Annotated in this window: 211 protein-coding genes, 3 tRNA genes, 1 other RNA gene, 2 pseudogenes and 1 riboswitch (2 of these 218 running past the window's edge); of the genes and pseudogenes, 126 read left to right on the forward strand and 91 right to left on the reverse strand. The window is 69.9% G+C overall.

Translation table 11 applies throughout. The features are described 5' to 3' along the window. The 4 genes in view from ASG73_RS09515 to ASG73_RS09530 are tightly spaced (each overlapping or abutting the next) and all read left to right on the forward strand, a layout consistent with a single transcriptional unit that may run on beyond the window. A protein-coding gene (locus ASG73_RS09515) for a rod shape-determining protein (RefSeq protein ID WP_442905366.1) crosses the window boundary here: on the forward strand, nt 1-100 show its final stretch. Its footprint begins 950 nt before the window's first position; only the last 100 of its 1,050 coding nucleotides appear in the window; the start codon falls outside the window, past its left edge; its stop codon occupies nt 98-100. Beyond that, nucleotides 100-876: a rod shape-determining protein MreC gene (gene mreC, locus ASG73_RS09520; RefSeq protein WP_055993946.1), complete on the forward strand. Its 777-nt coding sequence runs from the start codon at nt 100-102 to the stop codon at nt 874-876. The genes ASG73_RS09515 and mreC overlap by 1 nt, the downstream gene beginning before the upstream one ends. Beyond that, entirely contained in the window at nt 873-1,361 is a 489-nt protein-coding gene (locus tag ASG73_RS09525) for a hypothetical protein (protein WP_055993948.1), read from the forward strand. The genes mreC and ASG73_RS09525 overlap by 4 nt, the downstream gene beginning before the upstream one ends. After that, nucleotides 1,358-3,355, forward strand: a complete 1,998-nt coding sequence (locus ASG73_RS09530; protein ID WP_235499404.1) for a penicillin-binding transpeptidase domain-containing protein — start codon at nt 1,358-1,360, stop codon at nt 3,353-3,355. The genes ASG73_RS09525 and ASG73_RS09530 overlap by 4 nt, the downstream gene beginning before the upstream one ends. On the opposite strand, the gene ASG73_RS09535 is transcribed toward ASG73_RS09530, so the two are convergent. Both ASG73_RS09535 and ASG73_RS09540 read right to left on the reverse strand, forming a co-directional pair. Continuing rightward, nucleotides 3,356-3,550: a YbdD/YjiX family protein gene (locus tag ASG73_RS09535; RefSeq protein ID WP_055993950.1), complete on the reverse strand. Its 195-nt coding sequence runs from the start codon at nt 3,548-3,550 to the stop codon at nt 3,356-3,358. After that, nucleotides 3,547-5,844, reverse strand: a complete 2,298-nt coding sequence (locus ASG73_RS09540; RefSeq protein ID WP_055993952.1) for a carbon starvation CstA family protein — start codon at nt 5,842-5,844, stop codon at nt 3,547-3,549. Before ASG73_RS09540 ends, ASG73_RS09535 begins: the two co-directional genes overlap by 4 nt. 76 nt (nt 5,845-5,920) lie before the next feature. Between ASG73_RS09540 and lpdA the strand changes: the two genes are divergently transcribed. The 4 genes from lpdA (at nt 5,921) to ASG73_RS09560 (ending at nt 12,104) form a co-directional block, all read left to right on the forward strand. Further along, nucleotides 5,921-7,318, forward strand: coding sequence for a dihydrolipoyl dehydrogenase (lpdA, locus tag ASG73_RS09545; RefSeq protein WP_055993954.1), 1,398 nt, complete (start codon nt 5,921-5,923; stop codon nt 7,316-7,318). Nucleotides 7,319-7,464: 146 nt separating this feature from the next. Continuing rightward, nucleotides 7,465-7,734, forward strand: coding sequence for a 30S ribosomal protein S15 (gene rpsO / locus ASG73_RS09550; RefSeq protein WP_055993956.1), 270 nt, complete (start codon nt 7,465-7,467; stop codon nt 7,732-7,734). A gap of 167 nt (nt 7,735-7,901) precedes the next feature. Beyond that, a complete protein-coding gene (locus ASG73_RS09555) occupies nt 7,902-10,325 on the forward strand; it encodes a polyribonucleotide nucleotidyltransferase (RefSeq protein ID WP_055993958.1) in 2,424 nt (807 codons plus the stop codon). A 171-nt stretch (nt 10,326-10,496) separates the two neighbouring features. Continuing rightward, nucleotides 10,497-12,104: a hypothetical protein gene (locus ASG73_RS09560; RefSeq protein WP_055993960.1), complete on the forward strand. Its 1,608-nt coding sequence runs from the start codon at nt 10,497-10,499 to the stop codon at nt 12,102-12,104. Between the two features lie 88 nt (nt 12,105-12,192). Here ASG73_RS09560 and ASG73_RS09565 read toward each other — a convergent pair whose 3' ends face one another. Genes ASG73_RS09565 through ASG73_RS09595 form a run of 7 tightly spaced genes read right to left on the reverse strand, consistent with a single transcriptional unit; the run spans nt 12,193 to nt 20,316 of the window. Then, nucleotides 12,193-13,410 (reverse strand): phenylacetate--CoA ligase family protein, encoded by a 1,218-nt coding sequence (locus tag ASG73_RS09565; RefSeq protein WP_156466230.1) that lies wholly within the window; start codon nt 13,408-13,410, stop codon nt 12,193-12,195. Between the two features lie 38 nt (nt 13,411-13,448). After that, on the reverse strand, nt 13,449-14,291 hold the full coding sequence (locus ASG73_RS09570) for an ABC transporter ATP-binding protein (protein WP_235499405.1): 843 nt from the start codon (nt 14,289-14,291) through the stop codon (nt 13,449-13,451). Beyond that, a complete protein-coding gene (locus ASG73_RS09575; protein ID WP_055993962.1) occupies nt 14,288-15,484 on the reverse strand; it encodes an ABC transporter substrate-binding protein in 1,197 nt (398 codons plus the stop codon). Before ASG73_RS09575 ends, ASG73_RS09570 begins: the two co-directional genes overlap by 4 nt. 50 nt (nt 15,485-15,534) lie before the next feature. After that, nucleotides 15,535-16,599, reverse strand: a complete 1,065-nt coding sequence (locus ASG73_RS09580) for a branched-chain amino acid ABC transporter permease (protein ID WP_055993964.1) — start codon at nt 16,597-16,599, stop codon at nt 15,535-15,537. 6 nt (nt 16,600-16,605) lie between these two features. Further along, on the reverse strand, nt 16,606-17,478 hold the full coding sequence (locus ASG73_RS09585) for a branched-chain amino acid ABC transporter permease (RefSeq protein WP_055993966.1): 873 nt from the start codon (nt 17,476-17,478) through the stop codon (nt 16,606-16,608). After that, the gene (locus ASG73_RS09590; protein WP_055993969.1) at nt 17,475-19,460 is read right to left on the reverse strand and encodes an AMP-binding protein; all 1,986 of its coding nucleotides are present in this window, start codon (nt 19,458-19,460) and stop codon (nt 17,475-17,477) included. Before ASG73_RS09590 ends, ASG73_RS09585 begins: the two co-directional genes overlap by 4 nt. Further along, complete coding sequence (locus ASG73_RS09595) at nt 19,453-20,316, reverse strand: ABC transporter ATP-binding protein (RefSeq protein ID WP_235499406.1); 864 nt, start codon at nt 20,314-20,316, stop codon at nt 19,453-19,455. Before ASG73_RS09595 ends, ASG73_RS09590 begins: the two co-directional genes overlap by 8 nt. A gap of 156 nt (nt 20,317-20,472) precedes the next feature. Here ASG73_RS09595 and ASG73_RS09600 point away from each other — a divergent pair, with 156 nt between their 5' ends. Together ASG73_RS09600 and ASG73_RS09605 are read left to right on the forward strand one after the other, a co-directional pair. Beyond that, complete coding sequence (locus ASG73_RS09600) at nt 20,473-21,237, forward strand: IclR family transcriptional regulator (protein ID WP_055993971.1); 765 nt, start codon at nt 20,473-20,475, stop codon at nt 21,235-21,237. Then, the gene (locus ASG73_RS09605; RefSeq protein ID WP_055993973.1) at nt 21,230-23,098 is read left to right on the forward strand and encodes an AMP-binding protein; all 1,869 of its coding nucleotides are present in this window, start codon (nt 21,230-21,232) and stop codon (nt 23,096-23,098) included. Before ASG73_RS09600 ends, ASG73_RS09605 begins: the two co-directional genes overlap by 8 nt. 69 nt (nt 23,099-23,167) lie before the next feature. Here ASG73_RS09605 and ASG73_RS17905 read toward each other — a convergent pair whose 3' ends face one another. Next, on the reverse strand, nt 23,168-23,332 hold the full coding sequence (locus tag ASG73_RS17905; protein ID WP_156466232.1) for a hypothetical protein: 165 nt from the start codon (nt 23,330-23,332) through the stop codon (nt 23,168-23,170). A gap of 114 nt (nt 23,333-23,446) precedes the next feature. On the opposite strand from ASG73_RS17905, the gene dapB reads away from it, so the two are divergent. Beyond that, the gene (gene dapB / locus ASG73_RS09610; protein ID WP_055994561.1) at nt 23,447-24,187 is read left to right on the forward strand and encodes a 4-hydroxy-tetrahydrodipicolinate reductase; all 741 of its coding nucleotides are present in this window, start codon (nt 23,447-23,449) and stop codon (nt 24,185-24,187) included. A gap of 32 nt (nt 24,188-24,219) precedes the next feature. On the opposite strand, the gene ASG73_RS18175 is transcribed toward dapB, so the two are convergent. From ASG73_RS18175 to ASG73_RS09630, 4 genes are read right to left on the reverse strand one after another with little or no spacing between them, the layout of a single operon-like run. Next, on the reverse strand, nt 24,220-24,540 hold the full coding sequence (locus ASG73_RS18175; RefSeq protein WP_055993975.1) for an AzlD domain-containing protein: 321 nt from the start codon (nt 24,538-24,540) through the stop codon (nt 24,220-24,222). After that, nucleotides 24,537-25,259, reverse strand: a complete 723-nt coding sequence (locus ASG73_RS09620) for an AzlC family ABC transporter permease (protein WP_055993977.1) — start codon at nt 25,257-25,259, stop codon at nt 24,537-24,539. Before ASG73_RS09620 ends, ASG73_RS18175 begins: the two co-directional genes overlap by 4 nt. Continuing rightward, entirely contained in the window at nt 25,249-25,803 is a 555-nt protein-coding gene (locus ASG73_RS09625; RefSeq protein WP_055993979.1) for a GNAT family N-acetyltransferase, read from the reverse strand. Before ASG73_RS09625 ends, ASG73_RS09620 begins: the two co-directional genes overlap by 11 nt. Further along, nucleotides 25,803-26,525 (reverse strand): enoyl-CoA hydratase-related protein, encoded by a 723-nt coding sequence (locus tag ASG73_RS09630; protein WP_055993981.1) that lies wholly within the window; start codon nt 26,523-26,525, stop codon nt 25,803-25,805. Before ASG73_RS09630 ends, ASG73_RS09625 begins: the two co-directional genes overlap by 1 nt. Nucleotides 26,526-26,600: 75 nt before the next feature. On the opposite strand from ASG73_RS09630, the gene ASG73_RS09635 reads away from it, so the two are divergent. Next, nucleotides 26,601-27,590, forward strand: a complete 990-nt coding sequence (locus ASG73_RS09635; RefSeq protein ID WP_055993983.1) for an SMP-30/gluconolactonase/LRE family protein — start codon at nt 26,601-26,603, stop codon at nt 27,588-27,590. A gap of 9 nt (nt 27,591-27,599) precedes the next feature. Here ASG73_RS09635 and ASG73_RS09640 read toward each other — a convergent pair whose 3' ends face one another. Genes ASG73_RS09640 through ASG73_RS09655 form a run of 4 tightly spaced genes read right to left on the reverse strand, consistent with a single transcriptional unit; the run spans nt 27,600 to nt 30,818 of the window. Continuing rightward, nucleotides 27,600-28,364, reverse strand: a complete 765-nt coding sequence (locus ASG73_RS09640) for a hypothetical protein (protein ID WP_055993985.1) — start codon at nt 28,362-28,364, stop codon at nt 27,600-27,602. After that, the gene (locus ASG73_RS09645; protein WP_055993987.1) at nt 28,361-28,990 is read right to left on the reverse strand and encodes a SatD family protein; all 630 of its coding nucleotides are present in this window, start codon (nt 28,988-28,990) and stop codon (nt 28,361-28,363) included. The genes ASG73_RS09640 and ASG73_RS09645 overlap by 4 nt, the downstream gene beginning before the upstream one ends. Before the next feature lie 59 nt (nt 28,991-29,049). Next, on the reverse strand, nt 29,050-30,012 hold the full coding sequence (locus ASG73_RS17575) for a dihydrofolate reductase (protein ID WP_082567123.1): 963 nt from the start codon (nt 30,010-30,012) through the stop codon (nt 29,050-29,052). Continuing rightward, nucleotides 30,009-30,818: a thymidylate synthase gene (locus ASG73_RS09655; RefSeq protein ID WP_055994567.1), complete on the reverse strand. Its 810-nt coding sequence runs from the start codon at nt 30,816-30,818 to the stop codon at nt 30,009-30,011. The genes ASG73_RS17575 and ASG73_RS09655 overlap by 4 nt, the downstream gene beginning before the upstream one ends. Before the next feature lie 43 nt (nt 30,819-30,861). Here ASG73_RS09655 and dapA point away from each other — a divergent pair, with 43 nt between their 5' ends. Together dapA and ASG73_RS09665 are read left to right on the forward strand one after the other, a co-directional pair. Next, nucleotides 30,862-31,758, forward strand: coding sequence for a 4-hydroxy-tetrahydrodipicolinate synthase (gene dapA / locus ASG73_RS09660; protein ID WP_055993989.1), 897 nt, complete (start codon nt 30,862-30,864; stop codon nt 31,756-31,758). Continuing rightward, the gene (locus ASG73_RS09665) at nt 31,755-33,440 is read left to right on the forward strand and encodes a ribonuclease J (RefSeq protein WP_055993991.1); all 1,686 of its coding nucleotides are present in this window, start codon (nt 31,755-31,757) and stop codon (nt 33,438-33,440) included. The genes dapA and ASG73_RS09665 overlap by 4 nt, the downstream gene beginning before the upstream one ends. Before the next feature lie 90 nt (nt 33,441-33,530). Here the strand turns inward: ASG73_RS09665 and ASG73_RS09670 are convergent, their stop codons facing one another. Both ASG73_RS09670 and ASG73_RS09675 read right to left on the reverse strand, forming a co-directional pair. After that, nucleotides 33,531-34,745, reverse strand: coding sequence for an aminotransferase class V-fold PLP-dependent enzyme (locus ASG73_RS09670; protein WP_055993993.1), 1,215 nt, complete (start codon nt 34,743-34,745; stop codon nt 33,531-33,533). A 41-nt stretch (nt 34,746-34,786) separates the two neighbouring features. Continuing rightward, nucleotides 34,787-34,902, reverse strand: a riboswitch (SAM riboswitch). A gap of 74 nt (nt 34,903-34,976) precedes the next feature. Next, nucleotides 34,977-35,621, reverse strand: coding sequence for a prepilin peptidase (locus ASG73_RS09675; protein WP_055993995.1), 645 nt, complete (start codon nt 35,619-35,621; stop codon nt 34,977-34,979). A 111-nt stretch (nt 35,622-35,732) separates the two neighbouring features. On the opposite strand from ASG73_RS09675, the gene ASG73_RS09680 reads away from it, so the two are divergent. Further along, the gene (locus tag ASG73_RS09680; RefSeq protein WP_082567124.1) at nt 35,733-38,606 is read left to right on the forward strand and encodes a DNA translocase FtsK; all 2,874 of its coding nucleotides are present in this window, start codon (nt 35,733-35,735) and stop codon (nt 38,604-38,606) included. Here ASG73_RS09680 and ASG73_RS09685 read toward each other — a convergent pair. Then, nucleotides 38,590-39,678 (reverse strand): MauE/DoxX family redox-associated membrane protein, encoded by a 1,089-nt coding sequence (locus ASG73_RS09685; RefSeq protein ID WP_055993997.1) that lies wholly within the window; start codon nt 39,676-39,678, stop codon nt 38,590-38,592. The two genes, ASG73_RS09680 and ASG73_RS09685, sit on opposite strands and share 17 nt — an antisense overlap. Nucleotides 39,679-39,700: 22 nt before the next feature. Between ASG73_RS09685 and ASG73_RS09690 the strand changes: the two genes are divergently transcribed. The 5 genes from ASG73_RS09690 (at nt 39,701) to ASG73_RS09710 (ending at nt 43,358) form a co-directional block, all read left to right on the forward strand. Then, a complete protein-coding gene (locus ASG73_RS09690) occupies nt 39,701-40,405 on the forward strand; it encodes an ion channel (RefSeq protein WP_055993999.1) in 705 nt (234 codons plus the stop codon). 52 nt (nt 40,406-40,457) lie between these two features. Beyond that, nucleotides 40,458-41,864 (forward strand): 30S ribosomal protein S12 methylthiotransferase RimO, encoded by a 1,407-nt coding sequence (rimO, locus tag ASG73_RS09695; RefSeq protein ID WP_055994001.1) that lies wholly within the window; start codon nt 40,458-40,460, stop codon nt 41,862-41,864. Between the two features lie 20 nt (nt 41,865-41,884). Next, nucleotides 41,885-42,511, forward strand: coding sequence for a CDP-diacylglycerol--glycerol-3-phosphate 3-phosphatidyltransferase (pgsA, locus tag ASG73_RS09700; RefSeq protein WP_055994573.1), 627 nt, complete (start codon nt 41,885-41,887; stop codon nt 42,509-42,511). Next, nucleotides 42,501-42,977 (forward strand): CinA family protein, encoded by a 477-nt coding sequence (locus ASG73_RS09705; RefSeq protein WP_055994003.1) that lies wholly within the window; start codon nt 42,501-42,503, stop codon nt 42,975-42,977. The genes pgsA and ASG73_RS09705 overlap by 11 nt, the downstream gene beginning before the upstream one ends. An 81-nt stretch (nt 42,978-43,058) precedes the next feature. Further along, a complete protein-coding gene (locus ASG73_RS09710) occupies nt 43,059-43,358 on the forward strand; it encodes a helix-turn-helix domain-containing protein (protein WP_055994577.1) in 300 nt (99 codons plus the stop codon). 106 nt (nt 43,359-43,464) lie between these two features. Here ASG73_RS09710 and ASG73_RS09715 read toward each other — a convergent pair whose 3' ends face one another. The 4 genes from ASG73_RS09715 to ASG73_RS09725 form a co-directional block, all read right to left on the reverse strand. Next, a complete protein-coding gene (locus ASG73_RS09715) occupies nt 43,465-44,328 on the reverse strand; it encodes a DNA-formamidopyrimidine glycosylase family protein (protein WP_055994005.1) in 864 nt (287 codons plus the stop codon). 3 nt (nt 44,329-44,331) lie between these two features. Then, nucleotides 44,332-48,939: an ATP-dependent helicase gene (locus tag ASG73_RS09720; RefSeq protein WP_055994007.1), complete on the reverse strand. Its 4,608-nt coding sequence runs from the start codon at nt 48,937-48,939 to the stop codon at nt 44,332-44,334. A gap of 106 nt (nt 48,940-49,045) precedes the next feature. After that, nucleotides 49,046-49,210, reverse strand: a complete 165-nt coding sequence (locus ASG73_RS17910) for a hypothetical protein (RefSeq protein ID WP_156466233.1) — start codon at nt 49,208-49,210, stop codon at nt 49,046-49,048. A gap of 15 nt (nt 49,211-49,225) precedes the next feature. Continuing rightward, nucleotides 49,226-50,272 (reverse strand): agmatine deiminase family protein, encoded by a 1,047-nt coding sequence (locus tag ASG73_RS09725; protein ID WP_055994009.1) that lies wholly within the window; start codon nt 50,270-50,272, stop codon nt 49,226-49,228. A 75-nt stretch (nt 50,273-50,347) separates the two neighbouring features. Between ASG73_RS09725 and ASG73_RS17915 the strand changes: the two genes are divergently transcribed. The 13 genes from ASG73_RS17915 to miaB all read left to right on the forward strand — a co-directional run bounded on the left by ASG73_RS17915 (nt 50,348) and on the right by miaB (nt 62,972). Next, entirely contained in the window at nt 50,348-50,602 is a 255-nt protein-coding gene (locus ASG73_RS17915; RefSeq protein WP_055994011.1) for a DUF3046 domain-containing protein, read from the forward strand. Beyond that, on the forward strand, nt 50,599-51,534 hold the full coding sequence (locus ASG73_RS09735; RefSeq protein WP_055994012.1) for an ABC transporter ATP-binding protein: 936 nt from the start codon (nt 50,599-50,601) through the stop codon (nt 51,532-51,534). The genes ASG73_RS17915 and ASG73_RS09735 overlap by 4 nt, the downstream gene beginning before the upstream one ends. After that, nucleotides 51,534-52,349 carry an ABC transporter permease gene (locus tag ASG73_RS09740; RefSeq protein WP_055994014.1) on the forward strand — a complete coding sequence of 272 codons (816 nt, stop codon included), beginning with the start codon at nt 51,534-51,536 and terminating at the stop codon, nt 52,347-52,349. Before ASG73_RS09735 ends, ASG73_RS09740 begins: the two co-directional genes overlap by 1 nt. After that, the gene (locus ASG73_RS09745; protein ID WP_055994016.1) at nt 52,346-53,134 is read left to right on the forward strand and encodes an ABC transporter permease; all 789 of its coding nucleotides are present in this window, start codon (nt 52,346-52,348) and stop codon (nt 53,132-53,134) included. The genes ASG73_RS09740 and ASG73_RS09745 overlap by 4 nt, the downstream gene beginning before the upstream one ends. A gap of 248 nt (nt 53,135-53,382) precedes the next feature. After that, on the forward strand, nt 53,383-54,456 hold the full coding sequence (gene recA, locus ASG73_RS09750) for a recombinase RecA (protein ID WP_055994018.1): 1,074 nt from the start codon (nt 53,383-53,385) through the stop codon (nt 54,454-54,456). Between the two features lie 8 nt (nt 54,457-54,464). Continuing rightward, the gene (locus tag ASG73_RS09755) at nt 54,465-55,100 is read left to right on the forward strand and encodes a regulatory protein RecX (RefSeq protein WP_235499407.1); all 636 of its coding nucleotides are present in this window, start codon (nt 54,465-54,467) and stop codon (nt 55,098-55,100) included. Between the two features lie 96 nt (nt 55,101-55,196). After that, complete coding sequence (locus ASG73_RS09760) at nt 55,197-56,045, forward strand: hypothetical protein (protein ID WP_055994019.1); 849 nt, start codon at nt 55,197-55,199, stop codon at nt 56,043-56,045. After that, complete coding sequence (locus ASG73_RS09765) at nt 56,042-57,562, forward strand: WXG100 family type VII secretion target (RefSeq protein WP_082567126.1); 1,521 nt, start codon at nt 56,042-56,044, stop codon at nt 57,560-57,562. Before ASG73_RS09760 ends, ASG73_RS09765 begins: the two co-directional genes overlap by 4 nt. A gap of 59 nt (nt 57,563-57,621) precedes the next feature. Further along, nucleotides 57,622-57,981: a hypothetical protein gene (locus tag ASG73_RS09770; RefSeq protein WP_055994025.1), complete on the forward strand. Its 360-nt coding sequence runs from the start codon at nt 57,622-57,624 to the stop codon at nt 57,979-57,981. 108 nt (nt 57,982-58,089) lie between these two features. Then, complete coding sequence (locus ASG73_RS09775; protein WP_082567168.1) at nt 58,090-59,646, forward strand: circularly permuted type 2 ATP-grasp protein; 1,557 nt, start codon at nt 58,090-58,092, stop codon at nt 59,644-59,646. Continuing rightward, nucleotides 59,646-60,566, forward strand: coding sequence for an alpha-E domain-containing protein (locus ASG73_RS09780; protein WP_055994029.1), 921 nt, complete (start codon nt 59,646-59,648; stop codon nt 60,564-60,566). Before ASG73_RS09775 ends, ASG73_RS09780 begins: the two co-directional genes overlap by 1 nt. Next, nucleotides 60,563-61,411: a transglutaminase family protein gene (locus tag ASG73_RS09785; RefSeq protein WP_055994031.1), complete on the forward strand. Its 849-nt coding sequence runs from the start codon at nt 60,563-60,565 to the stop codon at nt 61,409-61,411. The genes ASG73_RS09780 and ASG73_RS09785 overlap by 4 nt, the downstream gene beginning before the upstream one ends. A 22-nt stretch (nt 61,412-61,433) precedes the next feature. Continuing rightward, complete coding sequence (gene miaB, locus ASG73_RS09790) at nt 61,434-62,972, forward strand: tRNA (N6-isopentenyl adenosine(37)-C2)-methylthiotransferase MiaB (protein ID WP_055994033.1); 1,539 nt, start codon at nt 61,434-61,436, stop codon at nt 62,970-62,972. A gap of 89 nt (nt 62,973-63,061) precedes the next feature. On the opposite strand, the gene ASG73_RS09795 is transcribed toward miaB, so the two are convergent. Then, a complete protein-coding gene (locus ASG73_RS09795; RefSeq protein ID WP_055994035.1) occupies nt 63,062-63,241 on the reverse strand; it encodes an Rv0909 family putative TA system antitoxin in 180 nt (59 codons plus the stop codon). A 195-nt stretch (nt 63,242-63,436) separates the two neighbouring features. Here ASG73_RS09795 and ASG73_RS09800 point away from each other — a divergent pair, with 195 nt between their 5' ends. The 6 genes from ASG73_RS09800 to ASG73_RS09825 all read left to right on the forward strand — a co-directional run bounded on the left by ASG73_RS09800 (nt 63,437) and on the right by ASG73_RS09825 (nt 69,314). Then, on the forward strand, nt 63,437-64,003 hold the full coding sequence (locus ASG73_RS09800) for a YceI family protein (RefSeq protein ID WP_055994037.1): 567 nt from the start codon (nt 63,437-63,439) through the stop codon (nt 64,001-64,003). Nucleotides 64,004-64,089: 86 nt separating this feature from the next. Further along, entirely contained in the window at nt 64,090-64,701 is a 612-nt protein-coding gene (gene def / locus ASG73_RS09805) for a peptide deformylase (RefSeq protein WP_055994040.1), read from the forward strand. Next, entirely contained in the window at nt 64,698-65,621 is a 924-nt protein-coding gene (gene miaA / locus ASG73_RS09810) for a tRNA (adenosine(37)-N6)-dimethylallyltransferase MiaA (RefSeq protein ID WP_055994042.1), read from the forward strand. The genes def and miaA overlap by 4 nt, the downstream gene beginning before the upstream one ends. Further along, on the forward strand, nt 65,618-66,487 hold the full coding sequence (dapF, locus tag ASG73_RS09815; protein WP_082567170.1) for a diaminopimelate epimerase: 870 nt from the start codon (nt 65,618-65,620) through the stop codon (nt 66,485-66,487). The genes miaA and dapF overlap by 4 nt, the downstream gene beginning before the upstream one ends. Before the next feature lie 59 nt (nt 66,488-66,546). Further along, on the forward strand, nt 66,547-68,370 hold the full coding sequence (ggt, locus tag ASG73_RS09820) for a gamma-glutamyltransferase (protein ID WP_055994046.1): 1,824 nt from the start codon (nt 66,547-66,549) through the stop codon (nt 68,368-68,370). Nucleotides 68,371-68,408: 38 nt separating this feature from the next. Further along, on the forward strand, nt 68,409-69,314 hold the full coding sequence (locus ASG73_RS09825; RefSeq protein WP_156466234.1) for a hypothetical protein: 906 nt from the start codon (nt 68,409-68,411) through the stop codon (nt 69,312-69,314). Here ASG73_RS09825 and ASG73_RS09830 read toward each other — a convergent pair. Continuing rightward, nucleotides 69,277-69,888 carry a class I SAM-dependent methyltransferase gene (locus ASG73_RS09830; RefSeq protein WP_055994049.1) on the reverse strand — a complete coding sequence of 204 codons (612 nt, stop codon included), beginning with the start codon at nt 69,886-69,888 and terminating at the stop codon, nt 69,277-69,279. The two genes, ASG73_RS09825 and ASG73_RS09830, sit on opposite strands and share 38 nt — an antisense overlap. A gap of 346 nt (nt 69,889-70,234) precedes the next feature. Between ASG73_RS09830 and ASG73_RS09835 the strand changes: the two genes are divergently transcribed. After that, nucleotides 70,235-71,569, forward strand: a complete 1,335-nt coding sequence (locus tag ASG73_RS09835; RefSeq protein WP_235499425.1) for a DUF222 domain-containing protein — start codon at nt 70,235-70,237, stop codon at nt 71,567-71,569. Nucleotides 71,570-71,582: 13 nt separating this feature from the next. Here ASG73_RS09835 and ASG73_RS09840 read toward each other — a convergent pair whose 3' ends face one another. Continuing rightward, nucleotides 71,583-71,987, reverse strand: a complete 405-nt coding sequence (locus ASG73_RS09840) for a winged helix-turn-helix transcriptional regulator (RefSeq protein ID WP_055994053.1) — start codon at nt 71,985-71,987, stop codon at nt 71,583-71,585. Between the two features lie 109 nt (nt 71,988-72,096). On the opposite strand from ASG73_RS09840, the gene ASG73_RS09845 reads away from it, so the two are divergent. Next, entirely contained in the window at nt 72,097-72,984 is an 888-nt protein-coding gene (locus ASG73_RS09845; RefSeq protein ID WP_055994055.1) for an alcohol dehydrogenase catalytic domain-containing protein, read from the forward strand. 89 nt (nt 72,985-73,073) lie between these two features. On the opposite strand, the gene glpK is transcribed toward ASG73_RS09845, so the two are convergent. Further along, a complete protein-coding gene (glpK, locus tag ASG73_RS09850) occupies nt 73,074-74,606 on the reverse strand; it encodes a glycerol kinase GlpK (protein ID WP_156466235.1) in 1,533 nt (510 codons plus the stop codon). 59 nt (nt 74,607-74,665) lie between these two features. On the opposite strand from glpK, the gene ASG73_RS09855 reads away from it, so the two are divergent. Together ASG73_RS09855 and ASG73_RS09860 are read left to right on the forward strand one after the other, a co-directional pair. Next, the gene (locus ASG73_RS09855) at nt 74,666-76,372 is read left to right on the forward strand and encodes a glycerol-3-phosphate dehydrogenase/oxidase (RefSeq protein ID WP_055994059.1); all 1,707 of its coding nucleotides are present in this window, start codon (nt 74,666-74,668) and stop codon (nt 76,370-76,372) included. 67 nt (nt 76,373-76,439) lie between these two features. Next, the gene (locus ASG73_RS09860; protein WP_055994061.1) at nt 76,440-77,966 is read left to right on the forward strand and encodes an alkaline phosphatase D family protein; all 1,527 of its coding nucleotides are present in this window, start codon (nt 76,440-76,442) and stop codon (nt 77,964-77,966) included. On the opposite strand, the gene ASG73_RS09865 is transcribed toward ASG73_RS09860, so the two are convergent. Beyond that, nucleotides 77,936-79,387, reverse strand: a complete 1,452-nt coding sequence (locus tag ASG73_RS09865; protein ID WP_055994063.1) for an amino acid permease — start codon at nt 79,385-79,387, stop codon at nt 77,936-77,938. The genes ASG73_RS09860 and ASG73_RS09865 overlap by 31 nt on opposite strands. A gap of 82 nt (nt 79,388-79,469) precedes the next feature. On the opposite strand from ASG73_RS09865, the gene hflX reads away from it, so the two are divergent. Next, nucleotides 79,470-80,969, forward strand: coding sequence for a GTPase HflX (gene hflX / locus ASG73_RS09870; RefSeq protein ID WP_082567129.1), 1,500 nt, complete (start codon nt 79,470-79,472; stop codon nt 80,967-80,969). 6 nt (nt 80,970-80,975) lie between these two features. Here the strand turns inward: hflX and ASG73_RS09875 are convergent, their stop codons facing one another. Beyond that, on the reverse strand, nt 80,976-81,569 hold the full coding sequence (locus ASG73_RS09875) for a LysE/ArgO family amino acid transporter (protein ID WP_156466236.1): 594 nt from the start codon (nt 81,567-81,569) through the stop codon (nt 80,976-80,978). Nucleotides 81,570-81,638: 69 nt separating this feature from the next. Here ASG73_RS09875 and ASG73_RS09880 point away from each other — a divergent pair, with 69 nt between their 5' ends. Both ASG73_RS09880 and ASG73_RS09885 read left to right on the forward strand, forming a co-directional pair. After that, entirely contained in the window at nt 81,639-82,556 is a 918-nt protein-coding gene (locus ASG73_RS09880) for a LysR family transcriptional regulator ArgP (RefSeq protein ID WP_055994065.1), read from the forward strand. A gap of 10 nt (nt 82,557-82,566) precedes the next feature. Further along, nucleotides 82,567-82,986, forward strand: a complete 420-nt coding sequence (locus tag ASG73_RS09885; RefSeq protein ID WP_055994067.1) for a VOC family protein — start codon at nt 82,567-82,569, stop codon at nt 82,984-82,986. 3 nt (nt 82,987-82,989) lie between these two features. Here the strand turns inward: ASG73_RS09885 and ASG73_RS09890 are convergent, their stop codons facing one another. Then, nucleotides 82,990-83,583 (reverse strand): cysteine hydrolase family protein, encoded by a 594-nt coding sequence (locus tag ASG73_RS09890; protein WP_327077486.1) that lies wholly within the window; start codon nt 83,581-83,583, stop codon nt 82,990-82,992. Then, on the reverse strand, nt 83,580-85,079 hold the full coding sequence (locus tag ASG73_RS09895) for a purine-cytosine permease family protein (protein WP_055994069.1): 1,500 nt from the start codon (nt 85,077-85,079) through the stop codon (nt 83,580-83,582). Before ASG73_RS09895 ends, ASG73_RS09890 begins: the two co-directional genes overlap by 4 nt. An 18-nt stretch (nt 85,080-85,097) precedes the next feature. On the opposite strand from ASG73_RS09895, the gene ASG73_RS09900 reads away from it, so the two are divergent. Continuing rightward, the gene (locus tag ASG73_RS09900; RefSeq protein ID WP_055994071.1) at nt 85,098-85,757 is read left to right on the forward strand and encodes an HD domain-containing protein; all 660 of its coding nucleotides are present in this window, start codon (nt 85,098-85,100) and stop codon (nt 85,755-85,757) included. Here the strand turns inward: ASG73_RS09900 and ASG73_RS09905 are convergent. The 5 genes and pseudogenes from ASG73_RS09905 to ASG73_RS09920 form a co-directional block, all read right to left on the reverse strand. Then, on the reverse strand, nt 85,714-85,998 hold the full coding sequence (locus tag ASG73_RS09905) for a DUF4031 domain-containing protein (protein ID WP_055994073.1): 285 nt from the start codon (nt 85,996-85,998) through the stop codon (nt 85,714-85,716). The genes ASG73_RS09900 and ASG73_RS09905 overlap by 44 nt on opposite strands. 7 nt (nt 85,999-86,005) lie before the next feature. Further along, on the reverse strand, nt 86,006-86,839 hold the full coding sequence (locus ASG73_RS09910; RefSeq protein WP_082567130.1) for an amino acid ABC transporter ATP-binding protein: 834 nt from the start codon (nt 86,837-86,839) through the stop codon (nt 86,006-86,008). Next, the gene (locus tag ASG73_RS18395; protein WP_055994596.1) at nt 86,826-87,449 is read right to left on the reverse strand and encodes an amino acid ABC transporter permease; all 624 of its coding nucleotides are present in this window, start codon (nt 87,447-87,449) and stop codon (nt 86,826-86,828) included. Before ASG73_RS18395 ends, ASG73_RS09910 begins: the two co-directional genes overlap by 14 nt. A gap of 66 nt (nt 87,450-87,515) precedes the next feature. Next, nucleotides 87,516-88,301 (reverse strand): annotated as a pseudogene (locus ASG73_RS18400) (transporter substrate-binding domain-containing protein); the annotation flags it as partial. Between the two features lie 24 nt (nt 88,302-88,325). Continuing rightward, nucleotides 88,326-90,911 carry a DEAD/DEAH box helicase gene (locus ASG73_RS09920; protein WP_055994075.1) on the reverse strand — a complete coding sequence of 862 codons (2,586 nt, stop codon included), beginning with the start codon at nt 90,909-90,911 and terminating at the stop codon, nt 88,326-88,328. 46 nt (nt 90,912-90,957) lie between these two features. On the opposite strand from ASG73_RS09920, the gene ASG73_RS09925 reads away from it, so the two are divergent. The 3 genes from ASG73_RS09925 to ASG73_RS09935 are packed head-to-tail and all read left to right on the forward strand — an operon-like array spanning nt 90,958 to nt 93,740. Continuing rightward, nucleotides 90,958-91,935: a GNAT family N-acetyltransferase gene (locus ASG73_RS09925; protein WP_162253974.1), complete on the forward strand. Its 978-nt coding sequence runs from the start codon at nt 90,958-90,960 to the stop codon at nt 91,933-91,935. Beyond that, on the forward strand, nt 91,932-92,405 hold the full coding sequence (locus tag ASG73_RS09930) for a hypothetical protein (protein WP_055994079.1): 474 nt from the start codon (nt 91,932-91,934) through the stop codon (nt 92,403-92,405). The genes ASG73_RS09925 and ASG73_RS09930 overlap by 4 nt, the downstream gene beginning before the upstream one ends. A 15-nt stretch (nt 92,406-92,420) precedes the next feature. Then, nucleotides 92,421-93,740: a uracil-xanthine permease family protein gene (locus ASG73_RS09935; RefSeq protein ID WP_055994081.1), complete on the forward strand. Its 1,320-nt coding sequence runs from the start codon at nt 92,421-92,423 to the stop codon at nt 93,738-93,740. Nucleotides 93,741-93,794: 54 nt separating this feature from the next. Here ASG73_RS09935 and ASG73_RS09940 read toward each other — a convergent pair whose 3' ends face one another. Further along, nucleotides 93,795-94,202: a hypothetical protein gene (locus ASG73_RS09940; protein ID WP_055994083.1), complete on the reverse strand. Its 408-nt coding sequence runs from the start codon at nt 94,200-94,202 to the stop codon at nt 93,795-93,797. 50 nt (nt 94,203-94,252) lie between these two features. On the opposite strand from ASG73_RS09940, the gene ASG73_RS09945 reads away from it, so the two are divergent. Genes ASG73_RS09945 through ASG73_RS09955 form a run of 3 tightly spaced genes read left to right on the forward strand, consistent with a single transcriptional unit; the run spans nt 94,253 to nt 99,211 of the window. Next, nucleotides 94,253-95,782: a sensor histidine kinase gene (locus ASG73_RS09945; protein WP_235499426.1), complete on the forward strand. Its 1,530-nt coding sequence runs from the start codon at nt 94,253-94,255 to the stop codon at nt 95,780-95,782. Then, complete coding sequence (locus ASG73_RS09950) at nt 95,779-96,453, forward strand: response regulator transcription factor (protein ID WP_055994085.1); 675 nt, start codon at nt 95,779-95,781, stop codon at nt 96,451-96,453. The genes ASG73_RS09945 and ASG73_RS09950 overlap by 4 nt, the downstream gene beginning before the upstream one ends. A 40-nt stretch (nt 96,454-96,493) precedes the next feature. Then, on the forward strand, nt 96,494-99,211 hold the full coding sequence (locus ASG73_RS09955; RefSeq protein ID WP_055994088.1) for an MGH1-like glycoside hydrolase domain-containing protein: 2,718 nt from the start codon (nt 96,494-96,496) through the stop codon (nt 99,209-99,211). Between the two features lie 3 nt (nt 99,212-99,214). Here ASG73_RS09955 and ASG73_RS09960 read toward each other — a convergent pair whose 3' ends face one another. Genes ASG73_RS09960 through ASG73_RS09970 form a run of 3 tightly spaced genes read right to left on the reverse strand, consistent with a single transcriptional unit; the run spans nt 99,215 to nt 103,127 of the window. Then, the gene (locus tag ASG73_RS09960) at nt 99,215-99,847 is read right to left on the reverse strand and encodes a response regulator (RefSeq protein ID WP_055994090.1); all 633 of its coding nucleotides are present in this window, start codon (nt 99,845-99,847) and stop codon (nt 99,215-99,217) included. Then, nucleotides 99,844-101,061 (reverse strand): sensor histidine kinase, encoded by a 1,218-nt coding sequence (locus ASG73_RS09965; RefSeq protein WP_055994603.1) that lies wholly within the window; start codon nt 101,059-101,061, stop codon nt 99,844-99,846. Before ASG73_RS09965 ends, ASG73_RS09960 begins: the two co-directional genes overlap by 4 nt. Next, the gene (locus ASG73_RS09970; RefSeq protein ID WP_235499408.1) at nt 101,058-103,127 is read right to left on the reverse strand and encodes an MMPL family transporter; all 2,070 of its coding nucleotides are present in this window, start codon (nt 103,125-103,127) and stop codon (nt 101,058-101,060) included. The genes ASG73_RS09965 and ASG73_RS09970 overlap by 4 nt, the downstream gene beginning before the upstream one ends. Nucleotides 103,128-103,629: 502 nt before the next feature. Between ASG73_RS09970 and ASG73_RS09975 the strand changes: the two genes are divergently transcribed. From ASG73_RS09975 to rpsT, 4 genes are all read left to right on the forward strand, one after another. Then, nucleotides 103,630-105,852: an ATP-dependent DNA helicase gene (locus ASG73_RS09975; RefSeq protein ID WP_055994092.1), complete on the forward strand. Its 2,223-nt coding sequence runs from the start codon at nt 103,630-103,632 to the stop codon at nt 105,850-105,852. 9 nt (nt 105,853-105,861) lie between these two features. Next, nucleotides 105,862-106,836 (forward strand): aldo/keto reductase, encoded by a 975-nt coding sequence (locus tag ASG73_RS09980; RefSeq protein ID WP_055994609.1) that lies wholly within the window; start codon nt 105,862-105,864, stop codon nt 106,834-106,836. Continuing rightward, entirely contained in the window at nt 106,833-107,789 is a 957-nt protein-coding gene (gene holA, locus ASG73_RS09985; protein ID WP_055994094.1) for a DNA polymerase III subunit delta, read from the forward strand. The genes ASG73_RS09980 and holA overlap by 4 nt, the downstream gene beginning before the upstream one ends. A gap of 199 nt (nt 107,790-107,988) precedes the next feature. Next, nucleotides 107,989-108,249, forward strand: coding sequence for a 30S ribosomal protein S20 (gene rpsT / locus ASG73_RS09990; protein WP_055994097.1), 261 nt, complete (start codon nt 107,989-107,991; stop codon nt 108,247-108,249). Between the two features lie 101 nt (nt 108,250-108,350). Here rpsT and ASG73_RS09995 read toward each other — a convergent pair whose 3' ends face one another. Then, nucleotides 108,351-108,791: a type II toxin-antitoxin system PemK/MazF family toxin gene (locus ASG73_RS09995; protein WP_055994612.1), complete on the reverse strand. Its 441-nt coding sequence runs from the start codon at nt 108,789-108,791 to the stop codon at nt 108,351-108,353. A 124-nt stretch (nt 108,792-108,915) separates the two neighbouring features. Between ASG73_RS09995 and lepA the strand changes: the two genes are divergently transcribed. The 5 genes from lepA (at nt 108,916) to ASG73_RS10020 (ending at nt 113,037) form a co-directional block, all read left to right on the forward strand. Beyond that, nucleotides 108,916-110,772 carry a translation elongation factor 4 gene (lepA, locus tag ASG73_RS10000; protein WP_055994098.1) on the forward strand — a complete coding sequence of 619 codons (1,857 nt, stop codon included), beginning with the start codon at nt 108,916-108,918 and terminating at the stop codon, nt 110,770-110,772. Beyond that, nucleotides 110,769-111,248 (forward strand): SRPBCC family protein, encoded by a 480-nt coding sequence (locus tag ASG73_RS10005; protein ID WP_082567133.1) that lies wholly within the window; start codon nt 110,769-110,771, stop codon nt 111,246-111,248. The genes lepA and ASG73_RS10005 overlap by 4 nt, the downstream gene beginning before the upstream one ends. Nucleotides 111,249-111,269: 21 nt before the next feature. Further along, nucleotides 111,270-112,088: an AraC family transcriptional regulator gene (locus ASG73_RS10010; RefSeq protein ID WP_055994100.1), complete on the forward strand. Its 819-nt coding sequence runs from the start codon at nt 111,270-111,272 to the stop codon at nt 112,086-112,088. A 4-nt stretch (nt 112,089-112,092) separates the two neighbouring features. Next, nucleotides 112,093-112,497 carry a VOC family protein gene (locus ASG73_RS10015; RefSeq protein WP_200946745.1) on the forward strand — a complete coding sequence of 135 codons (405 nt, stop codon included), beginning with the start codon at nt 112,093-112,095 and terminating at the stop codon, nt 112,495-112,497. 66 nt (nt 112,498-112,563) lie between these two features. Next, nucleotides 112,564-113,037, forward strand: coding sequence for a hotdog fold domain-containing protein (locus tag ASG73_RS10020; RefSeq protein WP_055994102.1), 474 nt, complete (start codon nt 112,564-112,566; stop codon nt 113,035-113,037). Between the two features lie 32 nt (nt 113,038-113,069). Here ASG73_RS10020 and ASG73_RS10025 read toward each other — a convergent pair whose 3' ends face one another. Further along, nucleotides 113,070-113,843 carry a tyrosine-protein phosphatase gene (locus ASG73_RS10025; RefSeq protein ID WP_055994104.1) on the reverse strand — a complete coding sequence of 258 codons (774 nt, stop codon included), beginning with the start codon at nt 113,841-113,843 and terminating at the stop codon, nt 113,070-113,072. Nucleotides 113,844-113,879: 36 nt separating this feature from the next. Here ASG73_RS10025 and hemW point away from each other — a divergent pair, with 36 nt between their 5' ends. Genes hemW through fabG form a run of 3 tightly spaced genes read left to right on the forward strand, consistent with a single transcriptional unit; the run spans nt 113,880 to nt 116,516 of the window. Then, a complete protein-coding gene (gene hemW / locus ASG73_RS10030) occupies nt 113,880-115,064 on the forward strand; it encodes a radical SAM family heme chaperone HemW (RefSeq protein ID WP_055994106.1) in 1,185 nt (394 codons plus the stop codon). Continuing rightward, nucleotides 115,057-115,707, forward strand: a complete 651-nt coding sequence (locus ASG73_RS10035; RefSeq protein WP_055994108.1) for a trimeric intracellular cation channel family protein — start codon at nt 115,057-115,059, stop codon at nt 115,705-115,707. Before hemW ends, ASG73_RS10035 begins: the two co-directional genes overlap by 8 nt. A 53-nt stretch (nt 115,708-115,760) precedes the next feature. Next, nucleotides 115,761-116,516 carry a 3-oxoacyl-ACP reductase FabG gene (gene fabG, locus ASG73_RS10040; protein WP_055994110.1) on the forward strand — a complete coding sequence of 252 codons (756 nt, stop codon included), beginning with the start codon at nt 115,761-115,763 and terminating at the stop codon, nt 116,514-116,516. Nucleotides 116,517-116,741: 225 nt separating this feature from the next. Here fabG and ASG73_RS10045 read toward each other — a convergent pair whose 3' ends face one another. Continuing rightward, the gene (locus ASG73_RS10045; RefSeq protein WP_055994114.1) at nt 116,742-117,620 is read right to left on the reverse strand and encodes a DUF3097 domain-containing protein; all 879 of its coding nucleotides are present in this window, start codon (nt 117,618-117,620) and stop codon (nt 116,742-116,744) included. Between the two features lie 141 nt (nt 117,621-117,761). On the opposite strand from ASG73_RS10045, the gene hrcA reads away from it, so the two are divergent. Beyond that, nucleotides 117,762-118,799, forward strand: a complete 1,038-nt coding sequence (gene hrcA / locus ASG73_RS10050; RefSeq protein WP_055994116.1) for a heat-inducible transcriptional repressor HrcA — start codon at nt 117,762-117,764, stop codon at nt 118,797-118,799. 57 nt (nt 118,800-118,856) lie between these two features. Continuing rightward, nucleotides 118,857-119,981 (forward strand): molecular chaperone DnaJ, encoded by a 1,125-nt coding sequence (gene dnaJ, locus ASG73_RS10055; protein WP_055994118.1) that lies wholly within the window; start codon nt 118,857-118,859, stop codon nt 119,979-119,981. Nucleotides 119,982-120,032: 51 nt separating this feature from the next. Here the strand turns inward: dnaJ and ASG73_RS10060 are convergent, their stop codons facing one another. Beyond that, nucleotides 120,033-120,434, reverse strand: coding sequence for a peptidoglycan-binding domain-containing protein (locus tag ASG73_RS10060; RefSeq protein WP_082567134.1), 402 nt, complete (start codon nt 120,432-120,434; stop codon nt 120,033-120,035). An 84-nt stretch (nt 120,435-120,518) separates the two neighbouring features. Here ASG73_RS10060 and ASG73_RS10065 point away from each other — a divergent pair, with 84 nt between their 5' ends. From ASG73_RS10065 to ASG73_RS10095, 7 genes are all read left to right on the forward strand, one after another. After that, complete coding sequence (locus ASG73_RS10065) at nt 120,519-121,265, forward strand: 16S rRNA (uracil(1498)-N(3))-methyltransferase (protein ID WP_055994121.1); 747 nt, start codon at nt 120,519-120,521, stop codon at nt 121,263-121,265. 20 nt (nt 121,266-121,285) lie between these two features. Next, nucleotides 121,286-122,338 carry a PhoH family protein gene (locus ASG73_RS10070; protein ID WP_055994123.1) on the forward strand — a complete coding sequence of 351 codons (1,053 nt, stop codon included), beginning with the start codon at nt 121,286-121,288 and terminating at the stop codon, nt 122,336-122,338. Beyond that, the gene (gene ybeY, locus ASG73_RS10075) at nt 122,335-122,805 is read left to right on the forward strand and encodes an rRNA maturation RNase YbeY (protein WP_055994125.1); all 471 of its coding nucleotides are present in this window, start codon (nt 122,335-122,337) and stop codon (nt 122,803-122,805) included. Before ASG73_RS10070 ends, ybeY begins: the two co-directional genes overlap by 4 nt. Further along, a complete protein-coding gene (locus ASG73_RS10080; RefSeq protein WP_055994127.1) occupies nt 122,805-124,097 on the forward strand; it encodes a hemolysin family protein in 1,293 nt (430 codons plus the stop codon). Before ybeY ends, ASG73_RS10080 begins: the two co-directional genes overlap by 1 nt. Continuing rightward, entirely contained in the window at nt 124,094-125,029 is a 936-nt protein-coding gene (gene era, locus ASG73_RS10085) for a GTPase Era (RefSeq protein WP_055994129.1), read from the forward strand. Before ASG73_RS10080 ends, era begins: the two co-directional genes overlap by 4 nt. A 265-nt stretch (nt 125,030-125,294) precedes the next feature. Beyond that, nucleotides 125,295-127,019: a BCCT family transporter gene (locus ASG73_RS10090; protein WP_082567171.1), complete on the forward strand. Its 1,725-nt coding sequence runs from the start codon at nt 125,295-125,297 to the stop codon at nt 127,017-127,019. 71 nt (nt 127,020-127,090) lie between these two features. After that, nucleotides 127,091-128,137: an aspartate-semialdehyde dehydrogenase gene (locus tag ASG73_RS10095; RefSeq protein ID WP_055994131.1), complete on the forward strand. Its 1,047-nt coding sequence runs from the start codon at nt 127,091-127,093 to the stop codon at nt 128,135-128,137. A gap of 140 nt (nt 128,138-128,277) precedes the next feature. Here the strand turns inward: ASG73_RS10095 and ASG73_RS10100 are convergent, their stop codons facing one another. From ASG73_RS10100 to ASG73_RS10115, 4 genes are read right to left on the reverse strand one after another with little or no spacing between them, the layout of a single operon-like run. Then, nucleotides 128,278-128,670, reverse strand: coding sequence for a universal stress protein (locus ASG73_RS10100; protein ID WP_055994133.1), 393 nt, complete (start codon nt 128,668-128,670; stop codon nt 128,278-128,280). After that, nucleotides 128,667-130,175: a tripartite tricarboxylate transporter permease gene (locus ASG73_RS10105; protein WP_055994135.1), complete on the reverse strand. Its 1,509-nt coding sequence runs from the start codon at nt 130,173-130,175 to the stop codon at nt 128,667-128,669. The genes ASG73_RS10100 and ASG73_RS10105 overlap by 4 nt, the downstream gene beginning before the upstream one ends. After that, nucleotides 130,175-130,708 (reverse strand): tripartite tricarboxylate transporter TctB family protein, encoded by a 534-nt coding sequence (locus tag ASG73_RS10110; RefSeq protein WP_235499409.1) that lies wholly within the window; start codon nt 130,706-130,708, stop codon nt 130,175-130,177. The genes ASG73_RS10105 and ASG73_RS10110 overlap by 1 nt, the downstream gene beginning before the upstream one ends. Continuing rightward, nucleotides 130,705-131,694 carry a Bug family tripartite tricarboxylate transporter substrate binding protein gene (locus tag ASG73_RS10115; RefSeq protein WP_055994624.1) on the reverse strand — a complete coding sequence of 330 codons (990 nt, stop codon included), beginning with the start codon at nt 131,692-131,694 and terminating at the stop codon, nt 130,705-130,707. Before ASG73_RS10115 ends, ASG73_RS10110 begins: the two co-directional genes overlap by 4 nt. Nucleotides 131,695-131,797: 103 nt before the next feature. Here ASG73_RS10115 and ASG73_RS10120 point away from each other — a divergent pair, with 103 nt between their 5' ends. From ASG73_RS10120 to leuA, 4 genes are all read left to right on the forward strand, one after another. Beyond that, a complete protein-coding gene (locus ASG73_RS10120) occupies nt 131,798-133,420 on the forward strand; it encodes a sensor histidine kinase (RefSeq protein ID WP_200946747.1) in 1,623 nt (540 codons plus the stop codon). Then, nucleotides 133,404-134,117 (forward strand): response regulator, encoded by a 714-nt coding sequence (locus ASG73_RS10125; protein ID WP_055994137.1) that lies wholly within the window; start codon nt 133,404-133,406, stop codon nt 134,115-134,117. The genes ASG73_RS10120 and ASG73_RS10125 overlap by 17 nt, the downstream gene beginning before the upstream one ends. Before the next feature lie 9 nt (nt 134,118-134,126). Then, nucleotides 134,127-135,395 carry a lipase family protein gene (locus ASG73_RS10130; protein ID WP_156466237.1) on the forward strand — a complete coding sequence of 423 codons (1,269 nt, stop codon included), beginning with the start codon at nt 134,127-134,129 and terminating at the stop codon, nt 135,393-135,395. A gap of 176 nt (nt 135,396-135,571) precedes the next feature. After that, nucleotides 135,572-137,308, forward strand: coding sequence for a 2-isopropylmalate synthase (gene leuA, locus ASG73_RS10135; protein ID WP_055994141.1), 1,737 nt, complete (start codon nt 135,572-135,574; stop codon nt 137,306-137,308). A 124-nt stretch (nt 137,309-137,432) separates the two neighbouring features. On the opposite strand, the gene ASG73_RS10140 is transcribed toward leuA, so the two are convergent. Both ASG73_RS10140 and ASG73_RS10145 read right to left on the reverse strand, forming a co-directional pair. Next, nucleotides 137,433-138,437 carry a DUF2157 domain-containing protein gene (locus ASG73_RS10140; protein WP_162253976.1) on the reverse strand — a complete coding sequence of 335 codons (1,005 nt, stop codon included), beginning with the start codon at nt 138,435-138,437 and terminating at the stop codon, nt 137,433-137,435. 95 nt (nt 138,438-138,532) lie between these two features. Next, nucleotides 138,533-139,156: an alpha-ketoglutarate-dependent dioxygenase AlkB gene (locus ASG73_RS10145; protein ID WP_055994145.1), complete on the reverse strand. Its 624-nt coding sequence runs from the start codon at nt 139,154-139,156 to the stop codon at nt 138,533-138,535. A 94-nt stretch (nt 139,157-139,250) separates the two neighbouring features. Between ASG73_RS10145 and recO the strand changes: the two genes are divergently transcribed. Both recO and ASG73_RS10155 read left to right on the forward strand, forming a co-directional pair. After that, nucleotides 139,251-140,012, forward strand: coding sequence for a DNA repair protein RecO (gene recO / locus ASG73_RS10150; protein WP_055994147.1), 762 nt, complete (start codon nt 139,251-139,253; stop codon nt 140,010-140,012). Next, nucleotides 140,009-140,791 carry an isoprenyl transferase gene (locus ASG73_RS10155; RefSeq protein ID WP_055994149.1) on the forward strand — a complete coding sequence of 261 codons (783 nt, stop codon included), beginning with the start codon at nt 140,009-140,011 and terminating at the stop codon, nt 140,789-140,791. Before recO ends, ASG73_RS10155 begins: the two co-directional genes overlap by 4 nt. On the opposite strand, the gene ASG73_RS18180 is transcribed toward ASG73_RS10155, so the two are convergent. After that, on the reverse strand, nt 140,792-140,929 hold the full coding sequence (locus tag ASG73_RS18180) for a hypothetical protein (protein WP_200946749.1): 138 nt from the start codon (nt 140,927-140,929) through the stop codon (nt 140,792-140,794). It lies immediately after the preceding gene. A 144-nt stretch (nt 140,930-141,073) separates the two neighbouring features. Here ASG73_RS18180 and ASG73_RS10160 point away from each other — a divergent pair, with 144 nt between their 5' ends. Next, nucleotides 141,074-142,024, forward strand: a complete 951-nt coding sequence (locus tag ASG73_RS10160) for a class II glutamine amidotransferase (RefSeq protein WP_055994151.1) — start codon at nt 141,074-141,076, stop codon at nt 142,022-142,024. Here the strand turns inward: ASG73_RS10160 and ASG73_RS10165 are convergent. From ASG73_RS10165 to ASG73_RS10185, 5 genes are read right to left on the reverse strand one after another with little or no spacing between them, the layout of a single operon-like run. Then, a complete protein-coding gene (locus tag ASG73_RS10165; RefSeq protein ID WP_055994153.1) occupies nt 142,021-142,428 on the reverse strand; it encodes a Fur family transcriptional regulator in 408 nt (135 codons plus the stop codon). The genes ASG73_RS10160 and ASG73_RS10165 overlap by 4 nt on opposite strands. Then, nucleotides 142,425-143,435 (reverse strand): metal ABC transporter permease, encoded by a 1,011-nt coding sequence (locus ASG73_RS10170; protein WP_055994156.1) that lies wholly within the window; start codon nt 143,433-143,435, stop codon nt 142,425-142,427. The genes ASG73_RS10165 and ASG73_RS10170 overlap by 4 nt, the downstream gene beginning before the upstream one ends. Beyond that, on the reverse strand, nt 143,432-144,235 hold the full coding sequence (locus tag ASG73_RS10175; RefSeq protein WP_156466238.1) for a metal ABC transporter ATP-binding protein: 804 nt from the start codon (nt 144,233-144,235) through the stop codon (nt 143,432-143,434). Before ASG73_RS10175 ends, ASG73_RS10170 begins: the two co-directional genes overlap by 4 nt. Further along, nucleotides 144,226-145,176, reverse strand: a complete 951-nt coding sequence (locus tag ASG73_RS10180; protein ID WP_055994158.1) for a metal ABC transporter substrate-binding protein — start codon at nt 145,174-145,176, stop codon at nt 144,226-144,228. The genes ASG73_RS10175 and ASG73_RS10180 overlap by 10 nt, the downstream gene beginning before the upstream one ends. A gap of 46 nt (nt 145,177-145,222) precedes the next feature. Further along, complete coding sequence (locus ASG73_RS10185) at nt 145,223-145,531, reverse strand: DUF6703 family protein (protein WP_156466239.1); 309 nt, start codon at nt 145,529-145,531, stop codon at nt 145,223-145,225. A gap of 60 nt (nt 145,532-145,591) precedes the next feature. Here ASG73_RS10185 and ASG73_RS10190 point away from each other — a divergent pair, with 60 nt between their 5' ends. Continuing rightward, nucleotides 145,592-146,998 (forward strand): glycine--tRNA ligase, encoded by a 1,407-nt coding sequence (locus ASG73_RS10190; RefSeq protein ID WP_055994162.1) that lies wholly within the window; start codon nt 145,592-145,594, stop codon nt 146,996-146,998. Nucleotides 146,999-147,002: 4 nt separating this feature from the next. Continuing rightward, nucleotides 147,003-147,752 carry an alpha/beta fold hydrolase gene (locus tag ASG73_RS10195; RefSeq protein WP_055994163.1) on the forward strand — a complete coding sequence of 250 codons (750 nt, stop codon included), beginning with the start codon at nt 147,003-147,005 and terminating at the stop codon, nt 147,750-147,752. Here ASG73_RS10195 and ASG73_RS10200 read toward each other — a convergent pair whose 3' ends face one another. The 4 genes from ASG73_RS10200 to ASG73_RS10215 are packed head-to-tail and all read right to left on the reverse strand — an operon-like array spanning nt 147,753 to nt 150,707. Further along, nucleotides 147,753-148,286, reverse strand: coding sequence for a DUF4303 domain-containing protein (locus ASG73_RS10200; protein ID WP_055994164.1), 534 nt, complete (start codon nt 148,284-148,286; stop codon nt 147,753-147,755). Then, the gene (locus ASG73_RS10205) at nt 148,283-149,107 is read right to left on the reverse strand and encodes a sulfurtransferase (protein WP_055994165.1); all 825 of its coding nucleotides are present in this window, start codon (nt 149,105-149,107) and stop codon (nt 148,283-148,285) included. The genes ASG73_RS10200 and ASG73_RS10205 overlap by 4 nt, the downstream gene beginning before the upstream one ends. Further along, entirely contained in the window at nt 149,104-150,063 is a 960-nt protein-coding gene (locus ASG73_RS10210) for a cation diffusion facilitator family transporter (RefSeq protein ID WP_055994167.1), read from the reverse strand. The genes ASG73_RS10205 and ASG73_RS10210 overlap by 4 nt, the downstream gene beginning before the upstream one ends. Continuing rightward, on the reverse strand, nt 150,060-150,707 hold the full coding sequence (locus tag ASG73_RS10215) for a DUF1648 domain-containing protein (protein ID WP_055994169.1): 648 nt from the start codon (nt 150,705-150,707) through the stop codon (nt 150,060-150,062). Before ASG73_RS10215 ends, ASG73_RS10210 begins: the two co-directional genes overlap by 4 nt. A gap of 49 nt (nt 150,708-150,756) precedes the next feature. Between ASG73_RS10215 and dusB the strand changes: the two genes are divergently transcribed. Beyond that, nucleotides 150,757-151,992, forward strand: coding sequence for a tRNA dihydrouridine synthase DusB (gene dusB / locus ASG73_RS10220; RefSeq protein WP_055994171.1), 1,236 nt, complete (start codon nt 150,757-150,759; stop codon nt 151,990-151,992). A gap of 27 nt (nt 151,993-152,019) precedes the next feature. Here dusB and ASG73_RS10225 read toward each other — a convergent pair whose 3' ends face one another. Next, nucleotides 152,020-154,758, reverse strand: a complete 2,739-nt coding sequence (locus ASG73_RS10225) for a helix-turn-helix transcriptional regulator (protein WP_082567138.1) — start codon at nt 154,756-154,758, stop codon at nt 152,020-152,022. Nucleotides 154,759-154,919: 161 nt separating this feature from the next. Here ASG73_RS10225 and ASG73_RS10230 point away from each other — a divergent pair, with 161 nt between their 5' ends. Together ASG73_RS10230 and ASG73_RS10235 are read left to right on the forward strand one after the other, a co-directional pair. Next, nucleotides 154,920-156,038: a class I SAM-dependent methyltransferase gene (locus tag ASG73_RS10230; protein WP_082567139.1), complete on the forward strand. Its 1,119-nt coding sequence runs from the start codon at nt 154,920-154,922 to the stop codon at nt 156,036-156,038. A gap of 14 nt (nt 156,039-156,052) precedes the next feature. Beyond that, nucleotides 156,053-158,284, forward strand: coding sequence for an alpha/beta hydrolase (locus tag ASG73_RS10235; protein ID WP_235499410.1), 2,232 nt, complete (start codon nt 156,053-156,055; stop codon nt 158,282-158,284). Between the two features lie 17 nt (nt 158,285-158,301). On the opposite strand, the gene ASG73_RS10240 is transcribed toward ASG73_RS10235, so the two are convergent. Further along, nucleotides 158,302-161,676 (reverse strand): pyruvate carboxylase, encoded by a 3,375-nt coding sequence (locus ASG73_RS10240; protein WP_055994173.1) that lies wholly within the window; start codon nt 161,674-161,676, stop codon nt 158,302-158,304. A 115-nt stretch (nt 161,677-161,791) separates the two neighbouring features. Between ASG73_RS10240 and ASG73_RS10245 the strand changes: the two genes are divergently transcribed. From ASG73_RS10245 to ASG73_RS10280, 9 genes and pseudogenes are all read left to right on the forward strand, one after another. Continuing rightward, nucleotides 161,792-163,021: a deoxyguanosinetriphosphate triphosphohydrolase gene (locus ASG73_RS10245; RefSeq protein WP_055994175.1), complete on the forward strand. Its 1,230-nt coding sequence runs from the start codon at nt 161,792-161,794 to the stop codon at nt 163,019-163,021. Nucleotides 163,022-163,123: 102 nt separating this feature from the next. Beyond that, nucleotides 163,124-164,185: a C2 family cysteine protease gene (locus tag ASG73_RS10250; RefSeq protein ID WP_082567140.1), complete on the forward strand. Its 1,062-nt coding sequence runs from the start codon at nt 163,124-163,126 to the stop codon at nt 164,183-164,185. Nucleotides 164,186-164,199: 14 nt separating this feature from the next. Continuing rightward, entirely contained in the window at nt 164,200-164,469 is a 270-nt protein-coding gene (locus ASG73_RS10255; protein WP_055994179.1) for a DUF6406 domain-containing protein, read from the forward strand. Next, the gene (locus ASG73_RS10260) at nt 164,466-164,825 is read left to right on the forward strand and encodes a hypothetical protein (RefSeq protein ID WP_055994181.1); all 360 of its coding nucleotides are present in this window, start codon (nt 164,466-164,468) and stop codon (nt 164,823-164,825) included. The genes ASG73_RS10255 and ASG73_RS10260 overlap by 4 nt, the downstream gene beginning before the upstream one ends. Nucleotides 164,826-164,885: 60 nt before the next feature. Next, the gene (dnaG, locus tag ASG73_RS10265) at nt 164,886-166,808 is read left to right on the forward strand and encodes a DNA primase (protein ID WP_055994183.1); all 1,923 of its coding nucleotides are present in this window, start codon (nt 164,886-164,888) and stop codon (nt 166,806-166,808) included. After that, entirely contained in the window at nt 166,805-167,320 is a 516-nt protein-coding gene (locus tag ASG73_RS10270; RefSeq protein ID WP_156466240.1) for a hypothetical protein, read from the forward strand. Before dnaG ends, ASG73_RS10270 begins: the two co-directional genes overlap by 4 nt. Before the next feature lie 114 nt (nt 167,321-167,434). Beyond that, nucleotides 167,435-167,647, forward strand: a pseudogene (locus ASG73_RS18560) (2-oxoglutarate and iron-dependent oxygenase domain-containing protein); the annotation flags it as partial. A 131-nt stretch (nt 167,648-167,778) separates the two neighbouring features. Next, nucleotides 167,779-168,432: a 2OG-Fe(II) oxygenase family protein gene (locus tag ASG73_RS10275; protein WP_327077487.1), complete on the forward strand. Its 654-nt coding sequence runs from the start codon at nt 167,779-167,781 to the stop codon at nt 168,430-168,432. A gap of 65 nt (nt 168,433-168,497) precedes the next feature. Then, nucleotides 168,498-168,570: transfer RNA gene (locus tag ASG73_RS10280), tRNA-Asn, on the forward strand. Nucleotides 168,571-168,654: 84 nt separating this feature from the next. Here the strand turns inward: ASG73_RS10280 and ASG73_RS10285 are convergent. The 6 genes from ASG73_RS10285 to ASG73_RS10330 form a co-directional block, all read right to left on the reverse strand. Next, on the reverse strand, nt 168,655-169,794 hold the full coding sequence (locus tag ASG73_RS10285) for a tyrosine-type recombinase/integrase (protein WP_055994187.1): 1,140 nt from the start codon (nt 169,792-169,794) through the stop codon (nt 168,655-168,657). A gap of 2,579 nt (nt 169,795-172,373) precedes the next feature. Next, a complete protein-coding gene (locus tag ASG73_RS10310) occupies nt 172,374-173,552 on the reverse strand; it encodes a hypothetical protein (RefSeq protein ID WP_055994196.1) in 1,179 nt (392 codons plus the stop codon). A 229-nt stretch (nt 173,553-173,781) separates the two neighbouring features. Next, on the reverse strand, nt 173,782-174,345 hold the full coding sequence (locus ASG73_RS10315; RefSeq protein WP_156466241.1) for a hypothetical protein: 564 nt from the start codon (nt 174,343-174,345) through the stop codon (nt 173,782-173,784). Between the two features lie 8 nt (nt 174,346-174,353). Beyond that, complete coding sequence (locus ASG73_RS10320; protein WP_055994200.1) at nt 174,354-174,575, reverse strand: helix-turn-helix transcriptional regulator; 222 nt, start codon at nt 174,573-174,575, stop codon at nt 174,354-174,356. A 591-nt stretch (nt 174,576-175,166) separates the two neighbouring features. After that, nucleotides 175,167-176,144 (reverse strand): glutamate ABC transporter substrate-binding protein, encoded by a 978-nt coding sequence (locus ASG73_RS10325; RefSeq protein ID WP_055994202.1) that lies wholly within the window; start codon nt 176,142-176,144, stop codon nt 175,167-175,169. 76 nt (nt 176,145-176,220) lie between these two features. Next, nucleotides 176,221-176,889 (reverse strand): hypothetical protein, encoded by a 669-nt coding sequence (locus tag ASG73_RS10330; RefSeq protein WP_055994204.1) that lies wholly within the window; start codon nt 176,887-176,889, stop codon nt 176,221-176,223. Between the two features lie 276 nt (nt 176,890-177,165). Between ASG73_RS10330 and ASG73_RS10340 the strand changes: the two genes are divergently transcribed. Both ASG73_RS10340 and ASG73_RS10350 read left to right on the forward strand, forming a co-directional pair. After that, a protein-coding gene (locus tag ASG73_RS10340) for an IS3 family transposase (protein WP_156466242.1) occupies nt 177,166-178,367 on the forward strand; the annotation gives its coding sequence in 2 pieces (ribosomal slippage) (nt 177,166-177,423 and nt 177,426-178,367; 1,200 coding nt in all). An 814-nt stretch (nt 178,368-179,181) separates the two neighbouring features. Continuing rightward, entirely contained in the window at nt 179,182-180,129 is a 948-nt protein-coding gene (locus tag ASG73_RS10350) for an HNH endonuclease (RefSeq protein ID WP_156466243.1), read from the forward strand. 75 nt (nt 180,130-180,204) lie between these two features. Here ASG73_RS10350 and ASG73_RS10355 read toward each other — a convergent pair. After that, a tRNA-Ile gene (locus ASG73_RS10355) sits at nt 180,205-180,278 on the reverse strand. 227 nt (nt 180,279-180,505) lie between these two features. Here ASG73_RS10355 and ASG73_RS10360 point away from each other — a divergent pair. Beyond that, on the forward strand, nt 180,506-181,018 hold the full coding sequence (locus ASG73_RS10360) for a DUF3145 domain-containing protein (protein WP_055994209.1): 513 nt from the start codon (nt 180,506-180,508) through the stop codon (nt 181,016-181,018). Between the two features lie 87 nt (nt 181,019-181,105). Here the strand turns inward: ASG73_RS10360 and ASG73_RS10365 are convergent, their stop codons facing one another. The 11 genes from ASG73_RS10365 to argG form a co-directional block, all read right to left on the reverse strand. Continuing rightward, a complete protein-coding gene (locus ASG73_RS10365; protein WP_055994211.1) occupies nt 181,106-181,972 on the reverse strand; it encodes an amino acid ABC transporter permease in 867 nt (288 codons plus the stop codon). Further along, on the reverse strand, nt 181,969-182,649 hold the full coding sequence (locus ASG73_RS10370; RefSeq protein WP_055994213.1) for an amino acid ABC transporter permease: 681 nt from the start codon (nt 182,647-182,649) through the stop codon (nt 181,969-181,971). Before ASG73_RS10370 ends, ASG73_RS10365 begins: the two co-directional genes overlap by 4 nt. A gap of 97 nt (nt 182,650-182,746) precedes the next feature. Then, nucleotides 182,747-183,586: a glutamate ABC transporter substrate-binding protein gene (locus ASG73_RS10375; protein ID WP_055994215.1), complete on the reverse strand. Its 840-nt coding sequence runs from the start codon at nt 183,584-183,586 to the stop codon at nt 182,747-182,749. Between the two features lie 81 nt (nt 183,587-183,667). Beyond that, nucleotides 183,668-184,426, reverse strand: a complete 759-nt coding sequence (locus ASG73_RS10380) for an amino acid ABC transporter ATP-binding protein (RefSeq protein ID WP_055994217.1) — start codon at nt 184,424-184,426, stop codon at nt 183,668-183,670. Between the two features lie 102 nt (nt 184,427-184,528). Continuing rightward, the gene (locus tag ASG73_RS10385) at nt 184,529-185,968 is read right to left on the reverse strand and encodes an acyl-CoA carboxylase subunit beta (protein ID WP_055994219.1); all 1,440 of its coding nucleotides are present in this window, start codon (nt 185,966-185,968) and stop codon (nt 184,529-184,531) included. Then, a complete protein-coding gene (gene fabF / locus ASG73_RS10390) occupies nt 185,965-187,215 on the reverse strand; it encodes a beta-ketoacyl-ACP synthase II (RefSeq protein ID WP_055994221.1) in 1,251 nt (416 codons plus the stop codon). The genes ASG73_RS10385 and fabF overlap by 4 nt, the downstream gene beginning before the upstream one ends. Nucleotides 187,216-187,295: 80 nt before the next feature. Further along, complete coding sequence (locus tag ASG73_RS10395) at nt 187,296-187,547, reverse strand: acyl carrier protein (protein WP_055994223.1); 252 nt, start codon at nt 187,545-187,547, stop codon at nt 187,296-187,298. Nucleotides 187,548-187,605: 58 nt separating this feature from the next. Next, entirely contained in the window at nt 187,606-188,604 is a 999-nt protein-coding gene (locus tag ASG73_RS10400) for a beta-ketoacyl-ACP synthase III (RefSeq protein WP_055994225.1), read from the reverse strand. After that, the gene (locus ASG73_RS10405) at nt 188,601-189,782 is read right to left on the reverse strand and encodes an acyltransferase domain-containing protein (RefSeq protein WP_055994227.1); all 1,182 of its coding nucleotides are present in this window, start codon (nt 189,780-189,782) and stop codon (nt 188,601-188,603) included. Before ASG73_RS10405 ends, ASG73_RS10400 begins: the two co-directional genes overlap by 4 nt. Nucleotides 189,783-189,837: 55 nt before the next feature. After that, nucleotides 189,838-191,019, reverse strand: coding sequence for a PucR family transcriptional regulator (locus ASG73_RS10410; protein ID WP_055994229.1), 1,182 nt, complete (start codon nt 191,017-191,019; stop codon nt 189,838-189,840). 246 nt (nt 191,020-191,265) lie between these two features. Next, nucleotides 191,266-192,693 (reverse strand): argininosuccinate synthase, encoded by a 1,428-nt coding sequence (gene argG, locus ASG73_RS10415; protein ID WP_055994231.1) that lies wholly within the window; start codon nt 192,691-192,693, stop codon nt 191,266-191,268. 150 nt (nt 192,694-192,843) lie between these two features. On the opposite strand from argG, the gene ASG73_RS10420 reads away from it, so the two are divergent. Then, nucleotides 192,844-193,992 (forward strand): glycerophosphodiester phosphodiesterase, encoded by a 1,149-nt coding sequence (locus tag ASG73_RS10420; protein ID WP_055994645.1) that lies wholly within the window; start codon nt 192,844-192,846, stop codon nt 193,990-193,992. A gap of 71 nt (nt 193,993-194,063) precedes the next feature. Next, complete coding sequence (locus ASG73_RS10425; protein ID WP_055994233.1) at nt 194,064-194,774, forward strand: hypothetical protein; 711 nt, start codon at nt 194,064-194,066, stop codon at nt 194,772-194,774. A 47-nt stretch (nt 194,775-194,821) separates the two neighbouring features. Here ASG73_RS10425 and ASG73_RS10430 read toward each other — a convergent pair whose 3' ends face one another. From ASG73_RS10430 to fdhD, 3 genes are all read right to left on the reverse strand, one after another. Continuing rightward, complete coding sequence (locus ASG73_RS10430) at nt 194,822-195,424, reverse strand: MOSC domain-containing protein (protein ID WP_055994235.1); 603 nt, start codon at nt 195,422-195,424, stop codon at nt 194,822-194,824. A 50-nt stretch (nt 195,425-195,474) separates the two neighbouring features. Beyond that, a complete protein-coding gene (gene aceE / locus ASG73_RS10435; RefSeq protein WP_055994237.1) occupies nt 195,475-198,267 on the reverse strand; it encodes a pyruvate dehydrogenase (acetyl-transferring), homodimeric type in 2,793 nt (930 codons plus the stop codon). 74 nt (nt 198,268-198,341) lie between these two features. Then, nucleotides 198,342-199,220 carry a formate dehydrogenase accessory sulfurtransferase FdhD gene (gene fdhD / locus ASG73_RS10440; RefSeq protein WP_235499411.1) on the reverse strand — a complete coding sequence of 293 codons (879 nt, stop codon included), beginning with the start codon at nt 199,218-199,220 and terminating at the stop codon, nt 198,342-198,344. A gap of 73 nt (nt 199,221-199,293) precedes the next feature. On the opposite strand from fdhD, the gene ASG73_RS10445 reads away from it, so the two are divergent. From ASG73_RS10445 to ASG73_RS10495, 11 genes are all read left to right on the forward strand, one after another. Continuing rightward, a complete protein-coding gene (locus tag ASG73_RS10445) occupies nt 199,294-199,830 on the forward strand; it encodes a PH domain-containing protein (RefSeq protein ID WP_235499412.1) in 537 nt (178 codons plus the stop codon). Next, entirely contained in the window at nt 199,827-201,272 is a 1,446-nt protein-coding gene (locus ASG73_RS10450) for a PH domain-containing protein (RefSeq protein ID WP_055994242.1), read from the forward strand. Before ASG73_RS10445 ends, ASG73_RS10450 begins: the two co-directional genes overlap by 4 nt. Further along, on the forward strand, nt 201,269-201,739 hold the full coding sequence (locus ASG73_RS10455; protein ID WP_235499413.1) for a DUF3052 domain-containing protein: 471 nt from the start codon (nt 201,269-201,271) through the stop codon (nt 201,737-201,739). Before ASG73_RS10450 ends, ASG73_RS10455 begins: the two co-directional genes overlap by 4 nt. 34 nt (nt 201,740-201,773) lie before the next feature. Continuing rightward, nucleotides 201,774-202,250 (forward strand): peroxiredoxin, encoded by a 477-nt coding sequence (locus ASG73_RS10460; RefSeq protein WP_055994244.1) that lies wholly within the window; start codon nt 201,774-201,776, stop codon nt 202,248-202,250. A gap of 32 nt (nt 202,251-202,282) precedes the next feature. After that, a complete protein-coding gene (locus tag ASG73_RS10465; RefSeq protein ID WP_055994246.1) occupies nt 202,283-203,257 on the forward strand; it encodes an isopenicillin N synthase family dioxygenase in 975 nt (324 codons plus the stop codon). 60 nt (nt 203,258-203,317) lie between these two features. Next, nucleotides 203,318-203,390 (forward strand) — tRNA-Val (locus ASG73_RS10470). A 1-nt stretch (nt 203,391) separates the two neighbouring features. Further along, nucleotides 203,392-204,255 (forward strand): Nif3-like dinuclear metal center hexameric protein, encoded by an 864-nt coding sequence (locus ASG73_RS10475; RefSeq protein ID WP_055994248.1) that lies wholly within the window; start codon nt 203,392-203,394, stop codon nt 204,253-204,255. Continuing rightward, complete coding sequence (locus tag ASG73_RS10480) at nt 204,252-204,989, forward strand: zinc ribbon domain-containing protein (RefSeq protein ID WP_055994250.1); 738 nt, start codon at nt 204,252-204,254, stop codon at nt 204,987-204,989. Before ASG73_RS10475 ends, ASG73_RS10480 begins: the two co-directional genes overlap by 4 nt. Before the next feature lie 73 nt (nt 204,990-205,062). Beyond that, nucleotides 205,063-205,587, forward strand: a complete 525-nt coding sequence (locus tag ASG73_RS10485) for a hypothetical protein (protein WP_055994252.1) — start codon at nt 205,063-205,065, stop codon at nt 205,585-205,587. Between the two features lie 118 nt (nt 205,588-205,705). Further along, nucleotides 205,706-206,119, forward strand: a complete 414-nt coding sequence (locus ASG73_RS10490) for a rhodanese-like domain-containing protein (RefSeq protein WP_055994254.1) — start codon at nt 205,706-205,708, stop codon at nt 206,117-206,119. Nucleotides 206,120-206,157: 38 nt separating this feature from the next. Next, the gene (locus tag ASG73_RS10495; RefSeq protein ID WP_235499429.1) at nt 206,158-207,333 is read left to right on the forward strand and encodes an O-succinylhomoserine sulfhydrylase; all 1,176 of its coding nucleotides are present in this window, start codon (nt 206,158-206,160) and stop codon (nt 207,331-207,333) included. 21 nt (nt 207,334-207,354) lie between these two features. On the opposite strand, the gene ASG73_RS10500 is transcribed toward ASG73_RS10495, so the two are convergent. Beyond that, the gene (locus ASG73_RS10500; RefSeq protein WP_055994258.1) at nt 207,355-208,101 is read right to left on the reverse strand and encodes a YaaA family protein; all 747 of its coding nucleotides are present in this window, start codon (nt 208,099-208,101) and stop codon (nt 207,355-207,357) included. 37 nt (nt 208,102-208,138) lie between these two features. On the opposite strand from ASG73_RS10500, the gene ASG73_RS10505 reads away from it, so the two are divergent. The 3 genes from ASG73_RS10505 (at nt 208,139) to rnpB (ending at nt 210,828) form a co-directional block, all read left to right on the forward strand. Further along, nucleotides 208,139-209,602 carry an RNB domain-containing ribonuclease gene (locus ASG73_RS10505; protein ID WP_055994260.1) on the forward strand — a complete coding sequence of 488 codons (1,464 nt, stop codon included), beginning with the start codon at nt 208,139-208,141 and terminating at the stop codon, nt 209,600-209,602. Nucleotides 209,603-209,819: 217 nt separating this feature from the next. Then, nucleotides 209,820-210,404, forward strand: a complete 585-nt coding sequence (locus ASG73_RS10510) for a TMEM165/GDT1 family protein (RefSeq protein WP_055994262.1) — start codon at nt 209,820-209,822, stop codon at nt 210,402-210,404. A gap of 45 nt (nt 210,405-210,449) precedes the next feature. Continuing rightward, an RNA gene (gene rnpB / locus ASG73_RS10705) (RNase P RNA component class A) lies at nt 210,450-210,828 on the forward strand. 39 nt (nt 210,829-210,867) lie between these two features. Here rnpB and ASG73_RS10520 read toward each other — a convergent pair. From ASG73_RS10520 to map, 3 genes are read right to left on the reverse strand one after another with little or no spacing between them, the layout of a single operon-like run. Beyond that, nucleotides 210,868-212,124 (reverse strand): APC family permease, encoded by a 1,257-nt coding sequence (locus ASG73_RS10520; RefSeq protein ID WP_055994266.1) that lies wholly within the window; start codon nt 212,122-212,124, stop codon nt 210,868-210,870. A gap of 53 nt (nt 212,125-212,177) precedes the next feature. Then, nucleotides 212,178-212,933 carry a polyphosphate--glucose phosphotransferase gene (ppgK, locus tag ASG73_RS10525; RefSeq protein WP_055994656.1) on the reverse strand — a complete coding sequence of 252 codons (756 nt, stop codon included), beginning with the start codon at nt 212,931-212,933 and terminating at the stop codon, nt 212,178-212,180. A gap of 12 nt (nt 212,934-212,945) precedes the next feature. Continuing rightward, entirely contained in the window at nt 212,946-213,809 is an 864-nt protein-coding gene (gene map, locus ASG73_RS10530; RefSeq protein ID WP_055994268.1) for a type I methionyl aminopeptidase, read from the reverse strand. Between map and ASG73_RS10535 the strand changes: the two genes are divergently transcribed. Then, nucleotides 213,808-214,089 (forward strand): hypothetical protein, encoded by a 282-nt coding sequence (locus tag ASG73_RS10535; RefSeq protein ID WP_327077488.1) that lies wholly within the window; start codon nt 213,808-213,810, stop codon nt 214,087-214,089. The genes map and ASG73_RS10535 overlap by 2 nt on opposite strands. 6 nt (nt 214,090-214,095) lie before the next feature. On the opposite strand, the gene ASG73_RS10540 is transcribed toward ASG73_RS10535, so the two are convergent. After that, on the reverse strand, nt 214,096-214,722 hold the full coding sequence (locus tag ASG73_RS10540) for a class I SAM-dependent methyltransferase (RefSeq protein ID WP_200946751.1): 627 nt from the start codon (nt 214,720-214,722) through the stop codon (nt 214,096-214,098). Nucleotides 214,723-214,727: 5 nt separating this feature from the next. After that, nucleotides 214,728-215,630, reverse strand: a complete 903-nt coding sequence (gene panB / locus ASG73_RS10545) for a 3-methyl-2-oxobutanoate hydroxymethyltransferase (RefSeq protein WP_055994272.1) — start codon at nt 215,628-215,630, stop codon at nt 214,728-214,730. 189 nt (nt 215,631-215,819) lie between these two features. Here panB and ASG73_RS10550 point away from each other — a divergent pair, with 189 nt between their 5' ends. From ASG73_RS10550 to infC, 11 genes are all read left to right on the forward strand, one after another. Beyond that, nucleotides 215,820-218,135 carry an immune inhibitor A domain-containing protein gene (locus ASG73_RS10550; RefSeq protein ID WP_055994274.1) on the forward strand — a complete coding sequence of 772 codons (2,316 nt, stop codon included), beginning with the start codon at nt 215,820-215,822 and terminating at the stop codon, nt 218,133-218,135. A 101-nt stretch (nt 218,136-218,236) separates the two neighbouring features. Further along, the gene (locus ASG73_RS10555) at nt 218,237-219,574 is read left to right on the forward strand and encodes a glutamine synthetase family protein (protein ID WP_055994276.1); all 1,338 of its coding nucleotides are present in this window, start codon (nt 218,237-218,239) and stop codon (nt 219,572-219,574) included. A gap of 7 nt (nt 219,575-219,581) precedes the next feature. Further along, nucleotides 219,582-222,545 carry a bifunctional [glutamine synthetase] adenylyltransferase/[glutamine synthetase]-adenylyl-L-tyrosine phosphorylase gene (locus tag ASG73_RS10560; RefSeq protein WP_055994278.1) on the forward strand — a complete coding sequence of 988 codons (2,964 nt, stop codon included), beginning with the start codon at nt 219,582-219,584 and terminating at the stop codon, nt 222,543-222,545. A 60-nt stretch (nt 222,546-222,605) separates the two neighbouring features. Further along, nucleotides 222,606-223,952: a histidinol dehydrogenase gene (gene hisD / locus ASG73_RS10565; RefSeq protein ID WP_055994280.1), complete on the forward strand. Its 1,347-nt coding sequence runs from the start codon at nt 222,606-222,608 to the stop codon at nt 223,950-223,952. After that, complete coding sequence (locus ASG73_RS10570; RefSeq protein ID WP_055994282.1) at nt 223,949-225,067, forward strand: histidinol-phosphate transaminase; 1,119 nt, start codon at nt 223,949-223,951, stop codon at nt 225,065-225,067. Before hisD ends, ASG73_RS10570 begins: the two co-directional genes overlap by 4 nt. Then, complete coding sequence (gene hisB / locus ASG73_RS10575; RefSeq protein WP_055994284.1) at nt 225,064-225,675, forward strand: imidazoleglycerol-phosphate dehydratase HisB; 612 nt, start codon at nt 225,064-225,066, stop codon at nt 225,673-225,675. The genes ASG73_RS10570 and hisB overlap by 4 nt, the downstream gene beginning before the upstream one ends. 8 nt (nt 225,676-225,683) lie before the next feature. After that, a complete protein-coding gene (locus ASG73_RS10580) occupies nt 225,684-226,277 on the forward strand; it encodes a hypothetical protein (RefSeq protein WP_156466246.1) in 594 nt (197 codons plus the stop codon). After that, nucleotides 226,274-226,924, forward strand: a complete 651-nt coding sequence (gene hisH, locus ASG73_RS18410) for an imidazole glycerol phosphate synthase subunit HisH (protein WP_055994289.1) — start codon at nt 226,274-226,276, stop codon at nt 226,922-226,924. Before ASG73_RS10580 ends, hisH begins: the two co-directional genes overlap by 4 nt. Further along, nucleotides 226,921-227,664, forward strand: a complete 744-nt coding sequence (gene priA / locus ASG73_RS18415; protein ID WP_055994292.1) for a bifunctional 1-(5-phosphoribosyl)-5-((5-phosphoribosylamino)methylideneamino)imidazole-4-carboxamide isomerase/phosphoribosylanthranilate isomerase PriA — start codon at nt 226,921-226,923, stop codon at nt 227,662-227,664. The genes hisH and priA overlap by 4 nt, the downstream gene beginning before the upstream one ends. Beyond that, a complete protein-coding gene (locus ASG73_RS10595) occupies nt 227,661-228,386 on the forward strand; it encodes an SseB family protein (RefSeq protein WP_055994295.1) in 726 nt (241 codons plus the stop codon). The genes priA and ASG73_RS10595 overlap by 4 nt, the downstream gene beginning before the upstream one ends. 281 nt (nt 228,387-228,667) lie before the next feature. Continuing rightward, on the forward strand, nt 228,668-229,036 hold the 5' portion of the coding sequence (gene infC, locus ASG73_RS10600) for a translation initiation factor IF-3 (RefSeq protein WP_082567178.1). It continues 336 nt past the right edge of the window; 369 of the gene's 705 nt are visible here — the first part of the coding sequence; its start codon is at nt 228,668-228,670; its stop codon lies beyond the right edge, outside the window.

A 229,036-nucleotide genomic window follows, 5' to 3' on the forward strand; every position in this document is an offset into this window, starting at 1 on the left:
GGCCGAGGCACCCCTGCGCGCCGTGGTGCGTGGGGCCGGGCGCTGCGTCGACGACTTCGCTGCCCTGCAACCCGTCCTGGTCGACGGGCACCGGTTCTGATGCGTCGTCGCGTCCTGCCGGTCCTGCTGGTCCTCACCCTGCTCGTCCTCCTCGCGGATCTCGCTGGCGCACCCCTCGGCCCGGTCCGTGGGGTCGGTGACGCGGTCCTCGGCCCGGTGGAGCGGTGGGTCGCTCCCGCTCGAGACGAGAGCGACCGTCTCGAGCGGGACAACATCGCCCTGACGCAGGAGGTGCGCCGACTGCGCGACCGGCAGGGCGTCGCCGAGCAGCTCGGTGACCTCGACACCGGCGACCTGCCGAGCGTCACGGCCCGCGTCGTCGCGCTCGATCGCGCCGGGGCCTCGGGTCCGGAGCGGATCACCCTCGATGTCGGCCGCCGTGACGGTGTGCGCACCGACAGCGCGGTCGTCGCCCCCGGCGGCCTGGTCGGCCGGGTGGTCTCCGTGGGGGAGTGGAGCGCGGACGTCGAGGTCATCGGCTCGGGTGACTCCGGAGTCGGCGTGCGCTCCGGAGCGAAGGGGGTCATCGGCACCCTCTCGGGGTCGGACCCCACAACGTCTCACGCCGCGGACGAGCTCGTGATCACCCAGCTGACCCGCGACCGCGTGGCGGCCGGGGACGCGGTCACCACCCTCGGCAGCCCGGGCTCTCGCCCCTACCCTCCCGGCGTCCCCGTCGGCACGATCAGCCGGGTCGCGAAGGCCCCCGGGGAGCTCACCGACACCGCGGTCGTCGAGCCTGCTGTCGACCTGGCCGCCGTCGACGTCGTCGCGGTGGTCACCGGCCCGGGTCGCACCGCGAAGCGCGCGTCGTGACCGGGCTGCGTTGGCCCGTGCGCCTGCTGCTCCTGGCGATCGCGCTCGTCGGGGTCCTCGCCCTGGGCGCCCGCGGGGTGCTCGCCCCGCCGGACCTCGTCGTCATCGTCGTCGTCGGCGTCGCCCTGTCCGCCGGGACCGGTCCCGGCGCGATCACCGGGCTCCTCGGGGGCTGGCTCATCGACCTCGCGCCACCTGTTGCCGTGCCCCTGGGGCTCTCGGCCCTGGGCTATGCCGCGGCCGGGTGGGTCGCCGGCCTGGCCCACCGTCGCTCGGGCCATCCATGGTGGTGGTCGGTGCCCGTCGTCGCGGCCGCCGTCCTCGTCACCCGTGCCGCGCCGGTGCTCATCGACCTCGCCAGCGCCCGCCCGGTCGCGTGGGGCTCCATCGCCTGGCAGGTCGTGGCCACCGCCACCCTCGGCCTGGTCCTCGTGGCGGTCGTCGAGCGACTCGAGGCCGGCCTGCTCCGGAGGCGGTGGGCGTGAGGCGCCGCAGCCCGCGGCTGCAGGCGCGCATGCTCGCCTCGCTGGCCGTCCTCATGCTCCTCGCGGGCGTCCTCATCGGACGCCTGGGCCAGCTGCAGCTCACCGACCATCCCGCAGGCGATGACCGCGTGGCACTCCCGGGTGCCTCGCGCGTCGCGCTCCCCGCGCTGCGCGGGCGCATCCTCGATCGTGACGGGCGGCCCATCGTGGACAACGCGGTGCGCACCGATGTCACCATCGACCGCCGGTCCCTCGCCGACGCCCGCGACGGGGGGCGGGCGACGGTGCGCCGCCTCGCCGCGGCGCTGGACCTCCCCTTCGACCGGATGTGGGGGCGCACCACCCTGTGCGGTGCACCCGGCGCGGCCGACCCGCCGGACTGCTGGGCCGGCTCCGCGCTCGTCCCCGTGCCCGTCGCCGTCGGCGTCGAGCCGGCAGCCGCGGCCACCCTCACCGAACGCCCCGAGCTCTACCCCGGCGTCGCCGTGACCAGCCAGCCGGTGCGCGACTACCCGCGGGCGAAGGGGGGTGGCGCCCCCCAGACGACTGGCTACCTCACCCGCCCCGATGCCGAGACCATCGAGGCCTCCGACGGGGCGATCACCGACGCTGATCTCGTCGGTGCCGCCGGACTGGAACGGCAGTACGACGAGCTGCTGCGCGGCACCCCCGGTCACAGCGAGGTGCGTGTCGACGCTCGCGGAGTCGCCGTCGAGGAGACGAGTCGCACCGAGCCGGTCGCCGGGTCGGACCTCGTCACGACCCTCGACCTTCCGGTGCAGCGGGCGACCGAGGCGGCGCTCGCCGATGGTGTGCGGCAGGCCCGCGATCGTGGGCACCGCGCTGACAGTGCAGCGGCCGTCGTCCTCGACCTGCGCGACGGGGGGATCCTCGCCTCCGCGAGCGTGCCCACCTATGACCCGTCCGTCTGGTCCGCAGGCGTCACGCAGCAGAAGTACGAGCAGCTGACGAAGGGGGACCGCAGCCCCCTCATCGATCGCGTGACCGGGGTGGCCCAGCCGCCCGCATCGACCTTCAAGGCGGTCTCCTTGCCGGGTGCCGTCGCCGCGGGGACCGACCTTGGCGACGAGGTCAACTGCACCTCGTCGCACCGGATCGGGGACCGGACCTTCAACAACTACGAGTCTCGCGCGTTCGGGATGATCACCTGGCGCGAGGCGATCAAGGTCTCCTGCGACACCGTCTTCTACCGGGTCGCCGAGCAGGTCTGGCGTGACCAGGGTGGTCTGTCGGCCGACGACACGGGGGACCCACTCATCGACACGGCCCGCGAGCTGGGCCTGGGCGCCGCGACCGGTGTCGACCTCCCGGCGGAGTCCGCCGGACGCATCCCCGACCGCGCGTGGAAGCGCGACTGGTGGCGCAGCACCAAGGACGCGTCGTGCAGGGACGCCCGCCGCGGCCACCCCGAGATCAAGGACCGCACCCGACGCACGTACCTCACCGCACTGGCGAAGGAGAACTGTGCGAGCGGCTACCAGTTCCGCCCCGGTGACGAGGCCAACCTCTCGATCGGGCAGGGAGATGTCACCGCGACACTGCTGCAGATGGCACGCGTCTTCGGCACGATCGCCCAGGAGGGCACGCAGCCCGACCCGCACCTGGGTCGGGCGAGCATCGCGCCTGACGGTGCCCGCACCTCCCTCGACGTCCCCACCGCGCAGCAGGTCGACCTGCCCGGCCGCTCCGGGGACCTCCTGCGCCGGGCGCTGAAGGACGTCGTGGCCGAGCGGGGCGGGACCGCCCACTCGGCCTTCGCCGGTTTCCCCCTCAAGGAGTGGCCGGTGGCGGGCAAGACCGGCACGGCGGAGGTCTACGGCAAGCAGGACACCGCGTGGTTCGTCTCCTATGCACCGACCACGAAGCCGCGCTATGTCGTGGCCGTCGTCGTCTCGCAGGGTGGCACCGGCGGTGCCACCGCGGCGCCGATCGCGCGCACGATCCACGAGCAGCTCGCCGGCGTCACGCGCTGATCAGCAGCAGCGGGTGCCCGGGTTGCGCTCCTGCTCCTCGTAGTGCGATCGCCAGAACTGCGCCCGGGTCGGCACCGGCTCCCGCGGGTGGACACGACGCAGGTGCTCGACGTACCGCTCGTACCGGTCGGCGCCGGTCACCCCGCTGACGAAGCGCCCGACCCGCCGCACCATGGCGAAGGGGGACCCCGTCACCCGTGCCCCCTGGTGGCGGCCGGTGAGGGATCGAGCCCCGCGTCCTTCCACTCCTGGAGCACGGCCTTCTCCTGCGCTGTCGCAACCGGTCCGGTGGGAGCGAAGATCCGGGAGGGAACTCCTTCGTCCTCGCTCGTCGGCAGGCCTCCGGCGCGGGCGGCCCGGACCATCACGACGACCGACGCGGCGACGACGATGATGACCAGCACGGCGAAGATGATCGACAAGGTGCCCTGCACGCCGGAGTTGAAGATGATCTTGTCCATGTCACCCGGCGACGAGGCCCCGGTGAGCAGCTCTCCCTTCTCCCGCGCCTCGACGAAGCGCGAGCGCTGCGCGAAGAAGCCGATCTTGGGGTCGCTGCTGAAGATCTTCAGCCACGAGGCCCACAAGGTGATCAGCAGGTCCCACACGAGCGCGATGCCGGGGATCCACGCCCAGCGCAGGTTGCCCTGCTTGACCACGACCGTGGTCACCACCGCGAGGGCGATCGCCGCGAGGAGCTGGTTGGCGATGCCGAAGAGCGGGAAGAGCGTGTAGATGCCGCCGAGCGGGTCGAGGATCCCCATGACGAGGATCGAGCCCCAGCCGGCGACGACCACGATGCTGCACAGCCAGGCACCCGGACGCCAGGACGGGTCCTTGAAGCGGCCCAGCCCGGGGACGTTGCCGAGTGCGTCGGAGAACATGAAGCGCGCGACGCGGGTGCCGGCGTCGACCGTGGTGAGGATGAACAGCGCCTCGAACATCACCGCGAAGTGGTACCAGAAGCTCTTGAGCGCGTCGCCCCCGAAGACGCTCATGACCTCGCTCATGCCGAAGGCGAGCGTCGGTGCGCCACCGGTGCGGGAGATGATCGTCTCCTCGCCCACGCTGTCGGCCGCCTGCTGGAGGGTGGCGGCATCCACCGGGGGGACGGCCCCACCCGAGGGTGTGAGCAGCGGGAGGCCGTTGACGTAGTTCGCTGCATCGGCGGGCGTCCCGCCGGTCAGCGCGCCGGGCGCGTTCATCGCGAAGTAGATGTGCTGATCGATGCTCACCGCGGCGACCATCGCCATCACGGCGACGAAGGACTCGGTGAGCATCGAGCCGTAGCCGATGAAGCGGGCCTGGCTCTCCTTCTCGATGAGCTTGGGGGTGGTGCCCGAGGAGATCAGGGCGTGGAAGCCGGACAGGGCCCCACAGGCGATGGTGATGAAGAGGAAGGGGAAGAGGGACCCGGCGAAGGCCGGCCCGGCACCGGTGGAGGCGAACTCCGTGACCGCCGGCATCTTCACCTCCGGGCGGGCGACGAGGATGCCGATGGCCAGCAGGCCGATGGTGCCGACCTTCATGTACGTCGACAGGTAGTCGCGGGGAGCCAGGAGCAGCCAGACGGGCAGGACCGAGGCCGCGAAGCCGTAGCCGATGAGCAGCCAGGCCAGGGTGATCGGCTCGAGGGTGAAGGCGCCCGCGAGCGTCGGGTGCCCGGAGACCCAGCCGCCGCCGATGATCGCGGCGATGAGCAGGACGACACCGATGAGCGAGATCTCGCCGATCGCGCCGGGGCGCAGGAAGCGCAGGTACAGGCCCATGAAGAGCGCGATCGGGATGGTCATCGCGATGGAGAAGACACCCCAGGGGGAGTTGGCCAGGGCGCCGATGACGACGATGCCCAGGACCGCGATGAGGATGAGCATGATCGCCAGCACGCCGACGATCGCGGCGATGCCGCCGACGCGACCCAGCTCGTCGCGCGCCATCTGGCCCAGGCTGCGCCCACCGCGACGGATGGACAGGTGCAGGACCATGTAGTCCTGCACGGCCCCGGCGAAGACCACGCCGAAGACGATCCACAGGGTGCCCGGCAGGTAGCCCATCTGGGCCGCGAGGACGGGCCCGACGAGCGGACCGGCGCCGGCGATCGCGGCGAAGTGGTGACCGAAGAGGACTCTCCGATCGGTCGGCATGAAGTCCTTGCCGTTCTCGAACTGCTCTGCGGGAGTGGCCCGCTCGTCCCTCGGCTTGATCACCTTGTACTCGATGAGCCGGGCGTAGAACCGGTACCCGATGATGTAGGTGCACACCGCGGCGAAGACGAACCACACGGCGTTGACGTGCTCGCCGCGAACCACCGCGATCATCACCCAGCCGACCGCCCCGAGCAGGCCGATGAGGGCGAAGACGAGCTTCTCCCTTCCGGTCACCAGGTGGGGGGCGCGGACGGCGACCGGTGGCCGGTCGGGGTCGGTGCGCAGCCGCTGCACGCCCTCCGGCGCGTCGACGACAGGGCCTGTGGGGGCCGGCTTGCTCATGGAACTCCTCAGCTCACGACGGTGTGATCCGGACTACGTGTCCGAACGTAATCGATCAGTGGCTAGGCTGTCGGACATGGCTGATTTCGACGTCGTTGTGCTCGGTGCTGGACCCGGTGGTTATGTGGCGGCGATCCGTGCTGCCCAGCTCGGCAAGAGCGTTGCCGTGGTGGAGAAGAAGTACTGGGGCGGTGTCTGTCTCAACGTCGGGTGCATCCCCAGCAAGGCGCTCATCAAGAATGCCGAGCTCGCGCACACGCTGACACACGACAAGAAGAAGTTCGGCATCGAGGGCGACGCCACGATGTCCTACGGCCCGACCCACGCCCGCTCCCGCCAGGTGAGCGACGGCATCGTCAAGGGCATCCACTTCCTGATGAAGAAGAACAAGATCACCGAGATCGACGGCTGGGGCACGATCACCTCCACGACCTCGATGGACGTCGCTCTCAACGACGGCGAGAAGAAGTCGGTCACCTTCGACAAGCTGATCATCGCCAGTGGCGCGACCACCCGCATGCTGCCGGGTGTCGAGGTCAGCGACAACGTCGTCACCTACGAGGAGCAGATCCTCGACGCCGACCTGCCCGGCTCGATGATCATCGCCGGCTCGGGTGCCATCGGTGTCGAGTTCGCCTATGTCATGAAGAACTTCGGCGTCGACGTCACGATCGTCGAGTTCCTCGACCGCATGGTCCCCACCGAGGACCCGGCCATCTCCAAGGAGCTGGCCAAGCACTACAAGAAGCTCGGCGTCAAGGTCATGCTCTCCACCAAGGTCGAGTCGGTGGAGGACACCGGCTCTGGCGTCAAGGTCACCGTCACCCCGGCGAAGGGGGGCGACGCCCAGGTCCTCGAGGCGGACAAGCTCCTCTCCGCGATCGGCTTCGCACCGCGGGTCGAGGGCTTCGGCCTGGAGTCGATCGGGGTCGAGCTCACCGAGCGCGGCGCCGTCGCGATCGACGAGTACTGCCGCACCAACGTCGAAAACGTCTATGCCGTCGGTGACTGCACTGCGAAGCTCATGCTCGCGCACGTCGCGGAGGCCCAGGGCGTCGTCGCCGCCGAGCACATGTCCGGCGCCGAGACGATGCCGGTCGAGTACGACTTCATCCCGCGCGCGACCTACTGCCACCCGCAGATCGCCTCCTTCGGTTACACCGAGGAGCAGGCGAAGGAGAAGGGGTACGACGTCAAGAAGGCGACCTTCCCCTTCACCGCCAACGGCAAGGCCATGGGCCTGGGCGACGCGGTCGGCTCGGTCACGGTCATCGCCGACGCGACGCACAACGAGATCCTCGGTGCGCACATGATCGGGCCCGACGTCACCGAGCTGTTGCCGGTCCTCACCCTCGCGCAGAAGTGGGACCTCACCGCGGACGAGGTCGCGCGCAATGTCTTCGCGCACCCGACGCTGTCCGAGGCGGTCAAGGAAGCCGTCGAGGGCATCGCCGGGCACATGATCAACTTCTGAACCCCCGGGCCCCTGATTAGGGGCCGAGGGGAGCGCGCTGCTAATCTTGCGGGGTTGCCGTTAGATCGGCCGCGGATCCACAGAGCCCCGGTGAACCAGCCCGGGCGCGCCGCGCAACAACCCAAGAAATGGAGCAGTGTCACCGCATGCCGCTGACCGCTGAAGTCAAGAAGCAGATCATGTCCGACTACGGGACCGTCGAGGGTGACACCGGTTCCCCCGAGGTGCAGGTCGCGATGCTCACGCAGCGCATCCTGGACCTCACCGAGCACTCCCGTGAGCACAAGCACGACCACCACAGCCGTCGTGGTCTGCTGCTCCTCGTGGGCAAGCGTCGCCGCCTCCTGCGTTACCTGGAGAGCACCGACATCGAGCGCTACCGTGCGCTGATCAAGCGCCTCGGCCTTCGCCGATAAGTACGTCGTGGAGAGCGGTTCCCAACTCTGGGGGCCGCTTCTTCGCGTATCCGGGGGTTGGTCAAACCGCCGGCAAACAGTAGGACAACTGAAGATCGTCACCACCGAAGACAACACCGGGGCACAACGACGATGCGCCCGGCACGTAGAGAGAAAAGGAGGACCCGATGGAGGGTCCTGAGATCACTTTCGCCGAAGCCACGATCGACAACGGTCAGTTCGGCACCCGCACCATCCGGTTCGAGACCGGCCGCCTCGCCCAGCAGGCGGGAGGCGCCATCGCCGCCTACCTCGACGGCGAGACCATGCTCCTGTCGACCACCACGGCCGGCAAGACCCCCAAGGACCACTTCGACTTCTTCCCCCTGACGGTGGACGTCGAGGAGCGGATGTACGCCGCCGGTCGCATCCCCGGAAGCTTCTTCCGCCGTGAAGGCCGTCCCGGTACGGACGCCATCCTCACCTGCCGCCTCATCGACCGCCCGCTGCGCCCGACCTTCAAGAAGGGTCTGCGCAACGAGGTCCAGGTCGTCATCTCCGTCCTGTCGGTCCACCCGGACCACCAGTACGACGTCCTCGCGATCAACGCTGCCTCGCTCTCGACGCAGATCTCCGGTCTGCCCTTCTCGGGTCCGATCGGCGCCGTGCGCGTCTCGCTCATCGACGGCCAGTGGGTCGCCTTCCCCAACTTCAGCGACATCGAGCGCTCGACCTTCGACATGGTCGTCGCCGGCCGGGTCGTCGACGGAGACGACGTCGCGATCATGATGGTCGAGGCGGAGTCCACCGAGTCCACCTGGGACCTCGTGAAGAACCAGGGCAAGACCGCCCCGACCGAAGAGGTCGTCGCCGAGGGTCTGGACGCCTCCAAGAAGTTCATCAAGCAGCTGTGCGACACGCAGGCTGACCTGGCTGCCAAGGCCGCCAAGCCGGTCGAGGACTTCCCGATCTTCCTCGACTACCAGGACGACGCCTACGCCGCAGTCGAGGCCGCCACCTCCGCCGACCTGTCGACCGCGCTCACCATCGCGGGCAAGCAGGAGCGCGAGAGCCGCCTGGACGAGATCAAGGCCGCGATGAAGGCCTCGCTCGCGGGCACCGAGGAGGCGCCCGGCGCGTTCTTCGGCCGCGACAAGGAGCTCTCTGCTGCCTTCCGCTCCGCGCAGAAGGCGCAGGTTCGCCAGCGCATCCTGCGTGACAAGGTCCGCATCGACGGCCGTGGCCTCGCCGACATCCGCGCCCTCGGCGCCGAGGTCGAGGTCCTGCCGCGCGTGCACGGCTCGGCGCTCTTCGAGCGCGGCGAGACCCAGATCATGGGTGTCACCACGCTCAACATGCTCAAGATGGAGCAGCAGATCGACTCGCTGAGCCCCGTCACCAAGAAGCGCTACATGCACAACTACAACTTCCCGCCCTACTCGACCGGTGAGACCGGCCGTGTCGGTAGCCCGAAGCGCCGCGAGATCGGTCACGGAGCGCTTGCCGAGCGCGCGCTCCTGCCGGTGCTGCCCTCCCGCGAGGAGTTCCCGTACGCGATCCGTCAGGTCTCCGAGGCCCTCGGGTCCAACGGCTCGACCTCGATGGGCTCCGTCTGCGCGTCCACGATGTCGCTGCTCAACGCCGGCGTGCCGCTGCGTGCCGCTGTTGCCGGCATCGCCATGGGTCTGGTCTCCGACCAGGTCGACGGTGAGACCCGCTACGCCGCGATGACCGACATCCTCGGCGCCGAGGACGCGTTCGGCGACATGGACTTCAAGGTCGCCGGTACCCGCGAGTTCGTCACCGCCATCCAGCTCGACACCAAGCTCGACGGCATCCCCGCCTCGGTGCTCGGTGGCGCGCTGACCCAGGCCCGCGACGCTCGTCTGCACATCCTCGACGTCATGAACGAGGCCATCGATGCTCCCGACGAGATGGCGCCCACCGCGCCGCGGATCATCACGGTCAACGTCCCCGTCGACAAGATCGGTGAGGTCATCGGCCCGAAGGGCAAGATGATCAAGCAGATCCAGGAGGACACCGGCGCCGACATCAGCATCGAGGACGACGGCACCGTCTTCATCGGTGCGGTCGACGGCCCCTCCGCAGAGGCTGCGCGCAACGCGGTCAACGCCATCGCCAACCCGCAGATGCCCGAGATCGGTGAGCGTTTCCTCGGCACCGTCGTCAAGACGACCACCTTCGGTGCGTTCGTCTCCCTGACGCCGGGCAAGGACGGCCTGCTGCACATCTCCGAGGTGCGCAAGCTCGTCGGTGGCAAGCGGATCGACGCTGTCGAGGACATCCTCGGCGTCGGCCAGACCGTCCAGGTCGAGCTGAAGGAGATCGACCCGCGCGGCAAGCTGAGCCTGGCCGCCGTCCTCAGCCCCGAGCAGGAGGCCGAGATGGCCTCCGGTGCGAAGGGTGACGACGAGGGTGGTCGTGGCGGTCGCCGTGAGGGCGGTCGCGATGGTGGTCGTGACAGCGGCGGTCGTGAGGGTGGTGGCCGCGAGGGCGGTCGCCGTCGTCGTCGCCGCGATGACGACTCCTCGTCCAGCGACTCCTCGTCCGACGAGAGCGGCTCCTCCGAGTCCGACTCCCAGGACGACTGACCCCTCAGGGTCCTTCGACGGGGCCGGCTCTCCTTCACGGGAGGGCCGGCCCCTTCGTCATCCCCTGTGGATGCTCGGCGGGCGAGGTCGCCAGATCCTGCTTACGGTGGTCCGGCACCGTTGGGACGGTGCGGTGCACATGCCACGCCACACACACAGGGGGACATCTTCATGAAGGCCGCGCGCATCCTCGTCGGGACCATCGCCGTCGTACTCGTCGTCGTCGGGGTCGCGGTCGCGATCCTGCTGGGACCGGACGACACGTGGGGTGGTGAGCCGACGGCCCTGCCCGACGACGCGGCCCCGATCGTCGCGACGGCGCCCAGGCTGCTCAACGTCGCAGGACTCGATCTCGTGGTCAACGCCACGGCGGTGGAGGGGGAGGCCTTCGTCGGGGCGAGTCACCCCGTGCACGTGCAGGACTACCTGGGTGGGGTCACGCGCACCGAGATCACCGGGCTGTCGGCCGACGGCATCGGCGGCTCGCAGCAGCTGGCCGGGGAGCGGGACTACCCGGCAGTCCCTCCGTCGAGGCTCGACGTGTGGGACCAGCAGGCCCAGGGTCGTGAGGCGGCGATCGAGGTGCGGCTCACGCCGGACGCCGCCGTCCAGATCGCGGCGCTGCCGGCCACGGCGAAGGGAGCGACCCCCCAGGTCGGTGTCGGGTACAAGCTCCCCGGGGCCTTCGTCGCCGGTGTGGTGACGGCGCTCGTCGGTCTGCTGCTGCTGGTGGCAACGATGCTCGGGGGCCGTCGGGCCCGGCGCGCGGCCGTCGACCGAGCCGAGTCGGTATCGGTCGAGCAGCCGGCCACCCCAGCGGGCCTCTTCCGCAGCGCCACCCGACTCGCCCTCGTCGGCACGGTGATGGTGCTCGTCGCAGGGTGCGCGGTCCCGCAGGAGGTCGACCACGGAGACTCCCCGGGGGTGGTGCCCCTCGATCAGACCGATGTCCAGACGATGCTCGACGACTACGACGTGCGCAACAACGCCGCGATCAAGAAGTCGCGCACCGGTGACGGCAGCCTGTGGAAGAGCGCCGACACGGGTCCGATGCTCGCCCAGGACGAGCTGTCGGCGCGCTTCAACGCCTACGACAAGCCCAAGGGCGCGGCCACGTCCTTCACCCATGAGGGCGGAGAGGTCTACGCGTCCGTCCAGCGGGCCTACCCGCTGTGGACCGCGGTCGAGATAAAGCCCGCCAAGCCTGCCAAGAACGGCGTGGAGCTGCTCTACGTCTACGAGAAGGCGCACGCGGCCGGTGGGTGGAAGGCCAGCTCCTCCATCCCCTTCCCCGATGGTCTGCCGACGGCACTGGACGCCCAGGAGGCCACCCCGTCGTCGCAGGACCTGGATCGTGCCGAGGAGGTGGACACCATGCTCGAGACGTGGGCGGAGAAGGGCGCGGTCGACGGGCTGGTCGTCGACGACGGCATGGTGGACGCGCGCGCCGAGCTGCACAAGAAGACGAAGGGCGTCGAGCGCATCGCCGACTCGGCCGAGTCGTGGGGTGGTACGCGCGGCAGCAACGACGCGCGTACCGCCACCCGGGCGGTCCGGGTGAAGGAGGGGCTCCTCGTGCTGAGCGAGATCCGCTGGACCAACAGCCAGTACCTCAAGGCCGACTGGACGTGGAACCCGTCGAAGCGGGAGCAGGCGGTCTACGGCAACCGGGCCAACGGCAATGTCTCGCACCGGCGCTGCTCGCTCGTCGCAGCGACCCTCGTGCCGGACACCGGGGATGCGCGGGTCCTCGGCTCGAGCACGGACTGGGTCCTCTAGCTCCCGCCGACCCCGGCCTGCGTGACGACATGGGCAACCCCCCGGTGCCGAGTGGCGCCGGGGGCTTGCCCACGAGGTGGTGGCTGGGTCAGTCCCACACCCGGGTGTCGAGGATCGGACCCTCGGCGGGCGTGAGCTGGTGGACCGCCACGACCTCTGCGCTGAAGCGCAGCCCCTCACGGATCCGCTGGGTGACCTGCTGCACCTGGTCCTCGTGATCGGCGCCGGGAGCCAGGACGACCTCGCAGCGCAGGGTGTCCAGATGGTCGGTGCGACCGATGACGAAGCGGTGGTCGACGACCGACGGGAGTCGGGACATGACCGACGCGGTCTGCGCCGGGTGGAGGAACATCCCCTTCACCTTCACCGCTGAACCCGTGCGGCCGAGTACTCCGCGCAGACGCAGGGAACCATCGGGCCCCAGCATCCACCCCGACAGGTCGCCGGTCCCGAAGCGGACCAAGGGGTAGTCGGGGCGCAGCACGGTGACGACGACCTCCCCTTCGCTCTCGTCCTCGACGGGTGCACCGGTGCCGATGTCGCACACCTGCACCAGCACCCCGTCGGCCAGGACCAGCCCGGCGCCATCTCCCACCTCGTAGGCGAGCAGACCGGTTTCTCCCGTGCCGTAGGCCATGCACACGGAGTCGACGCGAGCCGTGAGGGCCTCCCGCAGCGAGTCCGGGAGAGGTTCTGCCGTCACCATGGCGCGGTGGAGACGCCACGCCTGCGCCGGCAGCCCGAGCTCGTCGAAGCGATCGATGAGCGCCTTGAGATAGCTGGGTAGACCGCTGTACGTGCTCACTGCGAGGTCCGCGATCGCCCGAGCCTGCAGGTCCTGGTTGCCGATGCCTCCCGGGAGCACTGCTGCGCCGCTGGCGCGCAGCCCCTCCTCCATCATCGCGCCCGCGGGGGAGAGGTGGTACCCGAAGCAGTTGATGGCCGTGTCCCCTGGTCCGACACCGAGATGGCCGAAGACCTGCCCCCAGCGCCAGTAGTCCGGGGACTCCAGCTGGGGTTCGTACAGCGGGCCGGGGGACTGGAAGACCCGCTGGACCGCAGCACCGGGAGCGAGCAGACCGCCGAAGGGGGGAGCACTCGCCTGCTCGGCGACGAGGTCGTCCTTGGACAGCACGGGCAATGCGCTCAGGTCGGCCACCGAGCGGAGCGAGCCGGGGTCGATCCCGGCTCGCTCCAGCCGTGCGGCCAGGCCGGGGACCGTGGCGGCCCGGGTGATCAGGTCGTTGACGGCCTGATCCATCGCGTGGTGGGCGAGGTGCTCACCGAGCGCAACGTGGATGGACATGACAGCTCCTCGTGGAGGTCCGGTGTGGGTGGGAAGACTCAGAGCCAGCGCTTGCGGCGCTTGTAGTGCTTGACGTCCCGATAGCTCTTGCGGCTGCCCTCTTCGCCGAGGCCGAGGTAGAACTCCTTGACGTCAGGGTTCTCGCTCAGCTCGGCTGCGGGTCCCTCGAGCACGATCCGGCCCTGCTCCATGATGAAGCCGTGGTCGGCGATCTCGAGGGCTCGTCGGGCGTTCTGCTCGATGACCAGCACGGTCAGCCCCTGCTCGACGTTGAGCCGCTTGATGTATCCGAAGATCTCCTGGACGAGCAGGGGGGCGAGTCCGAGGGAGGGTTCATCGAGCATGAGCAGCTTGGGTCGGGCCATGAGGGCACGACCGATGGCCAGCATCTGCTGCTCGCCACCCGAGAGGTATCCGGCGACCCGGGCCCGCATGTCGGCGAGCTTGGGGAAGAACTCGTAGACGAGCTCGAGGTCCTCCTTGCTGTCCTTGCGCGTGTAGGCGCCCGCCACCAGGTTGTCGGCGACGGTCAGGTGCGAGAAGACGTGACGACCCTCCATGCACAGGCTCATCCCACGTCGCACTCGCTCGGCAGCGTCCATCGAGGTGATGTCCTCGCCGGCGAAGGTCACCGAACCGTCGGTGACGGCACCGCGCTCGCTCGGCAGGAGGCCCGACACGGCCTTGAGAGTCGTGGACTTGCCCGCGCCGTTGGAGCCGAGGAGGGCCACGACCTGGCCCTCGGGCACGGACAGGGAGAGTCCGCGCAGCACCAGGATGACGTCGTCGTAGATGACCTCGACATTGTTCAGGGTGAGCAGGCCCCCCGCGGGGGCGTCCGAGGACGCCCCCGCGAGCTGCTGTGCGGCGACCTGGTTCACGGAGTCGCGCCTGCCTGGACCTCGACCATCTTGCCGCCCTTGGCCTGGTAGATGCCGGTGGCAGAGGAACCGCGGTGGCTCTCCGCGGTGAACTCGACGGTGCCGTCACCGACGACGCCCCCGGTGTCCTGACCGCCCATGGTCTCCAGGGCCTTGCGGATGTTGGCGCCCGTCAGGTCGTCACCGTCCTTGAGGGTCTTCTCGATTCCACCGGCCATGATGTCCATGGCGTACCAGCCCTGGACCCACGAGGTGCCGACCTTCTTCTCGTCGATGCCCTTGGCCTTGATGTAGTCGGTGATGACCTTGTGGCCTTCCTTGTCGGCTGACATGGGGGCGAAGGGCTGGATGAGCAGGTGGCCCTCGGCGACCTTGGCGCCGGCCGAGTCGATGAAGAGCTCGTTCGCGCACCAGTTGAGGCAGACGATCTTCATGTCCAGCTTCTGCGCCGCGATGTCCTTGGCGACCAGCGCGGCAGGGGAGGCGACGTTCTGGATGACGATGTACTTCGCGCCCTGCTTCTTGGCCTGGGCGAGGAGGCCCACGTAGTTCTGCTTGCCGCCCGGCATGGCGTAGGCCTCGTAGCCCAGGTCCAGCTTCTTCTCGCTGATCCACTTCTTGCCGTCCTCGACAGGGGCGGTGCCGAAGGGGCTGTCGTTGTGGAAGACGGCCACCTCGCCCTTGCCGCCGGCGTCCTCGGCGATCCAGTTGAGCGCCACGCGCATCTGGTCGGAGTAGGTGGGTGCCACGACGAAGTTGTACGGGGCCTCCTCCGGGTTCGTCAGGGGCTCGGCGAAGGAACCTGACATGAAGGGGAGCTCGTCATTGCCGACGCTGGCAGAGAGTGCCTCGGTGTCTCCCGTGCCCCAGCCCTGGATGGCCACGACCTCGTCGTTGAGGTACTGCTTGTAGAGGGACTCCGCCTTGGGGACCTCGTAGGCGTAGTCGTTGGACAATGCCTCGATCTGGCGTCCCTCGATGCCACCGTCGCTGTTGCGCCAGTCGATGTAGGCCTTCATGCCGTCGTTGTACGGGGCGCCCACGTCGCCGGTGGCGCCGGTGAGGTCGGCGATGATGCCGATCTTGATGGGCTGGTCCGATGCGGCGCCGTCAGAGCTGTTGCCGCCGCAGGCGGTCAGCAGCAAGCCGGAAGCAGCGGCCATGGCGGCCAGGGAGCGGGTTCGTGCAGACATCGTTGTCTCCTTCATGGGTGGGGCACAGATCGATGGGTGTGGCGGGGTGTTCAGTAGCGGAAGGGCCAGAATCTGATGTACTCCTTCATCCGTTGCCAGATGCGGTCGAGACCACGTGGCTCGATGATGAGGAAGAGGATGATGACCAGACCGAAGGTCGCGTTGCGAACCGCGGGCAGCTGGTCGGTGAGGAAGGGAAGGGACGAGCTCATCGCATTGGCGACCTGGCGGATGACCTCGGGCAGCAGCGTCATGAAGATCGCGCCGTAGACGGCCCCGGCGATGCTCCCCAGGCCACCGACGATGATCATCGCGAGGTAGAGGATGGACACGTCGAGGGTGAACTTCTCCCACGAGACGACTTCGCTGTAGTGCGCCGTGAGGGCCCCGGCGAGACCGACGAAACCGGACGAGATGGCGAACGCGGTGAGCTTCACCCGCGCCACGTTGACCCCGATCGCCTCGGCGGCGATGTCCTGGTCTCGCACCGCCATGAAGGAGCGGCCCAGCCCGGTGCGGAAGAGGTTGCGAGCCGAGATCACGGTCAGTGCGGCCAGGATGAGCAGGATCCAGTACCACTGCTGCTCGAAGACGGCGCGGGCGCCGACCTTGAAGCCGAAGACCTCGAATCGGTCGACGTTGACGTAGCCCTGGCCCTCGGTCAGCCACGACCACCGACGGATGACGAACTCGATGATCATCTGGCTGGCGAGTGTGGCGATCGCCAGGTAGAGACCCTTCAGCCGCAGTCCCGGGAGCCCGAAGAAGGTTCCGACGGCAGCGGACAGCAGGACGGCCCCGATGATGGCCAGTGGCGTCGGTAGTCCGATGCGGTCGGCGAAGATCGCCGAGCTGTAGGCGCCGACGGCCATGAACCCGCCCTGGCCGAGGGAGATCTGGCCCGTGTACCCGACCAGGATGTTCAGGCCCACGGCCCCGATGACGGCGATGAGGATCAGGTTGACCTGCGAGAGCCAGTAGTTGTCGAGCACGAAGGGCAGGACGAGCAGCAGGACCGTGAGCAGGCCGAGGCGGAAGTACTCGGAGCGCGTGGCCCGCAGGCGCAGCTCGGAGACATAGGTGCGGTGGTGGATACCCGTGGCGGTGGCTGCCATCGTCGGTCACACCCTCTCGATGCGGGTCTCGCCGAAGATCCCGTACGGACGTACGAGCAGGATCAGGACGAGAGCGATGTACGGGATGACGGTGGCCAGGCCCGGGTCCAGGTAGCCCCCGGTGAACTGCTGCAGGAGACCGATGACGAGCCCGCCGACGATGGTCCCGGGCACGGAGTCGAGGCCGCCGAGGATGACGACCGGGAAGACGAGCAGCCCGAAGGCGGCGATGTTCTGGTCGACCGCGGAGATGTCACCGACGAGCACGCCCGCGATCAGGGCGCTCACCGCAGCCAGGGCCCAGGCCAGGGCGAAGATCCTGCGGACCGAGATGCCCATCGTCATGGCCGCCTGCTGGTCGTCGGCGACGGCGCGCATGGCGATGCCGTGACGTGAGCGGCGGAAGAAGATGGTGAAGGCGGTCAGGACGAAGGCCGCGATGACGATGGCCAGCAGCCTGTTGATCGGGACCGTGGCCCCGAGCAGGTCGATGGATCCGGTGGGCAGGATCTTCGGCTGGCTCTTGGGCGACGTGCCGTAGAAGGCCTGGACCAGTGCGTTGAGCAGCGCGGACAACCCGATCGTCACCATGATGATGCTGATGGGGTTCTCACCCACCATCGGCCGCAGGATGAAGCGTTCGACGACGACCCCGATGAGGATCGCGACGAGGACCCCGACGAGCGCGGCGGCGATGAGCGGGAGCTGGAGCACGACGAAGGCGGTGTAGAAGGTGTACGCGCCGACGAGAAGGAACTCTCCCTGCGCGAAGTTGATGACGCCGGTCGCCTTGTAGATCAGGACGAAGCCGAGGGCAGCGAGGGCGAGGATGGATCCATCCGCCAACCCGTAGATCAGCTGGTTGAGGAAGGTGCTCATCGGCGACCACTCCAGACGGGTCGGCGGCCCCGACCGGGCGGGACCGTGTAGGTGGACAGGTCGAAGATGTTCAGCTCCAGCTCGCGATCGATGCTCGAGCCGTCCTGGTAGCTCACGCGGCTGCGCACCGAGACCCGCTCGTCACCGCGCCCCAGGGCGGCGATGATGTCGCCGTACCGGTCGGCGATGACCGAGCGGCGCACCTTGCGGGTGCGGGTGATCTCGTCGTCGTCGGGGTCCAGCTGCTTGTGCAGCAGGACGAAGCGCTCGACCCGGATCCCCTCCGGGAGGTCCTCGTTGGCCCGAGTTGCCTCCTCCGCGACGAGCTCTTGCACCTCGGGCTTGGCGGCCAGGTCCGTGAAGGTCGTGTAGCTCAGGCGCTCGTGCTCGGCCCAGGCGCCGACGGTGGCCGGGTCGATGATGATCAGCGCGGTCATGCCCTCGCGGGTGTCATCGCTGGGTGCGAAGACCACGGCCTCCTCGACGTACGGGGAGAACTTCAGCTTGTTCTCGATGAAGGCACTGGAGTAGCGGGTGCCGTCAGGGGCGGTCAGGACGTCCTTCGCCCGGTCGATGATGACGAGGTGCCCCGCGTCGTCGAGGTAGCCGGCGTCGCCGGTGCTGAGCCATCCCTCGGCGTCGACGACCTTGGCGGTCTCCTCCGGCTGACGGTGGTAGCCGCGGAAGACGGACGCCGAGCGGAGCAGGACCTCGCCCCCTTCGTCGATGCGCAGCTCGGTCCCGGGGATGGGGGTGCCGACGGTGTTGAAGGGGACGTCGTCGTCGCGGTGGAGCACCGCGATCCCGCAGATCTCGGTCTGGCCGTAGATCTGCTTGAGGTTGACGCCGATGGCGTGGAAGAAGCGGAAGACATCCGGCCCCAGTGGGGCGCCACCGGTGTAGCAGCGCTGGATCCGGGCAAGACCGAGCTGGTCCCGGACCGGCCGGGTCGCGACGGCGTCGGCCACCTTGTGGGTCAGCGCGAGGAGCGGTCCGGGCTTGCGCCCGCTGACCCGCATCTCGGCCACCTTGTCGCCGACGCCGTAGCCCCAGCCGAAGACGCGTCGCTTGAACCAGTCCGACTCGTCGATGCGCACCTGGACCTCGGAGAGCATCGACTCCCAGATCCGCGGCGGCGAGAACATCAGGTCCGGCCCGATCTCTCGCATGTCGCTGCGCTGGGTCGAGGCGTCCTCGGGGAAGGAGATCGTCAGGCCGTGCGAGAGACCGCAGGCGACCGCGAGCATCTGCTCCCCGATCCAGGCGAAGGGGAGGAAGGAGACGTAGCGGTCCTTGGTCGAGACCGGGTCGATGCTCGTCAGGTGCTCGGCCATGGCCAGCAGGTTGCGGTGGGAGAGCTCGGCCAGCTTGGGCTTGGAGGTCGTCCCGGAGGTGGTGCAGATGATCGCGATGTCGTCCGCGTGCCCCTCCTCGACCTGTGCGTCGAGCCAGTGCGGGAGCTCGATGGCCCGCTCCAGGCCCATGGCCTCGAGGTCGGTGAACTCCATGAGCACGGGGTCGGTGTACTGCTCGAGACCGTGCGGGTCGTAGTAGACGATCCGCTCGATGTGCAGGGGAGCAGCGTCGGGGGCGGCCTCGGCGAGCAGGCGCAACAGCTTGTCGACCTGCTCCTGGTCCTCGGCGACGACGACCCGAGCGCGCGAGGTGGCCAGGATGTGGTGCAGCTCCTCGCCGATCGAGGTGGGGTAGATGCCGACGACCGCCGCGCCGATGCTCTGCGCGGCCAGCTCGGCGATGAGCCATTCCGGACGGTTGTCGCCCAGGACGGCGATGACCTGCCCGCGGTCCACGCCGAGGCTCGCGAGGCCGTGAGCCGTCGCGTGGACCCGCTGGGCGTACTCGGACCAGGTGAGCGGCTGCCAGATCCCGTAGAGCTTCTCCTGCATGGCGACGCCGTCGGGGCGGGTCGTGGCCAGGCCGGCGAGCAGCCTCGGGAAGGTGTCCGTCGACAGGTCAGACATGGATGGCCCCTTCGTCCTCGGCGCCCAGGTATGCCTCGATGACGGCCGGCTCGGCCATCACCTCCGCAGGTGTCCCGTCAGCGATGAGGACACCGAAGTCCAGGACGCTCACTCGGTGCGAGATGTCCATGACGACATTCATGTCGTGCTCGATGAGCACGACGGAGACCTTGGCCAGCTCGTTGACGTCGAGGATGTAGCGGGCCATGTCCTCCTTCTCCTCGGCGTTCATGCCGGCCATCGGCTCGTCGAGCAGCAGGAGCGAGGGCTGCAGGCACAGGGCCCGGCCGAGCTCCACGCGCTTCTGCACGCCGTAGGCCAGGGAGCCGACCGGCTTGGTCCGTACCGCCTGCAGCTGCAGGAGGTCGATGACCTCTTCGACGAGCTGCCGGTGGGCGATCTCCTGTCGCCGGGCCGGGCCGAACCAGAGCATCGACTGCATGACGCTGTGGCGCATGTGGATGTGGCGTCCGAGCATGAGGTTGTCCAGCACGCTCATCGCGTGGAAGAGCTCGATGTTCTGGAAGGAGCGGGCGACTCCGAGGCGCGCGATGCGGTGCGGTGCCAGCGAGGTCAGCGCGTGCTCGTGCCGTGAACCGGCCTCGTCCGCGGTGTGCAGGCGGATGCGTCCCTCCTGCGGGTGGTAGAGCCCGCTGATGCAGTTCAGGAGAGAGGACTTGCCGGCGCCGTTTGGCCCGATGACGGCGTGGATGTCGCCCTCGGTCACGCGGAAGGACACCTCGCTCAGGGCGGTGACGCCCCCGAACCGCAGGGTTGCCTCCTCGATGTCGAGGAGTGCCTCGCCCGCAGGCAGATGACCGCCTCGCAAGGAGTGCTTGTAGGACCTGGTCAGCACTGACCCTCCTGGAACGTCGCTTCGACAGTGAAACTGGAACGTTCAGAGAATAGGTTTTCACTATGTGAAAGCGCAAGACCTTCTTCGGAAATCTTCTGCGGACTGTGGTTGACTGCAGCGCGCAACGAAACTTTGGGATCAGGTGGAGGAGGTCGTATGGCAGGCGGTCGAGCCAGCGAGGGCAGCGTCGGACGAGGCGGGCTCGGCACCGTGCGCAATGCGGTCGTCCTGCTGGACCTGCTCGGGGAGGGCCCGGCCCTGCAGCACCTCACCGACCTGGCCGAGCGCTCGCAGATGTCGATCCCGACGGTCCACCGACTCCTGCGCTCGCTCGTGCTGGCCGACCTCGTGGTCCAGGACCCTCAGTCGTCCCGATACGGCCTGGGCCCGGAGCTGACCCGGTTGTCCAACCACTACCTGTCGCGTCTGCCCCTGCTCGGGGCGCTCAGTCCCTACCTGTCCCAGCTGCGCGACCAGCTGGGTCACACGGTGCACGTCCAGATCCTCGTGCACGGTGAGGTCATCTACGTCGACCGTGTCGACGGGGCCGAGCGGGACCCGTACCGCGAGACCCACAGGGTGGGTTCTGCCCTCTCGTGCGCCGGAGGCCGCATCCTCGCCGCCCGGGCGAGCGATGACGAGTGGCGACAGGCGCTGGAGAGGGCGACCCCGGAGGACCGTGCCCTGGCGACCGACAGCGAGCGTGAGCGGTGGGCCTCTCTGGAGCACCTGGCCCTCGCGTCCGTGGACCCGACCCTCTCGGCCGAGGTGGCCGTGGGTCTCGTGGATGGTCAGGGCGCGACGGTGGCGGCGCTGGCTGCCTCCGTCCCCGACGCTGCTGATGCCGAGGCTGTCACCGAGGCAGCCGTCCATCTGGGCCGAGCGGCCCGTGCGGCGGGGAGGACGCTGGGACATGCCTGATCGTGAATCGCCCCTGAGCAGCACGCCGCCGGACCCCGCCTGGGCCGACATCGCCGGACTCATCGACTTCGACCACCCGTACTCCGCGCTGTGGACCCCGGGACCCCGCTCGGGGCGCTGGTTCCCCGATGCGACGGTCAACGTGTCGACCAACTGCGTCGACCGCCACCTCGTCGAGCACGCCGACCGGGTGGCGCTGCACTGGGAGGGCGAGCCCGGGGACCGGCGCTCGCTCACGTACGCGGATCTGCACCATCAGGTGATCGTGCTTGCGCGCGCCCTGCGCGGGATGGGCGTGGGGGTGGGGGACCGGGTGGGTCTTCACCTGGGCTGGTTGCCGGAGACCGTGGTCGCCATGCTGGCCTGCGCGCGCGTGGGAGCCATCCACGCAGTCCTGCCCGCTCCACTGCCGACAGAGCCCCTGGCCGACCGGTTGAGCGCGCTCGACCTCAAGGTGCTCTTCACCCAGGACGGCGCCTGGCGGCACGGGACCGTGCTGCCGACCAAGGCGCGTGCGGACGAGGCGCTGCTGGCCAGCGGGTCGGTCGAGCACACGATCGTCGTGCGTCGCACCGGTATGGACGTCGCCTGGTTCGAAGGGGACCGGTGGTACCACGACGTCGTCGGGCCGACCAGGCGTGTGCCCGCGGGCTCTCGCGCGGACGAGGACGATCTCGGCGGGCCCGTCTCCCTCCCGGCGGACCACCCGATCTCGATCGTCCCCCTGGCCACCAAGGGCGGGCAGCCGGTGTCCGTCCTCCACGGGGCCGCGACGATGCTGGCGGGAGCGCTTGCCGTGCACCGGCGGCTGCGGACCGGCGGCGTCTTCTGGTGCGCCGGGGACATCTCCTGGGCGGTCACCCAGTTCCACGGCATCTACGGTCCGCTCGCGTACGGGGACACCGCGGTCATGTACGAGGGCACGCTCGACCAGCCGGCTCCGACCCGGGCCTGGGAGATCATCGCGCGCTACGGCGTGGAGAGCATGGTGTCCACGCCCTCCGTCATGCGGACCGTGCGTGGTTGGGCGCGTGAGCTGCCCGAGGTCTCACGCATCCCCTCCCTGCAGCGGGTGACGACTGCCGGTGAGCCTGTCGAGGAGGACCTCGCCGAGTGGATGAAGCAGGCCTTCGGTGCCAAGGACCTGCAGGTGCTCGACGCCTGGGGCCAGCTCGAGCTCAGTGGGATCGTGCGCGTGATGGACACGTCCGACCCCGGGCCCGGCGGCGCTGGGGACGACACTGCTCTCCCGGACTGCGATCTCGACATCGTCGACGCTGCTGGCCAACCCACGACGCCGGGGCGTGCTGGTGAGGCCGTGCTGCGCCTCCCGTGGGCCGGCACGCTCGTCGACGTCGAGGGCGATCAGGCGGATGTCGCCCAGTCCCACTGGACACGTCATCCGGGCTGCTACGCGACCGGTGACCTCGCCTCGCGGGACGAGGGTGGTCACATCGTCTTCCTCGGCCGCACCGACGGTGTGGTCTCGATCTCCGGTCAGCTCGTCTCCCTGCGGGAGGTGCGTGAGGTCCTCGAGGACCACCCCTACGTCTCGGCTGCCGAGGTGACCTGGCGCAAGGACCCGGAGCTGGGCCGCGCCCTCGTCGCCGCTGTCGTGCTGGACGCCCAGGTGGGCCCGGACCCGGATCTGGACGAGGTGGCAGTGGGGTTGATGAACGCCGTGCGCGAGATCATGGGCGGTCTGGCCCGCCCACGTTCCCTGCTGGTCATCGACCGGTTCGGAGACGAGCTCGGTCGCCTGGAGAGGGCCCGGGCGATCGCCACCCTGGCCACACCCGACCGGGTCGGTGCGCCTCGCGAGGTCACGTGGTCGCAGGTGCTGGCAGCCGCGGGGCAGTGATCACGCCATGAGGCCCCCCGTCACCGTGTGGTGGCGGGGGGCCTTCGTGATGGGGGGAGCAGTGGCTCGTCAGGCGGCGTGGCGGGCGGCGCGGGGGGCTGCGTGGGGGGTCTGGTCGACCCAGCGCATCTCCATGCGGGTCCGGCCGTCGTCACCGCGCACGGCGACCCAGGTGCAGGTCAGCTTCGGTGCGGGTCGAGTGGTCTCGGCCTTCTTCAGTGTCGTCACGGTCATTGTGGACACCTCCTGTTCATGTCTTGTTCACCTACGACACTAGCACGAAGGTGAACAGAAGGTGAACGACAGGTCGGTGCCGTCGGTGGGCCGCTCCCTTCGTAGGCTGTGCCCATGACGACGAAGGTGGCGGTGATCGGCGCCGAGGGGCGCATGGGTGCGACAGCGTGCGAGGCGGTGGAGGACGCAGGAGACCTCGAGCTCGTCGCCCGCTTCGACGACGGCGACGACCTGGGCGACCTCGGGGGCGCGCAGGTCGTGGTGGACTTCACCGTTCTGGCCGCCAGCGAGCGCAATGTCCGCCACTGCGTGGAGCGCGGCGTCCACGTCGTCGTCGGGACCTCGGGTTGGACCGATGACAAGGCGAGCGAGCTGCGCGGCGAGGTCGAGGCGAAGGGGGGAGTGGGCGTGCTCATCGCCCCCAACTTCGCGATCGGCGCCGTGCTGATGATGCAGTTCGCCAAGCAGGCTGCCCGCTTCTACGAGTCCGTCGAGGTGGTCGAGCTGCACCACCCGCGCAAGGTGGATGCGCCCAGCGGCACCGCCACGCGCACGGCCGAGCTGATCGCGCAGGCTCGCGCCGACGCAGGCCTGGGCGACATCCCGGACGCCACCACCGATGACCCGGACGGTGCTCGCGGCGCGAGCGTCGACGGCATTCCGGTGCACGCGGTCCGCCTGCGGGGTCTGGTCGCCCACCAGGAGGTCCTCCTGGGCAACGAGGGCGAGATGCTGACGATCCGCCACGACTCCTTCGACCGGGTCTCCTTCATGCCGGGCGTCCTCACGGGCGTGCGTGAGGTCGGCAAGCACCCGGGCGTCACGGTGGGTCTGGAGCACGTCCTCGGCCTCTGAGGCCCTCGGACACCCGCTGGTCAGCTCGCTGGTCAGCCCCAGCCGAGCGCTCGCAGCGCCGCGGCGAGGGCCGCCGCGGCGATGACCACGATGACGAAGTTGGCTCGCAGCCACAGCAGGACGACGGCCAGGGCGACGGCTGCGAGCCGGGCGTCCAGCACGATGCCGTCGTCCCCGCCGACCGTCTGCGTGACGACCAGACCGGCGAGCAACGCGACCGGCAGCAGACCGATGATCCGCGAGCGGCGAGGCCCGTCGACGAGTGACTCGGGCACGAGGTGCCCGATGTACTTCGTCGCGAACCCCAGGATGCAGGCGGCGAGGACGGCCACCCACAGCACGGACGTGCTCACAGGAGGTCTCCTTCGGGCTGCTCGAGGTCGCGCGCGCGGCTCGGCGCGGAGGAGATCAGGCCGATGACGACCGCCGCCAGGGCTGCGAGGAGAACGGGGATGCCGGCGGGCGTCGGAGCGAAGGCAATGAGGGCGATGGCCGCGGCCAGCGCCGCGGTGACCTGACCGGTACGGTCGCGCAGACGCGGCCAGATGAGCGCGACGAAGGCGGCCGCGGCCGCTGCGTCCAGACCCCACACGCGCGGGTCGCCGATGGCATTGCCGACGACGGCACCGATGAGTGTCGAGAGGTTCCAGAAGGTGAAGACCCCCAGGCCGCCGGCCCAGAAACCCGTCCTCTGGACGGCGGGGTCCTCCTGTGCGAGGGCGACGGCGGTGGACTCGTCGATCGTCAGGTGGGCGGCGGCTGCCCTGCGCCAGCCGGTCAGCCGCAGGACCCGCGCGAGCTGGAGGCCGTAGAGACCGTTGCGGATGCCGAGCAGCGTCGAGGTGACGACAGCAGTGACGGGGTTGCCGCCGGCGCTGATGATGCCGATGAAGGCGAACTGCGAACCGCCGGTGAACAGCAGCAGCGACAGGGCCACGGTCTGCCACAGATCAAGACCGGCGGCGATCCCGAGGGCCCCGAAGCTGATGCCGTAGATGCCCGTCGCCAGACCGACGGAGAGCCCCTGACGACGTGCTGCCGTGTGCTCGAGGGCCAACGGGTCAGTCGGCACCGGTCTCCTCCACCAGGGTGGCGACGAGACGCACCTCCCGGGCGGTGTCCTCCTCAGGGGAGATGACCCGATCGCGGAAGGCACCGTCGGGGGTGAGCCCGGAGGCGGTGAGGAAGGCGCGCAGTGCCTCGTGCTCGACGAGGCACCAGATCGCCACGTGCTCGGCTCCGGCCTCGCGCAGGATGTCGACGGCGGCGTTGACCAGGCGCGAGCCGTGGCCCTGCTGGCGGTGCATCGGGTGGACGCCCAGCGCGGTGATCTCACCTGTCGTCTGACCGGCGTCCGGGTCCTGGCTCGGTCCGATGGCGACGAACCCGATGACCGCATCACCGGCGCAGGCGACGAGGAGGCGGTGGACTCCCTCGGGCGGGGTGCGAAGGGAGTCCCTCCAGCCCGCGGCGAAGGCCTGCGGGTCGAAGGCGGCATGCACCTGCGGAGGGACGATGCCGTCGTAGGCCTCCTGCCAGACGAGGGCCTGGGTCTGCCCGACGGCGGGTGCGTCGTTGACGGTGGCGCTGCGGACGCTGGCGTCGGCGGTGGTCATCAGCGCCCCACGAACTGCGGCGCGCGCCGCTCGGTGAAGGCGCGCTGGCCCTCGGCCAGGTCCTCGCTGGCCCAGGCGCGGGCGAACGCGGCGGAGTAGGCGGCGTCCGCCGCCGGGACCGCCCCCATGCCGAGCTTTGATCCGGACTGGGACAGCGGGGCCAGCGGCACCGCCCTGCGAGCGAGGTCGAGGGCGACGGCGAGATCGCCACGCTCCTGGGCGAAGCCGAGACGCCAGGCATCGTCATCGGTGAGCACGGCAGCCGTCAGGACCATGTGGCGAGCAGCGCCTTCACCCCAGAACCGGGCGACCCGGTCGAGCGTCCACTTGTCGACCATGAGTCCGAGCTTGGACACCGGGACCGCGAAGCGGGCGGGGACGTCGACGACGCGCAGGTCGCAGGCGACGGCGAGCTGCATGCCCAGGCCCATGCACGACCCGGAGATCGCGGCGATCGTCGTGATCGGGAGTGCGGCGAGGTGGTGCAGCACCTCGGCGAGGCGTTCGGTGAAGGAGACGTCCTCGAGCTCGGTGAGGTCTGCGCCGGCGCAGAAGTGTCCCTCGGCGCCGGTGAGCACGACTGCGCGAGAACCGGACTCGACGGCTGCGACGACGGCCGCGTGCAGTTCTTCCAAGGCCGTCAGGTCCAGCGCATTGCGGCGGTGGGTTCGGTCGATCGTCACGACGGTGACGGCATCGTTGGTCTCGCTGAGGATGGGCACCGAGCCAGCATACGGAGGGGCGAAGGGGGTGCTGCAGCCCTCCCTTCGGCCGGGTCGAGGGCCTAGGTTGAGGGCATGGACACTGCGTCGCCGACGAAGGTTGCACTGACGAGGGTGCCGGTCCCCGGCACCGGGGCCGAGGACGTGCTCGTCGGCCCGGACGGTCGGGTGTGGACGGGCACGGCGGACGGCGCGATCATCGTCGTCACCCCGGACGGTAGGCGCAGCGAGAGGGTCGTCGAGACCGGGGGCAGGCCGCTGGGGCTGGAGTGGCTGCCGGACGGTCGCCTCCTCGTGTGCGATGCCGTGCGCGGGTTGCTCGCCGTCGCCGTCGACGGGTCCGGTGGCATCGAGGAGCTCGTCACGCACGTGGACGGCGCAGCGATGCTCTTCACCAACAATGCGGCGGTGGCCGCCGACGGCACGGTCTGGTTCAGCGACTCATCGCGTCGGTGGGGGATCGACGACTGGAAGAGCGACCTCGTCCAGCACACCCGCAGCGGTCGGCTTCTGCGGCGGGACGTCGACGGCACCGTGACCACCGTCCTCGACGGGGTGGCCTTCGCCAACGGCGTGGCCCTCTCACGAGACGAGAGCATGGTGCTCGTGGCCGAGCTGTCCCTGCGCCGTATCCGCCGGGTGGGTCTGATCGGCGGTCGGCCGACGGCGGGCCATGTCGTCGGAGAGGTCGGGGGTGCCGTCGAGCCCCCGCAGGACCAGGTCCTCGTCCCGGAGCTGCCCGGCTATCCCGACAACATCTCGCGCGGGTCGGACGGGCTGATCTGGTCGGCCATCGCCTCGCCACCCGACCCGGTGCTCGGGCTGCTCCAACGTGGGCCGCAGCGGTTGCGCGATCTGGCGCTGCGGTTGCCGGAGGCGCTGAAGCCCAGCCCGCAGCGGACGGTGCGCGTGACCGCCCACGACGACGAGGGCAGGCTCGTCCATGACCTGTCTGCGGACGCCACGCAGTGGCACATGGCGACCGGGGTGCGCGAGCACGACGGGCGGGTCTGGCTGGGCAGCCTCGTCGAGCCCGCGATCGCGTATCTCGACGTGCCCCGCTGACCGTCGGGCTCAGGAGGCGAGGACGAGCGCGGTCATCGCCACCAGCCAGCTGACGAAGCTGCCGACGAGGAAGTACTCGGTGACCTTGTCGATGTCCGAAGGGCGTCGCCCGTCCTCGTCGGTCCTGGAGTGCGACCTCAGCTCGGGCCAGCGGATGAGCCCCTTGGCCGCGATCACGAGTCCGGCTGCGGTGAGCTCGCCGGCGAGACCGAGCCCCAGGATGAAGATGCGCTCGAGCGGACCGAGCAGGCGACCGCCGCGCAGCTCGCCGTCGGCGCCGCCGGTGACCGGGTTCGGGGGGAGCGCGCCGGTGGTGACGAGGACGAGCCGGACGACTCGGTTACCGGTGGCGAGCTGGACGAGCACGAGCCCGGCGATCAGCAGGGCACGATCTGGTTCGGGCTGCCAGGGCAGACGGCTCCACGAGAGCCACTGAGCGAGCCACCCGGTGACCGGGGGCGCCCAGCCCGACCCGACGAGCTGGACGAGCAGAGCCCCGGTGAAGACGGCCAGCGCCCGTCGGTGGCCGGTGCCGCGGTCGGCCTGCTCGGCGCAGATCAACCAGGCGACGAGGCCGATCACGGCCAAGGTCGTCAGCAGGACACCGCCCCAGGTCGCGAGGAGCCCGCAGGTGGCCGCCACGACGACGAGCACGAGCAGGCCGACGATCGGTACCCAGCGGATCTCGCGCACCGACGCGGAGGGTTGCGGGCGCAGGCTGCGCAGCAGATCGGCGACACCGATCGCGACGAGGAGGGCTGACAGGACGGTCACGGCAGGGCCTCCAGCTCGGCGTCGAGGGTGACGAGGTGGTCGAGGGCGTCGCGGTGGACGCGGCGGGAGACGGCCGTGGGGGAGATCTCCTCGGCCTGCGCCAGGTCCTTCTGGCTCGTACCGGCAAGCAGCCCTCGCAGCAGTCGTCGGGACCGGTCGTCGAGGTCGTCGACGAGCAGGTCCCGGTGCTGCAGCGCGACGTCGAGCACCAGACCGACGGGGGAGTCCTCGCGCCAGCGGGTGCGCACGACGCGGCCGTCCGCACGAGCGGAGGCTTCTGCCCCCTTCGCCATGGTGATGGCCTCTCGGGCCTGCCACCACCCGGGGCCGTCCTGGACGCTCCCGTCCGCGCTCAGCGAGGTGACCTCGCCGTAGGACAGGCCGTAGCGGGTCTCGACCTCGGGGAGGAGCCCCGTGCGCAGGAGCAGCGCTGCGTGCGTGGCCTGCCCCCGTCGCTCCCACGCGCCCTGGAACTCGTCACCCACCGTGATCCGGACCGGGTGCACCGGGTGCGTGATCTCGTTGACCCGGGCGATGACCTCCTCGAGGCGGGCGTGCAGCCGCCCGCGGTCGACCGCGCTGCGCGAGCCGACGACGTCGCCGATGAGGGTGGCCACCATGGTCATCTGAACACCCTAGCGCGATCCACCGACAGATGAACCTGTGGAGTCAACCCTTCGGTGAATCAACCAGTGACGTCACGTTCGTACGCGACGAAGTCGAAGCCATCGCGCGGGTCGCGCCGGACCTCGCGCCAGACCTGCGGGTCGAGCTGCGGGAAGAAGACCTCAGCATCGGGCGAGGCGGCGATCTCGGTCAGCTCCAGACGGGAGGCCAGGTCGATGGTCTGCCGATAGATCTCCCCGCCACCGACGACGAAGACCTCACCGGGACCGCCGACGACGAGGGCCTCGGCCAGGGAGTGCACGGCGATGGCGCCCGGAGCGCTCCAGCCGTGGTCGGAGGTGATGACGACCGTCGTCCGACCGGGCAGGGCCCGGCCGATCGAGTCCCAGGTGCGCCGCCCCATGAGCATCACGCCACCCATCGTGAGCGCCTTGAAGTGCTTGAGGTCCTCGGGGAGGTGCCACGGCATGCCGCCGTCGACCCCGATGGCGCGGTTGGCTCCCAGCGCGGCGACGAGGACGAGTCGCTGGTCGTGACCCATCTCGACGAAGGGGGTCAGCCCCCCGTCGCGCAGCCCCTCGAGCACGAGACGCTCGTGCGGCACGACCCGCTCGGGCAGCTGCGCCAGCGGCCACCAGCGCAGCTCGGCCGCCTTGTCGGGCTCGCGCAGGGTGGGCTCGCCGGACCACTGCGTGACGTGGAAGAAGAAGTCGGCGCGCTGCTCACGCGGGCCGGCGAGCGTGCTGCGCTGGACCGTGGTGAGCGGGGCCGCGGCGAGGACCCGGACCCCGAGCTCCTCCTCGACCTCACGGTGCAGGGCCTCGACGGGTGAGCCCGCGTCCTCGACGTGACCGGCGGCGCCGCAGGCCCACCAGCCGTCCATGAAGCCGGTGCCCTGCCGCAGCTGCAGCAGGACCTCGACGCCCTCGTCCTCGCTCGTCCGGGTCATCACGGCGTAGGACGCGGCGAGGAGCGGGACCCTGCCCCGCAGGCTCTCGGGAGTCGGTCGCGGCAGGCTCATACGGCGATCGGTGCCTTGATCGTGGGCGCGGCCTCGTACCCGACGAGGGTGAAGTCGTCGAGCTCGTAGGCGTCGATCGAGTCGCGCGGCGTGATCTCCATGCGCGGCAAGGGGCCGGGGGAGCGGGTCAGCTGCAGGTCGGCCTGCGCCAGGTGGTTGCTGTAGAGGTGCGCGTCACCGAGGGTGTGGACGAACTCACCCGGATCCATGTCGACCTGCTGGGCGACCATCATCGTCAGCAGGGCGTAGGAGGCGATGTTGAAGGGCACGCCGAGGAAGATGTCGGCGCTGCGCTGGTAGAGCTGGCAGGACAGCTTGGCCCGCTGACCGTCCCGCGCCGGCGTCACGTAGAACTGGAACATCGTGTGGCACGGGGGCAGGGCCATCTCGCCGACCTCCGCGACATTCCACGCGGAGACGATGTGACGGCGGCTGTCGGGGTTGGTGCGCAGGGCATCGATGACCTGGCTGATCTGGTCGATGGTCGACCCGTCGGGCGCCGGCCAGGAGCGCCACTGGTGGCCGTAGACCGGACCGAGGTCACCCTGCTCGTCGGCCCACTCGTCCCAGATGGAGATCCCGCGCTCCTGCAGCCACCGGACATTGGTGTCACCACGCAGGAACCACAGCAGCTCTCCGATGATCGATCGCAGGTGCAGCTTCTTGGTCGTCAGGGCCGGGAAGCCCTGCGACAGGTCGAAGCGCATCTGGTGACCGAAGACGCTGCGGGTCCCCGTACCGGTGCGGTCGGACTTGTCGACCCCGTGGTCGCGGACGTGCTCGAGGAGGTCGAGGTACTGGCGCATGGCGTCACGATAGACGCCCCCACCGACGGCTACGCTGACCAGCATGACGACTTCCCCCTTCGGCAGGGTGATCACCGCGATGGTCACCCCCATGAACCCTGACGGCTCGGTCGACACCCAGGGTGTGGCCGCTGTCGTCGAGCACCTCGTCGCGACCGGGCACGACGGCGTCGTCGTCAACGGCACGACCGGCGAGTCCCCGACGCTGAGCTCCGCCGAGAGCATCGCGATGGTCGAGGCCGTCAAGGCCGCGGCCGGCGACCGCCTCGCCGTCACGGCCGGAGTCGGGTCCAACAACACGGCGCACGCCATCCAGATGGCCGGCGAGGCAACTCGGGCCGGCGCCGACGGTCTGCTCGTCGTCTCCCCGTACTACAACAAGCCCACCCAGCCCGGCCTGCTCGCCCACACGCGCGCCATCGCCGACGCGGCCGAGCTGCCGATCATGCTCTACGACATCCCGGGGCGCACCGCGACCCCCTTCGCCGTGGAGACGCTCATCGCGCTGGCCGACCACGAGCGGATCCTCGCCGTCAAGGACGCGAAGGGGGACCTGTGGGCCGCCTCGCAGGTCATGGCAGCGACCGACCTGATCTGGTACTCCGGGGCTGACGAGGACAACCTCGCGCACCTCGCGCAGGGCGCCCACGGAGTCGTCTCCGTCGTCGGCCACGTGGCCGGACGTCAGTACGCCGACATGGTCGCCGCGGTCGACGCCGGCGACCTGGTGACCGCCCGTGCCATCCACCACCGCCTCATCCCGGTCGTCAACGCCCTGATGACGACCTCGCAGGGCGCGATCATGGCCAAGGCCGCGCTCGTCGAGCTCGGGGTCATCTCGCACCCGACCGTCCGGCTGCCCTACGTCGAGGGGCCGCAGGAGCACCTCGAGATCCTGCGGGCCGGTCTGACCGCCTCGCAGATCGGGGTCCCTGCATGAGTCACCCCCACCCCGATCTCGTGGTTCCCCCGCCGCTGGAGGCGGGCGCAGTGCGCGTCGTCGCGCTCGGTGGCCTGGGTGAGGTCGGGCGCAACATGACGGTCATCGAGCACGAGGGCCAGCTCCTCGTCGTCGACTGCGGTGTCCTCTTCCCCGAGGACCACCAGCCCGGCGTCGACCTGATCCTCCCGGACTTCGAGTACATCCTCGACCGCCTCGACGATGTCCAGGCGATCATCCTCACGCACGGTCACGAGGACCACATCGGCGCGGTGCCCTACCTGCTGCGGCACAAGCCCGACATCCCGCTCGTCGGGTCGATGCTCACGCTGGCGCTCATCGAGGCCAAGCTCAAGGAGCACCGCATCAAGCCCTTCACCCTCGGGGTCAAGGAGGGCGGGCGCGAGTCCTTCGGAGTCTTCGACTGCGAGTTCATCGCGGTCAACCACTCGATCCCCGACGCGCTGGCCGTCTTCGTGCGCACCGCGGGCGGCACCCTGCTGCACACGGGTGACTTCAAGATGGACCAGCTGCCGCTGGACAAGCGGCTGACGGACCTGCGCGCCTTCGCGCGGGTCGGTGAGGAAGGGGTCGACCTCTTCCTCACCGACTCGACCAATGCGGAGGTGCCCGGCTTCACGACCCCCGAGCGTGACATCGCGCCGGCGATCGACACGGTCTTCCGCAACGCGCAGCGCCGGATCATCGTCGCGTGCTTCTCCAGCCATGTGCACCGCGTCCAGCAGGTGCTCGACGCCGCGGAGCGCAACGGTCGCAAGGTGGCGATGGTCGGCCGATCGATGGTGCGCAACATGGGCATCGCCGCCGACCTGGGCTATCTCCACGTCCCCGACGGGGTGCTCGTCGACGTCAAGAAGCTCGACCAGCTCGCCGACCACGAGGTCGTGCTCATCTGCACCGGCAGCCAGGGCGAGCCGATGGCCGCCCTGTCCCGCATGGCCAACCGCGACCACCGCATCGACGTCGGTGACGGCGACACCGTGCTGCTCGCCTCCAGCCTCATCCCCGGCAACGAGAACGCCGTCTACCGCATCATCAACGGTCTGATGCGCCTGGGCGCCGACGTGGTCCACAAGGGCAACGCCAAGGTGCACGTCTCAGGCCACGCCAGCGCGGGCGAGCTGCTCTACTGCTACAACATCGTGAAGCCACGCAATGTCATGCCGGTCCACGGCGAATGGCGTCACCTCGTGGCCAACGCCGACCTGGCGATGCAGACGGGTGTCGACCCCGACCACGTCGTGCTCGCCGAGGACGGTGTCGTCGTCGACCTCATCGACGGGCGGGCCCGGATCGTCGGCTCCGTGCCGTGCGGTTACGTGTACGTCGACGGCTCGAGCGTCGGCGAGGCGACCGAGGACCTGCTCAAGGACCGCCGCATCCTGCGCGACGAGGGCTTCATCTCGGTGATCATCGTCGTCGACTCCTCGACCGGCAAGATCATCGCCGGACCCGAGATCACCGCCCGAGGCTTCGCCGAGGACGACGAGATCTTCACCCAGGTCAAGCCGAAGATCATCGCGGCCCTCGACGAGGCCGCCAGCAAGGGCACGACCGACACCCACCAGCTGCAGAGAGTCGTGCGCCGCGCGGTCGGCGGCTGGGTGGGCGGCAAGATCCGCCGTCGCCCGATGATCATCCCGGTGGTCATCGAGGCCTGAGGTCCGCCGTCCCGGGAGCCTCATTGTCCTGTCGAGGGCGAAGGGGGCCTGCCGGGTCCCCCTTCGCCCTCGCCCGAGGAGGCGGTCCGCTCAGAGGGCGCGCAGGGCGCTCAGGAGTCGGTCGATGTGCTGCGGCGTGGTGCCCAGGCCGGCGCTGATCCGCACCGCGCTGTCCTGCTCGTGCTCGGAGAGCAGGTCGTCGACGAGCAGGTGGGCGCAGAACTTGCCGTCCCGCACGCCGATGCCGTGGTCGTCACCGAGGATGCGCGCGACCTCACCGCTGTCGTACCCGTCGACGGTGATCGAGGCGACGGGTGCACCCTCGCCACCGCCGAAGAGTGTGTGCACGTGCACGCCCTCGATGTCGGCGAGGCCGACAAGGAGGCGGATGCGCAGCGCCTGCTCGTGATCGGCGATGGCCCGCTCGTGCTCGGCGATGAGGTCGCACGCGGTGGCCAGCGCCACGGCTCCGAGGACATTGGGGGAGCCGGCCTCGTGGCGGGCCGGTCCGCAGGCCCACTCCGTCGTGTCGACCCCGACGTGGGCGGACGCGCCGCCGCCGGCGAGGTACGGGTCGGCGGCGTCGAGCCAGTCGCTGCGCCCGACGAGGACCCCTGCTCCGAAGGGCGCGTAGATCTTGTGGCCGCTGAAGGCGATCCAGTCGATGCCGAGTGCGCTGATGTCGACCCGGCGGTGGGGCACGACCTGGGCGCCGTCGAGGGCGAAGCGGGCGCCGTGCTCGTGGGCCAGCGCCGCGATCCGCTCGATCGGCCAGTGCTCCCCCGTGACATTGGAGGCGCCGGTCGCGACGACGAGCCGGTGCTCGGCGGGGTGGTTGCGCAGGGCCTGGTCGAGCAGGTCGATCGCCTCGTCGTGGCTGTGCGGCACCGGCAGGCGCAGGGCATCGCCCCACGGCAGCAGCGCGGCGTGGTGCTCGGAGGCGAAGACGAAGACCTTGGTCCCCTCGGGCAGCGCCCGCGCCAGCAGGTTGAAGGAGTCGGTCGTGTTGCGGGTGAAGACGACCTGGTCGTCCTCGCGGGCCCCGACGAAGTCGGCCACGCTCTCACGGGCCTGCTCGTAGCGCGAGCTCGTGACGCGGGAGGCGAAGCCCGCACCGCGGTGCACGGAGGAGTAGGTCACTGCGGCGGCCGCGACCTCCTGCGCGACCGCGGCGAAGGCAGGGGTCGTGGCGCCGTGGTCGAGGTGGGCGTACTCGACGACCGAACCGTCCTCGTCGCGGTAGCTCAGGCCAGCGGACACGAGCTCGGGGAGGAGGGTGGTGGTGTGCACATCGAAAACAGTCATGACAGTGCTCCTGGGTCCTGTTGGACCCGAGCGTCACCACGGGTCCGCGCTTGCCGGGCAACTGGTCGTCGCCGGCCAGGTCGTCACCCGGAGCACCCCACCGCGGAAGGAGGGTTGCCGACCAGCTAGCCGGGGCTTGTCGCTGGTACTCGTGACCTTGGGTCAGGACGGTAGCGCACCGGGCGGGGGGTCTGTCGAGCGCTCACCGAGGTCGTCTCGCAACGTGGGACATCAGGTCAGGGCGAGGGCCAAGACCGCGCCGGCGACGAGGTAGGGACCGAAGGCCAGCTGGGTGGAACGGGTCGCCCGCCGCGCGAGCAGCAGTGCGAGAGCGACGATCCCGCCGAGGACGAAGCCCAACCAGATCCCTGCGACGAGATGCATCCAGCCCTGCCACGCGAGGGTCGGGGCGATCGAGACGAGCAGCTTGGCATCGCCCATCCCGATGGAGCGGCCGTACAGGACGAAGGCCAGCAGGACACTGCCTCCGCCGACGAGCACCGCCGCGATGGCGGCCCGGGCCAGTGCCCCCCAGTCGCCGGTCGCGATGGAGGCCCCGGTGAGCAGCAGCGCCACTGCCGGCACGAGCGGCACGGTGAGGGCATTGGGCAACCGGTGCACATCGGCGTCGACCGCCGCGAGGACCAGACCGACGAGGGCCAGGAGCAGTGGGGCCAGCAGGACGGGCCACGAGCGGTCCGCGAGGGAGCGCTCGAGGACCAACCCGACGAAGGGAGCGACCGCCGGGACCCACAGGTGGCGGGGGAGGGTCCCTCCTTCGTCAGCGCGCCGATAGCCGCCGGTGCGCAGCCACCACCAGCCGAGGAGGCCGCACGCGAGCGCCGCGAGCACGGCGAGCAGGGTCCGAGGGTCCACGACGCGACGCTACTAGGCCGTCGACGTCGGCCGCCCACGGATCTGCACAGGTTGGCCCTGTTGCGCGTGTGACGCGTGTGTCAGAGGTGGCTATCGCCTAACCTGCGGAACATGGCCACTCGTCCGTCGACCACCTCGCGCAGCACCAAGGGCGCCTCGTCGCGCCCCAAGGGCAGCACCCGCCCAGCGGGTCGCAAGGCTCCTGCCAAGACCGCTGCCAAGGGAAAGACCTCCGCCGCCCGTACGTCGTCGGCGTCCGGAGGGGGCCTGCCCCTGCCCATCGCCGCGGTGCACAGGACCTGGATGGGTGTCGCCCACGCGACCGGTTCGGGAGTGCGGCGCATCGGCCACAGCGCCAGCCAGATCGAGCCGGAGCACCGCCGCGACGGATGGGGGTTCCTCGCCCTCGCGCTGGCCCTCGTCGTGGCCGTGCGTGAGTGGTGGGGGTTGTCGGGCACCTTCGGCGACATCGTGCACGCAGTCTTCGCCGGCACCTTCGGTCGGGTGGCCTACGCCCTGCCCATCGTCCTGCTCCTCCTCGGCGTGCGTCTGCTCCGCTCGCAGGGGGACGCCTCGGCCGATGCCCGACTGGGTTTCGGCGCGATCATGGGCCTCTTTGCCGCCTCGGGTCTGACCCACATCGCCAAGGACATCCCGCAGCCTCCCGACGGCGCCGGTCCGATGCGCGACGCCGGTGGCATCTTCGGCTTCCTCGCCTCGGACCCGCTGTCCACCGCGGTCACGCCGTGGCCCGCCACGATCCTGCTCGTCCTGCTGGGGCTCTTCAGCCTCCTCCTCCTCACGGGGACCCCGTTGCACGAGGTCCCGCAGCGTCTGGCCTACATCCGGGCGGCCTTCACCGGCGAGGTCCCGGACCATGTCACCTCCGCCGAGGTCGACGCCCGCCACGACGCACCCGGGGCCGCGGTCACCCGCGCTCGCCGTCGTCGGGTCATCGACCCCGCGGACGAGGCGCTGTCGGGTGAGCGCGATGGCGACACCGCCTTCGACCAGGCAGCGGTCGTGCAGCCGGTCGGCAAGGGCCGCAAGCGCCGCTCCGCAGCCGTCGATGCTGCCACCGCCGCCACTGCTGCCGATGCCGGCACCGATGTCGACGAGAGCGCCGAGACCCCGCAGGCCGAGGCCGGCGGGCCCCGCCCGGGGGAGAAGCGTCCGACCAAGAACCCCGTTGTCGCCCCGATCAAGCCCGCGGACAAGACGGTCCTCGAGGCCCCGCCCACGACCCAGCTGCCGCAGCGGGTCGAGCAGCTGGCTCTCGCTGGGGATGTGACCTACACCCTCCCCGACAGCAGCCACCTCAAGCCGGGCGCCCCGCACAAGGAGCGCTCCGCGGCCAACGACAAGGTCGTCGAGGCCCTGACCAACACGCTGGACGAGTTCGGCATCGACGCCCACGTCACCGGCTTCCACCGCGGCCCGACGGTGACGCGCTATGTCGTCGAGCTCGGCCCCGGTGTCAAGGTCGAGCGGGTCACCGCGCTGTCCAAGAACATCGCCTACGCCGTCGCCTCGGCGGACGTGCGCATCCTCAGCCCGATCCCGGGCAAGTCCGCCATCGGCATCGAGATCCCCAATGCCGACAAGGAGATGGTCTGCCTCGGCGACGTCCTGCGATCGGACGTCTCGCGCAACAACGAGCACCCGATGGTCATGGGTGTCGGCAAGGACGTCGAGGGCGGCTATGTCATCGCCAACCTGGCCAAGATGCCGCATCTCCTCGTCGCCGGCGCCACCGGCTCGGGCAAGTCCTCCTTCGTCAACTCGATGATCACCTCGATCCTCATGCGGTCCACGCCGGACGAGGTGCGCATGGTGCTCGTCGACCCCAAGCGCGTGGAGCTGACGGCCTACGAGGGCATCCCGCACCTCATCACGCCGATCATCACCAATGCCAAGAAGGCCGCCGAGGCCCTGCAGTGGGTCGTGCGCGAGATGGACATGCGCTACGACGACCTCGCGAGCTCCGGCTACAAGCACGTCGACGACTACAACAAGGCCGTCCGGGCGGGCAAGGTGCAGCCGATCCCGGGCAGCGAGCGGGTCATCCAGCCGTACCCGTACCTGCTGGTCATCGTCGACGAGCTCGCCGACCTGATGATGGTCGCCCCCCGCGATGTCGAGGACTCGATCGTGCGCATCACGCAGCTGGCCCGTGCGGCCGGCATCCACCTGGTGCTGGCGACCCAGCGTCCCTCCGTGGACGTCGTCACCGGTCTGATCAAGGCCAATGTGCCCTCGCGGATGGCCTTCGCGACCTCCTCGCTCGCTGACTCCCGCGTCGTCCTCGACCAGCCCGGCGCCGAGAAGCTGCTGGGTCAGGGTGACGCGCTCTTCCTGCCGATGGGCAAGTCCAAGCCGATGCGTGTCCAGGGCGCCTGGGTCACCGAGTCGGAGATCGACGACGTGGTCGCCCACGTGACCGGCCAGCTCAAGCCGAGCTACCGCGAGGACGTGGCCCCGCCGGAGGCGCCCAAGAAGCACATCGACGAGGACATCGGCGACGACCTCGACGTGCTGCTGCAGGCCACCGAGCTCGTCGTCACGACGCAGTTCGGCTCGACGTCGATGCTCCAGCGCAAGCTGCGGGTCGGCTTCGCCAAGGCCGGACGGCTCATGGACCTGCTCGAGTCGCGCGGCGTCGTCGGGCCCTCCGAGGGGTCCAAGGCTCGCGATGTGCTCATCACGCCCGAGGACCTGCCGACCACCCTCGCCCTGATGAAGGGGGAGGACCCGCCGCCCCTCGAGGAGCCCACGGCGGCGCCCGAGGACGACGAGCCCATCGAGACGGTCGACGCCGCGCCGCAGGTGCCAGCGACCGACGACACCGATGTCATCGACGTGCGCACGGGGGCACCGGCGCAGCCGTACAACCGCTATCCCGAGGACCCGATCGGCACCGAGGTCGTGGAGGAGTGGACCGAGGACGACGACGAGGACGCCTGGTCGCTCACCGACCGGGGCTGAGGTTCGCCGAGTCCGCAGGCACGGTGTCGACGGGCCCCGCCTCGACGACACCGGCCTCCACCAGCTCGGCGTGCACGTCGTCGACGAAGGCGAGGACTTCGGCGCTGCCCTGCACCGGGCCGCCCGCCAGCAGGCCGTCGCCGCCCAGGAGCACCGCGCCGGGGGTGCCGACGCCGAAGATCTGCGCCAGCGTGCCCTGCGGGTCGTGCAGGATGCGCTCGGCCAGGTGCGGCACGGCACCCAGCGCGGCCTCCAACGGCAGTGAGACGACGGCACGCACCCTCACCGGGCCGAGCAGCTCGTCCCACGCGGGGATCCGCTCGATCGGCGTCGCGCACGGTCCGCAGCCCGGGGAGACGAAGACGAGCATCATCGCGCCGTCGCTGACGAGGGAGCGCAGCGGGAGTGACCGGCCCGACTCGTCCTCGAGCGCGGCGAAGGGGAGTGGCTGGCGGCTGTAGTCCAGCTCGTCGAGATCGCCGTCCGGGCCCCCGTCCGCGTCAGTGCCATCGGTGCGATCGGCGGCGGCGGACGAGGTGAGGGACCCTCCCTTCGTCCCGCCGAAGGTCACCACGACCACGGCGACCGTCAGCACCACGAGGGCCAGCCACAGCCAGGCTGTCGCGGGAGCGGCCGCGAGCCGCATGACCACGGAGTCCTGCGCGGTGGCCGACCACACCGTGAGCAGCGCGAGGACGACGAGCAGGATATTGCGCACGGCCGTGCGGCGGGTGACCTCACCCAGACCCAGGCGACCGAAGCAGCTGCAGGTGACCGGGTACCCGAAGCCCAGCGCCCGCACGATCACCACGAGATAGGCCACGAAGAGGGCCAGCGCCACCACCGCGACCACGACGGCGAAGGGTGCCGGGACCGCCAGCAGGGCGAGGGCCAGGCCGATCTCGGCCCACGGCAGGACGCTCGGGGCGGGGGTCTTGGTGAGCAGTCCGGGCAGGCGCAGCTGGCTGAAGGCGCTGCGCGTCTCCTCGGGGTGACGCACCTTGGCGGCACCACTGATGAGGAGGAGTGCCGCGATGAGGAGCGGCGGGAGGATGAGGGGGCTGGCATGCACGCAGCGAGTCTAGGGTTGCCCCATGACGAAGGCCTGGTACGAGCTAGACAGCCGCCCGACAGGAACCCGCTACTGGGCCGCAGTGATCCGCAAGCAGCCGTCGGCGATCCTGGTGAGCATCCAGCTCCTGGCGATCTTGCTGCTCCCGTGGGTGGAGTCGGAGTACTGGGGTCGGGCGGTCATCACCAGCCTGTCCCTCGTCGCCGTGACCTTCGGGATCTGGGTCGTGCGCTCCACCCCGGGACTGACCTGGTTGGCGCTGCTCATCGGGCTGCCCGCCTTCATCTTCGAGGTGTGGTCGGTGATCGACGAGAGCAATGTCGCGGTGGCCTTCCTCGCCTACTTCCTGCTGGCCATCTTCTACATGTACGTCGCCTACGGGCTCGTGGCCTACATGTTCGCCGACTCGTGGGTGACCAAGGACGAGATGTTCGCCGTCGGCGCGGCCTTCACCGTCCTCCTCTTCGCCTTCGCCTACCTCTACGGCGCGATCCAGACCCTGGCGCCCGGTTCCTTCGTCGGGTTCGCGCCCGGGGAGCATCGCAGCTTCCTGGAGCTGCTGTCCTTCTCCGCGGCCAACCTGGCCGGCGTCGGGCTGTCCGACATCGCGGCGGTCGAGCCGCAGGCGCGCGCCGCGGTGATCCTCGAGCAGCTCGGTGGGGCGCTCTACGTCGCCATGGTCATCTCCCGTCTCGTGGCCATGGCCGTGATGCGTTCGCGCAACTGACCGGGCTCGCCGGTGGCCGACGCAGGCCCGGCGGCCGCCTAGAGTGGGGGGCATGTCCGTCCCCTCCCGTAGCGTCGCCCTCGTCACCCTGGGCTGTACCCGTAACGACGTGGACTCCGAGGAGCTCGCCGGTCGGCTGTCCGCCGAGGGCTGGACCCTCGTCGATGATGCGGCGCAGGCCGATGTCGCCGTCGTCAACACCTGTGGATTCATCGAGCAGGCCAAGAAGGACTCGATCGACGCGATCCTCGAGGCCAATGATCTGCGCGAGCACGGCAAGACGCAGAAGGTCGTGGCCGTCGGCTGTCTCGCGGAGCGCTACGGCAAGGAGCTGGCCGACGAGCTGCCCGAGGCCGACGCCGTGCTCGGCTTCGACTCCTACGCCGACATGTCCACCCACCTGCGTGCCGTCCTCGACGGGCACGCGCCAGAGGCCCACACGCCGGGCGACCGTCGCAAGCTGCTGCCCATCTCCCCGGTCGACCGCGATGCCAGCGATGTCGCCCTTCCCGGTCACAACACCGGTGGTGACCTGCCCCGTGCCCGCCTCGACGACCGTCCGTGGGCCCCGCTCAAGATCGCCTCGGGCTGCGACCGCCGCTGCTCCTTCTGCGCCATCCCGACCTTCCGCGGTGCCTTCGTCTCTCGTCGCCCGAGCGATGTCGTGGCCGAAGGGAGGTGGCTCGCCACCCAGGGTGTGCGCGAGCTCTTCCTCGTCAGCGAGAACTCGACGTCCTACGGCAAGGACCTCGGGGACCTCGACCTGATGGAGGCTCTCCTGCCCGAGCTCGTGGCCATCGAGGGGATCGAGCGGGTACGGGTGTCCTACCTGCAGCCCGCCGAGATCCGCCCCGGCCTGCTGCGGGCCATGGCGAGCATCCCGGGCGTCGTCCCCTGGTACGACATCTCCTTCCAGCACGCGTCGGGGCCGCTGCTGCGCCGCATGCGTCGATTCGGCGACACAGAGTCATTCCTGGGCCTCATCGAGGGCATCCGGGAGCGCCAGCCGGAGGCCGGCATCCGCTCCAATGTCATCCTCGGCTTCCCCGGGGAGACCGAGGAGGACGTCGCCGAGCTCGAGCGCTTCCTCATCGCGGCTCGTCTCGACGTCGTCGGGGTCTTCGGCTACTCGGACGAGGACGGCACCGAGGGTGAGCGGCTCGATGACAAGGTCGACGCCGAGATCATCGCGGCGCGCGTGGAGCGCATCAGGGACCTCGTCGAGGAGCTGACCGCCCAGCGCGCCGAGGAGCGCGTCGGTGAGGTCCTGCAGGTCCTCGTCGAGGAGATCGACGAGGAGACCGGTGAGATGAGCGGCCGGGCCGCGCACCAGGGCCCCGACGTCGATGGCGTCACCCTGCTCACCGGTGACCTCGACGCCGTCGAGGTCGGTGCGGTCGTCACCGCGGAGGTGGTCGGCACCGAAGGCATCGACCTCCTCGCGAGGGTCCGTCCGTGAGCACCGAGGGCACGGGCAGCATGTCCCCCCCGGCCCCCGAGCCGAGTCCGTGGAACCTGCCCAATGCCCTCACCGTGGGGCGCATCCTCCTCGTCCCCGTCTTCGTGTGGCTCGTGCTGAGCGACGGCGGCGAGGACACCGGGACCCGGTGGTGGGCGTGGGGCGTCTTCGCGATCGCGATCATCACCGACCGCATCGACGGTGACCTCGCGCGGGCCAAGGGGTTGGTCACGACCTTCGGCAAGGTCGCCGACCCCATCGCCGACAAGACGCTCACCGGCGCCGGCTTCATCACGCTGTCGATGATCGGCGAGATCCCGTGGTGGATCACGATCGTCATCATCGCCCGTGAGCTCGGGATCACGGCCATGCGCTTCTGGGTCATCCGCCACGGAGTGATGCCCGCCAGCCGCGGCGGCAAGATCAAGACCTTCCTCCAGGCCTTCGCGATCGGCCTCTTCGTCATCCCGCTGAGCACGCTGCCGCTCGAGTGGCTCTGGCGCGGGCTGGCCTGGGTCATCCTGATCGCTGCCCTCGTGGTCACGATCGGCACGGCGGTCGACTACATCATGAAGGCGATGACCTTGCGCTCGACGAGTGACCGCGCCCGGCTGAAGCGGGAGCGCAAGGCCGCGCGTGAGCGCTGACGCCGCAGACCTGCTCGCCCTCCTCGCCGAGCGGGGGTGGACGCTCGGGACCGCGGAGTCCCTCACCGGTGGCCTGGTCGCCGCGACGATCGTCGCGGTGCCCGGCGCCTCGCGGGTCTTCTCCGGCTCGGTGGTCGCCTACGACCCCGCGGTCAAGATCTCGCTCCTCGGTGTCGACCATGACCTCGTCGACCGGGTCGGCACCGTCGACGAGCAGGTCGTCACCCAGATGGCGAAGGGAGCACAGCGTCGGCTCGGCGTGGACGTCGCCATCGCGACGACCGGCGTGGCCGGGCCCGGTCCCAGCGAGGGGCATCCCGCAGGAACCGTGTGGCTGGCCTGCGCAACTCCGGCAGGAATCGTGACTCGTCGGCTGACGTTGACCGGAGGACGCGCCACCGTGCGTGCGGATGCCGTCGCTGCGGCGCTCGGCCTCGGCCACGAGGCAGTCAGCGCCGCATCCTGACTCTTTGCGGGACTCCTCCTGACGGGTGACGGTGGAGCGTTGTACCGTGGTGCCAGACGACGAGGCAAGGAGGTGGACCTGATGGTGTTGCTACGCGAGGAGCTCGGAGACGTGCTGCGCGACGCGCGCCGTGGCCAGGGACGCACCCTGCGCGACATCTCCGCCAAGGCATCGGTCTCTCTGGGCTATCTGAGTGAGATCGAGCGCGGCGAAAAAGAGGCCAGCTCCGAGCTGCTCGCCTCGATCTGCACGGCCCTCGAGATGCCGCTGTCGATCGTCTTCACCGAGGTCGCCCACCGGGCCCGTCGGGTGGAGCGCGCCAGCGCCCCTGTCACCCTGCCCGTGGCCACCCGGGCCGAGGACGTCGTCTCCGCCGCCTGAGTTGTCGCGCGACCCTTCCCCACCTGACGTCACACCCACGTCCCGCCACCCCCGCATCCACAGCACCGCATCTCCTTGAGGTCGTGCGCAGGCATGGGGCATCTCCTCAAGGTCGTGCGCGTCGGCGTGCTCCGAGCGGGGCCTGAGGACGCCCGTCGTCGGTGGGGGCGAGTCCGCCCTGGCATCCCGGGCAGGAGAAGAAGACCCGGTCCGGCCCCTGTCGTCCCAGCGGCGCCACCCGCACGGTCTCCCCGCAGCGGCGGCAGGCGCGTCCGGAGCGTCCGTGCACCCATGAGCGGGCATCAGCGCGCAGGATGCCCGTCGAGGACTGGATCGCGTGCTCCCGCCCGCGCAGCATGAGCTCGTGGACCCGGGTGACGAGCGCTTCGACCTGATCGGGCGACAGGCCGGCGGCCTCGTGCCACGGATGCAACCGCTGGGCGAAGAGCACTTCGCTCGCCCAGAAGGTGCCGACCCCGGCCAGGACCCGCTGATCGAGGAGCGCCGCAGCGATCGATGTGCCAGCGCTCGAGTCGAGGATGCGCCGGGCCACGAGATCTGGGTCCCAGTCGGCGCCCAGGACGTCAGGCCCGAGATGCCCGACGAGTAGGTGCTCGTCTCCGCGGCGCACGAGGTCGAGCTCGCCCAGGCGCAACCCGAGAGTGGTCCACTCGTCGTTGCCGACCGCAGCCCGCAGGTCGGGTCGCCGCAGCGCGCGTGCGGCGGCATCGGACCCTGCCGCCTCGATCCGCCACGACCCCTCCATGCGCAGGTGCGTGTGCAGCGTCCACCCGGAGTCGAAGCGGTGGAGCAGGTGCTTGCCTCTCGGCACCACCTCGTCGACATTCGCACCCCGCAGGGGTGCCTCACCGACCTCGCCCCACCGGATGTCCGCGAGGATCGCGGACCGTCCGGCCAAGGCCGCATGCAGGCGCTGCGCGGTGCGCCAGACGGTGTCGCCCTCGGGCACGGGTCAGCCCCGTCCGCCGGGGCGCAGCCGCAGGCCTCGTGGTGTCATCGTGAAACCAGCGTCCGTCAGAGCCTGGGCGAGCGGGTCGGCAGACCCGAGTACGGGGGCCCCGTCGGCGCGTTGCACCGTCAGACGCCCGAGCGCGCCTCGGTGGACCGCATCGGCGAGACCACGCGTGGCCAGGGCCAAGGAGTCCTCGTCGCTCTCCCACGAGAGCAGCGTGCGTCCACCTCGCTCGACATAGAGGACGAGCTGCCCGTCGACGGCGATGACGAGCGCGCCGGCCTTGCGACCGGGCTGGTGCCCCGAGTCCCGCTCGGGCCAGCGCAGCGCGGCGCCCCAGGGGTTGGCCGGGTCGGTGGCTGCAAGCACCACTGCGCCCTCGGGCGCGCGGGAGGAGCGCACCTCGTCGACGGCGCCGGGCACGGCGAACTGCGAGGCGCCCAGGCCTTCGATGAAGTAACCGCGTCGCACCTGCCCGGCTTCTTCTGCGGCTCCGAGCACCCGGTGGACGGCAGCGAACCCGCCCTGGACCTCCTCGGCGACCACGGCCCCGCGCGTCACGACGCCGTGACGGTCGAGCAGACCCTCGGCCGTGGCGTGGAGGCGCAAGGTCGGATCGGTCTCGGCCGCAGGGAGCGCAGACCACCGACCGGCAACGCGCGGGGGCCCGCTGCGCTGCGGCAGGGTGGCACGGCCGAGCCGGGGGCGACCGCCGTAGCGACTGCGGGGTGCAGGTCGTCGCTGCGGCTTGTGCGCGGTGCGCCCGCCGGCGAGCAGCCCGCGCACGGGTGCGAGCGTGTCTCCGGTGACGAGGCCCCGGTGGGCCAGGGACCACAGGGTGTCGGCGAGGACGTCGTCATCGAGGGGGTCCTCGCCCTCGACCCGATCTCGGGCGAGGGCGTCGGACAGGTCGCGGAAGAAGTAGGCGCCCCCGCCCGAGAGGGCAGCGTGTACCCGTGACTCCGTCTCGCTGAGGTCCGTGGTGTCGGCAGCCGGCAGCGTCGTCTCGGCTCCGTCGGCGAGGTGCAGGCTGACCCACGCGTCGTCGCCCGGCAGGCTGCCGTGCCCGGCCCACAGCACCTGGCCGGTCGCCATGAGGTCATCCAGGAGCGGTCCGACGACGTCGTCGACACGCGCCGGCAGGACGAGTGACTCGAGCGCGCTGGCAGGGACCCGCACACCACTGAGCTGCTCGACGACCCGCAGCACGCCGTCGCGTCCGCGCATCCGGGTCCCGACCCCCTGCCAGGCCGGTAGGAAGCGGGCGTACTGTCGCGGCTCGACCGGCTCGACCTCGTGCCGGAGCGCGGCGAGGGAGCGTCGTCGCAGCACGCGCAGCACCTCGGCGTCGCAGAACTCACCGCCCCGCCCGCCGCACTCCACGGGGAGCAGGTCACCCTCGACGAGACGCCCTGTCTGCACGAGGCGGCGCAGGGCATCGGTCGCGACGGCACGACCGATGCCGTAGTGCGCGGCCAGGTCGGTGGCGGCGAAGGGGACGTGGGTGCGGGCATAGCGCGTGACGAGCTCGCCGAGCGGGTCACCCGTCGGCTGGAGCATCGAGTCGGCGAGCCCCTGCGGCAGGCTCACGCCGAGCGCGTCGCGCAGGCGGGCACCGTCCTCGATGCTCGCCCAGCGGTCCTCACCTGCGACTCGTACGGGGATGACCTGCCGGCTCGCCTCGAGGTCGGTGAGCGCGCTCCGGATGCCCTCGGTGTCGAGCCGGCTGCGTGCATCGAGCGCCGCCACCGACAGCGGACCGAGGACCCGCAGCAGGTCGAGCAGGTCCTCGCCGTCGCGGGCCGCGCGCTCCGGGGTCAGGCACTGCAGCTCGGCACCGGTGCGCTCCACGGCTGCAGGGTCGAGCAGGTCGGCGAGGGCCAGCTGCTCTCCTCGACCGAGCAGGTCGGCGAGCAGGCTCGGGTCGAGGGTCAGCGCTGCGGCTCGACGCTCGGCGAGCGGTGAGTCACCTTCGTAGAGGAACTGTGCGACGTAACCAAACATCAACGACGCGGCGAAGGGAGAGGGTCGCTGGCTCTCGACATCGACGAGTGTGACCCGACGTCCCGCGATGTGCGTCATGAGCTGGGTGAGGGCCGGGACGTCGAAGACGTCCTGCAGGCACTCGCGCACGGCCTCCAGCACGATCGGGAAGTCGGAGTGGCCGCTCGCCACCTGGAGGAGCGCGGCCGAGCGTTGGCGCTGCTGCCACAGCGGCTGGCGCCGATCGGGGCGCCGCCGCGGGAGCAGCAGGGCGCGCGCTGCGCACTCACGGAAGCGGGCGGCAAAGAGCGCCGACCCGCCGATCTCCTCGGTGACGGCACGCTCGACGTCGGCCGGGTCGAGGGTGATCAGGTCGAGGACCTCGGCGAAGCCGCTGGAGTCCACCTCGAGATCAGGCAGCCGCAGGACGATCCCGTCGTCGCCGTGCATCGCCTGCACGTCGATGCCGAAGTGCTCGCGCATGCGGCCGGCGATGGCCAGCGCCCACGGCGCATGGACCTGCGCGCCGAAGGGGGAGTGCAACGCGACCCGCCAGTCACCGATCTCGTCGCGGAAGCGTTCGACCACGATCGTGCGGTCATCGGGCAGGTGACCGGTGGCGGTGCGCTGCTCCTCGAGGTACGCGAGGAGGTTGTCGCGGGCCCATTCGTCCAAGCCGGCCTGCTCGAGGCGCGCGTTGGCCCCCTTCGCCGGCAGTGCGCCGACCTCACGGACGAAGGCGCCGACCGCGGCGCCCAGCTCAGCCGGTCGACCCAGCTGGTCGCCGTGCCAGAAGGGCAGCCTGCCGGGCTGCCCGGGCGCGGGCGTGACGAGGACCTGGTCGTGGGTGATGTCCTCGATGCGCCAGCTGCTCGTCCCCAGGGTGAAGACGTCACCGACGCGGGACTCGTAGACCATCTCCTCGTCGAGCTCGCCGACCCGTCGTCCGGGCCCGTCACCGGAGGCGAGGAAGACGCCGTAGAGCCCGCGGTCGGGGATGGTGCCACCGCTCGTCACCGCGAGTCGTTGGGCCCCGCGGCGGCCGACGATCGTGCCTGCGACCCGGTCCCACGTGATGCGTGGCCGCAGCTCCGCGAAGTCCTCTGACGGGTAGCGCCCCGCGAGCATGTCGAGGGTGGCGTGCAGGAGCGTCTGCGGGAGCGAGGCGAAGGGGGCCGCTCGCCGCACGAGCGCCTCCACCTCGTCGACCTGCCAGTCGTCGAGGGCGCACATCGCGACGACCTGCTGGGCGAGGACGTCGAGCGGGTTGGCCGGGACGTGCATGGCCTCGATCTCGCCGGCGCGCATGCGCTCGACGACGACGGCCGACTGCACGAGGTCGCCGCGGAACTTGGGCAGCACGACGCCGTGGCTCACGGCGCCGACCTGGTGCCCGGCGCGGCCGACACGCTGCAGGCCGGACGCGACCGAGGGCGGCGACTCGATCTGGATGACGAGGTCGATCGCGCCCATGTCGATGCCGAGCTCCAGGCTTGACGTCGCCACGACACAGGGCAGGCGCCCGGCCTTGAGGTCCTCCTCGATGAGCGCGCGCTGCTCCTTGCTCACGGATCCGTGGTGGGCCCGGGCAAGGACGGGTGGGGCCCCGGCGGCAGCCCCGGACTGGGCCATGACCTCGGCCGGCGGCCGGGTCGTGCCGGCGGGCTCGGTGGCCCACAGGTCCTCGGGCGGAGCGACACGCTCGGCGTGGATCTCGTTGAGCCGGCCGGTGAGCCGCTCGCCCAGGCGACGGGAGTTGACGAAGACGAGAGTCGACCGGTGCTGCTCGACGAGGTCGACGACCCGCTCCTCGACGTGCGGCCAGATGGAGGCGCGGCGCTCCTCACCCGCCGCGGCGCCCGAGAGGTCACCGGTGGGTTCGCCGAGGTCGGTGAGGTCGGCGACAGGGACGATCACGTCGAGCTGCCACTGCTTGGTGGAGGTGGGCTGGACGATCTCGACGGGCCGGCCGCCGGCGAGGAATCGTGCGACCTCGTCGACCGGGCGGACCGTGGCCGACAGCCCGATGCGTTGGGCGGGGGAGTCGAGCAAGGCATCAAGACGCTCGAGGGACAGCGCCAGGTGGGCGCCGCGCTTGGTGCCGGCGAGGGCGTGGATCTCGTCGATGATGATGGTGTCGACCCCGCGCAGGGCATCGCGCACCCCCGAGGTGAGCATGAGGAAGAGCGACTCCGGCGTGGTGATGAGCACATCGGTCGGGGTCTTGGCGAAGGCTCGGCGCTCGTTGGCCGGGGTGTCGCCCGAGCGCACGGAGACCGAGACCTGCGGCGCCGGTAGCCCCAGCCGGTCCGCGGCGTGGCCGATGCCGACGAGTGGGGCCCGCAGGTTGCGCTCGACGTCGACGGCCAGCGCCTTGAGCGGGGAGATGTAGAGGACGCGGCAGCGCGCCTTGGGGTCCTCGGGTCGAGGGGCCGAGGAGAGCCGGTCGAGGGCGGAGAGGAAGGCGGACAAGGTCTTGCCCGAGCCGGTCGGCGCGACGACCAGCGCATGACTGCCTGCGTTGATCGCACTCCATGCCCCCACCTGCGCGGGGGTGGGCGCGGCGAAGCTGTCGCGGAACCACGTCGCGGTCGCGGGGGAGAAGCTGTCGAGGACGTCTGTCATGGCATCCCCAGCCTGCCACCGACCCCCGACAACCACGCCCTGACACTGGCTGAGATGTGCGTCTGCTCCGCGGCGAGCCTCGAGGCCGAGGCTCCGGGTCAGCGTTTCAGGAGGTCCAGCACCTGGGCGATCTGGCTCGCGAGGGAGTCGACCCGGACATGCGCCCGTCCAGTGCCCCGACGTCCTCGGTGAGCTCGGTGAAGCGGTTGGTGTGGCGGCGTTGGGTGTTCTGGACGTCGGCGATCGTGGTCGCGATGGCCGGAGGGGGCATCGACGACGAGGGACTTCACATGGACTCCGGTTGCTGCTGGGTGATGCAGTGGATCCCCCCACCGCGGTCGAAGAGGGGACGGGCGTCGACACCGACGACCTCGCGGCCGGGGTAGACCTCCCGCAGCACCTCGAGCGCCCGCTCGTCGTGAGGGTCGTCGAAGACGCACGCGACGACGCCGCCGTTGCACACGAGGTGGTTGACATAGGACCAGTCGACCGGTCCCTGGTCGTCGGTCAGGGTCTGCGGCGCGGGGATGCGGGTCACCGTCAGCGGACGCCCGGCGGAGTCGACCGAGGCGAGCAGGACGGCCTCGATCTCCCGGCTGACCGCGTGGTCGGGGTGCGACTCGTCCTCCTGCCAGTGCAGCAGCACGTGGCCGGGCTCGGTGAAGGTCGCGACGATGTCGACGTGTCCGCGTGTCCCGAACTCGTCGTAGTCACGGGTGAGGCCACGCGGCAGCCAGATGAAGGTGTCGACACCCAGGAGCCGTCCCATCTCCGCCTCGATGTCCCCCTTCGTCGCCCCGGGGTTGCGCCCCGGGTCGAGCTGGACCGTCTCGGTGAGCAGGACGGTGCCCTCCCCGTCGACGTGCAGGCCGCCCCCTTCGCCCACGATGGACGACGGGATGTGGTGGGCGCCCGCCGCGTCGGCCACCTGCGAGGCGATCCGTGCGTCGAACCCCCAGGTGGCCCAGGCCTGCCCGCCCCAGCCGTTGAAGATCCAGTCGACCCCACCCAGCTCGCCGTCGGGGGCGAGGACGAAGGTCGGTCCGATGTCGCGCATCCACGCGTCGTCGAGGTCGGCGATGACGATGTCGATCGGGTGGCGCGTGTCGTTGCGGATGTACTCGCGGCACAGGTGGATGTCGTTGGGGGGCACGACGATCGTCACCGGCTCGAAGCGCGCGACGGCGCGCGCCACATCCGTCCAGGTGCGTCGCGCGATCTCGGCATCGGCGGGGGTCTCGCCGAGCGTGTAGCCGTTGCTCGGCCACGCCATCCACGTGCGCTCGTGGTCGGCCCACTCGGCGGGCATCCGCCACTGGGTCGTCAGGCCCATCGGGCGCCCTCCTAGGTCGTCGTGGCTGCAGTATGCCGTCCCTCGCCGGGTTGTGCGGCACCTACACTTCAGGGCGTGCGAGTCAGTCGGTTCTGGACCCTCATGGAGGACGAGTTCGGGGAGAGCTATGCCCAGACGCTCGCTCGCGGGCACGTGGTCCAGGCCCTCGGCAACCGCACCGTGACCGTCGCGCTGGACGAAGGGGAGCCCCCGCGCCTGGTGTGGGAGAGCCTCTGCGAGGACCTCGGCATCCCGGAGCACCGGCGCCTGGGCCTCGACCGGCCACCCGTGGAGGTCCCGGCCATGATCGCCGACGAGGGGCCGGGGTGAGCGACGTCCTGCTGAGCGCCCGCGGCCTGACCAAGACCTTCGGCGACTTCACCGCCGTCGACGGCATCGACGTGGAGGTGCGGCAGGGGGAGTCCTTCGGCTTCCTCGGGCCCAACGGCGCCGGCAAGTCCTCGACGATGAAGATGGTCGCCGCGACCTCCCCTCCGAGCGGTGGTGAGCTGCGCATCTTCGGACTGGACCCGGTGACCGACGGCGCCGCCGTGCGTGCCCGCCTGGGCAACTGCCCCCAGCAGGACAACCTCGACGAGGAGATCACCGTCGAGGAGAACCTGCAGGTCTACGGGCGCTACTTCGGCCTGCCGCGCAAGGTGATCCGCGAGCGCACCGACGAGCTGCTCGACTTCGCGCAGCTGACCGAGCGCCGCAAGGACAAGGTCGAGCCGCTGTCCGGCGGGATGAAGCGGCGCCTGACGATCGCCCGCTCGCTGATCAACAACCCCGAGATCCTGCTCCTCGACGAGCCGACGACCGGGCTGGACCCGCAGGCCCGGCACGTGCTGTGGGACCGCCTCTTCCGTCTCAAGCGGCAGGGCGTCACGCTCATCATCACCACGCACTACATGGACGAGGCCGAGCAGCTGTGCGACCGGCTCGTGGTCATGGACCACGGCCGGATCGTCGCGGAGGGATCGCCGCGCTCGCTCATCGAGTCGCACTCCACCCGTGAGGTGCTCGAGCTGAGGCTCCCGCTGGACGAGCACGTGGACCACTCGGACGTCGTCCACCTGGTCGAGGGCATCGGCAGCTATGTCGAGGCGCTGCCCGACCGCCTGCTCGTCTACACCGACCACGGCGACGGCGCGCTCGAGGCCGTCCACGGGCGCGGTCTGCAGCCGATCAGCTCGATCGTGCGTCGCTCGACCCTCGAGGACGTCTTCCTGCGCCTGACCGGGCGCACGCTGGTCGACTGATGACCGTCGTCTCCCGCCACGTCCACGGCGAGCGGACCCCCCTTCGTCCCGCGGAGCGCGTGCGGGCCGTCGCGGGCTACTTCCTCGTCGTCTACAGACGCACCTGGCAGGGCTCGCTCTTCAGCCGCTTCGTCTCCCCACTGCTCTTCCTCCTGGCCATGGGGCTCGGCCTGGGCTCGCTCGTCGACGGCGCCTCCGGGGGAGTGGACGGCGTGCCGTACCTGCTCTTCGTCGCCCCCGGGATGGTCGCGGTGCAGGCGATGTTGAGTGCGGTCAGCGAGTCGACCTACCCGGTGTACGGCCTCTTCACGTGGAACCGCATGTACCACTCGATGCTCGCGACGCCCCTGACCGTCAGCGACATCCTCCTCGGCCACCTCGGGGTCATCGCGGCGCAGGGTGGGCTCGCCGCTGCGGCCTTCGTGCTCGTCGCGGCCCTCTTCGGCAGCTTCACCTCCTGGTGGGTCCTGCTCGCGGTCCCGGTCGGGGTCCTCGTGACGCTCGCCTTCGCCGCACCGCTCTTCGGGTTCACGGCGCGGGCGAAGGGGGACTCCTCCTTCAACGTCGTCTACCGCCTCGTCATCACGCCCCTCATGCTCTTCTCCGGGGTCTTCTTCCCCGTCGACCGCCTGCCCCTCGTCCTGGAGGCGCTCGCCTGGGTGACGCCGTTGTGGCACGGCGTCGAGCTGGTGCGCTCCTTGGCCCACGGGAGCTTCGCTCCCTTCGACCTCGTGCACCTGGTGGTCCTGCTGGCCTTCATCGCCGTGGGCTGGGTCTACGCCCGGACCGGCCTGACTCAGCGGCTGATCTCATGAGCGCCGGTGTCCTCACCCCCGGTCTGGCGATGTGGCGCTCGGTCGTGGAGCGCAATGTCGTGAGCTTCCGGCGGCAGTGGGCAGCCTTCGTCACGGGCTTCGCGGAGCCGGTCTTCTACCTCTTCTCGCTCGGCATCGGCGTGGGGTCGCTCGTCCCCTTCGTCATGACGGACGGGGGCTCGAAGGTCACCTACGCGGCCTTCGTCGCCCCGGCCATGCTCGCCAGCTCCGCGATGAACGGCGCGGTCATGGACTCGACCTTCAACGTCTTCTTCAAGCTGAAGTACGCGCGCATCTATGACGCCATGCTCGCCACGCCGCTGCGCCCACGGGACATCGCGGTCGGCGAAGTCGTCTGGTCGCTGATCCGTGGCGGGGTCTACGGGCTCGTCTTCTACCTCGTCGCGCTCGCGGTCGGTGTCGTCGAGTCGTGGTGGTCACTGCTCGCGGTACCCGCGGCGGTCTTCATCGGTCTGGCCTTCTCCGCGGTCGGGATGTTCGCGACGACCTTCATGCGTTCGTGGGTCGACTTCGACTGGATCATGCTCGTCATCCAGCCGCTCTTCCTGCTGTCGGCGACCTTCTTCCCCCTGGCCACCTACCCGGGGTGGGCCCAGCCGATCGTTCAGGCGACGCCGCTCTACCACGGGGTCGCGCTGGAGCGCGGGCTGATGCTCGGTGAGGTCGGCTGGGGCCTGCTGTGGCACGTCGGCTATCTCCTCGTGCTGGGCGTCGTCGGGATCTGGGCGACGTCCCGGCGGATCGAGACGCTGCTGCGGTCCTGAGGACGGACGTGGCGTGGCGACGGGGGCGCAGCGGCGTGTCGGCGCGTCGCTCCCGCCATCGAACACGTGTTCGGGTAGCGTCGTCCACAGGTGCTCGACCGACAGCACCGGTGTCCACAGCCCCAGGGCAGTTGCGGACCGTTGTCGGTGGTGGCTCCTAGCGTCTGACCAGACAGCACGAGACGTCCCACTGTGCAGATCTGGTCGCCTGTGGACGCGCCCGACACGACGAATGAGGAAGGTGTGGCATGGCTGACGTCACCGCCATCAACAGCAAGCTCCAGGATCAGAAGCTCAAGTCCCTCGACAATGTCATGGGCCAGATCGAGAAGGCTCACGGCAAGGGCGCGATCATGCGCCTCGGCGATGACATCCGTCCGCCCATCGCGGTCATCCCGACCGGCTCGATCGCCCTGGACGTGGCCCTCGGGATTGGCGGCCTACCCCGCGGCCGGGTCGTCGAGATCTACGGTCCGGAGTCCTCCGGCAAGACGACCGTGGCCCTGCACGCCGTCGCGAGCGCACAGCGCGGCGGCGGTATCGCGGCCTTCATCGACGCCGAGCACGCGCTCGACCCCGACTACGCCAAGAAGCTCGGCGTCGACACCGATGCCCTCCTCGTCAGCCAGCCGGACACCGGTGAGCAGGCGCTCGAGATCGCCGACATGCTCATCCGCTCCGGCGCGCTCGACATCATCGTCATCGACTCCGTCGCGGCGCTCGTGCCCCGCGCCGAGATCGAGGGCGAGATGGGTGACAGCCACGTCGGTCTGCAGGCCCGCCTGATGAGCCAGGCACTGCGCAAGATCACCGGTGCGCTGAGCACCTCGGGCACCACGGCGATCTTCATCAACCAGCTCCGCGAGAAGATCGGCGTCATGTTCGGCTCGCCCGAGACGACGACCGGCGGTAAGGCGTTGAAGTTCTACGCCTCGGTCCGTCTCGACGTCCGTCGCATCGAGACGCTCAAGGACGGTACCGACGCGGTCGGCAACCGCACTCGCGTCAAGGTGGTGAAGAACAAGGTCTCGCCGCCCTTCAAGCAGGCCGAGTTCGACATCATCTACGGCGAGGGGATCTCCCGCGAGGGTGGCCTCGTCGACATGGGCGTCGAGCACGGCTTCGTGCGCAAGGCCGGTGCCTGGTACACCTACGAGGGCGACCAGCTGGGGCAGGGCAAGGAAAATGCCCGCAAGTTCCTCAAGGACAACCCGCTGCTCGGCGAGGAGATCGAGGCCAAGATCAAGACCAAGCTCGGCATCGGTGTCCAGCCGGTCGACGAGTCGGCCGACGAGCCGGCCGAGGTCCCGGTCGACTTCTGAGTCGCGTCGTGAGCACTGACAAGGCCGCCGCCGCACGCACGCTCGATGAGCTGCGTGCGGCGGTCTCCGCCGTCGAGGCGGGCGCAGCGACCCCGGAGCAGGCCGCGCACCAACCGTCTCGACGGATCCCCCCTCCCGACCCGCAGACCAAGGATGCGGACGCCGACCCGTACGCCGTCGCGCGCGCCGTCGTCCTGCGGTTGCTGACCGGGTCGCCCAAGTCACGCTCCGAGCTGGAGAAGGCGTTACGTCGCAAGGACTGCCCTGACGACGTGGCTGCCGAGGTCCTCGACCGCTTCGAGGAGGTGGGACTGGTCGACGACGCGGCCTACGCGCAGGCCTTCGTCCGGTCCAAGCAGGCGGGGCGAGGTCTGGCCCGCCGGGCGTTGTCCCACGAGCTGCGCAAGAAGGGGGTCGATGACGAGCTTGCCCAGGCGGTGCTCGACGAGGTCGACCCGCAGGACGAGCGGGCCCGTGCCCACGAGCTCGTCGCCAAGAAGCTGCGTTCCATGCACGGCCTGGACCGCACCGTCCAGACACGCCGTCTGGCGGGCATGCTCGCCCGCAAGGGCTACGGCAGCGACGTCACCAGGGTGGTCGTCGCCGAGGCGCTCGACGCCCAGCCAGAGCACCAGCGCGACTGACCGGGGAGCGCTCCCCATTCTTCCGAGGGGTGCGCCACCCTAGTTTGTGGGTCGAGGACCGGCGTCCGCTCCGGTCGACGACGACAGGGGAGCCCCATGACCTCGCAGACCGGAGAGCCGCAGCGCTCGGCCACGATCCGCCGGATGACACAGGCGGCCTTCGACTCCGCAGTCGGGGTGGCAACCGGTGAGCCGACGGCCGGCGCCGAGGATCCCGCCCTGTGGGCCGAGCTCGAGACAGCCGGCCTTGCCGCAGGGCGAGCGCTCTTGCCCGCCTGGTCCGACGCCCTTGCTGCCTCCCTGGCGGCTCCCGTCCAGATCAAGATCGTGGCGCGCGAGGGCGAGGTCTCCTTCGAGTCCGAGATCTCCCTCCTGCCGGGCCTCGGTCTGTGCCGCACCCAGCGGGTGGCCCTGCGGACGACTCCCACGGCGTACGAGCCGGTGTCCCGCGAGGAAGCGGTCGAGCTGGTCGCCTTTCCTCCCGAGGAGCTGTGGTTGGCGGTGCGCCGGGTCCTGCCTCCACGTGATGCCCTGCGAGCCCCCCAGCACGTCACGCCACCCTCGCGACAGCGAGACCTGAAGGTGGCGCCGGAGGCCGTCGAGCACCTCGCGGCGAGGCTCGAGGGCGACCCCCTCGGTCGCACCCCCGCTGAGATTCTCGAGACCGCGCCCGAGCTCGACCCGGAGCTGCGTGCGGTGCTGGCCGGTGGGTCCGCCGAGGTGGCTCTGCTCGTGGGTGCTGTCACCAGCCCCGACGACGTGACACCTGTCGGCGCCTGCCGCTGGACGGTCGTGGGGGAGCAGCTGTACTCCCTGCGCTCCACGCCTGAGTCCGTGGCGGTGGTCGCGGTGGAGGACGGGGACCTGGCAGCGGACCTCATCTGGTACGTCACCGGTGCCTACGACCTCGTGAGCGAGATCGCGACCAGGGCGGCGCGTCGATGAGTCTCAGCGAGGGGATGGACCTCGTCCGAGTCCGCGACGTCGCCGGGCAGATCCGTGCCTCTGCCCAGACCGTGGGTGCGGTCCGTCAGCAGGGGGACGGCCAGCTGACCGTCCTGCGCGAGGCGTGGAGCGGCAATGACCTGGAGCAGTTCGACAAGGGGTGGACGTCCCAGTCACCCGCGCTCGAGCGGATGGCCGAGGCGCTGCGTCAGACGGCCGATGATCTGCTGAGGCAGGCCGAGCGTCAGGAGGGTGCGTCGGGTGGAGGCGGCACCGCCGGTGACGGGAGGTCGACCGATGGCGCGGCCGACGAGCCGTGGTGGACACGGTTCGCCGACAAGGACTTCGGCGAGGGCATCCTGGATGACGAGCCCGAGGACGCACTCGTCTGGCTCGGTGGCGAGGACGGACTGAGCTGGTTGGGCGGCCAGGCCAAGGACGGCCTCGGCTGGATCGGCCAGCAGGCCAGGTCAGTGGCTGCCGACCTCGCCCAGTGGACGGACGGCATCGGGGACGGATCCATCCGCAACCTCGAGGCTCAGTTCAACCTCTTGGGTCAGTTCACGCAGATCTTCACTGAGGGGCGACTGCCGCGGATCTCCGAGGTCGCCGCGAGCGTCCTGATGGTCGGTGGTACCGGTATCGGTGTCCTCACCAACATCCTCACGGGCGCCGACCGCCATCTCTTCGACGACGGCGACGGACGCGCCGGGGAGGTCACCGAGCTGGGAGAGTCGCAGGTCAGCAATGACGCTGGAACACACCCCGAGCTGCGCCCGCCGACCTCCCTCGACGAGATCCTGCGGAGCACCTCGGACGCCTATGAGGTCCAGGGTGAGGACGGCTCCGGCAATGTCCGTGTCGCCGAGGTGACCAAGAACGGCGAGACGTCCTACATCGTCAACGTCCCGGGGACCGAGCGGTGGTGGCCCACCACGAATGCCAATCCCTTGGACCTCACCGGCAACCTCGCCAGCATCTCCGGGGAGCAGACCGCTGCCGTGCAGGCCGTGCAGGACGCCCTGACCGCGGCGGGCGTCTCCTCGGATGACCCGGTGCTGCTCGTCGGCCACTCCCAGGGCGGGATCATCACCAGTGCGCTGCTGTCCGACCCGACCTTCACCGACAACTTCAACGTCACCCACTCGGTCACGTACGGGGCTCCGGTGGACGGCTTCGACATCCCGGATGACGTGCAGGCTCTCAACCTCCAGCACGGTGGGGATGTCGTGCCGCGACTGGACCTGGGCGACCACTACCTCGGGATTCCCAATGTCGACCAACTGGTGGGCGGCAACGGGCCGGGCGAGACGCGCGTGGTGCTCGACAGCCCGGGGTGGGGGCTCAACCCGATCGACAACCACAGCCACGCGCTGTACGCGAACTCGGTGCAGGCCTCCGACGATCCCGCCTTGCGTGCATACGAGGACGGACTCGACGCCTTCATCGTCGGCGAGGGCGACGGCTCGCAGGTGTCCGGGCGTGATGTCGAGCTGCGCAGGGAGTACGACGACTGAGCGCACGGACGGTGGCTAGAGTCGACGCCATGCCGATGACCCGGAGGACGGTGTTGACCATGGGACTCATCTCGACAGTGCTCGCTGCCTGCGGTCGAGGCGGCCCCGACGCAGACCGGCTCAACGAGGTTGCTCGTGGGGTCGACGGGGTCACGGGCAGCACTTTGACCATCGAGAAGCCCGGAGGCGGTAGTCGTTCCCTGCGGGGAGGAGTGCAGCTCCCGGACGACGAGGCGGCGGCCAAGCAGATCTTCGACGCGGTCCTGCGGGCACTGTCGGACGAGATCGGCGGTGGCGCGGACGTGAACCTCATGATCTATGTGCACGGTGACTACGTCGGCGGCCAGCTGAGTACCGCGGACGTCGGTGCGCCGCTCAACCCGAGTGCGTACAGCCTCTGGCAGCACTACAACGGCTGACCGCGTCGCTCGTCCGCCGTTGTGCGCTCCCGTCTGCGTAGTGTGGGCGCCGTGACTGACAGTGACTCTCTCTTCGGGACCTACGCACGTGGTGCGGCATGGGACGAGATGCTGGACGAAGGGGGTGAACCCCGCCAGCCGTACAAGCCGATCCACCACACCCTTCGGTCCATGGAGCCGCAGGAGCTGAAGGATCGCGCGGACGCCCTCGCTCGGATGTTCTTCGAGCAAGGTGTGACCTTCGACCACGCTGGCGAGGAGCGTCCCTTCCCCCTCGACGCGGTCCCTCGCGTCATCGACGCGGAGGCCTGGCAGAACGTCGAGCTGGGCGTCGCCCAACGGGTCAAGGTGCTCGAGGCCTTCCTCGACGACATCTACAGCCGCACGGGCGGCCTGCCCCGCGCAGTCGATGACGGCATCATCCCGTGGAAGCTGATCTCCACCTCCAGCCACTACCACCGCTCCGTGGCCGGGCTGCGACCGCCGAATGGCGTACGAGCCCACGTGAGCGGCATCGACCTCATCCGTGACGAGGAAGGCACCTTCCGCGTCCTCGAGGACAATGTCCGCGTGCCGTCGGGGGTCTCCTACGTCATCGCCAATCGTCGTGCGATGACCAATGTCTTCCCCGAGGCCTTCGCCACCATGCGCATCCGGCCGGTGCACGACTACCCCCGGATGCTCCTGCAGGCACTACGGGCCTCCGCCCCCGAAGGGCGAGCCGACCCGACGGTGGTCGTGCTCACCCCCGGCGTCTACAACAGCGCCTACTTCGAGCACACCCTGCTCGCCCGGATGATGGGCGTCGAGCTCGTCGAGGGCCGTGACCTCGTGGTCCGCGGCGGCGAGGTGCGCATGCGCACCACCCACGGGGAGGAGCGGGTCGACGTCATCTACCGGCGCATCGACGACGACTTCCTCGACCCGGTGCACTTCCGCCGGGACTCGATGCTCGGCGTGACCGGCCTGGTCTCGGCGGTCCGCGCCGGCCGGGTGACGCTCGCCAACGCCATCGGCAACGGCGTGGCCGACGACAAGCTCGTCTACTCCTATGTGCCGGAGCTGACCCGGTACTACCTCGACGAGGACCCGATCCTGCCCAATGTCGACACCTACCGCCTCCAGGAGCCCGAGGCCCTGCGGGAGGTGCTGGGACGCCTCGACGAGATGGTGACCAAGCCGGTTGACGGCTCTGGCGGCAAGGGTCTGGTCGTCGGACCGGCGGCGACCGCTCAGGAGCTCGACGACCTGCGGGCCAAGCTCACGGAGGACCCGCGCGGTTGGATCGCCCAACCGGTGGTGCAGCTGTCCACGGTCCCCACGCTCATCGACGGCAAGCTGCGTCCACGGCATGTCGACCTGCGCCCCTTCGCGGTCAATGACGGCAACGAGGTGCAGGTCCTGCCCGGTGGGCTCACCCGCGTCGCGCTCCCCGAGGGGCAGCTCGTCGTCAACTCCAGCCAGGGTGGGGGGTCCAAGGACACCTGGGTCCTGGCCGGCCGCTACAACCGCCTGTCCCACGACGACGTCGACGAGCGCGAGGTCATCTTCCTCGGCGCCGGCGCCGGCGCCGGCGCCGGAGCCGGAGCCGGGACGCACGAGCGCGACGCCGCGCAGGAACCGACCCAGTCCCAGTCCCAGACCCCGAGCGAGGAGGAGCTGTGATGCTCAGCAGGATCGCGGACTCACTCTTCTGGATCGGTCGGTACATCGAGCGGGCCGACGGCACCGCCCGGATCGTCGACGTGCTGCGCCTGCAGCTGCTCGAGGACCCGGCAGCGGACGAGCAGACCGCCTGCACGATGGTGCTGCGCGGGATCATGGGCTACGAAGACGTCGGCGAGGTGGACTACCTCGGGACCAGCCGCATGCTCGTCTTCGACGCCAACAACCCCAATGCGGTGTCCGGGTCCTGGCACCAGGCCCGCGAAAACGCGCGGCGCGCTCGCGAGACGGTCTCCACCGAGATGTGGGAGGCCATCAACACGACCTACCACCGGTGGAACTCCTTCACCCCTGGCCGGGCCACCCAGCACCACCTCGGCTGGGTTCGAGAGCGCGCGGCGCTCCTCGACGGGCTGACGGACACGACGATGAGTCATGACGACGCGTGGGACTTCCTCGTGCTGGGTCGCGCCCTGGAGCGCGCCGACATGACCGCGCGGCTCGTGGCGACCGGCGCCAGCGACTTCGGCCCGGGCTGGGGTTCGGTCCTGGCCAGCTGTGGAGCGCAGCAGGCGATGCTGCGCACGATGCGAGGTGTCGTCACCGATCGGACGGCCGCGGCCTTCCTCACGCTCGACCGCCGCTTCCCGCGGTCGGTCATCGCCGCGCTGAAGGAGGCGGAGGAGAGGTTGATCAACCTCTCGCCGGACAAGGACCGCGTCGGCTTCTCCGACGAGGCCCGTCGTATCCTCGGCCAGATCCGCACCTCCCTGGAGTTCAGCAACCCCTCCACGGTGCTGCACGACCTGCCGGAGCGGATGCAGCTGGTGCAGGAGGCCGTCACGGCGGCATCAGACGCGATCGGGACGCGCTACTTCATGTCCGCGCCGGTCCAGGAGTGGACGGGAGAGATCGTATGAGCAGCAGGCGGCACCGCATCGTCCACCGCACGACGATGCGTTATGACGGAGAGGTCACTGCAGGGCACAACGAGCTGCGGATGATCCCCGTGAGCGAGCCGGGACAGGCCACCCTCGAGGCACGCGTGCGCGTGCGCCCACTCACCTGGAGCAATGTCTACGAGGACCACTGGGGCACCCAGGTCATGGCGATGGAGTCGCAGACCCCTCACGACGTCCTCGAGATCGAGGCCACGAGCACCGTGGAGCGGTCCGAGCTGCCCGTCGAGGCGGAGGACGTCGGATGGGACGCCGTGCGCGATGCCGGGACGGTCGACCAGCTCAGCGAGTACCTCGCGCAGACCGAGCGCACCGACCCCCCGGCGGAGGTCGCTGCCCTCGCCCGGGAGCATGCCAGTGCGCCGACTCCCCGGGCAGCGGCCATGGACATCGTCGCCCGGGTCCACGAGGCGCTGACCTACGAGCAGGGCATCACCGGGTGGCAGGCCACGGCGGCCGAGGTCTGGGAGCGTCGCGGCGGGGTCTGCCAGGACTTCGCCCACCTGACGCTCGGAGCTCTGCGGACCATCGGGATCCCGGCCCGCTATGTCAGCGGGTATCTCACCGTCGAGGAGGGCGAGGTCGCCCGCGGCACGACGGTCCCGGCTCGTAACCACGCGTGGATCGAGCTGTGGGACGGCGGCTGGCTCCCGCTCGACCCGACCAACACCGGTCCCGTGGGACTGGAGCACGTGGTCGTCGGCCGCGGCCGCGACTACGACGACGTCTCTCCCTTCCGCGGGATGTTCGTCGGGCCGGAGGTCACCGACCTCGAGCTGGAGATCACCTACACCCGCATCGGGTGAGCCGACGTACCCTTGACGGGCCATGACTGCGACGCCCAAGACCTATGACGTGCGCACCCACGGGTGCCAGATGAATGTCCATGACTCCGAGCGGCTGGCCGGTCTCCTCGAGACGGCCGGCTACGTGGACATCGCGAGCCTGCCCACGGACGACCGGGGGGAGGTGGCCGATGTCGTCGTCTTCAACACCTGCGCGGTGCGGGAGAACGCCGACAACAAGCTCTACGGCAACCTCGGCATGCTGCGTCAGTTCAAGCAGCGCAATCCCGACCTGCAGATCGCCGTCGGCGGCTGCATGGCGCAGAAGGACCGCGCGACGATCGTCGAGAAGGCGCCCTGGGTCGACGTCGTCTTCGGCACGCACAACATCGGCTCCCTGCCGGCGCTCCTCGATCGGGCACGGCACAACGAGGAAGCGCAGGTCGAGATCCTCGAGTCCCTCGAGACCTTCCCCTCGACACTGCCCACGCGACGTGACTCCGCCTACTCGGGCTGGACGTCGATCTCGGTCGGCTGCAACAACACCTGCACCTTCTGCATCGTCCCGGCGCTGCGCGGCAAGGAGAAGGACCGCCGGCCGGGCGAGATCCTCGCCGAGGTCGAGGCGCTCGTGGCCCAGGGAGTCCTCGAGGTGACCCTGCTGGGGCAGAACGTCAACAGCTACGGGGTCGAGTTCGGCGACAAGCTCGCCTTCGGCAAGCTGCTGCGCGCCTGCGGCGACATCGAGGGGCTGGAGCGGGTGCGCTTCACCAGCCCGCACCCGGCTGCCTTCACCGATGACGTCATCGAGGCCATGGCACAGACGCCCAATGTCATGCCGAGCCTGCACATGCCGCTGCAGTCCGGCTCCGACAAGGTCCTCAAGGACATGCGCCGCAGCTATCGTTCGACGAAGTTCCTCGGGATCATCGACCGCGTGCGCGAGCAGATCCCGGACGCGGCGATCACGACCGACATCATCGTCGGGTTCCCGGGGGAGACCGAGGCGGACTTCGCCGAGACGCTGCGCGTGGTGCGCGAGTCGCGCTTCAGCTCCGCCTTCACCTTCCAGTACTCCATCCGTCCCGGCACGCCCGCCGCGACGATGGCCGACCAGGTGCCCAAGGAGGTCGTGCAGGAGCGATACGAGCGCCTCGTCGCCCTCCAGGAGGAGATCTCCTGGGCCGGCAACCGCGAGCAGGAGGGGCGCGAGCTCGAGGTCCTCGTCGCCGTGGGGGAGGGGCGCAAGGACCGCGCGACGGCGCGCCTGAGCGGTCGTGCGCCCGACAACCGCCTCGTCCACTTCGCACTGCCCGACGGCCTGTCGGAGTCAGAGCGTCCGCGGCCCGGCGACATGGTCACCGTCGGCGTCACCTACGGCGCCCCGCACCACCTCGTCGCCGACTCCGCCCTCGAGGGGGGTGCCTTCTCGGTGCGCCGGACCGCAGGTGGCGACGCGTGGGCAGCCTTGCAGGACAAGGGTGCCGAGGGCGTTGTCGCCAAGCCCAGCGTCTCGCTGGGCATGCCGCGCATCGGCGCTCCCGACCCCGTCGAGGTCAGCGCACCCGCCTGCGGTGCCTGAGCAGGCGCCCGGGCGCGATCACCCGGCATGACGAAGGGGGTCGGTCACCGTCACGGTGACCGACCCCCTTCGTCGTCAGGAGCGGAAGCTCACTCGCCGATCTTGCCGTCGAGGAACTCGCGGCCCTGGTCCGTCTTCTCGGAGTCGAGGCCCTTGCCCTCGGCGAACTCGCCAGCCTTGTCCAGGCCGGTGTCGCTGTGCTCCTCGACCTTGTCGCTGTGCTCACCGAGAGCGTCGGTGGCCTTGCCCGTCAGATCGTCGAACCCCATGGTGTTCTCCTTCTGTCGTGAGTCGCCCGAAGTGGGCCGTACCCGTACAGCCAAACACGACACGTCGAGCGCTTCAACCGGAAGGACGGCATGATGATCAGGTGGTTGAAAAACCAATAGTTGACACGACAACCAAAACCCTCTAATGTCGTTCTTGTTCAACACACCACCTGATGCACATCCAAGGAGCTCCACATGACTGACGTCGCCACCACCACCGCCCTGCAGGACCTCGCCGCCGGCACCTACGTCGTCGACGCCAGCCACAGCGAGGTCGGCTTCGTCGCCCGCCACGCGATGGTCACCAAGGTCCGCGGATACTTCCGCGACCTCGAGGGCACGATCACCGTCGCCGACGACCTCGCCGCCTCCACCGCGACCGCCTCGATGAAGACCGCGTCGGTCGACACCGGCTCCGCCGACCGTGACGGCCACATCAAGTCCGCTGACTTCTTCGACGTCGAGAACCACCCGGAGATCACCTTCGTCTCCACGGGCATCGCCAACGTCGACGGCAACGAGTTCGACCTCAACGGTGACCTGACGATCCTGGGTGTCACCAAGCCGGTCGTCCTCAAGGCCGAGTTCGAGGGCACCGCCCAGGACCCCTTCGGCAACCTGCGCGCCGGTTTCTCCGCGTCCACCGTCGTCGAGCGCGAGGCCTGGGGCCTGACCTGGAACGCCGGCCTCGAGACCGGTGGCGTCCTCGTCTCCAAGAAGATCACGCTCAACCTCGAGATCTCGGCCATCAAGCAGGCCTGAGCCTCCACGCTCCTGACGAGCCCCGACACCGCCACGGTGTCGGGGCTCGTCTGCTGTGACCCCACGCAGGTGAGAAGATGCCGCCCATGACGATCCACCCCATCACCATCACGGGTGAGCCGGTCCTGCACACCCGCGCGGAGCCGGTCACCGAGTTCGACGCGCAGCTGCGCACCCTCGTCGAGGACATGTACGCCACGCAGGAGGCCGCCCACGGGGTCGGTCTGGCCGCGCCGCAGATCGGCCTCGGTCTGCGGATCTACACGTGGAGCATGGCCAACGACGACGGCGTCCCCACCCTGGGTCACGTCATCAACCCCTACGTCAAGGCGGCCAAGCCGGTCGTCGGCGAGCCGGACCGCGACAACGAGTCCGAGGGCTGCCTCTCGGTCCCCGGGTACTCCTTCCCCCTTCGTCGTGGGGAGAGTGCCGAGGTGACCGGCTACGACTGGGACGGCAACGAGATCGCCTTCACGGCCACCGGGTGGTTCGCCCGCTGCATGCAGCACGAGTACGACCACCTCAACGGCTTCCTCTACGTCGACCGGCTCGGCGACAAGTGGAAGAAGAAGGCCCGCAAGGCCGTCAAGGCGGAAGGCTGGGGAGTCCCCGGTCTGACGTGGACGCCGGGGGAGGGGCCCGACCCCTTCGGTCACGACGACCCGGACCTCGACGACGAGGACCTCGACAGCGAGTGATCCCCCAGGTCATCGCCGTCGTCGGCGCCACGGCGACCGGCAAGTCCGACCTCGCGCTCGACCTCGCCGAGGAGCTCGGTGGTGAGGTCGTCAACGCCGACGCCATGCAGCTCTACCGCGGCATGGACATCGGCACCAACAAGCTGCCGGTCGAGCAGCGGCGGGGCGTCCCGCACCACCTCCTGGACGTCCTCGAGGTCACCGACGAGGCGACGCTCGCCGACTACCAGTCGCGGGTCGAGGTGGCGATCGTCGACGTCCTCGACCGCGGTCTCGTGCCGGTCCTCGCCGGCGGCTCCGGGCTCTATGTCCGCGCGGCCCTCGACCACCTCGAGATCCCGCCGACGGACCCCGCGGTCCGGGCCCGTCTCGAGGCGCAAGCGCAGGACGAAGGGGGGAGCGACGCCCTTCGTCATCGGTTGCGTGAGCTCGACCCAGCTGCCGCCGACGCCATCGAGCCCAACAACATCCGGCGGATCATCCGGGCCCTCGAGGTCGTCGAGATCACCGGCCGGCCCTTCTCGGCGACGGCACCGACCAAGCGCTACCGCCGCCCTTCGCTCGTGATCGGGCTGCGCGACGACTGGGACGCGCTGACGCAGCGGATCGAGCGCCGGGCCCGCGGGATGTGGGCGGACGGGCTGCTCGAGGAGGTGACTGGACTCGACGCGGCCGGACTGCGCGGTGGCCGCACCGCGTCGCGAGCCATCGGCTACGCCCAGGCTCTCGGTGAGCTCGACGGACGCTGGGGCCGCGAGGAGGCGATCGGCGACACTGCACGGGCGACGCGACGCTACGCGCGCCGACAGGAGTCCTGGTGGCGACCCGACCCCCGGGTGCAGTGGCTGGACGCTGCCGGCGTCGGTCTGCGTGCCGCGGCGCTGGACCTCACGAGGCGTCCGACACAATGGACCCCATGAACCTGCCTTTCACCAAGGGTCACGGCACGGAGAACGACTTCGTGCTCATCCCCGACCTCGACGGCGAGCTCGAGCTCACCCCCGCGCAGGTCGCGCTGCTCGCCGACCGCAAGGCCGGCATCGGCGCCGACGGCGTGATCCGCATCGTGCGCACCGCCCGCGCCGCGGAGGCGGACATCGTGGCGCTGGCCGACGATGCCGAGTGGTTCATGGACTACCGCAACGCCGATGGCTCGCTCGCCCAGATGTGCGGCAACGGCACGCGGGTCTTCGCGACCTGGCTGCGCCGCGAGGGGCTCGTGGGGGAGTCCTTCGCCATCGCCACGCGGGCCGGTGTGCGCCGGATCCGCTTCGAGGGCGACGACGTCGTGACCCACATGGGCACCTGGCGCTTCGTCGACGAGGCCAAGGCGCAGTCGCAGGGCTTCGACTCCCTCGTGCACGTCGAGGAGGCCGAGGACATCACCGAGCCGTACTCGGCGCTCTCGCTCGACCTGGGCAACCCGCACACCGTGGTGGCCCTCCCCGAAAAGGTGAACCTCAACGGACTCCGGCTGCGCCGGCCTCCGATGGTCAACCCCGTGCCGCCCGAGGGCAGCAATGTCGAGTTCGTCCGGGTCCTCGGTCCCGGCCGCATCTCGATGCGTGTCCACGAGCGAGGCGTCGGCGAGACCCGCTCGTGCGGGACGGGCGTGTGCGCGGCGGCCATCGGCACCGCCTTCTGGTCGGGCGACGTCGATGCCACCGGCGAGATGATCGTCGAGGTCCCCGGCGGCACCCTGCGCGTGCGCCTGCTGCCCGGGCGTGAGGTCGAGCTGGCCGGACCCGCGGTCCTCGTCGCTGACGGGACGACGACGCTCGTCTGAGGTCACCCCCTCGCCCGTTTCGACATGCGGGTGACGTGCATCACATCTAGCGTGGGGGCATGGGACGAGCATCGCGATTCATCGTCGGGGCACTCACCGCAGGCGGGCTCACGCTCGCCGCGACATCCGGCGCCACAGCGACGCCTGAGGCGGGCCCCCCGCCCGTGGGCCATGACCTGCCCAAGGTGCCGGTCATGCGTGGCGGTGGCGGAGCCGTGGCGTCCGTCGACCCCATCGTCAGTCAGATCGGGATCGACATCCTCGAGCGAGGAGGCAACGCGGCTGACGCAGCCGTCGGCATGGCGGCGGCTGTGGGTGTCGTCGAGCCGTACACGTCAGGTCTCGGGGGCGGTGGCTTCTTCGTCCACTACGACGCGGCCACCGGTCAGGTCGAGACGATCGACGGACGTGAGACTGCTCCGGCAACCTTCCACGACAAGGTCTTCGTCGGGGATGACGGTCAGCCGATGGACTTCGACACCGTGGTCAACTCCGGTCTGTCCGTGGGTGTCCCGGGGACCCCGGCCACCTGGGAGATGGCGGCCGAGCGGTACGGCACCAAGTCGCTCAACACGCTGCTCAAGCCCGCGGAGATGGTCGCCCGCAAGGGCTTCGTCGTCGACCAGCCCTTCCATGACGCGACGGTCGACAACGCCGAGCGCTTCGCCCAGTTCCCCGACACCGCCAAGATCTATCTCCCCGGCGGCGAGCCGATCAAGACCGGCGCGATCCTGCGCAACCCGGACCTCGCCAAGTCCTACCGGCTGATGCGCACCCACGGTGCCGACGTGATGCAGCGCGGCGAGCTCGGCGAGGCCGTCGTCGACACGGCTCGTAACCCGCGCACAGCACCCGGCGTGAGCGTGCCGCGCGGCCAGATCACGATGGACGACATGCGTGCCTACCGCGCCCTGGTCAAGGAGCCGACGCACAGCGAGCACAAGGGCCTGGACGTCTACGGGATGCCGCTGCCGAGCTCCGGTGGCATTGCCGTCAGCGAGATCCTCAACCTCCTCGAGTCCTACGAGGAGCGGACCGGCAGGCAGACCGAGGACCTGTCGGAGGGGGACTGGGCGCACTGGTTCGCCGAGGCATCGGCCACCGCCTTCGCCGACCGCAACCGCTACGTCGGTGATGTACCCGGTGTCCCGGCCAAGGAGCTTGTCTCCCAAGGGTTTGCGGACGAACGCTCGTGCCTCTTCCATGCGGACGAGGCGATGACCAGACCCGTCCCCTTCGGCACGCCTGATGGCTCCTACGGGGACTGCCAGACCTCTGGTGCGACGACCAAGGTGGGGGCCGAGGACCAGCACACGACCTCCCTGACCGCTGTCGACAAGGAGGGCGATGCCGTCACCTACACGCTGACGATCGAGCAGTACGGCGGCAGCGGCATGGTCGTCCCCGGTTACGGCTTCCTGCTCAACAACGAGCTGACGGACTTCAACTTCACGCCCGTGACGCAGGGGGTGCCCGACCCCAACCTCCCCGGCCCCGGCAAGCGGCCACGGTCCTCGATGTCACCCACCATCGTGCTCAAGGACGGCAAGCCGTGGATGACGGCTGGCAGCCCCGGCGGCGCCACGATCATCACGACCGTCGCCCAGCTCGTCGCTGGTGTCACGGATCGTGGCATGCCGATCGGTGACTCCCTGGCCGCGCCACGGATCTCCTCGCGCAACGGCACCTCGACCCAGCTAGAGCCGCTCCTCGCCGACGGGTCGGTGGGCGAGTACCTGACGTCGCTGGGTCACACGACCACGAAGGTCGATCGCCTCGGCAATGCCACCGGGATCCGCGTGCACGACCGGCAGGATCTCGAGGCGGCAGCGGAGCCGACCCGAGCCGGTGGTGGGTCGGCGATGGTGGTCGACCCTGAGTGATCCCAGGTCGGCCGCGCTTCCCGTCCTACGCTGCCGGTGTGGAGCTGATGACGGATGTGACGTGCGGTGACTGGTTGCTGGAGCGGGTCGGTGGCAGGGGTCGGGTCGGCGGTGTGGTGGGCACGGGCTTCGAGGCCTACACGCGGATCCTGCACCCGGTGCCTGCGACGAGGGTCGACCTGTCGGTCACCGGCGAGTGGGGTGAGCACCCGGTGCTCGAGGAGTCGCGCTGGACCTGGTCGCAGGCGGCCGCGCGGCAGGGGCTCACGATGCACCCGCTCGTGCAGTGGAACCGGATCGCGGACCTGGACCGCGGGGTGGACTTCGCGGACTGTTGGCAGCTCGGGCAGACGCGAGAGGGCTACTTCGACCTCGATCTGCTGGCCGCGCTCACCGAGCAGCTGGCGCCGGCGACCACGACGCCCGAGGACCTCGTCGCGGGGATCTGGAACGGCTGGGGCGAGCTGACCGGCAGCGGTAGAGCGCTCTACGCGATCGAGGGGAGCAGACTCCGGGCGTGGCTCACGCGGCGCCAGGTCCTCAGGGAGGCCGAGCGGCAGCAGCAACAGTCGCTCAGACCGGAGATCCGCGCTGCAGCCGAGCACGGACCCCATCTGGAGTGGCCGGCCCGGGAGATGATCCTCTGCGCGACGTCCTGCGACGAGTTGAGTGATCCGAGCTGGGCCGAGGGCGCCGGGCTCGGGCTCCAACCGGGCTTCCCACCTTCCATCAGCCCTCAGCTTCTCTGGCCGGCGGATCGCTCGTGGGTGGTCGCGAGCGAGATCGACTGGGACAGCACGATCGTCGCCGGGTCACGGTCACTGCTCGATGCGGTGCTGGGCGATGACCGTCTCGAGGCCTACGAGGTCGACGAGGACAGTGATCTGAGCTGGGAGGGCGACCTGGTCAACCCGCCGCGGGCTGGCTGGTCCGCAGGATCCTGAACCCCTTGCTCGTCGTGACCCGCTCGGTCGGCAGGCCGAGCTCGGTGTCGATCCAGTCCGCGTAACCGTCGGCCCCGAGGTTCTTGCCGATGACGAGGTGCGCGTCGGCTCCCTTCGCCAGGCGGGGGAGCCACGTGCGCAGCAGCTCGTGGACCGCCGGCTTGCCGATGCGGATCGGCGGGTTGGACCAGATGGCGGCGAAGGCGAGCTCCACTGGCACCTCGTCGGGGCGCGCTGCGCGGACATTGGCCAGGCCGAGCGACGCTGCGTTGCGCCGGGTGAGGTCGAGTGCGCGCTCGGTGACGTCCACCGCCCAGACGGTGGCCTCGGGGGAGCGCATCGCGAGGGCGAGAGCGATCGGCCCCCAGCCGCAACCGATGTCGAGCAGGTCTCCGGTAGAAGGAGGTTCGGGCACCTCGTCGAGCAGGATGGCCGTCGCGCGGTCGAGACCGGCGGGGGAGAAGATGCCGCCCGCGGTCTCCACCGTGACCTCCCGCCCGGCGAGCTCCACGACGTGGGGCCGTCGCTGCTTGTCGGTCGCCGCGGGTGAGTCGGTGAAGTAGTGGTCGGTCACGGGACAACCCTAGGTCCGTTGTCGGCGGTGGGTGGCACGGTGGTGTTGTGGGGGTGGGATGAAGGTCGGACAGGGCGAAAAAAGTTGTCCCTCCCCCTTCCGTCATTCGAACATATGTACTAATCTGAATGTAGCGAAGGGGGGCGCGATGACCGATCAGGGGACCTGCAGCACGGCGGGTGAGTCTGTGGTCGGTGGCGCGCTGCCTGATCGCCTGGCTGCTGGTCTCGCAGTGCTGAGTGCGGCGCGTCCTGAGGGGTTGTCGGAGGCGGAGCTGTTGCAGGTCGTGACGGTGTGCGAGGCGACGAAGGGGGCGGCTGCCGCTCTGCAGGCTCGCGCGACCGCGATGTTTGTCGAGGACCGTGACGAGCAGATCGCCCGTGATCGTGCGGATGGGGTGGTCTCGGCGCGTGAGGCGTCGTGTCGTCGTCGGGGTGCGCGGGCGGAGCTGGCTCTTGCTCGGCGGTGTGCGCCGGGTCAGGCGGATCGGCATGTGGGGTTGGCGAAGGCGCTGGTGCACGATCTGCCGTCCACGTTGGCGGCGTTGACCAGCGGTGAGTTGAGTGAGTGGCGGGCGACGATCGTGGCTCGGGAGACCGCGTGCCTGAGTCATGAGGATCGGGTCGAGGCGGACCGGCGACTCGCTGGATGCTTGACCTCGGTGGGGGATCGGGAGCTGGCTGCGGCGGCGCATCGGGCGAGTGCGGATCTGGATGCGGAGGCGTTGGTGCATCGGCGTCGTAAGGCGGTCGCGTCCAGGAATGTGAGTGTGCGGCCGGCGGCAGATGGGATGGCGTGGTTGAGCGTGCTGGGCCCGTTGCAGGATGTGGTCGGTGCGTTTGCTGCGCTGAAGAAGGCCGAGCAGTCCCGCTACGTCGCCACCGGTGACCCTCAGGTTGATGCGGCGCGTGCGGCGGACGAGCGGGGTCGGGGCGCGTGGATGGCGGACACGGCGTTGGAGCTGCTGTCTGGTCGGTCCGAAGGTCAGGTGCAGCCGGTCGAGGTCGGTCTGGTGATGCGTGAGGAAGCAATCGTGCGCACGAGCGACTCCACAGACTCCGCCGATGCTGGCGGTGCTGGTGACGGGGATGAGGTTGAGGTCCCGGGGTGGGGTGCGATGCCCGGGGAGATGGCTCGTGAGCATCTGCTGCGTCTGTGTGATGCCGGGACCGCGACGTGGTTGCGGCGGTTGTGGACTGCACCGGGTGGGAGCGACCTGGTGGCGATGGACTCGAAGCGTCGACTGTTCAGCGGGGTGCTGCGGCAGTTGGTGCAGCTGCGTGACGCGACGTGCCGGGTGCCGTTCTGCGGTGCGCCGATCCGCGACATCGACCACGTCAGCCCGCACGCTGCTGGGGGTGAGACCTCCGCGGCCAATGCGTTGGGTGGGTGTCAGGGACACAACCTGGTCAAGGAGGCGCCCGGCTGGCGGGCCGAGGTCACCTCCACCGGCCTGGATCCCGGCGGCGGCCCCCACGAAGTCATCCTCACGACACCGACCGGCAGCGAGTACACCTGCACGGCGCCGCCCCTGCTGGGCCACGGGCGACCTGGACCCCGGTCGCGGCCACCCCGGGCCGGCGAGGTGACCCGACGACGCCCGGTCAACACCGTCGACACCCTCGACACCACGAGATCAGCGATCGAGGTGCACTTCGAGGGACTCCTCGGGGCCGCGTAGGGGCGGGATCGACTCAGCTGGCCTCTCGGACGTCATGCGCCTGGCGAGCAGCGGTCACCGCGGGCATGTGCTGCTCGGCCCACTCCTTCATGATCGTGATGGGCTCGAGGATCGAGACGCCCAAGGGCGTGAGTGCGTAGTCCACTCGCACGGGGACCGACGGTGTGACCGTTCTGGAGATCAGACCGTCACGCTCCAGGGAGCGCAGGGTCTGGGTCAGCATCTTTTCGCTGACGCCGGCGATCGTCGTGCGCAGCTGCGAGTAGCGCAGGGGGCCACCCCTCAACGCCGTGATGATGAGCGTGACCCACTTGTTGCTGATCCGATCGAGCAGCAGTCGGCTCGGGCAGGTGGCGAGATAGGCGTCGTACTGGTCCTTGGCCTGCTGGCGGGCTTGGGCGGCGGTCTTCGTCGGCATGGCTCTCCTTCGGGTGCGTGGCGGACTTTCGGGTGCGTACTTCCCAACGGAGAGTAGCCAACTCGAAGATGGTGACCGTCAGTCACATCCGAGAGAGGACCTGGATCAGATGATTTCCGTTCGTTCCCTGCCCGAGCACACCATGCCGGTCGTCGAGGACCAGCCCGAGCCGACCGCCGGAGCGGGTGACGTCGTCATCGAGATGCGTGCAGCCACGATCAACCCCGCCGACCCCTTCGTGCTCAGCGGAGTCGCAGGTGAGGTCTTCGGCCTCCCGGATGCCGTTGGTCTCGGCTACGACGTGGCCGGCGTCGTGGTCGCGGTCGGCGAGGGGGTCGAGCGCCCCCGGGTTGGAGACCGCGTGGCCGGGTTGCATGACGACCTCTCCGCCCCCAGCCGTGGTCAGGCCGCCATGGTGGCACTCCCGGCCAGTGCTGTGGCCGTGATCCCCGAGGGGCTCGGTGATGTCGAGGCGGCGACGGTCCCGCTCAACGCGCTCACTGCTCGACAGGCGCTCGACCTGCTCGGTGCGCCCGTGGGCAGGTCCCTCCTGGTCACGGGTGCCGCTGGTGGTGTCGGTGGTTACGCGATGGCCCTCGCTGTCCGAGATGGATGGACAGTGCTCGGTCTGGCACGCGAGAGCGATCGGGAGTTCGTCGCGGCCGCGGGGGCTGAGCTGGTGACTGAGCTGCCTCACGGCACGGTGGACGCCGTCCTCGATGCGGCGGCGCTGCAGGAGGCGGCACTGCCGGCCGTCATCGACGCAGGCGCCTTCGTGGGTGTGCTGCCGCCCGTGCCGGTGGTGCCCGAGCGGGGGGTCGCCGTGGAGACGGTCAACGTCCGCGCCGACGGTGGGGTTCTCGGTGAGCTCCTGAGCCTGACGGTGTCCGGCGACCTACCGACCCGCATCGCCGGGTCCCATCCGCTGGCCGAGGCTGGGGTCGCCTATGAGCGGTTCGCCGAAGGCGGGCGCGGCCGCTGGGTGCTCACGCACTGACCGGGCCGGGGCGAAGGGGGAGAGGAGGGCGGTCCCCCTTCGCCCGGTCGGTCAGCGGGCAGCGACCAGCCCGTGCAGGTGCATGGCCCTCAGACCACGTCCTCGTCCACCCAGTCGAGGGTCTTGCTGATCGCCTTGGTCCAGTTGCGGTGCAACCGCGCCACCTCGTCCTCGTCCATCGAGGGGGACCACCGCTGATCCTCCGACCAGTTGTCGACGATCTCATCGGTCGAGCCCCAGTACCCGACGGCCAGGCCAGCGGCATAGGCCGCGCCGAGGGCCGTGGTCTCGGCGATCTTCGGCCGGACGACGTCAACCCCGAGCACGTCGGCCTGGAACTGCATGAGGGTCTCGTTGGCGACCATGCCGCCGTCGACCTTCAGCTCGGTGAGGCGCCCACCTGCCCGCTCGGCGTCCTCCTGCATCGCGTCGAGGACGTCCTTGGTCTGGTAGGCCGTGGACTCGAGGGCCGCCCGCGCGATGTGCCCCTTGTTGGCGAAGCGGGTCAGCCCGAGGATCGCGCCCCGGGCGTCCGGCCGCCAGTGCGGGGCGAAGAGCCCGGAGAAGGCCGGCACGAAGTAGACCCCGCCGTTGTCCTCCACGCTGCTCGCCAGCTGCTCGACCTCGGGGGCCTCCTTGATGAAGCCCAGATTGTCCCGCAACCACTGGATCAGCGACCCGGTGACGGCGATGGACCCCTCGAGGGCGTACACCGCCGGCGCCTCACCGATCTGGTAGCAGACGGTCGTCAGCAGGCCGTTGTCGCTCGCGACGATCTCGGTGCCGGTGTTGAGCAGCATGAAGTTGCCGGTGCCGTACGTGTTCTTCGCCGACCCCGGCGTCAGGCACGCCTGACCGAAGGTCGCCGACTGCTGGTCGCCGAGGATCCCTGCGATCGGTGTCCCGTTGAGCACTCCGGGCTTGCACTCGCCGTAGACCTGCGACGACGAACGAATCTCGGGGAGCAGCTGCATCGGCACCCCGATCGCCTCACAGGTCGCCTCGTCCCACGCGAGCGTCTTGAGGTCCATGAGCATCGTGCGCGAGGCATTGGTGACGTCGGTGACGTGCACCCCTTCGTTCTCGCCGCCACCCGTGAGGTTCCACAGCACCCAGGTGTCCATCGTCCCCGCGAGCAGCTCACCGGCCTCGGCCCGCTCGCGCGCACCGTCGACGTGGTCGAGGATCCAGGCGATCTTGGGCCCGGCGAAGTAGGTCGCCAAGGGCAGGCCGCAGACCTCCTTGAAGCGGTCCAACCCGCCGTCCTTCGCCAGCTCGTCGACCAGGCCCTGGGTCCGGGTGTCCTGCCAGACGACGGCGTGGTGGATCGGCTGGCCGGTGGCCTTGTCCCACACGACAGTGGTCTCGCGCTGGTTGGTGATGCCCACGGCCTCGATGTGGCCGCTGTTGAGGTTGCCCTTGCCCAAGGCACCGCCGATGACCCGTCGCGTGTTGTCCCAGATCTCCAGGGCGTCGTGCTCGACCCATCCGGCTCTGGGGAAGATCTGCTCGTGCTCGATCTGATCGCTCGCGATGACGGTGCCGTCCCGGTCGAAGACCATCGCCCGGGTGCTCGTCGTCCCCTGGTCGATGGCCAGCACGTACGTCTTCGGTGCACTCATGTCCGGCATCCTGTCAGGTCGTCTTCGCCGATGGCGTGGAGCGCGACTACCGTTGTGCCATGCCGAATCCCACGCCACTCGACCCTCAGCAGCGCGCCGACGCCTGGCGTCGTGTCGCCGAGGAGGACCTCGACGTCCTCGTCATCGGCGGTGGCGTGACCGGCGCCGGCGTCGCTCTCGACGCCGCCACCCGTGGTCTCAAGGTGGCTCTCGTCGAGCAGCGCGACTTCGCCTCGGGCACCTCCTCGCGCTCCAGCAAGCTCTTCCACGGGGGCGTGCGCTACCTCGAGCAGCTCAACTTCGGGCTCGTCCGCGAGGCGCTCAAGGAGCGCGAGCTGATGCTCACCCGCATCGCGCCGCACCTGGTCAAACCGGTCTCCTTCCTCTACCCGCTCTCGCACCCGATCTGGGAGCGGCCCTACGTGACCGCGGGGCTCACCCTCTACGACTCGATGGGCGGCGGTCGGTCGGTTCCCCGTACCAAGCAGCTGACGAAGGGGGGAGTCCGTCGCCTCGTCCCGGCGCTCAAGCCCTCCGTGCACCACGGCGGTCTGCTCTACCACGACGCCCAGTGCGACGACGCCCGTCACACCCTGACCGTCGTGCGCACCGCTGCTGCCTACGGCGCGACCGTCCTCAACTCCGCCAAGGTCACCGGCCTGCTCCATGCGGGTGAGCGGGTCATCGGCGCGCAGGTCCTCGACGTCGAGACGGGCCAGGAGGTGGAGGTCAACGCGTCGGTCGTCATCAACTGCACCGGGGTGTGGACCGACGACATCCAGCGGATGGCAGGTGGCCGCGGCCGCTTCCACGTGCGGGCGAGCAAGGGCGTGCACATCGTCGTGGCCCGAGACCGGGTCAACTCCGAGACCGGGCTGATCCTGCGCACGGAGAAGTCCGTCCTCTTCTGCATCCCCTGGGGCACGCACTGGATCATCGGCACGACGGACACCGACTGGTCGCTCTCGCGCGCCCACCCCGCAGCGACCTCGGCAGACATCGACTACATCCTCGAGCAGATCAACGGCGTCCTCGTCACGCCGCTGACCCGCGACGACATCCAGGGTGTCTATGCCGGGTTGCGCCCACTACTGGCCGGTGAGTCCGAGGAGTCCTCGCAGCTCAGCCGCGAGCACGCCGTCGCGCGCCCCCAGCCGGGGCTGATCTCCATCGCCGGCGGCAAGTACACGACCTACCGGATCATGGCGCAGGACGCTGTCGACGCAGCCCGCGAGGACCTCTCCCCGGGGGTCCCGGACAGCGTCACCGAGCACATCCCGCTCATCGGCGCGGAGGGCTACCCGGCTCTCGTCAACCAGCTCGACACCCTGAGCCGGCGCCACGACCTGCCCGTCTGGCGCCTGACGCACCTCCTCGACCGCTACGGGTCGTTGGCCGTCAACCTCTTCCACCTCATCGACGAGGACCGTTCTCTCGCAGAGCCGCTCGTGGGAGCCGAGGAGTATCTCATCGTGGAGGTCGTCTACGCGGCCCGCCACGAGGCGACCCTCCACCTCAACGACCTGCTGACCCGCCGGACCCGGATCTCCATCGAGACCAAGGACCGGGGAGTGCTGGCCGCGCAGTCAGCCGGCCCGATCCTTGCGGCAGAGCTCGGCTGGGACGAGGAGCGGACCCACTCGGAGGTGCAGCACTACCTGCGGCGTGTGCAGGCCGAGATCGAGAGCCAGCAGATGACCGAGGACGAGCGGGCCGACGCCGAGCGCACCGAGGCGACCGACATCAGGACCTTGGCCAAGGGCTGACCCGCCGTCCACGTGCTCGTCACCGAAGTCGGACGTGGCGGACACCTGGGGCAGCCACTCTGGCCGCATGGCCGAGATCACCCGTCGTACCGTCCTGTCCACGACCGCCGTCGCCGCAGGGGCCCTGTCGCTCCCGACGGCAGCCCTTGCCGTTCCCGCCCAGGTCCACAGTGGGCGCCCGCGGATGCCCTCCGGAGTCGCCTCCGGTGACGTCACGACCGACGGTGGTGTCATCTGGGCCCGGGCGGACCGCCCTTCGCGCATGGTCGCCACCCTCCGGGGTCCCGGACGCTCCCGCCGGACCATCCGCGGGCCGTGGGTCACGCCGGGCACGGACCACACGGGCAAGATCGACCTGCGTCACCTTGCGCCAGGTCGTCGCCACGAGATCGAGGTCGCCTTCGAGGACGAGCACGGGCGAAGGGGGGAGACCCGCGACCTGTCCTTCACCACCGCAGCGAAGGGCCGGGCCGGGCAGTCCTTCGTCTGGACGGGGGACACCGCCGGGCAGGGCTGGGGGATCAACCCCGACCTGGGCGGCTACGTCGCCTACGCGACGATGCACGCGACGCGTCCCGACTTCTTCGTCCACTGCGGTGACACGATCTACGCCGACGGCCCCATCGAGGCGAGCGTCACCGAGCCCGATGGCCAGGTCTGGCGCAACCTCGTCATCCCCGAGGTCACTGTGGTCGCACAGACCCTCGCGCAGTACCGCGGACGCCACCGCTACAACCACCTGGACGACAACCTCACCGGGATGTACGCCGAGGTGCCCGTGCTCGCCCAGTGGGACGACCACGAGACGACCAACAACTGGTACCCCGGCGAGGTGCTCGAGGACCCCCGCTACGACGTGGAGCGTCGCGTCGACGTCCTCGCGACGCACGCCAAGCGCGCGTGGTGGGAGTGGCAGCCGATCAGCAACGGTCAGGACCGCCGCGAGGGTCAGCGCATCCATCGCAAGGTCGCCCGCGGCGCGCACCTGGACGTCTTCTGCCTCGACATGCGCACCTTCAAGGACCCCAACACCAGCGGTCTGGAGCGCGAGCGCACCAGCCTCATCGGCGACGAGCAGGTCCGCTGGCTCGTCCGTGAGCTCAAGCGCTCCACGGCGACGTGGAAGGTCATCTCCGCCGACCTGCCGCTCGGCATCGTCGTGCCGGACGGGGACATGCAGGAGTCGCTGTCCAACCGCGACCCGGGCGCCCCGCTCGGCAAGGAGATCGAGCTGGCCTGGCTGCTGAAGGAGATCAAGGACGTGCCCGGCGTCGTGTGGATCACTGCGGACGTGCACTACTGCGCGGCGCACCACTACAGCCCGGAGCGGGCCGCCTTCACCGACTTCTCGCCCTTCTGGGAGTTCGTCGCCGGGCCGATCAATGCGGGGACCTTCGGCCCCAACGAGATGGACGCGACCTTCGGGCCGCGGGTCGACTTCATCAGGACGGCCGACTACCCCAACCAGTCACCGCGCGGCGGCAACCAGTTCTTCGGCCACGCCGACATCGACCGGGACGGGACCTTGACCGTCACCCTGCGTGACGCGAAGGGGAGCGTCCTCTACACGCGGGAGCTGTCGCCCGAGCGCTGATCGACGGTGTGGGGAGGGAGCACGATCGGCTTCCTCCCAACACCTCGCACGCAGCCGAAGTACGCGGCGGTGAGCAGCACCAGCGCGCCCGCCCCCACGTAGAAGGCATTGCGACCGGTGTCGGTGGTGGCCAGCAGCACGATGACACCGACCATGAAGGTGATCGCGATGGCGTTGAGCACGGGGAAGAGGGGCATCGCGTAGCTCGTCGCGGCGGCGCCCTCGCGGGTCATCCGTGCCCTCATCCGCCAGTGGGCGAGCAGGATCATCAGCCAGGTGAAGACCGTGGCGAAGGTGGCGATGGCCGCCACGTAGAAGAAGAGCCGGTCCTCGATGCTCAGGTAGAGCGCGATGCCCACGGCGCCGGTGACGAACATGCACAGGACGGGCACGACGGGGATGTGGCCGTGGCGCGAGAGCCGCAGGAAGGAGCGCGGTGCGTGCCCCTGCTCGGCCAGGCCGTACATCGTGCGGGAGCAGGCGTAGAAGATCGCGTTCATCGCCGACAGTGCGGCCGTGAGGACGACGAAGTTCATGATGTGCTCGGCCGCCGGGATGTCCAGGGCGGCAAAGACCTCGACGAAGGGAGAGGTCTCTCCGGTCACCTCGCTCCACGGGATGATCGACATGATCACCGCCAGCGCGGCGACGTAGAAGAGCAGGATGCGCCAGGGCACGGTGTTGACCGCGCGAGCGATGGAGCGGTCCGGGTCGTCGGCCTCGCCGGCGGTCATGCCGAGCGTCTCGATCCCACCGAAGGAGAAGACGACGACGCTCAGGCTCATGATGATCCCCCACAGGCCGAAGGGGGCGAACCCGCCGTTGCTCCACAGGTTGGCGAAGTCGGGGGTGGTCCCGCCGACCTCCTTGCCCCAGAAGATCAGCGCGAGGCCACCGATGACGAGCGCGATGATCGCCAGGACCTTGATGAGGGAGAACCAGAACTCCATCTCGCCGAAGACCTGCACCGCCATGAGGTTGAGGCAGCCGATGAAGGCGATCGCGGCGACCATCCACACCCAGCCCGGCACATCGGGGAACCACAGCCCCATGTAGGTGGCGACCGCAGTCATGTCGGCGATGGCCACGACCGCCAGCTCGAGCCAGAAGACCCAGCCGGTGATGAACCCCGCGAAGGGCCCGAGGAAGGACCCGGAGTACTGGGCGAAGGACCCGGCGACCGGGTGGCGCACGGCCATCTCGCCGAGGGCCCGCATGACGATGAAGACCATGGCGCCGGCCACGAGGTAGGCGATGAGCACCGCTGGGCCGGCGGCCTGGATCGTCTCGGAGGAACCGAAGAACAGGCCCGTCCCGATCGCGGTGCCGAGGGCGATGAACTGGACGTGGCGGGGGTTCAACCCCCGCTCGAGGTGGTCGGTCGCGGGCGCCGCATCTGCAGGTGTGGTGTGGGTGGACACGAGGTCCGAGCCTACGTGCGAGATCCGGTGCAGGACTAATGGGTGGATCGGAGGCGTTGGAAGGTGAGATCCTGAGGAGAACATGACAGAACCACATGACGACCACGACGTGCCGAGCAGCCAGAGCGCCATCGACGCCACGATCGACCGAGTCCTCTCCCGCCGCGCCCAAGCACTCGCTGACGACGACGGTTTCGTCGACGGCGGGACCTACGACGGCGACCAGCTCGACCGCGAGGAGCGCTCCGCCCTTCGCCGGGTGCAGGGGCTGTCGACCGAGCTCGAGGACATCACCGAGGTCGAGTACCGGCAGCTGCGCCTCGAGCGCGTGGTGCTCGCGGCCGTGTGGACGCAGGGCAGCGTCGAGGACGCCGAGAACTCGATGCGTGAGCTCGCCGCGCTCGCCGAGACGGCTGGCTCCGAGGTCCTCGAGGGAGTCCTGCAGCGCCGGCAGAACCCCGACCCCGGCACCTACCTAGGCTCCGGCAAGGCCCTCGAGCTGCGGGACATCGTCGTGGCGCAGGGCGCCGACACCGTCGTGTGCGACACCGAGCTGAGCCCGAGCCAGCGGCGTGCCCTCGAGGACGTCGTCAAGGTCAAGGTCATCGACCGCACCGCGCTGATCCTCGACATCTTCGCCCAGCACGCCCAGTCGCGTGAGGGTCGTGCACAGGTCGAGCTGGCCCAGCTGCAGTACCTGCTGCCGCGTCTGCGCGGTTGGGGTGAGTCGATGTCCCGTCAGGCCGGTGGCCAGGCTGCCGGCGGTCAGGGGATGGGCTCGCGTGGTCCCGGTGAGACCAAGATCGAGCTCGACCGGCGTCGCATCAACACCCGCATCGCCAAGCTGAAGCGCGACATCGCAGGGATGAAGACCCACCGCGACACCAAGCGCTCCTCCCGCCGCAGCAACGGCACGCCCTCCGTGGTCATCGCGGGCTACACCAACGCCGGCAAGTCGACGCTGCTCAACCGCCTCACCCACGCCGGGGTGCTCGTCGACAACCAGCTCTTCGCGACCCTCGACACCACCGTGCGCCGGTCCGAGACGGTCGACGGACGCGAGTTCACCCTCGCTGACACCGTCGGGTTCGTCCGCGAGCTGCCGCCGCAGCTCGTCGAGGCCTTCCGCTCCACGCTCGAGGAGGTCGGCGAGGCCGACCTGCTGCTCCACGTCGTCGACGGCTCGCACCCCGACCCAGAGGGGCAGATCTCCGCGGTCCGCGGCGTCCTGGCCGAGGTCGATGCGACCGACGTCAAGGAGGTCATCGTCATCAACAAGGCGGATGCCGCCGACCCCGAGGTCATCGATCGCATCCTGCTGCACGAGAAGCACTCCCTTGCCGTCTCAGCACGCACGGGCAAGGGCATCCCCGAGCTCTTGACGCTCATCGCCGAGGAGCTGCCCAAGCCGGACATCGACGTCGAGGTCCTCGTGCCCTACGCGCGCGGTGATCTCATCAGCCGACTGCACGACGAGGCGGAGATCCTCTCGGAGGACCACGTCGCCGAAGGGACCCGGGTCGCCGCCAGGGTGCACCCTGACCTCGCGTCCGAGCTGACCCCCTTCGCCGCTGCTGGCTGAGGCTCCTCACCTCGTCACGAGCAGGATCGCCAGCCCGATCATCGTCACCCCGATGACCCCGTCGAGGACCCGCCAGGTCCCCGGACGGCCGAGAGGGCCTGCCAGCGCCCGGGCGCCCAGACCCAGGCCAGTGAACCAGATCGTGCTGCCCAGCACCGCTCCGCCGGCGAAGGCCCACCGCTGCTCGCCGTGACCGTTGGCGATCGACCCGAGCATCAGGACCGTGTCGAGGTAGACGTGCGGGTTGAGGAAGGTGATGGCCAGTGTCGTCGCGACGACGGAGCGGCGTGAGGCGCTCACCGTCGCCTTCAGGCCCTCCGGCTTCGCGGCCCGTCGCAGGGCGAGCAGGCCGTACCCCACGAGGTAGGCCGCGCCCAGCCAGGTGACGGCCCGCACGAGTCCTGGGTGCGCGCTCACGAGGGCACCCACCCCCGCGGTCCCGAGCGCGATGAGCAGGCCGTCGGCCGCGATGCAGATGAGGACGACGGGCGCGAGGTGCTCGCGACGGATTCCCTGCCGCAGGACAAAGGCATTCTGGGCGCCGATGGCGACGATGAGGGTGAGGCCGGTGAGCAGACCGGCGAGGGCGGGGAGGGTCACGCGACGACACTAGGTCGCTCGCGCGGTGAAGCCCAACGAATGTTGTGATCGGATCATTAGAGTTGCTTCATGCACCTCGATCAGCTGCGCGCGCTCCTGGCGGTCCTCGACCACGGCACCTTCGAGGCGGCGGCGCGCGCCCTGCACCTCACCCCGTCGGCCGTCAGCCAGCGGATCAAGGCACTCGAGCGCGACACCGGCCGGGTCCTCGTCGAGCGCACGGCCCCCTGCCGCGCGACGGACGCGGGGGAGACCATCGTGCGAGCGGCACGCCAGATGCTCCTCCTCGAGGAGGACGTGCGGGTGGCCCTCGGCGACGGGGGCGAAGGGGGTGCTGCCGCCGTCCACCTGCCCGTGGCCGTCAACGCCGACTCCCTCGCGACCTGGTTCGTGCCCGTCCTCGCAGCCGCCGGGGGATGGGACGACACCCTCCTGCACCTCGAGGTCGAGGACGAGGAGTACAGCGCCGATCACCTGCGTCGTGGGGCCGTGGTCGGGGCAGTGACCGCCGACCCCGTGCCGGTGGCCGGGTGCCGCACCGAGCCGCTCGGCGCGATGCGATACCTGCCCGTGGCCTCGCCCGGGCTCGCCGAGCGCTTCGCCCGCGGTCGAGGGTACGCGTGGGACTCGATGCCGGTACTCCGCTTCAACGCCAAGGACGACCTGCAGCAGGGGGTGCTGCGCGACCTCGGTGTCACGCTGGCCCCGCCCATGTCCCAGGTGCCCTCCTCCGAGGGCTTCGTCGCTGCGGTCCGGTCAGGGCTCGGCTGGGCGATGGTCCCCGAGACCCAGCTGGGCGATGACCTGGTGACCGGAGACCTGGTGCTCCTGCGCCAGCGGGCGCACCGTGACGTGCCGCTCCACTGGCAGGTCTGGACGCTGCAGACGCCTCGGATCACCCGCCTCACAGAGGCCGTCCATGACGCAGCCCGTGCCCTGAGACCCGTTCGTCGATCGAGTCTTCCGGCTGTCGGTGCCCGGGTCTAGCGTTGAGCGCATGGCATCAATACTCAACCCCTACCTCAACTTCGACGCCAACGCCCGCGAGGCGATGGAGTTCTACCAGTCGGTCCTCGGGGGTGAGCTCCTCGTGCACACCTTCGGCGAGAGCATGCCCGACGCCGGCGAGATTGCCGACCAGGTCATGCACGCCAGCCTGCAGACCGAGGCCGGCTACACGATCTTCGCCAGCGACACCCCGCCCGGCATGCAGTCCACGCCGGGTACGAGCATCACGGTGAGCATCAGCGGCGACGAGACCGAGCGGCTGCGCGGCTACTGGGCAGGTCTCACCGACGGCGGCACCATCGAGATGCCTCTCGAGATGCAGATGTGGGGAGATGAGTTCGGCTCCTTCACCGACCGCTTCGGCATCCCGTGGATGGTCAACATCGCTGGCCCGGGTCAGCAGGGCTGAGTCCTAGCGCGCAGCCAGGACCGCGGCGGAGTCGACGACCTCGATCTGCGGAGCGTAGAGGCCCATGACCTGCAGGGCAGCGGCGTGGTTGTCCTGGCTCGACCCGGCGCAGGCGTCGGCCGCCACCACCACGGTGGCGCCGGCGTCGGCCGCGGGCAGGGCCGTGGAGATGACGCAGCAGTCCGTCGACACTCCCGCGAGGACGAGCGTCGGCGTCGCCCCGGTGAGACGGGTCAGGCCCTCACCCCACTTGCCGAAGGTCGAGGCATCGACGGTGCCCCGGTTGCTCCAGCCGTTGGCGGGGGAGACGAGGTCGAAGATCGGGTCGGTGTCCGGCTTGTCGGCGAATGGCCACCGCTCGAAGTAGGGCCCCCACGAGCCCGTGCGGTCGGTGCCCGGCAGCCACCGGGTGACGATCGTGCGATCGGCTCCGAACTGCGAACGCAGGCTCTTGATGGAGCCGAGTGCGTCATCAAACATGGGCGAGCCCCACGGGCTCGCGCTGTCGGCGAAGATCTTCTGCGGGTCGATGATGACCAGCCAGGCGTCGCTCAGGTCGGGCAGCGTCGGCTGCTCCATCACGGTCTCCTCGCTCACACCTGCTCCTGACGGCGCACGACGCCGCGGCGGGCGATGTAGGTGATGACGAAGGCCAGCACCAGCGCGACCAGCACGCCGAGGTTGGCGTAGGACCAGTCGCCGTTCCAGTAGTTGCCCGCGGGGTCCTCGACGAGCTCTGTTCCCATGAAGGCCTTGAGCAGGTAGCCCTGCCAGTTGTTCCACGTCGAGTCGGGCATGGCATTGGTGACCAGGCCCCAGCCGATGACGGAGGTGAGCACCATGGTGCCGACCGAGATCCAGTCGACCGCGCCGTATCGGCCACGGGAGTCGAAGAGGGCCTCCTCGTCGTAGTCCCGGTGGCGCAGCGCCAGGTCGGACAGGAAGATCCCTGCCCAGGCGGCCAGCGGGACACCGAGGGTGATGAGGAAGGACTGGAAGGGGCCCAAGAAGTTCTCGGCGAAGAAGACGACGTAGATGGTGCCGAGGGTGAGCAGCAGCCCGTCGATGCCAGCTGCTGCCGGGCGAGGGATGCGCACCCCGAGGCTGAGCAGCGTCAACCCGGAGGAGTAGATGCCCAGTACTGCGCCGGAGACGAGCGCGAGAACGGCGGCGACGCCGAAGATCACGAGGTACCAGGTCGGCAGGATCGTCGCGAGGGTGCCGACGGGGTCGGCGGCGATGCCCGCGCTCAGCTCGGCGTCGGACCCGGCGAGCCCGATGCCGTAGGCGACGAGCAGTGTCGGGGCGAGCGCTCCGCCGATCGTGTTCCACGCGACGATGGAGCCGGAGGAGGCCTCACGTCTTTGGTAGCGCGACCAGTCGGCGGCGATGTTGATCCACCCGAGTCCGAAGCCGGTCATCACCATGATGAGCGCGCCGAGCACCTGCTGCAGCGACCCGCCCTCCATCGCCGTGAGGGCCGACCAGTCGATGTGACCGACGGTCAGGGCGACATAGACGATCGTCGCGATGCCGGTCACCCACGTGAGCAGGGACTGCATCCGCATGATGAGGTGATAGCCCGCCACGGAGGCGGTGACGATGAGCGCGGCGACGACGAGCATCGCGATCACCTTGGTGGGCGTCCCACCGCCCCAACCGAGCTCGCGCATGACCGTGGCGGTCGCGAGGGTCGCCATGATCGCGAGGAAGGTCTCCCAGCCGATCGAGACGATCCACGAGACGACACCGGGCAGCTTTTGTCCCTGCACGCCGAAGGCCGCACGCGAGATGACCATCGTCGGGGCCGAGCCCCGTTTGCCGGCGACGGCGACGAGGCCGCAGAGCAGGAAGGAGATGACGATGCCCACCACGGAGACGATCAACGCCTGGACGAAGGAGATCCCGAAACCAAGGACGAAGCTGCCGTAGGAGATGCCGAAGACCGAGACATTGGCGGCGAACCACGGCCAGAAGAGGTCGGAGGGCTTGGCCGTGCGGTCCGCCTCGTCGATGATCTCGATGCCGGTGGTCTCGACCCCGGCACGACGGACCGAGTCGAGGGTGTCGCCCCTGCGGGAATCAGCGCTCATTCGGGCAGAATTGCACACGTGGACACCCTGAGGAGCCGATGGCACGCCGATGTCGTCGCTCTGTGCCCGGCTGCGGACCGCCCGCTGCTCGCGGCGGAGGGGACCGATCTGCTCGATCGCTGGCTCGAGGACCACCGCTCGTACCACGACGCGGTGCACCTGGCCGAGGTCCTCGCGGCCCTCGACGAGCTGCACGAAGGGGGTGACCTCCCCGCCCATGACCGTCACCTGGCTGGTCTGGCCGCCTGGTACCACGATGCGGTCTACGACCCAGCGGCTGCGTCCGGTGCCAACGAGGAGGCCTCGGCAGTCCTGGCGCAGGAGCGACTGACCGCCATCGGTGTGCCGGCCGAGCTGGTGGAACGGGTGGCGATGCTGGTGCGGGAGAGCGCCACCCACGAGATGTCGGACCACGACCCGGCGACCCGTGCCTTCCACGACGCCGACCTGTGGATCCTCTCGGCGGAGGCCGAGCGCTTCGACGCCTACTGCCACCAGGTGCGCATCGAGTACGGCATGTTCGCCACTGCGGACTACGCACGCGGACGGGTCGCGGTGCTGACTCCCTTCGTCGAGCGGGAGCGCCTCTACCTCACCGACCACGCCCACGAACGGTGGACCGAGCGGGCCCGGCTCAACCTGCGTCGAGAGATCGCCCGGCTCGCTGGGCCTGGGTGACCCGCAGCCCGCTGCGGATCAGCCGGCGGATCAGCTCGGAGCCAGCGACCTCGGTGGCCCCGGCGGCGACGACCTCGTCGTAGCGCTCGACCGGCACGTCGTAGTGGTCCTCGTCGAAGAGCTTGCGCGGGATCGCCAGCTCCTCGGCGAAGGCGTGCAGCTCCTCCAGCGAGGAGTCGGACACCAGGTGGCTCCAGACGCGTCCCCAGCCGGGCCAGGTGGGCGGGTCGACGAGGATCATGGCTGGCTCACAAGGGATCGAGGATGCGCTTGAGGAAGGCCTGCGTGCGAGGCTCCTGCGGCTCGAGGATGACCTGCTCCGGGGCGCCTCGCTCGACGACGACACCGCCGTCGATGAAGAGCACGTCGTCGGCCACCTCGCGGGCGAAGCGGATCTCGTGCGTGACGACGACCATGGTCCAGCTCTGCTCGGCGAGGTCGCGCATCACGGTGAGCACCTCGCCGACCGTCTCGGGGTCGAGTGCGGAGGTCGGCTCGTCGAAGAGCACGACCGAGGGGCGCAGGGCGAGAGCCCGGGCGATGCCGACCCGCTGCTGCTGACCACCGGAGAGCTGGAAGGGGTACTTGTCCGCGTGCTCGGACAGGCCCACCTGCTCCAGCAGGGCCTTCGCGCGCTCGCGAGCCGACTGGGGGTCCTCGCCCTGGACGACGATCGGCCCCTCGGTGATGTTGTCGAGGGTGGTCTTGTGGGCGAAGAGGTTGTGCCCCTGGAAGACGAAGCCGCTCTGCGCGGCGAGGGCGTCGGCCTGATCGCGCTGGGGGCGGGGGAGTCGGCCGTGCCGGTTGGGCGACAGCTGCGAGAAGTCCACGGTGGCGTCACCGATGGTGATGACGCCCGCGTCCGGGCGCTCGAGGCCGCCGAGGGCCCGCAGCAGGGTCGTCTTGCCCGAGCCGGAGGGGCCGAGGACGACGGTGACGCCGCCCTCGGGGACGTCGAAGGAGATGTCCCGCAGGACCTCCTTGTCACCGAAGCTCTTGCGGATGTTGTGCGCGGACACGACCGGCGCTCCGGCTGCAGCGGTCGTGCCGGGCGCGGTGCTGGGTGCGTCAGACGGCGACATAGCGGCTGAACCTCTCCTCGGCGCGGTCCTGGAAGACCGAGATGATCATGCAGATGATCCAGAAGTAGATCGCGGCGAGCCCGTACATCGCCATGAACTGGAAGGTGGGCGCGGCCGCGAACTGCGCCTGCCGCAGGATCTCGACGACGAGGATGATCGAGGTCAGCGAGGTGTCCTTGACGAGCGAGATCAGCGTGTTGGACAGCGGCGGCACCGCGGTGCGTGCGGCCTGCGGGAGGATGATCCGCCGCAGTGCCGTCCTCGGGCTCATGCCGATCGTCTGCGCCGCCTCCCACTGGCCCTTGGGAATCGACTCGACGGCCGAGCGGATGACCTCGGCGGCGTAGCCACCGACGTTGAGCGACAGCGCGATGACCGCGGCGGGGAAGGGGGCGAGGTCGACACCCAGCTGCGGCAGGGCGAAGAAGATCAGGTAGAGCTGCACGAGCAGCGGGGTGCCGCGGATGATCGAGATGTAGCTCCGCGCGATGGCCCGTGGCAGGGCCGCGTGCGACATCCGGCCCATGGCGGCGATCATCGCGAGGACGAGGCCGATCGCGAAGGAGAGCACGGTGAGCGGGATCGTCACCTTGATCGCGGCCAGCGCCATCGGGCCGGCGTTGTCCTTGACGAGGTCCCACCAGGTGGGAGCCTCGACGTCCGCCGCGAAGTACCTGTCGTAGATCTTCTGCGTGGTGCCGTCCTGCTCCATCTCGGCCAGCGTCTTGTTGATGGCCGGCATGTAGCCGGAACCCTTCTTCGCGGCGAAGACCGACTGGGACGTGTCGTCAGTCTCGTCCACGACCTTGACCCCGGGGTCGGGGCTGGTCGCGATGTAGTTGCGCACGGCGAGCTTGTCGTTGACGATCGCGTCGACCCGGCCCTGCTTGAGGTTGGCCATCGCCTCCGTCATCCCGTCGACCCCGACGATCTCGGCGCCGTGCTTCTCGGCGACCTCGCGCCAGCTGCTGGTGAGGTTCTCGGCGGCCTTCTTGCCCTTGAGGTCGGCCAGCGTGGTGATGTCCTTCGGGTTGTCCTCGGCGACGACGAGGACCCCACCGGTGTCGACATACGGGTCGGACAGGTCGTAGAGCTGCTTGCGCTCCGGGTTGAGGGTCACCTGGTTGGCGACGATGTCGAAGCGCCCGGCGCCGAGCGCGGCAAACATCGAGTCCCACGGGGTGGCGACGTACTCGACCTCGACGCCGAGGCGTTTGCCGACCTCGTTCATCACGTCGATGTCGAAGCCGGTGAACTCGTCGCCCTTCTTGATGGAGAAGGGGGCGTACACCCCTTCGGTCCCGACCCGCAGGGGGTTGGGGATCGCCTCCGACGCGGCGGCCGGCGTGGTCGAGGCCGTCGTGGGAGCCGCTGCCGCACCTGGCGCCGACAGCAGGACGGGAGCCAACGCGATCGCGAGGGCGAGGACGAGGTGCGCCAGGCGCCGGGGGAGCGTGATCATCAGGCGCTCAGGATATGCCCGGCGTCACAGTCGGCGCAGGGCGGTCGCGAGCACGACGGCCTCGCCGATGCGGTCGGACGCGTCGAGGTCGACCTCGGCCTCGATGACCCAGTCGTGATCACCGGCAGGGTCGGCGAGCGTCTGACGCACCCGCCACAGGCGCGCGTCCTCGACCTCGGCCACGTCGTCGACACCCGGAGCGAGCCCCGTGGCCTCCTCGATGTGCAGGTGGTGCGGACCGCGGGCGTCCTGGTCGGTACCGATGCGGTCGTGCTCCTCCCAGTAGTCGCCGAGAGCGGTGTCCCAGTCGGCATGGCGCATGACGGGCGAGCGGTCGTCGTCGGCGAGCTCCGCCGCGGCCGTCTCGATCGCGCTGAGCGCGGACAGGTCGTCGCGCGCGGCCTTCTCGACCCGCTGCCACAGGGCACCGCGCACCATCGCACGGAAGGGGCCGGTGCGAGCGCTCAGGGGCCGCGGCGGTGGTGCCGCGTCGCGTCCCTGCGCGAGTGCGGCGGCCGACTCCGGGTCGGCGAGGGCCTCCCACTCGTCGAGCAGCGAGGAGTCGGTCTGGCGCACGGTCTCGCCCAGCCAGTCGATGATCTCCTCGAGCTCGGGGGAGGAATGCACATCAGGCACGGTGCGCATGAGGGTGCGGTAGGCGTCGGTGAGGTAGCGCAGCACGAGGCCCTCACGCGGACCGAGGGTGAAGCGCCGGACGAAGTCCGCGAAGGACATGCCCTCCTCCCACATCAGCCGCACGATCGACTTCGGGATGAGCGACTCCTCCGGCAGCCACGGGTGGGTCTGCCGGTAGGTCTCGAAGGCCGCCGCCAGCTCATCGGCGAGAGGCCGCGGCCAGGTGATCTCCTCGAGGAGCTTCATCCGCTCCTCGTACTCGATGCCGTCGGCCTTCATCTCGCCGATCGCCTCGCCGCGGGCAGCGTGCTGCTGGGCCATGAGGATGGCGAAGGGGGCTTCCAGCACCGCTTCGATGGTGGAGACCACGTCGAGGGCGTGGGTCGGGGAGTCCGCGTCGAGCAGGTCCAGCGCCGCCAGCGCGAAGGGGGCCAACGGCTGGTTGAGCGCGAAGTCGCGCGGCAGGTCGAGGGTCAGAGCCACCGTCCGACCGGTCTCGTCCGGCTCCGGGAGCCGCTCCAGCACACCGGAGTCGAGCAGGCTGCGTCCCAGTCGGATGGTGCGCTGGGCCAGCCGGGTGCGCCCGCGTGCGTCCTCGTGGTTGTCCCGGGTGAGCCGCGAGAGCGCGGTGATCGGGTTGCCGGGCCGGGCGACGACATTGAGGATCATCGAGTTGTCGACCTTCATCCGCGAGCGCAGGGTCTCGGGTGCGGCGGTCGTCAGCTTGGTGAAGGTCTCCTCGGTCCACACGACGAAGCCCTCCGCGGGCTTCTTGCGCTGGACCTTCTTGCGCTTCTTCTCGTCGTCGCCGGCCTTGAGCAGCGCGCGGTGGTTGTCGATGACGTGCTCGGGAGCCTGGACGACGACATGGCCCTCGGTGTCGAACCCGGCGCGACCCGCGCGCCCGGCGATCTGGAGGAACTCGCGCACCCGCAGCACCCGGTGGCGCGAACCGTCGAACTTGGTCAACGAGGTGAAGAGCACGGTGCGGATCGGGACATTGATGCCGACGCCGAGGGTGTCGGTGCCGCAGATGACCTTGAGCATCCCCGCCTGGGCGAGCTGCTCGACGAGGCGTCGGTAACGAGGGAGCATCCCGGCGTGGTGGACGCCCACCCCGCGTCGCAGCATGCCGTTGAGCGTGCGGCCGAAGCCTGCGGAGAAGCGGAAGTCGGCGAGCCGGTCGGCGATCGCCTGCTTCTCGTCCTTGTCGAGCAGCTTGAGCGTCTGGAGCAGCCGGGCGTGCTCGGAGGCATTGGCCTGGGTCTGGTGGACGACGTAGACCGGCGCGCGGCGCCACTCGAGGATCTCCTCGATCGTCTCCTGGATCGGGGTGAGCGCCCAGGAGAAGGTCAGGGGCACCGGGCGCTCGGCGTCCTTGACGACGACGACATCGCGGTCGGTGCGCTCACGCAGGTCCTCCTCGATGGCCCGGGTGTCACCGAGCGTCGCGGACATCAGCAGCATCTGCGCCTGCGGCAGCTCCAGCAGCGGCACCTGCCAGGCCCAACCACGCTCGGCCTCGGCGTAGTAGTGGAACTCGTCCATGACGACGAGACCGACGTCGGCGTCGCTCCCTTCGCGCAGGGCGAGGTTGGCGAGCACCTCTGCGGTGCAGACGATCACGGGCGCATCGGCGTTGACCGAGGCGTCTCCCGTGAGCATGCCGACGTTGTCCGCGCCGAAGACCTCGCAGAGGTCGAAGAACTTCTCCGAGACGAGCGCCTTGATGGGGGCGGTGTAGAAGGCGACCTCGTCCTTGGCCATCGCGTGGGCGATCGCGCCCGTCGCGACGAGGGACTTGCCGGAGCCGGTGGGGGTCGCGAGCACCACGTGGTCGTCGCCGAGGAGGGCGAGGAGCGCCTCTTCCTGGTGCGGGTAGAGCGTCAGCCCACGATCGGCCGTCCAGGCCGAGAACCGCTCGAAGAGGTCGTCGGGTTCGGTACCGACGGGGACGATGAGCGGGGCTGCCATTCACCCATCGTCCCAGCGGGGTTACCCGGGTGTCACCATGGGGTCCGTGACCCCACCGCGATTGATCACCGCTGATGACCTGTCCCTGCGCCCGCCGGTCGAGGACGACGCGCAGCTCGTGGCCGAGCTGATGGACGTGCCGATCTCCACCGAGCGTCCTGCGCAGATCGTCCGCCTCTGGCGCGAGCACTGGGACGAGCGCGGGTACGGGACATGGATCATCGAGGACCCGGCTGGCCGGCGCCTCGGTTTCGTGGGCCTGCGATCGCACTCCGACTTCATCCGCGTCACGATCCGCGTCATCGAGGGCGAAGGGGGTGACGACCTGGCCACGCGGGCGCTGCGGGTGGTCGTCAGTCACGCGCTCGAGTGGCTGCCCGACCTGCCCCTGCGCATCCGGCTCGCGCCCGAGGACGTCGCCACGCGCGAGGTCGCGGAGGCCGCGGGCATGACGTACGCACCGGACCTGGACCACGCGGTCGACGGCGACGAGTGGCAGGTCCTCGAGCTGCCCTACGTCCGCATCGCCGACCGCGTCCCGCCACGGGCTCGCGAGGCGATGCTGAAGATGTGGGGCGAGGTCAACGACGCCGGGGGTGCGGTGGGCTTCGTCCCCGGCGCGAGCCAGGAGGACGTCGCCGAGGTCCTCGACGGCTACGTCGCCAGGCTCGCCGAGGGCCGCACCGTCTGCGTCGCGCTCAACTCCCCGCTCGGCGAGCTGCTCGGCTTCGGCTTCGTGGCGCGGTCCACGGGGATGACGGTGGCGCACACCGCCAACCTCGAGCGGATCATGACCGACACTGCTCGTCGGGGGACCAACCACGGGGCGCTCCTCATGGCGGGCATGCACCGGGCCGCGCGGGAGATGGGCGTCGAGCTCGTGACCCTCGACTACCGGGGCGGCACCGGGCTCGGCGAGTTCTACACCCGGTACGGCTACACGGAGGTCGGGCGCATCCCCGGTGGCGTCCGCGTCGCCCCCGGTGACGACCGGGACGGCGTGATCATGGCGCGCTCGCTGTGACCCACCTCGAGTCCTTCGGGCAGGCGACGGCCTGGATCGCGGTCCTCGATCGGTCGCAGGCCGAGGTCGCCGAGGCCCTTGGCCTGACGGGAGGTCGCAATGTCGCGGCAGCAGAGGCCGTCCGAGCCTCCTCCGCGACCGGGTTGCTGCCGCCGTTGGCCGGGGCAGGCGGTCGATGGACCTTGGCCGTCAGCGCGGGGTTGACGGGGATCTCGACGAGGCGCCTGACGACGCTCACCGCGCTGCTGGACACGCAGGTGCTCTTCTACGACACGGTCGGCGACCCCGCCGCCCGTGACGACGTGCTCGCCCGGGCCGCCGCCGAGAGCCTCGACCCGAGGACCCTCTCCGGGGAGGTGCCCGGGCACGCGGTGCTCTTCGACGACGTCGACGAGGGCCCGCCGCCGGCAGACCTCGTCAAGACCCCGTCACGGACGCCGTGGCTGTGGACCAGGCTCTTTCGCCGCTGACCTAGCATTCGGCCCATGACCCAGACCGATCGCGACACCGAGACCCGACCCCCCTTCGGCCTGGGGTGGCGCCTGCACGGCGACGGCCGCGAGGTGCTGCCGGGCGAGGTCGTGGCCCCGGGGGAGCGGCTGTCGTGGCCGCGCACGATCGGTCTCGGGGCGCAGCACGTCGTCGCGATGTTCGGCGCGACCTTCCTCGTCCCGCTCATCACGGGGCTGCCGCCGGCGACGACCCTCTTCTTCAGCGGCGTCGGCACGATGCTCTTCCTGCTCATCACGGCGGGTCGGGTGCCGAGCTACCTCGGGAGCTCCTTCGCCTTCATCGCGCCGCTCGCGGCTGCCTCCGCGAGCCACGACATGCCCACCGCGCTCGGCGGTGTCGTCATGGCGGGCATCACGCTGGCCCTGCTCGGCGTCGTCGTCCAGCTCGCCGGCGACCGATGGCTGCGAGCGATCATGCCGGCCACCGTCACGGGCGCCATCGTCGCCCTCATCGGGCTCAACCTCGCGCCGAGCGCCAAGGCCAACTTCGTCGTCTCGCCCGTCACCGGTCTGGTGACCGTCGCCGTCATCCTGATGGTCACCGTGGCGACGCGGACCCTCTTCTCCCGCATCGCGATCCTCGTCGGTGTCGCGGCGGGCTACCTGACCGCTGTCGTGCGTGAGGAGGTCGACTTCGCCAAGGTCCAGGCGGCCGACTGGCTCGGTGCACCGACCTTCACCGCGCCCCACTTCGACATCGCCGTGGCCGGGCTCTTCATCCCCGTCGTCCTCGTCCTCGTGGCCGAGAATGTCGGCCACGTGCGGTCCGTCGCCTCGATGACGGGCGAGGACCTCGACCCGATCACCGGGCGTGCGCTCATCGCGGACGGGCTGGCGACGACCCTCGCCGGTGCCGGCGGTGGGTCCGGCACGACGACCTACGCCGAGAACATCGGGGTCATGGCGGCAACCCGGGTCTACTCGACCGCTGCCTACTGGGTCGCGGCGGTCGTCGCCCTCATTTTGTCCTTCTCACCCAAGTTCGGCGAGGCGATCGCGACCGTCCCCCAGGGGGTGCTCGGGGGTGCGGGTGTCGTCCTCTACGGGATGATCGGACTGCTGGGAGCCAAGATCTGGGTGGAGGCCAAGGTCGACTTCGGCAACCCGATCAACCTGATGACGGCCGCTGTCGCCCTGATCATCGGCGTGGCCGACTTCACCTGGCAGATCGGTGACCTGCAGTTCGCCGGCATCGCGCTCGGCACGGTCGCGGCACTCGTCGGCTTCCACCTCATGCGCGGCGTCAACCTCGTGACCCGAGCCGTGCCCGACCCGCTCACGCCCACCGAGTGAGCACCGAGTGAGCACCGAATGAGCACCGAGTGGGCAGCGAAGATGAAGATCTCCTCATCCAGCCCTCACCCACGGCTCATCCCGTCTGCCTAGCGTGACGCCCATGAAGCCCAGCCCCCGCCGTCGCGTCGGCCGCGACGGAGTCCTCATCGCGGTCATGCTCTGCGTGCCCGTGCTCGTCCTGCTGGGGTTCCGGGTGGCGGCGTCACCGTCGGACCCGCCGCCCGTCGAAGAACGGTCGATCCAGCTGACCAGCGACACCCCGTCACCGCGGCCGACCTCCACGAGCCCGTCACCGACGAAGACCTCACCGACGAAGACGACCTCCTCGACGACCTCCCCGGCGAAGAAGTCCGTGACCACGAAGTCCACGCCGACGTCGTCCCCGAGCTCGACGAGGACCACCGCGCCGAGGACCACGCAACCGCCGCCCGCGGCCCCGCGCACCACGTGGACACCCACTCGTACACCGACCTGGACGTCGCAGACCCACGTTCCGTCGTACGGTGACGATGATGATGACGACGGGGGCGACGACGACGGGGGCGACGACGACTGAGCCGGCCCCCGGTCGGGCTCGTCGCTCGCGCCCACGTCTGGCCAGGGACACGATCGTCGGCTGGATGGTGCTCGTCCTCTTCGTCAGTCTGCTCAGCGTCGTCATCGTCGTGCGCGAGAGCCTGCGCCTGTCGGTGACCGAGCGGGCCAACGCCGATGTCTCGCAGGAGATCAAGGAGTTTCGCACCTTCACCCAGGAGGGCGTGGACCCAGAGACCTCCAAGCCCTTCACCTCGGCGGAGCGGCTGCTGCAGGTCTACCTGTCGCGGCAGAGCCCGAGCAACGGCGAGGTGATCGTCGGGTACGTCGGCGAGGAGGGTGTCGTGACGATCTCCCGGGGACCCGGTGCGCCCTCGCTGGAGGAGTACGACCTCACCCGTGACACCGATCTGGTGCGGGCCGCAGAACGCTCCACGTCCGGCACGACGGACACGCCCGCTGGCGAGATGCGGTGGGCGCGCACCGTCGTCGACGTGCGCGGTGGCGACGACGCGATGCTCCTCGTGGCGTTCTTCACGCAGGTGGAGCGTGCCGAGGCCGACCGCATCGTGCGGACCCTGACCCTCGTCTCGCTCCTCGCGCTGCTCTTCGCCGGGGTGGTCTCCTGGCTCGTCGCCGGCCGCCTGCTGCGACCGGTGCACCTGGTGCAGACGGCGGCCGAGGAGATCACCGAGCAGGACCTCACCCGTCGCATCGACGTCGGCGACGACGACGTGTCCGGTCTCGCCTCGACCTTCAACCGGATGCTCGACCGCCTCGAGGAGGCCTTCCGCGCGGAGCAGCGCTTCGTCGACGACGCCGGGCACGAGCTGCGTACGCCGATCACGGTGATCCGCGGCCACCTCGAGCTGATGGACGACGACCCCGCGTCCCGGGAGGCCACCCTGCGCATCGTCACCCAGGAGCTGGACCGCATGGGGCGGATCGTCACCGACCTGCTCGCCCTGGCCACGTCCGAGCGTCCTGACTTCATCCGCCCCACCGACGGCGTCGACGTCGCCCTCCTCACCGTCTCGCTCGACGCCAAGATCTCCGCGCTGGGCGATCGACGGTGGGGAGTGAGCCAGGTGGCCGAGGGCACGGCCCGGCTCGACTCGCAGCGGATCACCCAGGCGGTGCTCCAGCTCGCGCAGAACGCGGTGCAGCACACCGGTGACGGTGACGCGATCACCCTGTCCTCCGGCATCGCCGACGACCCCGGGCTCGGCCGGGTCCTGACCATCTCGATCGAGGACACCGGACCAGGTGTCCCCGAGTCCGACCGTGAGCAGATCTTCCAGCGCTTCGCGCACGGCGAGCCGCCCGACGGTCGGCGCCACAGCGGGGCCGGTCTCGGGCTGGCCATCGTTCGGGCCATCGCCGAGGGCCACGGCGGTCGGGTCGACGTCGGCGGACGCCTCGGTCAGGGCGCCGTCTTCACCCTTGTCGTCCCCGTCGACGACAGCACCGGCCGCGTCGAGCCGGACGACCAGGAGGCACCATGAGCAGCATCCTCATCGCCGAGGACCACGAGGAGATCGCCAGCTTCATCGACAAGGGCCTGCGAGCCGCCGGGCACCGCACGACCATCACGGCCGACGGTCGGCAGGCGTGGGCGCTGGCGGGCACCGGTGCCTTCGACCTGCTCGTCCTGGACGTCGGTCTGCCGGGACTCGACGGCTTCGAGGTGCTGCGCCGCCTGCGCGGCGACGGGGTCGATCTTCCGGTCATCATCCTCACTGCCCGCGACGGCGTCGACGACACCGTCGCGGGACTTGAGGGCGGGGCCAACGACTACATGACCAAGCCCTTCCAGTTCGTCGAGCTGCTCGCCCGGGTGCGTCTGCGGTTGCGCGAGGGCGGCGCCCTCCCCGCCGACGACACCGCCCTCGTCGTGGGGGACCTCAGTCTCGACATCCGTCGGCGGTCGGCGCGGGTCGCCGATCGTGAGGTCGAGCTCACCGCCCGCGAGTTCGCCCTGCTGGAGGCCTTCGTCGAGCATGCCGACCAGGTCCTCTCGCGCGAGCAGCTGCTCGGCATGGTGTGGGACATGGACTTCGACCCCGGGTCCAATGTCGTCGACGTCTTCGTGCGCAGCCTGCGCTCCAAGATCGGGGCCGACCGGATCCTCACCGTGCGCGGCGTGGGCTACCGCCTGCGTCCGCTCACCGGCTGATCCTGCCCACGACCCCCGGCGGCTGTGGCACCGTGGCCTCGTGAGTGACGCGCAGCAGACCGCAGAGCACCACCGACTCGCCGAGGCACCCGGCACCGATGACGCCTGGCGCCTGTGGGGTCCCTATGTCGCCGGCCGCCAGTGGGGGACGGTCCGCGAGGACTACAGCCCCGACGGGGACGCCTGGACCCACTTCCCCTTCGACCAGGCCCACACCCGGGCCTACCGCTGGGGCGAGGACGGCATCGCCGGGCTCACCGACCGCTACGGCTTCCTCACCCTGGCCACGGCGATGTGGAACGGCCACGACGACCGGCTCAAGGAGCGGCTCTTCGGCCTGAGCGGGCCGCAGGGCAACCATGGTGAGGACGCCAAGGAGTACTGGTGGCACCTCGACGCCACCCCCACTCACTCCTTCGGGGAGTACCTCTACCGGTACCCGCACGCCGCCTTCCCCTACGCGGACCTCGTCGCCCGCAACGCCGAGCGCGGTCACGGGGATGACGAGTACGAGCTGAGCGACACCGGGGTGCTCGAGGGCGACCGCTTCTTCGACGTCGTCACGCGGCACGCCAAGGCGAGCGAGCGCGATGTCGTCATCGAGATCGAGGCGACCAACCACGGCCCCGACCCCGCGCCGCTCGACCTGCTCCCTCAGGTGTGGTTCCGCAACACCTGGTCCTGGGGACGGGATGACCGACGCCCCTCGATCACCGCGACCAGCGACACGGCGTCGCCCGAGAGCGGGGGGACCCGTCTGGTCATCGAGCACGGCTGGCTCGGCCGCTACGTCCTGCACGCCGACGGCGCCCCGGAGGTCCTGCTCTGCGACAACGAGACCAACGAGGAGGCGACCTTCGGCTCCGCCGGCAAGGGCGAGTCCCCGCACCCCAAGAATGCCGTCGACGCGGCGATCGTCCACGGCGACCGGTCGCTCCTCGCGCCGCCGGACCACCGTGCGACCAAGGCCGCCCTGCACTACCACTACGACGCCGTCGCGCCGGGGGAGAGCGTGCGGGTGCGCCTGCGGCTCGTGCAGGTGAGCGAGGACGAAGGGGGCGCCGCCACCCCCTTCGCCGAGGTCGACGAGATCATCGCGGGCCGCCGCGGCGAGGCCGACGAGTTCTATGCCGCGGTGATTCCCGAGCACGCGAGCGAGGAGGACCGCTTCATCGCGCGACGCGCCTTCGCCGGGCTCAACTGGTGCAAGCAGGTCTACCGCTACGACGTGCGGGATTGGCTCGAGGGCGACCCGGCGCAACCTCCCACGCCGCAGTCCCGCCTGGCCCCGCAGCCGGCGGGGCGCAACACCGACTGGACGCACCTCGCGCTCGCCGATGTCATCTCGATGCCCGACGAGTGGGAGTACCCGTGGTTCGCGACATGGGACTCCGCCTTCCACGCGGTGGGGATGGCGCACATGGACCCGGCCTTCGCCAAGGAGCAGCTGGTCCTGCTGTGCCGTGAGTGGGCGATGCACCCCAACGGGCAGATGGCCGCCTACGAGTGGAACTTCTCCGACGTCAACCCACCCGTCCACGCGTGGGCCGCTTGGCAGGTCTACGCCCTCGAGGGTGCGCATGACCCGGGTTTCCTCGTGCGGATCTTCACCAAGCTCATGCTCAACTTCGGCTGGTGGGTCAACCGCAAGGACTCCGACGGCTCCTACCTCTTCGAGGGGGGCTTCCTCGGGATGGACAACATCGGGCCCTTCGACCGGTCGGAGCCGCTGCCGGACGGACAGCGCCTGGAGCAGTCCGACGCGACGAGCTGGATGGCCTTCTTCTGCCTCAACATGCTGCGCATCGCGTGGGAGCTGGCCCGCACCGACCACGCCTGGGACGAGGTCGCGACCAAGTTCCTCGAGCACTTCCTGCACATCGCCGAGGCGGTGGAGCACTTCGGCACCGACGACGTGCACCTGTGGGACGAGGAGGACGGCTTCTTCTACGACGTGGTCGTCGACGCCGACGGCGGTGCCACCCCGATCCGGGTGCGCTCGATGGTCGGGCTGCTGCCGCTGATGGCCGTGGCCAACGAGCCGGACTGGGTGCCGCAGGAGCTGACCGACTTCAGCTCCCGCCTGGCGTGGCTGCGCAGGCACCGGCCGGACCTGACCGACGCGCTCCTGCAGGTGAGCCGGGGCAACGAGCAGGACACCACCTTGGCCCTCGTCGACCGGGCACGGCTGGAGCGACTGCTCTCCCGGCTCCTGGACGAGGGCGAGTTCCTCTCGCCGCACGGCGTGCGCAGCCTGTCGGCCGGGCACCGTGACGGCGTGCACGTGGCCCTCGACGGCCGTGACCTGTCGTTGCGATATGTGCCGGGCGAGTCCGACACCGGGATGTTCGGCGGCAACTCCAACTGGCGTGGGCCGGTGTGGTTCCCGGTCAACGTCCTGCTCACCGATGCGCTGCGCACCCACGCGGTCGACGCGCACGAGGAGCTCACCGTGGAGATGCCCACGGGGTCGGGCCGCAGGATCGCGCTGCGCGAGGTGGCCCTCGAGCTCGAGGACCGGCTCGTCGCCCTCTTCAGGGTCGGGGAGGACGGCCGCCGTCCGGCTGACCCGATCCATGTGCCGACCGGTGACCTCTGGGGCAGGGCGCACCCGACCTTCTCGGAGTACTTCCACGGTGACACCGGGCGCGGGCTCGGCGCCTCGCACCAGCTCGGCTGGACCGGGATGGTGGCCCACCTCGTCTGCACGAGCCGACGCGATGTCCACAGGGAGCGCAGCCGCGGCGCGGTGGGCTGAGCGTCAGCCGAGCAGACCGTCCTCGCGGGCGCGGGCGACCGCGGCCGTGCGCGAGTCGACGTCGAGCTTGGTGAAGACGTGCACGAGGTGGGTCTTGACCGTCGCCTCGGAGATGAAGAGCGTGCGGGCGATCTCGCGGTTGCCCAGTCCCTGCGCGACGGCGGCGAGGATCTCGACCTCGCGGGCCGACAGGTCTGCCTGCTGCCGGCCCATCCGGGCGACGACCCGCTGGGCCAGGGCAGGGGAGAGGACGGACTCCCCACGCGCTGCCGCGACGACGGCCCCGACGATGTCGGCCGGGTCGGCGTCCTTGAGCAGATAGCCGGCAGCACCGGCTTCGACCGCCCGGACGATGTCGCGGTCGGTGTCGTAGGTGGTCAGGACGAGCACGGCCGGGGCGCCTCGGCGGGCACGCACTGCGCTCGTCACGCCGACACCGTCCATCCCGTCACCCAGGCGCAGGTCGGTGACGACGACATCGGGGCGCTCGGCCTCGACGAGCGTGAGGGCGTCCTCGCCGGTACCGGCCTGACCGACGACGGACAGGCGCTCGTCCTGGCCGAGCAGGGCGACGATGCCCATCCGGGTGACCGGGTGGTCCTCGACGACGACGACACTGACGGTGCTGGTGCTCATGGGTGCTCCTTGGCGTTGTGCGACAACGGGATCCACGCCGACAGTGCAGTTCCTTCTCCGGGGGCGGACTCGATGGCCAGCCCGCCACCGAGCTCGCGCAGACGTGCCCGGGTGGCGCGCAGGCCGTAGCCGCCGTCGCTGGGGGAGCCGGATGGCGTGGACGTCCAGAGGTCGGTGTCGAAGCCGCGGCCGTCGTCGACGACGTCGACGCGCACCGAGTCCTGCGTCTCGTCGATGCTGACGACGACCTGCTCGGCGTCGGCGTGGGTACGGACATTGGCGAGGGCGCCCTGCACACAGCGCAGCAGGGTGACCTCGGCGGTGGTGGGAAGGCAGGTGAGCGGCCCGGTGACGACGACCCGAGCGGCGACTCCGGACTCCTGGGCGAAGCGCTCGGTCACCCGACGGACGGCGCCGGTGAGGCTCCCTTCGTCCAGGTCGGCGGGAGCGAGGGCGCCGACGACCCGCCGAGACTCCTCGAGGCCTGCGGCGGCCCCCGACTCGACATGGCGCAGGATCTCGCGCAGCCGGTCGGGGTCCTGCTCGGCCAGCGCGGCGCGAGCGAGCAGCAGGATCGAGGAGAAGCCCTGGGCGATGCCGTCGTGGATGTCGCGGGACAGGCGCGTGCGCTCGCTCGAGGCACCCTCGGCGCGCTGCACCCGGGCGAGCTCGTCGGTCAGTGCCGCGGACTCCTCCTGCGCCGCGTAGAGCGAGGTGATCAGTCGCTGACGCTCGATGCCGTCACGTACGAGCGCCTGCTGGGCCTTGGCGACGCCGAGTGCCACGACCATGCCGATGAAGGGGCCGATGATCGCGGCGAAGGTGGCCTCGCCGGTGTGCCGCACCGGCTCCAGGGCCACGACGACGAAGACGACCAGGGAGACGATCACCGCGGGCAGGAGGGGCAGGACGTGGCCGGCGAGCAGCCAGAGGGGGAAGGCGAGCCACACGTTCTCCGGAGAGACGAGGACGAGGACCGCCCACAGCAGGGCCAGCCCGACGAACCAGACCGTGCCGTCGCGACCCTGCCTCGCCAGTCGCGGCCCGACGGCGTACCAGCCGACGAAGACGGCGAGCGCGCCGATCTCGGCGAGCGGGTGCGCGCCGTCGGCGATCGCGCGCAGCCCGCAGACGAGGGCCAGCACGCCGAGGAGGGCGTGCTGGCCCAGACGCAGCCAACGGCTGGTCCCCGTCCGGTCGGTGGTCTCGCTCACCGACGTGACGCTACCCGGCCCGGCCACCAGAAGCGGTCGCCGAGGAGGGCCGTCGCGGCGGGGACGACGACGGTGCGCACGAGGAGGGTGTCGAGCAGGACACCGAGCCCCACGATGAGACCGAGCTGGCCCAGGACGACCAGGGGCAGGACCCCGAGGGCGGCGAAGACGGCCGCGAGGACGATCCCTGCGCTCGTGATGACGCCACCGGTGCGGGCCACGGCGCGGGCGACACCTTCGCGGGTCCCGTGCTCGGCGGACTCCGCCTTGGCGCGGTGCATGAGGAAGATCGTGTAGTCGATCCCCAGGGCCACGAGGAAGAGGAAGGCCACGAGCGGGACCTGCACGTCGAGCGCCGCGTGGCCCAGCAGGTGCTCGTCGAGCCAGGCGCCCAGTCCGATGGCTGCCAGGGCGCTGACCGCGTTGAGCGCCAGCAGGACCAGCGGGCCGACCAGGGCCCGCAGCAGCAGGACGAGGACGGCGAAGCTCACGAGGAGGACGAGCGGGACGACGGTCCGCAGGTCGCTCTCGGCAGCGGTGCGGGCGTCGAGCAGCTGCGCGGAACCGCCACCGACCTTGGCATCGGCGCCCGGGACGGCGTGGGCTGCGGTCCGCAGGTCCTCGGCGAGCTCGAGGCTGGTAGGCGTCCCGGGGGAGGGCTCGCCGATGACGGTGAGACGGGCCAGTCCGGTGCCGTCCGTCCCTGACGGGATGACCGCGGTGACGCCGTCCACGGACTCGAGGGCGGACGTCGTCACGGCGGCGCTCCCTTCGCTCGTCGTGACGGTGAAGGGGGCGGCCGACCCGGCCGGGAAGTGCTGGCCGACGGTGACGAGCCCGTCGGCCGACTCGGAGGCGGTGCGGAAGGAGTCGGCCTGGCTCAGACCGACCCGGGCGCCGAAGAGAGCGGACGCCAGGACGGCGAGCAGGACGAGGCCACCGACGAGGTGGGCGGCGGGGCGCGCGACGACGGTGCGGGCGACCTTGGCCCAGACGCCCTCGTGGTCGAGGGTGTCGCCGGGGCGGGGGACGAAGGGCCAGAAGACCTTGCGGCCGACGAGGGCCAGAGCAGCTGGCAGCACGAAGGTGACGGCCAGCAGGGCGATGACCAGGCCGACCGCGGAGGCCAGCCCGAGACCGCGGGTGCCGGGGACGCTCGCCAGGAGCAGGGTGCCCAGCGCGAGGACGACGGTGGCATTGCTGGCGAGGATCGCGGGGACGGTGGCCCGCCAGGCGGTGGCGAGTGCAGCCCGGTGGTCCTCGTGCTCGTGCAGCTCCTCGCGGTAACGGGAGATCAGCAGGAGCGCGTAGTTGGCGCCGGCGCCGAAGACGAGGACCGAGACGATCCCGGCGTCGAAGGGCAGGCCGCTCCAGTCACCGACGGCGGTGGTGACGGTGCCGGCGACCTGGTCGGCGATGCCGACGACAGCGAGCGGGACGAGCCACAGCACGGGGGAGCGGTAGGTGAGCAGCAGCAGGAGGGCGACGACACCGATGGTCACGGCGAGCAGGGTGAAGTTGGCGCCGTCGAAGGAGGAGGCGATGTCCGCGCCGAAGGCGGGCCCGCCGGTGACCTGGATCGTCAGGTCGGCCGGTGCGTGCTCGGCGACGTCGGCGCGCAGGTCGGTGATCGTCGCGACATTGGCGGCGCTGTCCTCGCTGGTCCGCACCGGCACGGTGACCGTGGCGGCCTGACCGTCCTCGCTCACCTGGGCGCGGGCGTCGGTGGCGCCGAGCTGGTCGGCGAGCTGGGCGAGAGCCGACGAGTCGGCGGGGGTGAGGTCGGCTCCGCCCTTCGTCGCGACGAGGAGGACCGGCGCGTGGTCGCTCCCCGGGAAGGACTTCAGCTGGTCGGCCACGAGCGCCGACTCGGCGCTGGCGGAGTAGCTGTCACCACGCGCGGGGGCCTCGGCGGAGCCGAGCACGGTGCTGGCCAGCCCGACGAGCACGAGGGCGAGCAGGAGCACGATCCCCGCCCCGCGGCGGCTGGTCAGGCGCTGGGCGAAGGTCGGTCGGGAGGCTCGAGGTGGTGAGTCGGGACGGTGGGGGCGCAGGGTCGCTGTCATGTCATCTATCCCATCGCCGAAGGGGGTGTCGGCACATCGCGCTGGAGGTTGGTCCTGCGGTCAATCTTTTGGTTGACCTAGCCGCCCACGGTCCCTGAGGAGGTTGCGCAGCAACCGTCTCGAAGGGTCCGCTTCCGACGAGGACGGCCGGCGCGCTGCCGAAGTCCTTCGTCGTCGTGGGGGTGGGTTGTCGTGTCCGACTTCGGCTTGATGCTGCGCCGACCCTCCTCGTCGTCCGCTGCCCCTAGACCCGGGTGGAGGTAAACGCGCGGGCGAATCCTCGGCGAGTCGGCGTCCACTCCCGGTGACCGAGGATCGGGTGGAGGTAGGCGCGCCGACGATTCCTCGGCGAGTTGGCATCCACACCCAGGGCGAAGGGGGTCGCCCGCACCCCCCGCGCCCGACGAGGACGGCCGGCGCGCTGCCGAAGTCCTTCGTCGTCGTGGGGGTGGGTTGTGGATCGCTGGTCGGGGCTGTCGGCGTCGCCATCTAGGGTGGTCGCGTGTCCTCGACTGTCGAATCCCTGCTTGCCGCCGCCGTCGGGGGAGTCGGTGGCTCCACCCGTGAGGGTCAGGTCGAGATGGCCCTGGCCGTCGCCCGGGCCATCGACACGCAGGAGCACCTGCTTGTCCAGGCCGGCACCGGCACCGGCAAGTCGCTGGCCTACCTCGTGCCCGCCGTCGAGCACGCCCAGCGGGTCGGCAAGCCCGCCGTGGTCGCGACGGCGACCCTTGCCCTGCAGGGTCAGATCGTCGACCGTGACATGCCCCGGCTCGCGGACTCCCTGGCGGGCCACCTGAAGCGTCGGCCGACCTACGCGATCGTCAAGGGCCGCCGCAACTACGTCTGCAAGCACAAGACCGACGGCGGCTTCCCCGACGACGAGGACGGACTCTTCGACGTCGGCGAGGCCGACGCGCAGGCCGGCTGGCTCGGCAAGGAGGTCGTGCGGGTCCGCGAGTGGGCCGGCGAGACCGAGTCCGGCGACCGCGACGAGCTCGTGCCCGGTGTCTCGGAGAAGGCCTGGCGCCAGGTCTCCGTCTCCGCCCAGGAGTGCCTCGGCTCCAAGTGCCCGATGGTCGGCGAGTGCTTCGTCGAGCGCTCCCGCGAGGCGGCCAAGGATGTCGACGTCATCGTCACCAACCACTCCTTCATGGCCATCGACGCCTTCGAGGGGCGCCCGATGCTCCCCGACCACGACGTGCTCGTCATCGACGAGGCCCACGAACTGGTCGACCGGGTGACCTCGACGGTCACCGACGAGCTCACCCCCGGTGGCGTGCGGTCCGCGGCCAAGCGAGCGCGCAAGTTCGCCGAGTCCTCCGAGGCTCTCGACGACCTCGCCACGGACCTCGAGGCCGTGCTGGAGGAGGCGCCCGAGGGGCGCCTGACCACCGGCATCCCCGATGCCCTCGCCGCGGTCCTCGGACGCTGCCGGGATGTCAGCCGCAACCTGCTCACCGAGATGAAGCCGCCCAAGGGGGAGCAGGTCGACGGCTCCCGCCAGATCGCGCTCGCCTCGGTGGACGAGGTCCACGAGACAGCGGGTCGGATGCTCCAGGAGCACGAGCTCGACGTCATCTGGGTCAGCCGGGACATGCGCCGGGGGCCGCTGCTACGGGTGGCGCCCATGAGCGTGGCCATGCGGATGCGGGAGCGGATCTTCGGCACCGGGGCCACGGACGAGGACGAGGCGGTGCGCGACCGCACGGTCATCCTCACCTCCGCGACGCTGGAGCTGGGGGGCACCTTCGACGCCGTCGCCGGCACCCTCGGCCTGCGCGGGCCGGGCGCACCGGAGTGGACCGGTCTCGACGTCGGGTCCCCCTTCGACTACCAGCAGCAGGGCATCGCGTATGTCGCGGAGCACCTGCCCGCGCCCGGCCGGGACGGGCTCGCGTCGCAGACCCTCGACGAGATCGAGGCGCTCGTCCGGGCAGCCGGCGGGCGCACCCTCGGGCTCTTCTCGTCCATGCGCGCGGCCAAGGAGGCCTCCGAGGCGATGCGCGAGCGGCTCGATGACGACTACACCGTCCTGTGCCAGGGCGAGGACATGATCGGCACCCTCGTGCGCAACTTCGCGCGGGACCCCAAGACGATCCTCTTCGGCACGCTCACCCTGTGGCAGGGCGTCGACGTGCCCGGCAGCAGCTGTCAGCTCGTGCTCATCGACCGCATCCCCTTCCCCCGACCGGACGACCCGCTGTCCTCCGCGCGCACCCAGGAGATCGCCCGGCGCGGTGGCAACGGCTTCATGGCGGTCTCGGCGACGCATGCCGCGCTGCGCCTGGCGCAGGGCGCGGGACGGCTCATCCGGCGCGGTGACGACAGGGGCGTGGTCGCCTTCCTCGACAACCGGATGATCAAGGCGCGCTACGCGGGCTTCCTGCAACGCTCCCTTCCTCCCTTCTGGCCGACGACCGACCGTGACCTCGTCCTCGGTGCCCTGCGCCGGCTCGACGAGATCGCACCCGAGGTCCTGCCGGTCGCCGACCCGGTCAAGCGCGGGCTCACCGGCAAGGTCGCTGATCCCGGCACGGCCGACAGCGTGCGCACGGCCGTGGTCAAGGGCGAGGGCTGGTCCGCCCAGGACGACGACGAGCTGCGCGACGGCGCCGAGCTCGGCCTGCCGCTGGAGGAGCTGGCTGCGTCCCTGCACCGCGTCGAGTCCGCGGTCGTGGCCAGGGCCAAGACGCTCGGCCTGGTTGTCCCGACCCACGGCTAGCCTGTGGTCATGGAACTCCGTCGCCTCGGTCGCTCTGGTCTGTCCGTCTCCGTCGTGGGGCTGGGGTGCAACAACCTCGGCCGCAACGGTGCGGTCACGCAGACCCAGGCAGGGACCGACGCCGTCGTGCACGCGGCGCTCGATGCCGGGATCACCCTCTTCGACGTCGCCGACACCTACGGCGCGGAGCCGGGGCTGTCCGAGACGATGCTCGGCAAGGCACTGGGCCGCCGTCGGGACGAGATCGTGCTGGCGACCAAGTTCGGCATGGACGTTCGGGGAGCCAACGGCGTCGACTTCGGGTCCCGTGGCTCGCGCCGCTACATCACGACCGCTGTCGAGGCCTCGCTGCGGCGCCTGGGCACCGACCACATCGACCTCTACCAGTTCCACTCGCCCGACCCGCTGACGCCGATCGACGAGACCCTCGACGCGCTCGACGACCTCGTCCGCGCAGGCAAGGTGCGCTACATCGGTCACTCCAACCGGGCGGGTTGGCAGATCGCCGAGGCCGAGTTCGTCGCCCGCGCCCGCGGTGGCGCCCGCTTCATCGCGAGCCAGAACCACTACAACCTCCTCGACCGTCGGGCCGAGCTCGAGGTCACGCCGGCCGCTGAGGCCTACGGGCTGGGCGTGCTGCCGTACTTCCCGCTCGCGAGCGGGCTGCTCACCGGCAAGTACTCCTCGGGCAAGGCCCCCGAGGGCAGTCGCTTCACACACTCCCGTCAGTACATGCTGGAGCAGGCCGACCTCGACCAGCTGGGGGCCTTCGGTGACTTCGCCCGCGAGCGGGATCTCACCGAGCTCGAGGTCGCCTTCTCGTGGCTCGCCTCTCGCCCGAGCGTCAGCAGCGTCATCGCCGGAGCCACCAGCCCGGAGCAGATCCAGCAGAACGCGGCGGCCGTGAGCTGGGTGCCGAGCGCACAGGACGAGGCAGCGCTCGAGGAGATCTTCCCGTCGGTGCCCAAGGTCGCGCTCTTTTGAGCACTCCTCCGCTCGTCCTCGTGCAGGGACCCGAGGCCGTCCTCGCCGACCGGGCCATCGATCAGGTCATCGCTGACGTGCGCGTCACCGCGCCCGACCTCGAGGTCATCACCCTGCGGGCCGAGGGCTACGAGGAGGGCGAGCTGATGGTCCACGCGAGCCCCTCCCTCTTCGGTGAGGACAAGCTGCTCGTCGTGCGTGACCTGCACCAGGCGCCCGACGCGCTGCAGGTCGACCTGCTGGACTACCTCGCCGACCCCGCGGACTCGGTGACGCTGGTCGTCACCCATGCCTCGGGCAACAAGGGCAAGAAGGTGCTCGACACCCTCAAGAAGGGTGGGGCCCGGGTCATCGAGGCGCCAGCCATCAAGAGCGATCGCGACAAGGCGGACTTCGTCTCCAACGAGTTCCGACGGGCCCGCCGCAAGGCGGCGCCCGAAGCGATCCAGGCGCTCGTCGAGGCCGTGGGCAAGGACGTGCGCGAGCTCGCCTCGGCCTGCCAGCAGCTCGTTGACGACACGACGGGTGTGATCGACGCCGATGTCGTCGAGCGCTACCACGGTGGTCGCGTCGAGGCGACCGGCTTCAAGGTCGCCGATGCCGCCGTTGCCGGTCAGACCGGTGAGGCGCTGCGCCTGCTGCGGCACGCGGTCAATGTCGGTGTCGACCCGGTGCCCATCGTCGCCGTCCTGGCCCAGCAGCTGCGGCAGCTGGCGAGGGTCGGGGGAGCGGGGCGCGGCCGCAGCGCCGACCTCGCCCGAGAGCTCGGCATGGCGCCCTGGCAGGTGGACAAGGCGCGGCGCTCGCTCCAGGGATGGGGCGGGGACGCCCTCGGACGCAGCATCCAAGCGGTCGCGGCTGCCGACTTCGAGGTCAAGGGGGGCGGGCGCGACCCCGTCTACGCCGTGGAGAAGGCCGTCCTGACGATCACGCGAGAGCGCAACGGTGGCTGACGCCGAGCGTCACCAGCAAGCCATGGTTTTGGCCGGGGTGCCCCACCGCTGCTAGATTGAACCTTCGCGTGCGCGCATGGTCGTGCGCGCATCGCAAGCAGCATCCAGGGCGACTCTCCCACGGTATCCCCACGCCGGTCCCGAGCCGCCTTGCCGCCCTCTAACGGCAAAATTTTCGACGACCAAGAGAGACATTCCTGTGGCAAACATCAAGTCCCAGATCAAGCGCGTCAAGACCAACGCCGCCCGGACCGAGCGCAACCGCGCCGCCAAGTCCGAGCTGCGTACGTGGATCCGCAAGGTCCGCACGGCCATCGACGCCGGTGACGCCGAGGCGGCCAAGGCCGCGCTCGTCACCGCGAGCGCCAAGCTGGACAAGGCCGTCACCAAGGGCGTCCTGCACGCCAACCAGGCGGCCAACAAGAAGTCGCGTCTGGCCAAGCGCGTCAACGCTCTCTGAGCTGACCGCCAGCTGGACCTCGAAGGGGGTCGGTCACCATCACGGTGACCGACCCCCTTCGTCATGCCGTGAGGGATGCGCATCCCCTTGAGGTCGAGCGGTCACACGGGGTCGTCGTCGTAGTCCCGGCCCTGCGCTACCGCTCGCACGGCTTCCGCGACCGCAGCGAAGATCTGCTCGTCGAGGACCGCACCGGCACGGCGCACCGCTGAGGGGTCGACCCTCAGCACCCGGTTGACCCGGGCCTCGCTGCGGCGGCCCTTGCTGTCCCAGGCCCCCGCGCCGACGTCGATCCACTGGCGGCCCACGGAGGTCTCCTGCTCCTCGTCGAGGTCGTGGTCGGAGCTGCTCAGCTGCAGGGCCAAGAGCCAGTCGCCGTCCCGTCCGACGAGCAGGACCGGCCGGTCCTTGCCCTGGCCGTGGTCCTCCTCGTAGGGAACCCAGGCCCACACGACCTCGCCGGGTGACGGCGCCGGGTCGTCGGGCGTCGGGGCCCACTGCAGCTCAGGGGTGCCGGTGAAGTCGCCGGGATAGTCGCTCATGTCGACCACGCTAACCACGTGAGGGGGCGCCTCGGCCCGGTGCGGGGCGAGGATTCCGGGCCGACGCCTCCGCATGGGAGGATGGGTCGAGCCCTGTCCCGTCGAACCCCGAGGTCCGCCACCCGTGTCACCCCAGGCCCGTGAGGCCCTCCAGCCCAATGCGACTCCACCGGAGCGGATCCGCAACTTCTGCATCATCGCGCACATCGACCACGGCAAGTCCACGCTCGCCGACCGGATGCTCCAGATCACCGGTGTCGTCGAGGCGCGGGCGATGCGCGCGCAGTACCTCGACCGCATGGACATCGAGCGTGAGCGCGGCATCACCATCAAGTCCCAGGCCGTGCGGATCCCGTGGGAGCAGAACGGTGAGACCTTCTGCCTCAACATGATCGACACCCCGGGGCACGTCGACTTCACCTACGAGGTCTCCCGGTCGCTCGCCGCGTGCGAGGGCGCCGTCCTGCTCGTCGACGCCGCGCAGGGGATCGAGGCACAGACCCTCGCCAACCTCTACCTGGCGATGGAGAACAACCTGACGATCATCCCGGTGCTCAACAAGATCGACCTGCCGGCCGCCCAGCCGGAGAAGTACGCCGAGGAGATCGCCGGGCTCATCGGGTGCGAGCCCGAGGACGTCCTACGGGTCAGCGGCAAGACGGGCGACGGGGTCGAGGAGCTCATCGACGAGATCGTCGCCAAGCTGCCGCCCCCGGTCGGCGACCCCGATGCGCCCGCCCGAGCGATGATCTTCGACTCCGTCTACGACAACTACCGCGGCGTCGTCACCTATGTGCGGGTCGTCGACGGCGACCTCAACCCCCGCGAGAAGATCGTCATGATGTCGACGCGGGCGACCCACGAGCTCCTCGAGATCGGGGTCAGCTCCCCGGAGATGCACGCGAGCAAGGGACTTGGCGTCGGCGAGGTCGGGTACCTCATCACGGGCGTCAAGGACGTGCGTCAGTCCAAGGTCGGTGACACCGTCACCAACGCCGGCAAGCCTGCGAGCTCGGCCATCGGTGGCTACAAGGACCCCAACCCGATGGTCTTCTCGGGGCTCTACCCGCTCGACGGCAGCGACTACCCGACCCTGCGTGACGCCCTCGACAAGCTCAAGCTCAACGATGCTGCCCTGGTCTACGAGCCGGAGACCTCCGTCGCTCTCGGGTTCGGCTTCCGCTGCGGCTTCCTGGGTCTGCTGCACCTCGAGATCGTGCGCGAGCGGCTCGAGCGCGAGTTCAACCTCGACCTCATCTCGACCCAGCCCAATGTGGTCTACGAGGTCACGATGGACGACGGCTCCGAGATCATCGTGACCAACCCCAGCGAGTTCCCCTACGGCAAGGTCTCCGAGGTGCGTGAGCCGGTCGTCAAGGCCACGATCCTCGCGCCGAGCGAGTTCATCGGCGCGATCATGGAGCTGTGCCAGTCCAAGCGCGGTCAGCTCGGCGGCATGGACTACCTGTCCGAGGACCGGGTCGAGCTGCGCTACACGCTGCCGCTCGCCGAGATCGTCTTCGGCTTCTTCGACCAGCTGAAGTCCAAGACGCGCGGCTATGCCTCGCTCGACTACCAGGAGTCCGGTGACCAGATCGCCGACCTGGTCAAGGTCGACATCCTCCTGCAGGGCGAGGCCGTCGACGCCTTCAGCGCGGTCGTCCACAAGGATCGGGCCTATGCCTACGGCAACATGATGGCTGGCAAGCTCAAGGAGCTCATCCCGAGACAGCAGTTCGAGGTGCCGATCCAGGCCGCCATCGGCGCCCGGATCATCGCCCGCGAGACCATCCGCGCCATCCGCAAGGACGTGCTGGCGAAGTGCTACGGCGGTGACATCTCCCGCAAGCGCAAGCTGCTCGAGAAGCAGAAGGAGGGCAAGAAGCGGATGAAGAACATCGGCACCGTCGAGGTCCCGCAGGAGGCCTTCATCGCTGCTCTCTCGTCCGACGAGGGTGCCGTGGACAAGGCCAAGAAGTGACCGCGTGCGACGCCACGACCGGTACCAGCCACAGCGAGTCGATCCGGGTGTCCCTGGAGCCCGAGGCGCTCTACGACGTGGTCGCGGATGTCACGCGTACGGGTGAGTGGAGCCCGATCTGCGCGTCGTGCGAGTGGGACGACGCCGAGCAGGCCGGCCGGGTGGGGGCCACCTTCACCGGGCACAACGTCACGCCCGAGCGGTCGTGGACGACCCGCTCCCACGTGGTCGCGGCCGAGCGTGGCCGCGAGTTCGCCTGGGTCGTCGGCGACGGGTTCGTCCGGTGGAGCTACCTGCTGACCCCGGTCGACGGCGGCACCGAGCTGACCGAGACGTGGCACTTCCTGCCGGCCGGGAGAGCGATGTTCCACGACAAGTTCGGGGAGCAGGCCGACGCCGAGATCGCCTCTCGCACCGCGCAGGCGCACGCGGGCATCCCGCAGACCCTCGCGGCGATCAAGGCCATCGTCGAGTAGCTGCGGCAGTACCGTCGAGGTGTGGACTCCTTCGCCGAGGCATCCCTCCCCGGTGGCCTGACCCCCTTCGTCGAGTCGATGGTCGGGTACCGGATCACGGGCGCTCGGCCGGGAACGCACATCGGGATGCCCTCCGACACGATCACGCTCGTGCTCTCCCTCGACGCCCCGCTCGACCTCGTCGGCGCCGACGGGCGTGCAGGCTGCCACGACGCGGTGATCGCCGGGCTGCACACCGGGCCGGCGCTGATCCGCCACGACGGGAGCCAGCACGGGGTCCAGCTCGACCTCACCCCGGCCGGTGCCGCCCTGCTCCTCGGCGGGCCCGCGGGTGAGCTCGCCGGCACCTGCGTCGACCTCGATCTCGTCGTCGGGCCGAGCGCCCGGCGGCTGCACGAGCGGCTGTCCGAGAGCGAAGGGTGGAACTCCCGGTTTGCGCTCGTCGTCGAGGCGCTCTTCGCCCACCGTGAGGCGACGCGGCAACCGCGCCCCGAGGTGGAGCACGCATGGCGCCTGCTGCGCCGCAGCCATGGGCAGGTGCCGATCCAGGTGATCGCCGCCGAGGTCGGCTGGTCCACGAGGCATCTGGGCACGCAGTTCCGCCACGAGTTCGGCCACTCGCCCAAGACCACCGCCCGGGTGATGAGGTTCCAGGAGAGCCGGCGGCTGATCGGTCAGGGCCGGTCCCTCGCCGAGGTCGCGTCGGCCTGCGGCTTCGTGGACCAGAGCCACCTCAACCGCGACTGGCTGGCCTTCGCCGGGACCTCGCCCACGCGGTGGATCCACGACGACGAGATCGCATTCGTCCAAGACGCGACCGCTGCCCGCGCGCCATCCTGAGGTCATGGACACCCACGAGATGGACTCCCGCACCGACCACGACATCTGGAGCGGCATCACCGCCACCGATCCGCTGGCCCTGCGCGCGTGGCTGCTCGCCCTCGGGTTCACCGAGGGGATCCTCGTGGAGGGCGAGGGCGGGATCGTGCAGCACAGCGAGATGCTCTGGCCCGAAGGGGGCCGGGTGATGATCTCCAGCGCCCGTCCGAACGACCCGCACTTCACGATGCCGGTCGGTGGGGCGATGCTCTACGTCGTCACCGACGAGCCGGACGCGGTGCACTCCCGCGCCGAGGCGGCGGGTGCCAGGTTCACCCGGCAGATGGAGGACAGCGACTACGGCTCGCGCGGCTTCAGCATCCTCGACCCCGAGGGCAACTCATGGAGCTTCGGCACCTACGCCGGGTAGCCGCGTGACGCAGCCGACGTCGTGAGGGCTTCCGGCGCAAGGCTGCCCGAGCCTAGGGTGCCTCCCATGGCCCAGCAGACCTTCGACCTCTACCAGCGCGTTGCCAAGCTCCCGGCGGGCAAGCGCATCTTCTCCCTCCTCTACAGCGTCAAGGCGCCGTACTTCGCGACCGTGCGTCCGCTCGTGCGCGAGGTCCGGCCCAACTACGCCGAGCTGTCGATCCGCAACCGCAAGCGGGTGCACAACCACATCGGCACCCTGCACGCGATCGCGGTGTGCAACGGGCTGGAGGCGGCGATGGGCCTGGTCGCCGAGGCGACCTGTCCGGCCGACAAGCGCTGGCTGCCCCGCGGGCTGCAGGTCAGCTACCTCGCGAAGTCGACGACCGACCTGCTCTGCATCGCCGAGACCGACCCCGCGCAGTGGGCGGCCACGCCGGGTGACGTGGACATCAAGGTCAAGGCCGTGCGCACCGACGGCGTGGTCGTGGTCGAGGGCGTCATCCCCGTCTACGTCACAGAGAAGCCGAAGAAGGCCTGACGCTGCGCCCGTCCGGGTTCCTCGCCTGAGGCTCAGGCCGTCAGGTGCACGCGCAGCGCCTCGACGTCGGCATCGGTCCATCCGCTGGCCGTGAGCCACCCGACCGCGCCGCCGTACCCCTCGTCGAGATGGGTGAGCACCGCCTCCATCGACTCCGCGCGGGGCAGCTGCTCCTCGAGGGTGTGCGTCGGCAGGGCGCGGTTGTACGGCTCGACCCGGACGAGTCGCTCCATGATCCGCTCCAGCCGCTCGGCCGTGCGCACGTAGTCGGAGATGATCTCCTCCTCCGGGACACCTGCGACGGACAGCGCCATCCCGACGACGGTCCCGGTCCGGTCCTTGCCGGCGGCGCAGTGGACGACGGCCCCGCCCGCGCTGTCCCGCACTGCCGCCAGTGCCGCAGCGACGGAGTCCGGTCGCTTGGTGAGGTAGCCGGTGTAGTGGCGTCCCCAGAACGCACCGTCGCGTGGCGCCGACTCCTCTTGCCCCCACCGCAGCGCGAGGGCCTCCTCCACGGTCTTGTCGGGGTCCTGGTCCTCGGCGAGCAGGCTGAAGTGGTGGTGCACCAGCGGAGTGGCCCGCAACGGGCCCTGCCCGGTGACCTCGTACTCGACATTGCTGCGAAGGTCGACCACGTCGGTCACACCGACCTCGTCGATGAGGCGGGCGACGTCCCCTTCGCTCAGGTCCTGCAGGTTGTCGCTGCGGATCAGCCGCCCCTCCCGGGTCCGCCGCCCGTCGCGGGTGGGCAGACCACCGAGGTCACGCATGTTGACGACGCCATCGAGGTCGATCCATCGGGTCATGGACCCACCGTAGCCACAGGGTGGGAGGATGGCCGCGTGCGTCCCCCCTTCGGCATCTACCTCCACGTGCCCTTCTGCACGGTCCGTTGCGGGTACTGCGACTTCAACACCTACACCGCCACCGAGCTCGGCCCCGTGGGCGGCGCGAAGGGAGCGAGCGTCGCGACCTTCGTCGACGCCGCGATCCTCGAGCTAGACCTCGCGCACCGGTCCGTGCCGGGTGCGCCGCCGGTCTCGACGATCTTCGTCGGCGGCGGGACACCGACCCTCTTGCCGCCGCAGGACCTCGTGCGCTTCGTCGACGCGGTGCGCGAGCGCTGGGGGCTGGCCGACGACGTCGAGGTGACGACCGAGGCCAACCCCGACAGCGTCACGCAGGAGTCGCTGCGGACCCTGGCCGAGGGCGGCTTCACCCGGGTGAGCATCGGCATGCAGTCGGCCGTGCCCCAGGTGCTCGCCACGCTCGACCGCACCCACGACCCGGCCAACGTCGCGCGGGCCCTGGCCGCCGCCCGCGCCGCCGGGCTCTCGGTGAGCCTCGACCTCATCTACGGCACGCCGGGGGAGAGCCTGGAGCAGTGGCGCACCTCGCTGGAGACGGCCATCGCCCTGGAGCCCGACCACCTCTCGGCCTATGCCCTCACCGTCGAGGACGGCACCAAGATGGCCGCCCGCGTGCGCCGGGGCGAGCTGCCGATGCCCACGGGCGACGACGAAGCCGACAAGTACGAGCTGGCCGACGAGCTGCTCGCCGCCGCCGGGTACGACTGGTACGAGATCAGCAACTGGGCGCGCACCGGGGCCGACCGCTGCCGGCACAACGAGGCCTACTGGCGCAGCCACGACTGGTGGGGTGTCGGGCCCGGAGCCCACAGCCACGTCGACGGTGCGCGCTGGTGGAACCTCAAGCACCCGGCGACCTGGGCCAAGGGTCTTGCCGAGGACCATCCAGAGGCCGAGCGCGAAGAGCTCACGCTCGAGCAGCGCGCCGACGAGGAGATCCTGCTCGGGGTGCGGCTGCGCGAGGGACTCTCGACCGATCTCCTTGGGGCAGAGGGGCGAAGGGCGGTTGCCGGGCTCGTCGCGGACGGCCTCGTCGACGGCCGTGCAGCGATTCGCGGGAGCGTCGTGCTGACCCGCCGAGGCCGTTTGCTCGCGGACACCGTCGTCCACCAGCTCATCGCTGGTGAGCCCGACCCCGTCGTGGTGAGCGATGCCTGAGGTGCCGCAGATCCCGGACCTCATCGCGTTCTTCGACCTGCTGGGGGTCCTGGCCAACGGCCTGCTCGGTGGTGCCGTCGCGCGCCGCTACCAGCTCGACCCGGTCGGCTTCACGGTGCTGGCGATCATCTCGGCCCTTGGTGGCGGGGCGATCCGCGACGTCCTGCTCAACGTGCAACCGGTGGCCCTGACCGACCTGCGGTATCTCACGGTCGCGCTCGTCGCCGCCGTCATCGCCTACCTCGTCCCGCTCGAGGGGCGACGCTGGCGCCAGACCTTCCCCTGGGTGGACGCGATCGCCCTGGGCACGTGGGCGGTCGTCGGTACGCAGAAGGCGTTGCTCCACGACATCCACTGGCTGCCGGCGATCCTGCTCGGTGTGCTCACCGCCTGTGGTGGCGGTGTCGTGCGCGACATGATGCTCGGCAATGTCCCGGTGATCCTGCAGCGTTCGGAGCTCTACGCCACGGCGGCCTTCGCCGGGGGAACCGCCCTGGTGCTGCTCCACCTGGCGACGGACGGCCCGTTGGCCTCGCTCGGCGCGCTGCTCGTCGGTGGCGGGGTCTGTCTGCTCGCCCGCAAGCGTGGCTGGATGCTGCCGACCGAACCCAGGTGGAAGCCGAGTCGGGTCCACCGCCGATGACCGGTCCTCGGACTGGGAGTGACTCACGGGTATCGGTGACGCACGATGAGGGCATGACCACGACTCGTACTGCCATCGTCACCGGAGCCGCCCGCGGGATCGGCCGGGCCATCGCCCTGCGCCTCGCCGAAGAGGGCCACCACATCGCCGTCCTCGACCTCGACGAGTCGGCCTGCCAGGTCGTCGTCGACGAGATCACCGAGGGCGGCGGCACCGCCCTCGCCGTCGGCGTCGACGTGTCCGACCCGGAGCAGGTCGAGTCCGGCGTCGCCCGCATCGCCGAGGAGCTCGGCGCTCCCACGCTGCTCGTCAACAACGCCGGCATCATCCGCGACAACATGCTCTTCAAGATGTCCGTCGACGACTGGGACTCCGTCATGGCGGTGCACCTGCGTGGTGCCTTCCTCATGACCAAGGCCGCCCAGGCGCACATGACGCAGGAGAAGTACGGCCGCATCGTCAACCTCTCCTCGACCTCCGCCCTGGGCAACCGCGGGCAGGTCAACTACTCGGCCGCCAAGGCGGGCATGCAGGGATTCACCAAGACGCTGGCCATCGAGCTCGGCAAGTTCGGCGTGACCGCCAACGCCATCGCCCCCGGGTTCATCCAGACCGACATGACGGCTGCGACCGCCGAGCGCATGGGTGTGCCCTTCGAGGACTTCCTCGCCCACGCGGCCAAGGAGACCCCGGTCGGCCGCGTCGGCCAGCCCGAGGACATCGCCGCGACCGCGGCCTTCCTGCTGTCCGAGGAGGCCGGCTTCGTCTCCGGCCAGGTCATCTACGTCGCCGGTGGCCCGCGCGACTGATCGCCTCACCCGTTGTTACGTGCGGGTACGACGACATGTTTCGGTGAAGAGCACAGGGAGAACCCCGGATTTCCGGGGTTCTCCCTTTCACGTTGTCCGGAGCGTGTAGTCGTACCCGCAAGTAACTTCCTGAGCGCTCCAGTCGAGGTCTCCTCGCCCAGAGACCGAGGAGACCCCGGTCGGCCGCGTCGGCGGCGCCGTCGTTGCCCTTCACCCGAAGTGGGGCTACTCCGGCGCGGTCACGAAGTCGATGAGCTCCTCCACGCGCCCGAGCAGCGCGGGCTCGAGGTCGGCGTAGGAGCGGACGGTTCCGAGGATCTGCTTCCAGGCCCGGGCGATGTCGGCCTGCGTCTCGTTGGCCCAGCCCAGGTGCGCGCAGATCCCCTTCTTCCACTCCACGGAGCGGGGGACCGTCGGCCAGGCCTCCATGCCCAGGCGCTGCGGCCGCACCGACTGCCACACGTCGACATAGGGGTGCCCGACGACGAGCACGTGGTCGGGCGCCACCTTGTTGGCCTCGGCGACGATGCGCGACTCCTTGCTGCCGGGCACGAGGTGGTCGACGAGCACACCCATCCGTCGGCCGCGGCCGGGGGAGAAGTCGCGGATCGCGGCGGCCAGGTCGTCGACCCCGTCGAGTGGCTCGACGACGACGCCCTCGACACGCAGGTCGTGACCCCAGACCTTCTCGACGAGCTCGGCGTCGTGCCGGCCCTCGACGAAGATCCGTGACGCGAGAGCGACCTTGGCCTTGCCGTCGTGGACGGCGACCGACCCGCTCGCCGTGCGCGAGGACTGCTGCTGGGCGGTGGCGAGTGCTGCGCGCTGGGCCCCCTTGGGCGCGGTGAGCGAGACCGGGCGCCCGTCGACGTGGAAGCCGGGGCCGAGGGGGAAGGCCTTGACCCTGCCCCGGCGGTCCTCGAGATGGACGACGTGCACGCCGCCGGACTTCTCCACCGAGACGACGGCGCCGACCCACCCGGTCTCGACGTCCTCGACGACGGTCCCGCGGGTGGCCTCCAGGGCCCGGGATGTGGGTCGCGACAGCCTCCCCTTGGACTTCCAGTCGCCGGAGAGGACATCCTTGCCATATCGATCGCTCACGCTGGGACCGTAGGCGCAAGTGTGGCCCGCCGCGGGGTCGGCACGCCGGATTTGAGGGGAATGCCTGCGACGGTCGTAGACTTGGCACTCAGGTGGACCGAGTGCCAGCGGTCCGATCGCGTCTGTCGAAGGGAGGTCGGGATGAGCCAGGAGCAGCGCCGCATGGCCGTGCTGAGCGCCATCGTCGAGGACTACGTGCAGACCTCGGAGCCCGTCGGCTCCAAGGCACTGCTCGATCGCCACCAGCTCAACGTCTCCGCGGCGACCGTGCGCAACGACATGGCGGCTCTCGAGGACGAGGGTCTGATCGCCGCCCCGCACACGTCCGCCGGGCGCATCCCCACCGATGCCGGCTACCGCCTCTTCGTCGACCGTCTGGCGGCTGTCCGCCCGATGTCGAAGGGGGAGCGCGCCGCGATCACCGACTACCTGGAGGGCGCCGACGACCTCGACGTCGTCCTGGACCGCACCGTGCGCCTGCTGTCGACCCTGACCCGTCAGGTCGCGGTCGTGCAGTACCCGTCCCTCACCCGCAGCACGGTCAAGCACATCGAGCTCGTCCCGATGAGCGAGACCCGGCTCATGGTCGTCGTCATCATGGGCAGCGGTCGCGTGGAGCAGCGCATCATCCCGATCGGCATCGACTACATGACCCCAGACGGGGCTGCCGCACTGGCGAGCGCCCGTGCGCGGATCAACGCCGCGACCCGGGACCGGCGGTTGGCCGATGCCCTGACCTCGCTCGCGACCCTGCACGACGAGGACGCCGACACCGAGGACGCCCTCACGGCGGGTGTCCTGGCCTCGATCGAGGAGGCCCTGGCCGAGGAGCGCGCGACCAAGGTGACGCTCGCCGGCACGGCCAACCTGGCCCGCAGCTCCAGCGACTTCCCGATGACGCTCGAGCCGGTGCTCGACGTCCTCGAGCAGCATGTCGTGCTGCTCCGTCTCCTCAGCGCCGAGGCCACCCAGGACCTCTCGGGGGTCACGGTGCGCATCGGCTCGGAGAACTCCGTCTCCGGTCTGCAGAGCACCTCGCTCATCACCTCCGGCTACGGCTCCGGCGACGAGCAGGTCGGCGCCGTCGCGGTGCTCGGACCCACCCGTATGGACTACCCGGCGACGATGGCACAGGTACGCGCCGTCGCCGCCTATCTCTCGCGGATCGTGGACGCCTGACCGGCGCCCGCACCGCACACCCAGCACACCGAACCACGACCTACGAGGACGTCACGCGTGAACGACTACTACGAGGACCTCGGCGTCAGCCGCGAGGCCACGCCCGAGGAGATCAAGCGGGCCTACCGCAAGCTCGCCCGCACCCTGCACCCGGACGTCAACCCGGGTGCCGAGGCCGAGGAGCAGTTCAAGAAGGTCTCGCAGGCCTATGACGTGCTCTCCGACGACGCCAAGCGTCAGCAGTACGACCGGGGTGGCGATCCCTACGGCGGCTCCCACGACGGCTTCGGAGCCGGGTTCACCTTCAGCGACATCATGGAGCAGTTCTTCGGCCAGGGCGCCGGCGGCGGAGGCCGCGGCCCCCGCTCGCGCGCCTCGCGCGGGCAGGACGGGCTCGTCGGGCTCGAGATCGACCTCGCGACCGCCGTCTTCGGCGGCCAGGAGGACCTGACGATCGATACCGCCGTGGTCTGCACCGGGTGCTCCGGCGACGGTGCCCAGCCCGGCACCGGTCGCCGCCGCTGTGACACCTGTGGTGGCCGTGGTGAGATCCAGCAGGTCCAACGTTCCTTCCTCGGTCAGGTCATGACCAGCCGTCCCTGCCCCACCTGTCAGGGCTTCGGCGAGGTCATCCCCAACCCCTGCCACGAGTGCTCCGGCCAGGGCCGGGTCCGCAGCCGCCGCACGATGAAGGTCCGCATCCCCGCCGGTGTCGACTCCGGCACCCGCATCCACCTCGCCGGCGAAGGGGAGGTCGGTCCCGGTGGCGGTGGCGCGGGCGACCTCTACGTCGAGCTGCGCGTGGCCGATCACGAGACCTTCACCCGCCGCGGTGACGACCTGCACGCGTCCGTCGCGGTCCCGATGACGGCAGCCGCGCTCGGGGTGCAGATGAGCTTTGGCACCCTCGACGGCGAGCAGGAGATCACCATCAAGCGCGGCACCCAGCCGGGCGACACGATCGTCCTCGACGGTCTGGGGGTCACCCATCTGCGTCGCGAGGGCCGTGGCGACCTGGTCATCCACATCGACGTGCGCACCCCCACCAAGCTCGACGCCGAGCAGGAGCAGCTGCTGCGCGACCTCGCGCGGGCCCGTGACGAGGAGCAGCCCGACGGCGAGCTCGACGACGTCGACTCCGGCTTCGTCGGCCGCCTGCGGCACGCCTTCAAGGGCCGCTGAGCCAGCGTTGCCTCCGCACAGAGGCGACGCTGGCTCGGCGACCCGTGGAACTCAGCAGGCGTAGGTCTGGGCCCACCTGAGCTGGGACTTGAGCGTCATGTTGTCGCCCCAGTAATGGCCCGAGACGCACAACTTCTGCCACGTCTTCGATCCGACCCGTCCATCGACGACGAGGCCGTTCATCGACTGGTATTTCTTGACGGCCCACAGGGTCCGGGAACCGAAGGAACCGTCCCGTGCGATCACGGTGCCGATGTCCGAGCGTGTGTAGTAGTTGTGTGACGACGTGCTGATGAGCACCTGCATCGCCTTGATGCAGGTGCCGTACCCCCCGTACCCGTAGACGTTCTGGCGGCACGGAGCCGTGGCGGCTTCTGCGCTGGTTGTCATGGCGAACGGCGTGGTGAAGACGGCGATGGCACCCACGACAGAAATGGCCCTCTTGCGAAACATGGCAATCCTTTCCCCTGATGTTGTGGCCGCAGTTGATCACAGGTCCGGACAACGTGCAGGGGATGCGCGCGGGATGATGGACCCATGACCGCCCCGCTCTTCCTCGTCGACCCCGGAACCCTCGACGGCCTCGGGGTCGACGACGTCGTCGACCTGACCGGGCCCGAGGCGCACCACGCGGCCACCGTCGTGCGCCTGTCCGTGGGGGAGGAGGTGCTCGTCGCCGACCGGCAGGGTGCCCGCGCCCTCACCACGGCCCAGGCCGTCTCCGGTGATCTGGTACGGCTGCGGATCAGCTCGCGGGCCGACGAGCCGGCACCCTCCCTTCGCCTCGTCCTCGTGCAGGCGCTGTCCAAGGACGGGCGTGACGAGGACGCCGTCGAGGCCGCCACCGAGCTCGGCGTCGACGGGATCATCCCGTGGCAGGCCGACCGCTCGATCGTGCGGTGGAAGGGCCCCAAGGCGGACAAGGGGCTGCGCAAGTGGACCAATGTCATCGAGCGCGCCGCCAAGCAGTCGCGCCGAGGTCGCTGGCCGGTCCTCGAAGGGCTGGAGTCGAGCTCGACATTGGCGCAGCGGTGCGCGCAGGAGGGGGTCACCCCCTTCGTCCTGCACGAGGACGCCACCACCCCGCTGGCCACGGCCGCCCTGCCGAGCGAAGGGGAGGTCCTCCTGATCGTCGGACCCGAGGGCGGGATCTCGCCCCAGGAGGTCGACCGCCTCGTCGCCGCCGGAGCAACCCCCGTGCGGTTGGGCTCGCAGGTCCTGCGTGCCTCCACGGCGGGGCCGGCAGCCATCGCCGTCCTCAGCGCCGAAACCCGGTGGCGCTGAGCCCGTAGACTGGCGCCACGATGCCTCGATCAGACCCACCAGACCTGCGCGCCCTCGACGCGATCTCCGACGACCCGCGTGCCGCCGCCCCGGGCAACCCGGCCAGCGTCCAGCAGACCATCGTCATGCCGGACAACGTGCCCATGGTCAACCTCCTCGGCGCGACCGACGAGCTGCTGCGCACCATGGAGCGCTCCTTCCCCAAGACCGAGATCCTGGTGCGGGGCAATGAGTTCCGGCTCTTCGGCCCGAGCGGCGACCTCGAGGTCATCGACCGTCTCCTCGATGAGCTGATGGAGATCGTCGAGGCCGGCCAGCCACTCAACAAGGACGCCGTCGAGCGTTCGATCACCATGCTGCGCGGGCAGACCCGGGAGCGGCCCGCCGACGTGCTGACGATGAACATCGTCTCCAACCGAGGACGCACGATCCGCCCCAAGACGCTGGGGCAGAAGCACTACGTCGACGCGATCGGCGACAACACCGTGATCTTCGGTATCGGCCCGGCCGGAACCGGCAAGACCTACCTGGCGATGGCCAAGGCCGTCGCGGCGCTGCAGGCCAAGCAGGTCAACCGGATCATCCTCACCCGCCCGGCCGTCGAGGCCGGCGAAAAGCTGGGCTTCCTGCCCGGCACGCTGGGCGACAAGATCGACCCGTACCTGCGCCCGCTCTACGACGCGCTGCACGACATGATCGACCCGGAGACGATCCCGCGGCTGATGGCGGCCGGGACGATCGAGGTCGCTCCACTGGCCTTCATGCGTGGGCGCACCCTGAACGACTCCTTCATCATCCTCGACGAGGCGCAGAACACCTCGCCCGAGCAGATGAAGATGTTCCTCACCCGCCTCGGCTTCGGCTCCAAGATGGTCATCACCGGCGACACCAGCCAGGTCGACCTGCCCGGGGGCATGGAGTCGGGCCTGAAGGTCGTCCAGCGCATCCTCGTCGATGTCGACGACGTGCACTTCGCCCACCTCGAGGCCTCCGACGTCGTGCGGCACCGCCTGGTGCAGCAGATCGTCGGCGCCTACGACCGCTATGACGCCACCAGGGGGGACCACCGATGAGCATCGACGTGCTCAACGAGACCGATCACGACGTCGCGGAGGTCGAGTTCATCGAGCTCAGCCGTTATGTGCTCGAGCAGATGCGGGTCCACCCGCAGGCCGAGCTGTGCATCCGCTTCGTCGACGAGCCGACGATGACCGTCCTGCACGAGCAGTGGATGGATCTGGCCGGGCCCACCGATGTCATGAGCTTCCCCATGGACGAGCTGCGTCCGGGGCGTGAGGGCGAGACCTCAGCCGAGGGCGTCCTCGGCGACATCGTCGTCTGCCCGTCGGTCGCCGAGCAGCAGGCCGTGACCGCGGGTCACGCCGCCATCGAGGAGATGCTGCTGCTCACGACCCACGGGATCCTGCACCTGCTCGGCTACGACCACGCGGAGCCCGACGAGGAGAAGGAGATGTTCGAGCTGCAGCGTCAGCTCCTCCTGACCTTCCTGGCCAGCCGTGGCAGGGAGACCTCCGGGTGATGACCCTGATCATCGGCGCGATCGTCTCGATCGTCGTCGCCTTCGTCCTCACTCTCGTGGACGCAGCGATCGGGTCGGCGTCGCGGGTCGCCGCGGAGCAGGCGGACAGCGAGGGGCGAAGGGGGGCGCCCGCCCTCCGCGAGATCCTGGCCGACAGCGCCGGGCCGATCTCCGTCCTCGCCTTCCTGCGGGCCGTCGCCGAGGCGACCGCCGCGGTGCTCACCACCCTCGTCGTCGTCGAGGAGGTGGAGCGCACCTGGCTGGCGTTGCTCGTCTCCGCCGCGATCATGGTCGTCGTCACCTTCGTCCTCGTCGGGGTCTCGCCGCGCACCCTCGGGCAGCAGCACAGCACCCGGATCGCGCTGGCGGGGGCCCCCTTCGTCATCGGGCTGCGGCGCGTGCTCGGTCCGGTCGCGCGCCTGCTCGTGTCCTTCGGCAACGCCGTGACGCCCGGCGGGGGCTACCGCGACGGACCCTTCCGCTCGGAGGCGGAGCTGCGTGACCTGCTCGACCTGGCGGGGGAGTCCTCGATCATCGAGGACGAGGAGCGCGACATGCTCCACTCGGTCTTCGAGCTCGGGGACACGATGGCCAGCGAGGTGATGGTCCCGCGCACCGACATGATCACCATCGAGTCGGACAAGCCGGCGCGCAAGGGACTCAATCTCTTCATCCGATCAGGCTTCTCGCGGGTCCCGGTCGTCGGTGAGTCGAGCGATGACATCGTCGGCCTGCTCTACCTCAAGGACGTCGTGCGCCGGTTGATCGCCGACGACGACGCGCGCGACCTGCCGGTCGCGGCCCTGATGCGACCGGCCCCCTTCGTCCCCGAGAGCAAGCCGGTCGATGCCCTGCTGCGCGAGATGCAGCGCGACCAGACGCATGCCGCGATCGTCGTCGACGAGTACGGCGGTACGGCCGGTCTGGTGACGATCGAGGACATCCTCGAGGAGATCGTCGGGGAGATCACCGACGAGTACGACCGCGAGGGCCCCGGCGTGCAGGACCTCGGAGGCGGCCGCTACCGCGTCCCTGCAGGGATGCACATCGACGATCTCGGCGAGCTGTACGGCGTGGAGCTCGACGACGAGGAGGTCGACACGGTCGGCGGACTCATCGGCAAGGTCACCGGACGCGTGCCGATCATCGGCACCCAGTGCGTGGTGGGCAGTTTGACCCTCACGGCTGAGAAGATGTCCGGACGACAACACCGCATCGCCACCGTCATCGTCGAGCAGGTCTCCACGCAGTCGACGCAGGACGGGCGCGAGCACGAGGAGATCGAGGCATGACCGTGGACCAGCCGGACGCAACCCAGTGGCACGCAGGCTTTGCATGCCTCGTCGGACGTCCCAACGCGGGCAAGTCGACACTGACCAACGCCCTCGTCGGCGAAAAGGTGGCCATCACCTCGAGCAAGCCGCAGACGACGCGACACACCATCCGTGGGATCGTCACCCGGGATCACCAGCAGCTGATCCTCGTCGACACCCCGGGGCTGCACCGGCCGCGCACGCTGCTGGGTGAGCGACTCAACGACCTCGTGCGCGAGACCCTGCTCGAGGTCGACGTCATCGGTTTTTGTCTGCCCGCCGACCAGAAGGTCGGGCCGGGCGACACCTACATCGCCCGGGACCTGGCCGAGCTGCAGCGGGCCAAGCGTGTGCCGGTGGTGGCCATCGCCACCAAGAGCGACAAGGTTGACCGAGAGCGGCTGGCGGAGCACCTCATCGCCATCGACAAGCTGGGGGACTGGGCGGCGATCATCCCTTGCTCGGCCGTGCGTGGAGACCAGGTCGAGGAGCTCTTCGGTCTGCTGTGCGCTCACCTGCCCACATCGCCGGCGGCGCTGTACCCCGAGGGCCAGCTCAGCGACGAGGACGACGAGAAGATGATCGCCGAGCTCGTGAGGGAGGCGGCGCTCGAGGGCGTCCGCGACGAGCTGCCACACAGCCTGGCCGTGGTCGTCGAGGAGATCGTGCCGCGCGAGGGGCGACCCGAGAACGACCCCATGCTCGACGTGCGGGTCAATGTCTTCGTCGAGCGTGACAGCCAGAAGGCGATCATCATCGGCCGGGGCGGTTCGCGCCTGCGCGAGGTGGGCACGACGGCCCGGGCCGGCATCGAAAAACTCTTGGGGAGCAAGGTCTTCCTCGACCTGCACGTCAAGGTCGCCAAGGACTGGCAGCGCGACCCCAAGCAGCTGCAGCGCCTCGGCTTCTGAGGTCACGAGTCGGTTACGGGCATTTGGGTGAGACCCGCTCCGTGGGTCAAAGTGGATGGTTGGCCAGCATGCTGCCACTAGCGCTGCTGCTGATATTCAACGACTGATACTCGCAACGACCGAAACTTGGGAGGAGCGGCCCGGGCGGGCTCCTGACGCCGGGGCTTGACCCGACGTGACTGAACCTACGCAACCACCGATCTCCGGACCGCACGTGCCGCCACGCGACACACGACGCGTCGACCACCCGGCCCTCGAGCCGCGCATGATCGACAAGACCGACAAGCTCGGCATCGACTACATCGTCTTCGGCGTGACCGCCGTGCTCGCCATCGCCTTCGTCCTCTGGGGCGTGATCAGCACCGCATCGCTGGCCAGCGCCTCGGCCAGCGGGCTCGACTGGGTCGTGACCAACACGGGCTGGCTCTTCGCCCTGGCCTCGACCGGCTTCGTCTTCTTCGTCATCTGGCTGGCTGCCAGCAAGTACGGCAACATCCCGCTCGGCGCCGACGGCGAGCAGCCGGAGTTCAAGACCATCTCGTGGATCGCGATGATGTTCTCCGCCGGCATGGGCATCGGCCTGATGTTCTGGGGGGCGGCCGAGCCGCTCGCCCACTTCCTCGCCCCGCCACCCGGCACGGGCGCGGTCGGCAACGACCACGCGACCCGGACGGCGATGGCCACGACGCTCTTCCACTGGACCCTGCACCCGTGGGCCATCTACACCGTCGCCGGTCTCGCGATCGGCTACGGCGTCTTCCGCAAGGGTCGTGGCCTGACGATCAGCGCGGTCTTCGAGCCGCTGCTCGGCAAGCGCCGGGTCGAAGGTCCGGCAGGCAAGGTCATCGACATCTTCGCCATCTTCGCCACGCTCTTCGGGTCGGCCACCTCGCTGGGCCTGGGCGCGTTGCAGATTGCCTCGGGCGTCAAGATCATCGGCTGGGCCAGCGACGTCACCAACACCGTGCTCGTGCTCATCATCGTCGTGCTGACGATCTGCTTCATCTTCTCGGCCGTCTCCGGTGTGGAGAAGGGCATCCAGTGGCTGTCCAACACCAACATGGTGCTGGCCTTCATCCTGGCGGCCTTCGTCTTCGTGGCCGGACCGACGATCTTCATCCTCAACCTCGTGCCGACCTCGCTCGGTACCTACATGCAGCACCTCATGGAGTACTCCGCGCGGACCAATGCGCAGGGTGAGCCCGGCATGAAGGACTGGCTCTCGGGTTGGACGATCTTCTACTGGGCCTGGTGGGTCAGCTGGACCCCCTTCGTCGGCATGTTCATCGCCCGCATCTCCCGTGGCCGCACCATCCGCGAGTTCGTCACCGGCGTGCTGCTCGTGCCGAGCACCGTGAGCCTGGTCTGGTTCGCGATCTTCGGTGGTGCCGCCATCAAGGCGCAGCAGATGGGCGTGCCCCTGGACAAGTTCGACGGCGGCGAGGAGAGCACGCTCTTCGCGCTGCTCGACTCGATGCCCTGGGCAACCGTCACCTCGGTGCTCGTCATGCTGCTCGTCGCGATCTTCTTCGTCTCGGGCGCCGATGCGGCGTCGATCGTCATGGGCTCGCTCAGCGAGCACGGCACGCTCGAGCCCAACAAGTTCACGGTCGTCTTCTGGGGTGTCGCCACCGGTGCTGCCGCGGCGATCATGCTCATCATCGGCGGCGAGGACTCGCTGACGGGTCTGCAGCAGGTGACGATCGTGGCGGCGCTGCCCTTCGTGCTGATCATGATCGGTATGGCGGTCTCGCTGATGAAGGACCTCAAGACCGACCCGATGGCCGTGCGCGGCGCGTACGCCCGCGCGGCGCTCTCGCAGGCCGTCGTGGCCGGTGTCACCGAGCACGGGGACGACTTCGTCCTGTCGGTCGACCACGCCGCCCCCGGCGAGGGCATCGACCGGGACAAGGTCGCACCGCTGACCACCGAAGCAGCCGCCCCGGCGGCCCCCGAGGATGGACGCCAACCGGCAGACACGCAGGCCTGATCTGGCCCACCTCGTGTCCGGGGCCTGAACACCGATGTTGGTGTTCAGGCCCCGACGCCTATCCTTGGGGCATGCACATCGGAGTCTTTGGAGCCACCGGCCAGGTCGGAAATGTCATGCGAGCGCTGCTCGAGGAGCGGAATTTCCCCGTCACCTCGATCCGCTACTTCGCCTCTGCGCGGTCCGCCGGGACGACCCTGCCCTGGAAGGACCAGGAGGTGACGGTCGAGGACACCGAGACCGCCGACTTCGCTGGTCTGGACCTCGCGCTGTTTTCCAACGGCGGAACGGCGAGCAAGAAGTGGGCGCCCAAGGTCGCTGCTGCGGGCGCCACCGTCATCGACAACTCGAGCGCCTGGCGCAAGGACGACGAGGTCCCGCTCGTCGTCTCCGAGGTCAACCCGCAGGACACGGCTGATCTGCCCAAGGGCATCATCGCCAACCCCAACTGCACGACCATGGCCGCGATGCCGGTGCTCAAGCCGCTGCACGACGAGGCTGGCCTGGTCGCCCTTCGCGTCGCGACCTACCAAGCCGTCTCCGGCTCTGGTGGCGCCGGTCTGACCGAGCTCGACAGCCAGCTGCGCGCCGGCTACGCCTCGGGTGACCCCAAGGACCTCGCGCTCGACGGGTCCGCCGTGACCCTGCCGGCCCCTCAGGTCTACGAGGTGCCGGTCGGCTTCAACGTCGTCCCGGTCGCCGGGTCCATCCAGGACGACGGCACCCTCGAGACCGACGAGGAGCAAAAGCTGCGCAACGAGTCGCGCAAGATCCTGCACATCCCCGAGCTGCGCGTCTCCGGCACCTGCGTGCGCGTGCCCGTCTTCACCGGCCACGCGCTGGCGATCCACGCGGAGTTCGACCGCGCGATCACCCCTGAGCGGGCCAAGGAGATCCTCGAGGCCGCTGACGGCGTCGTCGTCACCGACGTGCCCAACCCTCTCGAGGCGGCTGGCAAGGACGACGTCTTCGTCGGCCGCATCCGGGCCGACCAGTCCATCCTCGATGGCAAGGGGCTGACGCTCTTCGTCGTCGGCGACAACCTGCGCAAGGGCGCGGCGCTCAACGCCGTGCAGATCGCCGAGGCGATCGCGCTGCGTGCGCCGTCGATCGCCTGACACCGCCCGCGCAGCGTAGGTCGTCCGCGGCCGTAGCCTCGACAAGACGGCGAAGGGGGCCGCTCACCATCTCGGTGAGCGGCCCCCTTCGCTGTGGGTGACCGTGTGTCTCACATGCGTCAACACACAACCATCCGGTGTCAGCGCGGCGGCTTGACCGCCAGGACCGGGCACGCGGCGTCGAGCAGGATCCGCTGCGCCGTCGAGCCGAGCAACAGCTTGCCGACCGGGGTGCGGTGACGCAGGCCGATGACGATGAGCGAGGCGTCGACCCGCTCGGCCTCCTCCAGCACGAGGTCGGCGATGTCCGGCCCCATCGGTTGGGTGATCTCGTGCTCGACGCCCGACTCCTCCAGCCGGCGCTGCAGGTCCTCGATGGTGGTGCCGGTGCCGTAGCGCGTGTCGACGAAGGCGTCGCCCTTGGTGGCGTTGACCAGGAGCACCGACTCGCCGCGCAGCCTGGCCTCGGCCAGCCCGCGCTCGAGGGCCTGGGTGCTGGCCGGCTCCGGGGTGAAGCCGATGACGATCGTCATGCTGATACCTCCGTGGTGGTGTCCTTGCGGCCGCGGACGGCGCCGGTGACCGCCATGCCGATCGCGCCGAGGGCGATGATGGCGTAGACGATGATCGCGGTGGGCTCGCTGACCAGGCCGCTCCAGTCGCCGCTCGACAGGAGCAGCGTCTTGCGCAGCCTTTCCTCGACCAGGGGGCCGAGGATGACGCCGATGATGAGCGGCAGCACCGGGACGCCGAAGCGGCGCATGCCCAGGCCGACGAGGCCGAAGAAGAGCAGCAGCGCCAGGTCGAACCACTGCAGGTTGACCGCCAGCGCGCCCAGCGAGGCGAAGAAGAGAATGCCCGCGTAGAGGTAGGGCCGCGGAGTCTGCAGGAGCTTGGCCCACAGCGGCGCCAGTGGCAGGTTGAGCACGAGCAGCAGGAAGTTGCCGATGAAGAGACTGGCGATGAGTGTCCACACGAGCGTGCTCTCCGACTCGAAGAGCGCCGGGCCGGGCTGGATGCCGTAGCCCATCATCGCCGCGAGCATGATCGCCGCGGTCGCGTTGGTCGGGAGCCCCAGCGCGAGCATCGGCACGAGCGTGCCTGCGGCAGAGGCGTTGTTGGCGGCCTCCGGTCCGGCGACGCCTTCGATGGCGCCGTGGCCGAACTCCTCCGGGTGCTTGGACAGCTTGCGCTCGGTGACATAGGACAAGAAGGTCGGCAGCTCGGCGCCACCGGCGGGGACGGCGCCGAAGGGGAAGCCGAAGGCGGTGCCGCGCAGCCAGGGCTTCCACGAGCGCTTGAAGTCGTCCTTGCCCATCCACGGCCGACCGACGGGGATGATCTCCTGCGGTCGACGCCGCAGGAAGGCCGCGACCCACAGCGCCTCGCCGATGGCGAAGATCGCCACGGCCACGACGACGATGTCGATGCCGTCACCCAGGAGCGGGATGCCGAAGATCATCCGGCTCTGACCCGTGAGGGAGTCGATGCCGACGATGCCGATCGCGAGTCCGAGGAAGAGCCCGATGAAGCCGCGCAGCTTGGAGCTGCCGAGGACCGCGGTGACGGCGATGAGGGCCAGCACCATGATTGCGAGGTAGGACGGGTCGCCCAGCTTGACCGCCTGGACGGCGATCCAGGGGGCGAAGAAGGTGAGCAGGGTCGTGCCGATGGCACCAGCGATGAAGGAGCCGAACGCCGCCGTGGCCAGCGCTTGTGCGGCTCTGCCCGCCTTGGCCATCTTGTTGCCCTCGATGGCCGTGATGACCGACGAGGACTCGCCGGGGGTGTTGAGCAGGATCGAGGTCGTCGACCCGCCGTACATGCCGCCGTAGTAGATGCCGGCGAACATGATGAAGGCACTGGCAGGCTCGACGTTGTAGGTGATCGGCAGCAGCAAAGCCACGGTCATGGCCGGACCGATGCCGGGCAGCACGCCGACGGCGGTGCCCAGCAGGACGCCGACGCAGGCGAAGAGCAGGTTGGTGGGGGTGATGGCGGCACCGAAGCCGTCCATCAGGTTGTTGAGGTTGTCCATCAGAGGATCCCGTCCAGGATGCCCGCGGGGAGCGGGACGCCGAGGCCGACGTAGAAGGCGTAGAAGCTGCCGACCGACAGCGCGGTGCCGATGGCCAGGTCACGTAGCCAGGTGCGGCTGCCGAGGGTCAGGGAGCAGCCGGCGAAGAAGAGCGCGCCGGCGATCGTCCAGCCGAGCAGGTCGACGGTGGCGATGAGGAAGACGAAGACGCCCACGAGCTTGGCCACGGTGAGCCACTCGGCTCGTTGGTCGAGGTCGACGTCCTCACCCCCTTCCTCCTCGGGGATGGAGCCGCGCAGGATCGCGATGCTCAGCAGGGCAGCGGTGAGGTAGAGCATCGCCGCGATGAACCAGGGGAAGACCTTCGGTCCGACCGGGTCGGTCTCGGCGAAGTCGTTGCGCAGGCCGGCCGCGTCGACGACGAGGAGTGTCGCGACGACGACGAGGAAGGCCACGACGATGAACTGGGCCAGATCGCGCCGTCGCTCGGGGGTTGCAGTGGGTGGGGTGGTGGTCTGGATGGTGTCGCTCACAGCAGGCCCAGCTCCTTCAGGGTCGTCTCGACGCGCTCGTCCTGCGTGGTGAGGAAGTCGCCGAACTCGTTGCCGGTCATCCAGGCATCGGTCCAGTTGTTGAGCTTGAGGGCCTCCTGCCACTCCGGGCTGTCGTGCATCTGCTGCAGCAGCCCGATCAGCTGGTCGCGTCGAGCGGTGGGGATGCCGGGCGGCGCGAGGATGCCGCGCCAGTTGATGAAGGTCAGGTCGACGTCCGACTCCTTCAGCGTCGGTGCGTCGATGCCGGGCACCCGCTCCTCGCCAGAGGTCGCGAGGACCTTGACCTGCCCCTTCTTGATCTGCTCGGCGTACTCGCCGAGGCCGCTCATGCCGGCCTGGATCTTCGAGCCGAGCAGGGCCGGGAGGAGATCGCCGCCCCCGTCGTAGGTGATGTAGTTGACCTCGCGGGGGTCGATGTCGACCGCCTTGGCGAACTCCATGGGGAAGAGGTGGTCGGGGCCGCCGGGGGAGGAACCGCCGCCGATGCTCACGGCCCGGGGATCCTTCTTCCACGCGTCGATGAGGCTCTTGATGTCCTTGTGCGGCGAGTCCGCCGGGACGATGACGCCCTCCGACTCCTGGATGAGGCGTGCGAGCGGGGTCATGCCGGAGACGCGGGCCTGCGACTTGTTGGTGAAGGTCGCACCGACGACACCCAGGCCCATGGCCATCATGAGGTCCTCGTTGCCGCGCTCGTTCGCCAGCCGCGCCATGGCGACCGTGCCACCGGCGCCGATGACGTTGAAGACCTCGAAGCGGCTCGTGATCTCGGTGTCCTCCATGACCCGGACGGCGGCCCGGCCGGTGAGGTCGTACCCGCCGCCGGGGGAGTTGGGGATCATCATGCGCAGCCGGGTGGAGCCGGCGTCGTCACCTCGGGTCACTCCGCACGCAGCGAGCGAAGGGAGGGCGAGGGCGCCGAGGGAGGCCAGCAGCAGGGTGCGGCGTCGGGGACCGGGGGACATGTCGGGCACGCCTTCGTGTGGATGGTGAAAGATGGGCACGCCCGATGGTGACCTCTCGCTGTGCCCCGCGTCACCATTGCGGTCACAAAGGAGGTTGTGGTCTTTGCGTTCGCGTCGTTGGAGTCTCGCGGCCCAGTTCCTCGTCTGGCAGCTCCTGGCCCTGCTGCTCGTGCTCGGCGTCGTCGCCGCCATCACCGTCCAGCAGTCCACCGAGGACTTCCGCTCCTCGCGGCAGACGCGGCTGCTCGCCGTGGCCGAGTCACTGGCCGCGACCCCTGTGGTCCGCTCCGAGCTGGTCGAAGGGGGTAACCGTCGCGCCCTCGAGGGGCAGATCGGCCGGGCGGCGAGCCTGTCCGGCGCGCGGCGGGTCCAGCTCGTGGGCCTGGACGGCACGGTCGCAGCATCGACCGACGCGAGTGAGACCGGGACCCGCGCGACACTGGGCGCGCCCGTGGCAGAGGGGCGCTCGTGGTCGGGAGACCTGAGCATCGACGGGGAGGAGACTGTGGGCGGTCAGGCCCCGGTGATCGGCGACGACGAGGAGGTCCTCGGGACCGCGCTGGTCGTCGAGGACTACCCGCCGTGGTCGGACCGACTGCTTGAGGCCGCGCCGGACCTGCTGCTCTTCCTCGGGGCGGCGGCCGCGCTCGGTGCGGCCGGTGCATTCGGCCTCTCGCGGCTGATCCGGCGGCAGACCCGCGGGCTGGAGCCGGCGGACATCGCCCGGCTCGCGGACCACCAGGAGGCGCTGCTCACGGGGATCCATGAGGGAGTCGTCGGGGTCAACGGTGTCGGCGTCATCACGCTCGTCAACACCTCTGCCCAGGAGCTGCTGGGCCTGGACGAGGGCGATGTCGGCAGATCGGTGACTGACCTCGACGTGCACCACGGGGTCGCGGCCTTCCTCGCCGAGGCCGGGGACAGCGATCCCACGCTCATCGTCGTCGAGGACCGCACCCTCGTCCTGACCCGACGGCGGACCTTCTTCGACGGACGCGCGGTCGGCACGGTGACGACGATGGTCGACCGGAGCGACCTGCTCGCCCTGCAGAGCCAGGTCTCGGCGCAGGCCAGCATCACCGATGCGCTGCGCGCGCAGACCCACGAGTTCGACAACCGGCTGCACACGATCTCGGGGCTCGTGCAGCTGGAGGAGTACGAGGAGGTCGTCGCGCTCATCGCGGACGTCAACCGTCGTCGCACGGAGATCAGTGACGCGGTGACCCGGTACGTCGAGGACCCGCGCGTCGCGGCGCTGCTCATCGCCAAGGTCACGGCCGCCTCCGAGGTCGGGATCGACCTGTCCATCGAGCCGGAGTCGAGCCTGCCCCGGTTGGACCCGGCCGCTGCGGCGGATGTCATCACGGTGATGGGCAATCTCATCGACAACGCCCTTGACGCCACCCGGGCCAACGGTGGGCACGAGTCGTCGGTTCGACTGACCGTGGAACCAGGCGGGGCGCCCAGGATCAGGGTCGCGGACACGGGGGCCGGGATCGCGCCCGAGGACATCGACCGGGTCTTCGAGCGTGGCTGGTCGACCAAGCCCACCGGCGCGGCCGGACGCGGGATCGGGCTCGCGCTCGTGCAGGCCGTATGCTCCCGTGGCGGTGGCCGGGTGACGGTCATGCAGGGAGACCACGGCGCCGTCTTCACCGCAACCCTGGGTGGCGTCGAGCTCCAGACGACCCGACGAGGGGAGGTGCCGGATGAGTGCGACCGTTGACGTCCTCGTCGTCGATGACGACTTCCTCGTCGTCAAGGTGCACACGCGATTCGTCGAGAGCGTGCCCGGCTTCAGGGTGGTCGCCACGGCCGCGTCCGGGCAGGCGGCGCTCGATGCGGTGCGTGATCACGGGCCGCAGCTGGTGCTCCTCGACGTGCACCTGCCCGACATGACGGGTATCGAGGTGCTGCGACGGCTGCGAGCCGAGGGAGCCGAGGTCGGGGTGCTCATGGTGACCGCGGCCCGTGAGGTCGAGCAGGTCCGGGCAGCCCGCAGCGGTGGAGCCTTCGGCTACCTGGTCAAACCCTTCGGGCAGATCGACCTGGCCGCGCGTCTCGAGGACTTCCGGTCCGAGCTGCAGCGGCTGGAGCAGGTCGACGCGCAGGAGGCCGAGCAGGAGGACATCGACGCGATCTTCGGGGGGACCCCTGGCGCGGCAGCAGCGTCGGCACCTCTGCCCAAGGGGCTGAGCGCAGAGACGGGTGAGCTCGTCCTGGCCGCCGTCCGGGAGTCGGGGGACCTCTCGGCGAGCGAGTGCGGGGACCTCGTCGGCCTGGCGCGCGTCACCGCTCGGAGGTACCTGGAGCACTTCGCTGCCACAGGTGTGCTCGACGGACGCCAGCAGTACGGCCGGGTCGGACGCCCCGAGCGGAGATACCGCTCACGAAACTCTGCGGCGGGTCCTACCCGCCGGTAAATTGCCGGCATGATCCTCCCTTCCCCCATGTCCGTGGGTCGTCGCGCCGCAGCAGCCGCGATCCTCGTCATCGGCCTCACTGCCGCTCCAGCGTCCGCGAGCACGGCGTCGCAGACGGGAGCAGACCCCTCTGCCTTCGTCTCGGACGATGAGATGCCCGCGTTCTACACCCCCCCGGAGCAGATCCCGGGGGAGCGCGGGGCGATCATCCGCAGCGAGCCGATGACCTACTACGGCGACGCTCTCCACGTCAGCGAGCTGCCCGGGACCGCCACCCGGATGATGTACACCTCGCGGGACCGGGGCGGCTCACCGCTCGCCGTGACCGGCACGGTGATCGTGCCCGACGAGCCGTGGACCGGAGACGGTGAGCGGCCCGTCATCGGGTACGCGGTGGGCACCCAGGGTCTGGCCGATCGGTGCGCGCCCTCCTACGCCGGCGCCTACGGCATCGAGTACGAGGTGGTGCTCATGCGCAACCTGCTGGACCAGGGTTACGCCCTCGCGATCACCGACTACGAAGGGCTGGGCACCCCCGGGCCACACACCTACATGAACCGCGAGGTCGAGGGCAAGGCCGTCATCGACTCCGTCCACGCCGCCCGCAACCTCCCGGGCTCCACCCTCGCCGCAGACGGACCGGTCGCCTTCGTCGGGTACTCGCAGGGCGGCGGCGGCGCGGCCTCAGCAGCCGAGCTGTCGCGCACGTACGCGCCCGAGCTCGACGTCAAGGGGACCTTCGCCGGAGCCGTTCCGGCCGACCTCGAGGCGCTGGTGGCCAACATCGACGGCGGCTTCAACTCGATGTTCACCGGCTACACCGTCGCTGGTATGGCCGACGGCTACGGCATCGACACCGATCCCATCCTCAACGACGCCGGCGAGCAGTACCTCGACGACGTGCGGGACAGCTGCACGCTCGACCTGCCGAAGTACGGCTTCCGACCCTTCACCTCTCTGACGACCGATGGCGAGTCCGCCGCGGAGCTCTTCCGCCAGCAGCCCTTCGCGGACGTGGTCGCGGAGCAGCGCATCGGCGAGCGTCGGCCCGAGGCGCCGGTGCTGGTCTACCATTCGGCACTCGACGAGATCGTCCCGTACGAGACCGGACGCACCCTCGCTCGAGACTGGTGCGATCTCGGGGCCCGCGTCACCTTCAAGACCGACCTGACACCCGGACACTTCCCCGCCTACGTGGCGGCGAGCCCGACGGTCAACGCCTTCCTCGACGACGTCTTCGCCGGCAAGACCACGTCCTCGTCCTGCTGGCGGCTCTGAGGCGAGGTCCGTCCGCATCGTGACCCGCGTCATGCTCGGCTGCGCTCAGGAGTATGGTGCTGGGCATGCGGACGGACCTCCTCCTTCTCTGCCGCGGCGAGGCCTGACACACGGCCACCTCGTCGCGGAGTTCGTGGTGCCGACCAGCACAGACCCCACGTGACGAAGGACGAAGCATGATCCACTCCCAGCTGCCGACCACGATGCCGGTGCGCAAGTACATCCCCTTCCAGGACCAGATCGCCGTCGATCTGCCCGATCGCACCTGGCCCGACCAGGTGATGACCCAGGCGCCCCGCTGGTGCGCGGTCGACCTGCGCGATGGCAACCAGGCCCTCATCGACCCGATGGACGCCGAGCGCAAGCTGACGATGTTCCAGCTGCTGGTCAAGATGGGCTACAAGGAGATCGAGGTCGGTTTCCCCAGCGCGAGCGAGACCGACTACAACTTCTGCCGCGAGCTGATCGACGGCGGGCACATCCCCGACGACGTGACGATCCAGGTGCTCACCCAGTGCCGCGACCACCTCATCGAGCGCACCTTCGACGCCATCGCGGGGAGCAGGCAGGCGATCGTCCACTTCTACAACTCGACCTCCGTGCTGCAGCGCCGGGTCGTCTTCAACAGCGACCAGGACGGCATCATCGACATCGCGCTGCAGGGCGCGCGGCTGTGCAAGAAGCTCGAGGAGACCATCCCCGACACGGACGTCTACTACGAGTACTCGCCGGAGTCCTACACGGGCACCGAGCTCGACTTCGCGGCGCGCATCTGCAACGAGGTCATCGACGTCATCGACCCGACGCCCGACCACAAGATGATCATCAACCTGCCGGCGACGGTCGAGATGGCCAGCCCCAATGTCTACGCCGACTCCATCGAGTGGATGAGCCGCAACCTCGAGCGCCGCGAGTCGATCATGCTCTCGCTGCACCCGCACAACGACCGAGGCGAAGGGGTGGCTGCCGCCGAGCTCGGCTACCTCGCCGGAGCCGACCGGATCGAGGGGTGCCTCTTCGGCAACGGCGAGCGCACTGGCAATGTCGACCTGGTGACGCTGGGGATGAACCTCTTCAGCCAGGGCATCGACCCGCAGATCGACTTCTCCCAGATGGACGAGATCCGTCGCACGGTCGAGCACTGCACCCAGCTGCCCGTGCACCCGCGCCACCCGTGGGGCGGCGACCTCGTGTACACCGCCTTCTCCGGGTCGCACCAGGACGCGATCAAGAAGGGCTTCGAGGACATGGAGGCGCGGGCCAAGGACGCCGGCACCGACGTCAACGGCATCGACTGGGGTGTGCCCTACCTGCCGATCGACCCGCACGACATCGGTCGCTCGTACGAGGCGGTCGTGCGCGTCAACAGCCAGTCCGGCAAGGGTGGTGTGGCCTACCTGCTGAAGTCCGAGCAGGGTCTGGACCTGCCGCGTCGCCTGCAGATGGAGTTCTCGGCCGTCGTGCAGCGCAAGACCGACGCCGACGGTGGCGAGATGAGTGGTCTGGCCCTGTGGGAGGTCTTCAACGACGAGTACCTGCACAGCGAGGACCGTGACGGCTGGGGTCGCTTCCAGCCGGTGCGCACCACGCTGACCGGTGAGGACAGCGGCCTCGACCGGATCGAGGGACACATCCTCGATGGCGGCAAGGAGGTCGAGATCGCGGGCAGCGGCAACGGCCCGATCGCCGCCTTCCTCGATGCACTCGCCCCGCTGGGGATCGACGTGCGGGTCCTCGACTACGCCGAGCACGCGCTGTCCGCCGGTGGCGACGCTCGCGCCGCGTCCTACGTCGAGTGCGCCGTCGGCGAGCGGGTGCTGTGGGGTGTCGGCCTGCACGACTCGATCGTCAAGGCCTCGCTGCGCGCGATCCTCTCCGCGGTCAACCGTGCCGAGCGGGATGCGCACGCCTGACCTGCGTCACCCGGGACCCAGGATTCTCGCCTGACCCGACACACCTCGCCTTGGCAAGAGTTTCACACTCTTGCCAAGGCGAGGTGTGTCTTGTCGAGCGTGCTGGCGGTGATGCTCCGCCGGGTCAGGCGATCCGTCCGGGATCGCGTCGACGGTGGATGGCGGCGCCCAGGAGACTGGTGAGCAGGAGCACCACGCCTGCCACGAGGAGCGCGCCCGCCGCGCCGAGCGACCCCTCGCCGAGGTCGAAGGCGGCCTGAGTGCTCGCTGCCGTCGCTGTCACGACTCCGACCGCCAGATGGGGCCAGGCCCGAGTCGCCGCGTATCCGGCGAGAGTCGCGACGGCCAGCAGACCGAGGGCGATGTAGGCCGGCGTGAGGTTGTCCCAGACGCCGTACACCGCTTGGGCGGCACCTGCGGCGAGGGCTCCGGCGGTGAGTCGACCGGTCTGTCGCGTGTAGAGGTGACCCGACTCCGCGAGTGCGACGAGGGCCAGTGCTGCGACCAGGAGCAACCCGCTGAAGAGCGCGTAGCTGAAGGACCACTCCCGGCCGGTCGCCAGAGAGGTCCCGAGGCCGACCCACGCCCCGGCCCCGGCGAGCAGGCCCACGACAGTGGGGGAGAGCAGGTAGCCCAGCAGGAGGACGACGAGGCCCACGCCGAAACCGAAGACCTCGATCCGCGGGCCTTCGTGGCCCAGCACCTGGGTGACGACGATGTGTGCGGCCCACCCTGCCAAGGTGCCGGCACCGACGAGCAGGGCGCCGGCCAACCGCCGACGCGCGTCGGTACTGGACATGCGGATGTGCCGGGGACCGTGGGCGAGCCCGACGACTGCTCCCGCCGCAGCCGCGAGGACCGCCGCCGCACCGGCCACGAGGCCGGCACGAGAGCCGGAGGTCAGTTGCGACCACTGGGTCCCGACGAAGAGGGCTGCGGCGGTGAAGACGAGCACCCCACCGACATAGGCGCTGATCTCCCCGGCCAGACGGCCACGCCCCGTGCTGCCCTGATCGGTGCCGCTCATGACGATGAGCGCACGGTCACGATCAGCAGGATCGATGATGCCTGCGGCCACGAGCTCGTCGACGGCCGTCACCGTGTGGACTGAGTGCGGATGAGCGGACATGGGATCCTCCTGCCCTGATGGGGCTCGGACGAGCGCCATGTCCCATCATCTCGGCACCGCGTCGCGAGCGGTATGGGTGGGATCACTCACCGGGGTCAGCGCACGCCGGCCACGCGGAACTGGATCGAGACGCGGGGCCCGACGGCGGCCGAGGTCTTGGGCACCGCGTGGTCCCAGGTGCGTTGGCAGGCGCCGCCCATGACGACGAGGTCGCCGTGGCCGAGGGCGACCCGCTGCGAGCGGCCACCGTCCCGTGGACGCAGGGTGAGGTGGCGGGCCGAGCCCAGGGAGACGATCGCGACCATCGTGTCCTCGTCACGACTGCGTCCGATGCGGTCGCCGTGCCAGGCGACCGAGTCCTCGCCGTGCCGGTACAGGCACAGCCCGGCGGTGACGAAGGGCTCGCCGAGCTCAGCCGCGTAGTGCTGCGAGAGCCGCTCACGCATGTCGGTGAGCAGCGGGTGGGGGAGGGGCGCACCTGCGCCGTAGAAGCAGGTCAGGCGAGGGACGTCGACGACCGAGTCGTACATCTGCCGGCGCTCGGCTCGCCACGGCACCTCGTGCAGGAGCGTGTCGAGCACCTCGTCGCTGCCGCAGGCCCAGCCGGGCACGAGGTCGAGCCACGCGGTCTCGTCGAGGAAGCGTCGGTGACGCCGCTCGAGATCGCCGAGCGTGGGGGACTCGGCCGTGTCGAAGAGCGAGGACTGGAGCGCCAGCATGCGTCAAGGCTAGCAGCAGGTCGAACGTGTGTTCGAGAGCCCGGCTCGGCGTGGGGGCGCGTGTCGTGTCCGTGCGAAGGGGGACAATGGGCCCGTGCCCCTCTACCGCGACTCCGGGGTCGTGCTGCGCACCCACAAGCTGGGTGAGGCCGACCGGATCATCACCGTGCTCACGCGCGGTCGCGGCAAGATCCGCGCGGTGGCGAAGGGGGTACGCCGCACCAAGTCCAAGTTCGGCGCCCGCCTCGAGCCCGGGATGCACGTCGACCTGCAGTGCTACGAGGGCCGCAACCTCGACACGGTGACCCAGACCGAGTCGATCGACGCGTGGGGCGATGTCATCGCTCGCGACTACGCGCGGTGGACCGCAGCCAGCGCGATCCTCGAGACTGCTGACCGGCTCACCGAGGAGCACGAGCCAACCGTCCAGCAGTACCTGCTGCTCGCCGGCGCGCTGCGCACCCTGGCCAACGACGACCACGCGTCCGAGCTCATCCTCGACGCCTATCTCCTGCGCGCGCTGGCCGTCGCGGGGTGGGCGCCGAGCTTCCACGACTGCGCGCAGTGCGGTGACGAGGGTCCGCACCGCGCCTTCCACGTCGCGTCCGGCGGGGTGCTCTGCCGCCTGTGCCGGGTGCCCGGATCGTCCTCGCCAGCACCCGAGACCCTCGACCTGCTCGCCGCGCTGCTCGCCGGTGACTGGGTCTCGGCCGATGGTTCGCTGGACCGGCACCGCCGCGAGGGCTCCGGCCTGACCTCCGCCTTCCTCCAGTGGCACCTCGAGCGCGGGGTGCTCTCCCTTCGTCACGTCGATCGCACCCGCGTCGACCAGACCCGACCGCAGAGGACCGGATGAGCCGCTACGAGACCCCCTTCGCCCATCCGAGCGGAGCGACGCCGCCGCCCGTGCCCGCGGACCTGGTCCCCGGGCATGTCGCGATCGTCATGGACGGCAACGGCCGCTGGGCCAACCAGCGGGGCCTGGCGCGGACCAAGGGGCACGAGGCGGGGGAGGGCGCGCTGCTCGACGTCGTCGCCGGCGCCCTCGACATCGGGGTGAAGCACCTGTCGACCTATGCCTTCTCGACGGAGAACTGGCGCCGTTCGCCCGAGGAGGTGCGCTTCCTCATGGGCTTCAACCGCGATGTCATCCGTCGGCGTCGCGACCAGCTGAATGCGTGGGGGGTACGCATGCGGTGGGTCGGCCGGCGCCCGCGCCTGTGGAGCTCGGTGATCAAGGAGCTCGAGACCGCTCAGGAGATGACCAAGGACAACGACGCGATGACGCTGTACTTCTGCGTCAACTACGGCGGTCGCGCCGAGATCGTCGACGGCGTGCGGCGCATCGCGGACGACGTCAAGGCCGGGCGGCTCAAGGGGTCGGGCATCGACGAGCGGACCATCGCGCGCTACCTCACCGAGCCGTCGATGCCCGACGTCGACCTCTTCCTGCGCAGCTCGGGGGAGCAGCGCACGAGCAACTTCCTGCTGTGGCAGTCCGCTTACGCCGAGATGGTCTTCCAGGACACGCTGTGGCCCGACTACGACCGACGCCACCTGTGGGCGGCCATCGAGACCTATGCCCAGCGCGAGCGGCGGTACGGGGCAGCGGTGGACGCGCCCGCGGGCTCCTAGTCAGGCCCGGTCGCTCACCGGCGCGTCCTCGGCGTGCCGGGCGCAGTGCGCGCAGCAGTAGAAGGTGTGGGTCGCGCCTGCTGCCACCACCTCGAAGGACTTGTCGTAGTCGTTGCCGCAGAGCTCGCACTGGGCCATGCCGTACTCCTTTGATCGGGAGGACCTCCCTACCCGAGGGTCCCGGGGTCAAACCGGGCGGTGCGCCCACCTCCGGTCGTGTGCTGCCATACGCTGGCGACACACGCGACCTGCGTTCATCGATCTGCCATCTGAGGAGAACGTATGTGTCGAGTTCTTGCCTACATCGGTCCGGAGATCTCGCTGGAGAATCTCTTGCTGAAGCCGGACAACAGCCTGATCAACCAGGCCCTCGACCCGGAGCGCCACCCGGAGCTCCAGCTGGCCGGCTGGGGCTTCGGCGCCTGGAGCGAGCACCTGCTCAAGCCGGAGGAGCCCTTCATCTACCGCCGGCCGATGGCCGCCTTCTACGACGACAACGCCACCCGGATGCTCCCCAGCCTCCAGGCCAGCACCATGCTGGCGCACGTGCGAGCGGCGGCCTATGACGCCAAGGTCGTCATGGCCGACGAGAACTGCCATCCCTTCTGCTTCGAGGGGACGCGGTGGATCGTGGCGCAGAACGGCTACCTGCCGGGCTGGCAGGTCCTGCAGCGGGAGCTGTTGCAGCACTGCAAGGACGAGTACCTGACACAGATGCTCGGCACGACCGACACGGAGTTCATCTACGCGCTCCTGCTGTCCCTGCTCGAGGGCGACGGTGACGAGGATGTCCAGCGCGCGGTCGAGGAGCTGCTGCGCCTGATCGCCAAGGCGATGAAGGACCTCGAGCTGCCGGGGCTGACCAAGCTGAAGATGGCCCTGGTCTCCCAGGACCGGGTCATCGGGATCAACTGGGGTCTCGGGCACGACGGTGAGGTCGACCCGTCAGGGGACTGGCAGGAGCTGCGCACCGCTGGCCCCGGCACCGACGAGTTCGCCCTGTCCATGCTCCTGGAGCCGATGTACCTGTTGCTGGGCCGCAACTTCCAGCACGACGAGGCGAACTACGGCTTCCAGGAGTGCACCGAGGATCAGGCCACGGCGGCCCTCTTCGCCTCCGAGCCGCTGAGCGAGGACGGCGACGACTGGATCCCACTGGAGTACGGGTCGATCATGTTCCTCGCCAAGGACGGCAAGCACATCACCAAGTCCGTCAAGCAGCTCCAGCTCTAGGTCGACGGCCCGGAGGCGCACTCCGCGCAACGACCGAACAGCTCGATCGTGTGCGCGACATCGGTGAAGCCGTGCTCGGCGCTCACCCGCTCGGCCCAGCGCTCGACGGCCGCACCCTCCACCTCCTCGGTCCTGCCGCAGTCGCGGCAGACGAGGTGGTGGTGGTGACCGGTGCTGCAGCGGCGGTAGACCTGCTCGCCGTCGTCGGTGCGAAGGGAGTCGAGCGCGTCCTCGTCGACCATCGCCTGCAGGGTCCGGTAGACGGTCGCCAGACCGATCTTGTCACCGCCCGCGACCAGGCTGGAGTGGATCTCCTGGGCAGAACGGAACTCGTCGTACCGGTCGACGTCCGCCTCGATCGCGGTGCGCTGCCGGGTGGGCCGGCGGGTGCGGGTGTCGGTCATCGGTGGCTCCTCTCGAGCGTTGGGTCCTCGTGGTCGGTGTGGTCGGGGCCGTGCTCGTCCCAGTGGTCGCCGTGCCGTGCGTGGCGGTGCCCGTCGTGGAGGAAGTCGACGTGGTCACCGTGCAGGACCACGTCGTGGCCGCACTCCTCCCAATGGACGTGCTCGTGCGCCTCCGCGGCGAGATGGCGCCGCCGGGTGAGGGCCCGCACGGCCGTCACCAGGCACGCGGCCGCGACGAAGACGGCGATGGCCATCAGCACGATCGTTGCGCCGGAGGGTGTGTCGGCGTAGAAGCTCGTGACGACGCCCCCGACGCTCGTCAGCGTGCCGACGAGCACGGCCCACAGCAGGCTCCCGCGGAAGGAGCGCCCGAGGTACTGCCCGGTGGCATTGGGCAGGATCATCAGGGCACTGATGAGCAGCAGGCCGATGACCCGCATCGAGATGACGACGGTGACCCCGGTGAGCACGGCGAGCAGGATGTTGGTCGCGAGGACGGGCAGACCCGAGGCGTGGGCGTACTCCTCGTCCTGGGCGACGGCGAAGAGGCGGTCGCGCAGCACGAGCACCGTGACGAGCACGACCGCTGCGAGGACCGCGAACTGCACGAGGTCGCTGCGCGTGACCGTGGTCAGGGCGCCGAAGAGGTACCCCTGCAGGTTGGTGGCCGAGCCGGTGGGCGCCTTGGCGATGATGACGACACCCGCGGCGAGACCGCCGTAGAACATCACGGCGAGGGCCAGGTCGCCCCCCGTGCGGCCGAGGTGGCGCAGCAGCTCGATGGCGACGGCGGCCAGGACGACGACGACGAGCGCCGTGAGGACCGGACTCGTGCTCGTCAGCAGGCCGATGCCGACGCCGGCGAGGGCCACGTGGCCCATGCCGTCGCCGATGAGGGACATGCCGCGCTGGACGAGGAAGACCCCGACGAGGGGCGCGGAGGCACCGACGAGCAGCGCGGCCAGGAGGGCATTGCGCATGAACTCGAGACTGAGGATGTCGATCATCGGGGTCCCCCCTTCGTCGTGAGGATCGTGGTGGGCACCGACGTCGGGGGAGAGTCGTCCTCGTCGTCGTGGTGGGCGTGCGCGTCGTCACCGGGCGAGAGCTGCTCCGGTGCCCCGTCGAAGCTGATGCCGCCGCCGCGCACGACGACCGCGCGGGTGACGATCTCGGCCAGGGCGTCCAGCTCGTGGGTGACGATGACCAGGGTCGCGCCGCGCTCGACGAGACGGCGCATCACGGCGACGAGGACCTGCTGGTGCCCGCGGTCGACGCCAGCGGTCGGCTCGTCCATGAGGAAGACCTCCGGTTCGCTGGCGAGGGCCCGCGCGATGAGGACGCGACGTTGCTGCCCGCCGGAGAGGGTCGCCACATCGTGCGACGCGAGGTCGCCCAGTCCCACGACCGCGAGCGACTCCTCGACCAAGGACCGGTCGGCGGCGGAGCGGCTGCGCCACGGCGCCCACCACGGCGTACGGACGGTGCGTCCCATGGTGACGATCTCGGCGGCCGTGGCGCGGACGGCAGACGCGAGGGTGTGGCGCTGCGGGACATACCCGATGCCGGCGCGCGCCTCGGCGCTGCCGGCCTCGTGGCCCAGGATCCGGGAGCTGCCGTCGTGCCGCTCGGCCAGCCCCAGCAAGCCCTTGACGAGAGTGGACTTGCCGGCGCCGTTGGGTCCGAGCACCGCGACGACCTCACCGCGGTGGACGGTGAGGTCGAGGCCGCTCACGACGGTGCGGTCTCCGTAGCCGAAGGCCGCTCCGGAGAGCTGGATGACGGGTGGGGTCGTGCTCAACTGCACCCCTGTCCCTTGCGGACGGTCGCCAGGTTGCTGCGCATGATCTCAACGTAGTCCGATCCGGCGGACTCGTCGGTCAGGCCCTCGATGGGGTCGAGCACGGCGACCTTGGCCCCGGAGTCGCGGGCGATGGTCTTGGCCACATCGGCAGGCACGAGGGTCTCGGCGTACACGGTGCCGATCTTCTCGTCCTTGACGTGCTTGATGAGGTCGGCGAGCGCGCTGGGGCTCGGCTCGCTGTCGGGGGAGAGGCCGCTCACCGACTCCTGGTGGAAGCCGTAGCGGTCGGCGAAGTAGCCGAAGGCCGAGTGCCCCGTCACGAGGTCCTCGCTGCGGCAGGTGCTCAGGCCCTGCTCGAGGTCCCGGTCGAGCGTGTCGAGCTCGGCCGTGAACGCCTTGGCATTGGCCCGGTAGTCGGCCGCGTGGTCCGGGTCGATCTCGGCGAACCGGTCGGCGATCGCGTCGACCACGTCGGCGTACCGCGTCGGGTCGAGCCAGAAGTGGGGGTCGACGCTGCCGTGGTCGTGGCCCTCGTGGTCGCCTCCTTCGCCCTCGCCCTCGCCCTCGTCCTCGTGCTGTGCCGGCTCGAGGTCGAGGCGGGCGAAGGGGGAGACGTCGAAGGCGGCGTCCCCGGCCTCCTTGGAGGCGTCGTCGACCGACGGCTGGAAGTCCTTGAGGTAGACCAGTGCGTCCGCCTTGGTCGCATCAAGGGTCTGCTTGGGGGTGAGCTCGAGGTCGTGGGGCTCGGCGCCCGGCTTGGTGAGGTTGGTGACGTCGACGTGGTCGCCGCCGACCTGCTGGGCGGCGTGCTGGAGAGGGTAGAAGCTCGTCGCGACCGACAGCCGCTCACCGCCACCGCTCCCACTGTCGCCGCTGCCGCTGCCGCAGCCGGTGAGGGCGAGGACGGCGGCCGAGACAGACAGGACGATGCGATTGATCTTCATGAGAACGATTCTCACCAATGATGAGAACCGTTGTCAACTCATGGGGTCAGCGGGGGAAGAGCTTGATCGCCGCCAGAGCGAGGACGAGCACGATCACGGCAGCTCGCATGAGCACCTCGCTCGTCGTCAGGCGCGGCCAGCTGAGGGCCAGCATCCACAGCAGGAAGAGGACGACCAGCCCGAGCGGGATGGCACCCCACGGGCCGAGGAAGGCACCGACGAGCACGAGCAGGAAGACGGCGACGATCGGCACGAGCGGTGGCAGGTGCGCGAGGAACCGGGTCGCCGGCAGGCTGGCACGCTCGAAGGCATTGGTCGCGACGGGCTCGGGACGGGGCGTAGGACTGCTGGACACCCCCACAGGGTAGGCGGCCCGATGCGGTTGTCCGACGCAGTCCCGGATAACCTCTCCCACATGGCCAAGCAGACCTCCACCGTGGACACCGTCGTCAACCTGTGCAAGCGCAGAGGCTTCGTCTTCCCCTGCGGTGAGATCTATGGCGGGACCAAGTCCGCCTGGGACTACGGACCACTCGGTGTGGAGCTGAAGGAGAACATCAAGCGTCAGTGGTGGAAGTCGATGGTCACCGGCCGCGACGACGTCGTCGGCCTGGACTCCTCGATCATCCTGCCGCGCGAGACCTGGGTCGCCTCGGGTCACGTCGGGACCTTCACGGACCCGCTCACCGAGTGCCTCAACTGCCACAAGCGTCATCGTCAGGACCACCTGCAGGAGGCCGTGGCCGACAAGGCGGCGAAGAAGGGGCAGGAGATCGACCCCGATCAGATTCCCCTCAGCGAGATCGTCTGCCCCGACTGCGGCACCCGCGGCCAGTGGACCGAGGCCCGCGAGTTCAACATGATGCTCAAGACCCACCTCGGGGTCATCGAGGACGCGTCCGGGCTGCACTACCTGCGCCCCGAGACTGCCCAGGGCATCTTCACCAACTTCAACAACGTGCTGCAGACCTCGCGCAAGAAGCCGCCCTTCGGCATCGCGCAGACCGGCAAGTCCTTCCGCAACGAGATCACGCCGGGCAACTTCATCTTCCGCACCCGCGAGTTCGAGCAGATGGAGATGGAGTTCTTCGTCAAGCCGGGCGAGGACGAGGACTGGCACCAGTACTGGATCGAAGAGCGCACCCGCTGGTACACCGACCTGGGCATCAACCCCGACAACCTGCGCCACTACGAGCACGCTCAAGAAAAGCTGAGCCACTACTCCAAGCGCACCGTCGACATCGAGTACCGCTTCAACTTCGCCGGCAGCGAGTGGGGCGAGCTCGAGGGCATCGCCAACCGCACCGACTTCGACCTCTTGAGCCACAGCAAGCACTCCGGGACCGACCTGGTCTTCTACGACCAGGCCAACAACGAGCGCTACACGCCCTATGTCATCGAGCCGGCGGCCGGCCTGTCGCGCTCGATCATGACCTTCCTCGTCGACGCCTATGCCGAGGACGAGGCCCCCAACTCGAAGGGGGGCGTGGACAAGCGCACCGTCCTGCGCCTGGACCACCGGCTGGCTCCCGTCAAGGCCGCCGTCCTGCCGCTGTCGCGCAATGCAGACCTGTCGCCCAAGGCGCGTGACCTCGCGGCCCAGCTGCGCAAGAGCTGGAATGTCGACTTCGACGACGCCCAGGCGATCGGCAAGCGCTACCGCCGCCAGGACGAGATCGGCACCCCCTTCTGCATCACCGTCGACTTCGACACGCTCGAGGACAACGCGGTGACCATCCGCGAGCGTGACTCGATGGCGCAGGAGCGGATCTCGATCGACCAGGTCGAGGCCTACCTCGCGCCGAAGCTGCTCGGGTCCTGACCCGATGAGCCGGACGGCCCAGCCGATCCGGCTGCTGCTCGTCCACGGCAGCCGCCTCAACGCGGCCGCGTGGATCCCGCTCGAGGAGGTCCTCCTCGGCCGCATCGTCTGCGATCACGTCGACCTGCCCGGGCACGGGCTGGCCAGCGGCGAGCCCTTCACGATGGCCGGAGCACTCGAGGTCGTCGGCGACGCGATCCGTTCCCTCGAGCCGGACCGGCACCGGGTCGTCCTCGCGGGGCACAGCCTCGGTGGCTATGTCGCGATGGACTGGGCCGCGCAGAACCACGACGTCCTCGCCGGACTCGTGCTCATGGGGTCGACCGCCCAGCCCTCCTCGCGGCTCGCTGCCATCTACCGGGCCTTCGGCAGTGCCCTGCGCGCGGGCCTGGTGGACGAGCGGCGCGCCTCCTCGCTGATGGAGACCGACGCCGCCTCGCTGCGCCGGATCATCGGCGCGCGCACAGCGACAGCGGTCACCGAACGGGGCCCGGGTCTGGCCGCCATCCCTGATGCGTGGGATGCCGTGATCGACGGCGTGGACCTCAGTGCGCTCAGCCGGATCGACGTCCCGATCCTCGCGATCAACGGCGAGTTCGACCAGTTCCGGGTGGGCGAAGGGAGGGCCCGTCGCCTGCGTCAGGACCTCGAGATCGTCCACGTGGCCGGGGCCACGCACTTCGCGCCGATGACCCACCCGGCCCCGGTGGCCCGGGCCATCGCGGAGTTCGTCAGCTCCCTGCCGCCGAGCTGATCAGGCCATGAACCGGCGCAGGGACTCGACGAGGTCCTGACGCGGGTGGGCGGGGTTGAGCTGCTCCACCGACAGGCGCCCGTGGAGGGCGTCGAGGCCCCCCGGGTCGCTGGACTGGAGGTGGAGGACCGGGTCCCAGGAGGCGTCGACGGAGCGGATCGCCGCGCGGGTCCGCTCGTCGTCGAGGGCATCGATCATGGCGCGGAAGCAGCCGCCCGAGCGGGCCCTCGCGTCGCCGAGCGCCGGATCACGCCGCAGCGCCTCCATCTGCCGGGTGACGGCCGCGACGGACGGCGCGGCCAGCCCCTCTGCCCACTCGCTCCAGCACCATCGGAGGTACTCCTCGTCGGCGCCGGGCGCGAGGGCCGCCAGTCGCTCCTCCGTGTGTGCCATGGGCACGATGGTCATCGGGTCGCTGTCGGTGCCGAGGCACACCGTGTAGAGGGTGGACCCGCGCCACGGACCGAGCGCGGCCGGCAGGTCGACGACGAGCGCCGCCACGAGGGACTCGGTCAGGCGGGCGAAGGGGGTCACTCGCCCGTGGCGACCGGTCGGCTCGGGTCGGTGATCCAGTCGCTCCAGCTGCCGACGTAGAGGTCGGCCTCGACCCCTGCCTCGTGCAGGGCCAGCGCAGTGTGGGCCGCGCTGATGCCGGAGCCGCAGTAGGTCCCGACGACGGTCACCTCGTCGATGTCCAGCTGGCCGAAGCGTGCCCGCAGCTCCTTGGCCGGGCGCAGTCGCCCGTCGTCGGTCACCAGCTCGGCCATCGGCACGTTGACCGCGCCGGGGATGTGCCCGGCGACGGGGTCGATGGGCTCGTCCTCCCCGCGGAAGCGCTCAGGGGAGCGGGCGTCGACGAGTACGCCGAGCTTGGCGGTGGCCGCCGCATCGTCAGCGTCCAGCGCGACGAGCTCGTCGGGGTCGAGGACGACGTCACCCGGCTCCGGCTCGACCGGCTCGGTGCTCACCGGGCCACCCGCGGCCCGCCACGCGGCGAGCCCGCCATCGAGCACCAGGACCTCCTCGATGCCCGCCCAGCGCAGGACCCACCAGGCGCGGGCAGCGCCGAGGGAGGGCTGCTGGTCGTAGACGACGACGACGGAGTCGGTCTGGACACCGGCCGCGCGCAGCCCGTCCTGCAGCGTCTCCACATCGGGAAGGGGGTGTCGCCCCCCTTCGCCCGCGGGTCCGGCGAGCACGGTGTCGAGGTCGACGAAGGGAGCGCCCGGCACGTGGCCGGCCGCGTAGAGCCCGGGGCCCTCACCGCTCAGCGTGTACTGCACGTCGAGGACGACGAGCTTGGGGTTGTTGGCGATCTCGTCCTGCAGGTCGGTGGGGGTGATCAGGGCACTCACGGGGTCTCCTCGTGGTCGTCGGTCAGGGGTTGGATCGGGACCTCGTAGTCGCCGAAGTCGTCGTACGAGCGAGGGTCCTCGCGCGGCTCGATGTGGGTGGTGATCTCCAGGTCCTCGAACTCCTCCTGCAGCGAGCGTTCGACGTCCTCGACGACGTCGTGCGCCCGACGCACGGACCACGAACCGGGGACGAGGACGTGCATCTCGGCGAAGGACAGGTGCCCGGCGCCGCGGGTGCGCAGGCCGTGGAAGTCGACATCGTCGGTGCGTCGCGCGTCGAGGGCAGCGGCGATCGCCGCATTGATCTCGGGGTCGAGTGCCTCGTCCATGAGGCCACGGCCCGACTCGCTGATGAGCTTCCACCCGGTCCAGATGATGTTGAGTCCGACGAGCATGGCCACGAGGGGGTCGAGCCGGTCGATGCCGGTGACGACGACGAGGATGACGCCGACGATCACCCCGACGGAGGTCCACACGTCGGTGAGCAGGTGCTGCCCGTCGGCGCGCAGCGTGATCGACCGGTGCCTGCGGCCGGCGCGCAGGAGCACGAAGGCGACGGCGCCGTTGATGATCGAGGCGACGACCGAGATCGCCAGGCCGATGCCGGCCTGCTCGATCGGCTGCGGGTCGAGCAGGCGGGTGATCGACTGCCAGATGATGAAGCTCGCGGCGACGAAGATCATGCCGCCCTCGATGGCGGCTGAGAAGTACTCCGCCTTGGTGTGGCCGTAGTGGTGGTTGTCGTCGGCTGCACGGGCCGCGACGCGCAGCGCGATGAGCATGGCGATGGCCGCCACGAGGTTGACGATCGACTCGGCGGCGTCGGCCAGCAGGCCGACGGAGTCGGTGACGTACCAGGCGCCGGTCTTCAGGGCGATGGTCGCCAGGGCAGCGGCGATCGACAGCCAGGCAAACTTCTCGAGACTGGTCCGGCTGGTCCGGGGGGAGGTGCTCACGTGGTCAGCACGACCATCACGACGACGATGAGCACGGGCGCGAGGATCAGCGCGAGCACCGCCCACCCGAGCGGCCGCCCGAGGTTGATCGTGGTCCCCATGCCCAGGCGCCTGCTGACGAGGACGTCCGGGTCGTCCGGGTTGGCGTAGACCAGGCCACCGAGCCGCCAGTGCTCGCGGTCCGGATCGCCCTCGAGCTCCCGGCGGCTCATCCTGACCGTGACGACCACGAACCACACCGTCGCGGCGAGGACGGCGACGAGGAAGGCCCACAGGACCCACGGGGCGGGCACGGCGTCGTCAGCGAGGTACTCGCTCAGGCACATCAGGCTCACCCCGCCCCCGATGGCGCAGCCGAGGGCCGCGAGCGGTGAACGGATGCCGGCGCCCTTGCCGGGGATGGCCAGGGCCAGGGCGAGCAGGACCACAGCGGACAGCTGGCCGATGACGAGCGGCCCGAGGACGGTGGCCCACGACTTGGTGCCGAAGGCGTCGGGTGCACCGGAGAAGCCGAAGTGCGTCGGGTAGCGCTCGGGCAGCGCGTCATAGCGCAGCACGCCGGTGACGACCGCTGCGACCCCGAGCGCGAGGCACAGCAGTGCCCACAGGAGGACGGGGCGAGTGCGAGGAGATGGCGAGTCCACGTACGCGATTGTCCCTCCTCGCTTTCGCGGTGCGACACTGGGAGGCGCGATGACCACCGAGACCCTTGCCCTCACCACCCCGGCGACCACGGGGGAGCGCGTGCTGCCCCCCCTTCGCATCGGCCGGCACGTCATCGACTCACCGGTCGTCCTCGCGCCCATGGCCGGGATCACCAACCGCGCCTTCCGCCGCCTGTGCCGCGAGGCGGGCGACGCCGGGCTTGCCGCGAGCGGTCTGAGCGGGGCCAGCAGCCTCTACGTCAACGAGATGGTGACCTCCCGCGCGCTGGTCGAGCGGACGCCGGAGTCGATGCGCCTGATCGCCCACGACGAGGACGAGCGTCCGCGCAGCGTGCAGCTCTACAGCGTCGACCCCGCGACCACCGCCGCAGCCGTGCGCATGCTCGTCACCGAGGAGCGCGCCGACCACATCGACCTGAACTTCGGCTGCCCGGTCCCCAAGGTCACCCGCAAGGGGGGCGGCGCGGCGCTGCCGTGGAAGCGGGACCTCTTCCGCGCGATCGTCTCCGCCGCGGTCACCGAGGGGGCGAAGGGGGACATCCCCGTCACCATCAAGATGCGCGTGGGCATCGACGCGGAGCACCACACCTACCTCGAGGCCGCGATCGCGGCCGAGCAGGAGGGCGTCGCCGCCGTCGCCCTGCACGCGCGCACCGCGAGCCAGGCCTACTCCGGGACCGCGGACTGGTCACACATCAGGTTGCTCAAGGAGACCATCACGTCCGTGCCGGTCCTGGGCAACGGCGACATCTGGTCGGCCGAGGACGCGCTCGCGATGGTCGAGCAGACCGGCTGCGACGGCGTCGTGGTCGGTCGCGGGTGCCTGGGACGTCCGTGGCTCTTCGCCGATCTCGCGGCGGCCTTCGCCGGTACCGAGCTGCGCGTGCGCCCGACCCTCGGCGAGGTGACGGCCACGCTGCGGCGGCACGCCGAGCTGCTCACCGACTTCTACGACGGCGACGAGCTGCGCGCCTGCCGCGACATCCGCAAGCACATCGCCTGGTACCTCAAGGGATTCCCCGCCGGGTCGACGGTGCGCAACCAGCTGGCGCTCGTCGACTCGCTCGCTGCGCTCGACCGGCTCATCGAGACGATGGACCCGACCAGCCCGTGGCCCGGCGACGCCGCCGAGGGCCAGCGAGGCCGCGCCGGATCGTCGCGCGTCGTGGCGCTGCCCGAGAACTGGCTGGCCTCGCAGGACCTCGACGAGGCGCAGCTGGCGACGATCGCCGCCGCCGAGCAGTCCGTCGCCGACGGCGGCTGACTCCGGTCGATCGCGGGAGCGCTCAGGTCAGGTGCTGCCGTGGATGACCTTGGCCAGTTCGTCGCGTGAGTGGATGGCGAGCTTGAGGTACACCTTGCGGAGGTGGTACTCGATCGTCTTGGGGCTGATGAAGAGCGCTGCCGCCGCCTCACGAGTCGTCCGTCCTTCGGTCAGGAGCAGACAGACCTGCAGCTCCTGCGGGGTCAGTGCCCCCGGACCGACTGCCTCACGTGCCGGCACGGTCTCGCCCGTCGCCTCGAGCTCGGCGCGGGCGGCGTCCCTCCAGGTGACGGCCCCCAGGTCGTCGAAGATCGTCAGAGCTCGCCGCAGCGCCTCGCGGGCATCGACCCGTCGTCCCGCTCGACGTAGGCGGATCCCGTGGACCAGATGGGTGCGTGCGGTCTCGAAGATGTCGCGGGTCCGATCATGGTGGACCAGAGCCGCTGACACGTGGGCGTCGACATCCTGCTCGGGAACCAGGAGTGCCATGGCCCGTTCGGCGCGGGCCATCGTCCACGGCCGTCCCAGAGTCCCTGCCAGATCAAGGAACGCGTGGGCGGCTTCGTCGGCCTCCTCGCGTCGTCCGAGACGCAGCAGCGCGTCCACGAGGTCCGGTCCCGGGTACAGGTCAGGATCACGGACTCCCTCCTCCTGCAAGCGTTGAGCCAGTGCGAGGTAGCGGACTGCGGCCTCCTGCGCCAAGCCCTGCGACAGGTCCAGGTCACCCAGTGCCAGCTCGCACCAGATCTCACCGAAGTGGAGGGAACGCGCGCGGCACAGCTCCAGCGCCTCCCTCGCGTACGTCCGGCAGGCTGCGTCACCGCCCCGTCGGGACTCCAGACACGCTCGGCCGGCCAACGAGACGGCCAGCTCCGTGCTCTGTCCCGTCTCACGGGCCAGCCGGGCCGCTTCGTCGTAGTTCGCCTCGGCGCGGTCCCAGGCGTGGGTCGTGGCCTGGTCACGTGCGACGTGGAAGAGCAGGCTCGGCAGTGCCCCCACGCCGACCCGAGTCCTGGCGTCATCGACCAGGCGTCGTAGATCACCACCATGCTCCGTGTCCCGCAGGAAGAGTGGTGCGAGCATGAGCCAGGGCAGCGCTGACGGGTCGGCCAGAGGGTCGATCTGCTGGACGAGCAGGGGGAGTGCCGCCCGGATCAGCGCAGCGCCGTCCTGGCCCAGCAGCACCTGTGCCACACCCGCGGCAGCCAGCCCGATCGCTCGGGCGTCTGGCCCGGACGCCCTCTTCAGACTCGTGGTCAGCGCTGCTTCCACCCGTTGCAGACTCGTCATGTCGGTCAGGTACATGCAGGCGTGGCAGGCCTCGGCGAGGAGTCGCACTCGCGCGTCAGGTTCGGCGACGCCTGCTGCACGTTCGAGCAGGACGAGGCCTTCGCGCAGAGATCCGGACCGGGTGGCGATCCTCGCCCGCAGCGACGAACCCACGAGGGTCACGGCGCTTCCCGCCGGCTCTGCCTCGTCCAGCAGGGCGAGTGCGCGTTCCCGCTGGCCTCCCTCCCACGCGGCCGCGGCAGCCGTGATCAACCGGGACCGGCTTGCCTCTGGGGTGGGAGTCGACCGGGCGGCACGCTCATGTGCGGTGGACGCCACGGTGAAGGCCGCCCGAACGCTGGCCCGCCGTCCCAGGTCGTCGAGCTGTCGGGCCAGGTCCTCGTCCAGGTGCGTCGCTCCGGCGGCGAGGTGCCAGACCTGCCGGTCCCGGTCGGACTCCGAGGTCAGCTCGTCGGCCACCGCCAGGTGGACTCTGCGACGCAGCTGCGTGCTGGCGGAGTCGTACACCACCGATCGCAGGATGGGGTGGCGGAAGGTGATGGGGGTGCCGACCCGCAGCAGCCCGCCCTCCTCGGCGCGCTTCAGCTCGGCCTCGTCGTCCACCCCGAGTCGCTGGCAGACAGCGCGTACCAGCCGAGGGTCGCCACTGGCCACGACCGCCACGAGGGCGCTCACGCGGGCATCGTGAGCAAGAGCATCCAGGCGTCGGGTGTACGCCGTCCGGAGTCGGTCGGGCAGGGTCGAGAGAACTCCCGGCGCGGCCTCGCTGATCGGTGACGCGGTCAGCGAGGTGGGATCTGCGCCGAGCTCGAGCAGCGCCAGTGGGTTCCCGCCGGTCGTGCGGTGCAGTTGCCGGACCGTGGCCTCCGGCACCGTCGGGTGCTCCTTGGCCATGAGCCGAGCAGACCCCTGCGCACTCAGGCCGACCACCTCGAGCACGTCCAAGCCGTCCACGGCACTCGGCAGATCGCCGGTGCGCCCGGCGATCAGCACGCAGATCGGGTCGTTGGAGAGCCTGCGCGCGGCGAAGGCCACGGCTTCGACCGAGGGGATGTCTGCCCAGTGCAGGTCATCGAGCGCCACGATCACCGGCGCCACCTCGGCGAACTTGGTGAGCAGCCCGAAGGTGGCTGCGCCGACCGCGAACCGGTCGCCACTGACTCCGCTCTGCAGGCTCAGTGCCATCGCCAGGGCCCGGGCCTGGAGTTCCGGGAGCTCGTCCAAGAGGTGCAGAGCGGGTTGCAGCAATGCGTGCAGGGTGGCGAAGGGAAGGTCCTGCTCGATCTCCGTGGCGGTGACACGCAGCACGTGTGTGTCGGCATGCTCGTCCCGCCCCGCGAGTGCATCGGCCAGGAGCGCGGTCTTGCCGACGCCGGGTTCGCCGGTGAGCACGAGCGCCCCACCTCGTCCGAGGCGCGTCGACGCCATGAGCCTGGAGATGACCTCCTGCTCCGTCGACCTGCCGACGAGTGCCACCTTGCACAGTCTAGGGACGTGTCAGCTCCCGCTCGGGTCCCGCGGCCCCGCTCTCGGGGCCCGAGGGCGCGGACCGGACACGGACTAGGTGGGGCACCGGACGCGGTAGGAGGTGGGCCCGGCCTACTTTTCAGGGATCCACCACAACCCAGGAGCCTGCGATGAGCACTGACACGAGCAACCACGCACCCACCGTGACGGCGGACCCAGGCCCTACCGAGCCGCAGGTGGACATGGACGTCCTGATGTCCTTCGTCTTCCGCGCGGTCGACGAGGTCGGTGCGACCCTCAACGCCGCCCTCGTGGTCCTCGGCGACAAGCTGGGGTACTACCGAGACCTGGCCGCCCACGGACCGACCACTCCTGCCGAGCTGGCGGAGCGCACCGGCACCGCCGAGCCCTATGCCCGCGAGTGGCTCAACGCCCAGGCCGCAGGGCAGTACCTCACCTACGACCCGGCGACCACGCGCTACACACTTCCCCCCGAGCAGGCCATCGCGCTCACCGAGGAGGACAGCCCGGCCTTCCTGCCCGGGTTGTTCCAGCTCGCCCTGGGGACGGTGCACGACATGGACCACGTGCTGGACGCCGCCCGCAACGGTGGGGGCTTCGGCTGGCACGAGCACGTCACCGATGTCCACGACGGCTGCGAGCGCTTCTTCCGGCCCAGCTACAACGCCGCTCTGGTGGCCGAGTGGCTGCCGGCCCTCGACGGGGTCGTGGGCAAGCTGCAGGCGGGCGCACTCGTGGCCGACGTGGGGTGCGGGCACGGCGCCTCGACCGTCCTCATGGCGCAGGCCTTCCCGCAGTCACGCTTCATCGGCTACGACTACCACCCCGAGTCCATCGCCACAGCACGACGACGCGCGGTCGATGCCGGCGTGAGCGACCGGGTGACCTTCGAGATCGCGTCCGCCGACGACATGCCGAGGGAAGGCTTCGACCTGGTGACGATGTTCGATTGCCTGCACGACATGGGAGACCCCGTCGGCGCAGCCGAGCAGGTCCGAGCGGCGCTGGCCCCAGACGGCACCTGGATGGTCGTGGAACCCATGGCCGGCGACCACGTCGAGGACAACCTCAACCCGGTCGGCCGTGCGTACTACGGCTTCTCCACCCTGCTGTGCACGCCGGCGTCGCTCTCCCAGGATGTCGGCTTGGCCCTCGGGACGCAGGCAGGGCCGGCCCGCATCCGGGACGTCGCCACGGCGGGCGGGTTCACCCGGTTCGCATCCGTCGCCGAGACGCCGTTCAACCGGGTGCTGGAGATCCGACCCTGACCGCGGGTCTGGTCATGGTCGACGACCCGGAGGAGAGTGAGTTCGTGATGAGTCGCGCCCGCGCAGTGCGCTCCAGCGCCGCCCCCCTTCGGGTCCCGCTCCCTGTCCCGGGGGAGGAGCCGACGACATGCTGCCCACCCCACACCACCGGGGCCGTCGTCCGCGATGGCGTGCGGATCCCCTATGCCGTGCACGGCAGTGGCGACGTGAGCGTCCTGCTCCTGCCGACGTGGTCACTCGTCCCCTCACGCTGGTGGAAGGCTCAGATCCCGTACCTGTCCAGGCATCTGCGTGTCGTGACCTTTGACGGGCGTGGCAGCGGTGGCGCGGACCGGCCCGTTGGTGGAGCGGCCTACGCCGACGAGCAGTATGCCGCCGACGCGGCGGCGGTCCTCGATGCCACGGAGACCGACCGGGCCGTCGTCGTGGGGTACTCGTGCGGCGCCGCCTGGGCGATCCACCTGGCGGTCACCCACCCCGAGCGCGTGCAGGGGGTCGTTGCCATCGGGCCGTCCTGCGGCCTGAAGGTGGCCGCTCCTGCCCGGGAGCACTACGGGTGGGAGGCCCGGCTGGACACGACGCAGGGCTGGGCCAAGTACAACCGTGGCTACTGGCTGGGCGGTGGTTACGACGACTTCATCGACTTCTTCGCCCACCAGATGTTCACCGAGCTGCACTCGACCAAGCAGATCGAGGACATCGTGCGGTGGGCGCACCAGATCAGCCCCCAGACGCTCGTCGACACGACAGCCGGCCGGCTTGGTCTGGACGGGGCGGTCACGGTCCCCCTGGAGCCACTGTGCGCACAGGTCCGGTGCCCGGTCCTCGTCGTGCACGGCAGCGAGGACGCGGTGCGGCCCTCGACAGTGGGGGAGCGTCTCGCGGATCTGACCGGCGGTGACCTCGTCCTGGTCAACGGCGGCGGGCACGGGCTGCCGGCGCGAGAGCCCGTCCGGATCAACCAGCTGATCAAGGACTTCGCACAGGACACCAGCACCGACTCGTCCCCGCTGCACCGGACCTGGACCCGGGCACAGCAGCGCCGGCGGAAGGTCCTCTATCTCTCCTCACCCATCGGACTCGGGCACTGCCGGCGCGACATGGCAGTGGCGACCGAGCTGCGCCGGTCCCACCCGGACCTGGAGATCGACTGGCTGACCCAGCACCCCGTCACCCGGGTGCTGGAGGACGCCGGCGAGCGGGTGCATCCGGCCTCGAGCTGGTTGGCCAACGAGTCGACCCACATCGAGGACGAGTCGGCCGATCACGACCTGCACGCCTTCCGGGCGATCCGTCGGATGGACGAGATCATGGTCAACAACTTCATGGTCTTCGCCGATGTCGTCAAGGAGGGGTGCTATGACCTGGTCGTGGCTGACGAGGCATGGGATGTCGACTACTTCCTGCACGAGAACCCCGAGCTGAAGAGGTTCGCCTTCGCCTGGATGACCGACTTCGTCGGCTGGGTGCCGATGCCTGACGGAGGGGAGCGCGAGGTCGCGCTCACAGCGGACTACAACGCCGAGATGATCGAGCAACGGGCTCGTTATCGCAGGGTGCGCGACGCTTCGGTCTTCGTCGGAACACCCGACGACGTGGTCGACCTCCCGTTCGGACCGGGCCTGCCCAACATCCGCGAGTGGACCGAGGCGAACTTCGACTTCGCCGGCTATGTCACCGGCTTCGTCCCGCCGACCGATGTCGAGCGGGCCGCGGTCCGGCGACGGCTGGGGTGTCACGACGACGAGCTGCTCTGTGTGGTCACTGTCGGAGGCTCTGGTGTCGGCGAGTCACTGCTGCGCAAGGTCATGGACGCAGTGCCGCTGGCCAGGCAACGCATCCCCGGACTGCACTTCCTCGTGGTGACCGGGCCGCGGATCGACCCGGCCACCTTGCCCCGTCGCAGGGGCGTCAGCTGTCGCGGGTACGTGCCCGACCTGTACCAGCAGCTCGCGGCATGCGACCTCGCGGTGGTGCAGGGCGGTCTCACCACGTGCATGGAGCTGGCAGCCTCGCACCGGCCCTTCATCTATGTGCCACTCCAGCACCACTTCGAGCAGAACGTGCACGTGCGTCACCGGCTGGAACGCTATGGGGCCGGCACCTGCATGGAGTATGCCGAGGCGTGTGACCCCGATGCGCTCGTCGCTGCCATGGTCGAGGAGCTCGGTCGCGGGACGCGCGGCCTCGACGTCGAGACGGACGGTGCGGCACGTGCCGCGTCGATGCTGGCGACATTGCTCTGATCGCGGGGTCGTCGAGGTCACCCCACGACGACCAGCAGGTCCCCCCCTTCGACCTGCTGGCGACCACCGATCGCCAGCCGCCTGACGGTGCCGGCCTGCGGGGTGGTGATGGAGGCCTCCATCTTCATCGCCTCGATGGTCGCGACGGTGTCTCCGGCCCCGACCTCGGCGCCCTCCTCGACCTGCAGCGTGACGACGCCCGCGAAGGGGGCAGCCACGTGGCCGGCAGTGCCCGGGTCGGCCTTCTCCGCCGCGACGACCTCGGCGTCCACCGTGCGGTCGCGCACCTGCACCGGGCGCAGCTGGCCGTTGACGGTGCCCATGACGGTGCGCATGCCCAGCTCGTCGGGCTCGCTCACCGAGCTCAGCCCGATGGTGAGCGTCTTGCCCGGCTCGATCTCGACCTCGTGGTCCTCGCCCTGCTCCAGCCCGTGGAGGAAGAGCCCGGTGTCGAGCACCGAGGTGTCGCCGAAGGACGCACGGGCAGTACGCATCTCCTGCGTCGGGCCGGGGAAGAGCAGCTCGTTGAGCGTCTCACGTGGAGCATCCCGCAGTGCCTGCTCCTGCTCGGGCGTGAGGTCGGCCGTCGGGGGCTGCTCGCGCCGACCCTCCAGGGCCTTGGTGCGGAAGGGCTCCGGCCAGCCACCGGGCGGGTCGCCGAGGTCGCCGCGCAGGAAGCCGATCACCGAGTCCGGGATGTCGAAGCGCGCCGGGTCGGACTCGAACTCCGCCGGGTCGGCACCCAGCCCCACGAGGGACAGGGCGAGGTCGCCGACCACCTTGCTGCTCGGCGTGACCTTGACGATGTTGCCGAGCATCGAGTTGGCCGCGGCGTACATGTCCTCGACCTCCTCGAAGCGCTCGCCGAGACCGAGGGCGATCGCCTGCTGACGCAGGTTGGACAGCTGACCGCCGGGGATCTCGTGCCGGTAGACACGGCCGGTGGGGGAGGCCAGCCCGGACTCGAAGGGTGCATAGAGGCGGCGCACTCCCTCCCAGTAGGGCTCGAGGGCGAAGACCTGCTCGATGTCCAGGCCGGTCGGGCGGTCCGTCCCGTCGGTGGCTCCGACGAGCGCGGACAGCGACGGCTGTGAGGTGGTCCCGGCCATCGTGGCGCTCGCGGCATCGACCGCGTCGACGCCGGCGTCGATCGCCGCGAGGAGGGTCCCGATCTGGCCGCCGGCGGTGTCGTGCGTGTGCAGGTGGATCGGCAGGTCGAAGCGCTCGCGCAGGGCGCGCACGAGCTTGCCGGCAGCAGGTGCCCGCAGCAGCCCGGCCATGTCCTTGATCGCGAGGACGTGGGCGCCGGTCTCGACGATCTGCTCGGCGAGGCGCAGGTAGTAGTCGAGCGTGTACAGCTTTTCGCCGGGGTCGAGCAGGTTGCCGGTGTAGCACAGCGCCACCTCGGCGACCGCGGTGTCGGTCGCGAGGACCGACTCGACGGCCGGGCGCATCTGGCTGACGTCGTTGAGCGAGTCGAAGATGCGGAAGATCGACAGACCGCTGCGAGCAGCCTCGGCGACGAAGGCATCGGTGACGGTCGTCGGGTAGGGCGTGTACCCGACAGTGTTGCGCCCGCGCAGCAGCATCTGCAGGGCGACATTTGGCATCGCCTCGTGGAGAGCCGCCAGGCGCTCCCACGGGTCCTCGTGGAGGAAGCGCAGGGCGACGTCATAGGTCGCACCACCCCAGGCCTCGACGGAGAGCAGCTGCGGGGTGAGCCGCGAGACGTGCTCGGCCACCTCGAGGAGGTCCCGGGTGCGCACCCGGGTGGCGAGCAGGGACTGGTGCGCGTCGCGGAAGGTCGTGTCCGTCACCGGGACGTCGGTGCGCTGACGCAGGTCGGCGGCGAACCCGGCCGGGCCGAGTCGCAGGAGCCGGTCCCGGCTCCCTTCGGGCCGCTCGCCCTCGGGCAGCTGCGGCAGCTTGGTGCGCGGCTGCACGTCGCTCGTGCGCGGGCCGTGCGGCTGGTTGACGGTGACGTCCGCGAGGTAGGCCAGCAGCTTGGTCGCCCGGTCCTTGCCCGTCGGCGCATCGAGCAGCTGGGGACGCTCGTCGATGAAGCTCGTGGTGACCTTGCCGGCCTGGAAGGCCGGGTCGCTCAGCACACCCTCGAGGAAGGGGAGGTTGGTCGCCACCCCACGGACCCGGAACTCGGCCAGGGCCCGGCGGGCGCGGCGCACGGCCAGGGGGAAGGTCGCGGCGCGACAGGTGAGCTTGACGAGCATCGAGTCGAAGTGGGCGCTCACCTCGGCGCCGACGAAGGTGGTGCCGCCGTCGAGGCGCACGCCGGAGCCGCCCGCCGAGCGGTAGGCCGAGATCGTGCCGGAGTCCGGGCGGAAGCCGTTGGCCGGGTCCTCGGTGGTGATGCGGCACTGGAGCGCGAAGCCGTGGGTGCTGATGTCCTCCTGCCGGTGGCCGAGCTCGGCGAGCGTGGCCCCGGAGGCGATCTGCATCTGCATGACGACGAGGTCGACCTCGGTGACCTCCTCGGTCACGGTGTGCTCGACCTGGATGCGCGGGTTCATCTCGATGAAGACATAGCGGCCGTCCTCGCCGAGGAGGAACTCGACGGTGCCGGCGTTGACGTAGCTGATCGACTTCGCGAACTTCACCGCGTCCGCGCACATGCGCTCGCGCAGGTCGGGGTCGAGGTTGGGCGCGGGGGCGATCTCGACGACCTTCTGGTGGCGGCGCTGCACGGAGCAGTCGCGCTCGAAGAAGTGCAGCACCTCACCGCTGGAGTCGCCGACGACCTGGACCTCGATGTGCCGCGGGTTGATCACGGCCTCCTCGAGGTACATGGTCGGGTCGCCGAAGGCGGACTCGGCCTCGCGCTGAGCGGCCTCGAGGGCCTCGCGCAGGTCCTCGCGACGGGCGACCCGGCGCATGCCGCGCCCGCCGCCGCCGCTCACGGCCTTGACGAAGATCGGGAAGCCCGCCTCCTCGGCGGCCTTCTCGAGGACGTCGAGGTCACTCGTCGCATCGGACCCGCCGAGGGTGGGCAGGCCGGCTGCCTTGGCCGCAGCGATGGCCCGGGCCTTGTTGCCGGTGAGCTCGAGGACCTGCGCCGGCGGGCCGATGAAGGTGATGCCGTGGGCGGCGCACTCCTCGGCGAGCTGCGGGTTCTCCGACAGGAAGCCGTAGCCGGGGTAGATCGCGTCGACGTCGGCCTCGAGGGCCACGCGCACGATGTCCTCGGGATCGAGGTAGGCCCGGACCGGGTGGCCCTCGTCGCCGATGAGGTAGGCCTCGTCGGCCTTCATCCGGTGCTCTGACAGCCGGTCCTCCAGCGGGTAGACGGCGACGGTCGTGGCGTCGAGCTCGGTGGCCGCGCGGAAGGCGCGGATGGCGATCTCGCCTCGGTTGGCGACGAGGATCTTGCGGAACATGGTGCCTCCGGGGTGTGAGGGCGGTCTCGTCCCGAACGTAGCGGGCCACACGGCCGAAGGGGGATCCGGTTCCGTCCGCGAGAACGGGCACGAGAACGGGCATAGGCTCCCGAGCGTGAGCAACCTGAGCGACCGTGAGCGGTGGGTCTCCGAGGACCCCGTGCACAAGCGTGCCGACCGGGACGACTTCGCGCGCGACCGTGGACGCCTCATCCACTCGGCGGCCCTACGGCGGTTGTCGGCAAAGACGCAGGTGCTCGGTCCCGGCAGTGACGACTTCGTGCGCAACCGCCTGACCCACAGCCTCGAGGTCGCCCAGATCGGCCGCGAGTTCGGTGGCGCCCTCGGGTGTCGGGCGGACGTCGTGGAGGTGGCCTGCCTCGCGCACGACCTGGGGCATCCCCCCTTCGGCCACAACGGCGAGACCGCGCTCAACGAGGTCGCGGACGCCATCGGTGGCTTCGAGGGCAATGCGCAGACGCTGCGCATCCTCACCCGGCTCGAGCCCAAGCGGGTGCATCCCGACGGCCGCCCGGCTGGGCTCAACCTCACGCGGGCCAGTCTCGACGCGGCCACCAAGTATCCGTGGCGGCGAGGGCAGGGACCTTCTCCCACACCGAAGTTCGGCGCCTACGAGGATGACCTCCAGGTCTTCGACTGGATGCGCGAAGGGGGCCCCGGCGGCTTCGTCCGCTGCCTCGAGGCCGATGTCATGGACTGGTCCGACGACGTGGCCTACTCCGTGCACGACGTCGAGGACGCGATCGCCTCCGGGCGGCTGGAGCTGCGGCAGCTGCGCGACGCGCACGAGACGGACGCGGTCCTCGACATGGCGGTGCGCTTCTTCGCCGCCGACCTCGGCCGTGACGCGGTGGGCGAGGGGCTCGAGCGGATCCTCGCCACGGGCGCGGTGCCCGACTCCTACGACGGCTCCCGCGCGGCGCTCGCCGGCCTGAAGGACATGACCTCGCGGATCATCGGACGCTTCGTCCACGCCGCGGAGGAGGCCACCCGGGCCGTCCACGGCCCCGGTGACCTGGGCCGCTACGAGGCCCGGCTCGTCGTGCCGGACGACTCCCTCGCGGAGGTCGCTGTCCTCAAGGCGGTCGCCGCTCACTTCGTCATGTTCTCCGGGGAACGGGACGACGAGTACCTCTACCAGCGTCAGGTGGTCGCCGACCTGGTCCGGTGGTTCGCGGCCGACCCCGAGGGGCGGCTCGACGCCGACCTCAGGTACGACCTCGCGGCGGCCGGCGACGATGCAGCCCGGCTGCGGGTCGTCGTCGACCAGGTCGCGGGGCTGACCGACGTGCGGGCGCTGGCCCTGCACTCCGCGCACTGCTGAGTCGCAGGCGGGGGAGTCCTCCCCACTGCGCTCGCGAGGCGCCCGCACTACCTTGGGTCGCAGGGGCCGGCCGGCCCGCCGAGGCTGATCCAGGGGGAGCACATGAGCGTGTCGGAGGGCATGGACGTCGCGCGCATCCGCGACATCGCGCGGCGGCTGCAGACCGAGGCGGAGCGCATCACCACCGTCGCCCAAACCGGCCACCAGTCGTTGTCCACGCTCGTGGGTGCCTGGGAGGGCGGGGACTCCGAGCGCTTCGTCGGTGACTGGGAGGTCGCCGGACGGCGGTGCCAGGAGGCGGCGCAGAGTCTGCACACCTTCGGCGCCGCGCTCATCGCGCAGGCGGACGATCAGCACGAGGGGTCATCGGGGTCCGGTGCCCCGGCCCGTGGCGGCGGGGGTGGTGGCGATGGCGTGGGCTCCGGCAACCCGGACATCACCGACGACCAGAAGGGCGACTCCACCTACCAGGACCTCGACGGGCCGCTGGTGGACGAGGACGGGGTCGAGCCCGACGACGTCAAGCAGGGCGCCCTGGGTGACTGCTGGCTGATCAGCTCCATGCGGGGTATCGCGGGGACGCCCGAGGGCGCCGAGATGCTCGAGGACAACATCACGGACAACGGCGACGGCACCTACGACGTCACCCTGTACCGCGACGGCGAGCCGGTGGTCGTCACCGTGACCGGCGAGGTGCCTGTCGGACCGGACGGCGAGCCGGTCTACGCCAACAACGACACCAGCGACCGTGAGCTGTGGCCGCTGCTCTTCGAGAAGGCCATGGCGCAGGAGTTCGGTGGGGACTACCACGACCTCGACGGCGACTGGCCGGCCAAGGCCATCGAGGCGATGACCGGCAACGACGTGCAGACCTACGACGAGGGCCTCCTGCCGTGGGACGACAAGGACTTCCCGGACGCCGCGTCGATGCACGACCAGCTCGAGGACGGCGGCGTCATGGTCGCGTCGACCAACGGCGACGGTGAGAAGTCCTCGGACGGGGAGCTCGTGAGCAACCACGCCTACACGGTCACGGATGTCGACCCGGACACCGGCGAGGTGACCGTCCAGAACCCGTGGGGCGCGGGCTACCCGCCCATCACGATGAGCCACGCCGAGTTCGAGGAGCGCTTCGCCCGCCTCGACGTCGGGACGACCAAGTGAACCAAGGAGCACAGGTGGACGAGACGATCACGCTGCAGCAGAACATCCCGACGCCCGTATGGGGCCTGCGTCTGGTGGCGGCGAATGTGCGGGGCAACCTCGCGACCCTGTACGTCGAGGCCACCGGCGAGAGCGCGGTCAGGCACCAGGTCACCGTCGGGGACACCGTCCCGGTCGGGGACCGGCAGGCGCGGGTCGAGGCGATCACCGGCGGCGGCCACGACGGACCCCCCGGGCGTGCCGCTGGACGGTTGACCCTCGCTCTCGTGCAGGAGCCGGCGTGATCGCCGCACGGCACCGCGCCGCCGCGGTCGCCTCGGTGCTCACGACGCTGCTGCTGGCGGGATGCGGGGGCGAGTCGGGGGCTCCGGACTCGACACCTGCTGGGGCGGTCGTCCTGTCGGAGAACCAGCCGTCGAGCATCGAGGGGGTCCAGGTGGTCGCGACCTCGGTCGACGGTGACTCGGCGACCCTCTCCGTGACGGCCCAGGGCCCCGCGACCGAGACCGACGTGACCGAGGGCGCGGACGTGACGATCGGCGACGCGTCCTTCCGGGTCGAGGCGGTCTGGTCCGAGGGTGACGGCGACCAGCCCGGCGGCATGGGCGGGCGCGTCATGGTGGTTCCGGCGGACGGCTGACGGGCAGTCACCGGCGGCACCTAGACTCGGCACCAGTCGGGTCGAGCGTGGAGGTGACCAGTGGCGGGACGGATCCGCGCAGAGGACGTGCAGGCGGTCAAGGAGCGCTCCTCGATCACCGATGTCGTCCGTGAGCACGTGAGCCTGCGTCCGGCGGGCATCGGCTCGATGAAGGGGTTGTGCCCCTTCCACGACGAGAAGACGCCGAGCTTCACCGTCCGCGAGACCGTCGGGGCCTACCACTGCTTCGGCTGTGGCGAGGGCGGCGACGTCATCTCCTTCGTGCAAAAGCTGGACCACCTCACCTTCGCCGAGTCCGTGGAGCGCCTCGCGGGCAAGCTCGGCATGGAGCTGCGCTACGACGAAGGGGGTGGCCCCCGTGACGGGGTCGGGCTCGGCAAGCGGTCACGCCTCATCGAGGCACACCGCGCTGCCGCCGAGTTCTACCACTCGCGGTTGCTCGAGACACCTGAGGCGCGGATCGGCCGGGACTTCCTGCGGGAGAGGGGCTTCGCCTCGCCCGAGGCCAAGCTCTTCGGCATCGGCTATGCCCCACGGTCGGGGGAGGAGCTGGCCCGGTACCTGCGCGGCAAGGGCTTCACCGACGACGAGCTGACGATCGGCGGGCTGTGCGGCCGCGGGTCGCGAGGCCTGTACGACCGCTTCCGCGGGCGCCTCATCTGGCCGATCCGCGACATCACCGGCGACACCATCGGCTTCGGTGCCCGACACCTGTGGGACAACGACCGGATCGGCGCCAAGTACCTCAACACCACCGAGACCCCGATCTACAAGAAGTCGACGGTCCTCTACGGGCTCGACCTGGCCAAGAAGTCGATCCGCGACGAGCGCCAGGTCGTCGTCGTCGAGGGCTACACCGACGTCATGGCCGCGCACCTGGCCGGGGTCCAGGGCGCGGTGGCCACCTGCGGCACCTCCTTCGGCGAGGACCACATCAAGGTCATCCGCCGCATCGTGCGTGACGAGGCCGATCTCGCGCCGGCCAAGGTGATCTTCACCTTCGACGGGGACAAGGCCGGTCAGGGCGCGGCGATGAAGGCCTATGCCCAGGACGACAAGTGGGCCAGCCAGAGCTTCGTCGCCGTGGCCAAGGACGGCATGGACCCCTGCGACCTGCGGCTGCGCGAGGGCGACGCCGCAGTCCGCGACCTCGTCGAGGACGCGGTGCCGATGTTCGAGTTCGCGGTGCGCACGACGCTGGCCCGCTTCGACCTGCAGACGGCCGAGGGTCGGGTGCGGGGGATGGGCGCCGTCGCGCCGATCATCAACAGCATCCGCGACTCCTCCCTGCGCCCCGAGTACGTGCGCACGGTCGCCGGCTGGGTCGGTGTCGAGGTCGAGCAGATGCGTGACGCGGTGACCCGTGCCGGCCGAATCCAGGCCCGCGCCGATTCCCAGGGCGACTCCCGCGCCAACCCCGAGACGCCCGAGCCGACCGCCGGGGAAGCGGCCTCGGGGGTGCCCGCGCCCGACCTGCGCGACCCGATCGTCAAGGCCGAGCGTCAGCTGCTGCAGTCGATGCTGCAGCACCCCTCGATGTTTTCCTCGGAGGACCTCGACGCGGTGGAGCCGGAGGGCTTCGCCGCCCCGGCCCACCGCGCGGTCTTCGCTGCCGTCCGCGAGGTCGGTCCCCTCGATCAGGGGGTGACCCTGTCGGCCTGGCACGCGCGGATCGACGAGGCGACGCCGCTGGCCGTCGCGCCACTCGTCGCCGAGCTGTCGGTCGCCCCCCTTCCCGTCGTCCACGACCAGTCCACCGGCGCCCCGCCCCCGCACTACACCCGCTCCCTGCTGGTGCGGGTGCGGGAGGTGGCGATCGGACGGCGCATCTCCGACGCGATGTCGCAGATGCGCCGGCTGGCAGCCGACCCGTCCTCGGACCAGAGCGCGCTGCGCGAGCTGTCCCTGACCCTGCAGGGCCTCGAGCGTGAGCGCGTCTCCCTGCGAACGGAGTTGCAATGAGTCCGGTGTGGAGTCGATGGCAGCGCGCCCGCGCGGTGCCCGTGCCCGAGGGCGTCGAGCTCGAGCGTGGCGAGCGGGTGCTCGCCACCGCAGCGACCACTGGCGACGAGGTCGTGGTCATCACGACCCATCGTCTCGTCGTCCCCGGGGGAGCGCTGGCCGGCGGCCGGCCCTGGCACCTCGTCGACCGCGGCCGGTGGGACCCGGAGACCGACGAGCTGTCGGTCACGTGGGTCGACCACGGACCCGCGGGGCGTTGGACGCTCACTGACACCGGAGCGGTACCCGACCACTTCCAGGAGCGGGTGCAGGCCACGATCGTGCTCGTCGAGGAGGTCTCGATCGACCGCCAGCGGCGCGCCCGGGTCGTCCTGCGCAAGGATCTCGCGTCCGGGCGGATGCTCGCCCAGACCATCGTCGGTCGGGGCTGCGACCCCGATGACCCCGACCTGGTGGCCGCGACCGAGATCGTCGCGGACCGCATGGCGGAGCAGATCGGTCTGCAGGGCTGAAGCCGCAGAGCTGATGTCGCAGAGCTGATGTCCGCAGGGGTGATGTCCGCAGGGGTGATGTCCGCAGGGTGGCCGGGGCTGGTTGCCGGGCTCCGCCCTTCCTATGGTGAGGACATGACCCCCGCAGCCTTGCCCGTGCTCGACCTGGCCGACCTCGATGCCGGCCCCGAGGCGGCAGCGCGGTTCCGCGAGCAGCTGCGCACGGCCACCCACGAGGTCGGCTTCTTCCACCTGCGTCACCACATCGAGCCCGAGGTCATCGAGGAGCTCTTCGACGTGGCACGCCGCTTCTTCGCCCTGCCCGACGAGGCCAAGCGAGCGATCGAGATGACCCGTAGCCCGCATTTTCGTGGCTGGACCCGACTCGACGGTGAGCTGACCCAGGGCAGGTCGACCATCGAGAGCAGATCGACGTCGGCACCGAGCGCGAGGAGAGCGGCATCGTCGACCCGCCCTACATGCGCCTCGACGGCCCCAACCAGTGGCCCCAGGCGCTACCCGAGCTGCGCCTGGCCGTGCAGGCCTGGATCGACCGGCTCGAGGTGCTCGGCCACCGGCTGCTGGCGCAGTGGGCGCTGGCCCTGGGTGCTCCGGCTGATCACTTCGTCTCGACCTTCGACCCGGCATCGATCCTGCTCAAGCTCGTCCGATACCCGGGGACGGCTGACCGGTCCCAAGGCGTCGGGGCGCACAGCGATCCGGGCATCCTCACGCTGCTGCTCATCGAGCCGGGCAAGGCCGGGCTGCAGGTGCAGGCAGATGACGGGTGGATCGATGTGCCACCGACCGATGACTGCTTCGTCGTCAACATCGGCGAGCTCATGGAGGTGGCCACCGACGGCTACCTGCGCGCCACCCAGCACCGTGTCACCGCGCCGCAGCAGGGGAGCGAGCGGCTCTCGATCCCCTTCTTCTTCAACCCCGCCCTGGATGCTCCAGTGCCCTCCGTGCAGCTACCTCCGCAGCTCGCGGCGGAGGCGAAGGGGGTCACCCAGGACGCAGCGAATGTCATCGGGAGCCGCTACGGGGAGAACCTCCTGAAGGCTCGTCTGCGGGCAAACCCCGACGTCGCGGCCCTGCACCACGCCGACCTCGTGGGCGCCGAGGACTGAGTCACAGCCCCCGTTTTCGTCTCCCGGCCACCTTCTTGCTATGGTGGCGCAGCGCTTCGGCGCGATCCCCTGTAGCTCAATTGGCAGAGCAGCCGACTGTTAATCGGCAGGTTACTGGTTCGAGTCCAGTCGGGGGAGCAGGAAAGCCCGGTAAGTCAACGAAAACTGACTTACCGGGCTTCTTCGTTTTTCGGGGATCCCCACTTAGTCCCCACTTTGGACTCAGGCGAACACGTCCACGGCAGCAGCAACGGGGCGAGTCTTTATGTACGTCGAGGTGGTCACGGGGTCCTGACCAAGCACGGCGGCGATCTGTCCAAGGCTTGCGCCGCTCTCGTCGGCCAGCGTGGCGTACGTCCTGCGAAACGTGTGGCTACCTGCCCAATCGCACCCGGCAGCGTCGAGGACTGAGCGCATCGTCTCCAGCACGTTGGACAGATCCCGTGGCTGACCTGCCTTGGATGCATACCGGGTCACCCCGAACACGAGACCTTCGACCCCGTGCAGCCCTGCACGCGCCCTCAGCCGCTCAGTGAGCCATGGCGGCATCGTCACGGTGCGCTTGGCGTTCTTGGTCTTGGTGCCCCGAATGACGACGGTGGCCGCGTCGAGGTCGACATCCACCCACGACACCCCGTGCAGCGCCTCAGAGACGCGGGGACCGAGCGCGGACAGGAAAGCCACTAGGTCGCCAACGTCGGCGCTACGGCTATCGGCTTCAGCCTGGACTTGGTGCATCTCGTCCCGAGTGAACGCCCTGTGAGTGTCGATGTGGTTCCGCTCGTCCTCAACGGTGCGACCCTGCAACTTGAAACGGGTAGGGCTGGCAATGGCACCGTGACGATGCGCGGTGTCCATGATCCCGTGCAGCACCTTGCGGGCTGACCTCATGGCACCCTCGCCACCGCCACGCTGAGACGTCTTGTGAGCCCCGTTGGCGACCTCTCGCAGGTGCTGCTCACCCCGGACCACATTGGATGCCGGGCCGATCTTCAGACGCCCGTACGACGTCCCGAGGATGTAGGCGCTCACCCACTTGTCATACGCCTTGACGGTGGTTGCACTCAGCGCCGGGTGCTGTGCCCGCTTGGACTCCAGCCACACCGTGGCGACCTGCTCAACGGTGCTCGTCGTCGTCACCTGTGACGAACCGCCGTGGTGTGTGTCGCGCTTGGCGGCAAGGTTCCGCTTCAGGTCACGACGTGCAGCGGCCTCGGTGTTGCCCGTGCCGTACACATCGTGCAGCGGCCCGCCGTCCTCGCGTCGATAGCGTGCCCGCGCTCGGTACTTGCCTGCGATCTTCGGGTGATCTGAGACAGCGATCTTGTCCACCTCGTACGGCGGCATCGTGTTGCGACTCATCACGCACCACGCTGGAGATCCAGCAGGTTGCGAACGTCCAACGCACCCACGGTCAACGTGTCGTCAACCCATGCACCGTCCGGGTTCGCTGCCTCTGCGTCGAGTAGCAGCATCTCCAGTCGAACGATGCTCTCCCTCCGGTCGTGGTCAAGACATGGCGGGCAAGTCGGGTCGGTGCAGTCGATGGGCTCGTGATCGTTCATGGGTCAGCTCCGGTCTCTCGGTTGGTCGGCTTCAGGTCGAAGCCTGGCCTCATTGTGGGGATCGGTCAACTTGGTTCGACGTTGCGTCAGCGTGTCCGCCTGGTCTACCGGGGTGGGGTATCACCCCTCGGCCGGCGAGGTCGGGGACCGCCTGTCATAGCAGAAAAGATCCCGCGCAGGTCCACAGGTCGATAAGGAACCTGCGCAGGACCTCAAGGGAAGGGTTCTCGTAGCAGACGATCTGAGAGCCTGTCAAGTCTGCTCGCAGGTCCAGGACACCCAGATGGCCCCTGCTCGCGTGAGAGGGGCCTTCCTGGGCGTCTAAACGGGTCGCTACATTCGGTTGAGCATCCACGCTCGGACCTGCCGCACGGACACACCCCGTGCCCCGTCCAGCCGCCCGTGGCAGGAACGGCAGCGTGGCTGATAGTGCTCCGCGTGCTCGCAGTAGGGAGCGCTCGGACTGTCCGTGCTCGTCGGTGTAATTGGCCCGTAGCGCTCGCCGGGGCACCCTCTGACGTAGGACCATGAGTCCGCCCATCCGTGGCAGTCGATGCAACGGTGTTCGCTGGCAGGACCACGAGCGGTGCGCACTCGTGCATGAGCACGTGGGTAGCCGCGATCTAGTCCGTCCTGCGTGGGCGGTCGCCCTCCCGTGCAGCCACACGACCGCGTGCGACGCTTAAGGTCGCTCCAGCGGACAGTGGCCGTGTTGCCGCAGTCGCAACGGCATTCCCACATCCGATGGTTGCCCCGCTTGGCGACCTCATGGACGACGGTTAGCCTCCCGAACCTCTGGGATTCGATGGTGATTGACATAGTGAAACCTCACTCTCAGTAGGTGTTGTGATGGTCGGGTGCCGCCTGGAAGACGGCAGCGCTCCCGAGGGGTCGATGGCAGCGGAGGAGAGACGGTGAGACCTGCTAGCCGGCTAGCACCATGGGGACCCGGAGGGTCCACCAGATCGAACCTGTCGACTTGCTACCCGGCTAGCACCATGGGGACCCGGAGGGTCCACCAGATCCAACCTGTCGACCTGCTACCCGGCTTGCATCATGGGGACCCGGAGGGTCCACCAGATCCAACCTGTCGACCTGCTACCCGGCTTGCATCATGGGGACCCGGAGGGTCCACCTTGGGTTAGATCTCTTCTCCGCTGCCCCTTGCTTCGACGTGCGCAGCTCCTCGTGCTGGTGGGCCATGGGGATGAGGACTTGGAACCTTGAGCGAACCCGGCCCGAGAGTCCGCCCTACAGCGCCTTTACTTGCTACCTGCTAACCCTGACTGCAAGCGTCCTTATCTTCTGGCCATAAGTCGTGACCGACCTACGCGACAGCCTGCAAGCGTCCAACTCCAGCCGCCGATCATGACCTCTAACTTCTATTACTATGTATGGGTCACTTAGCCGTCCTACTCTTATGCCCATAAGTCGGCAGGCACCCGAGATCCCGGATCTCCGGGACTCCCGAGAGCCAACCCAGCCGACCTACGCGACAGCCTCCAGAGCCTCCATACGCCTCCCGACGAAAGTTGCATCTCCGGGCATGAGGTAGAACGTCGTCACCGCTCCGCGCCTGCTCCCAACGGTCTCGTGAGACAGCCACCCCTCACGCTCCAGACACTCAACGCCACGTTGGACATAGGCGCGTGTCCGGTTCAACCTGTCGCGCACATTGACCGCGTCCTCTAGTGAGCGCCACGACACGGCTACCCGACTGTCATCGCCGCAGAGCCTCGCCAACTGTCGCGCCACGTCCCGAGCCGAGACCGGCACCTGGTACGCCACGTCGTCATACCAAGCCCCGGCCTGCCCCGTGGGTGGGAGGGTTTCTGCCGAGACCGCAGCGGCCAAGACGGATCCCCGAGACAGAGCGTGACGCTTGCGGATGAGGTCACGGTGTCGCTCGACCCGCTCGGACCACGCTCGCCCCAACCCGCTGTCGCTCACGCGCCCCGGAGGATGGGCAGCCCATTCAGCCTCGCCTCGCCGTGCGCCCGGATGACCTCCACAGCTCGCCAGAACGTGGTGCCCTTCCCCGGAACCGTCACCGGGTAGAGACCTGCCTCTGCCTCACCGATGCGCCTTCCTCCGACGCTCGCCCCGACCAAGGCATCGGCCCGGTGTGCGTGCTCTGCTCGGATCCTCTGGAGCGCTTCCATCTGCCGATCCATCAGTCTCCCTTCGTCGTCTTCGGTAGCGGCTTGCCCGCTCGTGCTGCCGTCCGCCGTAGTGCCTTGGGTGATCCCCGGTAGGTGCTCGTGCCGCTGAACAGGACCTGCCGTGCAAGGTCGTCGGCCTCGGCTTTGTCCCGGTGGATCTGTGCTCGGTTGCCGCTGTCCGTGTCCGGCTTCGTCGGGTCGATGTACCCCACGCTCAGACCTCCGCCTGCTCGTATCGGTAGGTCACCGTGAGGGTGGCGCTTGCGGAGATCGGCCACAGTGGCGACCCGTACGAGTGCGCGACCTGCGAGGGCTCCCACGGGTAGGCGTCGCCCTCGTACTTGGTGACCTCGCCCAACGTCAGGGAGACGATCTCCCCGGCCTCGGTTACTGCCCCAACGGTCTCTTGGAAGATGCCGACAAGGCTGGTCAGCTCATCTCGCAACTGATCCACCGTGAGGCACTCGCCACGCTCGTGTTGTGAGGCGACGACGAATGACGCACTCCCGGTAGCCGTCCCATCCTCGCTAACGGTGAGGGACTCGTCCCCACGACGAAACAACCCGGTCACCTGCGCTGTGACGGTCGCCGCCTGGTAGCCACGGGCGTGCAGGTTTTCAACCTCCTTGGCTCCCGACACTTGGCCGTGCCACGCCCTAGCGAAGGTCGCCATGAGAGACGCGACAGCGTGCTGACTCGGTGCCGCCAGTCGTGGGGTGTTCCACCACGCCTTGTCGAACGTGACCCGGTCACCCCTGACGCGGACCTCGGATCCCGTGGCTTCCAGCGCATCGGTGAGTGAGTCGCTGTCAATCACTGTCTCGATGCACGTCAGGCGAACCTCTCCGGCAGCGTCGAGAGTCCCGTAGTTCTCGGTGGGGGAGACCTGCGAGACGACGACGATGGGGGAAACCTCGGGAGCGTCGTCAACGCTCTTGCGGATCACTACGGGGACGTCAGTGACGCTCTCAAGGGCATCGGCCACGAGCCCTGCAAGGTACTCGTCAGACTCAAGCGGGGCAAGGGTTCGCTCCGCCTTGCGAAGGTCCGCCGTGGCAGGCTTGAGCAACCGTCCCGCTCGGTCGATGCCCTTCTCAGCGGAGACGATCTCTCCGGTGCTCACGGTCTCGTCCCCGGCGTCGAGACGGGCGTTGAGGGAGGCCAGTGCTGCCGTTGCGTCGGCCTGCTCCTGCTCCAGCCGGGAGACCTTGCTACGTGCCTCCCTGACGCCCTCTCGTGCCGCCTGTAGCGCTCCCATGGGTCGAGGTAGTGAGCGTCGCTCAGATCGGCTCTGAGAGCGCTCTGCGGTGAGTGCAGCGATCTGCCCGGTAAGGCTCATCTCCTCACCGATCATCTGAGCCTCGGTCTCGGTCGTCATTGCAATGTCAGTCATCGTCGGACTGCCTTCCTGTAGGGGGTCGTGCTCGTCGTCGTGCTTTTGCGGTTCATCTCTTCAAAGCGGGTCATGCGATCTGAGCGCTGTCGTCGCTCGGGTTGGAACACGCGGGGGAGTGCTTGGAGATGGAAGCCGCCACAGGGGTGCTCCCATCGCTCGTGTGGCCCTGCTAGCAGTCCTGTCGCCCTAAGTCGTGCCTGCTCTTCAGGGGTCAGCAGTGTCTGACTCACGACGCCACCCGCTCCCGGAGTTCGAGGACTTCCCGCAGTAGGTCGCGCTCAGCTCGCAGCTCTGCCAGCCGGTCATGCCCGGTTGACTGCTCGGCCCGGACTTCCTCCACCACGTCGGCAGCGTCGTCGTCAGTGACCGTCCGACCCATCCCGTCGAGTGCGTCCCGCAGTCGCTGCTCGGCTTCCTCGGGGGTGGCACCCGTCCGGCTTCGGTTCGTCTTCCTCCCGTCTGGGAGTCGCACGTTCACCCTCGCCGCCCATCGCCCGGTGCGGTCATCGAGATAGAGGTAGATCTTGCCGACATAACTAAAGTCCTCCGGCTCCTCACTCCCGTCCTTCCATGCGGGGTTGAGTGCGCCTACCCGGCTGCTCTCCAGGAGTCGCTCCCGGTGGAAGCAGCCACAGGACGACGTGCTGCCGCTCCGGAGATGGCAGCCCATCACGGTCGTTTCAATTCCGCACTCACACAGGCACCGCCAGCGGGCACCGCTCTTGCTTCCACTCTCCGCTCGTCCAATGACGGTCAGCCGCCCATAGACATTGCCCGTCTCGTCAATCACGTTGGACATCAGACCGCCACCGCCTCGGTACGCCCGGCCCGCTCGTGCGCCTCGATGTCCGCCATGAGGTACCGGATCGACCCTCCGGCAACTCGGTGGAACGTCGGTCCCGTCCCTTGAGTGCGGAGGTTCGCCAAGGTCTTCGGGCTTACGCCCCATCGCTCGGCCAGTGCATCGGTTCGGATAAACACCTGCGCCGCCGTGCTTGTCGTCGTCTCGTCCATGCTCATACCTAGTGCTCCTGTCTGTTCAGCCGTCGCCTCCCTGGCGTTGGCGTGGTGCGCCCTGACCGGTTGGTCGTGGCGGTCGTGCCGTGCTAGTTTTTGCGAGGGCAGAAACTTGCCCTTGCATCTTTCTGCCCAAACGCGGATGCGTACGTGCAGGCTTGATCTCCTCGGATTGCTCCCAAGGTCTCGTGAGGTCCATCTCAGGACCGGACGTGCATGAACTTACTTGGTGCCCCCCGAAATCGGTTGCAGGGACTTGACATCACCCGTTCAGTCCGATAAGCGGAACCTAGCAGGTGCCCCCTTGTAATCCGTACGTTGACTTGACGTCACCCGAGCCGAGGGGTGCCTGGAACGTTGGCTCCATCCCCACTAGATCCCCACTTTGACCCCAAGAATCCCCAGAATGATCGGGTCGGATCAGGTAGTAGGATCGGGCCAAGATCGGCTCTACGGCGGGCGTATGGCCACATTCGTGGCAGGTCGGGGATTACGAGTCAAGGACTCGGCAGGTTACTGGTTCGAGTCCAGTCGGGGGAGCCAGCAGAGCCCCTCACCCGCATCGCGGGTGAGGGGGTCTCGTGGTTGTTGGGGTCAGCTGGAGCTGGCGGACCCGCCGGAGGTGGACGAGCTCGCGGAGCGCGGCTCCGGGCAGGACTGCAGGGTGGGCGGGGTGGCGGTGCGTTTGCCGATCTGCTCGACGGTGCCCAGGTTGTCGCGCACCGAGCGCTTCCAGTCACCGCTGTCGACCATGGCGGCGAGAGCGTCGTGGACGTCCTCGCACATGGCGGTGTCCTCACGGCGCATGGCGACACCCCAGCGCTCGTGGGTGAACGGCTTGCCGCTCGTGCGCCATGTGTCCGGAGGGGTGGAACCCCGGGCGAAGCCCGCCAGGATCGCCGCGTCGGACGTGACCGCTTCGACCTTGTCGTCCTTGAGCAGGTCGACGCAGTCGGAGATGCGTGGGCGCATCGTCAGGTGCAGCCCGGGGTAGTTGGCAACCAGCTCGGTCGTCGACTGCGAGCCCTGCACGCTGCAGACCGTGGAGCCCGACAGCTGGGAGGGCTTGCGGATGCGGCTGGTCGTGCGCACGAGCAGGTCCTGACCTGTCGACAGATAGGGGCCCGCGAAGGTGATCTGCTCGGCACGCGCGGGTGTGATCGAGTAGGCGGCGAGGACGAGGTCGACCTGACCGGTCGCCAGCAGCGTCTCGCGCTGATCGGTCTGGGCCTCGACGAAGGCGATCCGCGAGATGCCCAGGTAGCGCGCGATGTAGCGCGCGACGTCGGCGTCCAGGCCGCTGTAGGTGTCGCCCTCGCGCAGACCCACGCCCGGCTGGTCGAAGGAGATGCCCACCCGCAGGGTGTCCGGCAGCTCGGTCTCGTGCAGCGAGGGACTGGACGTGGTGCTCGAGGAGGTGCTGGTCCCGCTCGTCGGCGTGCTCGAGGAGGCCGTCGAGCTGGTGGAGACCGGGGCGGGCGAGTCGGTGGGGCTCACGTCCACGGAGCGGACGCACGCGGTCAGGAGGGTAGCGGTGAGCGCGGCTGTGGCCAGCGCGCGGACTCGGCGCACGTCATCCCCCTTCGTCGGACGGGATCCATCCTCGCAGGCTTCCGTCGACGACGAAGGGGGTGACTACGCCGTGTCGTCAGCGCCGGGAGGTCGCGGACGTCCGGCCGAAGGTGTTATAGCTGTCAACCGTCTTCAGTCGCCAGTACCGAGCCGTCGACGAGGTGCGCTTGAAGGTGACCTTGCCGTACCGGTTGGTCGTGGTCGACGTGACGGGCTTCCACGCGCAGGTGGAGCAGGCCTGGGACTGCAGGTAGACCCGCTGGCCAGACAGGGCGGCGTAGCTCCCGGCCCGGGGCGAGTAGCGGGTCGTCGTGCCCGCAGTGGTGACGGTCGAGCCGCTGCGGCTGGTGCTGATGTACTGCCGCGAGCCGTACTTGACGGTCATCGTGCGGGTGTTCTGGGGGATCTTGTCCCAGTCCTGGTCGTAGGCGCCGTCGGGGCGGATCGTGTAGATGCCGACGGGGTTCCAGTCGTACCAGTCGATGGACTCGGAGGTCATCCCCGAGTCGAACCAGAACCCGTTGAAAATGCCCTGCGTGGGGTGGACGACGCTCCAGTCCGCGAACTCGGCATAGGTCCGACAGCCGTAGCTGTAGGTGCCCGTGACGGTGCGGTAGGGCGACACGATCGCCACCTTGCTCGGGGTGCTGATGTTGCAGGAGGGCGCGGCCTGCGCGGACGGCGCGGCGAGCAGGGTGAGGGGGAGCAGGGAGGCGGCGGCGACTGCCAGGGCGCGCTTGGGCATGGGTGTCCTCGGGAGGAAGAGAAGGGTGGCGTCCGGGGCATTCCCCGAGCTTGGGAGAAGAGTAGAGCCAGCCACCGACATTGACCAGAGGCTGGCTCGGGAGCGTTGTCGGGGGTGGGTGGCACGGTGGTGACGAGGGCGGAGCGAGGGCTGGCGGAGCAGGCGGGGAAGGCGAAGAAGTTGTCCTCACCCTCTTGAATCATTCGAACATGAGGTTGACCCCGTTCGGTGGACATCCTGATCGCCAGGCTTGCCCTGGCAGGGAAGGATGCACTCATGGGTGCGAAGAGGAAGAGTTACACCCCGAAGTTCCGGCAGGAAGCCGCTCGCCTGGTCATCGACACCGGGCGCACGATCGCTGAGGTCGCTCGAGAGATCGGGGTCGGCGAGGCACTGCTGGGCCGGTGGGTAGCGATAGAGCGTTCGCGGATGGATGACCCGCCCGAGGCGTTGGACGTCGACGAGCGGGCCGAGCTGGAGCGGCTGCGACGCGAGGTGGCCGAGCTGCGGATGGACCGGCAGTTCCTGAAAAAAGCAGCGGCCTTCTTCGCGATAGAGAACGCATCGAACCCGAGCGAGCGTTCGAGGTGATCCACGCGGAGAAGGCCACCCACAGCATCTGCCGGATGGTCGACCTGCTGCAGGTCTCACGCTCGGGCTATTACGCCTGGGAGCAGCGACAATCCAGCCAGCCCGGGCCGCGGGAAGCGCGCCGTGCGGACCTGACGGTCAAGATCAAGGTCGCTCACGATGCCTCCGACGGAGTCAACGGTGCTCCCCGGATCACCGCCGACCTACGTGAGGCCGGCGAGGTCGTCACCCGCAAGACCGTCGCGAAACTCATGCGGGAGAACGAGGTTCGCGGGATCAGCCCTCGTCCGTGGCGGCCGGTGACGACCATCGTGGACCCCAACCCGCACGCCATCCCCGACCTGGTCCGGCGGGACTTCGACCGTGGCGAGCTCAACGTCGTGTGGACCTCCGACATCACCTACCTGGCCACCAACGAGGGTTGGCTGTACCTGTGCGGCGTGCGCGACGGCTGCTCCCGCCGGGTGCTCGGATACGCCTTCGCCGACAACCTGCACACCGACCTCGTCGAGACCGCGCTACGCCGCGCGGTCACCTTTCGCGATCCGGCCACCGGCCCCACCGCCAAGGTCATCTTCCACGCGGACCGCGGCTGCCAATACACCTCCAGTCAGCTCGCCGACGTCGCCGAGGAAGTCGACGTGCGTCTGTCGGTCGGGCGCACCGGGGTGTGCTGGGACAACGCCCAGCAGGAGAGCTTCTGGTCCACGCTGAAGACCGAGTACTACGGCCGGCGTACGTTCGCCACCCGGGCCGAGGCCATCGCCGCGGTCAGCTCCTGGATCGAGAACGTCTACAACCGACGCCGGCGCCACTCCGCGCTCGGCCAGATCAGCCCGGTAGCCTTCGAGCACCGGCTCACCACGGTGGCCGCAGAGGCCGCTTAAACCGATGTCCACGAAACGGGGTCAACCCCAAACACATGTACTAATTTTGAAGCAGCGAAGGGGGGCGCGATGACCGATCAGGGGACGACCAGCACGGCGGGTGAGTCTGTGGTCGGGGATGCGCTGCCTGATCGTCTTGCTGCTGCTCTGGGGGTGTTGAGCGGGGCTCGTGCGGAGGTGTTGTCGGAGGCGGAGCTGTTGCAGGTCGTCTCGTTGTGCGAGGCGGCGAAGGGGGCGGCTGCGGCGTTGCAGGCTCGCGCGACCGCTCGGTTTGTCGAGGACCGCGACGCGAGGGTGGCGCAGGACCGTGCGGATGGGGTGGTCTCGGCGCGGGAGGCGTCGTGTCGTCGCCGGGGTGCGCGGGCGGAGCTGGCGTTGGCGCGGCGGTGTGCGCCGGGTCAGGCGGATCGGCATGTGGGGTTGGCCAAGAGCTTGGTGCACGATCTGCCGTCCACGTTGGCGGCGTTGACCAGCGGTGAGTTGAGTGAGTGGCGGGCGACGATCGTGGCCCGCGAGACTGCGTGCTTGTCGCACGATGATCGGGTGGAGGCCGACCGCAGGTTGGCGGGGTGCTTGACGTCGGTGGGGGATCGGGAGCTGGCTGCGGCGGCGCATCGGGCGAGTGCGGATCTGGATGCGGAGGCGTTGGCGCAGGTTGGCGGGGTGCTTGACGTCGGTGGGGGATCGGGAGCTGGCTGCGGCGGCGCATCGGGCGAGTGCGGATCTGGATGCGGAGGCGTTGGTGCGTCGGCGTCGTAAGGCGGTGGCGTCCAGGAATGTGAGTGTGCGGCCGGCGGCGGATGGGATGGCGTGGTTGAGCGTGCTGGGCCCGTTGCAGGATGTGGTCGGGGCCTTCGCTGCGCTGAAGAAGGCCGAGCAGTCCCGCTACGTCGCCACCGGTGACCCTCAGGTTGATGCGGCGCGTGCGGCGGACGAGCGGGGTCGTGGCGCGTGGATGGCGGACACCGCGTTGGAGCTGTTGTCGGGGCGGGCTGAGGGGCAGGTGCAGCCGGTCGAGGTCGGTCTGGTGATGCGTGAGGAAGCGATCGTGCGCACCGGCGAAAGCTCTGGCGCTGATGCTGCTGGCTCGGTCTTCTTCCGCACTAGCGCCACCGGTACGACCAGCGACTCCACCCGCGCCAGCGATGTTGGCGGTGCTGGTGATCGGGACGAGGTCGAAGTCCCGGGGTGGGGTGCGATGCCCGGGGAGATGGCTCGTGAGCATCTGCTGCGTCTGTGTGATGCCGGGACCGCGACGTGGTTGCGGCGGTTGTGGACCGCGCCGGGTGGCCGGGACCTGGTCGCGATGGATTCCAGGAGAAGACTGTTCAGCGGGGTGCTGCGCCAGCTGGTGCAGCTGCGGGACGCGACGTGCCGGGTGCCGTTCTGCGGTGCGCCGGTCCGCGACATCGACCACGTCAGCCCGCACGCGCGCGGGGGTGAGACGTCCGCGGCGAACGCGTTGGGTGGGTGTCAAGGACACAACCTGGTCAAGGAGGCGCCCGGTTGGCGGGCCGAGGTCACCTCCAGCGGCCTGGATCCTGGCGGCGGCCCCCACGAAGTCACCCTGACGACACCGACCGGCAGTGAGTACACCTGCACCGCGCCGCCCTTGCTCGGCCACGGGCGACCTGGACCCCGGTCGCGGCCACCCCGGGCCGGCGAGGTGACCCGACGACGTCCGGTCAACACCGTCGACACCCTCGACACCACGAGATCAGCGATCGAGGTTCACTTCGAGGGACTCCTCGGGGCTGCATAGGTCACCATCGCGAACGAGAAACGGCCGGCTTGATCAAAGCGGTGGACAGGCGCGGCACAGTGCGCGTCAGGACGGTGGGGCGACTGGGGCTTGAACCCAGGACCGACGGATTATGAGTCCGGTGCTCTGACCGACTGAGCTACCGCCCCGAACGCCCGAGGGCGTCGGCGTGAGGCTACCCCGTGGAGCCTGAAACGTCTGAGGTGCCCGGGGTCACCGTGAGGGCTGGTGCTCTTGTGGTACATGGGGCACAATGGCCGCACAACCGAAAATCGTCCGAGCAGCACACCACGAAGTCTCATGCGTGCAGCAGCTTGATCCACAGGACAGTGCCTGGCGTTGGGGAAGACGTCCATCGCACTCAAGGAGGATCGAGATGTCTGCAGGAAAGCGCGTCAGCACGCGAGGTGTGGTGTTCATCCACAGCACCCCGACGGCACTGTGCCCCCACATCACGTGGGCGCTCGAGTCCGTGCTGGGTCAGGCTGTGTCATTGGACTGGACCGAGCAGCAGCTCGGCCGGTCGCTCAAGCGTGCCGAGTTCTCCTGGACGGGGGACCCCGGTACAGGCGCCAAGCTGGCCTCTGCCCTGCGCGGTTGGGACAACGTGCGCTACGAGGTCACCGAGGAGCCCACGCCGGGCCTGGACGGCTCCCGCTGGAGCCACACGCCCACCCTCGGCATCCACCACGCCACCATGTCGGCATCCGGTGATGTCGTCCTGCACGAAAACCGTCTCCGCGAGGTCATGACCCTCGCCCAGGGAGCCGGCGAAGCCGTCGAGGACATGCTCGGCGAGCTGCTCGGCGAGGCCTGGGACGCTGAGCTCGAGCCCTTCCGCCATGCAGGCGAGGGCGCTCCGGTGCGCTGGCTGCACAAGGTCGGCTGACCGCTCCACCGGACCCCATGACGAAGGGCGCCGCGCACCCTCCTTGGCGCGGCGCCCTTCGTCATGCCCGGATGGGGCTGCTGGGTGCTAGTCCTCGGCGCCAGCCGCGACCGGCGCGGTCGGGATCGCCTCGGCGGACGTGCGTCCCCGGCGATTGATCCGCTTCTCGAGCAGCCCGGCGAGGGCGGTGAGCGCCCAGTTCACCGTGATGAACATCAGGGCGACGACGACGAGCGCGGCGAAGATGTTGGAATGCAGGGACGAGAGGTTCTGGCCCTGCTGGAGCAGCTCCGGGTAGGTGATGACGGTGCCGAGCGCGGTGTCCTTCAGGATGACGACGAGCTGGCTGACGAGCGCCGGAAGCATCGCGGTCACGGCCTGCGGAATCTGGATCGAGCGCAGCACCTGGTTGGGCGAGAGACCCACCGACAGGCCGGCCTCACGCTGTCCCGCGGGCAACGAGTGCACTCCCGAGCGCAACAGCTCGGCCATGACGGCGCCGTTGTACAGGGTCAGTGCGGTGACGACAGCGGCGAGCGGATTGATCTCCGCGGAGAAGACGCCGTTGTAGGCGTAGATGCCGAAGAAGAAGATCATCATGATCAGCACGGGGATGGCGCGGAAGAACTCCACGACAGCACTGCTGACGATGCGCACGATCCGGTTCTGGGATAGCCGGCCGGTGCCGAAGACGAAACCGAAGATGCTCGCGCCGATGACCGAGAGACCGGCGGCCTTGAGGGTGTTCCACAGACCAATGAGCAGGTAGTAGCGCCAGGTGGACCACGTGGCCATCGGTGACCACTTCGTGCCGGAGAACTCCTCGTACTCGTTGAGCTTGCCCACGACGACCCAGGCGATCCCGGCGGCGATCAGCAACCCGATGACCGCGATGATCCGATACCGCAGGCGCGCCTTGGGGCCGGGATTGTCGAAGAGGACACTCGTGCTCATCGCTTGACCGCCATCCGACGCGAGAGGCTCGTCAGACCGATGCCGATCGGCAGGGTGACGAGGAGGAAGAACCCGGCGACGAGCGCGAAGGTCAGGTAGTTCAGGTCCGCCCGCAGCTCGAGCGCCGAGCTCATCAGGGCTGCGGTCTCGGCGACGCCGATGGCTGCGGCAACCGTCGTGTTCTTGATGAGGGCGATGGTCACGGAGGCCAAGGGAGCGATGGCTCCCCGCAGGGCCTGCGGGAGGACGACGTGGCGCAGGTTCTGGCTGAATCCCAGCCCCAACGACCGCGCGGCCTCAGCCTGACCAGGAGGCACGGTGTTGATGCCGCTGCGAATTGCCTCGCAGACGAAGGCAGCGTGGTAGACCGCCAGCCCGACGATGGCCCAGCGCACGCCATTGTCGGCGATGGAGGTCGGGCTGTTCTCGTCGGCGAGGTTGATGCCGAGGTCGTAGAGCATGACGAAGATCGTGAAGGTGAGGATCAGGGTCAGCGGGGTGTTGCGGATGATGTTGACGTAGGCGGCACCCACGAAGCGAAACATCGCGACCGGCGAGACCCGCATGATCGCCACGATCGTCCCGATCACCATGGCTCCGACGAGGGAGAAGGCGGCCAGCTTGATGGTCAGCCAGAAGGCTCCCCACACGTCGAACTGCTGGAAGAGCTCGTTCATCCACTACTCCTTGTGCGTGCGCATCCTGATCATGTGGTGCCGCGGTCGGTGGGGTGGGTGAGGGGCGGCCGGCCCCTCACCCACCCCACCGCTCACGTCAGGAGCAGGCGTCCAGCTTCGGCGGGTTGGTCTTGGCGTCCACCTTGAAGCCCGCGGGGCCGAAGTTGTCCTCGACGGCCTTGTCCCAGGCCCCGTCCTCGACCATCTTGGTCAGGGCCTTGTTGACGTCCTCGCACAGCGCGGTGTCGCCCTTCTTCAGCCCGACGCCGTACCGCTCCTCGGAGAAGGGAGCGCCGACGACCTTGAGCTTGCCCTTGTACTGGGGCTGGGCGGCGTAGCCGGCGAGGATCGTGTCATCCGTCGTCAGGGCGTCCAGCTGCCCCTTGGAGACCGCCTCGGCGCACTTGGAGTAGGTGTCGAACTCCTGCAGGTTGACGCCGGGCACCTCCTTCTTGACGTTGTCGGCGGAGGTCGAGCCGGTGACCGAGCACAGCTTCTTGCCGTCGAGGTCCTTGGGGCCCTTGATCGTCGAGTCGGCGGCCACGAGCAGGTCCTGACCGGCGATGAAGTAGGGGCCGGCGAAGGAGACCTTCTGCTTGCGTTCGTCCGTGATCGAGTAGGTGGCGAAGATCAGGTCCACCTGCCCGGTCGCGATGAGGTCCTCGCGCTGCTTGCTCGGCGCCTGGACGAACTGCACATCGGTCTTGCCGAGCTCCTTGGCGACGTAGTTGGCGACATCGACGTCGAACCCGGTGTAGGTGTTGCCCTCCTTGAGGCCGAGCCCCGGCTGGTCGAACTTGATGCCGACCTTGATGCTCTCGCCGCCGGCGCCACCGCTGGCGCCGTCGTCACCGCCGCCGTCGTCGCTGCCACAGGCCGCGAGGCCGGCCGCGAGGACGAGGGTGAATGCTGCTGCGCCGATTCGTCGCGTGATCATGGTGCTCCTCCTGGGTTGTCCGCGGGCCACTCCCTGTGAACCGCGGTCCTGCTCTGGTGCGTGCGTGAGGTGGTGTGCTGGTCAGTGGCTGAGGATCTTGCCGAGGAAGTCCTTGGCCCGATCGCTGCGGGGATTGGTGAAGAACTCCTCGGGAGTGGCCGTCTCGACGATCTGTCCGTCGGCCATGAAGACCACGCGGTCGGCCGCCCGTCGGGCGAAGCCCATCTCGTGGGTGACCACGACCATCGTCATGCCGGACTGGGCGAGCTGGGTCATGACGTCGAGGACCTCGTTGATCATCTCGGGGTCCAGTGCCGAGGTGGGCTCGTCGAAGAGCATCACCTTGGGGTCCATGGCCAACGAGCGGGCGATGGCCACGCGCTGCTGCTGCCCTCCGGACAGCTGCGCGGGGAACTTCGAGGACTGGGCCTCGACACCGACGCGGGTCAACAGCTCTTGGGCGCGCTTGCCCGCCTCGGCCTTGGACTTCTTGCGCACCTTCATCGGCCCCAAGGTGACATTGTCGAGGATCGACTTGTGCGCGAAGAGGTTGAAGGACTGGAAGACCATGCCGACGTCGGCGCGCAGCCGGGCCAGCGCCTTGCCCTCCTCCGGAAGGGGCTCACCGTCGATGGTGATGCTGCCGGACTCGAAGGTCTCGAGGCGGTTGATGGTGCGGCAGAGTGTGGACTTGCCGGACCCGGAGGGACCGATGACGACGACGACCTCGCCCTTGCCGATCGTCAGGTTGATGTCCTTGAGGACGTGCAGCTGACCGAAGTGCTTGTTGACATCGGTGAGCACGACGAGGGGTTCATGGGTGGCGCTGTCGATCGACATGCGCCGAACCTAGTGGCAAGCGGGTGTCCCACGTCACGCCAACAGGCCAGCGTGACCTGAGTGAGACACTCGGCCACGCCGGCCTGCTGGGGTACTGCGGTGTCAGAGGGGGATGTTGCCGTGATCTCCACGTCGCGCGGGTGCCTCGGCCAAGGCCCGGGCCAAGGCCGAGCGAGTGTGGGTGGGCTCGACGATCTCGTCGACCACGCCGATCTCGACGGCCCGCTCGAGACCACCGGAGAGACGGTCGTGCTCGTCGGCGAGCTGTTGCTCGACCTCGGCCAGCTCCGACTCGTCGACCTCGGCGAGGCGGCGTCGGTGCAGGATGCGGATGGCGGCGACCGAGCCCATGACCGCGACGTGCGCGTCAGGCCAGGCGAAGACCTTGGTCGCACCGAGCGAGCGCGAGTTCATCGCGATGTAGGCACCGCCGTAGGTCTTGCGGGTCACGACCGTCACGCGAGGCACGACGGCCTCGGCGAAGGCGTGGAGCAGCTTGGCGCCGCGTCGCACCACGCCGTCCCACTCCTGACCGACGCCGGGCAGGTACCCGGGGACGTCGACGAGCACGACGAGGGGGACACCGAAGGCGTCGCACATCCGCACGAAGCGGGATGCCTTCTCCGCCGAGGACGAGTCGAGACAGCCACCCAGACGCATCGGGTTGTTGGCGATGACCCCGACGGTGCGACCGCCCATCCGCCCGAGCGTCGTGACGATGTTGGGGGCCCACCGGCCGTGCAGCTCCTGCAGCTCACCGGTGTCGAGGATCTGCTCCACGAGCGGGTGCACGTCGTAGGCGCGCTTGGCCGACTCGGGCAGCTGCTCGGCCAGGTCGACGTCGTCGACGCCGCTCAGGTCGAAGCTGCCCTGGTCACCGAGCAGACGGCACAGGGTGCCGGCCCGCTCGAAGGAGTCCTCGATCGAGTCGGCGAGCACGTGGACGACGCCGGAGCGGCGACCGTGCGGCTCGGGACCACCCAGGCGAAGGGCGTCGACGTCCTCTCCCGTGACGGACCGGACCACATCGGGTCCGGTGACGAAGATCCGTCCCTCGGGGGCGAGGATGACGATGTCGGTCAGTGCCGGGCCGTAGGCGGCGCCACCGGCAGCGGCGCCGATGACGACGGAGATCTGCGGGATCTTGCCCGAGGCCCGGGTCATGATCGCGAAGACCTCACCGACGGCGTGGAGCGAGACGACGCCCTCGGGCAGTCGGGCGCCACCGGAGTGCCACAGACCGACGACGGGCAGCCCGTCGTCGAGCGCACGCTCGTAGGCAGCGACGACGACCTTGCAGCCGGCGACGCCCATCGCGCCGCCCATGATCGTGGCGTCGGAGGCGAAGACGACGACGGGCTGGCCGCCGACCGTGCCCGTCGCGGCGAGCATCCCCGAGTCGTCGTCCTGCGTGATCAGCTCGAGCGAGCCGTCGTCGAGGAAGGCGGCGAGGCGGTGGTTGGGGTTACGGGGGTCCTCCTCGCGGGGGACCTTGACGCGCTTGCCGACGGCGGCCGAGGCGGCATTGGGCTGGCGGGTCATGCGAAGGTCCTGAAGGCCAGGGCGACGTTGTGGCCGCCGAACCCGAAGGAGTTGTCGAGCACGAGCAGGTCTCCGTCGCCGAGGGGGCGGGGGGTGTCCCGGACGACGTCCAGGGTGACCGCCGGATCGAGGTTGTCGATGTTGATGGTCGGGGGAGCGACCCGGTCACGCACCGCCTGCACGGAGAAGATCGCCTCCAGTGCGCCGGCTGCGCCCAGGAGGTGCCCGGTCATCGACTTGGTCCCGCTGACGGCCATGTGGTCGGCGTCGTCGCCGAAGGCCCGCCGGATCGCCGCGACCTCGGCGACGTCACCGACGGGCGTGGAGGTCGCGTGCGCGTTGATGTGGCACAGGTCGGCAGGCGTGGCGCCCGCGTCGCGGACGGCGTCGGCCATCGCGCGCGAGGCGCCGGCGCCCTCGGGCTCGGGAGCGGCGATGTGGTGGCTGTCCGCGCTGACGCCGAAGCCGGCGAGCTCACAGATGATGTTGGCCCCGCGGGCCCGGGCGTGCTCCTCGGACTCGAGGATCAGGATCGCCGCACCCTCGCCGAGGACGAAGCCGTCCCGGTCGGTGTCGTAGGGGCGCGAGGCCGTCTGCGGGGAGTCGTTGCGGGTCGACAGTGCCTGCATCGCGGCGAAGCCGGAGATGGGTAGCGGGTGGATGGACGCCTCCGCGCCACCGGCGATGACCACATCGGCCAGGCCCTCACGGATGAGGTGGGCGCCGTAGCCGATCGACTCGGCGCCGGACGAGCAGGCGGACACGAGCGTGTGCGCGCCGGCGCGGGCACCGAACTCGAGGGAGACCGTGCCGGCCGCCGAGTTGGGCATGAGCATCGGGATGGACAGCGGGTAGACGCGACGGGGACCCTTGGTGCGCAAGGCCTCCCACGCGGTGAGCAGGGTCTGGACCCCGCCGATGCCGGTGCCGACCGCGCTGGCCAGCCGCTCCGGCACGACCTCGGGGGAGCCGGCGTTGGCCCATGCCTCGCGCGCGGCCACCAGGGCGTACTGGGCGAAGGGGTCCAGGCGCTTGGTCTCGACCTTCTTCAGCACCTCGGCAGCGGGGACGGTCAGCTGCGCGGCGAAGCTGACGGGCAGCTCGAACTCCTCGACCCACGACTCATCGAGGGTGGCGGCGCCGGAGCGTCCGGCGAGGACTGCCTGCCAAGTCTCCTCGGCGGTGCCGCCGAGCGGGGTCGTGGCGCCGAGGCCGGTGACGACGACGGTGGGCCGGGGAGAAGTCATACGGGGGCTCCTGTGGGTGAGGGTGCGGGGGCCGGGCGGTTCCCCCCTTCGTCATGTCGAAGGGGGGAACATCACCGGACTCAGGCGGGCTGGTTGGCCTTGATGAAGTTGACGGCGTCGCCGACGGTCTTGAGGTTCTTGACCTCTTCGTCAGGGATCTTGGCGCCGAACTTCTCCTCGGCGGTGACGGCGATCGTCATCATCGACAGCGAGTCGACGTCGAGGTCGTCGGTGAAGGTCTTGTCGGCGGTCACCTCGGACGCGTCGACACCGGTCTCCTCGGACACGATCTCGGCGAGGCCGTCGAGGATGTCCTGGTCGCTGTATGCCATGGAATTGCTCCTTGTTGTGCGGTGGGTGGTCCGAGAACCCGTCGGACCGACGGGAAAACTAGGGGAGGGTCACGACCTGCGCGGCCCAGGTCAGGCCTGCGCCGAAGCCGATCTGCAGGGCCAAACCGCCGGGCTCGACCTCGCCCTCCCGGAGCATGCGCTCCATGGCGAGCGGGACGGACGCCGCTGACGTGTTGGCGGTGGTGACGATGTCGCGGGCCACGGGTAGGTCCTTGGGCAGGCCGAGAGCCTTGACCATCTGGTTGATGATCCGCACATTGGCCTGGTGGGGGATGAAGGCGGCCAGGTCCTCGGGCTTGACGCCCGCGGCGTCCAGCGCGCGCTGGGCCTCCTTGGCCATCGACCACACGGCCCACCGGAAGACGCTGGGGCCCTCCATGACGATCGCGGGCCACGGCAGGGCCCGGTCGCCCGCGAGGGTCATCCAGGAGTCGCGCTGCGCGATGAGGTGCTTCTGATCGCCGTCGCTGCCCCACACGGTCGGCCCGATGCCCGCGGTCTCGCTGCGCGAGACGATCGCGGCACCGGCGCCGTCGCCGAAGATGAAGGCAGAGCCACGGTCGGTCGGGTCGGTGAAGTCGAGCATCTTCTCCACGCCGACGACGAGCACGTGCTCGGCGGTGCCGACCCGGACCATGTCGTTGGCCACCGAGATGCCGTGGCAGTACCCGGCACAGGCGGCGGAGATGTCGAAGGCCGGTGCGCGAGAGCCGAACCGGGCCGCGAGCTCAGGGGCGGCCGCGGGCGTCTGGTAGGGGTGGGACACCGTCGCGACGATGACTGCGTCGACCTGGTCGGCGGACACCCCGGCGTACTCGAGTGCGCCCCGCGAGGCGTGCTCGGCCATGTCGACGACGCTCTCGTCGGGAGCCGCCTTGTGCCGTGAGGCGATGCCGGAGCGCTCGCGGATCCACTCGTCGGAGGAGTCGATGGCGTCGACGATCTCGCTGTTGGGCACCACGCGTTCGGGGCGGTAGGCGCCGATACCGGTGATCCGGGCATGGTGGAGGACGTCGGGGACGCCGAGCGTGCTCATGACAGACCGTCCTGCGGGTGCATCCGCAGCAGCGGCTGGCCGGGGGAGACCGGGTCGCCGTCCTCGACGAGCCACTCGACGACCGTGCCGGCGTGGCCGGAGCGCACCTCGAGGGAGTCCCGAAGGGAGGAGACGTGGGCGACGACATCGCCTGCCGCGACCTCGGAGCCGGGCTGCACGGCGGCGACCTTGACCATGCCCTTGACGGGTGAGGTCACCAGACGCCAGGTGGGCTGGGAGGCCTGACGGCTCGAACCGTGCTCACGGACCATGCGGCGGGCGGCATCGAGGTCGTCGGGGGTCTTCAGTGCGAGCACCTCGACCCCCTTGAGTCCGCGCTTGGCCAGACCGGTCAGGGCTCCGGCCGGCGGGATCTCGATGATGCCGGTGACACCGATGTCCTTCAGCGTCTCCATGCACAGGTCCCAGCGCACCGGGTTGCTCACCTGGCTCACGATGCGACGCAGGACCTCCGGCCCGGAGTGCACGACGCTCCCGTCGACATTGGACACGATCGGGACGCGGGCGTCGTGGGTCGAGACCGCACGCGAGAGCCGGGCGAGGTCGGCCACAGCGGGCTGCATGTGCTCGGTGTGGAAGGCCCCGGCGACCTTGAGCGGCATGACGCGCGCCTTGGCGGGCGGGTCCTCGGCGAAGGCGGCGAGCTGCTCCAGCGTGCCTGCGGCGACCACCTGGCCGGCGCCGTTGACATTGGCGGCCGTCAGGCCGTGCTTCTCGATGCTCGCGAGGACCTCCTGCGGGTCGCCGCCGAGCACGGCGCTCATGCCGGTCGGGGTGATGGTGGCCGCCTGGGCCATGGACCGGCCGCGCTCGCGGACGAGGACCATCGCCTGCTCGGCGCTGATGACGCCGGCTGCCGTGGCCGCGGTGATCTCGCCGACGCTGTGCCCGGCGCCTGCACCCACGACACGGAAGCCGTCAGCCGGGTGCTCGAAGAGCGCGAGGAGGGAGAGCAGTCCGGCAGCGACGATGAGTGGCTGCGCCACCGCCGTGTCCTTGATCGTCTCCTCGTCGGAGGTCGTGCCGTGCGCGGCCAGGTCCATGCCGGCGACCGTCGAGAGCCAGTGGAGTCGATCTGCCACACCGGGCAGCTCGAGCCAAGGAGAGAGAAAACCGGGCGTCTGGGACCCCTGACCGGGGCAGGTGATGGCGAGCACGTCTCAAGAGTCCCGCGAGGAGGGTGGTGGGGGCGACACCAACCCCACCAGAGAATCACCCGAGGCTCTTGGAGGGATCCTCCAAGATCGCTCCGAGGGCAAGAGCGATCCGCACGGTGAAGGCCTCGTGCGGGTCGGTGAGGTCGTAGTCGATGATGTCGCTGATCCGGCCCAGCCGGTAGCGCACCGTGTTGACGTGGACGATCAGTGAGCGAGCGGTTGCCTCGAGGCCGGGGGACTCCAGGTGGGTGCGGGCGGTCTCGAGCAGGCTCGGGTGCTCCTCGAGGGCGACCTGGACCTGCTCGACGAGGGTGACCCGTGCCAGGTCGTCACCGGCGATGGCGCGCTCGGCGAGCAGGTCGTCGGCGGCCACCGGCCGCGGACGTCCCGGCCATCCGGGTGCAGCGACGTGCCCGGCCACCGCGGCATGTGCGGAGAGCGCGCCGTCGGTCAGGTCATGGACGAGCGGACCGTGCACGAGATCCCCCTCGGCGAAGCAGTGTGCGAAGGCGCGGGCCATGGCGGGCGGCTCCGTCACCCCGCCGACGACGGCGACGAGACGGGCGCCCTGCACGCCGACCAGGACCGGCAGGTCCAGACGTCTGGCCGTGGAGTGCACCTGACCGACCACCGTCGACGGATCGTGCTCGTCCTCGCCAAATGTGGGTGAACCTCCCACCAGCACAACGACATTGGTGACATCGCCCCATCCGAGGGCGGCTGCCCTGGACCGGATCGACTCGTCCACCTCGCCGCGCATGACGGCGTCGATGACGAGCGACTCCAGGCGGGCGTCCCAGGCCCCGCGCTGCTCGGCCGCGTTGGCGTAGATCTGGGCCGCGCCGAAGGCGATCTCCTGGGAGTAGCGCAGGACCGCGATGCGCAGGTCGGTGTCGTCGCCGGGGCGGGCGAGCTCCTCGACCCGCTCGTCGACCACGTCGACGACGGAGCGGGCCAGCTCCAGGGTCTGGGCCAGGCTGATGGTGCGGGTCAGCTCGCGCGGGGCCGCGCCGAAGGTCGTCCGGGTGTCGGCGGGGGCGACCCCGTCGAGCCACTCGATGAAGTTGGCGATACCGGCCTGCGCCACCAGCGCCACCCAGGACCGTTGCTCGGCGCCGAGCCGGGCGTACCACTCGTGGTTGGCCTCGAGGCGCTGCGTGGCAGCCCGAGCCAGGTCACCCCCGCTGCGGCGGACCTGACGGCGGGTCGTGAGGGAGACGAGGCCACGGCGCGACATGCCCCGAGTCTATGTGTGACGTGCACAAGGCGTGACCGGGCCGAGTCCTGCCCCGCGCCTTGGCGGCGCTCGAAAACGCCGCGTGGTGGCAGGTCGTCCACTGCCGAAGGGAGGAGGCCGGCCCCCGCCGAAGTCCTTCGTCATCCTGCACGCGCAGGTTGTCGTGACTGACTTCGGTTTGATGGGGGCCGACCCCCTCCCTTCGTCCGTTCCCGCTCGTGGACGAGCCGTGGGAGGCGGTCCGGCTCAGTCGGTGCCGAACTCCATGGCAGCGCGGTCGAGAGCGTCGTCCAGGTCGTCGACGTCCTTGGCGGCCGGGTTGGAGGCGATCAGGTCGCCACCGCCTGCCTCGAGCTCGCCCATGATCTCGAGGTAGCCACCGCTCAGCTGGTCCTGCGCGGCATAGACCTCGAGCTTGCTGCGGCTGTCGGCGATGTCGAGGTTGCGCATCGTCAGCTGACCGATGCGGTCGACGGGACCGAAGGCGGCGTTGTCCGTGCGCTCCATGGACAGCTTGTCCGGGTGGTAGCTGAAGTGCTCACCGACGGTGTTGAGGATCGTCCAGTCCTCTCCGCGGCGCAGACGCACGGTGACCTCGCCCGTGACGACCGAGGCGACCCACCGCTGCAGCGACTCGCGCAGCATGAGCGCCTGCGGGTCGAACCAGCGGCCCTCGTACAGCAGCCGGCCGAGACGCCGACCCTCTGCGTGGTAGGCGGCGATCGTGTCCTCGTTGTGGATCGCGTTGAGCAGGCGCTCGTAGGTCATGTGCAGCAGGGCCATGGCCGGGGCCTCGTAGATGCCGCGGGACTTGGCCTCGATGATGCGGTTCTCGATCTGGTCGGACATGCCCAGACCGTGGCGACCACCGATGGTGTTGGCGGCCATGACCAGGGCCACGGCGTCACCGCCGAAGTCGTCGCCGTTGATCGCGACGGGGCGGCCGCGCTCGAAGCGTACGGTGACGTCCTCGGTCTCGATGGCGACCTCGGGGTCCCAGAAGCGCACGCCCATGATCGGCTGGACGATCTCGAGCGACTCGTCGAGGTGCTCGAGGGTCTTGGCCTCGTGCGTGGCACCCCAGATGTTGGCATCCGTGGAGTAGGCCTTCTCCGCGCTGTCGCGGTAGGGCAGGTCGCGCTCGGTGAGCCACTCTGACATCTCGTGGCGACCACCGAGCTCGGTGACGAAGTCGGCGTCGAGCCACGGCTTGTAGATGCGCAGGCCCGGGTTGGCCATGAGGCCGTAGCGGTAGAAGCGCTCGATGTCGTTGCCCTTGAAGGTCGAGCCGTCGCCCCAGATCGAGACGCCGTCCTCCTTCATCGCCCGCACGAGGAGCGTGCCGGTGACGGCACGCCCGAGCGGGGTGGTGTTGAAGTAGGTGCGCCCGCCGGTGCGGATGTGGAAGGCGCCGCAGGCGATCGCGGACAGGCCCTCCTCCACGAGGGGGGTCTTGCAGTCGACGAGGCGGGAGAGCTCGGAGCCGTACTGGCCGGCACGACCGGGGATCGACTCGATGTCGTCCTCGTCGTACTGGCCGAGGTCGGCGGTGTACGTGCAGGGCACCGCCCCCTTCTCGCGCATCCACGCGACAGCAACGGAGGTGTCGAGACCGCCGGAGAAGGCGATTCCGACACGTTCACCAACAGGGAGGGAAGTCAGTACCTTGGACACGAGGGCCAGCCTAGGTCCTCGCGCGTCGGGAAGCTGCCCCGGTCCATCACACGGGGCGAAGGGGGCCCTCCCGTGCGTTCATCGAGTGCTCACGTGGCCGTCACGGCGGCGTCGGTCTCCGGTGCCGGTGAGGCGCCTAGCGTCCCGGCCATGCACTCGACGAAGATCGCGACCGGGATCGTGGCTGCTGCCACCATCCTCGCGCCGGCCACCGCCACCGCCACCTCCGAAGCAGCTTCGACCTCGCAGGTCCTCTCCTCCTCCGGCAACCCGGGCTACCGCGAGAAGGGGATGTCCGACCCCCTCGTCATCGCCCACCGCGGCGCGTCCGGCTACCGCCCCGAGCACACCCTCGCCGCCTACGACCTCGCCGTCGAGCAGGGTGCCGACTACATCGAGCCCGACCTGGTCATGACCAAGGACGGAGTGCTCGTCGACCGCCACGAGCCCGAGATCGGTGGCACCACCGACGTCGCCGACCACCCCGAGTTCGCCGACCGCAGGACGACCAAGCAGCTCGACGGTGCGTCCGTGACCGGTTGGTTCGTCGACGACTTCACCCTCGCCGAGCTGAAGACCCTGCGCGCGAAGGAGCGTCTGGGCGACCTGCGGCCCGGGTCGAGCGGCTACGACGGCCAGTTCGAGGTGCCGACCCTCGAGGAGGTGCTCGCCCAACGTGAGCAGCTCTCCCGCAGCACGGGTCGCGTCATCGGGATCATCCCGGAGATCAAGCACTCGACCTACCTGCACTCGGAGGGCTTCGACCCCGAGGCCGAGGTCGCCCGGCTCGTCAAGGCATTCCACCTCGACCACCGCAAGGCCCCGATCTGGGTCCAGTCCTTCGAGCTGACCGCCCTGAAGTCCCTGCGCGAGCACGGGTACCGGGGCAAGAGCACCTTCCTGACGACGGTCAAGGGCGGCCCCTACGACCTGCACGAGCAGGGCACGTCCTACGCCGAGCTGACGACCGCCGCGTCCATGCAGGAGCTGTCCCTGTGGATCGACGGCTTCGGCCCGGAGAAGAATGCGGTCATCGCCCGCAACGCCGACGGCACCCTGGGTGAGCCGACGAGCTTCGTCGCCGACGCGCACGCCGCCGGGCTCAAGGTGACGCCGTGGACCTTCCGCGCGGAGAACACCTTCCTCCCGACCGACTACCGCACCGGCTCCGACCCCGCGACCCATGGGCGGTTGGCCGACGAGGTCACGCGCTTCTTCGAGGTCGGCGTCGACGGCGTCTTCTGCGACCAGCCCGACATCTGCGTCGAGGCACGCGAGGACTTCCTCGACGCAGGCTGAGAGGACCACTCTTCTGCGTGAACCTGTGGTTAGGTATGCCTAACCACAGGTTCACGCAGAGGGAGATTCATGTGAAGGACTGGGCAGAGCTGGCCAGGACGGTCGTCGCGGGCGCGAGTGCGATCGACATCGGGATCCTCGGGCACCGGGCGCCCGTGGCGCGGCATGCGACCGATGGCACGGGGGCGCTCCTCTTCTCACTCGAGGAGGTGGCGCCCGAGTGCGCCCACCTCGTCCGACCCGGCCAGCGCGGACCGCTCGTCGACGCCAGCGCAAGCGACGTGTCGTCGGTGCCGCACCGCGAGCGGGTGCGTGGCCGGGTCGAGCTGACCGGCAGGGCGCAGGTCATGCCCGGGCCCGTGTGCGAGGAGCTGCTCGACCACCTCGGGCTCGACGAGGGGCAGCCGGTCGGGCGGCTCGTCCCGGACACGATCACGCTCGAGTGGTCCGTGGAGTGCCGGGCCACCCGGCCAGCGCTGGTTGACGTCGCCGTCGCCGACTACGTCGCGGCCGAGGTCGATCCGCTCGCGGGCTGGCAGGACGGGTGGATCACCCACCTCGACGGGACCCACCGGGAGGACCTGCGGCGGCTCGTCGAGCGTGAGGTGCAGCCGGTGGCCACGGTGCGGCCGGTCCTGGCCGACGCCGACGGACTCGTCCTGCGCGAGTACGTCGGGACCTGTCGTCGCGACATCCGGGTCGACTTCCCCGGTCGGGTCGGGTGCGGCTGCGAGGCGCAGGCAGCGCTGAAGAGCCTGCTCTCGGTCACCGCCCGGGGCTGAGCATCAGCAGGCGACGCGGGCTCGCGGCGCCGCTGCCCGAAGGGCGCTCAAACAGGGGCGAGCCGCTGGTGCGGCCGCGGCGGCAGCTCGACGTCGATGGGGTCACCGGGCCGCACGGTGCCGCTGCGCTCGACGACTGCCATGACGCCGGCTCGGCGCACGATGCCGACACCGTCGACACTCTCGACCCCACCGGTGGGGCCCAGCTCCACATCGGAGTCCGAGGCGACCCCGTCGACCCGGCGGACGACGAGCCCCAGCAGCCCGCGAGAGTACTCGTCGATCTGCCGGCACGGGTTGCGCAGCCCGGTCAGGCGCACGGTCGCACCGCCCAGGTGCAGTCGCGTGCCCTCGGGGAGACCGAGCAGGTCCAGTCCTGCGGTGAGGACGTTCTCGCCGAGTGACCCCGGACCGATGTCGTGCCCGGCACTCCGGGCCTCGTCCAGCAGAGCCCCCTGGACGAGGTGCACCTGGCGCAGGTTGGGCTGGTTGGGGTCGCGTCTGACCCGCGAGCGGTGCTGCACCAGGGTCCCGGCATGGGCGTCGCCGCGCACCCCGAGGTCCTCGACGAGCTCGATGGCCTCGCAGGGCTGCTTGCTGAAGCGGTGCAGCTGGTCACGGCTCACCGACATGACGAAGGGGGTGTCCACGCCCGTGATCCTGCCACGGTGGTGGACACCCCCTTCGTCTGCAGCGTGCGTCAGGCGTCGCCGCCGGCGTTGCCGGAGGTGCCGGCGCTGACGTCGAGCAGGCGGTACTTGTCAGCCGCCTTGCCCGGCACGTCCTCGGCCACCCAGCCGCGGTCGGCGAGCATCTGCAGGGCCCGGACGGTCATCGAGGGACCGTCGACGTGGAAGTAGCGACGGGCCGCAGCCCGGGTGTCGGAGAAGCCGAAGCCGTCGGTGCCGAGCGCCGAGAACTCCTCGGGGACCCACGGGCGGATCTGGTCCTGGACCTGCTTCATGTAGTCCGAGACCGCGACGACCGGGCCGACCGCACCCTCGAGGGCCTGGGTGATGTACGGCGTGCGCCGCTCGGCCTCGGGGTGGAGGAAGCGCTCCTGGTCGCAGGCCATCGCCTCGCGGCGCAGCTCGCTCCAGCTGGTCACCGACCAGACGTCGGCGACGACGCCCCAGTCGTCCCTGAGCAGCTGCTGTGCCTCGAGCGCCCACGGCATGCCGACCCCGCTGGCGAGCAGCTGGCACCGGGGCGGGGTGTCGCCCAGGCCGGAGTCGTCACCCGCGGAGTAGCGGTACATGCCCTTGAGCAGTCCGGCGACATCCAGGCCCTCGGGCTGGGCCGGCTGCACCAGCGGCTCGTTGTAGAGGGTGAGGTAGTAGATGACATTGCGGCTCGAGTCGCCCTTGGGCGCGTCGCCGCCGTACATCGTCTCCAGACCCTGACGCATGATGTGGGCGATCTCGAACCCGTAGGCCGGGTCCCAGGCCACGACGGCGGGGTTGGTCGCCGCGAGCAGGGGGGAGTGGCCGTCAGCGTGCTGCAGGCCCTCACCGGTCAGCGTCGTGCGACCGGCGGTGGCACCGAGCATGAAGCCGCGCGCCATCTGGTCGCCCGCGGCCCAGATGCTGTCGCCCGTGCGCTGGAAGCCGAACATCGAGTAGAAGATGTACATCGGGATCATCGGCTCGCCGTGCGTGGCGTAGCTCGTCGCGGCGGCGGTGAAGGCAGCCACCGAGCCGGCCTCGTTGATGCCGGTGTGGATGATCTGGCCCTGCTCCGACTCGCGGTAGGCGAGCATGAGGTCGGCGTCGACCGAGGTGTAGTTCTGGCCGTGCGGGTTGTAGATCTTCTTCGTCGGGAAGAAGGCGTCCAGCCCGAAGGTGCGGGCCTCGTCGGGGATGATCGGCACGATCCGGTCGCCGAAGTCCTTCTCCCGCATGAGGTCCTTCAGCAGCCGGACCCACGCCATGGTCGTGGCGATCTCCTGCTTGCCCGAGCCCTTGGCCATCTGGGCGTACTTGTCGTCACCGGGCAGCGTCGGCGTCGTGTACTCGACCCGGCGCTGGGGCAGGCCGCCGCCGAGCTTGCCGCGGCGCTCCTTGAGGTACTGGATCGCCTCGTCGCCCTCGCCCGGGTGGTAGTAGGGCGGCAGGTAGGGGTCGGCCTCGAGCTGCTCGTCCGAGATCGGGATCTTCAGGCCGTCGCGCAGGCCCTTGAGGTCGTCGAGGGTCAGCTTCTTCATCTGGTGGGTCGCGTTGCGCCCGGCGAAGTGCGTCCCCAGGCCGTAGCCCTTGATCGTCTTGGCGAGGATGACGGTCGGCTGACCGGTGTGCTCGGTCGCCTCGCGGTAGGCGGCGTAGACCTTGTTGTAGTCGTGGCCGCCACGCTTGAGCTTCCACCACACGTCCTCGTCGGACCAGTCCTCGACGAGCTTGCGGGTGCGCGGGTCACGGTTGAAGAAGTTCTCGCGCACGTACGCGCCGTCGTTGGCGCGGAAGGTCTGGTAGTCGCCGTCGGGCGTCTGGTTCATGAGGTTGACCAGCGCGCCGTCGCGATCGGACGCCAGCAGCGGGTCCCAGCCACGGCCCCAGACGACCTTGATGACATTCCAGCCGGCGCCGCGGAAGTAGGCCTCGAGCTCCTGGATGATCTTGCCGTTGCCACGGACCGGTCCGTCGAGGCGCTGCAGGTTGCAGTTGATGACGAAGGTGAGGTTGTCCAGCTCTTCGAAGGCGGCCGTCTGGAGCAGGCCGCGGCTCTCGGGCTCGTCCATCTCGCCGTCACCGAGGAAGGCCCACACGTGCTGCTGCGAGGTGTCCTTGATGCCGCGGTTGTGCAGGTACTTGTTGAACTGCGCCTGGTAGATCGCGTTCATCGGGCCGATGCCCATCGAGACGGTGGGGAACTCCCAGAAGTCGGGCATCAGCCGCGGGTGCGGGTAGGAGGGCATGCCGATGTCGCCACCGTTTGCCAGCCGGTGGGCCTCCTGCCGGAAGCCGTCCATCTGGTCCTCGCTCAGACGTCCCTCGAGGAAGGCGCGGGCGTACATGCCGGGGGAGGCGTGCCCCTGGAAGAAGATCTGGTCGCCGCCACCGGGGTGGTCCTTGCCCCGCCAGAAGTGGTTGAAGCCGACCTCGTAGAGGGTCGCCGCGGAGGCGTAGGAGGAGATGTGGCCGCCGACGCCGACCCCGGGGCGCTGGGCGCGGTGCACCTGGACGGCCGCATTCCAGCGGATCCACGCGCGGTAGCGGCGCTCGACCTCCTGGTCACCGGGGTACCACGGCTCGTTGGTCGGCTTGATCGTGTTGACGTAGTCGGTCGTCGTCAGCGACGGGACCCCCACGTTCTTCATCCGCGCACGCTCCAGCAGTCGCAGCATCACGTAGCGGGCGCGATCGAGCCCGGAGTCGTCGATGAGGGCATCGATGGAGTCCAGCCACTCGGCGGTCTCCTCCGCATCGATGTCCGGCAAGTGGGTGGGGATGCCGTTGAGGATGGGTCCGTCGCTGAGGTAATCCGCTGAGCCGGGCACGTCGTCGTCCTTTCAAGACCGGTCCGCCAGAGGTGACGGCGGACACAGCCACTATCCCGCGTCCGTGGCAGTCGTCACAAACCGGGCTCGCCCCCCGAGATGCGTAGGGGGTGGCTGTAGGCGGTCGCGCGCTCCCCACGAACGAAGCCCAGCAGGGTCAGACCGCTGCGCTCGGCGACCTCCACGGCGAGCGATGTCGCCGCAGAGACGCAGGCCAGGACCGGTACCCCGGAGACGGCGGCCTTCTGCGCGATCTCGAAGCCGGCCCGGGAGGAGACGAGCAGGGCGTGTCCGCGCAGGGGCAGACGCCCTTCGCGGGCCGCCCACCCGATGACCTTGTCGACGGCGTTGTGCCGGCCGATGTCCTCACGCACCACGAGCACCTCACCCCGGGCGTCCAGCAGGGCAGCCGCGTGCACGCCGCCGGTCGCCTCGAACACCTTCTGCCGCAGCCGCATTGCCGCCATGCCGGCGTGGATCGCCTCGAGCCCGAAGTGGGCGTCGTCGGTCGAGGGCGAGTGGGGGAGAGCCGCCAGCAGGTCGTCCACCGAGGTCGACCCGCAGACGCCGCAGGCGCTCGTCGCCACCTCGGTCCGCTCGGTGATCGGCCGTCGGAGCGAGACCCCCGCCGCCAGGGTCACCTCGACGACGTTGAAGGTCGGCGACCCGTCGGGCCCGGTGTCGGTGCAATGCATCATCGTCGCGACGTCGTCCCCGTCGCCGATGAGCCCCTCGGCCACGAGGTGGCCGAGCGTGAGGTCGAAGTCGTCCCCGGGCAGGCGCATCGTCGTCGTCACCGTCGTCGACGGCGGGCGAAGGGGGTTGCTCCCCGCGGGGATGCCCTGCGTCGGCAGCGCCGCCACCCTGATCTCGAGCGGTTCCTCGACCGCGACGGACTCGATACGGGTCCCTGAACGGTCCCCGACCCGCTGCACCTTCAGGCGCTGCGTCATGCGTCCCATCTCTGCACCCTCCTCCGGTCGCCCACGACGCCAGCCTACGGATCCCGTCTGGTGTGATGGTGCCGTGGATGAGCAGCCGGCAGGCCCCCCTTCGATCTCGCCCCCTCCCAGCCCGACCGTGCTGCGGTTGCAGGGAGGTGAGGGCGCGGACTGGCAACCGGTCTCGCCGAAGCTGGCCAGGGTGCGACGCGTCACCGCGACCGCGACACTCCTCCCGGTGTCCCTCGCGCTCGCCTTCTCGGCCGTCCACCTCTGGTGGTGGCTGGCCGTCGGCGCCGCCGTCCTGGTCCTGCTGTGGGCCTGGCTGATGTGGCTGCTCGGGGTGCAGGTGCGCGCGATCAGCTGGGCCGAGCTGCCCGAGGAGCTGGCGATCCGCAAGGGGCGCGTGTGGCGCCGCCTCGTGACGATCCCCTACGGCCGCATCCAGTACGTCGACCTCACCTCCGGTCCCTACAAGCGTCAGGTGGGTCTGGCCGACATCACCGTCAACACCGCCTCGCCCGCGAGCAGCGGCGACATCCCCGGCCTGCCCGCAGAGGTCGCCGAGGAGCTGCGAGTGCGTCTCGCGGCCCGCGGCGAGGCGCAGCGGGCGGGCCTGTGACCGACGAGGGTTTCGTCCGGGTCCACCCGGTCTCGCCCTTCATCCGCGGCGGGCTCATCGTCCTGGGCGTCGTCGGCTACTACGTCAGCCAGCAGATCGACTCCATCGCGGGGGCCATCGGCGGACTCGACGGAGGCGGTGGCCAAGGAGGCGGAGGACGCTGGGTCCTCCTCCAGGGCGGCATCCTCGTCCTGGTGGTCCTCGGCGCCGTCGTGCTCGGCCTCACGTCATGGTGGTTCACCCGCTACCGGCTCGGGGACGACAGCATCGAGATGCACACCGGTGCGCTCTTTCGCCAGCACCGGCAGGTGCGCTACGACCGCATCCAGGCCGTGGACATCGTCCGGCCGCTCCTGGCCCGTCTGACCGGCCTGTCCGAGGTGCGGGTGGAGTCTGCCGGCGGAGGTGACTCGCACCTGTCGATCGCCTACCTGCGGGTCGCTGACGCCGAGGCCATGCGAGAACTGCTCCTCGGGCTCGCGGAGCGCGTCGGAGCGACGTCAGGGGCGGCCGCACCCGTCGACGCCGGTGAGGCGGTCGGCACACCCGTGCCGGCGTCCCAGCACCTGCTGTCGGTGCCGCCCGCGCGGGTGGTCGCCTCGGTCCTGCTGAGCGGGGAGGCGATCGTCATCGTGGTGGTGGCGGTGGTCGCGATCGTCCTGGCCGTCGCCGGGCTGGGCCCTGCGGTCGGAGGAGCCCTCCCGCTGCTGGTCATCACCGCCGGTCGCGCGCTCGTGCGACTGACCCGATGGTGGGGGCTGACCGTTCAGCTGCGGGGTTCGACCCTGACGAGCCAGCGCGGCCTCACCGACACCCGGACCTCCTCGGTCCCGCTGCACCGGGTCCAGGCGGTGGCGATCGAGCAACCCTGGCTGTGGCGACGCAAGGGCTGGTGGTCGCTCGAGGTCAATGTCGCCGGGGCCGAGATCGGCTCGGCCTCCGAGGGAGCGTCGGACAGCGAGCTGGTGCCGGTCGCGACGACGGGCGAGGTCATGCGGCTGCTCGAGGTCCTCACCGGGGACCCGGTGACGACCGCCGAGGTCGGTTCCCTGATCGCTGGCACGCCGGCGGACTTCGTCGGCCAGCCACGCCGAGCCCGCTGGCTCCACCCCTTCGCGCACCGCCGCATCGGCTACCTCGCGGGGGAGCGGGCGGTCATCACGCGCGGCGGGTGGCTCGACCACTCGATCCAGATCGTGCCGTGGGGACGGATCCAGTCACTGACCCTGGCCCAGGGGCCGCTCTCGCGCCGGTTGGACCTCGCCAGCGCGCACTTCGTGAGCACCGTCGGGCCCGTCAGTCCGCACGTCACCCACCTTGATCGGGCCTCGATCGAGGCCCTGAGAGGGCACACCGAGGCCCTCGCGAGCCGCTCGCGACGAGACGAGTCAGAGGGCTCTGCTTGCTTCCCGCGCCCGGACACGGTGGACTGTCACCGATGAATGAGCAGCGAGCAGGAGAAGGGACCACGGTCGTGACGGGGCAGTCGACGGCGCAGGGCGAGGATCTCGCCCGGGACGCCGTGTCCAAGTTGGGCTTCGCCAAGGAGCAGATCGTCCAGGAATATGGCTGGGACGACGACTCCGACGAGGCCTTGCGAGAGGCCATCGAGGAGGTCGTCGGCGACCCGATCGAGGACGAGGACTACACCGGCGTCGTCGACGCGGTGATCCTGTGGTGGCGCGATGGCGACGGTGATCTCACCGACGCCCTCGTCGACACGCTGGGCACGCTGGCCGAGGGTTCCTCGATCGTGCTGCTCACGCCTCGCCCGGGCCAGGAGGACGAGGTCGACCCCAGCGAGGTCGACGAGGCCGCCACGACCGCCGGACTGCACACGTCCGGCAATGTCATGTGCTCCGAGCACTGGGTCGCCACCCGGCTCGCCGCCCGCAAGGGCGTCGCCTGATCGTCACCGGCGGGCTCACTGGCAGACTGCCGGGATGACCCAGCAGCCACTGTCGGTCGGGGACACCGCTCCCGACTTCACCCTGCGCGACCAGAATGGTCGTGATGTCTCGCTGAGCGAGTGCTTGGGGGAGCGGGCCGTGCTGCTCGTCTTCTACCCCTTCGCCTTCTCCGGGATCTGCACCGGTGAGCTGGGAGAGATCCGCGACGACCTGGGGCGCTTCGAGTCCGAGGCGGTCACCACCTTCGCCATCTCCTGCGACCCGATGTTCAGCCTGCGGGCGTGGGCCGACCAGCAGGGGTACTTCTTCCCGTTGCTGTCCGACTTCTGGCCGCACGGGCAGGTCGCGAGTGACTTCGGCGTGCTCGACGAGTCCGCGGGCAAGGCTGAGCGCGGGACCTTCCTCGTGGGGCGTGACGGACGCATCGCCTGGTCGTTGGTCAACCCCTCCGGGCAGGCACGCGACTTCACCGGCTACCACGAGGCGCTCACCCAGCTCGTCGACGCCTGAGACCTCTCGGGTGGCAGGTAGCCTTCCTCGTCATGAGCGACGACATCCTCGAGGTTGACCTGCTGGCCTTCGAGTCCGGGGACGGTGAGCGGGCACGGGCCGTCGTCGACGGTCTGATGACCTCGCTGGACACGGGCTTCGTCTACGTCGAGCACGACCTGTCCGAGGACCTCATCGACAGCGCCTACGGCATGCTCGAGGAGTTCTTCGGCGCAGCGCGCGGGGTCAAGGAGCAGTTCGTCGCTCCCGGCACCCACGGTCAGACCGGCTACACCGGCCTGCTCGTCGAGACCGCGGCCACCGCCGACGTCGCGGACTGGAAGGAGATGCTCAACTGGGGTCCCTCGATCCCGGCCGGGCACCCGCTGCGCACGCGCTACCCGCACCGGTACCACGACCCGGTGCTCCCGGAGTCGGCCGTCCCGGGCATCACCGAGACGCTCACGACCTTCCACAGGGCGGTCGCGGACCTGCAGCGCCGTGTCCTGCGGATCATCGCCACCGGCGTCGGCGCCCACCCCGACTACTTCGACAAGATGCTCGTCGACGGTCCGACCCTCTCTCGGGCCATCCACTACCCGGCGATGGAGTCCGCGCCCGACGCGCCGCACGTCTGGGCGGCCGAGCACGCCGACATCAACCTCATCACCGCGCTGCCCCGGGCCACGGCTGCCGGCCTGCAGGTGCGACTGAAGGACAGCGGCGAGTGGATCGATGCCGTCGCCCCCCAGGGTGGCGCGATCATCAACACCGGCCTCATGCTCGAGGTCGTCACCAACGGGGTCATCACGCCCGGTATCCACCGGGTCGTCGCGGCTCCCGGGCAAGAAGGTGATCGCTACTCGGTGGTCCAGTTCGCCCACCCCACACCGTGGACGGTCCTCAGCCCGCTCGTCGCCACCGTCACCGAGGAGACGCCGCAGCGCTTCTCGCCGATCAGCGCGGCCGACGCCCTCGACCTGGTGCTCTACGAGATCAACCTCATCGAGGACGCGCGGCGGGTCTGAGGCCGAGGCGCCGAGCACGGGCCGCGGGCTGACACAATGACCGCGGCGCCGTGCGCGCCGGGGCCTGTAGCTCAGGTGGTAGAGCACCGCGTTTACACCGCGGGTGTCGTCGGTTCGAGACCGGCCGGGCCCACATGACTTCCATCCCGCTGCGGGACGTGCTGAGCGTCCTCGAGGACTTCTTCCCGTCCGGGTCGGCTCAGTCCTGGGACCGTGTCGGGCTCGTCTCCGGCGACCCGGAGCAGCCGATCCGACGCGTCCACGCGGCCGTCGACCCGACCCTCGAGGTCGTCCAGGAGGCTCGCGACGCCGGTGCCGACCTGATCATCACGCACCACCCCCTGCTGCTGCGCGGCGTCCACTCGGTCGCCACGACCAGCGCGAAGGGAGCGACCGTCACCTCCCTCGTCGTCGGCGACGTGGCGTTGTACGTCGCCCACACCAACGCCGATGTCGCCGAGCCGGGGGTCAACACCGCGCTCGCCGCGGCCTGTGGTCTGACCTCGACCGAGCCCCTCACGATCGAGGAGGGTCGGTCGATGGGGCGCGTCGGTGACCTCGACGAGCCGGTCTCGCTGGCGGACTTCGCCACCCGACTGGCGGGCAACCTCCCTTCGGCCCCGTCGGGGATCCGCGTGGCCGGACCGGCCGACGGCGTCGTGCGACGGGTCGCGCTCCTCGGGGGTGCCGGCGACGGGCTCATCGCTGCCGCCGCTGCCGCGGGGGCCGATGTGTACGTGACGTCCGACCTGCGCCACCACCCGGTCCTCGAGGCCCGTGAGGAGGCCGCGATCGCCGGGGGCACCCCCTTCCTCGTCGATGCCGGTCACTGGGCCACCGAGTCGCTCTGGCTGGGCGGGATGCTCGAGCGTCTCGGGGAGTCTCTCGCTGCCGCCGGACACGACGTGGTTGGCTGGGAGACACACGTGAGCACCATCTGCACCGACCCGTGGAGTTTCACCGTGGGCGCACGAACCGACCAAGGAGACCCGCAGTGAAGGCAGACCCCTTCGTCCAGGCACGACTGCTCGAGCTGCAGGCGCTGGACACGCGCCTCCAGCAGATCGACCACGCCCGTACGCGCGTACCGCAGATCGCCGCCGCGCAGGAGGCCCTCGGTCGCCTGCAGCAGGTGGCTGACGATGTCGTGCGTGTCGAGACCGGACTGTCCGACATCCGTCGCGAGGTCGACCGGGCCGAGTCCGACGTGCAGCAGGTGCGCGACCGGACCGCGCGCAACCAGTCACGGCTGGACTCCGGCCAGGGCAGCGCCAAGGACCTGCAGGCGCTGCAGCACGAGCTGGAGTCGCTGGCCCGTCGGCAGTCCGAGCTCGAGGACGTCGAGATCGAGGTCATGGAGCGTCAGGAGAGCGTCGAGACGCGGCTGAGGGACCTGAGCACCCAGCAGGCCGACGTCCAGGCCGAGGTCGATCAGCTCACTGCCGAGCGCGACGCTGCCCTCGCCGAGCTCGACGCCGAGCGCATCGAGGTCGCCGGTCCTCGTGACGGGATCGCCGGCAGCATCGATGATGACCTCTTGGCGCTGTACGAGCGGGTCCGCGAGCACTCCGGGGGGCTGGCGGCCGCGGAGTTCAAGCACGGCCGGTGCGGTGGCTGCCGTCTCGAGCTCAACCCGACGGACCGCGCCGTCATCGAGCGGGCTGCCAGCAACGAGGTCGTGCGCTGCGAGGAGTGCACGCGCATCCTGGTGCGGACCCACTCCGATGACTGATGTCGAGCTGGCTGGGCGTCGGGGCTGACGTCGCCCTCACCACCTGCACCTGAGGGGACCTGACATCACCAACGTGCCTGACTGGCTCATCGCCACCGGTCTCATCGGGGCGGTCCTCTTCGGTCTGCTCTCGGCCTTCTTCCCCCCGCTCAACGCCGAGATCTATGCCGTGGCCGCACCCGTGATCTTCCCCGACGCCTGGGTCCTGCACGTGTGCGCGATGACGGGTGGTCTGGTCGTCGGCAAGATGTCGCACTTCGTCGTCGCGGAGAAGGGCGCCGAGGCCTACGGCCGTCGTCGCGAGGCCAAGGAGGCACGCGAGGCGGCGGAGCCCCGGCGACAGTCGGGGCCCATCCGGGGACGACTGACCCGGTGGAGCAAGGCGATGATCGACGTGCTGGACCGGCCCCGGCTCGGGCCGCTCGTCATGCTGGCGTCCTCGGCGGTCGGCTTTCCGCCGCTGGCCGTGGTCACCGTGGCGGCGGGCATCAAGCGGGTCAACATGGCGCTCTTCTTCGTCGTGACCTCGGTCGGGTGCCTCGCGAGGTTCGTCGTGACGGCGTGGCTGGTCACCCGAGGCATGTCGCTCGGCCACTGAGCTCCCGGCCACTGAGCTCCCGGCCACTGAGCTCCCGGCCACTGAGCTCCCGTCCCGCGTCCTGTCTCGCGTCGTGACCGGTTCACGAGCAGGTCGCCGGCGGAATTACCCTGACCCCATGAGCCAGCACGCAGACCTCACCCCCCAGCAGGCCTGGGATCGCCTCGAGAGCGAGCCGGCCGCGGTCCTCGTCGACGTGCGCACGCAGGCCGAGTGGTCCTTCGTCGGGCTCCCCGACGTGACCGCACTCGGCAAGCAGGTGGTCGCCATCGAGTGGACGACCTTCCCTGATGGCGCGCCCAACCCGAGGTTCCTCGAGCAGCTGCGCGCCGCCCTTCCGTCCGAGGATGCCCCCGTTCTCTTCCTCTGCCGCTCGGGGGCCCGCTCCGCCGCGGCGACAGCCACGGCCGTTGCTGCCGGGTACTCGGGTGCCACCAACATCAGCGAGGGCTTCGAGGGCGATCTCGACGAGCACGGCCACCGTGCCGTGAGCGGTTGGAAGCACGCCGGTCTGCCGTGGAGGCAGGGGTGAGCGGGACTCCCTTCGGTCCCGGCAACCCGCGCCCCCACCTGGACCCCGAGGGCCTGTCGGCCCAGACCCTGGCCGTGCGCGGTGGGCAGGCGCGCTCGACCTTCGACGAGACGTCCGAGGGCCTGTACCTGACCTCCGGGTTCGTCTACGGCAGCGCTGAGGAGGCCGAGGCCGCCTTCACCGACGGCGTCGACAAGTTCGTCTACTCCCGCTATGGCAACCCGACGGTCGCGATGTTCGAGGAGCGGCTGCGGCTGCTCGAGGGCGCCGAGGCCGCCTACGCCACCGCCTCGGGGATGTCCGCGGTCTTCACCGCACTCGCGGCACTCCTGGCGACGGGGGACCGGGTCGTCTCCTCGCGTGGCCTCTTCGGCAGCTGCTTCGTGATCCTCGACGAGATCCTGCCGCGCTGGGGCGTGGAGACCGTCTTCGTCGACGGCCCCGACCTCGACCAGTGGCGCGAGGCGCTGTCGGAGCCCACGACCGCCGTCTTCTTCGAGACGCCGAGCAACCCGATGCAGGAGCTCGTCGACATCGCCGCCGTCAGCGAGCTGGCGCACGAGGCGGGGGCCCAGGTCGTCGTCGACAACGTCTTCGGCACCCCCGTGTTCTCCAGGCCGCTCGACCACGGCGCCGACATCGTCGTCTACTCGGCGACCAAGCACATCGACGGGCAGGGGCGGGTCCTCGGCGGCGCGATCCTCGGCCCGCAGGACTACATCGACGGCCCGGTCAAGAACCTCGTCCGGCACACCGGCCCGTCCCTGTCGCCCTTCAACGCCTGGGTGCTGCTCAAGGGGCTGGAGACGATGGACCTTCGGGTGCGTCGCATGGCCGAGTCGTCGCTGACGATCGCTCGGGTCCTGCAGGAGCACCCCAAGGTCTCGCGGGTCATCCACCCGTGGCTGCCCGAGCACCCGCAGCACGAGCTCGCGCAGCGGCAGATGACCGGTGGTGGCACCGTCGTCACCTTCGACGTCGTCGGGGGCAAGACGGAGGCCTTCGCGCTGCTGAATGCCCTGCGCATCGTGGACATCTCCAACAACCTGGGCGACTCCAAGTCGCTCATCACGCACCCCGCGACGACGACGCACCGGCGCATGGGCGAGGACGCGCGTGCGGCCATCGGCATCACGGACACCACGCTGCGCATCTCGATCGGCCTCGAGGCCGTCGAGGACCTCGTCGCGGACCTGCGTCAGGCCCTGGGCTGAGTCCCGCCCCCGACGCCGGGGTCACCGAGCGGTCGCGTCGAGCACCCAGGGCCGGCCGGGGCGCTCCGGCTCGGTCAGGCCGACGTCGAAGGCATGCTCGAGCGCCCGGGCGAGGGCGCTCGGCGTCCGCGGCTCACGATCGACGCCGAGCAGGTGCCGGGTGACCAGTCCGCGCGTGTGCTTGGCCATGTGGGTGGCGCCGGGGACGCGGACCTGGACCCATTGCTCGGCCACCGGGCCAGATGGCGTCCACGCGGCCGTGTAGGTGCTCGAGCGGCAGTCGACCACCAGGCCGCTGCCGGCTGCCGCGGTGAGCTCCTGGTCGAGGGCTTCGCGCCAGTGGCTGGCGAGTGGGCCGACTCCGGGCAGGTTGACCGCCATCGACAGGCGGTAGGGGGGGATCCGGTCGCTCGGCCGCACCGCACCGAAGAGGGCAGACACGACGACGATCCACCGGTTGGCGCGCCGACGTTCGCCCGGCGCGAGGTCGCCGAGGTCGAGCGCGTCGTAGAGGACGCCGGTGTAGACATCGGCGGCCGGGGGAGCGGGTGCGGTCGTCAGGCGCGTGTTGCGGGCGACCTCCTCGACGAGGTTGGGGCTTACTCCGAGCAGCGCATGTGCGTCCTCGCGGGCACTCACTGCGGCGACGGCAGCGATCGCGGCCTCTCGCTGCGGACGCAGGGCGGCGAAGGACAGCGTGTCCAGATCGAGCGGCTTGCCGCGCGAACGACCGGCCTTGGACTCTGAGGGAGGGAGCAGCACGAGCACCCCCCGGACGATACGTCAGCCCTCTAGGGTGGCGAGCATGGCTTCGAAGCGCACCGTCACCCTCCGCTCCACCGATCCCGAGGCGGGAGAGGTGGTGGCCGCCGCGGGGATCAAGCCTCGCTTCGATGCCATCCGCACCGAGCAGGAGGTCCCCGCGCAGTTCCCCGCAGACGTCCTCGCAGAGGCCGACAAGGTTGCGGCGCAGCCGCTCTCACGACCGGAGCGCGACGAGAGCGAGATCCCCTTCCTCACCATCGATCCGCCCGGGTCGATGGATCTCGACCAGGCCATGCACCTGAGCCGTGACGGTGACGGTTACCGGGTGCGCTATGCCATCGCGCACCTGGAGTCCTTCGTCGCACCCGGCGGCGCGATCGATGCCGAGGCGCGGCGCCGGGGCCAGACGATCTACGCGCCGGACGAGCGGACCCCCCTTCACCCACCGACGCTCAGCGAGGGGGCCGCCAGCCTGTTGCCCGACGAGGTGCGTCCCGCATACCTCTGGGACATCCGGCTCGATGCCCGTGGCGAGCACACATCCGCAGAGGTCTACCCCGCACTCGTCCGCAGCGTCGACCGCCTCGAGTACACGGTCGTGCAGGAGGCCGTGGACGCCGGCACCGACGACGAGCGCCTCGTGCTGCTCAAGGAGATCGGTGAGAAGCGGATCGCTCTCGAGCAGGAGCGTGGAGGCGCTTCCCTGCCGATGCCCGACCAAGAGGTCGAGGAGGTCGACGGAGGGTTCCGGCTGCACCTGCGACCGCTCGTGCCGGCCGAGGACTGGAATGCGCAGATCTCACTGCTCACCGGCATCGTCGCGGCAGGGATGATGCTGAAGGCCAAGGTCGGTGTCCTGCGGACCATGCCCGACCCGGAGAAGTCCGCGGTCGACCAGCTGCGGCGCATCGCCCGCGCCCTGGGCGTCGAGTGGGCCGAGGGCACCGACCACGGGACCTTGCTGCGCTCGCTCGACGGGACCGACCCCAAGCACCTGGCCCTCATCCACGAGTCGACGGTGCTCTTCCGCGGGGCCGGGTACACGGCCTTCGACGGAGCGCCGCCGGAGGTCGTCGAGCAGTCGGCGATCGGGGCTCCCTATGCGCACGTCACGGCGCCCCTGCGCCGGCTCGTCGACCGATTCGGCCTGGCACTGTGTGCCGCGGTGAGCGCCGGCGACGAGGTGCCCCAGTGGGTGCGGGAGGCCCTGCCGCTGCTGCCCGATCTCATGGAGGCCTCCGACCGCAGGGCCGGCGCCGTGGAGCGGGCGACCACAGACGCGGTCGAGGCGGCCACGCTCGCCGACCGGGTGGGGCAGGAGTTCCCCGCAGTCGTCGTCGACGCACCCGACGGCAAGGACGACAAGGGCGACCTCGAGATCCAGCTGGTCGACCCCCCGGTCATGGCCAAGGCGAAGGGAGTGGCCGAGCTCGGCGTCGAGGTCACCGTGCGGCTGACCGATGTCGATCTGACGCAGGGCAGGGTCACCTTCGAGGTGGTGTGAACCGGGGGCGGGCGATGGTCTAGAGTCTGCGGCAGCGAAAGGGAGTAGTCCCCAACAGGTGTGTCGACATACTGAGCCGCGACCCTCGGGTCTCGACTCCGGCACATCGGGCCAGCACTGCTGGCGGACGAGACTTTCGACCGGTTTGTTGTTGCCACATTCCCGGTCGAGGCTCGTCATCACGACTCCTCGTCCGGGCGGACGAGGAGTCTTTTTCATGTTCTCAGCACTGGTGCTCAGCACCGTGGTCATCTTCGTCGCCGAGCTCGGCGACAAGAGCCAGCTCATGGCGATGACCTTCGCGACCCGGTACCGGGCGCGCGATGTCATCATCGGGATCACCATCGCCACTGCCGTGGTGCACCTGGCGTCCGTGGGCATCGGCTACTTCATCGGCGCGAGCTTCGAGAAGTACCAGGGACCCATCGCCATCGTCGCCGGTCTCGCCTTCCTGGCCTTCGCGGCCTGGACCTTGCGCGGCGACGAGCTGACCGACGAGGAGGCGCAGAAGGCGCGCAAGGCCAAGGGCTCCGCGCTCCTGGCAGTGGGTCTGGCCTTCTTCCTCGCCGAGCTCGGTGACAAGACGATGCTGGCCACCATCACGCTCGCCGTCCGTGAGGACTGGTTCGGCACGTGGATCGGCTCGACGATCGGCATGGTCGCTGCGGACGCGCTGGCCATCGCCGTCGGCGCGGTCCTCGGACGCAACCTCCCGGAGAAGATCATCAAGTACGGCGCCGCCGCGGCCTTCGCGATCTTCGGTCTGGTCCTCATCGCCCAGGGCCTGGGCTGGATCGGCTGAGCCTGCCCACGCTGGGGGTCTGGCTCCCGTAGACTGCTCCACGGATGAGTCGGCCGGACGGCTGCGTCACCGCCTCGGCGGTGTCGAGGAAAGTCCGGGCTCCACAGAGCATGGTGGTGGCCAACAGCCACCCGGGGCGACCCGCGGGACAGTGCCACAGAAAACAGACCGCCTCGACCGCTTGCGGACGAGGTCAGGGTGAAACGGTGGTGTAAGAGACCACCAGCGATCCGGGCGACCGGATCGGCTCGGTAAACCCCACCAGGAGCAAGTCCAGACAGTGCGCGCTCGAGGGCTGCTCGCCCGAGTGCACGGGTAGGACGCTGGAGGTCGTCGGCAACGGCGACCCGAGATGGATGGCCGTCTCGCCGGCACCGGTGACGGTGTCGGACGACAGAACCCGGCTTACAGGCCGACTCATCCCACCCCCTTCGCCACGAGGGGCCCAGCGGCCCGGCTGTGCCTACTCGCGCGTGGTGTGTCGCACCCAGCCGATGACCGCCCCGAGCAGCAGCACGAGTGCGGCGGCGACGACGGATGGCCAGGGCAGGAGCACGGCCACCACGAGGCACCCGATGAGGCCCAGGGCGGGGACGATGCGACGGCTCCACCGGTGGTCGAGGGTCCACGCGCTGGCGTGGACCAGCGCGAAGTGGACGAGGACGCAGGACGCCGCGAAGGCGATGGCCTGCCGCACGTCGACGAGCACCACCGTGACGATGGTCAGGGCAGCGACGACTGCGAGGGCGCGACGCGGCACCAGGCTCGACCCCACCCGCTCGGCCAGCCAGGTCGGGAGGTGCCGGTCGCGAGCCATCAAGGCGACGTCACCGGCCGCGCTGAGGACGAGGGCCAGCAGGACCCCGCCTGCTGCGAGCACCGCGGTGATCCGCAGGACGGGCCCGAACCAAGGCCACGCAGAGATCTCTGCAGCCTCCGCGAGCGGCGCCTGGCGGGCAGCGACCCATCCCGTGCCCAGGGTGTGGGTCAGGGCCATGGTCACCAGCAGGTGCAGGGCGATGACGATGCCGAGAGAGAGCGCGATCGCCCGCGGGAGGGTGTGTGCGGGGTCCTTGATCCGGTCGCGCAGGTTGATCAGACGCAGGTGGCCGGTGAAGGCGAAGATGACGAAGCCAGCGGCCGACACCACGCCGATCGGCCCGCCAGCCCCCTCAGGATCGCGGGGTGCGTCCGCCAGCACCGGGGGAGTGGTGAGCAGGATCGTGACGAAGACGATGATGATCAGCACGACGAGCAGGGCGATGAGCTGCTCGCCACGCGGGGAACGCTCGATGCCCTGCAGATGCAGGCCGAGCACGGCCACCACGGCGACGGCGGCGATGATCTTGGACCAGTCCGGCAGGACGTGCAGGCCCATGGTCTGGGCCAGCGCGGCGCAGGCCGCGATCGATCCCATGACATGGGCCCAGCCAGCCAGATGGCCCCAGGGCACGCCCAGCCGATCGCGTACCCGGGCATGCGCCCCGAGCTGGGAGCGGCCGGTGGCCACCAACCGGATCGACGAGGTGGCGTTGGCGACGGCAATGGCACCGCCGAGGAGGACGGCCCAGATGAGGTGGTCACCGGCCGAGGCGGCAGCCGGTGCGAGCACGATGAAGAGGCCGGCGCCGATCGTCGCTGCCAGGCCGGTGCCCACGGCGTCGGGCAACGTCAGTCGACGGTCCTTTCCGTCGGCACGCTGCTCGGACGCTGTCGCCATGGCAACACCCTGCCGTATCTGCCCGTCCCTCGCAGGGAGCGCGCCGTCCGCGGTCAGCTGCCCTTGGCCGCCAGACGTGCGGCTCCGATGATGCCTGCTTTGTTCTTCAGTCGGGCGGGGACGATCTCGGTGCGCAGGTCGAGCAGGGGAAGGAAGGTGTCGGCCTGCTTGCTGATCCCGCCACCGACGACGAAGAGATCCGGCCACAGCAGGTCCTCGACGCGGGTGTAGTAGGTCTGGAGGCGCTCGGCCCACTGCTCGATGGTCAGGTTCTCGCGCTTCCGGGCCGACTCGGCGGCCCGGCTCTCCGCCACCTGTCCGTCGATCTCGAGATGGCCGAGCTCGGTGTTGGGCACCAGGTGGCCGTCGATGATCAGCGCCGACCCGATGCCGGTGCCGAGGGTGGTGAGGACCACGACGCCGTCGTGGCCCTTGGCCGCTCCGTAGTGACGCTCCGCGACTCCTGCGGCGTCGGCGTCGTTGACCACGTGCACCTCGCGCTGCAACCGGTCAGCGAAGAGCGCTGCGGCGTCCACACCGATCCAGGACCTGTCGATGTTGGCTGCGGTGCGCACCACCCCGTGCGTGACGACGGCGGGGAGGGTGATCCCGACCGGCACGTCCTTCGTGACCGAGAAGTGGTCGACGACCTGCTCGACCACGTCGCAGACCGCGTCGGGCGTGGACAGCTCAGGGGTCGCGATGCGCAACCGGTCCTCGGCGAGAGCCCCCTTGCCGAGGTCGACCGGCGCGCCCTTGATGCCGGACCCTCCGATGTCGATCCCGAGGGCATCGTGCTTCTTGCTCATCGTGGTCACCTGTCAGCTGAGGGTGAGGATCTCGTTGCCCTCATGGGTGATGAGGATCGTGTGTTCGAACTGGGCCGAGCGACGCAGGTCCTTGGTGACGACGGTCCAGCCGTCATCCCACAGGCCCCACTCCGGTGTGCCGAGGTTGAGCATCGGCTCGATGGTGAAGGTCATACCGGGCTCGATGACGGTGTCGTACCCGGGGGCGGCGTCGTAGTGGGGGATGACGAGGCCGGAGTGGAAGCTCGTGCCGATGCCGTGACCGGTGTAGTCCCGCACGACGCCGTACCCGAAGCGCGCCGCGTACTTCTCGATCACCCGACCGATGATGTTGACCTGTCGGCCGGGCACGGCGGCCTTGATGCCCCGCATCATCGCCTCGTGCGTGCGCTCGACGAGCAGGCGCGACTCCTCGTCCGGCTCGCCGGCGAAGAAGGTCGCGTTGGTGTCGCCGTGCACCCCACCGACGAAGGCGGTGATGTCGATGTTGACCAGGTCCCCGTCCTCGAGTTGCCGGCTGTCCGGGATGCCGTGGCAGACGACCTCGTTGACCGATGTGCACAGCGACTTGGGGAACCCCCGGTAGCCCAGTGTCGAGGGGTACGCCTCGTGATCGAGCAGGTACTCGTGACCGACACGGTCGATCTCGTCGGTGGTCACCCCGGGTGCGATGGCTGCCCCGGCCGCGGCGAGCGCGCCCGCGGCGATCCGGGAGGCATGGCGCATCCGCTCGATCGTCTCGGCGTCCTTGACCTCCGAGCCGACGAAGGGGGTGGGAGCCGGCTTGTCGACGTACTCGGGTCGAGCGATCCGACCGGGGACCTCACGTCTCGGCGAGACCACTGCGGGCGTCACGGTTGCGGCGGAGGCGAGCATGCTGTGGAGTCTAGGCAACGCGGGCGCTACCGATGCGCCCCGGTCAGCGGACGAGGGTTCCGCGAGGAAGGACGGCACGACGATGGCGTACTGGTTCAACATCGAGACCAACCAGGTCGAGAGCGACGACAACCGTTCGCAGAACGCGGACGTCATGGGTCCCTACGACACCGAGGCAGAGGCCGCCGGAGCGCTCGCCAGCGCTCGTGCCAAGACCGAGGCCTGGGACGAGCAGGACCGCAAGGACCAGGAGTGGGAGAGCGGCGACGCCGGGGCCTGAGCCGGCTCAGCGGGGCCGGTGCAGCGTGAGCGCCCAGCTCCCGTCGCCCGGCCAGCGCGCCCCGTCCCACGAGGAGTGACGGGTCACGAGGGACAGGCGGGCGGCGAAGGCCGCCCGCTCGAAGTCCTCCGGGCTCACGGCGGCCGCGCCCTGCGGCTGGTGCCCGGGCAGGGCCCAGCCGCACACGAGGAGCCCGTCGGCGCTCAGGTGTGCCCGCATGCGACGCAGGACGTGCACGAGGGTGCCGTCGGCGAGGAAGGGCACGACATTGCCCGCCAGGGCCACGATGTCGAAGGTCTGCGCGGTGAGCGAGAGCGTGGCCAGGTCGGCGTGCACGAAGCGGGTGACGTCATCGCGTTCCCTGGCGACATCGATCATCGCGGCGTCCGCGTCCACACCGACGACGTCATGACCCAGCCGCGTGAGGGTCGTGGCCACCCGGCCGGTGCCGCACCCCGCATCGAGGATCCGCGCGGGCGCCTCCCGCAGTCCGTGCAGGAAACGGGCCTCTCCGTCCAGGTCAGTGCCCTGGCGGGCGAGCTCGTCGAACCGACGCTGGTAGGCGTGGGCGGCATCGATGCCGCCGGACACCTCTGACCACCGGGTGCGGATCTGCGGTAGGTCGTCGGGCACCGTCGTCAGCTCTCGAAGGAGTGCTCGGCAGCGGGGAAGCTGCCCGAGGCCACATCAGCGGCGTACGCACGAGCCGCGTCACCCAGGACAGTGCTCAGGTCCGCGTACTGCTTGACGAAGCGGGGTGCCTTGCCGGTGCGCAGACCGGCCATGTCCTGCCAGACCAGGACCTGCGCGTCGCAGTCCGACCCGGCACCGATGCCGACCGTGGGGATGCGCAGCTCGCGGGTCACGGCCGCGGCCGCGGGGGCGGGGACCATCTCCATGACGACGGCGAAGGCCCCTGCCTCCTGGACGGCGCGAGCGTCCTCGAGGAGCTTGCTCTGGGCCTCGCCGCGTCCCTGGACGCGGTATCCGCCGAGGGTGTGCTCGCTCTGGGGGGTGAAGCCGATGTGTGCCATGACGGGGATGCCGCCCTGGGTCAGACGCTGGATGGCCGGTGCCATCTCGACCCCGCCCTCGAGCTTGACCGCGTGGGCCAGCCCCTCCTTCATCAGGCGAGCCCCGGAGAGATAGGCCTGCTCGGGAGAGGCCTGGTAGGTGCCGAAGGGGAGGTCCGCCACGACGAGCGCGCTGGCAGCGGCCCCGGCCACCGCACGCGTCAGCGGGATCATCTCCTCGAGCGTGACCGGCACCGTCGTCTCGTGGCCGTAGACGTTGTTGCCGGCCGAGTCTCCGACGAGGAGGACGGGGATGCCGGCACCGTCGAAGACCTGGGCGGCGTACATGTCGTACGCGGTGAGCATCGCCCACCGCTCGCCGCGCTCCTTCATCGCCTGCAGGTGGTGGATCCGTACCCGCTTGGGCGGCGCCGACGTCGGCGCCGCTCCGCTGCCGTACGGCGCGGTGTTCTCAGGTGCGGGGCCCTCAGCGGGGATGGGGGCGGTGGGCGTCGAGGGCGTGCTCATGGACCCAGCCTATGGCGACGCGCACATCGGGGGCTCTGGGGTAGGGGATAGAGGGAAAACCCGGACGGTGCCACCCAGAAGAGTAAGGATTGCTTCAGGAAATTTCGTCAGGCCTCCCGAGAGCCGTCAAATCTTGGTTGAGTGCGCTCACCCCCTGTGGCGAGAGCCACACCATCAATTGGAGGATCTGTGAAGAGACGCCACACCTATGTCGTGTCCGGTCTCGCCGCGTCCGCCCTCGTTCTCACTCTGGCGCCGTTGTCGGCGACCGCTGGGACGACGGCCGTGGCCCCCGATGACTCGGCCGCCTCGACGGCCCGGCACGACGACCTGCCCAACCCCCTGGGTGATGCCCAGCGCGAGCTGCGCAAGGACGCCGTCGACCAGCTGATGCGGGGCGAGGCCAAGCTCGTGACCAAGAACGGCAAGCAGGTCATCGAGATCAAGAGCGAGGACCCTGCCGAGCGTCACGCCAAGGGCAAGGCCAAGAAGCCGCCGCGCACCAAGTACGTCCAGTACGACGTCAACCGCGAGGCATCGATCTTCACGATCCTCACCGACTTCGGCGACCAGACGCTGCCCGCCACGGGCGGTGAGGCCGGACCGGCCCACAACGAGATCCCCGAGCCGGATCGCGCGCAGAACAACTCGACCATCTGGAACTCCGACTTCAGCCGTGAGCACTACGAAGAGCTGATGTTCGCCGAGGGCCAGGAGTCCTTCAAGGACTTCTACCTCAAGCAGTCCAACGGTCGCTTCCTCACCAAGGGTGACGTCAGCGACTGGGTCACGGTGCCCTACAACGAGGCTCGTTACGGCCACAACCCGGTCAAGGGTGATGGGACCAGCGAGGCCGACGGCTACTGGAACTACATCAAGGACACGGCCGCCGCCTGGTACGAGGACCAGAAGGCCCAGGGCAAGAGCGACGCCGAGATCAAGCAGTACCTGGCGCAGTTCGACGTGTGGGACCGCTACGACTTCGACGGTGACGGCAACTTCGACGAGTCCGACGGCTACATCGACCACTTCCAGGCGATCCACGCTGGTGAGGGCGAGGAGGCCGGCGGCGGCGCCGAGGGCGAGGACGCCATCTGGAGCCACCGCTGGTACGCCTTCTCCAACAACATGGGCAAGGCCGGGCCGGAGCAGAACAAGCTCGGCGGTGTGCCGCTGGGTGACTCCGGCATGTGGATCGGTGACTACACCACCGAGCCCGAGAACGGTGGTCTGGGTGTCTTCACCCACGAGTTCGGCCACGACCTCGGTCTGCCGGACCTCTACGACACCGCTGGTGGCGACAACGGCACCGGCTTCTGGACCCTGATGTCCGGCGGCTCCTGGCTCAACGACGGGACCGACGACATCGGCTCCAGCCCGGGCTACATGGGTGCTTGGGAGAAGCTGCAGCTGGGCTGGCTGGACGTGCAGACCGTCAAGCAGGGCGAGACGACCAATGTCGACCTCGGCCCGGCCGACCGCGATGACGCCAAGAAGCCGCAGGCCGCCGCCGTCATGCTCCCCCCGGAGACGGTGACGACCGACTACAACACGCCCCACTCGGGCAGCTACGAGTGGTGGTCCGGCTCGGCCGACAACCTCAACAACACGCTCACCCGTGAGATCGACCTCACCAGTGCCACCTCGGCATCGGTGTCGGCTCAGCTGGCGACGGACACCGAGGAGGGCTACGACTTCCTGTACACGGAGGTCAGCACCGACGGTGGCTCGACCTGGACCGAGCTTGCGGCAGCCGACGGCGGCGACCTCTCCTGGAACCAGGTGACCCACGACCTGAGCGCGTACGCCGGCAAGACGGTCCAGTTCCGCTGGCGCTACCAGTCGGACGGCGGGGTCTCCGAGCCCGGCGTCTTCGTCGACGACGTCAACATCACCGTCGACGGGACCACGGTCCTCGCCGACGACGTCGAGTCCGGTGACAACGGGTGGACGGCTGACGGGTTCACCCGCATGACCGGTTCGACCTCGGTCGACGTGCAGAGCTACTACCTCGCCGAGAACCGTGTCTACTCGGGGTACGACAAGAACCTCAAGACCGGTCCGTACAACTTCGGCTTCCCGGACCGTCCGGACTGGGTGGAGCGCTTCCCGTACCAGGACGGCCTGCTCGTCTGGTACGTCAACAACGGCTACGCCGACAACAACACGAGCGCGCACCCCGGCTACGGCATGGTGCTGCCCGTGGACGCTCGTCCGGCACCGGTGAAGTTCTCCAACGGCAAGCTGCTCGGCAACCGCCGTCAGCCGTTCGACGCCACCTTCGGCAAGCAGCGCACCGACACGGTGACCTTCCACAACGCCGGGATCCCGCAGACGGTGCCGTCGAGCAAGGGCATCACGACCTTCGACGACTCCGACCCGGACCGTTACTGGTCCGCCGAGAACCCGTGGAGCTCGACCAAGGTGGCCGGTTCCGGCACCTCGATCAAGGTCCTCGACGAGAAGAAGGACGGCATGAAGCTGCGCGTCCAGGCGGCACGCTGATCGCGTCCACCTGCTGAGCACGGCGACATCGGGCCCGCCTCGTCCATCGGACGGGGCGGGCCCGCTCATCTTCGCGGCCCGCCTAGGGCAGGATGGTCGACATGGATCGTCAGCAGGAGTTCGTCCTCCGCACCATCGAGGAGCGGGACATCCGGTTCGTCCGGTTGTGGTTCACCGATGTCCTCGGGACCTTGAAGTCGGTGGCCATCGCCCCGGCCGAGCTCGAGGGCGCCTTCACCGAGGGCATCGGCTTCGACGGCTCCGCGATCGAGGGCTTCACCCGGGTCTACGAGGCGGACATGCTCGCCCGGCCTGACCCCTCGACCTTCCAGGTGCTGCCCTGGCGCGGTGAGCACCCCGGCACCGCGCGGATGTTCTGCGACATCCAGCTCCCCGACGGCAGCCCGGCCCTCGCCGATGCCCGATACGTCCTGCGGCGGGCGCTCGACAAGGCCGCCGACATGGGCTTCAGCTTCTACACCCACCCCGAGATCGAGTTCTTCCTGCTGAAGCAGGGCACTCCGCCCGGTGAACGCCCGGTCCCGGTCGACGACGGGGGCTACTTCGACCACGTGCCGAAGGGGGAGACCCACGACTTCCGTCGGGCCGCCATCACGATGCTCGAGTCCGTGGGCATCTCCGTGGAGTTCAGTCACCACGAGGGTGCGCCGGGGCAGAACGAGATCGACCTGCGCTACGCCGACGCGCTCTCGACCGCGGACAACATCATGACCTTCCGGACGGTCATCAAGGAGGTGGCCCTCGAGCAGGGGGTCTACGCCACCTTCATGCCCAAGGTCTTCGCCGAGTACCCGGGCAGCGGCATGCACACCCACATGTCGCTCTTCGAGGGCGACACCAATGCCTTCCACGAGCCGGGCGCGCCCTACCAGCTGAGCAAGGTCGGCCGGCAGTTCATCGCAGGCCTGCTCCACCACGGACGCGAGTACGCCGCCGTGACCAATCAGTGGGTCAACAGCTACAAGCGGCTCTGGGGCGGAGGAGAGGCTCCGGCTCACCTCACGTGGGGGCACAACAACCGCTCCGCGATGGTCCGGGTCCCCATGTACAAGCCCAACAAGGGCAACTCGAGCCGCGTCGAGCTGCGCAGCCTCGACGCCTCCTGCAACCCCTACCTCGCCTTCGCGGTCATGCTCACCGCAGGGCTGAAGGGGATCGAGGAGGGCTACGAGCTGCCCCCCGAGACCGAGGACGACGTGTGGGGCCTGACGGATCGCGAGCGACGCGCCATGGGGATCAAGCCGCTGCCCTCGAGCCTCGCCGAGGCCATCGAGGCGATGGAGGAGAGCGAGCTGGTCGCCGAGACGCTCGGCGAGCACGTCTTCGACTTCTTCCTGCGCAACAAGCGCCAGGAGTGGGCGGACTACCGCAACCAGGTCACCCCCTTCGAGCTGGAACGCCTGCTGCCCCGCCTGTGAGGACCTCGTGACCCCACCCGACCGCCACCTGCCCACCCTTGCGCGACGCGGCTTCAGCGACACCCGGCGAGCACAGTCCCTGCTGGCCGACCCGGCCCTGGAGCCGTTCCACGGGGACACCGACGGGCTGCTGGCCGCCCTGAGCCGGTCAGCCGACCCCGATCAGGCACTGCTGGGGCTGGTGCGCCTCATGGAGGCCGGAGGCAGCGACGACCTCGTGACCGCGCTGCGTACCGACGAGCTCGCCCGAGGTCGGGTCATCGGCGCCCTGGGGGTCTCCTCTGCGCTCGTCGACCACCTCGTCGCCCACCCCGAGCATTGGCGAGACGCGGTCCGGGCACGGGAGATGACGCCCGAGGAGCGCACTGACGTCCTCCTCGCCGAGATCGCCGACCACGGCGACCTCGAGCCGCAGGACGCGCTGCGGGTGGCCTACCGCCGTCAGCTGCTGGGCATCGCCGCCCGCGACGTCACGTCGCAGGACCCCGTCGTCGTGCTCCCCGAGATCGCCAGAGCACTGGCCGATCTGGCCGGTTCCGCCCTCGAGGGGGCCGTCCGGATCGCCATCGACGAGCTCGGCGAGGCAGGCCAGAGCTGCCGCTTCGCCGTGATCGGCATGGGCAAGGCCGGGGGGCGCGAGCTCAACTACATCTCGGACGTCGACGTGATCTTCGTGGCCGAGCCGGCGGACGGTGCCGACGAGGCGGCCGCGCTGGAGGTCGCGACCAAGATCGCCACCCGCACGATGCACGCCTGCTCCGACGTCACCGCCCACGGCAGCCTGTGGCCCGTGGATGCCGCCCTGCGTCCTGAGGGCAAGCAGGGGCCGCTCGTGCGCACGGTGGCCAGCCATCGTGCCTACTACGACCGCTGGGCCAAGACCTGGGAGTTCCAAGCGCTCCTCAAGGGGCGCCACCTCGCCGGGGACGCGGGCCTCGGTGCCGAATACCTCGGTGCCGTGCAGCCGTTGGTCTGGGAGGCCGCCTCCCGCGACGACTTCGTCGACGACGTCCAGGCCATGCGCCGTCGGGTCGAGGAGCACATCCCCTCTGCCGAGGCGGCGCGACAGCTCAAGCTCGGTCCCGGGGGCCTGCGCGATGTCGAGTTCTCCGTCCAGCTGCTCCAGCTGGTGCACGGGCGCACCGACGAGACGCTCCGCTCGGGGACCACGCTGGACGCACTGGCGGCGCTGTCCAAGGGTGGCTACATCGGTCGCGCCGACGCCGCAGTCCTGGAAGAGGCCTACCGCATCCTGCGCACCCTTGAGCACCGGATCCAGCTGCACCGGCTGCGCCGCACCCACCTCATGCCGATCACCGAGGACGACCTGCGGCGGCTGGGCCGGTCGATGCGCCTGTGGGACCAGCCCGACAAGCAGGTCGTCGCGCTGCGCACGGGGCACTCGCGCGAGGTACGACGACTGCACCAGCGACTCTTCTACCGCCCGCTCCTGTCCGCCGTTGCCCGGCTGAGCCCGGACGAGGCGTCGTTGACACCGGACGCGGCGCGCGAGCGGTTGAGTGCGCTCGGCTATCGCGACCCGGCCGGCGCCCTGCGGCACCTCGAGGTCCTCATGGGCGGCGTGAGCCGAGCCGCGGCGATCCAGAAACAGCTCCTCCCGGTCATGCTCGAGTGGTTTGCCGAGATGGCCGACCCCGATGCCGGGCTGCTGGCCTTCCGCAAGGTGAGCGAGGCGCTGGGCACGACGCACTGGTACCTGCGCCTGCTGCGCGACGAGGGCGAGGCTGCCCAGACCCTGGCGCACACCCTCGGCGCCAGCCGATTCGCCGGACAGCTGCTCCTCGCCAGCCCCGAAGCGGTGCAGATGCTCGGGGAGGGGGACGGTCTGCGTCCCCGTACCCATGAAGAGCTGCTGCGTCGGATGCGCTCGGCCGCCGGACGACGGGACGACCCCGAGGCGGCCGTCGCGGCCATCCGGGCGATTCGACGGGCCGAGATCTTCCGTGTGGCCGTCGCCGACCTCGAGGACAAGCTCACGCTCGACGAGGTCGGTGAGGCCCTCACCGAGGTGAGCGACGCGACGATCGAGGCGGCGCTCGAGGTCGTGATCCGCAAGGTCGAGACCGAGCGCGGGGCTCCGCTCGGCACCGCCATGCTCATCGTCGGCATGGGCCGCCTGGGGGGCCGCGAGGTCGGCTACTCCTCGGACGCCGACGTGCTCTACGTCCACGACCCGCACGAGGGGACCGACGACCAGGAGGCCCAGGAGGTGGCCCTCGTCGTCGTCGGCGAGCTGCGCCGACTCATCGGTGCTGCCGGCTCGGACCCGCCGCTGGGGCTGGACGCCGACCTGCGCCCGGAGGGCAAGAGCGGGCCGATGGTGCGTTCGCTCGCGAGCTATGCGACCTACTACGCCCGCTGGTCGCAGACCTGGGAGGCCCAGGCGTTGCTGCGGGCGCGACCGGTGGCCGGGGACCCCGACCTCGCGAGGCGCTTCACCGCCCTCATCGACCCGATCAGGTGGTCCGCCGAAGGGCTGGACACGCAGCAGGTGCGCGAGGTCCGGCGGCTCAAGGCACGGATGGAGGCCGAGCGGCTCCCGCGCGGCGCCGACCGCCGGGCCCACTTCAAGCTCGGCGTGGGTGGCCTCTCGGACGTGGAGTGGACCATCCAGCTGTTGCAGATGGAGCACGCCCACGAGCACGCGGGGCTGCGCACGACCCGGACGCTGCCAGCGCTCGCGGCAGCCGTGGAGATCGGTCTCGTGGACGTCGAGGACGCGACCGTGCTGCGCGAGGCGTGGTCGATGGCCTCGCTGCTGCGCAACGCCGGCATGCTCTTTCGGGGGCGACCGGTGGACTCGGTGCCTTCCAACCTGCGCGAGGCCGACGGCGTCGGTCGGATCGTCGGGATGGAGCCGCTGTCCGGGCTCGCCCTGGCGGAGTCCTACCGGCGAACGGCGCGGCGGGCACGCCACGTCGTCGACAGGATCTTCTACGGGGAGCCGTGAGCGACGAGCACCGGTGAGACACCGGTCTGACGCGCGTGGCGACGAACCTAGACTGGCACCATGCTCGCCACGATCGATCTGCGTTCCCAGCCCCTCGGGGCCCGGCAGCTGCGCGCGGTACTGCCCCGTGCGGAGTATGACGTCGAGGCTGCCCTCTCGGCGGTCCGACCGATCTGCGATGACGTCCATGACCGCGGAGCCGAGGCGCTCTACGAGTTCGGCGAGCGCTTCGACGGGGTGCGTCCCTCCACCCTTCGCGTTCCCGCCGAGGTCCTCGACGCTGCCGTCGACGTCCTCGACGCCGACGTGCGGGCCGCGCTCGAGGTCTCGATCGAGCGCGCTCGAGCGGTGCACGCCGACCAGCGGCGCACCGACACGACGACGCACCTCCACGAGAGCGGCACGGTCACGGAGCGGTGGGTCCCGGTGGACCGCGTCGGTCTCTACGTCCCGGGTGGGCGCGCCGTCTACCCGAGCTCCGTGGTGATGAATGTCGTCCCCGCCCAGCTCGCCGGTGTCGGCTCGCTCGCCGTCGCCAGCCCCCCGCAGAAGGACAACGTCGGCGTCTTCGCCGGCTACCCGCACCCGACGATCCTCGCTGCCTGTGCCCTGCTCGGTGTCGACGAGGTGTGGGCCATGGGCGGAGCCCAGGCCGTGGCCGGCTTCGCGCACGGATTCGTCGACGAGGCATCCGCCGACGGCGGCGAGTGCGTCCCCGTGAGCCTCGTGACCGGGCCCGGCAACATCTACGTCGCCGCGGCCAAGAGGCTCCTCAAGGGCCTCGTCGGCATCGACGCCGAAGCCGGACCGACGGAGATCGCCGTCCTGGCGGACGCGACGGCCGACCCTGACCACGTCGCCGCCGACCTCATCAGCCAGGCCGAGCACGATCCCCTCGCCGGCTCGGTCCTCATCACCGACTCCACCCAGCTCGCCGACGCGGTCAGTGTGGCCGTGGAGCGTCGGGCTGCTGTCACCAAGCACCGCGAGCGGGTCACCGAGGCCCTCCGTGGACGTCAGTCGGCGATCGTCCTCGTCGACGACCTCGAGGCCGGGCTCCGGGTCGCCGATGCGTACGCCGCCGAGCACCTCGAGGTCATCACTGCCGATGCGCCGACGGTCGCGGCTCGGGTGCGCAATGCGGGGGCGATCTTCGTCGGCACCCACTCGCCGGTGAGCCTGGGTGACTACGTCGCCGGCTCCAACCACGTGCTGCCCACGGGCGGGAGTGCTGCGCACAGCAGCGGCTTGTCGGTCCAGTCCTTCCTCCGGGGCATCCACGTCGTCGAGTACTCGGCGCAGGCACTGGCCGAGGTCGCCCCCCACGTGGTCGCACTGGCCCGCGCAGAGGACCTGCCCGCCCACGGCGAGGCCGTCACGGCACGTACCGGCGAGGTCAGCCGATGAGCGAGGTCGAGGCACTGCTGCGCCCCGAGCTGCGTGGCCGCACCGCCTACGGTGCGCCCCAGCTGGACGTGGCCGTCCAGCTCAACACCAACGAGTCCTCGTACTCCGTCCCGCCGGAGGTCGTCGAGGCCATCCTCGGTGAGCTCCGCGAGAGCCTGGGCGGGCTCAACCGGTATCCGGACCGCGAGTTCACCGACCTGCGCAAGGCCCTCGTCAGCTACCTCGAGGACCGCAGCGGGGTCTCCCTTCGCCCCGAGCAGATCTGGGCCGGCAACGGCTCCAACGAGGTCCTCTCGCACGTGGTCCAGGCCTTCGGCGGTCCCGGTCGCACGGCGCTCGGCTTCACCCCGGCCTACTCGATGCACCCGATCATCAACGAGACGCTCGGCACGACCTGGGTGGACGGGCAGCGCGACGCCGGCACCTTCGACCTGACGCTCGAGTCCGCGGTCGAGCAGGCAAGGGCGGCCGACCCGCACCTGGTCTTCCTCTGCTCGCCCAACAACCCCACGGGTTCGGCCCTGCCCTTCGACGTCATCGAGGCGATGCTCGAGGCAGCGCCGCGGGCACTCGTCGTCGTCGACGAGGCGTACGCCGAGTTCGCCCGCCCCGGCACACCGACGGCCCTGTCGTTGCTGCAGCGGCACCCGCGACTGGTGGTCACCCGCACGATGAGCAAGGCCTTCGCCCTCGCCGGCGGCCGGCTCGGCTACCTCGCCGCGAGTCCCGAGGTCATCGACGCGCTACGACTGGTCCGCCTGCCGTACCACCTGTCCGCACCCACCCAGACCATCGCGCGAGTCTCCCTCGAGCACGCCGACCGGCTGCTGGAGACGGTCGACGCGATCAAGGAGCAGCGCGACCGTCTGGTCACCGAGCTTGCGGCCATGGGCCTGGTGCCGGTGCCGAGCGATGCCAACTTCGTCCTCTTCGGAGGGCTCGCCGACGCGCCTGCCACATGGCAGGCTCTGCTCGACGAGGGCGTGCTCGTCCGCGACGTCGGTATCGCCCACCACCTGAGGGTCACCGCCGGCACACCGGAGGAGACCGGCCGTTTCCTCGAGGCGATGGCCACGCTCGTCCCCACGCACGCACTGACCAAGGAGAACCCGTGAACAGCACCGCCCCCCGCACCGCGACGGTGAGCCGAGGGACCTCGGAGAGCCGCGTCGAGGTGAGCGTCAACCTCGACGGCACGGGCGCAGGCGAGGTGGCCACGGGCGTGCGCTTCTACGACCACATGCTCCTGTCGCTGGCCAAGCACAGCCTCATCGACCTGACGATCCGGGCCGAGGGCGATGTGGACGTCGATGCGCACCACACGGTCGAGGACGTCGCGATCGTCCTGGGTCAGGCAGTGCGCGAGGCGCTCGGGGACAAGAGCGGCATCAGCCGCTTCGGCGATGCCACCGTCCCGCTCGACGAGGCACTGGTCCACGCGGTCGTCGACGTCGCCGGACGCCCCTACGTGGTGCACGCCGGTGAGCCGGAGGGGCAGGAGTACGTCATCATCGGCGGCAACTTCGTCGGTTCGCTGACCCGTCACGTCATGGAGTCCTTCGCCTACAACGCCGGGATCGCCCTGCACGTGCGGGTGCTCGCTGGTCGCGACCCGCACCACATCGTCGAGGCGCAGTTCAAGGCACTGGCCCGCGCGTTGCGTGCGGCCGTGGCCGTGGACCCGCGGGTCACCGGCATCCCCAGCGCCAAGGGCGCCCTGTAGAGCATGCGATGACCCAGCAGGGCAGGGGAGTGGTGCTGCTCTCCGCGTCGTCCGCGAGGGCCGTGGAGTGGGTGCGGCGTGGCGTCGTACCGTGCCACGTGCTCGAGCACAGCACGTGGTCGATCATCGTCCCGGCCACCTCGGCGAGCGCTGCGGCGGCCCCCTACGACGATGCGTTGACCGTCCTGGCCGCACGTCATGTCCCGACGGCGATCGCGCCGTCCATCGGCCTCTTCGAGATCGGCGACGCGGCCGTCATCACCGCCCGGGCGCCGGGTCGCTCCCCGATCAGGTGGGCCCTGCGCGGTGCGGACCGTGACGTCGTGCGCGGACCTCAGCTGCCGCCGCTCACGCCCGAGAGCCTGCATCGCACCCTGGCGGCCGGCTCCGGGACCCGAGAGGTGCCGATCCGCGAGATCCGTGCCCTGTGGACCCGGGTCGACCTGACCCATCTCGAGTGGCTCGTCGAGGCCACCGCCGTGCTCGGTCTGCCCGGCGGACGGGTGCTCGAGGGGTCCGACACCGCCCTGGGGTCGGTCATCGCCCCCAACCCCCGATCCGTCCAGGACTTCGAGTCCGCCGTCAAGGATGTGCACCAATGACCAGCCCTCGCGTCGTCGTCCTCGACTACGGCTCCGGCAATGTCCACTCCGCCGTCCGCGCCCTCTCGTACGTCGGGGCGCAGGTCGAGCTCACCGCAGACCGCAGCGCTGCCCTCGCCGCGGACGGCCTCTTCGTGCCGGGCGTCGGCAACTTCCACGCCTGCATGGCAGGGCTGCGCGCAGCGGACGGCCCAGCGCTGATCGACACCCGCCTCGCGGGTGGCCGGCCCGTGCTCGGCGTGTGCGTCGGGATGCAGGTGATGTTCGACGGGTCGCACGAACCCCACGGCACCCAGCCCGAGCAGGAGGGTCTGGCCCAGTGGCCGGGTACGGCCGAGCGGTTGACCGCCCCCGTCGTGCCGCACATGGGGTGGTCCGAGGTCTCCGCACCCGAGGGCACCGCCCTCTTCGCCGGCGTCGAGACCGAGCGCTTCTACTTCGTCCACTCCTACGGTGTCGGTTCCTGGGACCTGCCGACCGCCCCCGGCGCGCTGGCCGCAGCCAGCCCCCGGGTCACGTGGAGCGAGCACGGGTCCCCCTTTGTCGCGGCCGTCGAGAACGGTCCGTTGTCCGCCACGCAGTTCCACCCCGAGAAGTCCGGGGACGCTGGGCTGCACCTGCTGAAGAACTGGGTGATGTCACTGTGACCACGAACGAGAGCCCCCGACTGGAGCTCCTGCCCGCCGTCGACGTGCGAGGGGGACGCGCCGTCCAGCTGCAGCAGGGTGTGGCCGACTCCGGGTGGGACTTCGGCGACCCGCTGCAGGCGGCACGCGCCTGGCAGGACCAGGGTGCCGAGTGGATCCACCTCGTGGACCTCGACGCGGCCTTCGGCGAAGGGAGCAACCGGGACCTGCTCGCCGGTATCGTCGGCCAGCTCGACGTCAAGGTGGAGCTGAGCGGCGGGATCCGGGACCAGGAGTCCCTCGTCGCGGCCCTCGACTCCGGCTGCGCGCGGGTCAACCTCGGCACCGCAGCCCTGGAGAACCCCGAGTGGACGGCAGCCGCGATCGCCGAGTACGGCGACCGGATCGCCGTTGGTCTGGACGTGCGGGGCACCACGCTCGCCGCCCGAGGGTGGACCAAGGAAGGGGGCGACCTCTGGGAGACCCTGGCGCGACTCAACTCCGAGGGCTGCACCCGTTTTGTCGTCACCGATGTGGCCAAGGACGGGATGCTCGCCGGACCCAACCTCCAGCTGCTCAAGGATGTTGCCGCTGCCACGGAGGCCAAGGTCGTCGCAAGCGGGGGAGTGACCACCCGCGAGGACGTGGTCGCACTGCGTGAGCTCGTGCCGGTCGGCGTGGAGGGGGCCATCATCGGATCGGCCCTCTACAAGGGCACCGTCACGCTCGCCGAGGCGCTCGACGCGGCAGGTCGCCCGTGACGGGCCCGGCAGACTCCGCGGGCGTTCCCTGGGGCGGGCGGGAGGTCCCGGCCGGTGGCTTCGCGGGGGACACCGGCGAGGCCGACCAGGCACTGATGCAGGCGCTGACCACAGGGGGCGAGCAGGACGTTCTTGCCCGACTCGCCACTGCGCGGTTGCTCGTGCCCGTCAAGGCGGTGGCCGCCGAGACGGTCGAGAGCGAGCACGGCCACGTCGCTGACAAGGAGGCCGACATGGCGGTCGTCCTCCTCGAGCACCCTGACGGTCGGACCGCCCTGCCGATCTTCTCCTCGATGGCGGCCCTGGCAGCCTTCGACGCGTCTGTTCGTCCCGTACCGGTCGAGGCTGCTCGGGCCGCCCAGGCGGCGGTGAGCGAGAAGGCCGACCTGATGGTCCTCGACTGTGCGAGCGAGCAGGCCTTCGAGGTTCGCTCGTCGATGGTGTGGGCGTTGGCTCAGCAGCGCCCGTGGCTGCCCGCCCACGAGGACCCCTTCGTCGCTCAGTCCGTGGAGCGGGTCACCGCGGGGCACGAGGAGATCACCGATCATGTCCTGGCGGAGGGCGTCCCCGACGGCCAAGGGATCCTGCAGATCCAGCTGACCCTCGTGCCGGGGCTGGATGGGCCGGCCGTGCGCGCCCTCGTCACCGACGTGGCCGAAAAGCTGGCGACCGATGGCGAGCTGCGCGCCCGGGTGGACGGCCTCTCCTTCGCCATCGCCTGACCGATTTCGGCAGATGGCCAGTCGCTGGTAGTGTCTCTCACTGACCGGTCATCGTCCTCGTGGCGATGACGCAAGAGGAGCCTCGCTTCCACCCGCGTCGACCATCGTCTTCGGACACAGGTTGCCGGGTCACAGGTCTCGACGCGACACGGATCGCGGGATGTCCTCGACATCCTTTGATCTCCTGTTGACGTCGTGCTCTGGTGGAGGCTTCTCGCGATCGGCGAGGAGCCTTTCTTCGTTGGTCGCCAGGAGTGACACACCGAGCTAAGGAGCCACACATCAGCGAGCCTCGCATCAATGACCGAATCCGCGTCCCTGAGGTGCGGTTGGTCGGCCCCAACGGGGAGCAGGTCGGCATCGTGCGCGTGGAGGATGCCCTCCGTCTCGCCGCAGAGGCTGACCTCGACCTCGTCGAGGTCGCGCCGATGGCAAAGCCTCCCGTCGCCAAGCTCATGGACTTCGGCAAGTACAAGTACGAAGCCGCCATGAAGGCCCGTGAGGCACGCAAGAACCAGGTCAACACGGTCATCAAGGAGATCAAGCTCCGACCGAAGATCGACAGCCACGACTACGGCACCAAGAAGGGCCACGTCGAGCGCTTCCTGAGCGCCGGCGACAAGGTCAAGGTGACGATCATGTTCCGCGGC

This window comes from Janibacter sp. Soil728 (assembly GCF_001428305.1).
Classification (GTDB): Bacteria; Actinomycetota; Actinomycetes; order Actinomycetales; family Dermatophilaceae; genus Janibacter.

Bases quoted from the DNA above. Each gene is read 5' to 3' on its own strand.
- era (WP_055994129.1), top strand. From the start codon at position 124,094: ATGACCGTGGACCAGCCGGACGCAACCCAGTGGCACGCAGGCTTTGCA.
- ASG73_RS10240 (WP_055994173.1), bottom strand. From the start codon at position 161,676: ATGTTCCGCAAGATCCTCGTCGCCAACCGAGGCGAGATCGCCATCCGC.
- ASG73_RS09905 (WP_055994073.1), bottom strand. From the start codon at position 85,998: ATGATCCTCGTCGACCCGCCCACCTGGCCCGGCTGGGGACGCGTCTGG.
- ASG73_RS09845 (WP_055994055.1), top strand. From the start codon at position 72,097: ATGATTTCCGTTCGTTCCCTGCCCGAGCACACCATGCCGGTCGTCGAG.
- ASG73_RS09560 (WP_055993960.1), top strand. From the start codon at position 10,497: ATGAAGGCCGCGCGCATCCTCGTCGGGACCATCGCCGTCGTACTCGTC.
- ASG73_RS09855 (WP_055994059.1), top strand. From the start codon at position 74,666: ATGCCGAATCCCACGCCACTCGACCCTCAGCAGCGCGCCGACGCCTGG.
- ASG73_RS10025 (WP_055994104.1), bottom strand. From the start codon at position 113,843: ATGACCCGATGGATCGACCTCGATGGCGTCGTCAACATGCGTGACCTC.
- ASG73_RS09840 (WP_055994053.1), bottom strand. From the start codon at position 71,987: ATGCCGACGAAGACCGCCGCCCAAGCCCGCCAGCAGGCCAAGGACCAG.
- ASG73_RS09680 (WP_082567124.1), top strand. From the start codon at position 35,733: ATGGCCACTCGTCCGTCGACCACCTCGCGCAGCACCAAGGGCGCCTCG.
- ASG73_RS09565 (WP_156466230.1), bottom strand. From the start codon at position 13,410: ATGTCCATCCACGTTGCGCTCGGTGAGCACCTCGCCCACCACGCGATG.
- ASG73_RS09910 (WP_082567130.1), bottom strand. From the start codon at position 86,839: ATGTCGCCGTCTGACGCACCCAGCACCGCGCCCGGCACGACCGCTGCA.
- ASG73_RS10160 (WP_055994151.1), top strand. From the start codon at position 141,074: ATGTGTCGAGTTCTTGCCTACATCGGTCCGGAGATCTCGCTGGAGAAT.
- map (WP_055994268.1), bottom strand. From the start codon at position 213,809: ATGCTCGCCTCCGCCGCAACCGTGACGCCCGCAGTGGTCTCGCCGAGA.
- ASG73_RS10250 (WP_082567140.1), top strand. From the start codon at position 163,124: ATGAGCGTGTCGGAGGGCATGGACGTCGCGCGCATCCGCGACATCGCG.
- ASG73_RS09540 (WP_055993952.1), bottom strand. From the start codon at position 5,844: ATGAGCAAGCCGGCCCCCACAGGCCCTGTCGTCGACGCGCCGGAGGGC.
- ASG73_RS10170 (WP_055994156.1), bottom strand. From the start codon at position 143,435: ATGATCGACATCCTCAGTCTCGAGTTCATGCGCAATGCCCTCCTGGCC.
- ASG73_RS09655 (WP_055994567.1), bottom strand. From the start codon at position 30,818: ATGCGCCAGTACCTCGACCTCCTCGAGCACGTCCGCGACCACGGGGTC.
- ASG73_RS09880 (WP_055994065.1), top strand. From the start codon at position 81,639: ATGCACCTCGATCAGCTGCGCGCGCTCCTGGCGGTCCTCGACCACGGC.
- mreC (WP_055993946.1), top strand. From the start codon at position 100: ATGCGTCGTCGCGTCCTGCCGGTCCTGCTGGTCCTCACCCTGCTCGTC.
- ppgK (WP_055994656.1), bottom strand. From the start codon at position 212,933: ATGAGCAAGAAGCACGATGCCCTCGGGATCGACATCGGAGGGTCCGGC.
- ASG73_RS10320 (WP_055994200.1), bottom strand. From the start codon at position 174,575: ATGAGCATGGACGAGACGACGACAAGCACGGCGGCGCAGGTGTTTATC.
- rimO (WP_055994001.1), top strand. From the start codon at position 40,458: ATGTCCGTCCCCTCCCGTAGCGTCGCCCTCGTCACCCTGGGCTGTACC.
- miaB (WP_055994033.1), top strand. From the start codon at position 61,434: ATGACTGCGACGCCCAAGACCTATGACGTGCGCACCCACGGGTGCCAG.
- ASG73_RS10360 (WP_055994209.1), top strand. From the start codon at position 180,506: ATGTCTGCAGGAAAGCGCGTCAGCACGCGAGGTGTGGTGTTCATCCAC.
- ASG73_RS10535 (WP_327077488.1), top strand. From the start codon at position 213,808: ATGCTGTGGAGTCTAGGCAACGCGGGCGCTACCGATGCGCCCCGGTCA.
- ASG73_RS10060 (WP_082567134.1), bottom strand. From the start codon at position 120,434: ATGTTTCGCAAGAGGGCCATTTCTGTCGTGGGTGCCATCGCCGTCTTC.
- ASG73_RS17575 (WP_082567123.1), bottom strand. From the start codon at position 30,012: ATGAGCCTGCCGCGACCGACTCCCGAGAGCCTGCGGGGCAGGGTCCCG.
- ASG73_RS10095 (WP_055994131.1), top strand. From the start codon at position 127,091: ATGCACATCGGAGTCTTTGGAGCCACCGGCCAGGTCGGAAATGTCATG.
- ASG73_RS09635 (WP_055993983.1), top strand. From the start codon at position 26,601: ATGGACACTGCGTCGCCGACGAAGGTTGCACTGACGAGGGTGCCGGTC.
- hflX (WP_082567129.1), top strand. From the start codon at position 79,470: ATGACAGAACCACATGACGACCACGACGTGCCGAGCAGCCAGAGCGCC.
- ASG73_RS10125 (WP_055994137.1), top strand. From the start codon at position 133,404: ATGAGTGCGACCGTTGACGTCCTCGTCGTCGATGACGACTTCCTCGTC.
- ASG73_RS09725 (WP_055994009.1), bottom strand. From the start codon at position 50,272: ATGGGCCTGACGACCCAGTGGCGGATGCCCGCCGAGTGGGCCGACCAC.
- ASG73_RS10460 (WP_055994244.1), top strand. From the start codon at position 201,774: ATGACCCAGCAGCCACTGTCGGTCGGGGACACCGCTCCCGACTTCACC.
- pgsA (WP_055994573.1), top strand. From the start codon at position 41,885: ATGTCCCCCCCGGCCCCCGAGCCGAGTCCGTGGAACCTGCCCAATGCC.
- ASG73_RS10130 (WP_156466237.1), top strand. From the start codon at position 134,127: ATGATCCTCCCTTCCCCCATGTCCGTGGGTCGTCGCGCCGCAGCAGCC.
- ASG73_RS09760 (WP_055994019.1), top strand. From the start codon at position 55,197: ATGACCTCGCAGACCGGAGAGCCGCAGCGCTCGGCCACGATCCGCCGG.
- ASG73_RS09575 (WP_055993962.1), bottom strand. From the start codon at position 15,484: ATGTCTGCACGAACCCGCTCCCTGGCCGCCATGGCCGCTGCTTCCGGC.
- ASG73_RS17910 (WP_156466233.1), bottom strand. From the start codon at position 49,210: ATGCCCCCTCCGGCCATCGCGACCACGATCGCCGACGTCCAGAACACC.
- recA (WP_055994018.1), top strand. From the start codon at position 53,383: ATGGCTGACGTCACCGCCATCAACAGCAAGCTCCAGGATCAGAAGCTC.
- ASG73_RS09745 (WP_055994016.1), top strand. From the start codon at position 52,346: ATGAGCGCCGGTGTCCTCACCCCCGGTCTGGCGATGTGGCGCTCGGTC.
- ASG73_RS09600 (WP_055993971.1), top strand. From the start codon at position 20,473: ATGGCAGGCGGTCGAGCCAGCGAGGGCAGCGTCGGACGAGGCGGGCTC.
- ASG73_RS10400 (WP_055994225.1), bottom strand. From the start codon at position 188,604: ATGAGCACGCTCGGCGTCCCCGACGTCCTCCACCATGCCCGGATCACC.
- ASG73_RS10365 (WP_055994211.1), bottom strand. From the start codon at position 181,972: ATGAGCACGAGTGTCCTCTTCGACAATCCCGGCCCCAAGGCGCGCCTG.
- ASG73_RS10375 (WP_055994215.1), bottom strand. From the start codon at position 183,586: ATGATCACGCGACGAATCGGCGCAGCAGCATTCACCCTCGTCCTCGCG.
- fabF (WP_055994221.1), bottom strand. From the start codon at position 187,215: ATGACTTCTCCCCGGCCCACCGTCGTCGTCACCGGCCTCGGCGCCACG.
- ASG73_RS10145 (WP_055994145.1), bottom strand. From the start codon at position 139,156: ATGCTGGCGCTCCAGTCCTCGCTCTTCGACACGGCCGAGTCCCCCACG.
- ASG73_RS10070 (WP_055994123.1), top strand. From the start codon at position 121,286: ATGCCTCGATCAGACCCACCAGACCTGCGCGCCCTCGACGCGATCTCC.
- ASG73_RS10310 (WP_055994196.1), bottom strand. From the start codon at position 173,552: ATGACTGACATTGCAATGACGACCGAGACCGAGGCTCAGATGATCGGT.
- ASG73_RS10385 (WP_055994219.1), bottom strand. From the start codon at position 185,968: ATGACCCGCCAGCCCAATGCCGCCTCGGCCGCCGTCGGCAAGCGCGTC.
- ASG73_RS10555 (WP_055994276.1), top strand. From the start codon at position 218,237: ATGGATCGTCAGCAGGAGTTCGTCCTCCGCACCATCGAGGAGCGGGAC.
- ASG73_RS10580 (WP_156466246.1), top strand. From the start codon at position 225,684: ATGACCCAGCAGGGCAGGGGAGTGGTGCTGCTCTCCGCGTCGTCCGCG.
- ASG73_RS10165 (WP_055994153.1), bottom strand. From the start codon at position 142,428: ATGACCGACACCCGCACCCGCCGGCCCACCCGGCAGCGCACCGCGATC.
- ASG73_RS10230 (WP_082567139.1), top strand. From the start codon at position 154,920: ATGAGCACTGACACGAGCAACCACGCACCCACCGTGACGGCGGACCCA.
- ASG73_RS10270 (WP_156466240.1), top strand. From the start codon at position 166,805: ATGAGTCCGGTGTGGAGTCGATGGCAGCGCGCCCGCGCGGTGCCCGTG.
- ASG73_RS10490 (WP_055994254.1), top strand. From the start codon at position 205,706: ATGAGCCAGCACGCAGACCTCACCCCCCAGCAGGCCTGGGATCGCCTC.
- rpsO (WP_055993956.1), top strand. From the start codon at position 7,465: ATGCCGCTGACCGCTGAAGTCAAGAAGCAGATCATGTCCGACTACGGG.
- ASG73_RS10455 (WP_235499413.1), top strand. From the start codon at position 201,269: ATGAATGAGCAGCGAGCAGGAGAAGGGACCACGGTCGTGACGGGGCAG.
- ASG73_RS10330 (WP_055994204.1), bottom strand. From the start codon at position 176,889: ATGCCCAAGCGCGCCCTGGCAGTCGCCGCCGCCTCCCTGCTCCCCCTC.
- ASG73_RS10105 (WP_055994135.1), bottom strand. From the start codon at position 130,175: ATGGACAACCTCAACAACCTGATGGACGGCTTCGGTGCCGCCATCACC.
- hrcA (WP_055994116.1), top strand. From the start codon at position 117,762: ATGAGCCAGGAGCAGCGCCGCATGGCCGTGCTGAGCGCCATCGTCGAG.
- ASG73_RS09605 (WP_055993973.1), top strand. From the start codon at position 21,230: ATGCCTGATCGTGAATCGCCCCTGAGCAGCACGCCGCCGGACCCCGCC.
- ASG73_RS09690 (WP_055993999.1), top strand. From the start codon at position 39,701: ATGACGAAGGCCTGGTACGAGCTAGACAGCCGCCCGACAGGAACCCGC.
- ASG73_RS10475 (WP_055994248.1), top strand. From the start codon at position 203,392: ATGACTTCCATCCCGCTGCGGGACGTGCTGAGCGTCCTCGAGGACTTC.
- ASG73_RS09710 (WP_055994577.1), top strand. From the start codon at position 43,059: ATGGTGTTGCTACGCGAGGAGCTCGGAGACGTGCTGCGCGACGCGCGC.
- ASG73_RS10190 (WP_055994162.1), top strand. From the start codon at position 145,592: ATGGCCAAGCAGACCTCCACCGTGGACACCGTCGTCAACCTGTGCAAG.
- ASG73_RS10420 (WP_055994645.1), top strand. From the start codon at position 192,844: ATGCACTCGACGAAGATCGCGACCGGGATCGTGGCTGCTGCCACCATC.
- ASG73_RS09945 (WP_235499426.1), top strand. From the start codon at position 94,253: ATGATGATGACGACGGGGGCGACGACGACGGGGGCGACGACGACTGAG.
- ASG73_RS09795 (WP_055994035.1), bottom strand. From the start codon at position 63,241: ATGGGGTTCGACGATCTGACGGGCAAGGCCACCGACGCTCTCGGTGAG.
- ASG73_RS10155 (WP_055994149.1), top strand. From the start codon at position 140,009: ATGAGCCGCTACGAGACCCCCTTCGCCCATCCGAGCGGAGCGACGCCG.
- leuA (WP_055994141.1), top strand. From the start codon at position 135,572: ATGATCCACTCCCAGCTGCCGACCACGATGCCGGTGCGCAAGTACATC.
- ASG73_RS10275 (WP_327077487.1), top strand. From the start codon at position 167,779: ATGCGCCTCGACGGCCCCAACCAGTGGCCCCAGGCGCTACCCGAGCTG.
- ASG73_RS09645 (WP_055993987.1), bottom strand. From the start codon at position 28,990: ATGACCATGGTGGCCACCCTCATCGGCGACGTCGTCGGCTCGCGCAGC.
- ASG73_RS09970 (WP_235499408.1), bottom strand. From the start codon at position 103,127: ATGACAGCGACCCTGCGCCCCCACCGTCCCGACTCACCACCTCGAGCC.
- dapF (WP_082567170.1), top strand. From the start codon at position 65,618: ATGAACCTGCCTTTCACCAAGGGTCACGGCACGGAGAACGACTTCGTG.
- fabG (WP_055994110.1), top strand. From the start codon at position 115,761: ATGACCACGACTCGTACTGCCATCGTCACCGGAGCCGCCCGCGGGATC.
- ASG73_RS09980 (WP_055994609.1), top strand. From the start codon at position 105,862: ATGGAACTCCGTCGCCTCGGTCGCTCTGGTCTGTCCGTCTCCGTCGTG.
- ASG73_RS10235 (WP_235499410.1), top strand. From the start codon at position 156,053: ATGGTCGACGACCCGGAGGAGAGTGAGTTCGTGATGAGTCGCGCCCGC.
- hisD (WP_055994280.1), top strand. From the start codon at position 222,606: ATGCTCGCCACGATCGATCTGCGTTCCCAGCCCCTCGGGGCCCGGCAG.
- ASG73_RS09885 (WP_055994067.1), top strand. From the start codon at position 82,567: ATGGCATCAATACTCAACCCCTACCTCAACTTCGACGCCAACGCCCGC.
- ASG73_RS09950 (WP_055994085.1), top strand. From the start codon at position 95,779: ATGAGCAGCATCCTCATCGCCGAGGACCACGAGGAGATCGCCAGCTTC.
- ASG73_RS09835 (WP_235499425.1), top strand. From the start codon at position 70,235: ATGTTTGTCGAGGACCGTGACGAGCAGATCGCCCGTGATCGTGCGGAT.
- ASG73_RS09555 (WP_055993958.1), top strand. From the start codon at position 7,902: ATGGAGGGTCCTGAGATCACTTTCGCCGAAGCCACGATCGACAACGGT.
- ASG73_RS10020 (WP_055994102.1), top strand. From the start codon at position 112,564: ATGGCCCAGCAGACCTTCGACCTCTACCAGCGCGTTGCCAAGCTCCCG.
- ASG73_RS10410 (WP_055994229.1), bottom strand. From the start codon at position 191,019: ATGTCGCGCCGTGGCCTCGTCTCCCTCACGACCCGCCGTCAGGTCCGC.
- ASG73_RS09720 (WP_055994007.1), bottom strand. From the start codon at position 48,939: ATGACAGACGTCCTCGACAGCTTCTCCCCCGCGACCGCGACGTGGTTC.
- ASG73_RS09580 (WP_055993964.1), bottom strand. From the start codon at position 16,599: ATGGCAGCCACCGCCACGGGTATCCACCACCGCACCTATGTCTCCGAG.
- ASG73_RS10080 (WP_055994127.1), top strand. From the start codon at position 122,805: ATGACCCTGATCATCGGCGCGATCGTCTCGATCGTCGTCGCCTTCGTC.
- ASG73_RS09800 (WP_055994037.1), top strand. From the start codon at position 63,437: ATGACTGACGTCGCCACCACCACCGCCCTGCAGGACCTCGCCGCCGGC.
- dapB (WP_055994561.1), top strand. From the start codon at position 23,447: ATGACGACGAAGGTGGCGGTGATCGGCGCCGAGGGGCGCATGGGTGCG.
- ASG73_RS10570 (WP_055994282.1), top strand. From the start codon at position 223,949: ATGAGCGAGGTCGAGGCACTGCTGCGCCCCGAGCTGCGTGGCCGCACC.
- ggt (WP_055994046.1), top strand. From the start codon at position 66,547: ATGGGACGAGCATCGCGATTCATCGTCGGGGCACTCACCGCAGGCGGG.
- ASG73_RS10115 (WP_055994624.1), bottom strand. From the start codon at position 131,694: ATGTCCCCCGGTCCCCGACGCCGCACCCTGCTGCTGGCCTCCCTCGGC.
- ASG73_RS10505 (WP_055994260.1), top strand. From the start codon at position 208,139: ATGGCTTCGAAGCGCACCGTCACCCTCCGCTCCACCGATCCCGAGGCG.
- ASG73_RS10380 (WP_055994217.1), bottom strand. From the start codon at position 184,426: ATGTCGATCGACAGCGCCACCCATGAACCCCTCGTCGTGCTCACCGAT.
- fdhD (WP_235499411.1), bottom strand. From the start codon at position 199,220: ATGACGCAGCGCCTGAAGGTGCAGCGGGTCGGGGACCGTTCAGGGACC.
- ASG73_RS09665 (WP_055993991.1), top strand. From the start codon at position 31,755: ATGAGTCACCCCCACCCCGATCTCGTGGTTCCCCCGCCGCTGGAGGCG.
- ASG73_RS10180 (WP_055994158.1), bottom strand. From the start codon at position 145,176: ATGAAGATCAATCGCATCGTCCTGTCTGTCTCGGCCGCCGTCCTCGCC.
- ybeY (WP_055994125.1), top strand. From the start codon at position 122,335: ATGAGCATCGACGTGCTCAACGAGACCGATCACGACGTCGCGGAGGTC.
- ASG73_RS09590 (WP_055993969.1), bottom strand. From the start codon at position 19,460: ATGTCTGACCTGTCGACGGACACCTTCCCGAGGCTGCTCGCCGGCCTG.
- panB (WP_055994272.1), bottom strand. From the start codon at position 215,630: ATGAGCACGCCCTCGACGCCCACCGCCCCCATCCCCGCTGAGGGCCCC.
- ASG73_RS09920 (WP_055994075.1), bottom strand. From the start codon at position 90,911: ATGGCAGCCCCGCTCATCGTCCCCGTCGGTACCGAACCCGACGACCTC.
- ASG73_RS10140 (WP_162253976.1), bottom strand. From the start codon at position 138,437: ATGTCCGCTCATCCGCACTCAGTCCACACGGTGACGGCCGTCGACGAG.
- ASG73_RS09935 (WP_055994081.1), top strand. From the start codon at position 92,421: ATGACCCAGACCGATCGCGACACCGAGACCCGACCCCCCTTCGGCCTG.
- ASG73_RS09625 (WP_055993979.1), bottom strand. From the start codon at position 25,803: ATGACCACCGCCGACGCCAGCGTCCGCAGCGCCACCGTCAACGACGCA.
- ASG73_RS09585 (WP_055993966.1), bottom strand. From the start codon at position 17,478: ATGAGCACCTTCCTCAACCAGCTGATCTACGGGTTGGCGGATGGATCC.
- ASG73_RS09785 (WP_055994031.1), top strand. From the start codon at position 60,563: ATGAGCAGCAGGCGGCACCGCATCGTCCACCGCACGACGATGCGTTAT.
- ASG73_RS10035 (WP_055994108.1), top strand. From the start codon at position 115,057: ATGCCTGAGGTGCCGCAGATCCCGGACCTCATCGCGTTCTTCGACCTG.
- ASG73_RS10285 (WP_055994187.1), bottom strand. From the start codon at position 169,794: ATGAGTCGCAACACGATGCCGCCGTACGAGGTGGACAAGATCGCTGTC.
- dapA (WP_055993989.1), top strand. From the start codon at position 30,862: ATGACGACTTCCCCCTTCGGCAGGGTGATCACCGCGATGGTCACCCCC.
- ASG73_RS09765 (WP_082567126.1), top strand. From the start codon at position 56,042: ATGAGTCTCAGCGAGGGGATGGACCTCGTCCGAGTCCGCGACGTCGCC.
- hisH (WP_055994289.1), top strand. From the start codon at position 226,274: ATGACCAGCCCTCGCGTCGTCGTCCTCGACTACGGCTCCGGCAATGTC.
- ASG73_RS18180 (WP_200946749.1), bottom strand. From the start codon at position 140,929: ATGGCCCAGTGCGAGCTCTGCGGCAACGACTACGACAAGTCCTTCGAG.
- ASG73_RS09860 (WP_055994061.1), top strand. From the start codon at position 76,440: ATGGCCGAGATCACCCGTCGTACCGTCCTGTCCACGACCGCCGTCGCC.
- ASG73_RS09775 (WP_082567168.1), top strand. From the start codon at position 58,090: ATGCTGGACGAAGGGGGTGAACCCCGCCAGCCGTACAAGCCGATCCAC.
- dusB (WP_055994171.1), top strand. From the start codon at position 150,757: ATGACCACCGAGACCCTTGCCCTCACCACCCCGGCGACCACGGGGGAG.
- ASG73_RS09740 (WP_055994014.1), top strand. From the start codon at position 51,534: ATGACCGTCGTCTCCCGCCACGTCCACGGCGAGCGGACCCCCCTTCGT.
- ASG73_RS17905 (WP_156466232.1), bottom strand. From the start codon at position 23,332: ATGACCGTGACGACACTGAAGAAGGCCGAGACCACTCGACCCGCACCG.
- lpdA (WP_055993954.1), top strand. From the start codon at position 5,921: ATGGCTGATTTCGACGTCGTTGTGCTCGGTGCTGGACCCGGTGGTTAT.
- ASG73_RS10090 (WP_082567171.1), top strand. From the start codon at position 125,295: ATGATCGACAAGACCGACAAGCTCGGCATCGACTACATCGTCTTCGGC.
- def (WP_055994040.1), top strand. From the start codon at position 64,090: ATGACGATCCACCCCATCACCATCACGGGTGAGCCGGTCCTGCACACC.
- ASG73_RS09770 (WP_055994025.1), top strand. From the start codon at position 57,622: ATGGGACTCATCTCGACAGTGCTCGCTGCCTGCGGTCGAGGCGGCCCC.
- ASG73_RS18395 (WP_055994596.1), bottom strand. From the start codon at position 87,449: ATGGCGCTGGCCGCGATCAAGGTGACGATCCCGCTCACCGTGCTCTCC.
- ASG73_RS10520 (WP_055994266.1), bottom strand. From the start codon at position 212,124: ATGGCGACAGCGTCCGAGCAGCGTGCCGACGGAAAGGACCGTCGACTG.
- ASG73_RS10465 (WP_055994246.1), top strand. From the start codon at position 202,283: ATGAGCGACGACATCCTCGAGGTTGACCTGCTGGCCTTCGAGTCCGGG.
- ASG73_RS10370 (WP_055994213.1), bottom strand. From the start codon at position 182,649: ATGAACGAGCTCTTCCAGCAGTTCGACGTGTGGGGAGCCTTCTGGCTG.
- ASG73_RS10395 (WP_055994223.1), bottom strand. From the start codon at position 187,547: ATGGCATACAGCGACCAGGACATCCTCGACGGCCTCGCCGAGATCGTG.
- ASG73_RS10015 (WP_200946745.1), top strand. From the start codon at position 112,093: ATGGACACCCACGAGATGGACTCCCGCACCGACCACGACATCTGGAGC.
- ASG73_RS09960 (WP_055994090.1), bottom strand. From the start codon at position 99,847: ATGAGCACCAGCACCGTCAGTGTCGTCGTCGTCGAGGACCACCCGGTC.
- ASG73_RS09780 (WP_055994029.1), top strand. From the start codon at position 59,646: ATGCTCAGCAGGATCGCGGACTCACTCTTCTGGATCGGTCGGTACATC.
- ASG73_RS10100 (WP_055994133.1), bottom strand. From the start codon at position 128,670: ATGACGATCGTCATCGGCTTCACCCCGGAGCCGGCCAGCACCCAGGCC.
- ASG73_RS10510 (WP_055994262.1), top strand. From the start codon at position 209,820: ATGTTCTCAGCACTGGTGCTCAGCACCGTGGTCATCTTCGTCGCCGAG.
- glpK (WP_156466235.1), bottom strand. From the start codon at position 74,606: ATGAGTGCACCGAAGACGTACGTGCTGGCCATCGACCAGGGGACGACG.
- ASG73_RS09895 (WP_055994069.1), bottom strand. From the start codon at position 85,079: ATGAGCGCTGATTCCCGCAGGGGCGACACCCTCGACTCGGTCCGTCGT.
- ASG73_RS09670 (WP_055993993.1), bottom strand. From the start codon at position 34,745: ATGACTGTTTTCGATGTGCACACCACCACCCTCCTCCCCGAGCTCGTG.
- ASG73_RS10195 (WP_055994163.1), top strand. From the start codon at position 147,003: ATGAGCCGGACGGCCCAGCCGATCCGGCTGCTGCTCGTCCACGGCAGC.
- ASG73_RS10065 (WP_055994121.1), top strand. From the start codon at position 120,519: ATGACCGCCCCGCTCTTCCTCGTCGACCCCGGAACCCTCGACGGCCTC.
- ASG73_RS09995 (WP_055994612.1), bottom strand. From the start codon at position 108,791: ATGAGCGACTATCCCGGCGACTTCACCGGCACCCCTGAGCTGCAGTGG.